The sequence below is a fragment of the Exiguobacterium sp. s7 genome, from assembly GCF_018618195.1.
GTDB classification, from domain to species: domain Bacteria; phylum Bacillota; class Bacilli; order Exiguobacteriales; family Exiguobacteriaceae; genus Exiguobacterium; species Exiguobacterium mexicanum_A.
Map to the genome: position 1 here is coordinate 1 of NZ_JACSLO010000001.1, position 230,686 is coordinate 230,686.

Below are 230,686 nucleotides of genomic sequence, written 5' to 3' on the forward strand. Positions count from 1 at the left end.
CAACTTAAACGTTAGGGTGAGATTATGGTTGCTGGCAAGTCCTTTTTCTTTTCTAAAATAGGAGTGCAGAGTTGTGTACGTTTCCGTTGTACACTTCTGCACTCCTATTTTGCATTACACAGTCGTTGTTGGTCCATTTAAATTAAATCAATATGCCGCTTCAAGAACATAATGATTATAGATGATAGTTTAGACTTGAGCCTAAAGCGTATGAGCACGTCATCCATAACCTGAGATCATTTTTGTATGAAGCAATGAGGGTGTATGAATGTTTGAAACTGGGATTTAATTTCCAAATGAAACATTCGTTTGCTATACTGAGAGACGAGGTGTTCATATGGAAAAATTGATTTGGTTATTGATGCTTGTTGTCGCGCTCGTCGCCAGTTTCGTCCCGCTCGATCCACTCGTACTGTCGCTTCTCGTATTCGCGCTGTTCGTCTTCATCAGTGTGGCGTTGTTTCAACAGTTCCAACGTGAGGATCATTGGCTCGACCGCGTCTCACCGCTCGTCGGCATCGGCATCGGCATTGTCGCGTTCATCGCCTACGCCGGTCTGTTCGTCGCCTGGTTCAACTCGTCGAACGATTCTCAAGTGTGGCAGGTCATCCCGCAACTCGTCTTCATGTATATCGGAATTTACTTATTCGTCGTGACGGTGTCGAGTTTTTTGGCAGGGGCGACCCGCGTCCGTCCGTCCCGATTCTTTCGGCCGGTGCTCATCTTCTCGGTCGTTTTTTATGGGTCGATGCTTTTGCTCCCGCTCCAGCCAGGTCTCTAATCTTCAACTTGTCATTCGAACGAAGCAGGCGCATCCGTGCCTGCTTTTTGTCTGTTTAGAGGAGTCATCAAACACGGCGTCGAACACGGAGAGTATACGGTTCTATACGACCTACGAAGAGGGAATGTGATCAGATATGAATGAGGAAACCATCTATCAGGAACGGGATTTGAAGTTGATGTTGACGGACATCAAGGGCGGGACGGTTCGGTTACAGGAATTAGACGAGGAGCGGGTCATCCAATCGATGCTCCATCATATTGGATCGACGGATGCGGAGCTTCGAGATCAGTTGATTTACACGCTCTTTTATCGCTTCATCATCGAAGACGAACAACTGACGAACGAACAACTGACTGGTCTATTCAATTCGACGCTCAAATACCACTTGTTCCACGGCATCGGAGAGACGGCATCAGATACCGTCTTCACGCGGGCGTTCTCGACGCTATTGATCGCCTTGATTTTGTATCAAGACCACCAGCAAAGGTTTTTATCGGAACCGAATCTCGAGATGTTGAAAGCGAAGCTCCTGGCATATCTCGATTGTGAAATCGATACGAGAGGGTACGTGCCCACAAAAGGTTGGGCCCATGCGATCGCCCATGTGGCCGATGCCTTCGACGAGCTCGTCCTGCATCCGCACCTCGACGAGACGGAGTTCAGGGAGATCCTCGAGGCGCTGTGGGACAAAGTGATGTTTCCGACCGTTTATTTGCACGACGAGGATGAGCGCTTGCTGAATCCCATCTTCGCCTTGCTAGATCGCGGGATGGACGAGCACGAAATCGTCGTTCTATTAGAGGGTTTACCGGCTCAACTGAGCGCACAAAAGAAGCAACTCGAGCCCGAGCAGTATTGGCACGTCGTCCATAACGTGAAAACGTTTCTAAAGAGCTTCTTCGTGAAATTGTACGATGCAAACCGACCGATGCTTCAAACCGCCGTATTCGAGACGTTAAAGCAGATTTGACGAGAACCCGTAAAAATCTAGGCAGGCGCTTTCACGCGCTTGCTTTTTGATTTGCCTTTTTGCCGAAAAGAAGGCACACTAATAAACGGTGAGACAGGACTGAGATTCGCGTTATTGTAAATAACCTGTAATCGAATGAACGTTTTCAAACATGATTTTTCCGTTATAATAAAAAATAGTGTAACCAAGAGAGGAGCAGCACGTATGTTTCGTAGTTTTAACCGAGAAATCGGAATCGACCTTGGAACGGCAAATACGCTCGTTTATGTAAAAGGTCAAGGCATCGTTGTTCGTGAACCGTCCGTAGTGGCGTTCCGTACAGATACAGGTAGAATTGAGGCCGTGGGTAACCAGGCCAAGGATATGATTGGACGTACGCCGGGCAACGTCACGGCACGCCGTCCGATGAAAGATGGGGTTATCGCCGACTTCGAGACGACAGCGACGATGATCAAATACTTCATGGAGCAAGCACAGAAGTCGAAGAGCGGTTTGTTCTCATCGAAGACGAACGTCATGATTTGTGTGCCAAGCGGCATCACATCAGTCGAAAAACGTGCCGTCGAAGACGCAGCCAAGCAAGCGGGCGCACGTGAAGCGTACACAATCGAAGAACCGTTCGCGGCAGCAATCGGTGCCGGTCTCCCGGTTTGGGAACCGACAGGCTCGATGGTCGTTGATATCGGTGGCGGTACGACCGAAGTCGCAGTGATCTCACTCGGCGGCATCGTGACGAGCCAATCGATTCGTGTCGGCGGTGACGAAATGGATGACGCCATTATTCGTTACATCAAAAACAAATACAACCTCATGATCGGGGAGCGGACGTCAGAGACGCTCAAGATGGAAGTCGGTTCGGCTCGCATCGACGCTTCGAACGAGAATGAGAAAATGGAAATCCGTGGTCGCGACCTCGTGACAGGTCTTCCAAAACAAATCGAAGTCTCGGCTTCTGAAGTGTGCGAAGCACTCTCGGATACGGTCGAAGCGATCCTCGCGGGCGTGAAACAAACGCTCGAGCAGACGCCGCCGGAACTTGCTGCTGACGTCATGGACCGCGGCATCGTCCTCACAGGCGGTGGAGCCCTCCTTAAAAACTTGGATGACGTCATCTCGGACGAGACACACATCCCGACACTCGTCGCGGATGAGCCGCTCGATTGCGTCGCTATCGGGACAGGAAAATCTCTTGAAATGATGGACGTCCTCCGTTCAAAATCAGGCATCTCGTCGCGTCGATGAGTGGTGACACACGATGAGCCGGTTCGTACGCAATAAAAAGCTCATCATCACGCTGATCGGTATCATCTTATTCGTTGTGATTTTAGGGGTTTCGATTCGAGGACGGTCGGAATCCGCCTGGTACCAAGACGTCACGCGTGATGTGGTCGGAACGTTCCAACGGGTGTTCACGGTGCCGATCGGCTGGATGGACAGTACCGTGTCCTCGATTTCGAACGTACGCGATATTTATGAAGAGAACCGTCAATTGAAACAACATTTGACGAAATACGCGGAAGTGTCGGTCGAGGCCGATGACCTGCGCCGTGAGAACGAAGAATTGCGGCAAATGGTCGAGGCGTCCGACACGTCGCTCCGTGACTTTGACTTGATTCCCGCCGAAGTGATCGGGCGTACGCCGAACGACTGGCAGCGCTACGTAACGGTCAACGTCGGGGAAGAGCGCGGTGTCGAGAAAGGCATGGCCGTCACGGCCGCCGGCGGTATGGTCGGTCGCGTCATCCAGACGAGCGCCTATACGTCGCAAGTGCAACTCCTCTCTGACAACAACCGGACGAACAACGTCTCGGCCGTCGTCAAGGATGCGGACGGCAAAGCGACGTACGGTACGATCGATGGCTTCGACAGCGAGACGAACGAGCTCTTCTTCACGAAGGTCTCGAACAGCGTCAAGTTGAAAGAAGGCGAGATCGTGTCGACGTCAGGTCTCGGTGGGCGGTATCCGGCCGGTCTCGTCATCGGTACGGTCGAGTCGATCGAAACCGACGAATACGGCGTGTCTCAAGTCGCCCGCATCAAACCTGAGGCAGACTTCAACGAGTTCTCGCAAATGTTTGTCATCGATCGAACGCTAGACGAACCGTTCTTGACGGGTCCCGAGGAAGGAGGAGCAGCGGGTGAGTAACATGAAAGTGTTCATCGCCCTGTTCCTCCTCTTTCTTATTGAAGGGACATGGGCCGCCATCTTCTCATGGCACTATGTGACGCCGTTCTTGTATTTGACGTTGATCGGCTTGATGTACGTCAGTTTGTATGGCCGCTGGGAGTCGGCGCTCGGATTCGGTCTCGTCTTCGGGCTATTGTATGACATCGTCTACACCGACTTGCTCGGAATTTACTTATTTACTTTTTCACTCATTCCTCTCTTAGTCAGCTTCGTGTTAAAATATATAGGTGAGAACTTCTTCTCGGTCGTCATCACGTTCACATTCATGATCCTCGTGTTTTCTTTCGGGATTTTCAGTGTCATGACGGCGGTCGGTGGGACGACCATGACCATTCAAACACTATTAGTTGAACAGATTCCAGGGACGCTCGCCGTCAACGCTGTCGCCATCGCACTGTTATACGTGCCGATGACACGATACGTGGCGCCGCGGCCTGTAGCGAAAAGAGGGTAGCCATGATGGAGCGTAAACGACATATTACGATAAAAGGACATCGCAACGGTATTGCAATCCACTTCAATCCACGGAGTGGCATCGATGAGGTGCTCGGAGAGCTTGAGGCCACGTTACAAGAAATGGAGCCGCCCTCTGGGAAGATTGCACTCAAATTGCACGCGGGTACTCGTTACATCGACGAGGAGCTGTCACGTCAAATTCGTGAAGTCGTCGCTCGTCATGGCGTTTTTTATATCGAGGAGCTATCGAGCGAGGTCATGTTGACCGAAGAAGCGAAAGCGACCTACGGCAAAAAGACGTTCCACTACCATAGCGGGACGATTCGAAGCGGGCAAGTGCTCGATTTCGATGGCTCGGTGCTCATTATAGGAGACATCAACCCGGGGTCCGAGGTTCGGGCAACGGGAAGTATCTATTGTTTAGGGACGATACGAGGAAATGTGCGTGCCGGTGTCGAAGGATGGGAGGAAGCGGTCATCACCGCCAGTCTGCTCCATCCGAAGTTTTTAGCGATCGGTGAACATGTGCTCGCGTCGGACGACGACGAAGAGCTTCCGGAGATCGAGATGGGATGCGCGTATCAGACGAATCAGGGCATTGAAATGACGCGTCTTCGTCAAGTCATGACTGGGCTGAAAGACGCATATGCAATGGAATTACAGAGAGGGTGAGTTTGATGGAGCAAGTAGTAGAGCCTGTACATACAGCTAAAGAAGTGAAGAAAGGTCGGGCCATCGTCGTGACGTCGGGGAAAGGTGGCGTCGGGAAGACGACCACGACCGCGAACCTCGGGACGGGCCTCGCATTGTCTGGCCACTCGGTCTGTCTCGTCGATACGGATATCGGTCTACGGAACTTGGATATCATCTTAGGACTCGATAACCGGAGCATCTATAACCTCGTTGACGTCATCAACGGGCAGTGCAAGCTGCATCAGGCGCTCGTCCGTGACAAGCGGTTCGAAGAGATGTATCTCTTGCCTGCGGCCCAGTCGAAAGACAAGACGTCGGTCCAACCGGAGCAAGTGAAAGAGATCATCGACCAGTTGAAGACCGAATACGACTTCGTGTTGATCGACTGTCCGGCCGGTATCGAGCAAGGTTTCATGAACGCCATCGCCGGCGCCGACGAGGCTGTCGTCGTGACGACGCCTGAGAAGGCTGCCGTTCAAGACGCGGACCGCATCATCGGCATGCTCGAGCAAGCGGAACATGTCGCGGCACCGAAACTGATTGTCAACCGCGTCAAGAACCACCTCGTCGAATCAGGCGACATGCTCGACATCGATGACATCATGCGTATCTTGTCGATCGACTTGCTCGGCGTCGTCGTCGACGATGAAGAAGTCATCGCCGCTGCGAACCGCGGAGTGCCGGTCACGATGAACCCGGACAATAACGCCGGACAAGCGTACCGCAACATCACGCGCCGCATTCTCGGCGAGTCGGTGCCGCTCATGTCGATTCAGACCGAACAAAAACCGGTCGGCTTCTGGACGCGGCTCATGATGAAGTTTGGAATGAAAAAAGCCTAAGGCAACGAAAGTTGCCTTTTTGTGTCGAAAGGAGAGATACGTGTGCGATTGATCTATGAACGGACCCCGTCCATCGAACGGGCCATGCTCGTCGATGGGGAACGCCTCCTCGAGGTCGAGGAACGCTTCATCGACCAACTGTCGGTCGGGACGATTCTCGAGGCCGCGATCGAACGGATTCACCCGTCGCTCGGCGCCGCGTTTTTGACGACCGGCGAGACGACGTTCTTCCTGCCGATTGCCGAGACGCTCAAAGCGCTCGAGGCGTATCCGAACGTGCCGGGCATCGGCCAGGCGGCCGTCGTCGGTGACAAACGCCTCGTCCAAGTGACGAAAGAAGGCATCAACGGCAAACATCATAAAGTGACGGAGAACATCCGCTTCGGCGGACGCTACATCGTCTACTTCCCATACGGCCGGCGTAAGCTGTATAGCCGGAAGCTCGACCTCGTCACCCAGGACCGGTTATCAAAAGTGTTCGAGCTCGAAGAAGCGGAAGGTGTCTTGTTTCGGACGGAGTCAGGGCAAGCGAGCCCGGACGTCCTTCAAGAAGAACTTGCCTTGCTTCGGCGTCGCGCCGCGGACGTCGTGACGGCACGACGCGGGCAGGATGAGCTGCTGTGTGAACAGTTCGTGCGCCGCCATGCGGTCGAGTCGGTCATGTTGAACGACAAGGAAGCACAAGAGCGGTTATCACGGCTCGAGGTCAACGTCGAACGCCATGTCGGCAAAGGTCGGATGAAAGAAGTGGCCCGGCTCGACGGGGCGATTGAAAAGCTCGGACAGCGCGTCGTCTGGCTCGAAGGGGGTTCTTACGTCTTGGTCGAACAAGTTGAGACGATGACCGTCATCGACGTCAACAGCGGCAAGAACGTCGCCGTCAAGGACAAGGGGCGGGCAGCCGACACAATCAACGAGGCCGCACTCTACGCGGTCATGGAGCAGCTCCGGCTGCGCAATATCGGCGGCATGGTCGTCATCGACTTCTTACGCGGGTCAAAAGACGGGCAGGCCCGGCTCTTGAAAAAGATGAAAGAGCTCGGCGCCCGTGATCCGCGCCGCGTCGAAGTGTACGGTTTCACGCGTATGGGCTTGTTCGAGCTGTCCCGGGAACGCACGGGACGTTCGATTCAAGACCGGATGACGCACGACGGGAAGCCGTCGAAGCTCGCCGTCTTCTCTCGGATTGAACGTGCTTTGATGGAGCTCGCGCCGGAAGTCGAAGCGGTCGTCTTGACGCTCCCGGGCAAGTGGCACGACGCGTCGTGGGATGGGTTTGCCTGCACGGTCCTCCTCGTCGAGGGAGAACCGGATGTGGCGTTCTATGGGACGCTCGAGGAATGTCAGAATTTCGTATCTCGTCATTGACAACGATGAAACGAGAGTGGTATTATCTATAACGTTAGTTCGTTTGGAAGCACCCAAATGGCTACAACCGCACAGAACGGGTTGAAACGGTTTCGCCCTGCCCTGGATGGCGAGTCTGAGTTTAATAAGGAGGTGCACGTATATGTACGCAATCATCAAAACTGGTGGTAAGCAAATCAAAGTTGAAGCAGGTCAAGAGATCTACATCGAAAAACTCGATGCTGATGTCGAGGGTACTGTAGAATTCGGTGAAGTTCTTTTCGTTGGTGGTGACGATGTTAAAGTCGGAGCTCCACTCGTAGAGGGCGCTAAAGTTGTCGGTACTGTGGTAAAACACGGCCGCGCTAAGAAGATCACTGTCTTCAAAATGAAAGCTAAGAAAAACTACCGTCGTAAGCAAGGTCACCGTCAGCCTTACACGAAAGTTCGCATCGAGAAAATCGAAGCGTAAGCTATGATTCGAGTAACGGTCAGACGAGACGAGACGAAGTCGATTCGTTCCGTCGAAGTGACAGGTCACGCCAACTTTGCCGAACCCGGTTCTGACTTGGTATGTGCCGGCGTTTCTGCCATCATCTTTGGGGCATACAACGCTGTCGAGGTACTCGCCGGTCAGTCGCTTCTTGTAGAAATGGCAGACAAAACAGAGGGTGGCTACTTTTATGTCGAGACGTATCCTGACCTATCACCGGAGGATATGACTCGCACCCAATTGTTATTAGAAGGGATGCTCGTGCAACTAGACACGATCGCCCAGAGTTACGGTGATTATATCCAAATTGAACAATAGGAGGTGGACCTCATGTTACAATTGAACCTTCAGTTCTTCGCATCGAAAAAGGGAGTAGGATCGACTAAAAACGGTCGTGACTCGATTTCGAAACGCCTCGGCGCTAAACGCGCTGACGGACAAACGGTTTCAGCTGGATCGATTCTCTACCGTCAACGCGGTACGAAAATTCACCCAGGTGAAAACGTAGGCCGTGGTGGCGACGACACATTGTTTGCTAAAGTTGACGGCGTAGTACGCTTCGAGCGTCTTGGTCGCGACAAGAAACAAGTGAGCGTTTACCCAGTTGCGTAAGTAGAACCACGCAGAAGACTCTAGCCACTTATTTGGTTAGAGTCTTTTTTACTAGTTTTACCTAGGAGAGGATTGCATGAACTCACAGGCAGCACTGAAACTATTATCGACCGTCCGTCACGAATGGATGAATCGGCTTCAGATGATCTCCTTGTATGCGGCGCTCGAGCCTGAAAAACTCGAGGAGCTGTACGAGCGATATCGTCAGCACGCCGACGAGGAGAGTGCGCTCATTCGTTTGGATTTGCCGATGACGAGTCTCGTCATCATACAAGCGAATTGGGAAGGGCGGTTGACCTACAAGGTATCGGCCGACCGTGTGTCGCTCGACGACGCGCGTGTGGCGGACAAACTTGTCCGTCTTCTGTCAGGAACGGATGGACCGATTCATGTGACGTTCACGGACGGACTGATGGTCCGCGTCTTCGGTCATGTGCCGGACGACGTGTTCACGTCAGACGAAGTGTACGAGCAGACAGTAGAATGTTCTACGTTCGTTATAAAGGAGGGGAATTAAATGTTTGTCGATCAGGTTAATATTTTTGTAAAAGCTGGAGACGGCGGTAAAGGGATGGTCGCGTTCCGCCGCGAGAAGTATGTTCCAGACGGTGGACCAGCAGGAGGAGACGGCGGTCACGGTGGTGACGTCGTATTCGAAGTAGAAGAAGGATTGCGCACGCTCGTAGATTTCCGCTTCTCGAAAAAGTTCATCGCCCATGACGGTGAAAAAGGGATGTCGAAAGGCATGCACGGACGAAAAGCGAAGCCGCTCGTCGTCAAAGTCCCACCAGGTACGATCGTATTTGATGCATCGACCGATACGGTCATCGCCGACCTTACCGAGCACGGCCAACGGGCCACGATCGCCAAAGGCGGACGCGGTGGCCGCGGGAACTGTCGTTTTGCGACGCCAGCCAACCCGGCACCAGAGATCGCCGAGAACGGGGAGCCAGGTCAAGAGCGCGAATTGCGTCTTGAGTTGAAATTGCTCGCTGACGTCGGTCTCGTCGGATTCCCGTCAGTCGGGAAATCGACGCTCTTGTCAGTCGTCTCGTCGGCACGCCCGAAAATCGGCGCGTACCACTTCACGACGATCACACCGAACCTCGGTGTCGTCAAGACGGCGGACGACCGTGACTTCGTCATGGCCGATCTTCCAGGACTCATCGAAGGGGCGAGCCAAGGCGTCGGTCTCGGTCACCAGTTCCTTCGTCACATCGAGCGGACGAAAGTTATCGTCCACATGATCGATATGAGTGGCATGGAAGGGCGCGACCCGTTCGAAGACTACACGACGATCAACCGCGAACTCGAGTCGTATAACTTACGCCTCCTCGAGCGTCCGCAAATCGTTGTCGCCAACAAGATGGACATGCCGGATGCGCCGGAATTATTGGAAGAGTTCCAAAAGAAAATCGGAGACGACGTCAAAGTCTTCCCGATCTCGGCACTCGCCAAAGAAGGACTCCGCAACCTGCTCATCGAAGTAGCTAATCTCGTGGACTCGACACCTGAGTTCCCACTCGAAGAGCTCGAAGAGAAAACGGCCACACCACGTGTCGTTTATCGTTACGAGAAGGAAGAGAAAGGGTATCAGATTCATGTCGATGAATACGAACGCTTCGTGATCACGGGGCCGCGCATCGAGAAACTCTTCAAGATGACGAACTTCGATCACGACGAATCGATCAAACGCTTCGCGCGTCAAATGCGTCAAATGGGCGTCGATGACGACCTTCGCAAGTTGGGTGCCGAAGACGGCAGCGTCGTCGCCATCTTGGACTTTGAATTCGAATTTGTCGAATAATCTTTTATTAATGAAATGGAGTGTGAAGTAAACGTGGACCCTGTGCCCTCGTCTAGTTTAATTCTTTATGCAGTTTTAGTTATGTTGTCAGCCTTTTTCTCTTCTGCCGAGACCGCGCTCTCGAGTGTGAACCGCGTCCGGATGATTCGTATGAGTGAAGACGGGGACAAGGGCGCCAAGCGCGTCCTCCACCTCGTCGACCGCTTCGATGACACGCTCTCGACGATCCTTGTCGGGAACAACATCGTCAACATCGGTGCCGCGACGGTATCGACGGCCATCGCCACGAGTATTTACTCGGGTGGGGCCGGACTCGTCATCTCGACGTTCGCGACGACGATTGTCATCTTGATTTTCGGTGAGATTTTACCGAAGTCTCTCGCGAAAGAGTTCGCGGAGAAGTATTCGCTTCTCATCAGCGGCATTTTGTTGTTCCTCGTCAAAGTCTTGAAACCGGTGACGATGATCTTTACCGGATTGAAGAAGTTGGTGCTCCGCATGATTGGGATGAACGACAAAGAGCCGTCGGTGACGGAAGAAGAGTTGAAAGTGCTCGTCGATATGGGAGAAGAAGAAGGGGTGCTCGGCGAGACCGAAGCAGAACTCGTGCATAGCGCCTTCGCCTTCAACGACATTACCGTCGACGATGTGTTGACGCCGCGGATCGATATCCTCGCCGTCGACATTGACGATACGCTTGAAGAGATCAAAGACACGATCTTTAGCGGTGGACATTCTCGTCTGCCGGTGTATAAAGACTCGATTGACAACGTCATCGGGGTGTTGTCAGAGCGTGATTTCCTTCGTTCGATGATGCGTGATGAAGTGACGGACGTCCGTTCGCTCATTCGTCCGCTCACGTACGTATCGCCGCAGACAAAATTGATTGAGCTGCTTCCTGTACTCCAGCAAAAACAATCGCACATGGCCGTCGTCCTCGACGAATTCGGCGGGACGGCCGGTCTGATCACACTCGAAGATATGCTCGAGGAGCTCGTCGGAGACATTTGGGACGAGCACGACGAATCGATCGTCTATTTGAGACGACTTCGTGACGGCGTCTACGAGTGTATGGCCGACATGGATGTCGATGAGTTCGCTGATGAGATGGGAATTAAAGAACCTGAAGTAGATGCCAACACGATGGGTGGTTGGATCGTCGAACTGTTAGGAGACATTCCAGAGAAAGGTGCGCGTGTCACGTACGATGACATGACGTTCACCGTTCTCCACGTCGAAAAGCGTCGGATTCGCAAATTGCTCGTCGAGACGGGTCAATCCGAACCGGTCGAACAAGCGTAAACGAACTGAAGGAGGGACCGCCAACTGGCGGTCCCTCCTTTTGTTTAGACGGTATGATGGCGCTCGACGCGTTCGAGCAGCTCGTATGGCCGAACTTTATAGATGGCGTGCGGCATATATGTCGGGTCGATCGCATCAACGAGACGCATTTGGAAGTGCTCCCGTTTGATGTAGTCGCCGACGTTCGAGGCGTTGACCTTGAAGAAGCCGACTTCTTGCGTCTCGCCTTCCTGCGGTTGCAGGTCGCCGGAGACGTAGCGGGCACGGAACGTGACGCAGAGCACGCGCGAGGAGACGTTTTGATAGATACCGGTGATGCCTTCGACTTCAATATCGACACCGGTCTCTTCTTTCACTTCGCGGTGCACGGCGTCGACGATTGACTCATGCTCCTCGACTTGTCCGCCAGGCATCTCATACGTGTCGCTCCGGTGCGTGTTTTGAACGAGCAACACTTCACCGGCCTCGTTCGTGACATAGGCGGTTACGGAGACAATCGTGCGCGGTGGCGTATAGTGACCGGTCGGCATCATGAACTCCTCACTCGATTTGATATATAAATCTTTGCCGAGACGGGCTCGCTTCTTCATCGCCTCGCGGCGCAAGCCGCTCGAACGGTAATCGCGTTCGACTTGCTCGTAGTGCTCGCGGTCGCGGTATTCCCACAGGGCCATGACCTCGCTCTTGTCTTCGGTCACCCAACGACCGACGAGCCGTGCGCCGTGCGATACCTGAATCGGATACAGGTATGTATGGAAAAATTCGGTGAATTCGTCTAAGCGTTCAGGACGGATGGTGTACGTTTTTCGACGATGGAACATGGTAATTCCTCCTTTGAAGGTGGCTGTCTCTATTCCGAGAAAAAAACGCTTTCCTCATAACTCTATATTCGTCATCACGATCCGTTTTCCCTCTATATCAAAAAAAGTCAGCTCGAGCGCATCTGCTCAGGCTGACTTTTTGAATAGGCGCGGATTCGCACGGATATAGCGGATGAGAAAGAACAGCCCGATGGTGATGCCGACGTACGGCAAGAACCCGTGTGTGACTTCACCGATGTGACGCCAATTGTCGCCGAGCATCATCCCGAGTTTGACGAAGATGAACGACCAGACGGCGAAGATGAGGACGGTCACCGTCAAAAACTTCCGGAACGATAACCGCATGACCCCGGCGCTGACGGCGAACAGTTGGCGCCAAATGACGCTCAGACAGACGATCCAAGCGCCGTACGTCTCGAACCAGACTTCGGCCCGGCGTTGCTTCGCCTCACTAATGCGGAACGACCGATAGAGGCGAAGGGCGACAGGGCGTCCTCCGTAGCGGCCAATCCCATATAAGACGATTTGACTGATGACGAACGCCGTCCATGCGAGCAGGAAGACGAACAGGAACGAGGTGTCGAGAGATCCGGTCAGGTAGCCGCCGTAGGCGAGCACGAGCTCGTTCGGGATCAGTTGGATGAAGATGCCGAGCGGGACGCTAAAAACGCCGCACCCGAGCAACAGTTGCTCGAGAAAGTGCCACATGACCGTTTCCCCCTTTCCAAATTTTGTACAGGATGCATTCCATCCATCAGTATAATGAACATGAGTCGAAAGCAAAAGAAAAGATGTCACGTATTTGTGACATCTTAGTCGAGCTCGGAGACGAGGACGCCGAGCCGCTCGAGTTCCGAGACGGCGGCATCGATGGCGTCTTCACTATCGGCCTCGAGCGTATGAATGTGGAGACCACCCGTCAAATGCGACAACGGGGCGGCCTGGTTCGCCTCGACCCGTTCGAGGAAAGCACGGACGTCGCGGCGGCTCTTCACCATCAATTGTCCGGTCAATGAACCGTAGACAGGATGGTCGATGATGACGTCGCGAATCGTGACGCCCTCGTCGACGATGGCGTTCATCTCCGCCTCCATGTCCTCGGCCTCGTGGCGACAGACGATTTTGCGGGTATAGGCGGACGGTGACGCCTCACCTGGTAAATAGACGTACCCGCGGGCGGTCGCGACGATCTGATGGCCCTTCGCCTTCAAGAGCGACAAGTCTTGGACGACGACTTGTCGGCTGACGGCGACGCGGCGGGCGAGCTCGGAGCCGGTGATCGGCTCCGAACTCTGTTCAATCATTTCCAGTAACGTGCGCCGGCGTTCTTCACCGGCTAAGCGTTTGTTCATAAGATCCTACTCTCCTTGCTAAAGTGACGATGGCTTCGGCGAGTGCCGTCGTGGCCTCGACGGTCGTGTCTTCGCCGAAAGAAATGCGGACGAGCCCGTGACAGGCGCTCGTCTCATAGCCGAGCGACTCCAGCATGCGGTTCGGTCCGTTCTGGCCGGCCCGACAGGCCGACCCTGCCGACACTTGGAACCCGAGCCCGTCGAGTTCGGTCATCCACCATTGCCCGTCCCGCTGTTTCGAGACGAACGAGAAGATGGCGGGGCTCTGCTGGTCGAACTCGAGCCAATCCACGTAAGACGATGTCTTCTCTTTCAAGATAGCACGAAACGCCAAGAAATTTCTTTCATGACGTGTCCGTTGCTCGTGACGGTCGGTGAACGCTTTGACGAAAGCGCAGATGCCGGGCACGTCGATGGTGCCGGGACGGATGCCGTATTGATGGTGTCCCGGATAATAGGGCGGTGGCAACAGCCGTTCCATATAGAGGCCGCCGACGCCTTTTGGGCCCCCGACTTTATGGGCGCTGAACGAATAGGCGTCAATCCCGTCGACGGAGACCGGGATCTTGCCGAGCGCCTGGACACCGTCGACGTGGAACAACACTTTCTTATATTTCAATTGGCAGAGGATGTTGTGGAGGGGGAGCGTCCAGCCGGTGTCCGAGTTGACGTGTTGAAACGTGACGAGCCCGATGTCACGGTCGAGCAAATGCGTGAACATCTCGAGGTCGAACCGTCCGTCCTTCAGCTTCAGGCGGTGAACGATCACGCCTTCGGCTTCCCACTCGTCAAGCAGAAGCGCGACCGAGTCGTGCTCTTGCCACGACGTGATGACTTCACTGCCTTTCATGCGCTTCCGGAGACTCGTGAGGGCGATATAGTTGCTCTCGGAGCCGCTTCCGGTGAAGAGGAGCTTGCCGCGGAGCATGTCGAGGCCGAGCGCTTGCTTCAACAGGCGTCGGGATTCGGTCAAGTAATCTTCCGCCATATAGCCGTGCGTGTGCAGGGAAGACGGGTTACCGTATACGCTTCGTGCCATGGCCACGTAATGGTCGAGAGTGGATTTTGTCATCGGGTGCGTCGCCGCATAATCAAAGTAACGGTTCATCGTAAGTTCCCCTTTTCTCATGTTGTCTTCTTCACAAAATTATGCGAAACTAGTTTACAAGTCAACATTACATATGAAAAACAGGTGATATACAGATGTCTTTACAGTTTGAACGGGTCGATGTGTTGATCGTTGGGGCTGGCTTGGCCGCCGTGACGGTGGCACTCCATTTGCCTCATTCATTGAACGTCCTTGTCGTCTCCAAGCATGAAGTGACAAGCGCGAACTCAGATCTGGCCCAAGGCGGGATTGCGAGCTCGTATTTGGAGCCGTCGAGTGTCGACCATGAGCGGGATACGCTCGTCGCCTCGAAACTCGCAGCCGTGCCCGACCGTGTCTATACACTCGTCGAAGAAGGGCGGAGCGCGATCCGCGATTTGGAGCGCTTCGGTGTCGTCTTCGACCGGGAGGGTGCTGAGTACGCCGTCGGACGTGAAGGGGCGCATGGCATGAATCGGATCTTTCACGTCGGCGGGGACGAGACCGGACGGCACGTCATGGCGACGCTTCGTCGTCAATTGCCGGATAACGTGACCGTCATGGAACACGTATTGATCGATTCGTTGGTGAAGACCGACGGCCGCGTGACCGGGGCGACCGGATTCAACGGAGAGACACGTCTTCACGTCCAGGCCGGAGCCGTCGTCTTGGCGACCGGGGGAATCGGTGGACTCATCGATTGGACGTCGAATTGTCGCTCGGTCACGGGGGACGGGCTCGTCTTGGCGGACGAGGTCGGGGCGAGACTCACGAACTTGTCTCGTATCCAATTCCACCCGACGTTACTCGCGGTCGATTCGCCCCACCTCGTCACGGAAGCGTTAAGAGGAGCAGGCGCGACGCTCGTCGATGCGTCAGGACGTCACGTGATGGCCCACCATCCGCTCGGAAGCCTCGCCCCTAGGGACGAGGTCGCTCGGTCACTCACGCGTCATGACGGCACCGTCTACTTGGATACGAGTCGCGTCGAGCGAATTGATGAACGGTTCCCGAAACTCGTCGAGACGTGCCGGATGTATGGGCTCGACGCGACGCGGATCCCAGTGCGGCCCGGGCTACATTTTCATATGGGCGGTGTGGACGTCGACGTAGACGGGCGGACGACCGTCGCTGGGTTATATGCGGTTGGTGAGGTCGCCGATTCGGGCATCCACGGGAAAAATCGACTGGCGTCAAATTCATTACTCGAATGTTGGGTGTTCGGGAAGCGGGTGGCGGCAGCGGTGACGGTGGAGGAGAAGCCGTTCACGGTGAACGAGACGACCGTATATGAGGTTTCGGATGATCTGTTCAGCCGCTATCGGCAACAGATTGGGGAATGGTTGACAATCTCGCCTCAGATTGGCGAAATCGTAAGTTTCTTAGAAAATACCCAACAACTGGCACAGACGAAACACGTGTCAAGACAATTAAGTGAACAGACGTTGAGTCTGAAAGCGGCACGCCTGTTGGCCAGTGCCGTCATAAGAACGGAGGATTCAGATGAACAAAATCGCCTTGCGCGAACAGCTGACAGCATTTTTACATGAGGACATCGGGTTTGGGGACGCCTCGAGTGCCTTGATTGACCACCGCGAGACGTCGCTCGCCACGGTCAGCGCCAAGGCAGACGGCGTCTTCTGCGGCATGGACGTCGTCCTCGAGATGGCGCAGTTGCAACGTCTCGTCGTCGAATCGTGCCAACCGGACGGCACGAACGTCATGGCAGGTGACACGCTCTTTATTTTGCGAGGCAAGACGCGGACGCTCCTTGAGACGGAACGGGTGCTGTTGAACCTCGTCCAGCACTTGAGCGGGATCGCGACGATGACGCGGCGCTGCGTCGAACGGCTCGACGACCCGACGATCGCCGTCACGGATACGCGCAAGACGACGCCCGGGCTCCGCATGCTCGAGAAACATGCCGTCCGCTCGGGTGGTGGGAAGAACCATCGGCTCCGTCTCGACGATGCCGTCATGATCAAAGACAACCACATCACGGCACTCGGCGGGATCACGAACGCGGTCGCACGGGCCCGGATGCTTGCCGGCCACACGACGCCGATTGAAGTCGAGGTCGAGACGCTCGAACAATTGCATGAGGCGATCGCGGCGAACGCCGACATCATCATGTTCGACAACCGGGCGCCCGAAGAACTGAAGGCGTGGCGTGCGCTCGTGCCAGAGCATATTAAAACGGAGGCGTCAGGAGGCATCACTGTCGAAACGATTGCAGCGTATCGCGGTACGGGTGTCGACGTCATCTCGATCGGACAGTTGACGCATTCGGTGACGGCGCTCGATTGCAGTCTAAATCTTGTAGGAGGAATCAAACATGCAATTACTCGGAACGATGCCAGCGCAGTACGCTGAGTTGAAGATTGAACAGATGGAACAACGGATTGAAGCCATCAAGGCACGGCTCGGAAGCCGCCTGTTTTTACCGGCCCACCATTACCAAAAGGACGAGGTCGTCCAATTCGCGGATGCGACCGGAGATTCGCTCCAGCTCGCACGGCTCGCCGAACAGATGAGTGAGGCGGAGTTCATCGTCTTCTGCGGCGTCCACTTCATGGCCGAGACGGCCGACATGCTGACGCGTGACGACCAGCTCGTCATCTTGCCGGACATGCGAGCAGGATGCTCGATGGCAGACATGGCCGATATCGACCAGACGGAGGTCGCTTGGGAAGAGCTGACCGATACGTTCGGCGATGATATCATTCCAATCACGTACGTCAATTCGACGGCGGCGATCAAGGCGTTCGTCGGCAAGAACGGGGGCGCGACGGTCACATCTTCCAATGCCCATGACATCGTCCGTTGGGCGCTCGAAGCGGGCGAACGGATTCTGTTCTTACCGGACCAGCATCTCGGACGGAACACGGCGTTTGATTTGGGTGTGCCACTCGAGGCGATGGCCGTCTGGGACCCGCTCCGGGAACGACTCGTCTATGAGGGTGACATCGAGGATGTGCGGGTCATTCTGTGGAAAGGGCACTGCTCGGTCCATGAGAAGTTCAACGTCGCCCAAATTGAGGCGTTACGGAAGAACGACCCGGAACGACGCATCATCGTCCATCCCGAGTGCACGTTCGACGTCGTGCAGGCGGCGGACGAGGCCGGATCCACGTCATACATCATCGACCAAATCGAAGCGAGCGCGCCGGGGACGAAGTGGGCCGTCGGCACCGAGATGAACTTGGTCAACCGTCTCGCGGCGACGCACCCCGAGCTCGATATCATCTCGCTCAATCCATACATGTGTCCATGCTTGACGATGAACCGCATCGATTTGCCGCATCTGCTCTGGGCGCTCGAGTCGCTCGAGACCGATCCGGTCAACGTCATCCGTGTCGATCTAGAGACGACGAAGTGGGCGACACTCGCCCTCGAGCGGATGCTCGCGCACTGAGGACAGGCAATCGCCTGTCCTTTTTTCGTGGCGGTGGTTATGGTACAATGAATGCAGTTTTCCCATGAAGAGGAGATATGACCGTGATTGAATTCGTAAAAGGCTCCGTCGCCTATGTGTGCGCGGAATATATAACGTTGGATGTTTCGGGCGTCGGCTACAAAGTACATGTGCCTAACCCGTTTTTTTATCGTGAACAAGACGAACATGTAATCGTGTTTACGCATCATTATGTGCGTGAAGATCAACAGACGCTGTACGGTTTCCGCTCACGTCGGGAACGCGAACTGTTCAATAAACTGCTCGGCGTCAACGGCATCGGACCGAAAGGCGCACTCGCCATCGTCGCCTCAGGCGATATGGACGCGCTCATCGACGCGATCGAGACCGAGAACGAGAAGTATTTGACGAAGTTCCCGGGTGTCGGCAAGAAGACGGCGAAGCAGATGGCGCTCGACTTGAAAGGCAAGCTGTCCGAGCTCGCCCCGGATTACGTACCGAACACCGGACTGTTCGCTCAAGGCGCTTCCGAACTCGACGAGGCGTGCGAAGCGCTCGTCGCACTCGGGTATTCAGAGCGTGAAATCACCCGTGTCCGCAAGGAACTGAATTCAGAAATATTGACGACAGACGCTTACATAAAGCGCGCCCTGCAATTGCTATTGAAATAAGGAGGAGACCATGGACGAACGATTGTTGTCACAATCCCATCAACAATATGAAGACTCTGAAGAGTGGAGCTTGCGTCCGCAAAAGTTCGAGCAGTACATCGGACAGGAGAAGGCGAAAGGCAACTTGTCGATCTTCATCCAAGCCGCGAAGCTCCGCAGCGAGACGCTCGACCACGTCCTCCTTTACGGTCCTCCGGGACTCGGAAAGACGACGCTTGCCCAAATCATCGCCAACGAGATGGGTGTCGGCATCAAGACGACGGCCGGCCCAGCCATCGAACGCCCGGGTGACCTCGCGGCGATCCTGTCGACGCTCGAACCGGGCGATGTCCTGTTCATTGATGAGATTCATCGCTTGAGCCGCACGATCGAAGAGATTCTCTATCCGGCGATGGAAGACTACTGTCTCGATATCGTCTACGGACAAGGCGAGATGGCGCGAAGCGTCCGTATCGATTTGCCACCGTTCACGCTCGTCGGTGCGACGACGCGGGCCGGCATGTTGTCGGCGCCGCTCCGTGACCGTTTCGGTGTGACGTTGAAGCTCGAATACTACGAGCCGCATGAGCTCGCCGCCATCGTCAGTCGGACGGCCCAGCTGTTCCGCCTGTCGATCTCACCAGAGGCGAGCGGTGCCATCGCGAAACGTGCACGCGGTACGCCGCGGATCGCCAACCGGCTGTTGCGCCGGGTTCGTGATTTCGCCCAAGTGGCGGGAACGAAAGAAATCGATCCGGTGCTCGCTTCAGACGCGCTCGACCGGTTACACGTCGACGCCCTCGGGCTCGATGAAGTCGACCACCGGCTGTTACGGGCGATGGTCGAACGGTTCGGCGGTGGACCAGTCGGACTCGAGACGCTCGCCGCGACGATTGGGGAGGATGCCCAAACGATCGAGGACGTGTATGAGCCGTACTTGTTGCAACAAGGTTTTCTGCAACGGACGCCGCGCGGCCGGATGATCACCCAGTACGCAAAGACGCATTTTGGCTATGAAGAGGAGTAACGATATGCAAGACATTCAATTGAACGTAAACGACTATGATTTTGACTTACCGGAAGAACTGATCGCCCAAGTACCGCTTCTTGACCGGACGAGCTCACGACTGCTCGTCCTCGACCGCGATACGGGCGATATCGAGCACCGTCATTTCCGTGACGTGCTCGACTACTTGCAGGCAGGCGACGCTCTCGTCGTCAACGACTCGCGCGTGCTCCCGGCCCGATTGTTCGGGGCGAAGCAGGAGACGGGCGGGAAAGTCGAACTGCTCTTACTCAAACAGACGGAAGACGATGTCTGGGAAGCGCTCGTCAAACCGGCGAAGAAAGTGCGCGTCGGCGCCATCGTCGAGTTCGGCAACGGGTTGCTCCGGGCTGAATGCGTCGAAGAGCTGCCGGAAGGGGGACGCCGCTTCAAGTTCGACTACGACGGCATCTTCTATGAGATTTTAGATGAGCTCGGCACGATGCCGCTTCCGCCATACATCCGTGAACAGCTCGACGACCAGGATCGTTATCAGACGGTGTACGCCCGTGAACGCGGGAGTGCGGCCGCACCGACGGCAGGCCTCCACTTCACGGAAGAACTGCTCGCAGCGGCAGAGGCGAAAGGCGTCAAGCTAATCCCGCTCACGCTCCACGTCGGTCTCGGTACGTTCCGTCCCGTCACGGCCGATACGATCGAAGAGCACACGATGCACAGTGAGTATTTCGAACTGTCGGCCGCTTCGGCTGAAGCGCTCCGCGACGTCCGTGCAAGCGGCGGCCGCGTCTTCGCCGTCGGGACGACGTCGACCCGGACGCTCGAGACGATCGTGCGCGACCATGGGGATTTCGTCGAGTCATCGGGCTGGACGGACATCTTTATCTACCCAGGCGTCGAGTTGAAGGCGATTGATGGACTGATCACGAACTTCCATCTGCCGAAGTCGACACTCGTCATGCTCGTCTCGGCGTTCGCGTCGCGCGACATCATCTTGAACGCGTACCGCACGGCGGTACAAGAACGTTACCGCTTCTTCAGCTTTGGGGACGCGATGCTCATCACGAGGAAGGAAGAGAACAAATGACCAAACACGCAGTCACATACGAACATATCCACACATGTAAACAGACGGGAGCGCGGCACGGAATCGTCCATACGCCGCACGGCTCGTTCGAGACACCTGTCTTCATGCCGGTCGGCACGCAGGCGACCGTCAAGACGATGGCCCCGGAACAAGTCAAGGCGATGGGAGCGAACATCATCCTCTCGAACACGTACCACCTTTGGATTCGTCCAGGACATGAGGTCGTCAAACAAGCCGGCGGCCTTCATAAGTTCATGAACTGGGACGGCGCAATTTTGACGGACTCGGGCGGCTTCCAAGTCTTCTCGCTCGCCGACCTTCGCAACATCCAAGAAGAAGGAGTCCATTTCCGCAACCACTTGAACGGCGACAAGTTGTTCTTGTCACCGGAGAAGGCGATGGAGATTCAAAACGCGCTCGGTTCGGATATCATGATGGCGTTCGACGAATGCCCGCCATTCCCGGCGACGCATGAATACATGAAGAAATCGGTCGAGCGGACGAGCCGTTGGGCAGAGCGTTGCCTCGCGGCACACGAACGTCCGGAAGACCAGGCGTTGTTCGGTATCATCCAAGGCGGCGAGTACGAAGATCTCCGTCGTCAAAGTGCGGCCGACCTCGTCTCGCTTGATTTCCCAGGTTATGCCGTCGGTGGATTATCGGTCGGTGAACCGAAAGACGTCATGTACCGCGCACTCGAGTTCACGACACCGTTCATGCCGGAGAACAAGCCGCGCTATTTGATGGGCGTCGGTTCACCGGATGCGTTGATCGAAGGCTCGATTCGCGGCATCGACATGTTCGACTGCGTCTTGCCGACCCGGATCGCCCGCAACGGGACGCTTATGACATCGAAAGGCCGCGTCACGATCAAACATGCGAAACATAAGACGGATTTCGGACCAATCGACGAGAAGTGCGATTGCTACACGTGTAAGAACTATTCGCGCGCGTACGTGCACCACTTGATTCGCGCCGACGAGATGTTCGGGCTTCACCTCTGTTCGACACACAACCTTCACTTCCTCGTGAACTTGATGAGTCAAGTACGTCAAGCCATCCGCGAAGACCGTCTCTTGGACTTCAAGGAAGAGTTTTTCGAAGAATATGGGTATAACAAACCAAACGCCAAGAATTTCTAAATTGTTCTGACAGCGATTATGTGACAACGTTTCAGTTTCACGGTATAATGAACCTGATATTGAAGGAAAGGGTGAATTTTACGCATGGAAACTCTCGTAGCACTATTACCGATGATCCTTATTTTCGTCGTGTTTTACTTCTTGTTGATCCGTCCGCAGACGAAACGTCAGAAGGAAGTACAATCGATGCAAAACGCGCTTGAGCGTGGGGATCACGTCGTAACAATCGGCGGCCTTCACGGTGTCGTCCACCAAATCGAAGACACGCAAGTCACATTGAAATGTGACCAGTCACTCCTTAAGTTCAATCGCAGTGCGATTGCTGAAGTGACGAAAAAAGGCAACTCATCATTCGCTGAGTAACCAAACAACGCCTGGCCATCACTGGTCAGGCGTCTTTTTTTTGTCATATCTTGAAAAATGATTTATTTTTGACAAACTTCGTCAATCCGACGAATCATCCACCTTATTTCCAAAAATCAAATTGAATCGTGAAAACGTTTGCATTATCGTCAAGTTGAGAAGAATTGGAAAGAAGGAGAAGAGAACATGGATGTGAAACGATTGCTACGCCCACTCAAAAAATGGAAGGTACGGCGTCGCCCTGACCGCGTGAAAGGACGCTCGTCGATGCGCCGTAAGATGGCAATGGCGCTCGTGCCGACACTGATCGCCTTATTGATCGTCGGTGCGCTCGGCTCGTATCAATTACAGAACGCGACGTCAGAGTATGACCGGGTCTTGAACGAGCGGCTCCAAGATATGCTCGTCGCCGAAGATTTGGCGTTGACCGTGACCGATGCCGAGCGTTATTTGAACTACTACCTGCTCGTCTCGAACCCGAAAACGTTGATCAGCCTTGAGGCTTCCCAAACGAAACGGGACGAATTGATGGATACGCTCCAACAGTCGACAGAAGATCCGAAAGTGCTCGCCTGGCTCGATGATCTCGAGAAATTCAATCAACATCTCGACACGGAGATGGCGCGCGTCATCGACCTCCGACAGCAGCAAGACGAAATCGGATACAAGACAGTGCTCAATACGAGCGTGACACCGACGACGGATCGTGTCCGAATGACGGTGACCGACCTCGTCACGTATCAAGGCGAAGCGCTCGCCGCTGAGTCGGAAGCGGTCCAGGCGAGTGCCGGGCAATCGATCATCTGGATGGTCGTCATCAGCATCATCGGCGTCGCTGTCGGTCTACTTTCACTAGTAGCCCTCCAAAAGCTGTTCTTGAAGCCGATCAATCGACTCGTCAGCGAAGCGCGCGTCGTTGCCGAAGGAGACTTGACCGGAGACGATATCGAGGTCGGTTCAAACGATGAGCTCGGTGACCTCGTCACGGCGTTCAACGATATGAAACGGAACCTCGTCGGCCTGATTCGCCAAGTCGGGGCAGCCTCGGATAAAGTGACGGCCTATTCGGAAGAGCTGTACGCCAGTACGGACCATGTCGCCACGACGACGCAAGGCGTGGCCGGCCTGTTCGAACAGATGAACCTCGGCGCCCAAGTATCGGCGAAACGGGCCGAGGAAGGGACGTCCGGCGTCAACCAAGCCGTCGTCGGCTTGAACCAGATCGCCGCGGCCTCGCAAGGCGTGAACGAACAGACGATCCATACGCTCGAAGCGGCGAGTGGGGGACTTGAGACAATCCAGTTGGCCGAACGACAAATGCGTGAGATTCAACAAGCGAACGACTTGACGCAACAGATGGTCAAGCGTTTGTCGAACCAGTCGCTCGAGATCGAGAAAATCACTCGCTCAATCACCGCCATCACGGAACAGACGAACCTGCTCGCCCTAAATGCCGCGATTGAAGCGGCCCGGGCCGGTGAACACGGGAAAGGGTTTGCCGTCGTCGCGGCCGAGGTCCGAAAACTCGCCGAAGAATCGAAACAGTCGGCCAAACAGATTCAAGCGGTCGTCGTCGACATTCAGCGCGACACGTCGGAAGTCGAAGCGGCGTTCGACGTCACAAGCCAGCATGTGACGAGCGGCGTCACCCAAATGGGAGAAGTCGCCGGTGCGTTCCGTGAGATCGTCTCTGTCATTCAAGAGACGTCTCGTCAAATGAGTGAGATCGCGGCGGCGACGGAAGAAGTGAGCGCGAACACGACCGAGGTAGCGGTCTCGGTCGAGGATATGTCGACGAATGCCGTGTCGACGCAACGAAGCGTGGAAGAAGCAGGCGCGAACGTCGAAGAACAACTCGCCGCCATTCAAGAAATCAATGGCATCGCCGAGACGATGAGCCATATGTCGGTCGAATTGAAAGACCTCGTGCATTTGTTTAAGACGTCGACTACTCCATCTCAAGAGGTCTGAAAGGTGAACCATACACTTGCATGGATTGAGATATTACTCGATCAAACGGCGAGTGATGCAGAAAGGGACGACGCTGCCATGGATTTAGGGTTTTCCTTAAATGAAGAGGCGGTGGAGATTGCATTATTGACCGTTGCAAATGATGAGACGGTTGATGAAATGATTCGAGCAAGTTGCGGAGAATCGCTGGCGCAAATCTGGATTGCACATAACCAAGTAAGTCGTGAAAAGTTATCATTACTGACGGGAATCGCCTTGGGAGAAGCAATAAGCATGATTAAAAGTGAAAACATGGAATAGTAGATTTGTATTTCATAATTGTTGTACCTAATTGAACTCAAGTTGTAAAAAGAGGCCGTGGACACAATCGATTCGTGTCCACGGCCTCTTAAAATTTCATGAATTACTCAGTTCGTTACATTAACAAAATTAGGCTTGTCGCCATCACAATCATCCCGGCGACCATGCCGTACATGGCGTGGTGGGCCCGTCCGTATTCACGGGCAGCCGGAAGGAGTTCGTCGAGCGAGATGAACACCATGATACCGCCAACGGCCGCGAATAAGAGGCCGAACACTGTATCGTTCAAGAACGGCATAAGAATCAGGAATCCAATTAACGCTCCGGCTGGCTCGGCCAGACCGGACAAGAAAGACAGTTTCAACGCCTTTTTTCGTGACCCGGTCGCATAATAGATTGGGACCGAGACGGCAATCCCTTCTGGAATGTTATGCAACGCAATGGCGATGGCGATGGCGAGTCCGACGGCCGGATCATCGAGCGCCGACACGAATGTCGCCAATCCTTCTGGAAAGTTGTGAATCCCAATTGCGAGAGCCATGAAGACACCCATTTTTTGCAGGCGTTGCTTCGTCTCGGTGTTGATTGGTGTTTGCTCCGTCGCCGTCGTCGCTAATTCGTGAGAAGACGCATCGTTCTGCATCGACTCGACGAATTTGACCTCATGCGGGTTTTCAGGAGATGGGATAAACTTGTCAATTAACCCGATTACGAGCATGCCGGTGAAGAATGCAAGGACGGTGTAAATCGTTCCTTGTTGCTGACCGTGGGCACCGACGAGCTCGGTCAACGCTTTCGGGAAAATCTCGACGAAGGATACGTAAATCATGACCCCTCCTGAGAAACCAAGGGATACCGACAAGAAGGCCGTGTTGGTCCGTTTGGCGAAGAAAGCGATCATACTTCCAATCCCTGTCGCGAGTCCAGCGAACAGTGTGAGTAAAAATGCAAACAGAATCGTGCTATCCATTGGAAAGGACTCCTTTACGTATAATGTAAGTTGATAATCACATCATAGCTCAAGTTTTGCCCTAATGCAACTTTTAGTCGTATGCGCAAAAGACCGTGGGAAATCAACGCTCCCGTGTTACAATTTTAGGAAAACGATTGATAAATGTTTAGAATATTTGTAATGTTAACGAGAGAAGTTTTTTTACGAGAACATGTGTTTAGAAAGGAATTTGTCGTATGTACAAAAAAGGGAATATCGCGATCTTTGCGGTCATCATGATTGCAACGATCCTGCTCGCCGCCTTGTCGACGCCATGGGTCGTCAAGAACACGAACCTCGGCCTCGATCTTAAAGGCGGGTTCGAAGTGCTGTACGAAGTCCAGCCGCTCGAAGACGGCGATGTCATCGATCAATCAGCGATGAATGCAACCGTTCGCGCCATCAACAACCGTGTCAACGTCCTCGGTGTCTCGGAACCGGACATCCGGATTGAAGATGAGAATCGCATCCGCGTCCAACTCGCTGGCGTAGAGAATCAAAACGACGCCCGTGAAGTGCTCTCGTCGACCGCCCAGCTCACGTTCCGCGATGTGGATGATAACGTCCTCCTTGACGGGAAAGACCTCGCTCCGCGTGGCGCAGCACTCAGCTATGACCCACAAGGCAACCCGGTCGTTGAACTGACGTTGCAATCGGCGGACCAGTTCGGTGAAGTCACGTCGCAAATTGCCCAGCGTCCGGCACCGGAAAACCGGCTCGTCATCTGGCTTGATTATGAAGAAGGCGACACGTACGCCGAAGAGATTCAAAAAGAGAACTCGAAGATCGTGTCGGATGCATCCGTCACGTCTCCGATCCTATCGGATAAAGCCATCATCTCAGGTGGCGGCATCGATGCCGAGAGTGGTCAACGTCTCGCTGACATCTTGAACGCCGGGGCGCTCCCGGTCAAACTTGAAGAAATCTATTCGACGTCGGTCTCGGCCCAGTTCGGTCAAGACGCGCTCGACAAGACCGTGTTCGCGTCTCTCATCGGGATCGCAGCCATCTTCTTGTTCATGTTGTTCTTCTATCGTTTACCCGGTCTCGTCTCGATCATCACGCTCATTTTGTATATCAATTTGATTATGTTGTTCTTTAACGGCATTAACGCCGTCTTGACGCTCCCTGGGATTGCCGCTCTCGTCCTCGGTGTCGGGATGGCGGTCGATGCGAACATCATCACGGCCGAGCGCATCAAGGATGAACTCCGGTCAGGGAAGTCGGTCCTCTCGGCATTCCGTGCCGGGAACCGGCGCTCGCTCAGTACGATCATCGATGCCAACTTGACGACCCTCATCTCGGCAGCGGTCTTGTTCTATTTCGGGACGAGCTCGGTCCGTGGGTTCGCCATCATGCTCATGATCTCGATTGCGATGACGTTCATCTCGAACGTCTTCATCTCGCGTTATTTGATGCACCTCCTCGTCTCGAGTCGTCTGTTCGACAAACGAAAAGGCTGGTTTGGTGTGAAGGAGAGTGAAATCCGTGAACTTTAAGCTCACTGAATTAAACTATGTGAAACATATGCGCACGATGTTCATCGTCTCGTGTGCCGTCGTCATCATCGGTCTCGGCATCTTGTTCTTCCGTGGCTTGAACCTCGGGATTGACTTCGCATCCGGTACCCGGGTCGAAGTGTTGACCGAATCACAAGTATCGCAAGAAGAATTGGCGTCGGCATTTGAAGAAGCCGGTGTCGATGAAGAGATTTCGTCGGTCCAATACGCGGAAGGCGGAACGCTCGCCAACGTGACGTTCGTCGGCCAGCTCGCTCAAGACGAAGTCGCGTCGGTGAAGACCGTGTTCACGGAAACGTTCGGGAACGACCCGAACATCAGCACCGTGTCGGCCGAAGTCGGCCGTGATATCGCTCGGAATGCCATCTATGCGGTCGCACTCGCGTCGCTCGGGATTATCCTCTATATCACGTTCCGCTTCCAATTCTCGTATGCGGTCGCAACGGTCGTCGCCATGCTTCACGATGCGTTCTTCATGATCGTGGCGTTCTCGATTTTCGGTATCGAGGTCAACTTGTACTTCGTCGCCGCCATCTTGACGATCATCGGTTACTCGGTCAACGATACGATTGTCACGTTCGACCGCGTCCGTGAGAACATCCAAGCGTATGAGAAAGAACGGAAAATCAAATCGATGGACGTGTATCGTGACATCGTCAACACGTCGATTCAAGAGACGATTGTCCGCTCGGTCAACACGGTCGTCACCGTGCTCTTGACGGTCATCGCCTTGTACGTGTTCGGTGCCGAGTCAATCCGTGGTTTCTCAATCGCGTTGCTCATCGGTCTCGTCATGGGGATGTACTCATCGATTTTCATCGCCTCGTACTTGTGGATGCTCCTCAAAGGCATGTCGCTCAACAAAAAGAAAGAAACCGCCCCAGAGGCGTAACAGCAGGTCTCCCGCATCGTTCGGGGGACCTTTTTTGAATGTCAAGACGGCACTTCACTCGCTCGTTCTGATATAATCAACAATTGATTGGAGTGAAGGACTATGTATCATGCAAAGAAACGATGGGTGTATCCGGAGACGGATACGGCCGCGGTTGAACAGCTACAGACAGAATTGAATATATCGGAGCAGCTCGCGACGCTCCTCATGCAGCGGGGGCACCGTGACGTCGAGGCGGCGAAGGCGTTCCTGCACATCGAGGACGAGTTGACGTTCCACGATCCGTACTTATTTGAACAGATGAACAAAGTCGTTGACCGTTTGAAACGCGCGGCCGATGACGGGGAGATGGTGCTCATCTACGGCGACTATGACGTCGATGGTGTCAGCGCCTCGGCCGTCATGTGGCACGCCTTGACCGAGATCGGTGTCATGGCGGAATGTTATATCCCGAACCGGTTCACGGAAGGATACGGTCCGAACAAAGAGGCGTTCAGCTGGGCCGCGGGTGAAGGGTTCACGCTCATCATCACGGTCGACTGTGGGATCTCAGGAATCGAAGAGGCGGCGCTCTTAAAAGAGCTCGGTGTCGATTTGATCATCACCGACCACCACGAACCGAAAGAGACGCTCCCAGATGCATTCGCCATCATCCATCCTCACATCGATCCGTCATATCCGTATGACAAGCTCGCCGGGGCAGGCGTCGCACTCAAAGTGGCCCATGCCGTGCTCGGACGGATGCCGGAAGAGTTGCTCGACTTGGCCGTGCTCGGCACGATTGCCGACCTCGTCCCGCTCGACGGGGAGAACCGTTTGCTCGCGAAGCTTGGTCTGAAGGCGCTCGATGACTCAAAACGTCCAGGCATTCTCGCGCTCCGCGAAGTGTGCGCATTGACGGACGGGACATTGAACGAAGAGTCGGTCGGTTTTGCGTTTGGACCGCGCATCAACGCTGCCGGTCGTCTTGACTCGGCGATGCCGGCGCTCCAAATGTTGCTCGCCGAGAGCGTCGAGGAAGCACTCGAATTGGCTCAAAAGCTCGACAAACAGAACAAAGAACGTCAAGACATCGTCAAGACGATCGCCAAAGAAGCGACGGAACTCGTCGAGGCCTCGATGACGGACGACCGCGTGCTCGTCGTCGCCAGCGAACGATGGAATCCGGGTGTCGTCGGGATCGTCGCCTCACGACTCGTCGAGGCGTACTATCGTCCGGTCATCCTGTTGTGCCACGACCCGAAAACAGGGAAGGCGAAGGGGTCGGGCCGTTCGATCGACGGTTTCGACTTGTTCAAAGAACTGTCGAAAAATGAAGACATCTTGCCGCACTTCGGCGGACACCCGGCCGCAGCCGGGATGACCTTGTTATCGGAGAACGTGGCCGAACTGCGCCGGCGTCTGAACGAACAGGCCGAATCGATTCCGGACGAGACGTTCGTCGCCCGCGTGAATGTCGACTTGAAACTTGACGTGAACGACGTTTCGCTCGATTTGATTGCAGAGATCGGCAAGCTCGCCCCGTTCGGGATGGGCAATCCATCACCGCGTGTCGTCGTAGCGGATGCGCGCCTGCGTGACATTCGTCAAATCGGGCGCGACAATACCCATTTGAAAGTCCAGCTCGCCGGGGACAAACGAGAGCTCGACGGGATTGGCTTCGGCTTCGGTCACGTCGTCTCCGAAATTTCGAAGATGGCCAACGTTTCGGTCATGGGCAGTCTGCAGGTCAATGAATGGAACGGGATGCGCAAGCCGCAGCTCATGATTCAAGACATCCGTGTCGACGGTTTCCAAGTGTTCGACTACCGAGGCAAGAAAAACTCGCTCGACGAATTGAAACAGCTTCCGGGCGAGACGACGTCGTTCGTATCATTCCAAGGCCGGGACGACTTCCCGCTCCACGACCTCAGCACGCCGCTCAAACCATTCGTCGTCCTGCTCGATTTGCCGGACGAGGAAGATGTGCTCGCGGACATGTTGACCGAAGACGTCGAGCGCGTGTACTGTGCGTTCGGACAAGGCGGCTCATTTTTTGAGAAGTTGCCGACGCGAGAAGATTTCCGAACATATTACGTCCACATGGCGACGTGCGAACGGAAAAACCTCCGCGAAAACTTGATTCGTTTGTCAATCGAGCGAAAATGGTCAAAAAATACGATTCAATTTATGCATCAAGTATTCTCTGAACTCGAATTTCTTGTTACAATGGAAGACGGACTGCCTGGAGTGAATCCAGAAGCGCCGAAACGTGATTTGACCGAAGCGCCATGTTATAAGCGCCGAGTCGGACGAGTCCAACTCGAGGAGCGTTTCATCTATGCGTCGTTGGCAGAACTGAAAGAGCGGTTACAATCATTGCGATCGAACAAGATGCAGGAGGCTTACACATAAAATGGATTTCAAACAGCATATTAAAGAAGTAGCGGATTACCCAAAAGAAGGGATCAGCTTCAAGGACATCACGTCACTCATGCAAGACGGCCCGGCCTATAAAAAAGCGGTCGACGAGCTCATCGCTTACGCACAGGAGCGCGGTGCTGAACTCATCGCCGGCCCTGAGGCACGCGGTTTCGTCGTCGGTTGCCCGGCAGCGTACGCACTTGAGCTCGGGTTCGTCCCGGTCCGTAAAGAAGGCAAGTTGCCACGTGAGACGGTTCGCGTCTCTTACGGACTCGAATACGGCACAGACATTTTGACGATGCACAAAGACTCGATCAAACCGGGCCAACAAGTCGTCATCTTAGATGACTTGCTCGCAACAGGCGGAACGATCGAAGCGACAATCAAAATGATTGAACAGCTCGGCGGCGTCGTCGCTGGGATCGGATTCTTAATCGAGCTTGATGGACTTGGTGGACGTGAGCGTCTCGAAGGATACGACGTGTTCTCACTCATCCGTTACGAAGATTAATCAAAGGGAAGCGATGGCTTCCCTTTTTTAAATAGTTTTTTAAGTAAAACAACCCACAACCTTTGACAGGTCGTCAGATTTTTTCGATAATAGTAAGTAAAATTAGAACAACCACGTACGTTAACTACTACCATGCTGCGACTTGTCCGAGTCGATTGGAGCGGTAAGAAAAAGGGTGTCGAATGTTATGACCAAAAAACAAATCGTAAGTATTGAGGACCTTCTCGACGCGCTCGGGGAGTATATGGGTGAAGACGAGATTGCCGAAGTAAGACGCGCTTACGAATACGCCAAACTGCATCATACCGGTCAGTTCCGACGTTCAGGCGAACCCTACATTCTGCATCCGGTCCAAGTGGCCGGTATTCTCGTTGATATCGGGTTAGACGCGACGACCATCATCGGGGCGCTCTTGCACGACGTCGTCGAGGATACGGACGTCACGCTCAAAGAACTCGCCGATGAGTTCGGTGTCGATGTGGCCATGCTCGTCGATGGAGTGACGAAGCTCGGTAAAATCAAATATAAATCGAAAAAAGAAGAACTCGCTGAGAATCACCGTAAAATGATTATCGCGATGGCAGAAGACGTGCGCGTCATCTTGATCAAGCTTGCCGACCGTCTGCACAACATGCGGACGCTTCAACATATGCCGAAAGAGAAACAAGTGCAAAAGGCGGAAGAGACGCTCGAAATCTTCGCCCCGCTCGCCCACCGGATGGGGATCTCGACGATCAAATGGGAGCTCGAGGATATCTCGTTACGTTATATCAACCCGCAGCAATACTATAAGATCGTCTCAATGATGAAACAGAAGCGGACCGAACGGGAAGCGCTCGTCACATCGGTCATCACGGAAGTGAACACCGTCCTCGAGGACGTGAGCATCGAGGCCGACGTCAACGGTCGTCCGAAGCATATCTACTCGATCTATAACAAGATGGTGAAGCATAAAAAAGAGTTCAATGAAATTTATGACTTGATGGCCGTCCGAATCATCGTCGATTCGATTCGCGACTGTTACGCCGTCCTCGGCATCATCCACACGCAATATAAGCCGATGCCAGGCCGGTTCAAAGACTACATCGCCATGCCGAAACCGAACATGTATCAGTCGCTCCACACGACGGTGATCGGACCGAAGGGTGAGCCGCTCGAAGTGCAAATCCGTACGAAGGACATGCACTTCATCGCCGAGTTCGGGATTGCCGCGCACTGGGCCTATAAAGAAGGAAAGAGTGTCGCGACGAACGGGTTCGATGAAAAAATCGCCCATCTGCGCGAGATTTTAGAGCTACAAAAAGATACGACCGACGCTGAGGAGTTCATGGAATCGCTCAAAGTCGATTTCTTCAGCGATATGCTCTACGTCTTCACACCGAAAGGGGACGTCTTCGAGTTACCGAAAGGCTCGGTCCCGATCGATTACGCCTACCGCATCCATACCGAAATCGGTCACCGGATGACGGGCGCGAAAGTGAACGGACGGATGGTGCCGCTCGACCATAAACTCGAGACGGGTGACATCATCGAGATCATCACGTCGAAACACAGCTACGGGCCGAGCAAGGACTGGCTCAAACTAGCCGTCTCGAGCCAAGCGAAGAACAAGATTCGCCAATGGTTCAAGCGCCAACAGCGTGAAGAGAACGTCGAGAAAGGCAAAGAGCTCGTCGACGTCGAAATCAAGAAGCTCGGTTTCGAACCGAAAGAAGTGATCGATGACCAGTCGCTTGCCGTCGTCGTCGAGAAGTTCAACTTCGGGAACGAAGAAGAGATGTACGCCGCGGTCGGGTATCATGGCATCACGGCGGCGCAAGTCGCCCACAAGTTGACGGAGAAGCAGCGGAAAGAACCGAAACTTGAACTGTCGGACGCGATCAACGAATTGAAAGTCAGTCAGTCACCGAAGAAGAAGACGGCCGAGGCCGGCGTCTCGGTGAAAGGGATCGACAATATGCTCATCCGCATGAGCCGATGCTGTAACCCGGTACCGGGCGACGAAATCGTCGGGTATATCACGCGCGGACGCGGCGTGTCGATTCACCGGAAAGACTGCTTGAACATCATCAATGAGCAGCATCCGGAGCGGCTCCTCACGGTCGAGTGGGAAGCCGGGCAAGCAAAAGAGAAGAACTATAACGTTGACATCGAGATCACAGGCTACGACCGTTCAGGGCTCTTGAACGACGTGCTTCAAGCCGTCTCGGCGACGAACACGAACATCGTGGCGGTGAGCGGGCGCGGGGACCAGAACAAACAGGCCCGCATCTCGATGACGATCTCGATTCCGAACGTGAACCATCTGCAAAAAGTCGTCGACCGGATCAAGCAAATCTCGGACGTGTACTCGGTCAGCCGAGTCATGATGACGTAACGAAAGGAAGATTTCAGTGCGTGTATTGTTGCAACGAGTGAAACAAGCCTCGGTCACCGTCGACGCGGAGACGGTCGGCCAAATCGAGGCCGGCTATCTGCTCCTCGTCGGGGTGACCCACGAGGACACCGAGACGGAAGTAAACTGGCTCGCCGACAAGGTGGCCGGACTCCGTGTCTTTGAGGACGCGGACGAGAAGATGAACCTATCGATTCAAGACGTCGACGGGAAAGTATTGTCCGTATCACAGTTCACGCTGTACGGCGACACGCAGAAAGGCCGTCGTCCCGCGTTCACGCAAGCAGCGAAGCCGGACATCGCCGAACGTCTTTACGAGAAGTTCAACGAGCGTTTGCGGACGCACGGGCTCGTCGTCGAGACCGGACAGTTCGGGGCGATGATGGACGTCGCACTCGTCAATGACGGACCGGTCACGCTCATGCTCGAAAAAAACGCTTGACAGAAGCGGGCACGATTCGGCATCATGAACCATATAACCTAACACCTGCGATAAAGAAGAGTACGGTCACCCCACCAGCAAAGAGAGCGATGCCTAGGCTGAAAGCATCGACTGGATGATGACCCGAACGACACTTTGGAGGTGCTTCCTTGAACGCTTAGTAGGGGGAGCCGTTTCATCGGGCGTTAACCGATTTCGAGTGGCAGAGTTTCAAGCATTGGCTCTGCAACGAGGGTGGTACCACGGGAAACTTTAACAGGCTCTCGTCCCTTTGCGGACGAGGGCCTTTTTGTATTCTAAGGAGGGAAATTGGATGAAAGCACCACGCGGCACACAAGACCTGCTTCCGGGCACGGTCGAGACGTGGCAGTATGTCGAAGAGAAACTACGCGACATCAGCGCCCGTTACAACTATAAAGAGATTCGTACCCCGATTTTTGAAACGACCGACCTATTCACAAGAAGCGTCGGCGAGACGACGGACATCGTCCAAAAAGAGATGTTCACACTCGTCAAGAAAGGCAAGGACGAGTATACGCTCCGTCCGGAAGGGACGGCCTCGGTCGTCCGCGCCTTCGTCACGAACAAGCTGTTCGGTAGCCCTGACCAGCCGACGAAACTGTATTACATGGGACCGATGTTCCGCTACGAACGTCCACAAAAAGGACGGTTCCGCCAACTGCACCAATACGGTGTCGAGGCGATCGGCAGTAGCGACCCAGCCGTTGACGCCGAGGTCATCAGCCTCGCCTACACGATTTACAAATCGTTCGGGCTTAAAAAAATCAAAGTCGTCGTCAACTCGCTCGGTGACGCCGAGAGCCGCAACGCTCACCGCGAAGCGCTCATCCGTCACTTCGAGCCGGTCCAAGACGAGTTATGCCAAGATTGCCAGACGCGGCTTCACCAGAACCCGCTTCGCGTCCTCGACTGTAAAGTCGACCGCGACCACCCGTCGATGAAATTGGCACCATCGATTCTCGACTTCTTGAACGAAGAGTCGAAGACGTACTTCGAGAAAGTCCTCGCACACTTGGACGCGCTCGGTGTCGCCTACGAGGTCGACCCGACGCTCGTCCGTGGTCTCGACTACTACACGCACACGGCGTTCGAGATCATGTCGGAAGCAGAAGGCTTCGGCGCCATCACGACGCTTTGCGGCGGTGGACGCTATAACGGTCTCGTCCAAGACATCGGCGGACCGGACATGCCGGGCATCGGCTTCGGGATCGGGCTCGAGCGACTCATCCTCGCTCTTGAGAACGAAGGAGTACTTCCTGAACTCGAGACGGGACTTGACGTCTTCGTCGTCGCCCAAGGCGGCACGGAAGTCGAAGTGACGGCGACACGCCTGTTGCAACTGCTTCGCAGCGAAGGCTTCAAGGCGGACCGCGATTACCTCGGCCGCAAGTTCAAAGGCCAATTCAAACAAGCCGACCGCTTGAACGCGAAGTTCACCGTCATCCTCGGAGACGATGAAGTCGAACGCGGCTCAGCTTCCCTCAAGGTCATGGCGACCGGGGAACAAGTCGACGTGCCGCTCTCGGCCGTCGCAGACAAAATTCGTGAACTATCGGAAGGAGCAGGACAATGATTGGACGCACACATATGAACGGCCGCGTGACAGAGTCACTCATCGGCCAAGAGGTACAACTTAAAGGATGGGTACAAAAACGTCGCGACCTCGGAGGCCTCATCTTCATCGACCTTCGTGACCGCACAGGCATCGTCCAAGTCGTCGTTCGCCCGGAAAACGAAGCGGTGCACCAGCTCGCCGAATCGATTCGCAGCGAATACGTGCTCGATATCAAAGGGACAGTCCTCGAACGTGAGAACAAGAACCCGAACATGCCGACCGGAAACGTCGAAGTCATCGCTTCAGAGATTAACATCTTGAACGCGGCGAAGATGACACCGATCCCAATCGGTGACGAGGCCGAGAACGTATCGGAAGACCTCCGTCTCAAATACCGTTACCTTGACCTCCGTCGTCCGGCGCTCCAAGAGACGTTCCGTCTCCGTTCGAAGGCGTCGAACACGATTCGTAACTTCTTGACGGAAGAGGAGTTCCTCGAAGTCGAGACGCCGATTTTGACGAAATCGACACCAGAAGGCGCGCGTGACTATCTCGTCCCAAGCCGTGTCCACGGCGGCGAGTTCTACGCGCTCCCGCAATCACCACAGTTGTTCAAACAGCTCCTCATGGTGGCCGGGTTCGACCGTTACTTCCAAATCGCACGTTGCTTCCGTGACGAAGACCTTCGGGCCGACCGTCAACCGGAATTCACGCAAGTCGATATCGAGACGAGCTTCATGGACGTCGAAGACTTGATGGCGATGATGGAATCGATGATGGGGCAAGTCATGGAAGCGACGCTCGGTCGCACCGATACGCCGGCCCAGTTCGAGCGGATGACACACGAAGAAGCGATGCGCCGTTTCGGTTCAGACAAACCGGACACTCGTTTCGGTCTCGAACTCATCGACGTCGCCGACGCGGTCACGGGTGCCGGCTTCAAAGTATTCGATATGGCCCTCGAGTCAAACGGACAAGTCAAAGCGATCAACGTCAAAGGCGAGGCGGACAAGTTCTCGCGTAAAGACATCGACAAGCTTCAAGAGTTCACAGCCGTATACGGTGCCAAAGGCCTCGCTTGGCTCAAAGTGACGCCGGAAGGCTTGAACGGACCGATCGCCAAGTTCTTTGATGAGACGTACGCCCAGAAGTTGATGGAAGCGACGAACGCGGAAGCGGGCGACCTGCTCCTCTTCGTGGCGTCAAAACCGACTGTCGTCGCCGACAGCCTCGGCGCACTTCGCGTCAAACTCGGTCATGAGCTCGGTCTCATCGACGAGTCGAAGTTCAACTTCCTTTGGGTGACGGACTTCCCGCTCGTCACGTTCGAAGAAGAAGACGGCCGTTTCTACGCCAACCACCACCCGTTCACGATGCCAAACCGTGACGACCTCCACTTGCTTGAGACGGACCCAGCGAGCGTACGCGCACTCGCCTATGACCTCGTCTTGAACGGGTATGAGCTCGGCGGCGGATCGCAACGGATTTATGAGCGCGACATTCAAGAGCGCATGTTCAAATTGCTCGGCTTCACAGAACAAGAAGCGGTCGACCAGTTCGGCTTCTTGCTCGAAGCGTTCGAATACGGTACACCGCCACACGCAGGTATCGCCCTCGGTCTCGACCGTCTCGTCATGATCCTCGCGGGTCGTTCGAACCTTCGTGACACGATTGCCTTCCCGAAAACGGCGTCGGCGAGCGACTTGCTCACACAAGCACCAAGCCCGGTCGCGGATGCACAACTCGAGGAGTTGTCGATTCGGACAGCGGTGAAAGAGAAAAAATAATAGTTAGTCACAAGGACCCGTCACTTGGCGGGTCTTTTTGCGTATATGTGAATAAGTGGAAAGGTGATATAGTTATGGAATAAATTGTATGATGAAGATGGGGGAGCCGGGGAAGCATGAAACCAAGAAAAATTATTCGATCGATCGGGTTGGTGATTGGATTGACGACAATCTTAGCAGGATGTAATCAAGAAACGGAAGCGACGCCGAAAGTTGACCAGACCGTCGAGGAGGCTAAATCGGAAGATTCGGAAATGATTCGATTGCGTCCCGTTGCCGAGGACGCCTCAATCGGGGCAGTGAAGGACTATGACCTATCATCGTTCTTCCAACATAAAGTCGCGATGATTGCACCGGAGCATATGGTCGATGAACACATTGTCTATACGGATTCTGTCGGTGAAGTCGGCCATGAAATCTACGTGTATGATACGGAACAAGCAACTAATCGGTCGTTACATAAGACATCGAGAACAATTGGTAGTCTCGTCGGCATCAAAGATGAAATATTTTGGATTGAATACGAACTGACTGAAGACAATGGATATGCTTGGTCCATTTTCCGGATGAAGCTCGACGCATCGGAACTGACTGAACTGTATAACGGGGTCAGTATGTTCGAGACGCCCGTTCCTCATTTGAATGCATCGGATGATCGCGTTACATGGGTTGATTATGAGGCATCAGAAACGATGACGACGTCGGCGGTGATGCAGTATTTGTATGATACGGCCACGGTGGAAACGATTCAAACGTACACGCTTCAAGAAGGGGAGAAACGAGATGGCGAGTACGTATTCGATTACAGAGTTAGTGAGGACGGTGTCATCGTCCATCGAAGCTCATTCGCTAATGGGGAAAAGACGACAAAGTTAACCACGCTCGATGGAACGTTTGACGAAGACATGGGCGCGTTGGTCGACTTTGAAACAGGTGCGGACTATGTTGCTCTTGGAAAAGAAGGACGTGCCGATTTTGTAGGGCTGACGGGGGGAGCGAAACAGTTCCAACATAAAAGCACACAGTCAAAGATTACATTTGACTCATTTCGTTTCTTGCCGAATCAGCGAATCCTATTCCGTGAAGGCATGAATCGCTTATTAGTTGCGGATTTGAATGAAGCGACGGTCTCGTATTTGCCGAGTCGAGGCGGCACGACGTCCAAGCCGATCTATCGTGATGGCCAAATCGCCTATGCCGAACTTGGGGATGGCGGGTTGATTACGTTCTACACCATCGATGTGAACTGACATGGAAACCAAAAATCGTCACCTCCGGTTATGGAAGTGACGATTTTTGTTGCTTCATCTACTCGTTTTATGATTCGTCCGGCTTCTAGATTTGATTGATCGGAGGATCACCGTAGCGAGAAGAAGCAAAGCTAACATAAAACCGATATACGTCAGATTCACGAAAAGTGAAGATAAAGTATCTTCAAATCGGATGCTGAACCAAACCCATAGCCCTGTAATAAATACGCCCCAGAGCGCTGTCGGATAGTTAAGCATTTTGTTTTTAAACCACATGAGATATCTCCCTTTTTAGAAATTATATCATGTGGATTGGAATAAAAACCTTATATTCCCTAATTATCCATTCGTTTACTAGTCTGCTGAAGCGCGAACCCGAAAGCGAACAGCGAGGCGATCACGGCCGTCATCGTATAGACGGAGTCGGTGAAAGCGAGGTAGATGCCGAACAAGCCGAGCCCGAAGCTGAGGATGAACCACAGCCAGAGGCTCGGATGGTCTCGTAACGCCTGTTTCATCGGCTCGGGACGTTCAACTGGCAACCGGTCCCGTCGGTCACGAGCAAGTTCGAGTTGAATACTTGGCCGTTGCTCTTCAAGACGAGCGATCGTTTATCTTCGCGATAGTCGATGATCATGTCTTCGTCGAGAAACACTTTCGTCCAGTTCTTGATGAGGATAGGGCCGATGTTCGAATCAATCTCGACGTCTTCCGGTGTCGTTTCGGTCACGTAGCGAATCTCGAAGATGCCGCTATTGCCGCAGCCGCAACCTTCCGTCTCATAAAACAAATGCATCTGTCCCTTACGGTCGCCTTTTAAAGCGTCAATCCGCTCTTGGGCGCGTTCTGTAATTTGTACGTTCATTTGAATCAGCTCCTTATGTCTATTATACCGCGCTGGAAAAAAGATTGAAAAAGACGTGCTTCCCGTTTTCCACTTCCTGCAAAAAGGCGTAAACTATTTGTTTAGAAGGGGGAAACGACATGATCTCACGTTTTTTTAGTTATTACCGTCCACATAAGAAGTTATTCATCCTCGATTTCTCGTTCGCCATCCTCGTCGGTCTGCTCGAGCTCGGCTTTCCGCTCGCCGTGCAATGGTTCATCGACGATTTGTTGCCAGGTGGGGAATGGAACTGGATTATCATCATCAGCATCGGCTTGCTCATCCTTTACATACTCGCCATGATGATGCAGTACGTCGTCAACTATTGGGGGCATAAGCTCGGCATCAATATCGAGACCGATATGCGGGAAGAACTGTTCACCCATATCCATAAACAATCGTTCCGTTTCTTCGATAACCATAAGACCGGCCATTTGATGAGCCGGGTGACGAACGACTTGTTCGATATCGGCGAAGTGGCGCACCACGGGCCGGAAGATTTCTTCATCGCCATCATGACGCTGCTCGGTGCGTTCGGGATCATGTTCTCGATTGACCCGCAACTCGCGCTCGTGACGGTCGTCGCCGTGCCGTTCCTCGTCATCATGATCACGTATGCCAACAAGAACATGAACAAGGCGTGGCAAAAGATGTATACGAACATCGGCGAAGTGAACGCACGCGTCGAAGACAGCGTCTCTGGGGCACGCGTCGTCCAATCGTTCACGAACGAGACGTTCGAAATCAACCGCTTCCAAAAAGATAACAATTTTTATCGCGGCTCGAAAATCGAGGCGTATCGTGTCATGAGTAAGTCGCTCGCCGGGATTTACATCACGACGCGGCTCATGACGCTGCTCGTCCTTGTCTACGGCGCATATTTGACGTACCAAGGACAACTCTCATACGGTCAGCTCGTCGGGTTCATCCTCTATATGAACTTGCTCATCAAGCCGATCGAGAAAATCACGGCCCTCCTCGAGATGTACCCGAAAGGGATGGCGGGCTTCAAACGATTCACGCAACTCCTCGACGAGGCACCGGACATCGAGAACCGTCCGGATGCCGTCGACGTCACGGCACTGAAAGGCGACATCGCTTTCCAAAACGTCTCGTTCGGCTACTCGGACTATCGGCAAGTGTTGACCGACATCGACCTCGACATCAAGGCCGGAACGACGGTCGCCCTCGTCGGGACGAGTGGGGCCGGGAAGACGACAATCTGTTCGCTCATCCCACGTTTCTATGACGTGACGAGTGGGAAAATCACAATCGACGGCATGGACATCCGTGATATGACGAAAGAGAGTCTGCGCCGCCAAATCGGGATCGTGCAACAAGACGTGTTCTTGTTCGCCGGGACGCTCCGTGAGAATATCGCCTACGGAAAACTGGACGCGACCGACGCGGAGATTATGCATGCGGTCGAGAAGGCGCATTTGAACTCGCTCGTCGAGGAGCTCGAGCATGGTCTCGAGACGCAAATCGGGGAGCGAGGCTTGAAACTGTCGGGCGGTCAGAAACAACGGATCGCCATCGCCCGCATGTTCCTCAAAAATCCGCCAATCTTGATATTAGATGAGGCGACATCCGCGCTCGACACGGAGACGGAAGCAATTATTCAAGACTCGCTCAATGAACTCGCGGCCGACCGGACGACGCTCATCATCGCCCACCGTTTGGCGACGGTGAAAAATGCTGACCGCATCCTCGTCGTTACCGCTGACGGCATCGTAGAGGACGGGACGCACGATGAATTGAGCATGAAAGGCGGCGTGTTCGCCGGACTCTTGAGACGCCAACAATTATAAAAACGAGCAGCCACCGGATTTCCTGGTGGCTGTTGTACGTGAGAGGGTATAGACAGGAATATGGTTGTGATGAGGAGGAAAACAAGTGATGAAAGCAATACAGGTCATCGGTTACGGGGACGTCGATCAATTACAGGTCGTCGATGTCCCGATTCCGAGCCCGAAACAAGGGGAAGTGCTCGTGCGCGTGAAAGCGTGCGGGATTAACAATACCGAGATTTGGATGCGAGAAGGCGCGTATGGGACGGACAAAGAGTCGGGCTGGCGGCCGGAAGGGGTCCAATTCCCGCGTATTCCTGGTTCCGATATCACGGGTGAAGTCGTAGAGGTCGGCAGTGGGGTCGAGGAGACGATGGTCGGACGTCACGTCGTCCTATTCCCGTTCACATCGAGCGGGCCGGAAGGGGACGAGCATATCGCTGACGATATGTCGTTCATCGGCTCCGAGTACGACGGCGGATACGCCGAATATGTCGTCTGGCCGGCAGAGCTCTGTTTCGATATGCCGCTCGACAGTTTCGTTGACAGCGCCGTCTTCACGGTGAGCGGGTTGACGGCGTGGCATATGAACGAACAGATTGAGATTCAGCCGGGGCAGACGATCGTCGTCACGGGTGCGAGCGGTGGCGTCGGTTCGTTCAACGTCCAAATCGCGGCGAACGTGCATGGGGCGAACGTGTTCGCCATCGTCGGGGACTTGAAAGATGAAGCGAAGCTCAAGGAACTTGGGGCGGACCATGTCTTTTCATACCGCTCCGAGAGGCTTGCCGATGAGATTCTCGAGGCGAACGGAGGACCGGTCGATGCCGTACTCGACGTCGTCGGCGATGCCTTGTTCGCGACAGCGCTCAAGGTGTTGAAGAATGGCGGTAAGTTCTGTATTTCCGGTTCGGCCGGGGGGCAACAGACGAACCTCGACTTCCGGACGATGTATTTGAAACACATCACCATGTATGGTTCCGTGCTTGGCACACGCGCGGAGTTCCAAACGATGCTCGAGGCGATTAAAGCTGGTAAGGTCAGGCCGATCGTCGACCGGACGTTCCCGCTCGCTGAGGCACGGGATGCGCAGGCGTATTTCAAACAGCGCGGCAAGTTCGGAAAAATCGTCCTCGTCCCATAACGAAAAGAGAGGAAACCGGACGATGATGTCCGATTTCCTCTCTTTTTTATGCCGCCACTTTCGCCCGGTCGATGACCGAGACGAGACGCCGGAACTGTTCAAGCCAAAACTGGAAGAACGGACCGATCAAGAAAATCGACAGCAAAGTCCCGAAAAAGACAGGTCCGCCCAGTACCCAGCCGATGAGGCAAGCCGTCAGTTCCATCCACGTCCGCATCATGCGGACCGACGTGTTGAATCGGTCGGCCAAGGCGAGTGTCAATCCGTCCCGTGGGCCGGCTCCGTAGCCGATGGCGACGTACAAGCCGGCACCCATGCCGATGACGAAGATGCCGAGGACGAGCCAGGCGATATTGAGCGCGATGCCGTCCAGTTGCGGCAACCAGTGGCGCTCGAGAATCAAATTCATGAACACCCCGACGAAGACGGCGTTGACGAGCGTCCCGAACTGGGGCCGAATCCGGTCCAGTATGTACTTGCAGAAGACGAGCAAGAGACCGACGAGCAAGATGATCGTCCCGACGGAAATCGGTGTGTGGCGGGCGAGGCCGAGATGGAGCACGTCCCACGTCGACACGCCGAGGTCGGCCGTGATCATCATCGATGACCCGAGGGCGAGCAGGAATAGACCGCTCATGAACAACGTCCACTTCAAGCTGATTCGTAAAGATTGTACCCATACCGCGTGCATGTTCGTCGCCTCGATTCCCTAAAATGTTCCATCATCATATCATAGTTGGTTTCACGACAAGAAAAAAACGCTTCAGACGAAGTCCGAAGCGCTTTGCTCACTTTTTAGGTGTCGAAGCTTTTTTTGCTTTGTTCTTTTTATAGTAATCGTAGACGAACGGTGCGACCGCTGTCGCGACTTTAATGAGTGTACCAAATTTACCTTTTCTAGCCATGTTGTTGCACCCCTTTCTGTTTCTAATGATGTATATTCCACCCGTTGCGGAAATGAAAACATATTTTGGACAGCTTCACCTTATGTAAGACAAGCATTCATGACCCATAATGAGGTCAGGAGGCGAAATCAATGAAGACGATTATCTGGTATCAAAACGATTTGCGGGTCGATGACCATCGTCCGCTCGAGGAGGCGCTCCGACACGAGGACACGATTGAAGGGCATTATTTCATCCGGGAAGATGAGCTCTCAGAGAACCGATTCGGGCATACCCCGCTAGGACCGAGACGGCTCCAATTTTTGAACGAGGCGCTCGAAGATTTAGGCGGGTCGCTCGCAACGCTCGGCATCCCTCTGTTCGTCCATGTCGGGCATCCGCTCGACGTGCTCGACCCGAACGACCGGCTATTGTTCCAGCGATCGATCGGTTTTAACGAACGGCTGCGCGAACGAGAAATCATGACCGCGTGGTGCGGCTCGTGTCAGGCGTTTGACGGCTTCACGCTCTATCCGCGGGCAGAAATCCCGTTCGAGCGCATGCCATTCCTCTTCACTGAGTTTCGAAAAGCTGTCGAAGCTGATGCGAGACCGGAAAAGCGATTCGACCGGACGCGTGAAGGGGAAGCATATCCGATTGATTTCCCTGTCACCTATGAACGAGTCGAGCAGGGCAAGCATACCGCGTTCCCATTCAAGGGCGGGGAGCGGGCAGGGCGGGAGCGGCTCACGGCCTATTTGGCGGGACCAATCCGGACGTATAAAGAGACACGAAACGGCTTCGGGGTCGACGACTCGTCGAAGCTGTCGGCTTATCTCGCCAACGGGTCGCTCTCACCGCGCCGGGTGCTGCACGAGCTCGAGCAACATGAGCGGTCACAGGGGGCGAATGAGTCGACGTATTGGCTCTATTTTGAGCTGCTTTGGCGTGAATTTTTTCAATGGGTCGCACTCGAGCAAGGTCAACGACTCTTCCGGGCCCAAGGAATCCGTTCGAAACGAAAGACGTGGCGCGTCGACCCTGACGTCATCGCGCGTTGGCAGGCGAGTGAAACAGGCGTCGACTTTGTCGATGCGTTCATGCGTGAGTTGAACGCGACGGGATGGATGTCGAACCGGGGCCGTCAAATCGTCGCGAGCTACTTCGCGAAAGAACTCGGGCAAGACTGGCGCATCGGCGCGTCCTATTTCGAATCGACGCTGATTGACTATGATGTCGCGAGCAACTACGGTAATTGGGCGTACCAGGCCGGTGTCGGCAACGACTCACGCGACCGGCATTTCAACGTCAGTCGGCAACAAGATACGTACGACCCGACCGGTGCGTTTCGTAACATGTGGTTGTGACGAAACTGTCACGAGAAGTCATCGTTTCTGATTGACTTCTTTTTACAGACAGTGCTATAGTAAGTTCAACAGATGGGATACCTGAGGTGTACGAGAGCCGCCTTCGTTATTTTGAGCCAACACTTTGAATACGGGAGACCGAACTGCTATCCAGATCAACTGCCTCATCACGTGCAGGAGGACTTGTGAAGGGGACGCTAGGTCACCCACCTGCTTAAGCAGGTTCAAAAGCAGGGCATCGTCACGGCACTCCGGGTCCCATCGATTTTATTGTAAAACGTCGCTAGGCGTCTTTTTTTTGATTATAATTCCGAGTAAAATAGTGTGAGAAAATAGGATTCATTTGGAGGAAGAGTATGTTACACCAGTTTTCACGTAATGAGTTGGCCATTGGTCAAGAAGGTTTAGAAACATTGAAAGGGAAGACGGTCGCCATCCTCGGTGTCGGCGGTGTCGGGTCGTTCGCGGCCGAGGCGCTCGCACGCAGTGGCGTCGGACGAATCGTGCTCGTCGATAAAGATGATATCGATATCACGAACGTCAACCGCCAGATTCACGCGCTCTTATCGACGGTCGGGCAACCGAAAGTCGAAGCGATGGCGACACGCCTCCTCGATATCAACCCTGAGCTCGAGCTCGTCAAATTAAAAATGTTCTACACGGAAGAGACGTTCGAGGAATTCTTCGCGCAAGACCTCGACTTCGTCATCGATGCCTCGGACACGATCATCTATAAGATCCACTTGATCGTCGAGTGCAAACGTCGTGGCATCCCGGTCATCTCGAGCATGGGCATGGCCAACAAGATGGACCCGACGCGCATCAAAGTCGTCGACATCAAGGATACGACATACGACCCGATCGCCAAAATGGTCCGGACGCGTCTCCGTAAAGAGCGCATCCATAAAGGCGTCCCGGTCGTCTTTTCAGACGAGTCGCCGATCGTGACACGCGAAGACGTGAACGAGGTCGTCGGGAAGAAAGATGCCCCGATCCGTAAAGCGAAGATGCCGCCGAGTTCGAACGCGTTCGTCCCATCGGTCGCCGGCCTCGTCGCAGCAGGGTATGTCATCAACCAAATGCTTGAGACAGCTGGTGTCGAGATCAACCGCATCCAGAAATGAAAAAACGACGCGGCTCAAAAGAGTCAGCGTCGTTTTTCCCAATAATCGAGTCGTTTTTGCAGCTGTTGCTCGAAGCCACGGCTCGTCGGTGTATAATATTTAGGACGTTTTCGGGCCAAGTTCTCCGGCCAGTAGTTTTGCGCGACGTAGCCGTCTTTCTCGTCGTGCGGGTATTTGTATCCGGCACCGTTGCCGAGCTCGCGGGCGCCTGGGCTGTGCGCGTCACGGAGATGGACCGGTACCGGACCGCCTTCGACCGTGCGGACGTGGTGAATCGCCTTATCGATGGCGGTGATGACCGCGTTCGATTTCGGTGCCGTCGCGAGATACAGGACGGCCTGTGCCATCGGGATCCGTGCCTCCGGGAAACCGACGTGTTCGCTCGCGCGAGCGGCCGCATCGACGATGACGAGCGCGTTCGGGTCACTGAGCCCGATATCTTCGGCCGCATGCACATAGAGCCTGCGCATGATGAAGCGCGGTGATTCGCCGGCCTCGATCATGACGGCGAGCCAGTACAGTGCCGCGTCCGGGTCCGAGCCGCGAATCGACTTAATGAACGCCGAGATGACGTCATAGTGCCGGTCACCCGTCTTGTCGTACTTGATGGCTTTTTGTTGAATCGACTCCTCGGCGACGTCGAGTGTGATTTGAATCTTGCCATCGACCTCGGGCGTCGTCAATACGGCCAGCTCGAGGGCGTTCAACAGGACACGGTAGTCACCGTCCGCCATTTTGATATAATGGTCCACGGCAGCTTCCTCGATTTGGACGGGATAGTTGCCGAGTCCCTTTTTATCAGCGAGAGCCCGCTCCAAGACGACACGAAGTTCGTCTGGTCCAGGCGGTTCGAGCCGAAACACGGTCGCGCGCGACAGCAACGCCGCGTTGACCTCAAAACTCGGGTTTTCGGTCGTCGCCCCGATCAAGATGAGCTTCCCGGCCTCTAGTGCCGGGAGCAGGGCGTCTTGTTGCAGTTTATTGAAACGATGAATCTCGTCTAAAAATAAAATCGTTCGTTCTTGCTCGAAATCAAACCGGGACTCGGCCTCGCGGATGACGCTCCGGAGTTCATCGAGTTTGGCCGTGACGGCGTTCAATTGCACGAACGTCGCTTTCGTATAATTCGAGATGACGCGGGCGAGCGTCGTCTTGCCCGTTCCCGGCGGTCCATACAAGATAATCGTGCCGAGGCGGTCGGCCTCGATGGCCCGCCGCAGCAATTTGCCTTCGCCGATGATGTGGCGTTGACCGATGACTTCGTCTAACGTTTCAGGCCGCATCCGATTGGCGAGCGGGCCGCTATTCGATTGCTGAAATAAATCACTCATACGTACACATTCCTTTCGACAAACGTTTGTTCGACTAGTATAGCAGAAGGAGACATGAAGATGAAAATATCTACAAAAGGTCGTTATGGATTGACGATCATGATCGCACTGGCCCGGGAAACGGACAATAAACCGCTCAGCTTGAAAAAGATTGCGGCCCGGCATGACTTGCCGGAACATTACTTAGAGCAGTTGATCGGTCCACTTCGCAACGGCGGTCTCGTCAAGAGCGTCCGCGGGGCGTACGGCGGCTATCAGCTCGTCAAACCGGCAACGGACATCACGGCGGGAGAAATCATCCGCTTGCTCGAAGGGCCGCTCACAATCGTCGAAGACTCAGAAGCGGACGATGCCGTGAAACGGAAGCTTTGGGATAAAATCAAAGCGGCGATCGAGAAAGTGCTCGAAGAGACGACACTCGCCGATCTCGCTGAAGAAGATTCTGATGGCTATATGTTCTATATATAAAGATGAGGTGAACGAATATGAACTATTTTGATCATGCCGCAACGACGCCGATGCGTCCGGAAGTGCTCGAAGCGATGACACCTTATATGCTCGAACATTATGGCAACCCGTCGAGCATCCACGGCATCGGACGAACGGCGCGCGCCGCACTGGATACTTCGCGCCGGACGCTCGCCACGTGGATCGGGGCGACCCCGAACGAGATTGTCTTCACATCGGGCGGCACCGAGTCGGACAACTATGCATTGTTCGGTACGGCTTACGCGAATCAACATAAAGGTAAACATGTGATCACGACGAAAGTCGAACACCACGCCGTCTTGCACGCGATGGAGCAACTCGAGCGGGAAGGATTCGAAGTGACGTATCTCGATGTCGACGCGACGGGTGCGGTGACGCTTGACTCCGTTCGTGCTGCGCTCCGGGACGATACGATCCTCGTCTCGGTCATGTACGGCAACAACGAGGTCGGCACACTTCAACCGATTGCGGAAATCGGTGCGCTCCTCGCCGACCATCAGGCCTATTTCCATACGGACGCGGTCCAAGCGCTCGGCACGGAAACGATTGACGTCAAGGCGCTCGGGGTCGATTTATTGTCGGCCTCGGCCCATAAAATCAATGGCCCGAAAGGTATCGGTTTTCTTTTTATAAAAACAGGTGTAAAATTAGCGACGCGTTCTTTTGGAGGACAACAAGAACGGAAACGTCGAGCCGGCACGGAAAACGTTCCGGGTGCCGTCGGGTTCCAACAAGCAGCCGAACTGGCCAAAATCGAGCAAGTCGAACGAGTGGGCGCGTACCAGCAAATGACCGAGGCGCTCTTCAAGCGACTCGATGAACTCGGAGTCGAGTATGACGTGAACGGGGCGAACCGCTTACCGCACATCGTCAACTTGTATCTCCCGGGCATCGAACTTGAACCGTTCCTCATCATGATGGACATGCGCGGCTTTGCCATCTCGAGCGGCAGTGCCTGCACGGCAGGGTCGATTGAACCGTCACACGTATTGACGGCGATGTTCGGGACGTCGGATCGGACGAAACAGTCCGTCCGCATCAGCTTTGGACATGGCAACTCGGTCGCAGACGTGGAGCGGCTCGCCGAACGACTCTCTGAGGTCGTCTCGACATTCACGAACGGAGTGAGATAAATCATGAACTTACGCACAAAAGCCCCTGCCGAGACGACGGTCGTCGTCGGGATGTCAGGCGGCGTCGATTCATCGGTGACGGCCCATTTGCTGAAAGAGCAAGGGTATAACGTTATCGGAATCTTTATGAAAAACTGGGATGATACGGACGAGAACGGTGTCTGTACGGCGACCGAAGACTATGAAGATGTCATTGCGGTCGCGAACCAAATCGGGATCCCTTATTATGCGGTCAACTTTGAGAAAGAATATTGGGACCGCGTGTTCGAATACTTCTTGGCCGAGTACCGTCTCGGGCGGACGCCGAACCCGGACGTCATGTGTAACAAGGAAATCAAGTTCAAGGCATTCCTTGACCACGCGCTTCGCCTCGGTGCCGACTTCGTCGCGACCGGGCACTACGCACGGGTCGAGTACGTCGACGGTGAGCATCGACTTCTTCGTGGGAAAGATGACAACAAAGACCAAACGTACTTCTTGAACCAGTTGTCACAAGACCAACTCGCGCGGACGATGTTCCCGATTGGTCATATGGACAAGAAAGACGTCCGTGTCATCGCCGAAGAAGCGGGACTCGCGACAGCGAAGAAAAAAGATTCGACGGGCATCTGCTTTATCGGAGAGCGCAACTTCAAAGAGTTCCTCTCGGAGTATTTGCCATCACAACCAGGCATCATGCAGACGCTCGATGGGGAACAAAAAGGAAACCATGACGGGCTCATGTATTACACGCTCGGTCAACGCCACGGCCTCGGCATCGGCGGAGACGGGGACCCATGGTTCGTCGTCGGCAAAAACGTGGAAGAAAACATCCTCTACGTCGGCCAAGGGTTCCATCATGACGCGCTCTATTCGGACGCGTTGCTCGCATCGAAGCTGTCATGGACAGGTGCCGTACCAACAGGTGAGTTCCGGGCGACGGCGAAATTCCGCTACCGTCAACAAGACGTGCCTGTGACGATCGCGCCACTTGAAAATGGCGAAGTGCTCGTCAAATTTGATGAGCCGCAACGTGCCATCACGCCAGGACAGGCTGTCGTCTTCTATGACGGTGATATCTGCCTCGGTGGTGCGACGATTGACGAAGCGTATCGAAACGGAAAACGACTCGACTATATCGGATGAGGTGATGACTTTGAACGCAAACGAATTAGGCATCCAAGCGATGCAACAAGGTGAGTTCGAACAGGCGGCCAAGCAGTTCAATGCTGCCATCGAAGCGGACCCGACGGACCCGACCGGTTACGTCAACATCGGTACGCTCTTGCAAGCGATCGGCGACCATGAACGGGCCGTCGTCTTTTACGATAAGGCGCTCGAACTCGACAACGCGTTCGGCGCGGCCCATTACGCGAAGGGAGCGCTCGCCTATGAGCTCGAACAGCTCGACTTGGCCGAGGCATCTCTGCGTCAGGCGCTGCTCGCCGGGATGGACGACGCCGACCTTCATTTCATGCTCGGCTTGACGTACAAAGCGATGGGCGATTTCGTCCGGGCGTTGCCGCGTCTCCGGGAAGCGATGAAGCAGGCACCGGAAGACGTCGAGATTTCGTTCCAATACGGGCTCGCGCTCGCGCAGAATGAACAGCTCGACGAGGCCGTCGAAGCGCTCGAGCATACGCTCGACCTCGACGCGAGCCACACGGACGCGCGCTACAACTTGGCGATCGCCTACGCCTTTCTCGGTGAACAGGACAAGACGTACGCCGAGCTCGAGCGTGTGCTCGAGTTGCAACCGGACCACGCGCTCGCGTATGACGCGAAAGCGAAGATGGATGACCTACTCCGGAACTGAATGATTTGAAAGTGCCCCTGCGATTTTTCGCAGGGGCACTTTTTGATTAATCCCAATAATAGATGGTTTGCTCACTCCAGGTGATCGTCGCCTGGTGATAATTCGGAGTGATTTCGTCCCCAATAGTAAAGGAACAGAATCCTCGTTTCATTCGAGTAAATTCAAAACAAATCAATTTGAACGTCTTCCAATCCGACCCTGGGGCGGAACAGTCGCCGTATGAAAAGCCGGTGATACATTCAGGGAGGGTGAGCGTCATGTCGACACCTCCCCGATGACCCAAATCAAAAGATTAAAAGTCATCAATACCAGTGTGCCGGCGAGCGCGATGTAGCTCCACAAGACACGCTTTCCGGACTTGGCTCGTCGTACACCATCCATCAAAATCAGGAAACTCGTCCCGAATGAGACGAACGCCAACGCTGCAAACGAAGTGGGTCGGTCGAGCGTGGGAAACGCATCGATTACAAAATACAGCCCAAAGGTGAGCAAGCCTAAACAAGCCATGAGGAAAAGCGGGAAGAAACGCATATGGCACGACCTTTTCCATTTTCTCTCATCGTATCATGTAGGTTGTCGAGCGTACATGTGAATCAGAGCTGTTTCGTCGTGATCTTCACGGGCTCGCCGGCGAACTCACCGTAGGCCTCGTCCATATTTTTCGTGTATAGCTCGATCACGTTCTTGCTCGGGTCTTTGAAGTAGGCCGAGCGCTCTTTACCGTTGACCGTCTCGTCCTCGTCCCACGTCCGGAGTTTCGTCGGAATGTTTGACGCCTCTAACACTTCGAGCGCTTGGTCGAACGACTCCATCGGAACGAAAAATGCGCAGTGGACGTGGGCGCCGCCTTCATCATAGAGCGTGTCCCACTCGGTCACGTCCTCTTGGCGATTCGATTCTTCTTCTGACGTGAAATCTCGTTTCAACCAAAGGCCGAGGCGAGTATTCCCACCGACATAGAGCCACGTCGCCCAAGGTTCGTCCGCGTGCTCCTGTGCCTCGCTCGGTTCGGCATCATCACCGACCCATTGTTCGACGACGGGCAGTCCGAGCTTGCCGTGCCAAAAATCGACGGCCTCGGTCATGTCGGTCACTTCTAACACGAGTTCACACAGGCCACTGATTGGAATCCGGTTCGTCATACATAATCCCTCCTTCATAGGTTCACTCGAACAGTTCCCGCTTTGATTCGACGAAAAACGTGCATAGCCGTCCGAGTGTTCGGGAAATGGATTAGCAATGTGAGAGGGGAGAAAGCATATGCGGATGTTTAGTTTGGTCAGCGTCGTTATTTTTTTCATCATCGAATGGTTCATGCTCGGTCGTCTGTTCATCGAAGTCGATAATCGTCTCGCGACGGGCGAGTGGACGAATAATCTCTTGTTCCGGGTCGTCGTCGAGTCGGAACGGGCGACGACCGTGCTGTTACTCTTGTTTGCGACATTTTTTGTGATCGGTGTCGTCATGCATTGGGTATTGTCGGCGAACAAGTCCTGGTCCGTGACGTTTGGTGCGGTCGGAGTGGCGTGGATCGTCCCGGCCCTGCTTGCCCTCGTAGCTTGGTTCATTCCGAATCCGTACGTCCAGCTAGGAATCATCGTGTTGCAGTTGTCGTTCATCCCGCTCGTCCCGTTCGTCAGACAGACGGTAAGGCTCGGTCACATCGTGTTGAACTGGGGCGTCCACGTCATCGCCGCGGGACTTGTGCTGTTGATTCAGCGACCATCGCTTGAGCAACTGTTTCGTGTCGAGCGGACCGAACTGTTCGAGCGGCTCGAAGGTTATGTCAATTCGGGGGAGCTGGAACGGTTCGAACGACTGCTTGAAACCGTGGACTTGGAACAACTTGAGCGCATCTTGAACCGAATCGATGTCGATCAGCTGATTCGGATTCTTGAACGTGTCGACCTCGACCAGCTCGAGCGCATCCTCAACCTGTTCAGTTAGGCGATTTGTCCTACCGTTCAAACTCGGGCTATAATGGGGGATGGAAAACTAGCTGGAGGTGGCTCGAATGATGGCAGCACCTTACGAGTTGACAGGAAAAGTCATCCGCGTCCTGTTTCAATCGGAAGAAGAAGCGCACACGATCGCGCTCGTACGTATAAAAGAAAAGAACTTTGAGACAGACGAGACCGAGATGGTCATCGCCGGTGTCGGCGTCGGCATTGAAAAAGGCGAGACGTATAAAGCGCACGGGCGTCTCGTCGACCATCCCCGATTCGGGAAACAGATGAAAGCGGAATGGATCCGCCGTGTCGTCCCGATGACAAAACGGGCGGCCGTCCGGTTTTTGACGAACGGCTCTTTCCCGGGAATCGGGCAAAAGACGGCCCAAAAGATTGCCGACGCACTCGGAGACGACTGCATCGACCAAATCGTCAAGCATCCGAGTATCTTGTCGAACGTCGACGGCTTGAAAGAAAAGCAGGCCCGTGTCATCACCGAGCGGTTGAACGTGTTGTATGGGGTCGATCAGTTGCTGTTGTTTTTGGCGCCGTTCGACGTCACACCGCGACTCGCCTCGAAGATTCATAAAGAGTATGAAGGTCGGGCGATGGAGACGATCGAGAAAAATCCATACGCCCTCATGTATGACGTTCAAGGCATCGGCTTTAAGACGGCCGACGCCATCGCCGCCCACTTTGGCATCCAAGGGATTCACCCGGAACGGATCGCGGCGGCCGTGTTGTATGTGCTCGAACTCGAGCAAGGGAACGGGCACTTGTTCGTCACGGCCGATCAGCTCGCGAGTGAGATGCCGCGCATCATCGGCGGTGATCCGGGCGAGGCGCTCGTCTCGGCACTCGAAACGCTTGCGAATGACGAACGAGTTATCGTCGAGGACGGGGTCGTCTATCATCCACGCGTGTACCGGGCCGAACAAAAAGCGGCCGAGGAACTCGCGCGCATCATGTCGACATCGACGACGGAAGACGTCGATATGACGACAATCTTTGATGCGGTCGGTCGCGTCGAGGAGATGTTCTCGATCGAGTATGCCAAGCAACAACGAGAGGCGATCGAACTTGCCTTGAAGTCGCCGCTCATGGTGCTGACAGGCGGACCCGGGACCGGTAAAACGACCGTCGTCCGTGGTATCATCCACGCGCTCAGCGACGTGTTCGACTGGAAGCTCGAACCGGTACAGAACCAACCGTTCCCGTTCGTGCTCGCCGCACCGACCGGCCGGGCCGCGAAACGGCTCAGTGAGTCGACGGGCTTGCCAGCCTCGACGATTCACCGTCTCTTAAAGTTTGATGGTAGCTCATTCCAAGTCGATGACACGAATCCGCTCGTCGGAAAAGTGCTCATCGTCGACGAGGCGTCGATGATTGATATCTTCTTGTTCCGCAGCCTGCTTCGGGCTGTGCCGAACGGGATGAAAATCCTCTTCGTCGGGGACCGGGATCAATTGCCTTCGGTCGGACCGGGCCAAGTGCTCGCCGATTTGATGGCGACCGACGGGATTCCCGTCGTCCGGCTCGATGTCGTCCATCGGCAGGCGTCCGAGTCGAGCATCCTGCGCCTGGCGCACGCACTCAACGCGAAACAGATGCCGGACGATTTGCTCGCGGCACTACCGGACCGTCGCTTTTATACGGCCAACCAAGAGACGGCACTGCAAGCGATCTGTCAAATGGCCGGGGCCGCGCTGCGAAAAGGTTATTCCCCATTCGATATTCAAGTGCTCGCGCCGACGTACCGTGGGGTATGCGGCATCGACGGATTGAACGAGGCGCTCCAAAACGTTTTCAATCCGAAATCGGCGGCCCGGGAAGTGAAGCACGGCAACCGGACGTACCGAAACGGGGATAAAGTGCTCCAACTCGTCAATAACGCCGAGGAGAACGTCTATAACGGCGATATCGGTGAAATCACGAACATTTTCTATGCGAAAGAAAACGTCGACAAGGTCGACAAAATCTATATCCGCTTCGATCAGACCGAGGTCGAGTATAACCGGAGCGAATGGGACCAGTTCACCCACGCCTATGCCATCACCATCCATAAGTCACAAGGGTCCGAGTTCCCGATCGTGCTCATGCCCGTCTTCTTCAACGGCGGCTTCCGCTCGTCGCGCAACTTGATTTATACGGCCGTCACCCGGGCGAAGAAGAGTTTGCTCTTGTTCGGAGACGTCCGTGCGCTCGAGGCGGCGACGCGAGAAGAAGAGCCGGTGCGGCGGACGAAACTCGTCGAGCGGCTAGGCGGCAAGTCTTGACGTCTCCCGATTGACGTGTGATAATGACGAATAGAAAACTGAAACGATTAAAGACGATGAAGGAAATGAGTACGTCGTAACCGCCTCACCAGAGACATCTTCCTAGGCTGTGAGAAGATGGGGGTCCGGTCGACCGAAGCTAGTCTGGAGTCCCCACTCACCCTGGGCGCCTCATCCGCGTTATCGGATGTTCGAGGCACGGCTTTGCCGTGCGAACGAGGGTGGTACCACGAAGCGATGCTTTCGTCCCTTTCCACAGGGATGAGCATCGCTTTTTTTCGTTTCGTTTAAACTGAAGGAGGAATTGTTGATGAAACCGCTCAAACCATTAACTGGCGCACAGATTCGCCAAATGTATTTAGATTTCTTCAAATCAAAAGGACACAGTGTCGAGCCGAGTGCCTCACTCGTACCGGTCGAGGACCCGACGCTTCTTTGGATCAACTCAGGCGTCGCGACGCTCAAAAAATACTTTGACGGCCGTGTCATTCCAGCCAACCCGCGCATCGTCAACGCGCAGAAGTCGATTCGGACAAACGATATCGAGAACGTCGGGAAGACGGCGCGTCACCATACGTTCTTCGAAATGCTCGGGAACTTCTCGGTCGGTGATTACTTCCGCGAAGACGCGATCAAATGGGGCTGGGAACTTCTGACGAGCGACGAATGGTACGGGCTCGACCCGGATCGCTTGTCGGTGACGATTCACCCGGAAGATGAAGAAGCGAAACAACTTTGGCTCGCACTTGGCGTGCCGGCCGACCGCATCATCCCACTCGAAGAGAACTTCTGGGAAATCGGGGAAGGCCCGTCTGGCCCGAACACAGAAATCTTCTTCGATCGCGGACCTGCGTTCGGCGACGACCCGACCGACCCAGAGCTATACCCGGGCGGCGAGAACGAGCGTTACCTTGAGATTTGGAACATCGTTTTCAGTCAGTTCAACCATGACGGGCACGGCAACTATACCGAGCTCCCACGGAAAAACATTGATACAGGGATGGGTCTCGAGCGGATGGCGAGCGTCATGCAAGACGTACCGACGAACTTCGACACGGACTTGTTCATGCCAATCATCCGCGAGACAGAGAAAATCAGCGGCGAGACGTACCGCACCGACAGCAGCAAAGACGTGGCGTTCAAAGTCATCGCTGACCACATCCGCACCGTCTCGTTCGCGATCGGCGACGGGGCGCTCCCATCGAACGAAGGCCGCGGCTACGTGCTTCGTCGTTTGCTCCGCCGTGCCGTCCGCTATGCGAAGATGCTAGGCATCGAGCGTCCGTTCATGTATGAGCTCGTCGACGTCGTCGGCGACATCATGGTCGACTTCTACCCTGAAGTCCGTGAGAAGAAAGACTTCATCAAGAAAGTCGTCAAGAATGAAGAAGAACGTTTCCACGAGACGCTCCATGACGGTCTCGCTATCTTGAACGAAGTCGCGAAAGCGCAAAAAGCGGCCGGTTCGAACGTCATCAGCGGTGAAGATGCGTTCCGTCTCTACGATACGTACGGTTTTCCGCTCGAGTTGACGATCGAGTACGCCGAAGACCACAAATTGACGGTCGACGAGGATGGATTCAAACAAGCGATGAACGCCCAGCGTGAACGCGCTCGGACTGCCCGTGCCGACGTTGAGTCGATGCAAATCCAGTCAGGCGTTCTTGCAGAAATTACGCTTCCATCATCATTCGTCGGGTACACGAACCTCGGAACTGAAGCGAAAATCATCAGCTTGATTCATGATGGAGAGCTCGTTGACGTCGTCGCAGCTGGGGAAGAAGCGCAAGTCATCCTCGATCAGACGCCATTCTACGCTGAGAGCGGCGGTCAAATCGGCGATAAAGGACAAATCGTCGGGTCGGACTTCGTCCTTCACGTGAAAGACGTCTCGAAAGCGCCGAATGGCCAAAACTTGCACACGGTCACGGTCACGTCAGGTGTCGCCAAGGCAGAAGTCGCGGTGACGGCTACGGTCGACTTCGATTCGCGTCAAGCGATCATCAAAAACCACACAGCGACGCACTTGTTGCATCGCGCGTTGAAAGACACGCTCGGTGAGCACGTCAACCAAGCAGGTTCACTCGTGACACCAGACCGTCTCCGCTTTGACTTCTCGCACTTCGGCCAAGTGACGGCTGAAGAGCTCCAATCGATCGAACGTCAAGTGAACGAGCGTATCTGGGCGTCAATCGCTGTCGATATCGAAGAAATGAACATCGCCGATGCGAAAGCGAAAGGTGCGATGGCGCTCTTCGGTGAGAAGTACGGGGATGTCGTCCGCGTCGTCGCTGCCGGTGACTCGGTCGAACTTTGCGGTGGCTGCCACGTCGGCAACACGGCGGAAATCGGTCTCTTCAAAATCTTGTCGGAATCAGGAATCGGAGCCGGTACACGTCGCATCGAGGCGGTCACAGGAGCTGGTGCTTACGAAGTGATGAACCAGCACATCGAGACGCTCGAGACGGCAGCAAAACTGCTCAAGACAAAACCACTCGAAGTGCCGACGCGTGTCCAAGCGCTTCAAACTGAAATGAAAGAACTCGAACGCGCGAGCGAATCGCTCAAAGCGAAACTCGCCAACATCGAAGCATCGTCACTCACAGACGCCATCGAGACGTTCGGTGATGTCCAATTGATCGCTAAGCGCGTCGACGGACAAGACATGGACGCGCTCCGTGGCATGGTCGACGAATTGAAAGGCAAGCTCGGCTCGGCCGTCATCTTGCTCGGCTCGGCGAACGGCGACAAGGTCAACCTCGTCGCAGGTGTGACGAAAGACTTGAACGACCGTGGCTTCCATGCCGGGAAATTGATCAAAGAAGTGGCGACACGTTGTGGCGGAGGCGGCGGAGGCCGTCCTGACATGGCGCAAGCCGGAGGCCGTGATGCGACAAAACTGGATGAAGCATTGAAGTTTGCTTCACATTACGTTCAATCACTGGCATAATAGAGTGTGAAGTGCAAACGGAAAGAGGTGGATTCTTGTGAGCCAAATGGATCGCACGATGCAATTCAATTTTCCAGAAGATGATAATCGAGCCAACACTCGGGAGACACTGATCACGGTGTATCAAGCACTCGAGGAGAAAGGCTACCAACCGATCAATCAAATCGTCGGATACTTGTTGTCAGGTGACCCTGCCTACATCCCGCGTCATAACGATGCGCGAAACTTAATTCGCAAAATCGAACGAGATGAACTGCTCGAAGAGCTGGTCAAATCGTATTTGAACGATCGTAGAGAGGATTAATATGAAGCGAGTCATGGGGCTCGATGTCGGTTCGAAGACGATTGGGGTCGCCGTGAGCGACCTCATGGGATGGACGGCGCAAGGTGTGGAGACGGTCTACTGGACCGAGCCGGACTTTGAGGAAGCCGTCCGCCTGCTTCAACCGATTATTGAGCAGTACGATGTGAAAGAAGTCGTTGTCGGTCTCCCGAAGAACATGAACGCGACAATCGGACCTCGGGGCGAGGCGTCACAGGCGTTTGCCGCGGCCCTCACCGAAGCGACCGGTTTGCCGACGGTTCTCGTCGACGAGCGTTTGACGACGATGCAAGCGGAGCGGATGCTCATTTCAGCAGACGTCAGCCGAAAAAAGAGAAAGGCCGTCATCGATAAGATGGCAGCCGTCATGATTTTACAAAATTACCTGGATCGTGCAGGCAAATAAGGAGGAATTACTCATGGCAGAAATCCGTCGTGAAGAAGAAATGTACCGTATTCCAGACGAAAATGGAGACGAGCATTTATTTGCAGAAATTTTCCGGATGACGAGCGACCGCTCGAAGAAGACGTTTGTCGTTCTTGAGCCGGTCGGCAATCCAGAAACAGAAGACGAAGATGACGACACAATCGAAGTGTACGCGTTTGAAATCGAAGAACTTGAAGATGGCGAGTTCATCTTGAAGCTCGTCGAAGACGATGATGACTTCGAGGAAGTCATGGAAGCGTTCGATATCGTCAATGACGAAGTTGGTTTAGACTAATACGTGGACGGGCGGCTAGGGGAAACCCTCGTCGCCCATCTTCATAACAGAAGAACAGGGGAGAAATGCGCATGAACCATCCATCGATGTTTGATGAGAAGCGTGCACGTAACCGGATCGTTCGGCGAATTACGGTCATCATCCTTGCTGTCTTTCTTCTAGTGATCGCCACAGGTGCCGCGGTATCTTATGCGTTCGTGAAACGATCGCTTGAACCCGTTGACCCAGCTTCGACCGAAACGGTCGAGGTCGAGGTTCCGCTCGGTGCAGGTTCTGGTTACATTGGCGAACTACTCGAAGAGAATGGCCTCGTGAGGAATAGCACGATTTTCCGTTTTTACACACGGTTTAAAAATGAATCATCGTTCCAAGCGGGGACGTATACGTTGTCTCCGTCACAATCACTTGACGAGTTGATCGCCACGTTGAAGACGGGGAAAGTCATCGTCGTCCCGGATATCAAATTAGTGATCCCGGAAGGCTTTACGATCGACCAAGTCATCTCGCGTCTCGCAAAACAGGCTGATATTCCGAAAAAAGAGATTTCGGACCAACTGAGCGACGAGGAGTATATCCGCTCGCTCGTCAATGAGCATGAGATGCTGACGGACGAAGTGCTCGCCGACGGAATTTATCACCCGCTCGAAGGTTACTTGTTCCCGGCAACGTATGAGTTCGATAAAGGTGTGACGCTCACTCAGATCATCGATGAGATGCTCAAGCCGACCGAACAGCTCTATCTCGAATACGGCGATGCGGTCGAAGCGTCGGGACGCACGTTCCATGAGACGTTATCGCTCGCCTCGGTCGTTGAGAAAGAAGCGGTCTCGACGGAAGACCGTCAAGAGATCGCGGGTGTGTTCGAGAACCGTCTGGCCGATGGCATGAAGTTGCAGTCCGACCCGACCGTCTGGTACGGTACCGGGGAGACTTCGATTTTCACATCGTTCAACGATCTCCAAAACGATTCACTTTATAACACATACCGCTACGAAGGGATCCCAATCGGACCAATCGCTGCGGTCAGTCGTGACGCGTTCGTCGCCACGCTCAATCCGAACGATACGGATAACGTTTATTTCTACGCCCGACCACCGCGTGAAGGATTCCCGAACGGGGAAGTCTTGTTCGAAGTGGAGTACGAGGCGCACCAACAGAACGTCAACAAGTATCGTCCAGAATGGGAAGCGTTCGAAGAAGCAAACAACAATTGACGGATATGCGACCGGAAGCCTTGGCTTCCGGTCGTTTGAATGATTAGAGAGTAAGAGGTGTACGACGTGGAACATTCATCCTATGAAGGTTACGTGGAGAACTTGGTCACGCCCCGGTCGCCGTTATTGGCGGAGATGGAGGCGTTCGCCCGAGAACATCACGTGCCGATCATGGACTTGACCGGATCTGAAGTGTTGCTGTCGCTTCTCGCGATGCAACGTCCGAAACGGATCCTTGAGGTCGGTACGGCAATCGGATACAGTGCGATTCGAATGGCTGAACTGTTGCCGGACGCAGAAATCGTCACGATCGAACGAAACGCACGACGTCACGAAGAGGCGCTCGGCTTTATCGGACGCTCGGACGTATCGGACCGAATCACTGTCATTCATGGTGATGCGGTGGAGTTGATCGGGACGATTGAAGGAGAATTCGATGCGGTCTTTATCGACGCGGCCAAAGGTCAGTATCAAAAATTCTTTGATGGGTATGGCGCTTTAGTACCAATTGGTGGTACGATTTACAGCGATAATTTATTTTTACGAGGGGACGTCCTGCTCGAGGATGTGTCAGTGCTTGACCGTCGACGCCGCCGGCTCGTTCGTCTCGTAAAAGAGTTTACTGAGCAATTGATGGCACGGACCGATTATCATACTGCAATTTTGCCCCTTGGTGATGGCCTAGCAATCAGTCGTAAATTACGATGAGGAGGACTTAACTTTGATGCAACATAAACCCGTCATTATCGGCGTGGCCGGGGGGACCGGATCAGGTAAGACGACCGTGGCCCGCGCGCTCGTGGATGCGTTCAAAGGACAATCGGTCGTCATGATCGAGCAAGACGCGTATTATAAAGACCAGTCAGAGATGACGATGGAAGAACGATATAAGACGAACTATGACCACCCGTTCGCATTCGATAACGATCTTTTGATCGAGCATATCAAGCAGTTACAAGAGCACAAGGCCATCGAGAAACCGGTGTATGACTATGCGGCGCACACGCGCTCGGACAAGACGATCTTAATCGAGCCGGTCGACGTCGTCATCGTCGAAGGCATTTTGGCGCTCGAGGACGATCGTCTGCGTGACTTGATGGACATTAAAGTGTTCGTCGACACGGATGCGGACGTCCGTATCCTACGCCGGATGCAGCGCGATCTCAATGAGCGGGGCCGGTCGATCAACTCGGTCGTCGCCCAATATACGAATGTCGTCCGGCCGATGCATCTTCAATTTTGTGAGCCGACGAAACGTTATGCGGACATCATCGTACCTGAAGGTGGAGAAAACTTTGTCGCCATCGATTTGCTCGTGACGAAGATTCGCTGGGTGCTCACAGAACGCAACCGGGCATAAGGAAATAAATCGTTTTCAATTTAACCTAGCTGTAATATACTAGGAGACAATGAAGGAGTGACAGAAATGGCTGAAAAACAACATTACATGACGTTAGACGGAAAAGCTAAGATCGAAAATGAATTGAACGAACTGAAGACGGTGCGCCGTAAAGAAGTCGTTGAGAATATTAAGATCGCCCGCGATTTCGGAGACTTGTCTGAGAACGCTGAATATGATGCAGCGAAAGAAGAGCAGGCAATGGTCGAAGGACGCATCGCCCAACTTGAAGAGATGCTTCGTAACGCCGTCATCATCCAAGATGACGTAGCCGACAACTCGATGGTCGCCATCGGGAAAACGGTAACGTTCTTCATTCAAGAAGATAACGAAGACGAGACGTACACAATCGTCGGTGGCGCCGAGGCCGACCCATTCACAGGGAAAATCTCGAACGAATCACCGATCGCCAAAGCGCTTCTCGGCCGTACGGTCGGAGACGTGGTCAACGTTCAAACGCCAGGCGGCGACATGGTCGTCGAAATTAAAGAAATCAAGTAACACTAACGAGCGACATCCATCTGGAGGTCGCTCTCTTTCTGAGGAGGCACATAACATGAAAATCGGAATCATTGGAGCGATGGAAGAAGAAGTAAACTTGCTCCGCAACGAATTGACGGAACGGACAGACACGGAAATCGCAAATTATCACTTCTATGAAGGATACCTTGGCAACGTGGAAGTCGTCATTTTGAAATCAGGCATCGGCAAAGTGAACGCGGCCATCGGGACAACGCTCTTGATCGATAAGTTCAAACCGGACGTCGTCATCAACACCGGTTCAGCCGGCGGCTTCAAAAAAGGGATGAAAGTCGGCGATGTCGTCGTCTCGACAGAAGTCCGTCACCACGATGTCGACGTGACAGCGTTCGGCTACGAGTATGGGCAAGTTCCAGGCATGCCGGCGGCGTATACGGCCGATGCGCACTTGATGGACGTCTGTAAAGAAGTCATCGAGAGTCTCCATGACGTGAACGTCCATACGGGCCTCATCGTGACGGGCGACTCATTCATCAATGACTCAAAACGGGTGGCGGACATCCTCGGACATTTTGATGGCGTCGCCGCCGTCGAGATGGAAGCCGCTCCGATCGCACAGACGTGCTACCAGTTTGGTGTCCCGTTCGTCGTGACTCGTTCGATCTCGGACAGCGCCGATGAGGAAGCGAACTTGTCGTTCGACGAATTTTTAGAGACGGCATCGATTAACTCGGCGAAAATGGTCATGGCCGTCACGAAACGACTCGGCCAAAGTGAATAATCGAGAGGGATGCGTTGACATCCCTTTTTTATTCCCTTATATTAGTACCAGATACTAAGAATAGGGGTCATCAACATGAACATTGGAATCATTGGCATCGGTTCGTTCCTTCCGGACAACCGGATCACGAACATCGATTTGGAAAAACGAATGGATACGAGCGACGAATGGATTCGGACCCGGACCGGGATCGAGGCGCGCCATTTGGCAGACGCTGATTTGAGCGTTGCCGATATGGCCACAAAGGCTGCCGAACGGGCGCTTCAAAGTGCGGGTGTGTCGATTGAAGATATCGACGCGATCATTTGCGCGACGGCGACGGCGCCATCATTCCCAGCGACGGCTTGTCTCGTGCAAGCCAACCTTGGGGCAAAGCAAGCGGTCGCCTTCGACGTTAGCGCCGCCTGTAGCGGCTTCATCTTCGCGATGGATACGGCGAAGAGCATGATGCTCGCGAAAGGGTTGAAGCGCACACTCGTCATCGGAGCTGAGAAGATGGGCAACTTGATCGATTGGGACGACCGTTCGACCGCCGTCTTGTTCGGTGATGGGGCGGGTGCCGTCGTTCTCGGCGAAGACGAGGTGGCCGCCATCGAGTCGGTCATTCTCGGGAGTGACGGAACCGGCGGAAAGTTCTTATATGAGAATGAAGAAGGTAAGATTGTCATGAACGGTCGTGAAGTGTTCAAATTCGCCGTCCGTAAGATGCCTGACATCGTCTTAGAGGCGTTGCAAGGGGCCGGGAAGACGATTGAAGACCTCGACGTCCTCGTGCCGCACCAGGCGAACCGTCGTATCATTGACGCAGCGATTGAACGGTTAGGGATTGACGAAGCAAAAGTTGTCGTCACGATTCAAGACCATGCGAACACGTCAGCTGCTTCAATTCCACTTGCTTTGGCCGAAGCGGTCAAGCAACGGAAAATCTCAAACGGTCAAACGATCGTCGTCGCCGGCTTCGGCGCCGGGCTCACATGGGGAGCGAGCTGTTTAACATGGAATAACGCTAACATCACGGAGGAGATTAACGCATGAAACGAGTAGTCATCACAGGATTAGGAGTCGTTTCCCCACTCGGGAACGACGTTACGGCAATGTGGGAGCGACTGTTGAACGGGGAAAATGCAGTCGATACGTTAACAAAGATTGATATTAGCCAGTATCCGGCGAAAGTCGGGGCGGAAGTAAAGGAATGGAACATCGATCATTTGGTCGAACCGAAGGAAGCGCGCAAGATGGATTCGTTCATTCAATATTCGATTCTTGCGGCTGACGCTGCGCATCGGGATAGCGGTCTAGATGTGAAAGCAATCGCGGACGATGTCGGGATTTGGATCGGAAGCGGGATCGGTGGTGTCGAAACGATCGACAAACAAGCGAGCATCTTGCATGAACGGGGACCACGTCGCATCAGCCCATTCTTCATCCCGATGATGATTCCAAACATGGCGAGCGGTCAAGTTTCGATTTACCTCGGAGCAAAAGGGCCGAGCAACTGCTCGGTCACAGCTTGTGCGTCTGGAACGAACTCAATCGGTGAGGCGTTTAAAGTCATCCAACGTGGTGATGCCCTCGCGATGTTCGCAGGTGGGGCCGAAGCACCAATCACGCCGCTCTCATTCTCAGGATTCTGTGCCAACAAGGCACTATCGACGAATCCAGACCCGAACACGGCATGCCGCCCGTTCGATCAGAACCGTGACGGCTTCATCATGGGTGAAGGCGCGGGCGTGCTCGTTCTCGAGGAATATGAGCATGCGAAAGCGCGCGGAGCCAAAATGTATGCGGAGGTCGTCGGGTATGGCATGAGTTCGGACGCTTATCACATCACGGCGCCGTCACCTGAGGCAGAAGGTGGATCAAAAGCGATGAACGAGGCGCTTCGTGACGCGGGAATTCGTCCAGAAGACGTTCAATACATCAACGCACACGGGACGAGCACACCACTCAATGACATGCTCGAGACGAAAGCGATCCACAACGTCTTCGGTGACCACGCGCACAACTTGGCCGTCAACTCATCTAAATCGATGATCGGGCACTTGCTCGGCGCAGCCGGCGGAGTCGAGGCCGTCATCACGGCGTTATCGATTCATGAGGGACGGATTCATCCGACGATCAACTGTGAGACACCAGCTGATGATTGTGATTTAGACTATGTCCGTGACGGAAATCGGGAACTTGATATCCAGTACGCACTGAGCAACTCGCTTGGCTTCGGGGGCCACAACGCGACGCTCGCATTCGCGAAAGTGAACGACTAATAGTAGAAAAAAGTGACAAAAACGGGTAGGGTATAAGGGTTGGTCTAACAGAGAGGAGAATGCCAGATGAAACGATTTTTCATCGGTGCCGCCTTGTTGGGTTCAGTCCTTATCCTTTTTTTCGTTATTTGGTACGGACAACGAGAGCAGGCACGAGAGTTACTACCACCAGAAGAACAAATCGTGACGATCCATGGAGAGACGTTGCCGGAGCAGCCGAACACGCTGCTCGCAATCGATCCAAGTTCGCAAACTGTGTTATCGCATATTTATGAAGGATTGTATCGCTTCGGAGCGGACGGTGAGATTGAACCGGGACTCGTTGAGACGATGACGCGTTCCGAGGACGGGGCGACTTATACGTTTAACTTGAAGGCAAGTCAAACCGTCAATGGAAATGCGATCACGGCTGAAACGTTCGTCGAGCATTTTCGCAGGCTCGCCGATGACGATACGAATTCCCCGTTCAGTTTCCTCCTCGGAGATGTATTGAACGCGAAAGCGATCAGTCTCGGGACGAAAGAACCAGAGACGCTCGGCGTGAAAGCGATTGACGAACAGACGCTTGAACTGACGCTCGAGCGGCCGATGGAAGGGTTCGAGCAGATGTTAGCGATGCCGGCCTTTCTGCCGCAGACGATGATCGGGGAGTGGCAAGAGCTCGATGCGAACGGACCGTTCCAAATCGAGTCAATCGACGCGGCCCAGGCGACGTTGATAAAAAACGAGGCGTATCATGATGCAGATCGCGTCACACTCGAAAAGGTTATCATCTGGGCGGATGAAGGTCTAAGTTCAGAGCCCGACGGTATTCACCCGCTCCCTTACGGCACGGACGAGGGAACAATCGAATCACTCGAAGGTAAGCTCGTTGATGTCCCACGAAGCGGCGTCTTCTATTTGAAACCGAACGTCGACGAGTATCCGTTCGATGATGCCGATTTCCGACGCGCGCTCGCGCTCGCCTTAGACCGCGAAGCAGTGGAAGGGTCGCTCGCAAGAGCCGAACGGACGACAGAACGATTGCTCGTCACCGATCAAACGGAGACGGAGCCGACGCTTGAAGGAGAGGCGGCGACACTGTTCGCAGACGTGCTTGATCGGCTCGAAGAAGAGGAAATCGAGATTGAGTTGCTCAGCTTTGTCGATGAAGAGGCGAGACAAATCGCCCAGACGATTGAAACAGAGCTTGAACAACTTCCCGGTCTTCAAGTGAACGTCGTCGAGTTGCCGCTCGGTGACAAAGTTAGGAAAGAAGTCGCAGGCGATTACGCGTTGTCACTATCAGGGTGGCAACCGGACTACCCGGCATTCAGTGCCTATTTGACCCAATTCGAGACAAATAACTATTTGAATTCGAGCGGATACACGGACGACACGTTCGATCGTTTGATGGATGAGGCCCGCTCGACAGAAGTACTTGCGGACCGGAACGAGACGTATCGACAGGCGGAAAAACGGCTGTTGGAAGAAGCTGTCGTTATCCCAATCTACCAAGCTGGAAGATCTTACGCAGTCGATTCCAAATATGCGGAAATCGGTTTTCCGGTCATCGGTCCTTCGTACGTCCTAACTTTTTCTAAAGTTTATGAAAAATGAGCTAAAAGCCCGTCTCCCTAGGCGGGCTTTTAGCCTATAATAAAAATTTTTTAGAAAAATCAAAATAAACACTTTGCAAAATTATCAGAATATTGTATTATTGCTTCAACGGGATTGTGGTAGCAAATTTTGTAAAGTGAGATATCTGAATTTTCTACCATCGTTCATTTCGTTAAACCGAAAAAAATCAGGGGGTCATCGCAATGAATAAGAAAAAAGGTTTTGCTTTAGCAACGTCGGTAACGCTTCTATCTAGCGCATTCCTAGCAGCTTGCTCGGGTGGGGAAGAAGAGACATCATCAAATAATCAAGGTTCTGAAGGCGGCGCAGACGAGGAGCAAGTCCTCAACTTGCTCGATAGTTCTGACATCCCTTCACTTAACCCTACACTCGCGACTGACGCGGTTTCGTTCAACGTCTTGAACAACGTTAACGAAGGTCTCTATCGTATGGACGACGAAGATAACCCGACACCGGGGATCGCGGAAGATCATGACGTCTCTGAAGACGGGAAAACGTACACGTTCAAAATCCGTGAAGGCGCAACTTGGTCTAACGGTGAGCCTGTAACAGCGAACGACTTCGAATACGCTTGGAAAGAAGTCCTTAACCCGGACAACGCTTCACAATATGCTTACGTCATGTCAATCATCGAAGGTGCTGAAGCCTACAACACTGGCGAAGGCGAGCGCGACGCTGTCGGCGTCAAGGCACTTGATGATCAGACACTTGAAGTTAAATTGACTGCACCAGCAGATTACTTCCTCGGCCTCACAAGCTTCGGCGTATTCATGCCTAAACTTGAGTCGTTCGACAAAGAGCAAGGCGAGAACTTCGGTACGTCTGCAGAGACAACGCTCTACAACGGACCGTTCAAACTCGAAAGCTGGGAGCGCGAGCAAGGCTGGAAAATGGTCAAAAACGACGACTACTGGGATGCTGAAGCCGTCAAACTTGACGAAATCAACGTTAAAGTCGTTAAAGAAGTTTCAACAGGCGTTAACTTGTACGAAAACGGCGACGTTGACCGTACTGGTTTGACTTCTGAGCTCGTTGCGCAATACCAAGACAACGAAGACTTCTCGACTGTCGTCGAGCCAACACTCTTCTACCTCCAGTTCAACACGGCAGTTGAAGCACTCGACAACCAAAACATCCGGAACGCGATTGACGCGGCATACGATAAAGCAGCGATCTCTGAAACGCTCCTTGCGAACGGTTCAATCCCTGCGAACTACCTCGTACCAAAAGACTTCGTAACTGGACCAGACGGCGCGGACTTCCGTGAAGCGAACGGCGACATCGGCGGCTACGACGTGGACAAAGCGAAAGAACTTTGGGAAAAAGGACTTGAAGAGCTCGGCCAAGACTCTGTTGAAATCGAGCTCCTCAACTATGACTCAGAATCTGCGAAGCAAATCGGTGAGTTCATCAAAGGTGAACTTGAGAAGAACCTTCCAGGTATCACGCTCACAATCAAGCAACAACCGTTCAACAACAAACTTGACCTTGAAAACAAAGGTGATTTCGAGTTGACATTCGCTGGATGGGGCCCTGACTACCAGGATCCAATGACATTCGTTGACCTCTTCGTCACTGACGGACCATACAACCGTGGTAAGTGGTCGAACGAAGAATTCGACAAACTCATCGAGTCTGCGAAATCAAGCACAGATGCTGAACAGCGTTGGGCTGACCTTCAAGCTGCAGAGAAAATCGTTCTTGAAGAGAACGCGATCTCGCCAGTTTACCAACGTGGATCGGCTCGCCTCACGAAGCCATACGTTAAGGACATCGTTGAACACGCGTTCGGCGCTGACTACTCGTACAAGTGGGCTTATATCGAAGGCAAACAATAATTCGAAACAACAAAAAAAGAGACGGGGACGCCTGTCTCTTTTTTTTGTTGTATCCAATTTGAAATCGCTACGCAGAAAAGCCGCCCTTTGAGTGTAAAGGGCGGCTTCGTCTTATTTTTTCACTTTGGCACGTTTTCGGTTGAGGCCCATCGCTTTTTCGATCTTCGCGAGATTTTTGTTGGCGACGGCTTCTGCCTTTTCACGACCTGCGTCGAGGATCGCATCGAGCTCAGCTGAATCGACGAGTTCATGATAGCGATTCTGAATCGGCTCGAGCATGGCGACGACCGCTTCAGCGACATCTTGTTTGAACGTCCCGTAGTTCGAATCTTGATAACGTTCGACGAGTTCGTCGATTGGCGTATCGGTCGAGAGTGAATAAATCTCAAGCAAGTTTGAGATTCCCGGCTTGTTCTCTCGGTCGAAGCTGATGATCCCGCTCGAGTCTGTGACCGCGCTCTTGATTTTCTTGCGGATGACGTTCGGCTCATCGAGCATCGAGATGAAGCCTTTCACGTTCGCATCCGATTTCGACATCTTCTTCACCGGGTTCGTCAAACTCATGATGCGGGCGCCTTCTTTTTGAATGAGCGGCTCAGGAATCGTGAACGTCTCGTAGTATCGCTTGTTGAAGCGCTCGGCCAAGTCTCGCGTCAACTCGACGTGTTGTTTTTGGTCATCACCGACCGGGACGAGTTCTGTCCCGTACAAGAGGATATCAGCCGCCATGAGCGTCGGATAGACGAACAGGCCGGCACCGATATTTTCACTGTTTTGGGATTTGTCTTTATACTGCGTCATCCGGCTCAGTTCACCCATGCCGGCGATACACGTCAACATCCATCCGAGCTGGGCGTGCGCCTTCACTTCCGACTGGACGAAGATCGTCGACTTCTCAGGGTCGAGACCACAAGCGAGATAGAGCGCCGCGAGTTTACGCGTGTTGTCCATCAACTCGACCCGGTCAAGCTGGACCGTGATCGAATGGAGATCGACGACACAGTAGAACGCTTCGTGCTCTTCTTGGAGCTCGACAAACTGTTTCATCGCCCCTAAGTAGTTACCGAGCGTCACGACGCCGGTCGGTTTAATGCCAGAAAAGATTTTTGCCATGATTGCACCTCCATAGAATATAAAAAAACCACGGTTCCCCGCCCGAAAAATCGGGACGAATAACCGCGGTGCCACCCAAATTTGCATGAAGTTCATGCCACTTGATCGCGTTAACGGGCGTGACCGTCTCACCATACTATCGTTCAGGTGAGCCACTCCGAAGTCCATTCGCTCGACGCTCTCCATCTACTCGCAGCAACGTAGACTCTCTGGGGGAAAGGGGGATCGAGGTACTTGTCTTCTTCATCGTGTTTCCTATTGTTCTAGCCATAGTGTAGCATATCGTCTGAAAAATCGGAAGGTCAAACGAGGGTGATCACGTAGGAGAGAATGATGCTACCGACGCCGACGTACACCCAACGCGAAGCCGAATGTTTTTGAGCGGCCCGTTCTTCCGGAGTCGCCTCTTCGTCTTCCTCGTAATCCGGATCAATCTCTTTCAACTTGGCGCGTCGGTTACGTTTGAACCCGTACATGATGCCGTCGAATAGTCCGGACGCGCTCATTTGAGAGAACATACCGATTGCAAAGACGAGCATCCCGGCGACGAACAGACCGCCGCTCAAATGAAACAATAACGTTTCATCCTGGTAATAAGAGAGGCTCGACCAGACCGTGTAGGCAATTGTGACAATCCCCCAAACGATTAATATACTTCTAAAATTTTTCAATGTGACAAACTCCTTTCAGCTTGGATGTGCTCCATCGAGTCATCCGCCCTATGGCTCTATGATACCTGTTGCTTGGTGGAGAAGGCGAGAAGTTCGTGTTGAAAATGACAGCGGTTTATTAGGGAGTTGACAGTTTGATTAAAAATTTTTTACAATAGCCCTAACGTTCTTTCGTCGGATACAAAATGAAATATTCAGAAAATTAAAGAAAAAGTAAGATGTTATCGTCCGACGAAACGCCATGCTTCACGATTCAGAAAGGGGACATCGCAATGAAGAAAAAATCGATTTTGCTCATGATGACACTCATCTTGGCACTCGGTTCAGTGCTCGCCGCTTGCTCGACTGGCGGAGACTCTGACGGCGGTTCGTCTTCGAACGGAGAAAAAGTTCTCCGCTTGACGGACACGTCTGATATTACAACGGCTGACCCGGCGCTCGCGACGGACGCAGTCGCGTTCAACTTGATCGCCAACACGATGGAAGGTCTTTACCGTCTGGATCAAGACGGGAATGCCGTTCCTGCAATCGCCGAAGGAGAACCAGAAGTGAACGAAGACGAAACGGTCTACACGTTCACACTCCGCGACGCGGAATGGTCTAACGGCGAACCTGTCACAGCGAACGACTTCGTCTACGCTTGGCAACGCGCTGTGGATCCAGAAACTGGTTCACAATACGCGTACATCATGAACACAGTAAAAAATGCTGAAGCCATCAACACAGGAGATCTTCCAAAAGAAGACCTCGGCGTGAAAGCAATCGATGAGAAGACGCTTGAAGTCACACTCGAGCGTCCGGACCCATCATTCATCTCGCTCACATCGTTCGGTACATTCACACCGATCAACGAAGCGTTCGCTACTGAAAAGGGTGCGGATTTCTCAACGACTCCAGAGAACCACATTTACAACGGTCCATTCACATGGTCGGAGTGGGATCGTGAGCAAGGGTACGTGTTGACGAAAAACGACGCGTACTGGGATGCTGAAAACGTCGCCTTGGAAAAAGTAGACGTACGTGTCGTCAAAGACACATCGACGGTCGTCAACTTGTATGAAGCAGGAGAAGTCGACTACGCCGGCCTTTCATCTGAACAAGTTGCTGCTTTCCAAGAGAACGACGACTATAACACAGGCCTTCGTTCAAGCGTCGGTTACTTCAAGTTCAACCATGAAGATGAAGTCTTCGCTGACGTCAATGCCCGTAAAGCAATCGCTCGTGCGGTCGACCCAGCCGGAATCATCGACCAACTCTTGAACAACGGTTCAATCGCCACGACTTCGTTCATCCCGAAAGACTTCATCAAGTATGAAGACGGCACGGATTACACGGAAGGCGTGACGCACTTTGAAACGAACGCTGACGAAGCGGCATCACTTTGGGAAGAGGCGACTGGCGGCGAAGCTGCTACAATCGAACTTCTCTCATTCGACAGCGAAGTATCGAAACAAATCTCAGAGTACATGAAAGGCCAAATCGAATCGAACTTGCCGAACGTGACCGTGAACATCTCACAACAACCGTTCAATAACAAGCTCGAGCTCGAAGCGAACGGAGAGTACCAAATGTCATTTGCCCTTTGGGGACCTGACTATCAAGATCCGCTCACAAACCTTGGCATCTTCACGTCTGACAACGGTCAAAACGACATCAACTACAAGTCTGCTGCCTACGACAAGTTGATTGATGAAGCATCTGCTGAAACAGCAATCGATGCCCGTTATGACAAATTTAAAGAAGCAGAGACGCTCTTGATTGAACAAGACCAAGCCATCATGCCGATTTACCAAGCTGGTGTCGCTTACTTGCTCCGTCCGAACGTCGAAAACTTCAACCGTCAACTATTCGGTGCTGATTACCAGTACAAATACGTCGATATCAACTAAATGAGAAGGGGGCATGCAACGTGCATGTCCCCCCTTTTCTAAAAAAAATCCGGAAATGAGAGAAAATACTATTCAAATGTTTTGTTGGTAAAGTATAATGTAGTAACAGTGAAAATTCAGAATACTTTACAAACTAAGGATTTTTCACTTTTCATGTGCTGTGCTAAGAGCCTTGAGATGACGTTTGACCTATTCTTTCAGAAAATTCCTTTCATTTTGTGAATTCAAGAAAAGGGCAATATGTCATAGTGACGCTGTTGGTGCAAGCATAGACACATTAGAAAAACAGGGGGTATTTATTTATGGGACGTTATATTCTGCAACGGCTGACTTACGGCCTCATCACGTTCTTCTTGATTGCGACGTTCACGTTTTTCCTGATGGACCTGCTTCCAGGTTCGCCGTACCAAAACCAGGAGAAATTGACTGAATCACAAATTCAACTCTTGAACGATCGTTACGGACTCAATGATCCACTTCCAGTTCGTTATGCGACTTACTTAGGGAACCTTGTGCAAGGTGACCTCGGCGTATCGTTCCGTACGGCCAACCGGCCAGTGACGGATTTGATTATGGAACGGATCGGACCTTCAGCTCAACTAGGGATTCAAGCGCTCGTCCTCGGGACGTTTGTCGGATTGCTCCTCGGGATTGTTGCAGCCATCCGTCATAACACGTACATCGACTATGGTTCAATGTTCGTATCGGTAATCGGGATTTCTGTCCCATCATTCGTATTTGCAGCCCTCCTTCAGTACTATGTAGGGGTTAAGTTGCAAATCCTCCCTGTCGCGTTCTGGGATTCACCGGCTCATACGATTTTGCCGACCATCTCGCTCTCGCTCGGTGTCACGGCGGCGATCGCTCGTTTCGTTCGGACCGAGATGCTAGAAGTGACCGGACAAGATTATGTCACGCTCGCTAAGGCGAAAGGATTGACCGGAAACGCCATCGTTTGGAAACACATGGTGCGTAACGCGATGATTCCTGCCATTACAATTCTCGGACCAATGACGGCCGGCCTGTTGACAGGTACGTTCGTTATCGAAAAGATCTTTGCGGTTCCGGGACTTGGTGAGTTGTTCGTTACATCAATTACGTTGAATGATTACTCGGTCATCATGGGCACAACGCTCTTCTTCTCGGCCTTGTTCATTATTATCATTCTACTTGTCGACTTGCTCTACGGAGTCGTTGACCCACGTATTCGTCTTGGGGGGGATAACTGATGATTGAAAATAAAAAGAATTTCGAGCAGTTCGACCAAGACATGTTCCAACGTGTCGAGATGAATGAACAGCTCGGTGAACGTATTGCCGGTAAAAGTTTGAACTTCTGGCAAGACGCTTGGATGCGCCTAAAGAAAAACAAAGCCGCCATCCTCTCGTTGTCAGTCATTGTCATTCTCGTTTTGCTCGCGTTGTTCGGTCCGATGCTTTCAGGCCGTGACGCTTATGAACAAAACATCTCACAAGCAAAACTTCCACCTAAAGTCACTGGACTTGAGTGGGCAGGGTTTGATGGGATGGCCAACCTCGGTGGACGCGACATCGATTTCTATGAACAGAAAAATGTCGAAGAGAACTTCTGGTTCGGTACGGATTACCTCGGCCGTGATCTTTGGTCACGTGTTTGGGAAGGAACGCGCATCTCGCTCTTCATCGGTTTGATGGCTGCGATCATTGATACGGTCATCGGTGTCGCATACGGTGGGATTTCGGCTTACTTCGGTGGCCGCACAGATAACATCATGCAGCGGATCGTTGAAATTTTGACAGGTGTTCCGAACTTGATTTTGATCATCTTGTTCATCTTGATCTTTGACCCAGGGGTGTTCACGATCATCCTCGCGATGACGATCACCGGCTGGATTGGGATGAGTCGACTCGTCCGCGGTCAAATCTTGAAACTTAAAAACCAAGAGTTCGTCTTGGCAGCTCGTACGCTCGGTGCTTCAAGTAACCGTTTGATCTTCAAACACTTGATCCCGAACACGCTCGGCGCCATCATCATCACACTCATGTTCACGATTCCATCTGCCATCTTCTTCGAGGCGTTCCTCAGTTTCATCGGGATCGGACTTCAACCGCCACAAGCGTCACTTGGTACGTTGATCAACGACGGATACAAAGAGCTACGGACATTCCCGTACTTGCTCGTCATCCCGTCAGTCATCATCGTCTTGCTCATGGTCAGCTTCAACTTGCTCGCCGATGGCTTGCGTGATGCGTTCGACCCGAAAATGCGTAAATAATTATAGAAACAGGGGGACTCGTGAATGGAAACGATTTTATCTGTCCGAGACTTAGCGGTCTCGTTCCATACGTATGCTGGAACGGTACAAGCTGTTCGCAACGTATCGTTTGATTTGAAAAAAGGCGAGACGCTCGCCATCGTTGGTGAATCGGGTTCTGGTAAATCCGTCACTTCAAAAGCGATCATGCGTCTGATCCCGAACCCGCCAGGTGAAATCACGAACGGAGAAATCTTGTTCGAAGGTAAAGACTTGGCGAAGTTGTCGGAAAAAGAAATGTTGAAGATCCGTGGCCGTGATATCGCCATGATCTTCCAAGATCCAATGACATCACTCAACCCGACGATGACGATCTTCAAACAGATCGCTGAAGGATTGAAGCAACACCAAGGTCTTACGGGTGAAGATGCGAAGAAGCGTACGCTGGAATTGCTCACACTCGTCGGGATTCCAAACCCAGAAGCACGTCTTAAGCAATATCCGCACCAACTCTCAGGTGGTATGCGTCAACGGATCGTTATCGCGATCGCGCTCGCATGTAACCCTAAAGTATTGATCGCCGATGAGCCGACGACGGCTCTCGATGTAACGATTCAAGCTCAGATTTTGGAGCTCTTGAAAGACATCCAACAAAAGACCGGCACAGCGATTATCTTCATCACGCACGACCTCGGTGTCGTCGCGAACATGGCTGACCGTGTTGCCGTTATGTACGCTGGTAAAATCGTCGAGAAGGGAACGGTCGATGAGATCTTCTACGAGCCGCGTCACCCATACGCATGGGGACTGCTCGGATCGATGCCGCGCCCATCTGATGACCCGAACGAGGCGCTTCCTGCCATCCCAGGTACGCCGCCGAACTTGCTCGACCCGCCAAAAGGCGATGCGTTCGCACCACGTAACCCGTATGCGATGAAGATCGACTTTGAAAAAGAACCACCGATGTTCCAAATTAGCGACACGCACTATGCGGCAAGTTGGTTATTGCACCCGCAAGCACCGCAAGTGAGCCCGCCGAAAGCAATTCGTGACCTTGCACTCAAGTATCGTCCGGACAGCGCGTTCGCCAAATCGATTTTGAAAGGTGGTGCTGAATAATGGAACGCGAGAAATTACTCGAAGTAAAAGACCTGAAGCAGCACTTTAAAATTGGCCGAGGCCGCGTCGTTAAAGCGGTCGATGGCATCTCGTTTGATATCTACAAAGGTGAAGTACTCGGTCTCGTAGGGGAGTCAGGTTGTGGGAAATCGACGACAGGTCGTACCATCATCGGTCTTTATGACGCGACGGACGGTGACGTCGTCTTCAAAGGCGAAAACGTTCATGGCAAGAAGTCGAAAGCGGAGAAGTTGAAATTCAACCGGGCCATGCAAATGATCTTCCAAGATCCTTACGCATCGCTCAACCCGCGGATGACGGTCGCTGATATCATCGCTGAAGGCATTGATATCCACGGCCTTGCCAAGACGAAAGAAGACCGGATGAACCGTGTCTATGACCTTCTCGAAACGGTCGGTCTTACGAAAGAGCACGCGAGCCGTTACCCGCACGAATTCTCGGGCGGTCAACGTCAGCGGATCGGGATTGCCCGCGCTCTCGCGGTTGAACCGGACTTCATCATCGCCGATGAGCCAATCTCGGCTCTCGACGTATCGATCCAAGCTCAGGTCGTCAACTTGATGAAAGAATTGCAACGCGACCGTGATTTGACGTACTTGTTCATCGCCCACGATTTGTCGATGGTCAAGTATATCTCAGACCGGATCGGTGTCATGTATCAAGGTCACCTCGTCGAACTCGCTCCAGCAGCGCGTTTGTATGAGAACCCGATTCACGCCTATACGAAGTCGCTTCTCTCGGCGATCCCGCTTCCGGATCCAGAGCATGAGCGCACACGTAAGCGGATCGTGTATGAGTCGAAGTCACTCGGTGCCGTCGGACGTTCGGATGAGGATTCAAGCATCCCAGCGCTCCGTGAAGTCGAGCCAGGCCATTACGTCTCATTGACAGACGAAGAATACGAAGCGTACAAAGCGCAACTCGTATAATTAGAAAGTCCCGAATCCAACCGGATTCGGGACTTTTTTGAACGCAAAGAAAAACACCATCCAAGGACGGTGTCAGGCGTTTGAGATGCGTGGCAAGTTCGAGAGCCGTTCGACGACCGCGTCAATCAGGCGGACACGGGCAAGGGCATCTTCGATTTCCATCGTCTCATAGTGATGCAGTCCGCCAGGTTGTTCCACGTACGTATCCGCATCATGGACGAGCTGTTGGAGTGGGGTACGTTGAATCCGGTTAGGCGGGAGATAGGAATCGGTATGAAGCAAAATCATGACCGAGATCTCTTTCGCGCGCGCCGGGTCTTCCCCGAGACGAATCAATAGCTTATGGGCGCGTTCGGCCCCTTTAATGGCATGAATGTCGTTTTGACGGTATAAATCGTAGTTCCATTTGCCTTCGGTGTACCATTCGTAGTGACCGATGTCATGGAGCAGAGCGGCTTTCGTCGCTAAATCCGTATCAAGCCCTCGTCGCGTCGCCAATTCGAGAGCGCGTTCACACACGTCGACGGCGTGTTTCAGACCGGAACGGGTCAAATATTTTTGGGTGACCGGATGTTGCATAATCGTCTCTAGCGTAATTCTCATATTCGCTCTCCTCCTTGGTGATTTCAAAGGTTATTTCTATTAACTATACGGGAATTGAAAAAGAAAAGCAAATTTGGAACGTGTGAAATGATGAAAATCTTCGAGATTGTTCAACCATTTTCATAAGAATGTGCTATAATTTAATTGTAGATTAGTGCAAGTTCAAGATTTTCAGATTCAGTAACGGTCGGTGGGTCGAGTCCTTATGGCGTTGGGGGTGAGAGACCATGAAAGAGCGTGACAAAGTATTGCAACAGAAAAAGAAACTTCTGAAGGAAGTCCTCAAGAAGAAATTGAAAGACTTACAAGTGAAGCCTGGCAAAGAGACGGTATCACAACCGGTTTCTCGAATGCCGGCGTCCTAGAACGGTCGATCAAGGGTCGCATTCTCCTGAATGCGTCCTCTTTTCTTACCCGAGTGAGAAAAGTTATCATTGAAGTTTCAATAAATAAGAATTATTATAATTAAGTGGACGAATTTTTGGGTATACAAATAGAGTCACTTGAAAAAGATGAACGAACACTTGATCAGGGAGGAACGAAAATGGTCACATTGTACACGTCTCCGAGCTGCACATCGTGCCGAAAAGCACGGGCATGGCTCGAGGAGCATGATATTCCATTCACGGAACGGAACATATTTTCAGAACCACTCTCACTCAATGAGATCAAACAAATCCTACGTATGACAGAAGATGGGACAGATGAAATCATCTCGACCCGATCTAAAGTTTTCTCGAAAATCGACGTATCGGTCGATGCGCTTTCACTCCAACAACTATATGATTTGATTCAAGAATATCCAGGATTGCTCCGCCGTCCGATTCTGATTGATGAAAAACGTCTTCAAGTCGGGTACAACGAAGATGAGATTCGTCGATTCTTGCCGCGCAAGGTCCGGACGTTCCAACTTCAAGAAGCGCAACGACTCGTCAACGAGTGAGGAAGCATACTGTCTAAGCAGTGTGCTTTTTATTATTCCGTTTTTCCGATAAAATAATAGTAACAACCCCATCATCAATAGATTGACACGTTAAAAAAAGGGTACTATGATAACAAGACAATTTCCCCTCTCCTCCTTAATTGTTGAAGTAGGAGTGAGGTGAGAAGGGAGTGGACAATCGTGAAAATTGAGCGCATCAACGACAACACCGTCAAATTTTTCATTACGTATGTCGATATCGAGAAACGCGGTTTCGCTCGTGATGAAATCTGGTATAACCGAGAACGTGGTGAGCAGCTGTTCTGGCAGATGATGGACGAAGCGCACGAACGAGAAGATATCTCGTTTGATGGTCCACTATGGATACAAGTACAAGCGTTTGAAAAAGGACTTGAAGTGACCGTGACGATCGCGAAAAATGTGATTGACTCTGAAGACGATTCTGAGCTTGGGTCACTGCTGCGCTCGGCAATCGATGAGGCGCGCGATCAGCAATCGGTGCTTGATCAATTGAGTGAACTTGATGAAATCGAAGCTGAGCCGGAGGCGTGGGCTCCGCTCGCCATGGAAACGGATGACTTTGAGGCGATCATCTCGCTCAGTAAACGAGCAGGAGAGGCGTTGAACAACGTCAACCTTAAGTTATTCCATTACGACAATCGGTATTACTTGTGGATTGACTTCCCAGACGAGATGGAACCGGAAGAAGAAGAGAACGTATTAAGTCTCTTAGCCGAGTATTTGACGTTCAGCACGCAGACGTTAGCGATGCTTGAAGAATACGGCAAGCTCATTCTCGACGGGGATGTCTTCTCAAAAGTCCGTCACTATTTCTAAACCCTAATCGCCTGTTCATGTGGACAGGCGATTTTTTTACCAATTTATACATACGAAGAGGTGTCGTGATGCTCAAGCGGATTCAATTAAAGTTGGAAGATAGCACCTGGTTCGTTCCGTTTTTATACGGAGTGGGAGGGATCGCGTTAACGTTCCTGACTCAATATTTTGGAAGCTTCTTTCGGGAGCTGTTACCGGAAATCATTTATTTAGACAAGGATTCAGCAGCTTCTGTCCTGTCTTCGTCGTTCACGAGCCTCATGACGATGATGACGTTCAGCTTTTCGACGATCCTCGTCGTCTTGACGACGTATTCGTCGCAGTTCTCGCCTCGGACGATCAATAACTTTTTGACGAACTCGGCGTCGAAGCATACACTCGGCCTGTTCATCATGACGACGGTGTACGGCATTACGAACTTGTTCCTTATCCGGACATCGGATGAAGACGTCGTACTCGCTTCAGGCATCAGTGTCCTGCTCGTCGTCAGCTCGATTTGGGCGTTCGTTAAATTCATTCAAACGATCAGCGTCTCGATTCAAGCGGAACGCCTCTTATCGGCATTGCACCGCGAAGCGCTATCCGTCATCGAAAACCAAAGACGGGCGGTCGAAGAGGAAGACATGTATATCGTCCCGAAACGAACGGTTCACACGTTCGAAGGACAGGCGGTCTATGCCTCTCGAACGGGCTACGTCCAACTGTTCTCGAGCGAGAAGCAGGAGAGCCGTGACGTTGACTTCGAATCGGTCGTGGCCGTGGGGGACTTTGTAGCGGAAGGAGATATTCTCGGCTATTGGCTCGCAGAAGAAGCGCCCGATATCGACGTGTTCCAAATCGGTGAAATCCGTTCATCGATTCAAGACCCGGCGTTCGTCATCGAGAAGTTGAGTGAGATCGCGCTGAAAGGCGTCTCACCGGGCATCAATGATCCGAATACGGCGATTCACGCGATTCACTACATCGGCGATATTTTACGCGAACTGAGCCGATTGCCGGCAGGCGACTTTTTATTCTCCAACGACAAGAGTAACTGGCATGCCAAACGTAAAACGATGGAAGCGACATTGTTCGAGGCGTTCGCTCCTGTGAAGACGTATGCGAGTCACGACATTTTCGTGATGGCATCCGTCTTCGAGGCAATCCGAATCGCGCGGATTCAGGCACACGCCTCGCATGATGAAACGTTCGAGGAATTCATCGACTACTTTGAGGAAGCGCTCGACTTGGATGAGTTGCATCCACGAGAGAAAGCGTTCTTGACGAATCAGATGACGAAAGCACGGAAAATACGTGATTAACGAGAAAGGAAGGGGTCCGAGAAGACCCCTTCCTTTCTGTGCATCATGAGAGGGTATAGCCCCCATCGACCGTAATGGCTTGGCCGTTGATATAGCTCGACGCCTCACTCAACAAGAAGGTCACGACCGGCGCCACTTCATCCGGTTTAGCGGCATGTCCCCGGAAATGATGGGTCATCGCCTCTTGGAACTTGGCTTCCCCGCCGTACAACTTGTGACTGAGCGGGGTGTCGACCGGACCGAAACAGACCGCATTGAAGCGGATTTTGCCTTTCATTCGATGGGCGAACGTCTTCGTCAAGGCGATGACGGCCGCTTTGGACGCGGCGTATGGACCAAGCATCGGTGGGAATTTGACGTGGCCGACGATGGCAGCGTTGTTGACGACGCTCGCTCCATTCGCGAGGAGCGGGATAGCGCGTTGGATAAGTCGATTTGTCGCGAGCACGTTCAGTTCAAAGACGTCATCGAACGCGGACGCAGGCAACCGTTCTGGTGTCCCGGGGCGCCCGAACGTCGCCGCGTTATTGAATAGGCCGTCTAACGTGATGGCCCGGTCTTTGAGTTCGTCCATCATCGCCTCGATGTCGTCGGGTTGGGACAAATCGCATGCCATAAACGTGACGCGAGCGGATGCCGCCTCGATTTCTTCGCCTCGTGTCTCGTCTCGGCCGATGCCGATGACGTCATGTCCTTCCTCTGCTAACCGGAGGGCGACGGCCCGTCCAATCCCGCTCGTCGCTCCCGTAATCAAAAATGTGCCCATATTTCGTTCGCTCCCCTCAAAAGATGGCGTTAAGTTGTATAATTATGATAATACAAGATAGAAACGGGGTCAGTTTATAATATGTTGCGACGCATACAAGTCCTTTTATCCCTGATTTTGCTCGCAGGTCTCATTGCCGTATTATCATATTACTGGAGCTCCCAAGTGATCGGCTTGTTCTCGGTGCTCGTCTTTTTGACGACGTTCAGCATTTTGCTCGTCATCTTGCTCGAGAACCGCAATCCGCAACGAACGCTCATTTGGGCGATCGTCATGCTCGGCTTCCCGGTCGTCGGTCTGTTCGCTTATTTCGTGTTCGGACAGAACTATCGCCGGAAGCGGATGTTCAAAGAGAAAGCGATGCTCGATGAAGAGACATACCTCGCCTATCGGCAGAAGGCGATGACGTTGTCGCCGTCACTCATGTTCTCCCACGACGATTATGAGAAATTGCTCCATTTGACGTCGTCCCTCAATCAATTACCCGTCTCATCGAACACGTATACGCAAGTGCTGACGAACGGGCAAGAAAAGTTTTCGAAACTGTTGCCCGCCTTGAAAGGGGCGACCCGCCACATCCATCTTGAATATTATATTTTCCGGGAAGATCGTATTTCTCGGGAAATTCAACGCATTTTGATCGACAAGGCGAGGGCGGGGGTCGAGGTCCGCTTCTTGTACGATGCCGTCGGTTCGATCCATACGAGCGGGACGTTCTTCGACGAGATGCGGCAAGCAGGCGTCCACGTCCAAGCCTTCTTCCCCGTCGTCTTACCGCTCGTGTCGAGCAAGACGAACTACCGGAACCACAGGAAGATTGTCGTCATCGACGGCACGGAGGCGTTCACCGGCGGGTTGAACGTCGGTGACGAGTATTTGGGCGAACATTCGAAGTTCGGCTTCTGGCGTGACACGCATCTGTACGTCAGAGGGGAAGGGGTGTCGGAACTGCAACTGATCTTTTTGCAGGACTGGTACTATATGACGGGCGAGCGCCTGTTCACTCCGTTTTATCTCGAACCGCTCGAGACGGTACGCAGCGCGAGCGGGGGTGTGCAAATCGTGGCGAGCGGACCGGATGAACCGTATGAAACGATGAAGTCGATCTATTTCGCGCTGATCAACGCCGCGAAAAAATCGGTCTATATCTCTTCGCCGTATTTGATTCCCGATGAGGACATCATGAGCGCGCTCAAGACCGCCTCGCTGTCCGGAATCGATGTCCGGATTGTTCTCCCGAGCTATCCGGACCATAAGATCGTGTTTTATGCGAGCCGGTCGTACTTCGAGGAGCTGCTCAGCGCCGGTGTGAAGATTTATCTGTATGAAGAAGGGTTCATGCACTCGAAAGTCATCGTCGTCGACGATGGGCTGGCGACGATTGGGACGGCGAACATGGACTTCAGGAGCTTCCACCTCAATTTCGAGGTGAATGCGCTCTTATACAACACGAATTCCGTCCATCAGCTCAAGCAAGATCTCTATAAAGACTTTGAAGGGTCACACGAGTTGGAGTTGCAGGCATTCTCGGAACGGTCGTACTTCATCAAACTCGTCGAGTCATTGGCCCGAATGTTTTCACCACTACTATGAGGGGGAAGCGGGATGCGGTTTGCCATCGATCGGACAGGGGGGTATGTCGATGCCCTTACGTTAAGTCGGGGGCGGATCGAACCGTTTGCCCCTTTTGTGTGTCCAGAATGCGGGGAACGGGTCATCGTCAAGCAAGGTGTGAGGCGACGGCTTCATTTCGCACATGTCCATCCGTGTGGACGAGGCGAGTCGACGGGGCACCACGAAGACAAATGGGGTGTTCGGCAGTGGCTTCAGACACAAGGTTACGCCGTCGAACAAGAAGTCGTCATCGGCGCACGTCGTGCCGATTTGCTGGCCCGACGCGACGATACGAGGCTCGTCATCGAAATTCAGGCGTCGACGCTCACAATCGAGTCTTACGTCGAGCGGACGAGACATTATCGCGACAACGGACTCGATGTCGTCTGGCTGGCGAGCGGATTAGAACCTAGTGCTTGGCCTTCATTGCAGCCTTGGATGCGTCACGAACTGTTTAGACGGCATGGCCTCCTTGTCCCATGCAAGCAAGTACTTTATCGTTTCATTGGCTTCCCGATATCGGTTCGACGTGGCGTTGGTCATTGGCAGACCGTATCGTCATTCTCGAGTTCGCCGTTCGAATGTTATTATCGTTTCGACGCCCAGCAATGGGTTCAACTCGTCCGGCGCCGCCGCATGACCCCGCCCTATCCGACACCGCAGTACCGCCGGCTCGTCTTGAACCGGTTGTATCCGATCGGAATGCTACCGTCTCTTATGCCGAGTTGCTGTTACTTGCCGTTATCCTCGCTTTGGGGCATCCACGTCCATCCGTTCACGTTTCAGACGGTGCTTTATTTGAATCGGCGTGAGCGTCCCGACGACTCCGTCGCATGGAGTATCGAAAAGACGTGCCGCCAGTTTGACGTGACCCCGACAAGCGACTTTCTCCAAGCGTTTGAAGTACAATGGAGACAACTCTTGAACGTGTTTGATATGACGGAGTCGGTGGGGGATTGGCACTTCCCAAAGACGCTAGAGACGGCCCTTCTCCACGATCTTCGATTATTTCAAGGGTTTCAGCGATTCATGGCGAAATCGTATACAAACTAGGAAAAGGAAGTGGACATATGTCAGAAGTACTCACACGAAAACAAGTACCCGTCGAGGAGACGTGGAACTTGGAGACGATTTATGCGGACGATCAGGCGTGGGAACACGATTTTGAGGCATTGAAAGCAAACGTGCCGGCCTTGGTCGAGTTTAAAGGTAAACTCGGGGAATCAGCCTCTACTTTGTTTGAAGGCCTGCAACTTCGCGACGACATCTCGCGTCAATTGCATAAACTGTATACATACGCCCATATGCGTTATGACGAAGATACGTCGAACAGTCATTACCAAGCGTTGAACGACCGGGCGGGCTCGCTCGCGGCCCAAATCTCGGCTCAGCTCGCATTCATGACGCCGGAACTGCTCGCCATCGATGAGAGTCAAATCGAGGCGTTCATGGCGGAACACGAATCGCTCAACGTCTATCGCCATGCGTTCGACGAGTTGGCGCAAGAGCGTCCGCACGTGTTGACGGAAGCCGAAGAGGCGATTCTCGCTCAAGCTGGTGACGTGCTCGGCCAGTCGAGTTCGACGTTCGGCATGCTCAACAACGCCGATTTGAAATTCCCGAAAGTGAAGAACGAGAAAGGTGAGGACGTCGAATTGACGCATGGCCGTTACATCACATTCCTCGAGTCGAGCGACCGTAGCGTCCGCGAAGGGGCGTTCAAGGCGATGTACGGCACGTACGAGCAATATTTGAACACGTTCGCCTCGACGTTGTCAGGCAGCGTGAAGAAGGATAACTTCTATGCGACGGTCCGTAAGTTCGAGAGTGCCCGTCAAGCGGCGCTCCATCATAACGCTATCCCGGAAGCGGTATACGACGGTCTCGTCGAAGCGGTGAACGAACGCCTCGACTTGTTGCATCGTTACGTCGCGCTCCGGAAACGGGCACTCGGTGTGGACGAGCTGCATATGTATGACTTGTATACACCGCTCGTGAAAGATGTGGACATGAAAATCCCATATGACGAAGCGAAAGACTTGATGGTCGAGGGACTCGCACCACTCGGTGACGAGTACGTCCAAATCGTCAAGGACGGTCTCGATTCACGCTGGGTCGACGTCCGTGAGACGCGTGGCAAACGGAGCGGTGCTTACTCTTCAGGCGCGTACGACACGCAGCCGTTCATCTTGATGAACTGGCAAGACAACGTCAACAACTTGTTCACGCTCGCCCATGAGTTCGGTCATTCGGTCCATAGCTATTACACGCGGGCGTCGCAGCCGTATCCATACGGGGACTACTCGATTTTCGTGGCCGAAGTGGCATCGACGACGAACGAGGCGCTCTTGAACGATTATTTACTGAAGACGCGTACAGACCGCCAAGAGCGGCTCTATCTCTTGAACAATCAGCTCGAGACGTTCCGTGGCACGTTGTTCCGTCAGACGATGTTCGCCGAGTTCGAGCATATGATCCATAAAGCGGCCCAAGATGGCGTCTCGCTCACACCTGAGTACTTGAACGAGACGTACCTCGAGCTCAACAAGCGATACTTCGGAGACGAGCTCGTCATCGATGGGGAGATCGCCTTCGAATGGGCACGGATCCCGCACTTCTATTACAACTACTACGTCTATCAGTATGCGACGGGCATCTCGGCGTCGGCCGCATTGTCGCAACAGATCATGGACGAAGGGGAACCGGCCGTCCGTCGTTACATCGACAAGTTCTTGAAGGCCGGGTCGAGCGATTATCCAATTGAAGTATTGAAGGCGGCTGGAGTCGATATGACGACGAAAGCACCGGTGCTCGCAGCGCTCGATCAGTTCGAGGCCGTGCTAGACGAGATGGAAGCGTTACTTTTCCAATAAAAGAAGCGGGGCGTGAACATTATGTGACAATATGAACAAAGTGCTTGTCACGGTGCGCTCGTCTCGGTATATTATAAGTGTGAAATCAATCACAAACCCCTTTATTGACCGTAAACTTTCTCCCAACCTGTGATCTGTATAGATACTCGGGTACGATGTTTTCCGTCCCCGCGGGAAACATCGAAAAAACCCACGGCTCCCCGGCCGTGGGTTTTGTTGTGTCATTTATTCGTCGCCCAAGCTTCGCCGCTGCAGCCCGGGACAGGCCGGCAACGTTGTTGGAGCGACAGTTTTTTTAATTCTCTTTCGATGACAGGCTTGTCGAGCTCTAAAATGAAAGCGAGCTCGGTAATCGTTGAGGCGTCATAGTGTCCTAACACTTTCTCGACGTTCCAATCGGTCTCACGGGTCGGTACATAGCCGAGCAGTTCGGCCATGACAGCCTGATAGACGTCATACGGATAGAGTCCTTCGATTTTGAGCGCCTCGTCACGCGTGACGAACGTCAAGGCGGGAAGCGATTCGATTTCCCAGTCTTTCAAGATCTCATGATCGACCGCCAGTGCGCTCAGCAGTTGATTGGATTGGATATCGGCAGCCAACTCATCGATGTCGAGTCCATAACTGACGAACGAGCGGGCAATTTCCCATAAGTCGCTGTCGCTAGAGCCATCCTTCAAAAAGATATCGTTAATATGCAGATGGCGCATGAAGCGCATCGCATGACGTTTCCCTTGTAACTCCATAGCCTTGATCATCGTGAGAAGGCGAACCTCTTCTTGACATCCGCCAACACAACTAGGAACCGTCGAAACCATACGGAAACGAATCAAGTGCCCGTATTCAAGTTCGAGTTTTTTAATGAGTGTCATCACGTGAAGCCCGTCTGGATCTGAGATGTCCATGAAATAGAATAACTCTAATGGCTTATATGTTACTTGGATAGAAGATTCTTCCAATGAACAGGATGACTCATTACATTGTTCAAGTTCCATTGTGTCGCCTCCTCTCGTAAACAAAAATCAAATATATCGTATGCTCATTGTAGCAACGAAAAAAAAAGGTTGGCAACGTATCTGCTCAACCTTGGTTTCGACGCATCTTTTCTTCCATGAATCGAACGATTTTATTTTTGGCGGGCCGGAGGGGAATGCCATGGCGATGAAGAAGCTGTTCGAACGCGAGTTTGCCCTTCGCTTCATCGGTCACTTCAAATTCTATTTCATAGTCGTGAATCTCCAAATAATGACTTTCGTCGAGGACGAGCAGACCGTCTGGCGTCTCGATTTCCGCGCGTTTCGTCTCAAGGCGACCGAGATGTTCGAGCGGGCCGGACAAGTCGAACGCGGCGAGCGCCTCTTTCATTTGGTCGTCATGGATGATGCCGTATTTGAACAAGTTTTCGGCCTCTGCCTCATTGATTGGGGCATGCGTCTCGAGCAGTCCAACGTCATGCGGTTGTTTGAGTGTCAACACTTGGCCATGTTTTTTCTCGCGAATTCGTAGGGCGGCGCCGTGCTTCTTCAGTTCGAACGTCGGTGTATCGAAATAGTCATTCGCTTGCCATTTCACTTTGTCCGTTAAATCGTAGGCGGTGAGCAAGGTCTCATACTCGTCTTTCGTCAACATCGATTTGAATTCAATTTCCACTTCTTGGGTCATAAATCATCGCTCCATTCTATGAACAATTGTTCGTTTATGATACCATACAATCGGATACATACGGAAAAAGCAGGGTTTTCCGAAATGAACGAAAGTGGTGACAGCATATGCAATCAATGGATTGGGATCAATTTTTAGTGCCGTATCAAATCGCGGTCGATGAACTGAAAGTTAAATTCAAGGCGATTCGGAAACAATATAAATCTCAAAACGACCACTCACCGATCGAGTTTGTCACGGGACGGGTCAAACCGGTCGGTAGCATTCTCGAGAAGGCGAAGCGAAAGCAAATCCCTTACGACAAGTTGTCGACGGAGATGCAAGACATCGCCGGACTCCGCATCATGTGCCAATTCGTGGACGATATCGTCCACGTCCTTGAACTGCTCCATCACCGGACCGACTTTAAAATCGTCGAGGAACGTAACTATATCACGAACCAAAAGGAATCGGGCTACCGCTCTTACCATTTGATTCTCGAATACCCGGTTCAAACGATTCATGGCGAGTTCCCGACGCTTGTCGAAGTCCAAGTGCGGACACTTGCGATGAACTTTTGGGCAACGATTGAACACTCGCTCAACTATAAATACGACGGGGATATGCCGGTCGAGGTGCAGGAGCGCCTGCGCCGGGCGGCTGAAGCGGCATTTTTGCTCGATGCCGAGATGAGTCAGCTCCGCGTCGAGATTCAAGATGCGCAGCAAGTGTTCCGGGATAAAGAAATGAACGTCCAAACGGACCAAGACTAGGGGGCCAAGGCATGCAGTTTGCGATTGTAGCACGGGGAGACGCGCGTTCGGCCGATATTGCGCGCGAGTTGACGAATAAATTGACCGAAGCGGGGCATTCGGTCTCGAAAGAGCCGCGGATCGTCGTCTCGGTCGGTGGGGATGGGACGATGCTCCAAGCGTTCCACGAATATATCGACCGGCTCGATGATACGCTGCTCGTCGGGATTCATACGGGCCATCTCGGTTTTTACGCCGACTGGCAACCAGACGAGCTCGACGAGTTGACGGAAATGATCACGAGCGAATCGTTCGAACCGGTGTCTTATCCGCTCGTCGAGGTGCTCATCGATTACGAGGACGGGACGACCGAACGACAACTCGCCATGAACGAGTGTACGATTAAAAACTATAAACGTACGCTCGTCTGTGACTTGTCGATTCGCGACGATTATTTCGAGACGTTCCGCGGTGACGGGTTATGCATTTCGACACCATCCGGGTCGACGGCCTATAACAAAGCACTCGGGGGTGCCATCGTCCATCCGTCGATTGAAGCAATCCAAGTGACGGAGATGGCGTCAATCAATAACTTGGTGTACCGGACGATCGGTTCACCGCTCTTGTTGCCGAAGCATCATCAAGTGAAGATCGAGCCGCACACGAAAACAGAATTCGAACTCGCGTTCGATCACCAAGAAGCATTGTCGTGGTCGAACGTGCGCTCGATTCGCTGTGCGGTCGCGAAAGAAAAAGTGACATTTGCCCGGTTCCGCCCGTTCCCATTTTGGCGACGGGTCCGGGAATCGTTCATTGAGGAAGGGAAGTAACCGATGTACGGATTCACATTGCATCGCGTCGCGGGGGCGAACGTCCCGCTGCGCGATTTTTTAATGACAGACTGCGGCATCTCGCGCAAGATGTTGACCCAAATCAAACAAGGGGGGCTCATCCTCGTCAACGGAGAGCCGCGGACGGTACGTTATGACATCAGCGAAGGAGATGATGTGACGGTCCATTTCCCGGTCGAACAGCCGGCGGAGACGATGGTCCGCTCGTCACGCCCGCTCACGATCCTGTTTGAGGACGACTATTTGCTCGCCGTCGATAAACCGGCTGGGATCGCGACGATCCCGTCCCGGCTTCATCCCGACGACACGCTTGCCAATGCGGTGCTCGGATATTACGAGCGAATCGGATTGCAGTCGGCGATTCACGTCATCAATCGACTCGATCGTGACACGAGCGGCGTCGTCTTGTTCGCAAAATATGCGTACGTGCACCATCGGTTCAGTGAATTGCAACAGACCGGGGGCTTGTCACGGACGTATCTCGCTCTCGTCGAAGGACCGGTTTTCCCACAGACGATTGACGCTCCCATCGGCCGTGCCCCGGATTCAATCATGGAACGAATCGTGACGGCAGACGGACAGCACGCCGTGACCCATATCCTTGAAGCGGAACCACACGAGGCATATACAGCGCTGACGATCGCCCTCGAGACCGGACGGACGCATCAAATCCGCGTCCATCTGCGCCATATCGGGCATCCGCTCCTCGGGGATACGATGTACGGTGGTAAGACCGTACTCGACCGTCACGCGCTCCACAGCGCCTCGGCGACGTTTTGCCACCCGATGACGGGCGAGAGACTCGTCATTGAGGCGACATACCCGCATGATTTTCGACTTGAAGCATAATACAAACAGTCCCGCACTCAGCTGAGCGCGGGACTGTTTTTCAATCGTCGTCGAACATATACGATTTTGATTTCGACGCGACGTTCATGACGAGGCCGATGGCAATCATGTTCATGATGATCCCGGTCCCGCCGTAACTGATGAACGGTAACGTCAGACCGGTGATTGGAAGGACACCGATCGTCATGCCGATGTTCTGGAAAATTTGGAACGTGAACATGGCGATGACTGCGGTCACGATGTAACTGCCGAACGGACTGCTTGCCTCAAGCGCGATATGAATCATCCGGTATAAGAACAGGAAGAAGACGATTATCACGATGGCCGCACCGATGAACCCATAATGTTCAGCGATGACGGCGAAAATGAAGTCGGTCTGCGACTCCGGCAAATAGACCAAACCTTGACCGTAGCCGGCCCCGAACATTTGACCGGACCCGATCGCCTGAAGCGATTTAATCAATTGGAACGCCAAGTCGTCGGAATACTCATACGGATAAATCCACGCTTGGAATCGATTCAAGGCGTGTCCCGGAACAAAGCTTTGCAACACCTCGAAATGGGAGAAGAACAAGTACATGAAACCGCCGATTGTCACGGCAGCGGCGCTGAACAGACCGAGCAACCATTTCCAGCCGATTCCGGAGACGATGATGATGGCCCCGAGCATCGTGATGAGAACCAGCCCGGTCCCTAAATCCGGTTGCGTGACAATCAGTCCGAGCGGCGGAATGGCGAGTAGGACGAGCTTCATTAACAGCCACGTGTCCTGTTGGGATGAGCCGTAGCGTTTATTATGGTCGTAGACGATCGTAGCCATGGAGATGAGCAAAAACAACTTCATGAATTCGGCCGGTTGAAAACTGAAACCTGGCACGTTGTACCAGCCGTACGCCCCGTTGATGTTTGGAACGAGTGTCGTATCCCGGAGCGGTATCAAGCCCACTAGCAGCAAGAGCCCGAAGGAATAGAGATACCAGTGAATTTTTCGCAACTGTTCGTACTCGATCGTCATGATGGCGAACATGGCCACGAACCCGATGATGTAACGGATTCCTTGATCGAATGCGAAGTTGATATGTTGTAATCGTGTCGGCAACATCGGTTGTGCCGTGTAAATGGCGCCTAGGCTTATGACCATCAAGAAAAAGACGATTGTCAAAAGTGTCGTGTCTAAACTTCTTAAATAAGATTGAATGCGGTTCATGATGAAGTCGTCTCACCCTTTCTATACGTATTTTATCTTACCGTAAGTTAAAAAAATCGCAATACGTTACGCGCTAGTTGACAAAACAGACACCATTCTGTAATCTGATAACAGATGTTATAACCAGGTACTAAAAAGGGGAGTTTACGATGTCAATCTATCCAACGTTAACGAATAAGACGTATGTCGTCATGGGAATTGCCAATAAACGCTCGATCGCATGGGCGATCGCGAAGACGCTCGACGCGGCAGGTGCGAAGCTCGTCCTTACGTATGCGGCCGAACGCTTCAAATCAGGTCTTGAGTCGCTTGCGGCCGATTTGAACGGAGAGGCCCTACTTTTAGAATGCGACGTCACGAACGACGAAGCAATCGATACGACGTTCCGTACGATTCACGAACAAGCAGGGCCGATTCAAGGGATCGCCCATTCAATCGCATTCGCTGACAAAGAAGCACTACGCGGCGAATTCTCGGAAATGACGCGCGGGCAGTTCGCGCAAGCGCTCGACATTTCGGCGTACAGTTTGACGGCAGTCGTCAAAGCGGCCAAGCCGTATTTCGCAGAAGACGCTTCGGTCATCACACTCACGTACCTCGGCGGTGAGCGCGTCGTCCCGAACTACAACTTGATGGGTGTCGCAAAAGCAGCCCTTGACTCGAGCGTCAAATACTTGGCGAACGAGTACGGACCTCACGGCGTCCGCGTTAACGCGATCTCGGCAGGACCGATTCGCACGTTATCGGCCAAAGGTGTCGGCGACTTTAACAGCATTTTGTCTGAGCTTGAACAGAAGGCGCCACTGCGTCGCAACGTCTCGGCAGAAGAAGTGGCCTCGACGGGCTTGTTCTTGTTATCGAGCATGGGTAGCGGTGTGACAGGAGAAGTCATCCACGTCGACAGCGGTTATCATATTTTGTAAATATAGGGGAAGGGCGCAGCGATGCGCTCTTTTTTGTATTATTCCGACCTGATTTCGGGTAAGGACCTGTGAAGGAGGTTGGATCATGGGTCCTTATCAGATTGATTTCACGGTCGTCCAATATGGAAATCGCCAAGTTCAACCGACAGAACGGGCGAATATCGAGCCGGTCACGCGGATTCAGCGTGTCCAACGCATCCGGCCGCGCCAAGAAGAATGGCTAGAAGCCGAACAACAAAACAGCCCCGGTCGATTTGTCGACCGGAGCGTGTAAACTTATCCGCGGAACCGGAACGTCTCATAGACGTTCCATGTTTCGTTTTCGAGCTCATACATGACGGCCATACGGTTGACCGTTTCCTCGAAATGAACTTGCTCCATGCGCATCCGTTCGAGCACGTCGAACAGTTCGGCATCGGTCAAATCTTGCCCGATGGTGATGTGCGGGAGAAACTCGTATTTGGGAGGCTGGTTGAGAAGCCCCTCGTGGAGCTTGTCTTGGAGCGCTGACAGTTCGCGCGTCGGCAACACTTTTAAGTAGAGGACGTTGTTCGTCGGTGCGAACGAGCGGACCCCATCGATTTTTAATTGGATCGGTTTGGTCGAGTCTGCGACTTGTTGCAAATACTCGAGCACTTTCGGTAAATCGGCTTCGTCAATCTCCGTGCGTTCCTTGATTGTCACGTGTGGTGAAATCAAGGCGTACTTCGTATCGTACCGCTTCCGATACGAGTTGGCGAAATCTTGAACTTGTTTTGATGGAAATAAGACTACCCCAATCTTCATTCCAGTTCCCCCTTTATAAAGTGGTCTACTTTTTTATGATGACCGATTTATTGAATGAAGTCAAAGCGGGCTTAGTCTTTTTTTCGAGTTTTCAGTATAATAGAGGTTGAGTACTTCGGGAGAAACCTTCTCGAGATGAAAGGATGTGTAGCGGGAGTGTTCCCGCCTAGATGATGAAACATGTACCACACTCACGAGACGTACGCGAGGCCGCACGGGCTCGCTTGATTGAACGGGGCGTATCGATTGAATCGATCGCCGAGATCGTCTATCAAATGCAGGCGCCGTATTCGCCACACTTGTCACTGAAAGACTGCACGGAATCGGTCGAGGCCGTGTTAGATAAACGAGAGCTCCAACATGCGATTCTCGTCGGATCAGAACTTGATATTCTCGCCGAACGCGGACAGTTGTCCGAGCCACTGCTGTCAATCGTGGCATCGGACGAGGGCTTGTTCGGTGTCGATGAGACGATTGCCATCGGGGCCGTCAACACATATGGTTCCATCGCCGTCACGACGTTCGGATACTTAGACAAAGCGAAAATCGGCATCATCAAACAGCTCGACACGAAAATGGAAGATGGTCAAGTCCATACGTTCATGGACGACCTCGTCGGCGCGATCGCGGCGAACGCATCGGGACGCTTGGCGCACCGCTTGCGCGATATGACCGACTTTGGCGAAGACGAGATGCGGGAACGGAAAGGCTTGTATTAATGACACCGCGCTCAAACATGTTGGCGATCACCGGGGCGATCAGTTTCGTGCTCTTCTCGGTGGTCGTTGTTTTAGGTTGGGTGGTGCCGGTTGATCGGTTCGTCACGTCTACGCTTGACCCGCTCGCCGGTCCGCTGTTCGTCTATGTGACCGAGCTCGGCAGCGTGAAGGTATTGATCGGCCTGTCGTTTATCGGCATGCTTTATTTTTTGTGGCGGGGCGACCGGTTCGAGGCGTTTCGTTTACCGATTGTCGTCATTACGACGCTACTTGTGACGCAAGGGCTGAAACTCATCTATGGTATCGACCGGCCGTCGATCGATGCGGCGCTCGACGCGACGACGTACAGTTTCCCAAGCGGTCATGCCTCAGGGTCACTCGCGTTGTATGGACTGCTCGCCGTATTGGTGTATCGACGGAATGAGACCGTCGCCGGCTTGATTCTGCTCGTCACACTGACGTTGGCCGTCTCGTTCAGCCGGGTCATCTTGAACGTCCATTATTTTAGTGACGTCATCGGGGGCTGGCTCGTCGCCCTTGTCATCGTGGCGGGATCAGAAATGGTAAGGAGGAAACAAATTTGATTCTTGTAACACAAGTCGAAACATGGTTGTTTATGGACCGCGACCGGGCTGATGCGGCGGAAGCGCCGACGATCCTGGTCGAAAAGGATGCGTCCGGAGCCAAATCGTTCACCGCGATGCGGACATTGTTCCAACTGAAGAAATGGACAGGGCAACACCGCTTCGTGCCGCTCTTGTCATGTGATGAAGCGGCTTATCGAGCCTACGAGGTGTTTCATGTCGATGCCAAGCCTCCGTTCGCCATCCTTGAATCGGGACATGTATTGATGAAGGACAATGAGCGGGATGAGGCCTATGAAGGCGCCCTGCGCGACGCAGGTGTCACGACAGACCGCGAGCGGATCGCGTTCGCAGCGGATTACCTTGAACGGGAACTCGGTGAACCGGTCATACTCGCCATCGATGAGGCGATCACGTCGCGTCCCCGCGTGCCAGATGACGTATGCGTACCGGGAAATGTGATGCAGACAAGTGAACGGTTATTCGCTTGGGCAAACCGACAACAAGCGGAGAGAGGTGACGTACGATGAATGAGTGGGAACAAAAAATCCAAGCACTACTCGACGGTTCGGTCGAAGAGTTACTCGTGCCAAAAGACGATTTTTTGACGGTCCGCTCGCTGTTGATTGACAAGGGCTGGATGTTTGAAGTCGTCGGGGAAGCGAAACACGGGGGCGTCACAATTTATCGGAAGAACGAAGCCGGTTCGACAGAATAAGCGGCTACGGATAAAGGAGGGGCAAAGGACAAATGAGGTCCTGTGCCTCTTTTTTCTGGTCGCACGACGAGAGACAGAAGTTTGGGGACGGTGACCCGAAAACTCTGTCGTAAACGCTTACATAATCTAGACGAAACTCGCTTATACTAAACGTGTAGGAGGCCACTACCATGTTATTGAATGAAAAGAGCAAGCGAATCTTGAGCGTTATCATGCACGAACAACGAGTGACGATTGAATCGCTCGAGCTGATGCTCCCGTATTCACGACGGACCATCGAGTATGAGCTGGAGCGAATTCAAGAATGGTTGGTCGATTGTGGACTGCCGGACATGCACACGGACGGGGCAACGATTCAATTGACGCTCACTCCCGAGCTGACGGAGCGGTTTGAACAAGCAGGATTGATTTGGGCTGAAGAAGAGCGCGAATTGCTGATCGTGTTCTTCACATTGGTCAACCGAGAGTTTTTATCGGCGTTCCATTTTCAACAACTCCTTGACGTCTCCAAATTCACGGTGCAAGAAAGTTTGAATGGTGTGAAGAAAAGCGCGGCGCATTTCGGTCTCGATTTCGCCTATACCCGGAAGTCGGGGTATCACGTAAACGGACATCCACAAACAATCGCCTTGTATTTATATCGGACGATTGAACGTCTCGTCACCCGTTCGACGAAGGAGCGTCTTGTCAGTGCCGTGCTCGCGGATTGGGAGACGGAATATGAAGAGCTGCTTCACCAACTCGAAACGTACGAGACGGTTCGACAATTCCGCTTGGTCGAGAGCCATCGAGAAAAACTCGCCTACTTCCTCTTGTTCGGAAGCCGAATGGCGTTGCCTACGTCCACCGACGAAGAAGATTACGTCATGGCGGAGAACACGGACGACGCGCTCCGGCACCACTTCAGTCAAATGCCTCATCTCTGGGTGACGCTCGATATGCTGATCAAGAGCGGACCGAAAGTCGAGGAAGAGATGGATGAGGCGACACAACACGAATTGGCTAGCGTCATGATGGATGTGATCGAACGGTTCGAACTTCTCAGTTGCACGTTCATCATCGAGCGGGAAGCACTGTGCGAGAAACTCGTGCTTCATTCGAAAGCGACGATGCAACGCGTCTACACAGGGCTCGAAGCACCCGAAGAGCTCGAACGTTATGTCATGAAAGAACACAAAGTGTTGAACGTTCTCGTAGAGCGATCACTCGAGCCGTTCCGGCAACGTCTCGGCAAAGACGTTCCGGCGACGGAAGTCATGTATTATACGCTCCATTTTGCTGCGCATCTCCATCAACAAGGACAGCACCTCGATGAGCAGATGAAAGCCATCGTCGTCTGTCCGAGCGGGATTAGCGTCTCGCACATGCTCGACCATATTTTGAAGAATCAATTTCCTGAGATCGTCTTTTTACCACCGATCTCGCAGCGGGACGTCGAGCAGTACGCGCCGCTCGTCGACTTGATTTTCACGACCGTCCCGTTGCCGCGAACGATTCATGAGTTGGCGAATGTGACACTTGTCCCAGCGTTGCCGACACGGCTTGAACAAATCCAGTTGAAGCGTCAAATCGAGCAACGATTTTTAAAACGGGGCGAGCACGTCACAGTTCAACTCGACGACGTGTTGCAAGTCGTAAAAAAACATGCGACCGTCACGAACGAACGGCAACTGCGCCAAGATTTGCGGGCGTTGCTGTATGCAGACACGACTCAAACTGTACACCAGGGGGGACAGCCGGTGCTAAATGAACTGATCACGCGAGAAAATATTCAAGTGCTAGACAAAGTCGAGGATTGGCAAGCGGCCATCCGTCTAGCGGCCAAGCCGCTCGAAGCGAACGAATCGATTGTGACGAGTTATATCGACACGATGATTGACAACGTAGAAGAACACGGACCGTATATCGTCCTCATGCCTGACGTGGCCATTCCGCACGCCCGACCCGAGGACGGGGTCCGAAAGCTCGGCATGAGCGTATTGAAAGTGGGAGACCCGGTCGTCTTCCCCGAAAACAAATCGGTCCGGCTCTTCTTTGTACTTGCGGCCATCGACCAGACGACACATTTGAAGGCGCTCGCCCAACTGACGGAATTGCTCGGCAACGAGGCCGATTTGGCGACGTTGTTGTCCGCCCAGACGAGTGACGACATGTTACCAGTCATCAACAAATATTCAGAGGAGGAACAATCATGAAAAAAATCTTAGTTGTATGTGGAAACGGGCTCGGTTCAAGTTTCATCATGGAGTTGAATGTGAAGAAGGCGCTTGATCAAATGGGTGCCGAGGCAGAAGTGTCGCACACGGATATCGCGACGGCACGTACGGAACCGGCCGATATTTATCTGGGGGCCAAAGACATCATCGGTACGCTCGATGACGGGACGCGTGAAATCGTGGCTCTTGAGAACGTCATGGACATTGAAGGGATCAAGGCGCAACTAGAAGGTAAACTGTAAACGACTTCGGGGGTCGGAAGGGGGAACAATGAATGCTTGATTTAATTATGCGAGACATACTAGGGACACCTGCCATCTTGGTCGGTCTGTTCGCTTTGATTGGTCTTGTGCTTCAAAAGAAAGATGTGGCATCGGTCGTCTCTGGGACGTTGAAGACGATCATGGGCTTCGTCATTATCGGGGCCGGGGCCGGGGTCATCATCGCGGCACTTGATATATTCGGGCAGATGTTCGACGAAGCGTTCAGTATTCGCGGGGTCATCCCGAATAACGAAGCGATCGTCGCGGTCGCCCAAGACGCGTTCGGCGTCGAGACGGCGATGATCATGGTGTTCGGGATGGTCATGAACATCGTGCTCGCCCGATTCACACCATTCAAATATATCTTTTTGACGGGTCACCACACGTTGTTCATGGCGAGTTTGCTCGCCGCGATTCTGTCGGTGTCAGGCCTTGAAGGAGTCGTCCTCGTCGCGGTCGGTTCGCTGTTGCTCGGGTTATGTATGGTCCTGTTCCCGGCGCTGTTGCAACCGTTCGTCCGTCAAATCACGGGGTCGGACGACTTCGCGATTGGGCATTTCGGTTCGCTCGGATATTTTGTCTCGGGTACGATTGGCAAGTATGCGGGCAACAAAGAGCATTCGACGGAACACATTCAAGTGCCAAAGCAACTCGGATTCCTACGTGACACATCGGTCGCCGTCTCTTTGACAATGACGCTCTTGTTTGTGGTCGTGGCAATCTTCGCTGGTCCCGGTTTTGTCGAGAGTGAATTATCGGGCGGTTCGAACTATATCGTCTTCTCGATCATTCAAGCGATCACGTTCGCGGCTGGTGTGTATATCGTTCTCGCCGGGGTACGGATGTTGATTGCCGAGATCGTACCGGCGTTCAAAGGGATCGCTGACAAGATGGTACCGAACGCGAAACCGGCACTGGATTGTCCGACCGTGTTCCCGTTCGCTCCGAACGCGGTCATCATCGGCTTCTTGGTCAGTTTTGCGGCAGGATTGATTTCGATGTTCTTCCTCCCGCTGTTCGGGCTCGCGATCATCGTACCAGGGTTAGTTCCTCACTTCTTCACGGGAGCGACGGCTGGCGTGTTCGGGAACGCGACGGGAGGGCGACGCGGTGCGATTTTAGGTGCGTTCGCCAACGGTCTCCTCATCAGCTTCTTGCCGGCCATGTTGTTGCCGCTGCTCGGGAACCTCGGTTTTGAGAGCACGACGTTCGGTGATTCGGACTTCGCACTCGTCGGGATCCTCATCAGCTGGTTCGTCTCCTTGTTCACATGAAGTTGAATCCAAACGAAAGCCCACGTCCGAACGGACGTGGGCTTTCAACTGTTTTAGGCGTTTGAGGCCAATTTGATTTTTTGTCGTTTTAACTTGTGTAATAACCAGGCATGTAACACTTCACAAGAATGGTGAGGAAGGGTCAGTTCAACGAGCGGGTGTGACTGACCGAATATAGTGAAGCGCGAATGGTCCTCGTCGAGCATCGATACTTGAATATCGGTCGCTTCTTGAAGCGAAATCCGTTGCTCGCCGGCTACTGCATCTTTTAGTTTCAGCATTTTTCCATTCGTCGCAAACTTGGTGAACGAAGACATTCCCTGTACTTTCAGTTGTTCCATCTCGTGTATCTATCCATCCGCATGATGAATAGATTTTCACCTCGCTTTCTCTATATTGCCTTCCATTCCTCCAGAAGGTTATTCCTAGTATACCGTCCTCGCGATAAAAGAAAAGACTTAATTTAACGAAAAATTAAGACAATTTGTTATCAATTTTTAAAAATAGTGTCACAGGCGCATCGCTAAGGGATTTAAGGTGTATTCCGTATGGGCGGGATAACAAAAAAGAACCTGATGGGATCAGGTTCGACAAAGATTCATGCAGGGATGAACTCAAAAGCGTTCGATCTCCCACGTGCGCCGGCGATACGTCAATTGTCCCTTCAACGCAATCGATTCCTTCTTCGCGTCAAAGTCTTCCTCGAGGACGGACATGTCCTCGTAACGTCCCGCGACATAGAAGGCGATCGACACTTGGCGATTGAATAGACTCCGTTTCGTATGGTCAAAGTCGATGATCAGGCCTTGCGGTGACAACGCCAAAATTTCATCGATGACCGGGAGGGGGATGGGGACGAAACTGATGTTACGGATGTCCCGATCGAGTTTGCTTTGCAAGACACTTTGGAGAAACTGGCTAATCGTCGACCAGTCTCTGATGTAGAGGCTGCTGTGACGGTCGTTCGACTCGTTGAAGAAAGCGATCTCGTTTTGAATCGAGTTGAGGAACGGCCCCTTCAAACCTCGTTCCATGTGGCTGAGGAACAAAATCTCGGCGATTTCATGGTCTGATAACGATTCGAGCAGGTGGTAGTCGGGAAAGTCGATAGCAGTGAAGCTTGTTTGATTGTTTAAGTATTTCGTCGAGAACGTCGACAGTTCGTGCGCCTCGATATAGCGAAACCGGGTCCGGGACGACTGTCTCATCCCTTTTATGTCCGTGCGACAGATGATCATCGGGCGAGCGAGTGATAGCGCCTCGGTGACATCGCTCAGCGTCACGCCGTGAAGTGTAAAACGTTGCAGTTCTCGGTCTTGTTTAATATAGAACAACTGTTTTGACATGTTTATCCCCTCAGTTCAAAGTCACTATAGTTTGATTTTAGCAAATCCCTATCGAGTGCGCCATGTTTGAGCGGTTCGGGAGGATTGAGATGATGGTTTTTTTGGGAAAATGGTTATAATTGAGGAAAAGAAGCAGAAAGGCGGATTCCATATGTGGGGGTTGAAAAAAAGTTTTCCTGAACTCATAACGAGTCGGTTCATCTTAAGAGAACTCGAACCCCGTGACGCGAGGGCGCTCTATGTGATTCTCTCGACCGAGGAAGTGATGCGCTATTACGGGTCTGACCCTTTATTGGCCGTATATGAGGCAAAGAACGTTATCGCTTATTTCAAAGACCAGTTTCAACAAGGCAAAGCGATCCGCTGGGCGATCTGCGACCGTGAGACGAACGAACTGGTCGGGACCATCGGCTTTCATAACTGGACGCCCCAATACTTTCGTGCCGAGATCGGCTTTGAGGTTGCGCCGAACCACTGGCGTCGCGGCGTCGCGCATGAGGCGGCATCGGCCGTCATCCGGCACGGGTTCGACGAGTTCAAGTTTCATCGCATCTCGGCGCTCGTCGCCCCGGAAAACGAAGGGTCGAACCGGTTGGTGCAGAAGCTTGGATTCACGGAAGAGGGGCTACTTCATGATTATGCCTATAGTCATGGCCGTTTCATGGACTTGACGATGTATCGTCTCTTGAAAGAGGAATGGAATGAGAGGGAGGAAAGATGATGAGACAACTTGTGCTGTTACACGGTTTATGTGGGTCACCTGACTATTTTGAGGAACTTATCCCGTTGCTTGATGCGGAAGTATATGCGCTGACGCTGCCAGGTCATGCTGGAACCGAAGCAGGACCTGAGACGATGGACCAGTTCGCGGATTGGGTGGTCGCCGAGATGCGGCTCCGTGAACTCGACCGGCCGATCGTGCTCGGCCATTCATTCGGCGGCTACATCACGACAAACCTCGTCCGCCGTTATCCGACCGAGTTGTCGGGATTCGGTTTGATCCACTCGACGGCAGCGGCTGACCCGGAAGAAGCAAAAGCCAAACGCAATCAAGCGATCGAACGAGTGATGGAAGAAGGGGTCCATCCGTTCATTGATACGATGATTCCCGGTGTGTTTGCGGCTGATTCCGACACTAGCTTGATTGAACGCGCGAAACAAATCGGGTATGAGATGTCGAAGGAAGGGGTCATGTCTGCCCAGCTCGCGATCCGCGATCGGGCCGACGAAACGGAGACCGTGCGTGAAACGAAATTGCCCGGACTATTCCTCTATGGGGACAAGGATCCGAACATGGACGCGGATCGTGCTTTTTTAGGCGCAGAACATCACACGAAACAAACCGTCCCAGGCAGCCATATGGGGATGATGGAGGAGCCTGAATTAGAAGCGGAACTTATCAACGATTGGCTTAAGGAGGTGCGACATGTCTAAATTCAAACTTGTCGCCGTGTCAGGGAGTCTTCGGAAAGCGTCGTTCAATACGGCGTTGCTCCACTCGATTATCGAGCTCGGCCGTGACCGCTTCGATGTCGAAATCGCTTCGATTGAGATGCCGCTCTATAACGACGACTTGATCGACCCGGATGAACCCGAAGTCGTGCGCGACTTCAAACGAGCCGTGCGCGAGGCGGACGGTCTGCTCGTCGTCACCCCAGAATATAACCACAGCATCCCGGGTGTGTTGAAGAACGCAATCGATTGGCTGTCGCTCGAACCAGGCACGCCGCTCCGTGAGAAACCGGTCATGATTGCCGGGGCGTCTCCGGGCATGCTCGGGACGGCGCGATGTCAAATTCATCTCCGTCAAGTATTTGCCACAAATCGTGCTAACGTTTTACCAGGAAATGAAATCTTTATCACGCATTGTAAAGAAAAGATTGATGATACTGGATTGCATGATGAAAAGTCGCGGCAACAAATCGACCGAGTATTATCGGAGTATTACAATTGGATTGAATTTTGGAAGCGTCAAGCAAAAAATTAACTTGAAGTCGCCCTGATTGTTTGATAGAAATGAATTGTGAAAACAAACACAAAGGGAGCGACAGCAAAAATGGAAACGTATATTGAACTGTACAATGGCGGCGAGTTAGAGGACCGGGCAGTCATCAATGACGGGATGACGTTCGGCCGGGTCACGATTGTGGAATTATTCTATCAGACGGGCCATATTTTCGGATACGTGAAGGCCGATGGAGAGAAACATTTCTTCCTCGAGCCGGTCGCCGGGGACGATACGTTCATCGTCGAAGGAGATCGTTATTCGCTCCAACAGTTCATCGCCCTATTTTGATGTTCACGACGCAAGCGACTCGCTTGCGTTTTTTTGTCGTTTTCGTCACGATTGAAGGTGAGGTGATGAGGATGAAACTAGTAGCAATTGAACCAACTCCAAGTCCAAATAACTTGAAAATTATCGTGGAGCCGGCTTTCACTGGCCGAGGCGTCACGTATGACAAGGCGAGCCGTGACATGCCTCCGATTATCGAGGACATCGTCGGGTTGCGAGGCGTCAAGTCGGTCTATGCGGTCTCCGACTTCCTCGCCGTCGAACGCCATCCAAAACATGATTGGCACGACGTTATGAACGAGATTCGTCGCGCGTTCGGGGAAGACGTCCCGGAAGTCGAGGCAAACCAGATGGCGGCGGACTATGAACCGGTCCACGTATCGGTCCAGTTCGTACTCGACGTCCCGATGCAGTTAAAACTCGTCAAAGGTGACACCGAAAAACGTGTCGGTCTGTCGAAGAGGTTCGTCGACGCGGCGCTCGACGTGCAAGCACAAGTGAAAAACGTCATTCAAGACCGGCGTTGGGTCGAGCAAGCTCCGCGTTACGGAGAGCTCGAGGACGTGAGCGTCGTCGCGCAAGAAGAACTCGAGGCGGCTTATCCCGAAGAACGGGTCGCGCGCATCGTCGCCCGTGCGTTCGGCCGGGAAGCCGACTATGAAGCGAATGCGAACCAGTTGCAATCAGACGATTGGAAAGCGCGATTGGCGTTCTTGGACGAACTCGAGATCGTTCCGGACAACATGGTGTACTTCCGCCGTGCGCTCGAGGATAAAGTGATGGCGATCCGTCGACAAGCGGTCGTCATGATCGGCATGTTCGAAGAAAACCGCGAAGAGTACGTCACGTATATCGAACAGGCGCTCGTGGACTCGTCACCGATCGTCCGTCGTACGGCCGGCGATACGGTATCGGATTGGGCGTTGCCGCAGTCGCAGCCGTCGATGATCGAGGCGCTCAAAGACAAGAGCAAGCTTGTCCGTTGGCGGGCCGCTCGGTTCTTGTTCGATTGTGGAGATGAGCAAGCGGTGCCGGCATTGAAAATTGCCGAGGACGACCGCGAGTTCGAGGTTTCTCTTCAAGCCCGTCTCGCGAAAGAGCGAATCACGAGTGGAGAGACAGCGCTTGGGACGGTGTGGCAACAAATTTCGAATCGAACGAAGTAACAATCATTCGACAAACAAATATTTAATTTTTTTACAGTTACAGGGAAGAGAGACGAATCGTCATGCGATTCGTCTCTCTTTTCTCGTTTTGAATTTGATAATTCATCCAAATGACTAACAATCGATACCAGTTATTCGACAGTTGGGTAAACGGGTCTTTTGTCCTGTCGAACGATGGGACGTTTTTCCTTGCGAATCGTTGATACACTAAACATATCTTATACCAACAAAGGAGCCATACTCATGATGCTTTTTGCAGAAACCCCAGAACTCGTAGCCTATAAGGAAGTCGTCGATGGTATGATCACGGTCATCTTTGAGTCGATTCACAGTGAGACGTTCTCGATCTCTGCACAAGTTCGTTCCGACATCGACGTCGCCGACGCGTTGTTCATGACTGGTTGGCAACAGTACGTGGAAAACGTCCAAGTTTCATAATAAAGGTGAATAATATACGTAAACCCATTACAAACGTCTGCACGAACGTTTACACTAGTGCTATAGACGTTTTTTTTTATTTTTCAGAGGAGAGTGGGATACGTGAAGAAGACTTGGTTATTGGCCATCGTCACGGCGATGATATTGGTTGTGGCGGCGTGCAGCAAAGAAGAAGCGAACCCGAGCGATGTGGACGACACCGCGTCGACACCGCCTGCTTTATTGACGCTCGATACGGACGTGAGCTACGATGCCGAATCGAAACAACTGTCGACGACGGTGTCGATGACAAACCCGAACGAAGAGCCGGTCAAGGTAACGTTCAACTCGTCTCAACGTTTTCAAATGACGGTGATGAACGGTGATACGACCGTCTTCGATTACGGCAGTGAATATATGTTCACGGAATCGATTATCGAAGAGACGTGGGAACCAGGCGAGAAGAAAGTGTTCGATGAAGTGTTCCCGCTCACGCTCGAAGCCGGGGACTATACAGTCGATTTCGTCGGACTGGCCCAAGTCGACGGTGCACCTGAAATGGCGGTGACGGATCAACAGACGTTGACGGTCGAGGCGACCGAGGCACCGGCGGAAGAGGGGACGACCGAAGAACCGTCGGAAGAGCCGACGGAAGAGCCGAGCGATCAGCCGGCGCAAACGAACGGTGCATTCCGTGATGTGGTCATCAAGTTGAACGGCAACGCCATCGACGTGTCTGGCTACACCGACGTCGAAGAGTTTGAGTGGAGTGTGTCGGACGGTCATAACCTGTATGCGCAAGGCGCGAGAGAAGTGACGAGCGGCGGCTTTACATTCGGCGGCCTATTGGACGAAGAACCTCCGGCTGGCAAGTCACTCTTCTTAGAGATGACACCGGTCGGTGGCGACGTCGCCTCGTTCCGCATCCAATAAAAGAACGGCGGAAACTGAGGTTTCCGTCGTTTTTTTTCGGGAATGAAACAAGTTGACGGCACCCCCAGATTGTCAGACAATTAGGCAAACCGATATCAGTTAGGGAGGAAGTTGAGTATGCAGCAACATATTATCGAATCGACACACGTCAAACCATCGATCAACCCGGCCGAAGAGATTCGCCTTCGGACCGATTTTTTAAAGGCTTATGTGAAACGGGCCGGGGCGAAAGGGCTCGTCCTTGGCATCTCGGGTGGACAGGACTCGACGCTCGCCGGTAAACTCTGTCAGCAGGCGATGGAAGAGTTGCGTCAAGAAACGGGCGCGGAGTACACGTTCTACGCCGTCCGTCTTCCATATGGGGAACAACATGACGAAGCGGATGCGAAGCGCGCCCTTGAATTCATCCGTCCGGACAAGACGTTCACGGTCAACGTGAAGCCGGCCGTCGACGCCTCGGCTGAAGCGTTCGCACAAGCGACCGGTCTTGAACTCGGTGACTTCCATAAAGGGAACACGAAAGCACGCGAGCGGATGAAAGTTCAATATGACATCGCCGCCACGTTCGGCGCGCTCGTCGTCGGTACGGACCATGCGGCTGAATATGTGACCGGCTTTTACACGAAGCACGGCGATGGGGCTGCCGACTTGACGCCGCTCACCGGTCTCAACAAACGCCAAGGCAAGGCGTTGCTCCATGAACTTGAAGCGCATGAGAGTTTAATCTATAAAGTGCCGACGGCTGACTTAGAAGATGACAAGCCGGGACTCCCGGACGAGGTCGCTCTCGGGATGACGTATGATCAGCTCGATGACTACTTAGAAGGCAAAGATGTCGACCCGGCCATCGCCGAGCGGATCGAGACGATCTTCAAGCGGTCGCGCCATAAGCACCATATGCCAGCCTCGCTCTACGACGAGTGGTGGCAGTGACCATAGAGGACCAGCCCACGGGTTGGTTCTTTTTTGTATGATGAGCCAAGTTCTGTATTGCCTTTGCCGGCACTGGACAGTCAGACCGTCGCGATGGGGCACCGTGATTGCCCGCGGAAAGCATGGGCGCCGAAAGGGACGCGCGATTTAATCACACAAAAGAACCGATCCTTAGACCGGTTCTTTTGTGTATCACGTACTAGCGCTTCGAGCGTGTCGGCACGAATTGGATGAGCAAGATGAGCGTGAACGCGATCAAGCTGAGCAGCGGGATCGTGATGAACCCGAAATAGTTCACCCAACGAATCAAACAGTCGTTACTGCAGAACGCGTCGCCGTTCGGGATGCGTTCGAGAACGACGTGATAGAGGGCGATCGCCCAACCCGCCCCGGCCATGAGACCGACGAACAATTTGTTCACAGCACGGTTTGAGACCATGACCGTCAAATAATAGATGGCGAGCGGATACATAAATATGCGTTGGAACCAGCATAACTTGCATGGCACGTACAGCATGATTTCCGAGAAATAAAGACTGCCGAGCGTCGCGATGGTGGCGACAATAAAGGCAAAATGATGACGTTGCATCTGATTTCCTCCTGACGATTCAAAACTAATCGACAAACATGATATGATACAGTGAAGCAATAACGTATCCAGTATACAATCTTTGAAACGATAGAGAAACAGGTGACGTCATGCAAGTATCAGAAGTGGAAGTGTTGATCGTCCTCGCCGAGGAGTTGAACATGCGCAAAGCAGCGGAGCGGTTATTCGTCTCCCAGCCAGCGCTCAGTCAACGTCTCGTCACGATCGAGCACCAATGGGGTAAAAAGATATTCGTCCGTTCGACGCGCGGGCTCGCGCTCACACCAGACGGAGAAAAAATCATCGACTTCGCAAAGAAGATGTACAGCGAAGAACAGGAGCTGCGTGGGGAGTTGACGGCGCAACAAGGTGAGGTGTACGGTACATTAAAAATCGCCGTCGCATCCATCATGGGACAGTATTGGCTGCCCCGCGTCTTGAAACGATTCATGGAGCGGTATCCGTCGGTCCGGGTCAAACTCGTCACGGGCTGGTCAAGCGAGATGATGCGCTATATGCTAGAAGAAAATTTTCATATCGGTATCATCCGGGGGAACCCTGACTGGCGCGGCGAGAAGATGAAACTATTCTCAGATTCGCTCCACTTGGTCGATATGCGGATGACCGATTTAAAGCAACTCAAAAACAACGAGCGCTCATTCATTCAATTCAAGAGCGACTCGACGTATTATCAAGAGATTCTCGAATGGTGGCAGGAACGGTTCTCGAGCCCGCCGCTGACGACGCTCGTCGTTGATCAGATTGAGACGTGCAAACAGATGGCGCTCCACGGAATTGGCTTCGCGATTTTGCCGGAGTCGACGATCCGCGATGTCGAGGCGATCAATAAGATTCCGCTCACCTCGTCGAACGGGACACCGCTCGTCCGAGATACGTGGATGTTGTCGACCGAATCGATGCTCGAGTTGGCGCAAGTGAAGGCATTTTGGGAAATCGTGGATGAAGTGACAAAGGAGAGTGTGGAATGAGTTGGGCAATTGAAGCAAGACGGCAGTTACATTTGATTCCAGAACGAGGTTATGAAGAGTTCAAGACACAGGCGACGCTTGAGGAGTTGATTCGTTCCTTGAACTCGCCACGGGTGCATATCTCACACTGGCGCACCGGTCTGTTCGTCCGTGTCGATGGTCTTGTCGGTGAGAAGACGATTGGGTACCGAGCCGACATGGACGGCTTGCCGATCACAGAAGAGACAGGACTTGAGTTCGCCTCGGTCCATGAAGGGATGATGCACGCCTGTGGCCACGACGTTCACATGGCGATTGCCCTTGGGTTGATCAAACGTGCCGTTGAGGAGCCGCTCGACCACGACCTCGTCATCTTTTTCCAACCGGCAGAGGAAGGTCCGGGCGGAGCTGAGCCGATGGCCGTGTCGGAACTGTTTTATCATTTCCGTCCCGATGCGATGTTCGGCCTTCATGTGGCTCCGGAATATCCGGTCGGTACGATCGCCTCGCGCCCGGGTGTCTTGTTCGCGAGTGCGCGTGAACTGCATCTGACGATTCACGGAAAAGGCGGGCACGGGGCCTTCCCACATGCCGGAATTGACGCCGTGATCGTCCAAGCTGCCTTAATCATGCAACTTCAAACGGTCATCTCACGGAACATCGATCCGATGGGAAGTGCTGTCATCTCGATCGGTAAGGTCGCGGCCGGCACCAAAGAGAACATCATCGCCGACACGGCGAAACTCGACGGGACGATCCGGGCGCTGTCGGATAAGGAGATGGTCGTGCTCGAAGGGCGTATCCGTCAAATCATCGCCGGAGTGGAGATGACGTATAACGTTCAAATCGACCTTGAGTTCGGCAATCGCTATCACGAGGTCGTCAATGACGAACGTTATTTGTTCCAGTTTGAAGAAGTAGTCGAAGAAGTCGGGTATTCGTACAAGACGTGTGTCCCCGCCATGACCGGCGAAGATTTTGGTTACATGTTGAAGCAAGTACCGGGCTTCATGGTCTGGCTCGGCGTGAACGATATGGGTTCAGGGCTCCATCAATCAACGCTCAATCCGGACGAGCGGGCGATCGATGTCGCCATCGAGCTGTTCGATCATTTCTTTCGAACGGCAATCATTAAATGAAGGGAGCGGACACGACGGTGTCCGCTTTTTTGTGCGAAATGTGTTGAATTGTGCGTGAACGGTTAAAAATTCGGGAAATAAATAAGACTTGTAAAGCGTCGATATTGTTAATCATGCTCAAATGTGAACATTTTGCGAACTCAAGCATTGAGACATTACAGCGCTATATAAAATCATTATGATAAGGGTATCCAAGGGAAATCATCTGTGATGTTGCGCGATAGACATTGGTTTAAAGCGCTAGAGAGAGATAGGAGGTAATCAATAGATGTTTCAAGATCCTGTCCTGATGAGCCGGGCGTTAACGGCACTCACGTTGGGTTTCCACGTGATATTTGCCACAATCGGCGTCGGGGTTCCACTTTTAATTTTATTGGCAGAGTTTCTAGGCATTAAAAAGAAAGATCCGAAATATACCTTGATGGCCCGTCGTTGGTCACGGGGCTATGTTGTCACAGTAGCGGTCGGTGTTGTGACGGGTACGGCAATCGGGCTTCAGCTGTCCTTACTTTGGCCGAACTTGATGCGGGTAGCCGGTCAAACGATCGCACTCCCATTGTTCATGGAAACGTTCGCGTTCTTCTTTGAGGCGATCTTCCTCGGAATTTATTTGTACACGTGGGATCGATTTAAAAACCCGTGGCACCATATGCTTCTCGGGATTCCGGTCGCGGTCGGTGCCTTGTTCTCAGGTTTCTTCATTACGACCGTGAACAGCTTCATGAACCAACCGGTCGGATTTGATATCGTCGACGGACGGCTTGCCAACGTGAGCCCGCTTGAAGCGATGTTCAGCCCAGCGATGCCAACGAAAATGGCGCACGTCTTGACGTCGGCTATCTTGACGTCGGCGTTCATCCTTGCGGCGATCGCGGCCGTCCAGTTGCTCCGTCAGCGACGGAACCAGCTCGACAAGTTGTCAATCGAGTATCACAAAAAAGGACTACGCTTGACGATGACCGTCGCACTCATCTTCGCAATCGCGACTGCTCTTGTCGGGGACTTCTCAGGGAAATACTTGGCGAAGTACCAGCCGGACAAATTGGCGGCTGCGGAGTGGCACTTTGAAACCTCCTCGGAAGCTGAGCTTATCCTAGGCGGCTGGCTCGAGGAAGACGGGGAAGGCGGTTACGAAGTACGTGGCGCTTTGAAGATTCCATACGCCTTGTCCATCTTAGCTGGCGGCGTACCGAACTACGAGGTAATAGGTCTTGATGAATTCGCGAAAGAAGACCAGCCACCGCTATTCATCCACTATCTATTTGATGCGATGGTCGGGATCGGGATGCTCCTCGCACTTATTTCGTTCTTGTTCGTCCTCGGACGCTACATCAAGCGGCTACCGCAATTCAGTAAACCGATGCTCATCGCCATCGCAGCGGGTGGTCCGCTCGCGATGATGGCCATCGAGTTCGGCTGGTTCTTCGCCGAGTTCGGTCGTCAACCTTGGGCGCTTTATGATTTGATGCGCACGAGTGAAGCGGCCACGACATCAGCGAACGTCGGTTGGATGCTTATCGCCTTTGCGATCCTGTATGCAGTTCTTGGCGTAGTCACGGTGCTCGTCTTGACTCGTCTGTTCAAGGACAACCCAGTAGGGAAAGAACTAAAACAATCGGAGCATCGCGGTGAAGCGATGTTCGCGGATGAAGTGTGATCGGAGGGTATGACATGCAGATTCAAGAACTAGGGATTGCCGTACTATGGACGTTTTTGTACGGCTATCTCATCGTCGCATCGATTGATTTCGGTGCCGGCTTCTTCGCTTTCTATAGTAAGTACACGAAGCGTGACCACATGATCAACCGTCTGATTCAGCGGTACTTGTCACCGACGTGGGAAGTGACGAACGTCTTCTTCGTCTTCTTCTTCGTTGGAATCGTCGGGTTCTTCCCGGATACGGCCTACTATTACGGGACAGCACTTCTCGTTCCGGCTTCGGTCGTCTTGATTTTGTTGGCGATTCGCGGGAGCTTCTATGCGTTCGCCAACTACGGTTCAAAAGAGAGCACGTTTTACATGTTCTTGTACGGGGCAACCGGCCTCTTGATCCCAGCCTCGATGTCGACCGTCCTCACGGTCAGTCAAGGCGGGTTCATCAATGAGACCGAGTCCGGCGTCTTCTTTGACGGCATGAAGTTGTTCACCAACTTCTACTCGTGGACCGTTGTCTTCTTGGCAATCGTGTCGGTGCTCTACATCAGTGCCATGTTCCTATTATTCTACGCGGACAAAGCGCGTGACGTTCAAGCGGTCCCGCTCGTTCGGAAGTGGGCCTTGTTCTGGAGCGTGCCGACGATTATTGCCTCGGGCCTCGTCTTCTTCGGGTTGAAGTCGCAGGCGGCTTGGCATTATGAGAGCATCTTGGCAGGCAACTGGTGGTGGTTCGCCGCAAGTTTCATCTTCTTCGTCGTAGCGGTTTCATTCGTCTACTTGAAGCGGAACTACGGCCTCGCTTTCTTGATGGTCATGGGTCAATTCTTCATGGCTTGGTTCGGATATGGTTATACGCACTTGCCATATATCCTTTATCCGTACATCGACATCAACGGAAGCGTCGTCAACGAATCGATGGCGGTCGCACTCGTCGTCGTCTTCATCCTCGGATTGCTCCTCCTCGTACCGGCGCTGTATCTCTTACTTCGCCTGTTCTTGTTCGACAATGACTATGTACGCGGAAAGCGTTCGAGTGGTAAAGCATAAGACCGGATGATTCCGGTCTTTTTTTGTATAGTTTTTTTGAAGGGAATCGGTTACACTGTACGAAGAATCGGGAACAGAAACAGCGTAGGAAAGGGATGTATGAAATTATGACAGGTGAATTTGCAGTCATCGGATTAGGTCGATTTGGCGGCTCAATCGTTCGTGAATTGTCGGCGAACGGGTATGATGTGTTGGCCATCGATGCCGATGAAGAACGCGTCAACGAATTTATGGGACTGGCGACACATGCGGTCATCGCGGATACGACAGACGAGAACGTATTGAAGAGTCTCGGCATTCGTAACTTTGAGCACGTCATCGTGGCGATCGGGGAAAACATTCAAGCCTCGATTTTGACGACGCTCATTTTGAAAGAGCTTGGCGTTCAAATCATTACCGTGAAGGCGACGAACGATTATCACGAGAAAGTGTTGCGCCGCATCGGAGCCGATAACATCGTCCACCCGGAACGCGACATGGGTGTTCGGATCGCGAACGGGTTGATGAGTCAAAGCATCCTCGACTACCTCGAACTCTCGAACGAGCACTCGATCGTTGAAATCAAAGCGTCGGATAAGTTGTCGAACAAGTCGCTCATCGACTTGGACCTCCGTGCTAAATACGGCGTCAACATCGTCGCCGTTCGCCGCGACGACGACGTCATCATCTCCCCGCAAGCCGACGAGATGATTCTGCCAGAAGATATCTTGATTATTATCGGCAAAGATACAGACTTGGACCGACTCGAACGTACCCTTCGGTCTAGATAAAAACGAGAGGCGCGCGCCTCTCGTTTTTTTAGATGAGCTTCATTTGTTTTAAGCCGTACTCGATGCCATCCTCGAGAATCGACTTTGTGACGAAGTCCGCAACTTCTTTCGCCTCGGTCCGGGCGTTGCCCATCGCGATACCGGTCCCGACGTATTCGAGCATTGCCAAGTCGTTCAAGGCGTCGCCGAACGCATACGTGTTTTCGAGTCTGTACCCGTTCGCCTCGATGAAGTGGCGAATGCCATCGGCCTTGCTCGCCCCGCGATTGATGACGTCCACGGCGTGGGGGTGCCAACGGATGAAATCAAATTCGCCGTACGCGTCCAAGTAATGATGCTCTTCTTCCGGTGTACAGTAAAGTAACGTCTGGTAGACGGCTTGTTCGATATGGAAGTTCGGTTCGTAAGTCGGGATCGGCATATCGAGTTCTCCAAGCGACTGTTCGACGACATGGTCGTTTGCTTTCGTCGCTCCGCCCCGATCTTGGCCGAGGTAGACAAGCGTGTGGTCGTTCGAGCCCGCATGCGTTGTCAGACGGTGGAGAGCATCTGTCGGTAAGGCATTTCGGTAGACGACCTCACCTTGATGGACGACGATTTGTCCGTTGTAACAGACGAAACTCTCAATCCCGACTTGTGCGGGGATGTCCGACAACATCGCCGGACCGCGACCGGTCGCGATAAACGTCTCGACGCCGTTCGCGCGGAGTTGTTCGATGGCTTTGATTGTCGAAGGTGGAATGTACGACCCTTCGTGGAGCAACGTCCCATCGATATCAAAAAAGACTACTTTCTTATCTTCCATGTTGTTTCACCATGCTTTCTCTGTCTTTATGAAGTCAGTTTTATACTAAAAAGCATAACATGAAATTGAGAAACCGCCCTCAATCTAACGTCATTAGTGAAATATTGTCACAATATAAGCTATAATGAAGAAAGAATCTTACGGAGACATAATTTTTATAGCGAGAATCACTTATGTATCACATAGATGAACATCAACTACTTGTAGTAAGGAGAGATTAAATGAAGTTTGTAAAAAACCACCAAACAGCTGTGTTTGCCTTAGGCGGACTCGGAGAAATCGGGAAGAACACGTACGTCGTTCAATTCCAAGATGAGATTATCGTCATCGATGCGGGCATCATGTTCCCGGAGGATGACTTGCTTGGAATCGATTACGTGATCCCTGATTACTCGTACTTGATTAAAAACAAAGATAAAGTCAAAGGGGTGTTCATCACCCACGGTCACGAAGACCACATCGGCGGTATCCCGTTCCTGTTGAAACAAGTGAAATTGCCGATCTACGCGACGAAGCTCGCGCTCGGCTTGATTAAAGTGAAGTTAGAGGAGCATGGATTGCTCCGCGAAGCGGAACTTCACGAAATCGATGAGGATACGATCGTTAAATTCCGTAAGACGAGCATCTCGTTCTTCCGGACGACCCACTCGATCCCGAACTCACTCGGTGTCGTCGTCAAGACACCACAAGGAAATATCGTTCATACGGGTGACTTCAAATTTGACTTCACACCGGTCGGCGAACCGGCTGACATCGCGAAGATGGCAGACATCGGGAAAGAAGGCGTGCTCTGTCTCTTGTCTGATTCGACGAACGCAGAAGTCGAAGGCTTCACGATGAGTGAGAAAGTCGTCGGCGGGACGATCAGCGAGACGTTCCGGAAAGCGGAAGGCCGCATCATCTTCGCCACGTTCGCCTCGAACATTTATCGTCTGCAACAAGTCGTCGATGCTTGTGCCGAGACAGGCCGCCATTTGGCTATCTTCGGTCGATCGATGGACAAAGTCATGACGATCGGCCAAGAGCTCGGCTTCATCAACGTGCCAAAAGGCATGATTATCGAAGCGAATCAAATGCGGAACTATGAGCCGCATGAAGTGGCAATCCTTTGTACCGGTTCGCAAGGTGAGCCGATGGCTGCGCTCAGTCGCATCGCCAACGGGACACACCGCCAAGTATCGGTTATTCCTGGCGATACGGTCATCTTCTCGTCATCTCCGATTCCGGGTAACGCCATCTCGGTCGGGAAGACAATCGACCAATTGTATAAAGCCGGCGCGGACGTCGTCTACGGCAAGTTGACGAACATCCACACGTCGGGCCACGGTTCGCAACAAGAGCAATTACTCATGATCCGTTTGCTGAACCCGAAATTCTTTATGCCGATTCACGGCGAGTATCGCATGTTGGTGAAACACGCTGAACTCGCAGAGTCGGTCGGTATCCCGAAAGAAAACAGCTTCATCATGGATAACGGAGAAGTGCTCGCGGTCGACGCCGACTCGGCGGCCATCACGGGTAAAATCTCGGCTAACGCGGTTTATGTGGACGGGAACGGCATCGGGGACATCGGCAATATCGTCTTACGCGATCGCCGCATCCTTTCAGAAGATGGGCTCGTCGTTGTCGTCATCAGCATTGACGGCAAGACACGAAAACTCGTCTCCGGTCCAGACATCATTTCACGCGGTTTCGTCTATATGCGTGAATCTGGTAGCTTGATTCGTGATGGGGAGCGCTTGCTCAAGAAGACGGTCGAGCAAGGATTGTCGAACAAGCAGATGAAGTGGTCAGAGATGAAGCAACTCGTCTCAGATACGCTTACGCCATACTTGGCACAAAAAACACGAAGACACCCAATGGTTCTTCCGATCATCATGGAAGTATGACCGAGCGGGCTGTAGGTGACTACAGCCCGTTTTTTAGAGGACTATAATAAAAGGAGATGGTGCTGAATGGAACGACCAAAACGGAAGAAGGGGTGGGTGAAATGGGGGCTTGCCGCGTTTGCCTTACTTTTCCTCATCACGATGGTTTACCATCAAGTCAAACCGTTGCCGGACGGCGTGTCGCGTGCGTCGGAACCGGTCGCGATTTCGGATGACCAAATCGATTTTTTATTTGATTTGACGTATCAAGGGGAAGACACGGAAGTGAACGAGCAAGAGATCTTTCAAGACGTCGAGCGGTCAATCCGCGAGGCGCGGGAATATATCGTCATGGACTTTTTCTTATTCAACCCATATTCGAATGAAGACCGGCAATATCCGGACATCACGGCCAAACTGTCATCGGCTTTGCTCGAACAGATGGAAGCTTATCCGGACATGAACGTCGTCTTAATCACGGATGAAATCAATACGACTTATAACGGACACGCGTCCGATCATCTCGACGTCTTGAAGGAAGCGGGCGCGGAAATCGTCTACACGAACCTCGATGCGCTCCGCGACCCGAACATCTTATACTCGACGCTGTATCGGATCGGGTTTCAATGGTTCGGGGACAGCCAGAACGGCTGGTTGCCGAACCCGATGGCCAAATCGGCACCGGACATCACGATCCGGTCGTATTTACGGCTGTTGAACGTGAAAGCGAACCACCGCAAAGTGATGGTGACCGAGAATGACGGCTTCGTCTTATCGGCCAACCCGCATGATGCGAGCGGGTATCATTCAAACGTCGGGGTGCGGCTCGATGGCCCGATTTTAGCGGACATCCTCGAAGGGGAGGAAGCGATCGCGACGTTCTCGAAAGGGGATGCCGAACGTTTCCCGAGCGAGGAGAAACTCGCGAATCTGCGCGACGAGCCGTCGGAAGGCCCGATGCAAATCCGCTACGTCACGGAATCCAAGATTCAGGACGCCGTCATCAAGGCGATGGAAGAAGCGGAATCAGGTGAGACGATTTGGATCGGCATGTTCTACTTGGCCGACCGAAACATCATTCAAGCCATTCATGAGGCCGCCGAGCGCGGCGTCTTCGTCAAACTGATTCTTGACCCGAATACGAACGCGTTCGGGCGCGACAAGTCAGGATTGCCGAACTTGCCGGTCGCCGCGGAATTGAACACGGTGAACCCGGAGCAAATCGAGATTCGGTGGTACGAAGTCGGCGAAGAGCAGTACCACCCGAAGATGCTGTACGTGGAAGGGGACCGTCGAGTCGTCGTCATCGGGTCGGGCAACTATACGACCCGCAACATGAACGATTACAACTTGGAGGCGGATGTCGAAGTCGTCACGACCGAGGAGACAGCGTTCATCCGCGAGGTCGACGGGTACTTCAAGCGTCTCTGGAACAACGAGCAAGGAACGTATACGCTCGCCTATGATGAGATTCAGACCGATTTGCCAATCGGAAAGTATGTGATTTATTGGATCCAGAAACTCACTTGGACGATGACCTACTGACACAAGCCCGCCTTCCTGTGAAGGTGGGCTTTGTTGTGGACGGGCTACCATCGACATGACGACGAACAAAACCCGCTCTCACAAAGAGAGCGGGTTTTCATCATTTCGTTTCGACTGGATTAAATTCGTTCGTGAACTCGTAAAGGAACCGGCCCGTGTCGCGGAGGACGTCTGTCTTCCGGTGGAGCGAGAAGTGATCGTATGGGACGGTTTCCGTCTCGATGTTGTTCGTATATTCTTCGAGCAAGAGCGAACTCGCTGGCTCAATCAAGTTGAACTCGCCACCGCGTCCCGAGAAGGAGAACACTTGGACGGAGCGTGGCCACGTCTCAAGTTTTTCTTGGAACGCCTGCAACCCGTCAGAACTCGGGGACAAATCCCGGATGGCAGGACTGCCGGTATTGATCCCGAAATTACTGGCGGACAGACCAAAGTTGGCAAGTCGTGTTCCGGCGAACGGACTATCATACGTCACGAACTTATCGACGATGTATTCGTCTTGATTCAAGATATAGTTCGCTGCCGCCACACCGCCCATGCTGTGACCGATCAAATACATCCGGTCGAACGAACGGTTTCGTTCCTGTTTATAGCGTTCGATCGCCGCATTCAACCACTTCGTCTGGTTGTTGAGCGATGCCTCGGCATCCTCATATTCAATCCGGACAATCGGTCGGTTCGAGCTGTAGTCATTGATGACGCAATCGGCCGCGCCTTTCACCGTCACGGTACAGAGGGCACCATCTTTCGCCAGCCCACGCTGTTCCATATACTGCGAGAAGCGGAGGAATGTGCGGTCGGTCCCGAGCAAGCCGTGAACGGCGAACGTCGGGATGAACTCGTCCGTCTGCGCCGCTTGGCGAATCGCCTCAGATTTCCGTTCCGTCGTCAACTCTTCTCGAATCGTCACGATAATCAACGCGAGGGTCAAGACGAGGATGAAGCCGCCGAAGATGCGAGAACGAATCGACGTCTTGTCCGGATTACCGACGTTTTGACGATATTTCCGCCAAACAAAGAAAGCGACTAGGCCAAGGACGACGATGATGACGCCTGTGATAATCCACGCCTTGACGTTCGGCACGTGGGCGACGAGCGTCATATTATTTTGACGGCCACCGTACACTTGCCACTCGACATGTTTCATCGACCGTACATCGAGTCCAGTACCGTCTTCGACGAACACCCCGGTCGGCACGGTCAGATTGAACCGGATATCGGCTTGACGAACGTAACGTTCGGCCAGTTGTTTCGGGGAGCCGCTTAAATTCAGACCTGGCAAATCGACGCGGTCGAGCCGCAGGTCGAGGTTCGTGTTCATGACGTATGAGTCAAACCAAATCCCATCTTCTTTGTCGACATCAAACTTCATATCAGGTGGGACGAGGATACCGGCCGGACCGGTCTTCCACTCCTCTTTAATGTTTTGGAGGTCATCGACGTTGTCGAACGTCTTCTTGAGCACCATGCCTTCATAGTCGTCTTGACTCGAGTAGTCACGTGTCGCATATCCGTTCTCATTCGCCTGTTGTTTCCATGTATCCCAATCGAGCCGCAAATTGAGCAGCTTCATGACCGGATGGTCGCGGAAAGCATACGTCGTCTCTAACGTGACCGATTGGTCGTAGTGGACGGTCGCATCATATTCGATTCGGACACATCCCCCGATTAAAAGAAACAGAAATGGGAATACTAACAACAGTGCCTTTTTCTTCAAGCTCGTCACCTCAAATCGGCTCACCGTAGGTCTCTAACGGGTTGGTCGTGTTGATGCGGTCGTAAAAGAGCACCCCATCTAAATGGTCGAGCTCATGTTGACAGACGATGGCGCGCATACCGCGGAGCCGCAATTTAATCGGGGCGCCGTCACGGTCGAACCCTTCAATCGTGATGCGTCGGTATCGGGGCACGTTGCCTTTGACGACACGGTCGACAGATAGACAGCCTTCACCGCCATTCAAGTACGTCTGTTCGACCGAGTGGCTCGTAATCTTCGGATTGAAGATGGATAGTTTGAACGTCTCTTCTTCTTCGTGGAGCAGGACCGTGAAAAAGCGGCGATTGACGCCGAGTTGTGGTGCGGCGATGCCGACACCGCCCCGAAGTTCATACTTCGCGCTCATCTCTGGATCTTGGCTGTTGACGAGGAACGTCTCCATCTCGTCGAGTAGCGCGAGGTCTTCTGCCGTCGGTGGGACCGGCACTTCGATTGAGCGGGCGCGGAGCCGCTCGTCTCCTTCACGAATCACATCTTTCATCGTTAACATGCAAAACTTCCTTTCCCATTGCGATATGACCAATTATATCATATTTATTAGTCATTTCGCTTAGATGGTACAGAAGGTGAAATGAAAATGATACAGAGGCGAAATAAGGGAAAAGATGTGTTGATGTAAGCGTTTTTATAGAGTGAGCATATTTTTTGCGTTATTATAACAACCCGTTTTATACTGACTAGGAAACGGCAGGATAAGTGTAACTTTCCTGAATCACGTTAATACAGATTGCTTTTTTGGACAGATACACTTAAGATTTGAGGTAGTGTTTGATCACAAAAAAGACAATTGTCTCATAGTTGAAAGGATGAGGTGAAACGAATGAACAACGTTCAGGTACTTCAAAACGTGGAAGAAAACTTCCAAACGTTCCGTATTCTCGACGAGAAGGGCGAGGTCGTCAACCAAGACGCAATGCCAGATGTAACGGACGAGCAACTTCAGGAGCTTATGCGCCGCATGGTCTATACACGAATCTGGGACCAACGTGCCATCTCGCTCAACCGTCAAGGACGCCTAGGTTTCTACGCGCCAGTGGCTGGTCAAGAAGCAACGATGATCGGGACGCAATATGCGCTCGACAAACAAGACTGGATTCTTCCAGGCTACCGTGATATCCCGCAACTCGTATTCCACGGACTTCCGCTTTATCAAGCGTTCTTGTTCTCACGTGGTCACGTCGCAGGTAACCGTATTCCTGAAGACGTTAACGTCTTGATGCCGCAAATCATCATCGGGGCACAAATCATTCAAACTGCGGGTGTGGCAATGGGCCTCAAACGCAACGGCAACACAAACGTCGCCATTACTTACACGGGTGACGGTGGTTCATCACAAGGTGACTTCTACGAAGGATTGAACTTCGCAGGTGCATTCAAATCACCAGCCATCTTCGTCGTTCAAAACAACCGCTTTGCCATCTCGACACCTGTTGAGAAGCAAACTGCAGCTAAAACGATCGCGCAAAAAGCTGTCGCAGCGGGAATCAACGGAATCCAAGTTGACGGAATGGACGTTCTTGCTGTCCTCGCCGCAACACAACAAGCGCGTAAAGACGCACTTGACGGAACTCCGACGCTCATCGAAGCACTCACATACCGTTACGGACCACATACGCTCGCAGGGGATGACCCAACGCGTTACCGTACAAAAGAACTCGATACAGAGTACCAAGAGAAAGATCCACTCGTTCGTTTCCGCCTCTTCCTCGAAGGCAAGAAGCTTTGGAACGAAGACATGGAGAATGAAGTCATCGAACAAGCGAAAGCAGACGTGAAAGAAGCGATCAGCCTCGCTGACAAAGAACCAAAACAAAAAGTTTCGGACTTCATCAACAACATGTTCGAAACACTTCCTTCAAACTTGAAAGAGCAGCTTGAAGAATATACAGCAAAGGAGTCGAAGTAAGTTATGGCTCAAATGACAATGATCCAAGCGATTACTGATGCGATGCGCGTTGAAATGAAGCGCGACGAGAAAGTACTTCTTTTCGGAGAAGACGTTGGTAAAAACGGTGGGGTTTTCCGTGCAACGGAAGGTCTCCAAGACGAGCTCGGCGAAGACCGTGTCTTCGACACGCCACTTGCTGAGTCTGGTATCGGTGGTCTTGCCATCGGTCTCGGTCTTACAGGCTTCCGTCCGATCATGGAAGTTCAATTCTTCGGATTCGTATTCGAAGTGTTCGACTCGATCGCAGCTCAAATGGCGCGTATGCGTTACCGTTCAGGCGGCGCTTACAGCCAGCCAATCACAATCCGTTCACCATTCGGTGGCGGTGTTAAAACACCAGAACTTCACGCGGATAGCCTTGAAGGCTTGATGGCTCAGACACCTGGTCTTAAAGTCGTCATCCCGTCAACGCCATACGATGCAAAAGGTCTTTTGATCTCAGCAATCCGTGACAACGACCCAGTCGTATTCCTCGAGCACATGAAACTTTACCGTTCATTCCGTGGCGAAGTTCCAGAAGGCGAATACACGATCGAGCTTGGAAAAGCAGACGTGAAACGCGAAGGAACTGACGTTTCGATCATCACTTACGGTGCAATGGTCCACACGTCACTCAAAGCGGCAGAAGAGCTCGAAAAAGAAAACATCAACGTCGAAGTCATCGACCTCATGACAGTGAGCCCACTTGATATCGATACAATCGTCGAGTCTGTTAAAAAGACTGGCCGTGCCATCGTCGTTCAAGAAGCACAACGTCAAGCAGGTATTGCGGCTAACGTCGTAACTGAAATTCAAGAACGCGCAATTCTTCACCTCGAGGCACCAGTGCTTCGTGTAACTGCACCAGACACAGTCTTCGCTTTCGCACAAGGTGAAGACGCATGGTTACCTGACCATAAAGATGTCGTTGCAAAAGTTAAGGAAGTTATCAACTTCTGATCGTGTTCATTTAACGATGAGGGAGAATTGTCTCCCTCATTGTGTTTACATGATTAATTGATGGGAGGAAAAACCAGTGGCAGTATTTGAATTTAAATTACCAGACATCGGTGAAGGAATTCACGAAGGTGAAATCGTCAAGTGGTTCGTAAAAGCAGGGGATACAGTAAAAGAAGATGACATTCTTCTTGAAGTACAAAACGACAAAGCCGTCGTTGAGATTCCTGCTCCAGTTGATGGAACAGTTAAAGAAGTCAAAGTCTCTGAAGGTACAGTTGCGGTCGTCGGCGACGTCCTCATCACGTTCGATATCGAAGGTGACGCACCAGCCGGTGAAGAAGAAGCAGCTCCTGAACAGCCTAAAGCTGAAGAGAAGACTGAAGATGTGAAAGAAGACGTGAAAGAAGACGGCCCGCGTGAAGTTCAACTTCACAAATCGGAGCGCGTCATCGCAATGCCTTCAATCCGCAAGTACGCTCGTGAAAAAGGCGTCGACATCCGTGAAGTCCAGGGTTCTGGCGACAACGGCCGCGTCTTGAAAGAAGACATCGATGCATTCGCAAACGGAGAAGCACCAACAGCAGAAGCTACAACAGAGAAAACAGAATCTGTAGCTCCAGCAGCGGCTGCGAAAACGGAAATCAAACCTTACGAGTCAGCAACGCCTGAACTCGAAACGCGTGAGAAAATCCGTGGTATCCGTAAAGCGATCTCGAAAGCAATGGTTAACTCGAAGCACACAGCTCCACACGTTACACTCATGGACGAAGTCGACGTCACGAAACTCGTCGCACTCCGTAAAGAGTTCAAACAAGTGGCTGCTGACCAAGGCGTGAAACTCACGTACTTGCCGTTCGTCGTTAAAGCATTGACTGCTGCAGCGAAAGCTTACCCAGCGATCAACGCGTCAATCGACGATGTCAACGAAGAAATCGTCTACAAAAACTACTACAACATCGGTATCGCTGCTGATACGGACAACGGTCTCGTTGTTCCTGTCGTCAAAGAAGCGGACCGTAAATCAATCTATGCACTCGCTACAAACATCAATGAGCTTGCCGGTAAAGCACGTGAAGGCAAACTTGCTGGGGACGACATGAAAGGCGGATCGATCACAATCACGAACATCGGTTCAGCTGGTGGACAATGGTTCACACCTGTCATCAACCACCCAGAAGTTGCAATTCTCGGTATCGGTCGCATCGCTGAAAAAGCTGTCGTTAAAGACGGTGAAATCGTCGCGGCTCCAGTCCTCGCGCTTTCATTCAGCTTTGACCACCGCCTCATCGACGGTGCAACAGCTCAAAACGCACTCAACATGGTGAAACGCTTGCTTCAAGATCCAGCACTTCTAATGATGGAGGGATAAGAACATGGTAGTAGGAGAATTCGCACAAGAAACTGATTTGCTTGTCATCGGCGCCGGTCCTGGTGGATACGTCGCAGCCATCCGTGGCGCACAACTCGGCCTTAAAGTCACGATCGTCGAAAAAGGAAACTTTGGTGGCGTCTGCTTGAACGTCGGTTGTATCCCATCGAAAGCATTGATCACTGCTGGTCACAACTTCCAGCACGCTAAAGGTCACTCGTCAATGGGGATCACGTCTGATAACGTGTCAGTCGACTTCACAAAAGTCCAAGACTGGAAACAGTCGGTCGTCAATAAATTGACTGGCGGCGTCAAAGGCCTTTTGAAAGGTAACAAGATTGAAATCGTTCAAGGTGAAGCTTTCTTCGCATCTGAAGACACAGTACGTGTCATCACAGAAGATAGCTCGACTCCTTACAAGTTCAAAAAAGCGATCATCGCGACTGGTTCAACACCTATCGAGATTCCATCGTTCAAATGGTCAAAACGCGTCCTTTCTTCAACTGGCGCATTGGCTCTTCCTGAAGTACCGAAGAAACTCGTCGTCATCGGCGGCGGATACATCGGTATGGAGCTCGGCACAGCGTACGCGAACTTCGATACAGAAGTCGTCGTCGTTGAAGGCGCAAGCGACATCTTGTCTGGCTTCGAGCCGCAAATGACGCAAATCGTCAAAAAGAAACTCAAACAAAAAGGCAACGTCACGATTCACACGAACGCTCTTGCAAAAGGCGTCGAGGAAACAGAAGACGGCGTAACAGTTAAGTTTGAAGTGAACGGCGAAGAGCAGTCTGTTGAAGCGGACTACGTCCTCGTCACAGTCGGCCGTCGTCCAAACACTGGCGACATCGGTCTCGAAAACGCGGAAGTTAAAATCAGCGACCGCGGCATCATCGAAATCGACGACCAGTGCAAGACGTCGAACGAAAACATCTACGCAATCGGCGACATCGTACCTGGACCACCGCTCGCGCACAAAGCTTCTTACGAAGCGAAAGTCGCAGCGGAGGCAGCTGCCGGTAAGCCAGCTTACCTCGACTACTCAGCAATCCCAGCGGTCGTCTTCACTGACCCTGAACTTGCAACAGTCGGTTACACAGAGCCACTCGCAAAAGAAGAAGGACTTGAGATCACTGTATCGAAATTCCCATTCGCAGCGAACGGCCGTGCCCTCGCTCTTGACGAGCCAGACGGCTTCATGAAGCTCATCACGCGTAAAGAGGACGGTCTCTTGATCGGTGCTCAAATCGCGGGAACTGGCGCTTCAGACATGATTGCCGAGCTTGGTCTCGCCATCGAAGCAGGCATGACTGCAGAAGATATCGCGCTTACAATCCACGCTCACCCATCACTCGGTGAGATGGCAATGGAAGCGGCAGAAATCGCAATGGGTATGCCAATCCACGTCGTTAAATAAGTCAAAAGCTCTCTCGCTTACTCGCGAGAGAGCTTTTTTACGTAATGGACGGTCCGTTCGACTTCTCGGAAGCCGATGCGTTCATGGAACCGTTGGCTGCCGTCGTTCTCGATTTCCGTATCGGAGGCGAGCTCGTCACATCCTTTTGACCGGGCGAACGCGGAGGCCGCTTCGACGAGCCGTGACGCCACGTCTTTCTGCCGAGCGGTTTCGACGACATAAATCCCTTCTAAAAAGGCGGTCGGGGAAGCGGTCGTTCCGGGGACGTAGTCATGACGGAAGCTAAGCTGGCAAAAGCCGACCGCTTCATCCGTTTCCGCGATAAAATAGTGCATCTTGCCGGAACGAATCCCGAGCCGGACCTCAGGGATCAGTTCGGCTTCAGGCGCGTCTGGCCATAGTTGCCGCATGAGTCGCACCAGTTCGTCGCAATCTTGTTCGTTCGCTTTTCGAATCTTCATAAGTCGTCCTCCTTATGTTTCGTACGTTCAGTATAAAGGAAAATAAGGAATGAAGTGAGAAAGGAGGGAACGATGATGGCGTTCGATGAAGAATTGTTATACACCGTCTCTGAGACGAGCCGCGTCCGATTCACGGGGATCGAGACAGAGACGTCACGTTATGATTTCGGTTTTGTGTATACACATCAATTTATGGGGAAAGTGCTCGTCGTCTGCATGCAGACCGGACAGTCTGCCCTTCTTGACGTCCATGCGCTCGAAGAACCGAGACAGCTCTATCCGATGCTCGGCATCGCCTTGCGAGACACCGGACACGTCGCCGAGTTTTTACGCCTTTGTCTAACTGAAAATGAGACTGAATCCAACCAAACTGAAAATTCACCCCTTGAAAAAATGTAAGCGTTTTCTTATAATGGAACGTAGGGGAAGCAATTCGATCATCATAAGCCACCTTTTCTTCTGATGACACAAAGCGAGCCGGTCCATTGGACCGGCTCGCTTTCGTCTTAGCGGATAGCTTTTGTTTGTTGGATGACTTTAATCATTTGAAGCGACTCGTCTTCTAGACCTTGGACCGGTAGACCGGCCTCGATGTTGGCCATAATATATTCGAGCGTCGATGTCGTAATGAGCTCTCCCGGAATAATGATTGGGATTCCTGGGGGATATACCATGATGAACTCGGCCGAGATACGTCCGACGGCGTTCTCGAGTGGAATCGTCTCCGTTTCCTCGTAGAAGGCGTCACGCGGGCTGAGCGCGAGTGGCGGGATCTCAGGGAGCATGATCGACAACGAATCGTTTCCAGACTGGTCGTAGACCGATACGACGTCACGCATCCCGTCAATCAACGCTTGAATAGTCGACTCGTCGTCGGCGCTCGTCACGATGAACAAGACGTTCAACAAATCTGACATCTCGACTTCGATGCGGTGCGTCTCGCGCAAGTACTTCTCGACTTCGAAGCCGGTGATCCCGAGCTCGCGGACCGAGACGAGGATTTTCGTCTCGTCGAGCGCGTACGTCGACTCTGAATGGAGTTCGGCGTGACCGTAGACCGACAAGTGCGGCATGTTGTCGATGGCCGTACGAGCCGTACGTGCGAGCGTGAGGGCACGTTCGTTCATCGCCTCTCCTTTTGTCGCCAATTGGCGACGGGCCGCATCGAGCGACGCGAGGAGAAGATAAGACGTCGACGTCGTCGTGATCATCGACAACATCGCGTGAATTCGTTCTGGTGAGACGAGTCCGCGGCGGACGTTCAAAATGGAACTCCCGGTCATCGAACCGCCGAGTTTGTGCACACTCGTTGCCGCGACGTCCGCGCCGGCCTGCATCGCAGAGAGCGGGAGTTCGTCGTGGAACGGCAAGTGGACACCGTGTGCCTCATCGACGAGGACAGGTACATCTTGGGCATGGGCGACGGCGACGATCCGTTCTAAATCACCAGCGATCCCGAAGTAAGTCGGGTTGATGACGAGGACGGCTTTCGTGTCAGGGTGCATCTCGAGGGCGCGTTCGACGGCACTTGCCGTGATTCCGTGGGCGATTCCGTATGTCTCATCATATTCAGGGTGAATGAAGACAGGGTGGGCCCCGGTCAAGACGAGCGCGGACATAACAGATTTATGGACGTTGCGCGGCACAATGATCTTCTCGTTCGGTCCGACGACGCCCATGATCATTGCCATGATGGCGCTTGATGTCCCTTGAACTGAGAAGAACGTCTCGTCGGCACGGAACGCCTCGGCAGCGAGACGCTCGGCCTCGGCAATCGCCGCTTTCGGATGATGGAGATCATCGAGCGGGGCGATGTTGATCAGGTCGATCTTCAAAGCGTTTTCGCCGATGAAGTCGCGGAACTCAGGGTCCATCCCTTTTCCGCCTTTATGGCCAGGGATATGGAATGCGATCGGGTTCGTATCCACGTGCGTGAGCAACGTGTCAAAGAGCGGTGTCTCGAGCTGTGTAGCACCTTTAAGTTTCAATAGTAAGTCCTCCTTGATAACAGTTTGTATATGGGTTGTCGGTTTAGGTTCAATCTCATGTCATTTTAGACGTTTCGTTTTAAAAAACAATGCAACAAAAAAACTATAGTGATTTCTATCCCAACTTGCAATAGTTTTTTTTGTTGATACAATGGTTGTCGAGGTGAAGAATATGCAAATCAACTATCCGATTAATCCGGACTGGACGACGGATGAGCTCATAGAAGTCGTCGAGTTCTATAATCAAGTCGCCCTTGCCAATGAAGGCGGTGTCGACCGCGAAACGTTTTTGGATGCGTATCGGTCGTTCAAACAAATCGTGACATCGAAATCAGAAGAAAAACAACTGAGCGCCGTGCACGACGAACAGACCGGATACTCTACCTATCGTACGGTCCAAGCGGCCCTAAAATCAAATGCAAAGATTATAAAATTGTAACTGCTGGAAAGCATGGGAGAACAGAACAGTTTTCTCATGCTTTTTTTGTTATTTGTCTTTTAAATAGGGTACATATTATTAACAGTTATTTCAGGTTTAGCGTCAGTTGAAATGGGAATATACTCACTAAGATAAAAAATTCAAAATAGTCAGACAATTCTCTTTCCTTTTTGAATCTCATCTGATATACTCAATTCAACTCACTAAACCGTAACTTGTAGCCCAACTAAAGGAGTGTGGCATCTCATGAAACAAGTGATCGAGGCATTCAAAAGAAAAGACGCAGAAAAACGGATTCCGGTGCTGCGCTTAGAGATTGATTATGAATTGGCAACTCTCTTCGATGCGATGGCGTCACAAGACGATGCCACTGTCCAGGCTAGCAAGCATCGGTTAGAGAAATATCGCCAAGAACTTTTGCGTCTCGAAGCCTGACCCACAACCACTCATTCAACCAGTATTCCATGCGGATACTGGTTTTTGTTTGGTACAATACATAATAGAGGTGATAAACATGTTGGAATGGTTCGCGATTGACTTGATTAAACAAGCAGGGGAATATATTCGGCAAAAAATCGATGAGAGCTATCGCATCGAACGAAAGACAGGTAAAGGGGATTTGGTCACAGAAATCGATCGAGCCGTCGAACAGTTGATTGTCGACCGTATCCGTGAAACGTATCCCGAGCATCACATTATCGGGGAAGAAGGGATCTCGACAGGACCGGACGACTTGTCCGGAACGGTCTGGTTTGTCGATCCGATCGATGGGACGTTGAACTTCATCCATCAGAAGCGCATGTTCGCCATCTCAGTGGCCGTCATGATCGATGGGGTCGTCGAATACGGCTTCGTCTATGATGTGATGGCGGATGAGCTGTTCGTGGCGCGTCGCGGCGTTGGGACGACGCTGAACGGTCGCAAGCTTCCGGCCATCCAAGAACATCATGTCCGTGACGCCTTCCTGAGCATGAACGCGACTTGGGTCACACCGAATCAGCAGATCGCTCCGGAAGTACTCGCCCCAATCGTGCGCGACTCGGTCGGCACGCGGGCGCATGGGGCCGCGTCGCTCGAACTCGCGTGGCTCGCCGCGGGTCGGGTCGACGGGTACATCACGATGCGGAATATGCCGTGGGATTATGCGGCTGGAAAACTGCTCGTCGAGGAAGTCGGAGGCAGAGTCGTCTCAATTTACGGGGAGCCGGTCCGTTATGACGGGAAGACGTCGGTCCTTGCCGGTAGCGAGACGTTCGTCAAAGATGTCGTCAAACACTATGTCATCGCCAAAGGGGCGGCGCCGGAAGTGAGACCGGATCTTCAGATTGGGATTAACGGCTCCTACGACCGTGTTCGGGACTTGCTCGTCTTGGCCAATCCGAACGAGGCGATGGTGCGTGAGCAGTATGAAGCGGGGGAGACATATGAAGCGACGCTCGGTGGAGAACGCGTCGGAGCGTACATGTTGGTGCGGCGCAGTGAAACGCTGCTCGAGCTCGTCAATATCGCCGTCAAGCCGGAGCGGCAAAACCAGACGATCGGACAACGGCTGCTCCAAGACGCGATTCGTCGGGCCGAGCAAAGCGGTGCGAAGCAGATGCTCGTCTGTACGGGCAACTCGAGCATCGTCCAGTTGCGATTTTATCAACAAGCTGGCTTCCGCTTCGACTCGGTCGAGCGCGACTACTTCCCGAGCCATGGTTATCCGCCAATCGAAGAGGACGGGCTCGCCTTGCGTGACCGCATCTGTCTGACACGCGACTTATAAGCGTGTCAGACAGAAGAACAAGCTCATAAACAAGGCCCGGGCGCTGCGCCCGGGCCTTCTGTTATGGACGTCGGTCAGAGAGGACGCGACGGCGTAAGTTGATACCGAAGAACGTGGCGATGCCGCTCAAGGCGAGACTGCCGATGATGATGGCGGCACTTCCTTCGGCCACCCCAATTCCGATGCCGACAAAACCGGCGACGACCGCGGTCGCGATTAAAACGAACATGAGTTGCATGGAGATTCCCCCTTTTTTCTCTAGTCTTCTTTATTGTAGTCAAAAATGATGCGTTTGGAAACGTTAACAGTTGATAACACTCGACAAAGGTGGTGGGACGTGTGCTATACTCTTAAAGTTGAATAAAAGATGAAACTTTTTTAAATAAGAGAGGACTAACTACATGAATGTAAGAACTAACCTTCGGAACGTAGCCATCATCGCCCACGTTGACCACGGTAAAACAACGCTTGTCGATGAATTATTGAAACAGTCTGGTACTTTCCGGACAAACGAAATGGTCGCAGAACGCGCCATGGACTCGAACGACATCGAACGTGAGCGCGGAATCACGATTCTCGCGAAAAACACGGCAATCGATTATAAAGATACACGCATCAACATCGTTGATACACCAGGTCACGCCGACTTCGGTGGTGAAGTTGAGCGGATCATGCGTATGGTTGACGGCGTTATCCTCGTCGTCGATGCACGTGAAGGCTGCATGCCACAAACGCGTTTCGTATTGAAGAAAGCACTCGACCAAGGTCTCCGTCCAATCGTTGTCGTTAACAAAATCGACAAGCCGATGGTACGCCCACTCGACGTTGTCGATGAAGTTGTCGACTTGTTGATCGACCTTGGAGCAGATGAAGATCAACTTGAATTCCCTGTCGTCTATACGTCTGCTGTCAGCGGTTCAAGTTCGTTCGATCCTGATCCAGAGAAGCAAGAAGATACAATCACGTACGTGCTCGACACGATTCTTGAGAACACACCGGCACCAATCGATAACTCGGATGAGCCGCTTCAGTTCCAAGTCACGATGCTCGACTATGACAACTACCTTGGCCGTATCGGTGTCGGTCGCGTCTTCCGTGGGAAAATCAAAGTTGGCGAGTCAGTCTCACTTTGCAAAACAGACGGATCAATCAAACAATTGCGCGTCACTAAATTGTTCGGTTACTTCGGCCTCAAACGTGTTGAAATCGAAGAAGCCAAAGCTGGTGACTTGATTGCCATCGCCGGGATGGAAGACATCAACGTCGGTGAGACGGTCACGCCAGTCGGTAAAGAAGAGCCACTTCCGCTCCTTCGCATCGATGAGCCAACACTTCAAATGCGTTTCATGACGAACAACTCTCCATTCGCAGGACGCGAAGGCGATTTCGTGACGGCACGTAAAATCGAAGAGCGTTTGATGAAACAACTTGAGACGGACGTTTCACTCCGTGTCGAGAACACAGATTCGCCTGACCAATGGATCGTATCAGGACGCGGTGAGCTTCACCTCGGGATCTTGATCGAGAACATGCGTCGTGAGGGCTACGAGCTTCAAGTTTCGAAACCACAAGTTATCATCCGTGAAGACGAAGATGGTACGAAGATCGAACCGTTCGAGCGCGTCATCGTTGACGTCCCAGAAGAGTACACGGGTTCAGTCATGGAATCAATCGGTCTCCGTAAAGGTGAACTTGCTAACATGAACACGAACGACAACGGTCAAACACGTATGGAATTCATCGTTCCTTCACGTGGCCTCATCGGATATCGTAACGAGTTCTTGTCAGCGACACGCGGATACGGAATCTTGAACCACACGTTCGAAGAATACCGTCCGTTCATCTCTGCTGACATCGGCGGCCGCCGCAGTGGTGTCATGGTTTGTATCGAACCTGGTAAGTCGACGGCTTACTCGATCGGTGCCCTTGAAGATCGTGGAACGATCTTCATCGAGCCAGGTGTAGAAGTATACGAGGGAATGATCATCGGTGAATGTAACCGCGACGTCGACCTCGCGATCAACGCTGTCAAAGGCAAACAGTTGACGAACATGCGTGCTTCAGCAAAAGACTCGACACAAGTCTTGAAACGTCCACGCGTCTTCTCACTCGAAGAGTCGCTCACGTTCTTGAACGATGACGAGTACTGTGAAATCACGCCGGAGTCAATCCGTCTCCGTAAAAAAGTCTTGAACAAGAACGAACGCGAGAAAGCTGACAAGCGTCGTAAACTTGGTAAAGAATAAGTCGGAAAAAAAGGGAGCGCCTAGGCGTTCCCTTTTGTTTTGGATAGTGTAGAATGATTGTGAAGGAAATAAAGGGGGATTATCAGCTTGAAAGCTTCTCAAACGATGGACATCACACAAATCGATGTGCCGTGGATTGCCTCGCTACTTGGCGTCGGCAGTGACGCGAACGACTTCTCGGTCGGGTTTAACGCCTTGATCATCACGGTCATCTTATTGACGATACTCGTGTTTAAATTAGGTTTTGCCAAACAATTGACGTGGTGGAAGTCGCTCGTCGTCTATATGCTGCTCGCACTTGGGGCAGGCACGATGGCGCTCGTCTTCTTCACATGGCCGATTCCAGAAGTTCTCCTTGTCATGGCTGTCGTCTTGGCGATTTACCGGGGCCGCCTCTGGTGGAACCGTCGACAAGGCATCGAATCACATTAAAAAATGGACGTTTCGCCCTCGGGTGAAACGTCCATTTTTGCTTACCATCTCCGTTTTTGGCGGAACGATGGATATAGGTGGAATTGGCCGGTCGCGGCACGCTCCGCGGTTCGCGCGGTGATGCGTTCTTGACACGTCTGGCACATATACGTTTTAGCAGGTTTATTACGAAGTCGTTTCGCTTCGAACGACCACGAATCAATCGTATCGATTTTGTCACAAAGAGAGCACTTTACGCGCATGGTCTCACCTTCCTCTTCGTTGATTATAGCATGATTTCAGGAGAGAAAAGCAGGGAAAGAGGTTTGTAAGGGCGAATCCATTTCGTATACCCGTTCGGGAGGAGGGGAGTATATGGCGAGCAAAGCCGCGTTCGAACTCTCAAAGGCACAACAAGGTACGTTGAATGATATGCCATTGACATTTTTAATCACATTTGACGAACCGAAACGGTGGCCGATCACCCATGCCATCAGCTGGGTGCAAGCGCCGAATGAAGTGACGATACGTTTCGCCTTGACGAAAAATTCGCATTTGATCACGTTGCTTGGGAATGAACGGACCGCAAGTCTCATCTTTATAGAAGGAGGCCTGGCTTACAGTGTGGCCTTGTCGCATGTGGCCGAGTTCGAGCCAAGCGTGAAGCCGGGATTGCACCTTCGCTTTTTTGAAGGGCACGTTGAAGAAGTCCGTAACGTCTCCTTTTACGGGGCGACATATGGACAACCGGACATCGTCAAGACGTACGATGTCGAAGCAGCAGAAAAGCTGGACCGTGAAGTCAAGGAGAGTTTGAATTCTTGATCACCATCCTATTTTCGAGGGGCGGCAAAGTCTATGAAAAAAACGTATGTGCTCGATACGAACGTACTCTTACACGATCCACTATCCTTGTTCCAATTCGATGAGCACGATGTCGTCATCCCCGCCATCGTATTAGAAGAGCTTGACGGCAAAAAACGCAATATGGACGAGGTCGGACGTAACGCCCGTGAGACGGCGCGTGTACTCGACCAACTCCGCACGACCGGGAAACTGCATGACGGGGTGCCGCTCGAGAATGGCGGTCACTTGTTCGTCGAGATCGGCCATGAACATACCGTCGATTTCCCGTTCGACGTCATGACGAACGATAACCGCATTTTGACCGTGGCGCTCGGCCTGATGAAACAATACGAGCACGACCGGACCCGTAAAGTCGTCGTCGTCTCGAAAGATATACTTGTCCGCGTCAAGGCGGACGCGATTGGTATTGAAGCCGAAGACTATTTGACCGACCATATCGTCGATACGACGAACCTATATGCCGGCTACCGGGAGATCGAGGTCGATCAAGCCGTCATCGATGAATTTTACAAAGTCCGGCAGCTGCCGCTGTCTGCGTTGACGAAAAATCAACTGTACCCGAATTCATTCGTCGTTTTAAAAAGCAACGTCTCGAAAGCGAGCGCAGTCGCGGTCGTCGATGCGCTGCAACCGATCCTTCGTCCGCTCTCCCTAGACGTCGAACACGTCTGGGGCATCCATCCGCGCAATGTCCAACAGCGGATGGCACTCGACTTGTTGCTTCGCGACGATATCCCGTTCGTGACGTTGCTCGGGAAAGCCGGAACCGGGAAGACACTTCTCGCGCTCGCGGCCGGGTTGTCGCTCGTTGAAGACGAGCGTCGTTTCAATAAGCTCGTCGTCGCCCGTCCGGTCGTCCCAATGGGGAACGATATCGGCTACTTGCCGGGGGAGATGGAAGAGAAGCTGCGGCCTTGGATGCAACCGATTTACGATAACTTAGAGTTTTTGTTTAATGCCAATTCGAAAGACGAGCTCGGGAACATCTTGGCCGGCATCAAATCGATTCAGCTCGAGGCGCTCACGTATATCCGTGGCCGCAGCATGCCGGACCAGTTCATCATCATCGATGAGGCCCAGAACTTGACGAAACACGAGATCAAGACGATTCTGACCCGCGTCGGGGAGAATTCGAAAATCGTCCTCGTCGGCGACCCGTATCAAATCGATCACCCTTATTTGGATGAATATTCGAACGGTCTCACGTACGCCGTCGAACGGTTCAAAGGGCAAAACGTATTCGGCCACGTCCAACTCATCAAAGGGGAGCGCTCGTCGCTCGCCCGGTTGGCAGCCGATTTACTATAACGAAAAACGCCGAGCGGCTGCTCGGCGTTTATTTCGTATTCGGATGAAGTGCCACTTGCACGTTCGATTTTTCGAGCAAGGCGTTCGTCAACATAATCAAACCGGTCACGATGAAGAGGGCGGAGAAGCCGAAATGTGCGACGACTTGAGACCCGAACAACGGTCCGAGCAAGTTACCCATGAACTGGGCCGACTGATTATAAGAGAAGATGCGCCCGGCCGCTCGGCTCGGCGTGTGTTGTCGCAAAAGCGACTGCACGGACGGCATGAGCGCCGCGGTGGCAAAACCGAGGCCGAATCGCAACACGACGAGTTGCGTCGTCGACGTCACGAACGCCTGTGGAATCAAGAAGGCACTATAGACGATGAGCGCCCAAAACAAGATGCGTTCAGCCCCGTACCGGTCCGATAGCCGCCCGAGCCGCTGTGCGGAAATGAGTGCGGCCACACCCGGTGCCGAGGCGACGATGCCGGCGATAAAGGCGAGCGATGTCGTATACGGGTTCAATTCCCGGACATACAGTGTCAGTAACGGACCGACCGACTGCGTCGAGAAGGTGATTAAAAACGTCGTTAAAAAGAGACTTAAGATCAGTTGCGGATGGCGGAGCGAGGCGATGATCGATTTGGTCGAATCTAGCCGTTCGCGCGCCACCGGGACGAAGTCCTCTTTGACGAACACGAGTGTGATGATGAACGTGATAAATAGGGCACTGCCGGTCAAGAGAAAAACGGGTCGAAGCCCAATCCAGTCGGCGAGGAGTCCTCCAATCAATGGACCGAGGAGTCCGCCGGTGATGCCACCGGTCGACAAGGTACCGAGCGCCCAGCCACTTTTCTCTTTTGGCGTTTGTGAAGCGACGAGAGTGATCCCCGCCGAGATGAACCCGGAGACGGCACCCATGAGGAGCCGAAGCCCGACGAGTTGATACACGTCTTGGACGAAACTGATGAGCGTCATCACGACAGCCATGCCGAGACTTGCCCGAATGAGCATCAGCTTGCGGCCTTTTTGGTCGGCGAGCCTTCCCCAGAGCGGGGAGACGATGGCGGCCACGAGGAACGTGGCCCCGAAAGCGACGGCTGACCAGGTGACGACGTGATCGGGATTCGTGACCCCGAGCTCTTCGATAAATAAGGGGAGGAACGGTAAGACGAGGCTCATCGAGGCCGCCGTCAAAAAGCTACCGATCCAAACGATGATTAAGTTTTTCTTCCATAAAGGATACGTAAGCGTCACGACCTTTCAAACATGAAGTTTTTCCATAACCTATATGTTACACTTTGTGAAGTAAAAAGTCCAAAAAAATGAGAAGGCGCTATGGCCTTCTCGATCAAGCTTCTGTTCGCACTGCGATATGGTGGACGCCGCGCAAAACTTGCTGATTATGCAAGACGTATACCGGGCCGTCCGTGAGCACTTTCCCGTCCTTCGAGAACTGTAGATAGACGGTGCGCGCCTCATCGATTGGTAGCGTGAGCACCGATTCCCCATAAAAGCTGACGTGTGTCGCCGTAGCGATTGGTTCAGCGTTTTGCAGGAACGGAGCGAACGGCATCGCGAACGAGTCGCGAAGCGCCGCGTCTTTATCGGCCCGAGTCATCGGTTTATTGTGGTCGACACGTGTCCCTTGTGTCAAGCCGTCGTCCCATGCCTTCCCCATCTTGGCATAATACGCTTCATTATCATTCTCAACCGCGCGGTCGAGTTCCTCGATGTTCCGCTTGCGGTCGTCGAAAATCCATACGGTCGGGTCGATCGTCAACGCGTGACGAACCGCTCCGTCTAGTGGAAAAATCATTGATACGCCCCCTTTATTCACGATACACTGTATATTATACAGCTCTTCCGGGGAAAAAGGGAAACTGCGAGAAACTCGTAGTGAATCCAGACTGTTCATTGAATTATGATGAAATATAATGTACAGTTGAGTTATGACAAACAGTCTGTCATTGTACGGAGGAGGGGTCGTAGTGGCGACAAATTTGGCTGCAGTCCAACGGGAGCAAGCGCTTCAACTATTAGAGGCAGACGCTGAAAAAATCCGTTGTTTGATTGAAGTGCAGTTAGAAAACCTAAAAATGCCGAAGTGCCCGCTTTATGAAGAGGTGCTTGATACACATATGTTCGGTCTATCACGCCAAATTGATTTTGCGGTCCGTCTTGGACTCATTTCAGACATTGAAGGTAAAGGACTGCTCGATTCATTGGAACAAAAGCTGTCCGCCCTCGCGGAAGCTTCAGATTTATGAACCTTATACTCAAACTGTGCAAGCGGCGCTGTTTGAGTATTTTTTTATAATGGGTCAAGGATTGTTGTACATAAGGAAGTGAAAACATGAAAACTCGGTTTCGGTACTTTGATTTCTCACTGTTCATTGCGGTGCTCATGCTTGTCGGAATCAGCTCGATCATGATTTACAGTGCGAGCGTATGGAATCGCGGGGATTACGCGAACAGCGGTTTGTTCTATCGGCAACTCTTCTACGCCGGACTCGGGATTGTCGTCTACTTGATTGCGACGATGTTCCGCTATGAGAACTTTAGAAAACCAAATATTTTGTACGGTCTCTACCTCGTGTCGGTCGTCCTCTTGTTCGTCACTTGGGCGATGCCACCACTCAACGGGGCACGGGCGTGGCTCATCATCGGCGGATTCACGGTGCAACCGGTCGAGATCGCCAAGTTCGTGTTGATTTTATTGCTCGCGAACTATTATCACCAACTGTGGAACAATGAACTGAAAGGGTTGCCGGGACGCCTCGGCCGAGCCGCGATCACGAAAAAAGGATTACGGGCCCAAGCCGGTGCCTTCTTCGTGATTCCCGTCATCTATTTCTTTCTCCCGTATGCGATCGCCATCAACGGGCAACCGGATATGGGGGGGCTGTTCGTCCTTGGCGCCATCATGTTCCTCATGTGGCTCGCCGTTGGGGCGCCGCTCCGAATCATTATCCCATCGGTGATCGCTGGGATTGGGGCCGTCTATTTGATGTTCACGACAATTTTTTCGGAAAACCAGCGCAGTCGGATCGAGGTCGTCTTCAATCCGTTCATGGATCCGGAAGGCTATGGCCATCAATTGCTCATGTCGATCATCTCGATCGTGCACGGAGGGTTGACCGGTGTCGGCCTCGGCAACAGTTATCAGAAGTATGGGTATCTGCCCGAACCGGAGACGGACTATATCATGTCCATCATCGCGGAAGAGCTCGGCTTTGTCGGTGTCGTCGTCGTCCTCGTCCTGCTCTTTTTCATCGCGTTCCGCGCCGTCAATATCGCCAACCATAGCGATAGTCACTTCGCGATGTTCGTCTCATTCGGCATCGCTGCCCAAATCATGGTCCAAACCGGGATCAATATCGGGGCGATGTCGGGCTGGTTCCCGGGGACGGGGGTCACGCTTCCGCTCGTCAGTTACGGCGGGACGTCACTCATCATGACGATGGGCATTCTCGGAGTGCTCAGCAGCATCTCGATGCGAAACCGGCACCGGGAAGCGACAAGACGGGCTGAGATTCGTGAGAAATCAGCCGAAAATGTGCAAGGTTCATCGTTACATGTTGTCAGGTAAGAAGGTTCGAACTACTTAAATGGGGGGATTTATGTTGAAACCAATTAGCAAATTACTTGTAGCCAACCGTGGAGAGATCGCCATTCGTGTATTTAGGGCAGCCACTGAACTAGGAATGCGCACAGTCGCCGTCTATTCACAAGAAGACAGCGGCTCGTTACACCGCTTTAAAGCGGACGAGGCATATTTGATCGGTCTCGATAAAAAGCCGATTGACGCCTATCTCGATATCGAGGACGTGATTCGAATCGCGAAACAGTCGGGGGCTGACGCGATTCACCCAGGATACGGTTTCTTATCTGAGAACATCGAGCTCGCACGTCGTTGCCGCGAAGAAGGTATCATCTTCGTCGGTCCGAATGAATCGCATCTTCATGCGTTCGGGGATAAAGTTCGGGCCCGTCAAAGCGCAATCGCGGCCGGTCTCCCGGTCATTCCAGGTTCGAACGGACCGCTCACATCATACGAAGACGCGCTCGAGTTTGCGAACGAGCATGGATTCCCACTCATGGTCAAAGCGGCGATGGGCGGTGGCGGCCGCGGGATGCGTGTCATCCGCACGGAAGCCGAGATGAAAGATTTGATTGAACGTGCCAAGTCAGAGGCGAAGCAAGCGTTCGGTTCAGACGAAGTGTACATAGAAAAATTAGTGGAGCGTCCGAAACACATCGAGGTCCAAATCCTCGGGGACGACCACGGCAACATCATCCACTTGTTCGAACGTGACTGTTCGGTCCAACGCCGACACCAAAAAGTCGTCGAGGTCGCACCGTGTGTGACGTTGTCTGAGGAATCGCGCCAAGCGATTTGTGACGCGGCGGTTAAGCTCATGCGCCACGTCGGCTACATCAACGCCGGGACGGTCGAGTTCCTCGTCACGGAAGACGAGTCGTTCTACTTCATCGAGGTCAACCCGCGTATCCAAGTCGAGCACACGATCACAGAGATGGTGACCGGCTTCGATATCGTGCAGACCCAGCTCATGATCGCGCAAGGCGAGTCGCTTCACGGCGACGTCATCCATATGCCGAAACAAGAAGACATCAAATTGCTCGGTTACGCGATCCAGTCACGTGTCACGTCAGAAGACCCGGGCAACAACTTTATGCCGGACACAGGCAAAATTATGGCGTACCGCTCTCCGGGCGGCTTCGGGGTCCGACTCGACGGCGGGAACGCTTACGTCGGGGCCGAGATTTCACCGTATTATGACTCGCTTCTCGTGAAGCTGTCGACACACGGCATGACGTTCGAACAGGCGGCTTCGAAAATGGTCCGTAACTTGAACGAGTTCCGGATTCGCGGCATCAAGACGAACATTCCGTTCTTGATTAACGTGATGAAGCACCAGAACTTCATCAGCGGTGACTACAACACGTCGTTCATCGACGAGACGCCAGAATTGTTCGTCTTCCCGAAACGGAAAGACCGTGGAACGAAGTTGCTCAACTATATCGGCGACGTCACCGTGAATGGATTCCCGGGTGTCGGATTGAAAGATAAGCCGATTAGCCGCTCGGTCCGGATTCCGCAAGACCTTCCGGCTGAAGCCAAACCGGGTACGAAACAGATTTTGACGGAGCTCGGTCCGGACGGCCTTGCCGATTGGATCAAACGTCAGCCTGAACTGTTGTTGACGGATACGACGATGCGAGACGCGCACCAGTCGCTTCTTGCGACGCGGATGCGGACACAAGACATCGTCAATATCGCCGAACCGACGAGTAAACTCATGCCAGAGCTATTCTCGGTCGAGGCATGGGGCGGGGCCACGTTCGACGTCGCCTATCGTTTCCTCTCGGAAGACCCATGGGTTCGCCTCATGCGGCTCCGCGAGAAGATGCCGAACGTCTTGATTCAAATGTTGCTTCGCGGCGCGAATGCGGTCGGGTATAAAAACTATGCCGACAACGTCATCGAACAGTTCGTCCATGAGGCGGCCTATGCGGGTGTCGACGTGTTCCGGATCTTCGACAGCTTGAACAACCTCGAGTCGATTCAACTTGCGATCGACGCGACGTTACCGACAGGAAAAGTCGCGGAAGCGGCCGTTTGTTATACAGGCGACCTGTACGATGGCAACCGTCCGAAGTACCACTTGCCGTACTATGTCGATTTGGCGAAGAAACTCGAAGCGAGCGGGGCTCATATTCTTGCGATTAAAGACATGGCCGGTCTGCTCAAGCCAGAGTCGGCGTACGCGCTCGTCTCAGCCTTGAAAGATGCCGTCGACTTGCCGATCCACTTGCACACGCATGACGCTTCCGGCAACGGAATCTTCACGTATGCCCGGGCGACGGATGCGGGCGTCGACATCGTCGACGTGGCTGCGAGCTCGATGTCAGGCATGACGTCACAACCTTCAGGCGGCAGCTTGATTTATGCGCTCGATCACCATGAACGTCAACCGAAAATCGATGCGAAGCATTACGAGGTCATCAGCGACTACTGGCAAGACGTGCGTCATAACTATGAGCCGTTCGAAAGCGATATGCGTGCCTCGAACCCATCGGTTTATGAGCATGAGATGCCAGGCGGTCAGTATTCAAACTTGCAACAACAAGCGAAAGCGGTCGGTTTAGGCGACCGTTGGAGTGAAGTGAAAGCGATGTACGCCCGCGTCAACATGTTGTTCGGCGATATCGTCAAAGTGACGCCATCGTCAAAAGTTGTCGGGGACATGGCACTGTTCATGGTCCAACATAACTTGAACGAACAAGATGTGGTCGAGCGGGGTCACCAACTCGACTTCCCAGACTCGGTCGTCGAAATGATGCGCGGTGAGCTCGGAACGCCTCCAGGCGGATTCCCGACAGACGTGCAACAAGCCATCTTGAAAGGCGAAAAACCGCTCGACGTACGTCCGGGTAAACTGATCGAACCGTATGATTTCAAGGCGGCGCAGACGAAGTTGTTCGAGAAGCTCGAGCGCCCGGTGACGGACTTCGAACTGCTCTCGAACGCGTTGTATCCGAAAGTGTTCGAGGATTACGTCACCCATTCGACGACGTATGGCGATGTATCCGTCCTCGACACGTTAACGTTCTTCTACGGCTTGAACGTCGGAGAGACGATTCAAGTAGAGATCGAGACCGGGAAGACGCTCATCATCAAACTCGTTCAAATCAGTGCGGCGAACGAGGACGGTATCCGTCTTGTCTCGTATGAGATGAACGGGGTACCGCGTGAAATCGAAATCAAAGACGTGAACGTGAAGTCGGCGACGACGAGCCGACCGAAAGTTGATCGGACGAACCCGAAACAAGTTGGTGCTTCGATGCCGGGATCGGTGTTGAAAGTGCTCGTCGAACCGGGTAGCCGTGTCCATCGCGGGGAACAGCTCCTCGTCACGGAAGCGATGAAGATGGAGACGACGGTCCAAGCCGCTCAAGACGGTGAAGTCAAAGCGGTCCATATTAAAGAAGGCGACACAATCCAAAGTGACGACTTATTGATTGAGTTTGTATAATGGAAAGAAGCATAGCGCGGCTATGCTTCTTTTTTAGATAGGAGTGGGAGAGATGAGACGAGTCTGTTGGTTTCGATCGGATTTTCGATTGACTGATAATCATATGTTACACCGGGTATTGAAAGACGCTGCTTCAGGCGATGAATTGGAGTTCGTCTTTTGGCTCAATCCGAACTATTGCGAGCCGTTCGAGACGCGGCACGATTACTTTTTCGCGACGATGCGACAATTTATGGGTGAGCTCAAGGAGAACGGCCTCGGCCTGCGTGTCATCGTCGCCGACACGGCCGAAGCGTTCGTCGAAGCGCTCGGTCAGTTTGACACGCTATACTTTAACGCCGAGTATGTTGAACCGTTCAAGCAGCGCGACGATGCCGTCATCGAGGCGCTCGGGCAAGACGTCAAAGTCATCCGTCTGCTCGATCGGCATTTGTTTGCCCCGAACGCGTTCACGAAAAAAGACGGCGACCCGTACAAAGTGTATACGCCGTTCAAAAAGGCGGCCTACGCCGAAACACCGCCCGCACCGTATGATGTCGATGTGACAGCGCTGAAGCAACTCGTTGCGACCGAACATGTCGTGCCTGCTGAATTGCGGCGTCAGTTCGACCGGTGCGAGCGTTCGTGGAAAGCGCTCGGAGAAGCGGCCGCGAAACGACGCTTGCATGACTTTGTCGCCAACCGGATCGACGCCTACGATGAGGACCGCGATATCCCGGCGATCGCCGGCACGAGCCGGCTCTCTCCATATCTACGGACCGGGGTGTTGTCGATCCGCACCGTGGCGGAAGCGGTGCTGTCGGCGCCGAAATCGAGCGGACGCGACACGTATTACGATGAGCTGTTATGGCGCGAATTTTATTATATGATCATGGTTCAATTCCCGGGACTGAAAGACCGTCCGTTCAACGACAAGTATAAGCATCTCGACTGGGAAGACGATGACGAGAACTTCCAGGCGTGGTGTGAGGGGAAGACGGGTTACCCGATCGTCGACGCGGCGATGCGGCAACTGAACGAGACAGGTTGGATGCACAACCGGCTCCGGATGATCGTTGCCTCGTTCTTATCGAAACATTTACTGATCGACTGGCGAAAAGGGGAACGCTATTTCGAACAGAAACTGATCGATTATGAGGCAGCCTCGAATATTGGCGGCTGGCAATGGGCCGCCTCGGTCGGGACGGATGCGGTTCCGTACTTCCGCATCTTCAATCCGACGACGCAATCCGAGAAGTTTGATACCGAAGGGACGTTCATTCGGAAGTATGTGCCTGAACTCGCCGACCTCGACAAAAAGTCGATTCACTTTCCCGACCTCAGCGAGCGGGACGGATACATCGACCCAATCGTCGACCATAAGGAAGCGCGGGCCCGAGCGCTCGAACGGTTCAAGGATGCACAGTAAATAGGCATAGAAAAAAGGAGCGATGAACGTCGCTCCTTTTCGTGTGTTCGATTAAACTGATTTTTGTCGAGCGGACGCGGTCGTCTGCTTCTGACTCCGATACGCATGATATGCCAAGTACGAGACAATCCCGAAATAACAGGTAATCAAGAACGCGTGGAGGAGCGGTACGTATGTGGCATGTCCCCCAAGTACAATCCACGCCCCCGTGCCAACTTGGAGCAAGATGAAGAACAAGGACGCCCACATCCCGGTCTCGACGAGTCGATTCGTCTCCCGTCGCGCCAAGTACAACACGTACAGCGTATAGAAGACGAGCAGTCCCGCCATGATCCGGTGTCCCATTTGGACGTACGACTCGAACGTCCAGACGTCTTGGCTACATACCGGCCAGCCCACGCACGCATACGTCGCGCCGAGGTGACGGACATAAGCACCCGTGTAGACGACGACCATCGTATAGATCGTCAAGCCGTAAAGGTGAATCTTCAACCGTTCGGAGACGGCCCGATGCACGCGTTCTCCTTCGAACAAGAGAATCGTCAAAATGAGAAGCGACGCGAACGAGACGAGCGAGATGCCGAAGTGGAGCGCGAGAATCGCGTCCGACTGTTGCCAGATGACGGCACCGGCGCCGATGATGGACTGGATGAGCATAAAGATGAACGCGAGGAACGCGAACACTTTGACGTCATAGCGGTTTTTGACGACCGCGAACGTCCAAACCGTCAATGCGATGATGAGGAGTCCTTCGATGCCGGAGACGACACGGTGACTGTACTCGATCATCGTCTCGACGCTCGGATTGGTCGGAATCAGTTTCCCGTGGCAGAGCGGCCAGTCTGTACCGCACCCGTCGCCGGAGTCGGTCTTCGTCACGGTTCCACCCATGATGAGAACGAGCATCATCCCGAGCGTGACGAGTGCTGAAAATAGTGCGAGTTTTTTATGCATTCGTTTCCACCTGCTTTTGAGAAAAATCACTAGAATTGTGCCTTGTCAGTTTATATTTTTTTCGCCATACTTATTATACGGCTTTACGTCGTAAAAACGAAACGGAAAAGCTTGCAATCGCTATCAAAATCGTTATTCTAGTATTAGCGTAGCGTTTTTACTGTGACAATTATCACACGTCTGTCACAAAAAACTAGCTATTTTACAAGCATAAACGACGTATTCTTTTTGAAAATATGGTATCTTTGTTATGAGTTAGGTGAACTTTGTTCATATTGTGTTTTTTCTGTGAAAAGAATACGAGGATTTCGTGATTAGTAGGGGGGTCAGTATGACAAAAGTCAACCCAGGGACAATGGCAGAAGTAGAATATACAGAATCCGCCTCGTTCCGCGACTATGTTGCTCTGGCAAAAATGGGAATCGTCCGCGCCAATCTATTGTTGGTGTTCGCCGGTTTCTTTGTAGCAGCAACATATCAGAGTGATACGCCAGTACTTTATTTGTTTGAAGTTTGGCCACAACTCTTATTAACGATGTTAGGAAGCGCGCTCGTCATCTCCGGGAGTTGTTACCTAAACAACTTCGTGGACCGTGATATCGATTACTTGATGGGACGTACAGACAACCGACCAAGTGTCACCGGGAAAATTTCGGGAGAACGGATTTTGCTCCTTGGATTAACGCAACTCGCGATCGGAACATTGCTCTTATTGATCGTGTCGTATGTGGCAGCAGTCTTCGGTTTAATCGGGGCATTTTTTTATGTCGTCATTTATACGATGTGGCTTAAACGAACGCACACGTTGAACACGGTCGTCGGCAGCATCTCCGGAGCGGTACCACCGCTCATCGGTTGGGCAGCCATCGATCCCGCGCTTCATATCGATGCGTGGCTCATGTTCCTCGTCATGTTCTTGTGGCAACCGCCACACTTCCTCGCGCTCGCCATGCGGCGTGTCGAGGAGTATCGAGCGGCCGGCATTCCGATGCTACCGGTCGTCAACGGCTTTGCGATCACCAAGCGCCAAATCATTTGGTGGATCGCGACACTCATTCCAGCGTCGCTCTTGTTCTTGCATTACGGTTTGATCTACGTGATCGTCGCGGCCGGTCTTGGGGGCTACTGGTTATATCTCGGCTTGAAAGGTTTCAAGGCCGAAGATGAGATCAAGTGGGCAAACAAAATGTTCTTTTATTCATTGATTTATTTAGTCGTGTGGATTGTCACGCTGGTATTGACGGCACTTTGATAGTCGCACTCACTATATAGAAACCATTGCACATCATTTTGGGAGAAAGTGGGGATTGTTGTGAAATCATTTAAGAAGCTTCTGTTTGGCATCGTCCCGATGATGATGTTCGCACTACTGTTATCAGGGTGCGGCGTAGAGGGATTGTCTGCATTGAAGCCGATGGGAGAGGGAGCTGAGATTCAGCTTCGCATCATTCTCATCAGTTTGGCAATCATGCTCTTTGTACTTGTCATCGTAACGATTATTTACGTGTACGTGCTCATGAAATTCCGCCGGAAAGATGAATCGATTCCGAAGCAAGTCGAAGGAAGCAGCACGCTTGAGATGATTTGGACAGTCGTTCCAATCATTTTATTGATCATTCTCGCTGTTCCGACGATCACGACGACAGTCGAGCTCGCGAAAGCGAAAGAAGCGAAAAAAGAAGAAGAAATCAATGTCACGGCCAACCTTTACTGGTGGGAATTTGAATATCCGAACGCAGGCGTGGTCACGGGTCAAGAACTCGTCATCCCAGTCGGTAAGCGTGTCGGCATCAACTTGACATCGAAAGACGTCATTCACTCGTTCTGGGTACCGGCCTTGTCAGGTAAGACGGATACGAACCCAGGCCTTGATAACGAAATGTGGTTGCATGCAAATGAACCAGGTACGTTCTACGGGAAATGTGCCGAGCTTTGCGGACCTTCACACGCACTCATGGACTTCAAAGTCATCGCACTCGAGCAAGAAGAGTACGACCAATGGCTCGAAGACATGAAAGCACAGCAGGACGCAAACACAGAAAACCTCGTTGCAGATAACCAAAACTTGACGACAGGCGAAGCCGTGTACGTCGAGAGCTGCTTGAGCTGTCACGGTGGCGGGAAAGTCGCGCCGAGCTTGACGAACTTTGGTGATCGCGAATGGTTGGCGGGCTACCTCGAAAACAACGAAGAGAAGTTGAAAGAATGGATTCGCGACCCACAAGAATTGAAACAAGGCGCGCTCATGCCTGGCTTCGGTGAAGGCCAAATCAGTGATGAAGAGTTAGATGCACTCGTTGACTTCTTGTACGATCAGAAGATTGACTAACGGGAAAAGGGGGATTTCACGTGGCACAGACCACTGCTATGCAGCAACCGCGTAAATACAATGGCATCATGGATTGGGTTACGACGGTTGACCACAAAAAAATCGGTATTTTGTATTTGTTCTCAGGAATCTTCTTCCTCCTTCTCGGTGGAATTGAAGCTTTACTTATTCGCTGGCAACTCGTTCGTCCGATGAACGACTTCGTCAGCGGCGAAACGTTCAACCAATTGATCACGATGCACGGGACGACGATGATCTTCCTAGCGGCCATGCCGATGCTATTCGGATTTATGAACGCCGTCGTACCGCTACAAATCGGGGCACGCGACGTCGCGTTCCCGTTCATTAACTCACTTGGTTTCTGGTTGTTCTTCTTCGGTGGTGTCATGCTGAACCTTAGCTGGTTCTTCGGCGCTGCACCGAACGCAGGGTGGACGGCGTACGCGCCGCTCTCGACACAACCTGAAGCATCAGGGGTCGACTTCTACGCCCTCGGTCTTCAAATCTCAGGTTTCGGTTCACTCATGGCCGGGATTAACTTCCTCGTCACGATTTTGAACATGCGTGCACCAGGCATGAAACTCATGCGGATGCCGCTCTTCACGTGGACGACGTTCGTCGCTTCGGCGTTGATCGTCTTCGCGTTCCCGCCGCTCACAGTCGGCTTGTTCATGTTGATGTTCGAGCGCTTGTTCGGTGCCGTCTACTTTGATCCGGCAGCCGGCGGTAACGTCGTCATCTGGGAACACCTTTTCTGGATCTTCGGACACCCGGAAGTATACATCTTGATACTCCCTGCGTTCGGTATTTTCTCGGAAATCATTCCGACATTCGCTCGTAAACGTCTGTTCGGTTACACAACGATGGTCTTCGCAACGATGCTCATCGGTTTCCTCGGATTCATGGTTTGGGTCCACCACATGTTCACGGTCGGTCTCGGACCGGTCGCCAACTCGATCTTCGCTGTCGCCACAATGGCCATCGCCGTTCCGACAGGGGTCAAAATCTTCAACTGGTTGTTCACGCTATGGGGCGGACAAATCAAGTTCAACGTCGCGATGCTCTACTCGGTCGCATTCATTCCATCGTTCCTCGTCGGGGGGATGACAGGGGTCATGCTTTCGGTCGCACCGGCCGACTATCAGTATCACGATAGTTACTTTGTTGTCGCTCACTTCCACTACGTTATCGTAGGTGGGGTTGTCTATGGTCTATTCGCAGGACTTTATTACTGGTTCCCGCTCATGTTCGGCAAAGCGCTCTCTGAGAAGCTTGGCTACTGGCAGTTCTGGTTGTTCTTCATCGGGTTCCACTTGACGTTCTTCCCGCAACACTTCCTCGGATTGTTCGGGATGCCACGCCGCGTCTTCACATACCTTCCTAACCAAGGGTTTGAGACGATGAACTTACTGTCGACGATCGGTGCCTTCTTCATGGGTGTATCGACAATCATCTTGCTCGTCGCTGTTGTCAAGGCATTCTTGTCGAAACAACGCGTCAAGCCAGACCACTGGGAAGATGGACGTACATTGGAGTGGACGCTTCCTGTACCGACACCAGAGTACAACTTTGCACAAACACCGCTTGTCAAAGGTCTCGATACGTTCTGGCTCGAGAAAATGGCGGGCAACAAACGGGTCTCTGTTGCTGAACCGGTAGCAGACATCCACATGCCGAACAACTCGTTGATTCCATTCTTCATGTCACTCGGTCTTTTCATCGCCGGACTTGGAGCGATCTTCCAAATGGATAACGCGGTTGTCGGTTGGTCACTCATCGTGATTGGATTACTCATCACATTCGTGTCGATGTTCCTCCGTTCATGGATCGACGACCATGGCTTCTATATTCCAAAATCACAGATTGAAGCGGATTTGAAAGCGATTCGTGAGAAAGGAGACCAATAAATGGCACATGCAGTCGAAAAACACCCGGTGACCGGTATTCCGGCCAATCCAGAGAAAGCCACGCTGGAAGGGAAAAATAAATATGTGGCCTTCTGGTTCTTCCTCGGTGGAGAGACTGTTCTCTTCGCCTCGCTATTCGGAACGTACGTCGGTCTACTGAACTCTGGTGCGCCAGAGGAACTTCGTTCGTACAATATCTTTGAGATGGGGCTCGTCTTCTTGATGACGATGCTCCTCCTCACAAGTTCGCTCACAAGTGTTCTCGCCATGATGAACATGAAAGCGAACAATCCAGGCCGCATGAAGTTTTGGTTGGTCGTCACGCTTCTCCTCGGGGCTGGATTCCTTGGAGCAGAGATTTATGAGTTCATCCACTACTACCACATCGGTCACACGTTCACATCGAGCGCGTTCGGATCTGCGTTCTATACGCTCGTCGGATTCCACGGCGCACACGTCACGTTCGGTCTCCTTTGGATCACGACGCTGTTGATTCGCAACTGGAACCGTCCAATCGATGTGTACAACGCACCGAAGTTCTACGTGTCGAGCCTGTACTGGCACTTCATCGACGTCGTATGGGTTTTCATCTTCTCAATCGTCTACCTCTTAGGGATGGTGAGCTAATATGGAAAAACAACCAATGAACGAAACGCACAAACAGTTAGAGCTTGAAGTAAAAGCCGAATCAAGACGCGAGTATCAACTTCAGTTGATTAGCTTCGCGATGATGATTTTGCTCACATTCGTCGCGTTCGGCGCCGTATACGCTGAACTCATGCCGGTGTGGGCGGCAGGTGGCTTCTTGATCATCCTCGCCATCATCCAAGTGTTCTTGCAGCTTTATATCTTCATGCATATGAACAACCGTGGCAACACGTGGATCGTCGGAATGATGTGGCTCGGCATCTTTGTCGCCATCATCACGGTCGCGGCCCTTCGCTTGCTCATTTGGTAAATGTGACAAAGGATTGAACATCTGTGGAAACATAGATGATTCAGTCCTTTTTGCTTTACTTCAAAAATAAAGGAATAGTAATCTTGAAGTGAACGGTTTCATCGGTCTGGGAGAGAAAGAAAAGGGGTGAAGGGATGCTCTGGAATACATCAGAGCTACTCAAACAGTTCGATTGGACGACGCTTTGGAGTCCATGGTTCGGATTGTTGATGGTAGGGTTGTACGTCCTCTATGCGGTCGTCACAGAGAGCGTGGCGAAGCGAGGGTACGAGTCGACCACGTTGCTACAAAAGTTCAGCATGTTATCCGCTATTTTATTGTATTACATCGGTTTCGGTAGCCCGGTCGATGTGCTCGCGCATATCATCTTCTCGGTGCATATGTTGCAGATGGTGCTCGTCTACGTGCTCGCACCGGCGCTCGTCGTGTACGGGATGCCATATTGGGTGTTTGAAAAATTATTTAGCTATAAGGTGATTGGGCCGACGCTCAAATTTATGACAAAACCTTTGATCGCACTCGTTTTGTTCAATGCATTATTCACGTTCTACCATATGCCATTCATTTTTGACTACGTGTTGACGAACTATGGTGTGCACCGCATCTTCCACGGCGCTCTCGTCGTCTTCAGTTTGACGATGTGGTATCCGGTCATCGCACCGTTTATCTCGGAAGAAGAGGAAGGCATGTCTGATTTGAAGCGGATGGTATACATCATCGCGAACGGGGTGTTGTTGACACCGGCGTGTGCGTTTATCATCTTCAGCCAAGGCATCTTGTATGACGCCTATACAGACGCAGAAACGTTTGCGACCGTGCTCGGCTACTGTATGCCGAACGGGGACGTATCCGGCCTTGATTTGAACGCGCTCATGGGCGCGACGAACAGCGCCCTTGAAGACCAACGCTTCGGTGGGGTATTGATGAAGCTCGGTCAAGAAGTTGTCTACGGTTTCTTCTTCGGCTGGACGTTCTTCGGCTGGGTGCGCCGGACAAAATCGCTTGCGCTCGATGAAGGCATGTCGTTCACACCGCAAGAACCAAAAGAGAAAAAATGAACTAAGTCAAAGGGGAAACTACGATGAACTATCTTGCCTTGATCAGTGTGACATTCATTGTCATTAGTGCTATTTTAGTCGCAATCGGATGGACGATCATCGCGCGTGATCGTCGCAACGTCGACAAACATAAAAAAGTCATGACGGCTGCCGCGATTGCCGCGACAACATTCTTCATTCTTTACGTCTCGCGTACGATTTTTGTCGGCAATACCGCTTTCGGCGGACCTGATTCAGTGAAGCCATACTATTTGGCGTTCATGATCTTCCATATCTTACTCGCGACGACAGGCGGGGTCCTCGGCTTGATCACGCTTTACCTCGGCTATAAAAACAAAGTCGAGAAACACCGGAAAATCGGACCGAAAGCTTCGGTCGTCTGGTTCTTCACGGCGATCACAGGGGTGACGGTATACGTTCTCCTCTACGTCGCCTATGACCCAGGTGAGACGACGAACGTCTTCCGTGCCATTATCGGTGGGTGAATCGAGAGAGGGGGAAGAGGATGAAACGGAATAGCTATATGACGGTCGGTTTGACGGTCGCCATTTTGGTGGCAATCGGCGTGGCCTCGTACTTCTTATTCTTTAAAGAAGAGGACTTGCCCGTCATCCAAGAGCCGACCCCGTTCACGTTGACGAACGCGCTCGACGGTCAGTCGTACAATTCGGACAACGGTAAAGTTAAAATCGTCACGTTCTTTTACACGAACTGCCCGGACATTTGTCCGCTCACGTTGCGCGACTTCATGAAGCTCGAGCAAGAGCTGAAAGCGAACGATCTATACGGGACGGACGTTGAACTCGTCGCCATCACGGTCGACCCGGAAGTCGATACGGTCCCCGTCTTAGAGAACTACGGGGCGGCGTTCCAAGCCGAACCGACGGGCTGGAAGATGTTGACCGGAGACAAAGCCGATATCGACCGTATCACGCGTCAGCTTCAGTTCTACTATTCGAAAGCGAACAGTGGCCTCGTCACGCATGCGACGACGATGTATATCATCGATCGCAAGCATGACGTGCGCGCGGTCGCCCAAATGGCGACGGCAGGAGAAAAACCTGTCGACATCGAAACCATTATGGAGGACGTGTTAGTACTCGCGGCAGAAAAGGAGTGAAGAAGATGAATGATACGATGGCTGTCATCGGAAATGATTATTCCTACGGAGATGTGACGATTGCCGAACGGGCGATCGAGGATTTGATCGCTTGCAGCGCGATCGAATTCGGATTGCGTGAAGTGAAAGTCGTGTCTCTGTCGAAAGAGCAATACGATTATCAAATCATCGCACCCGTCTCGCTCGTCGAGGCTGAACGCCTGTATCGGTATGTGCGCGATCAGTTCGACTTGTTGCTCGGACAGGTCGATGTGACGCTCAACGTCATCGGAGTATAAAAAATGGAGAACCCCAGCCGGGTTCTCCATTTTTTTGAGCGCACAAAAGAAAAACCCCTTCGCTTATGCAAGGGGTTTTACTTCGAGTGTCTCAGCGAGTGCGGCAAGACGACGCTCGCAATCACGGACGATTTCTTCCGGGAACTCTTCGTCGTACTCGACGCCGTGCGGGTAGTAATGTTTTCCGAGAATCGGTGTCAACATTTTAACGACCGCATGACGGTCCTCGATTTGTCCTTCAATCGCATATACCGGTAAGCGAAGGTAGAACGTCTCGCCTGTCGATTGTTTCTCGTACTTCATGTCATACGTTGCACGCTCATAGTCCCAAGCGCCTTCACGGATGAAATGATGATGATCCATGATCGTCTCGAGCAAACCGAAGCGGATCTCTTTTCCCTCGATGTGGAACTGCTCAAATTTCATCATAATCCCCCTTTTCCCTAATAAACCTCATATGTCATCATATCATATTCGAAAACGTTCTTGGAATAATGTGTGTTCAAATTGTGAAAAAAAGATGAACGCCTCAAGCCTGGGTGTCGAGGTAGTGGGCAATCTTGTCTGTAAGCCTCACACCGAGCGGCAGGAGCCCTTCCGACCCGAAGAAGACGTTGAACTCTAAAATGTAAAATTCACCGTCCGCGACGATGACGTCGAAGGCAGCGTGATTGATGTGAAGCGTCTTGGCGATGTCGAGCACTTCCGCGACGACGTCTTCCGGGATGTCGTCATACGAGAAGTGGGCACCTTGGGCGACGTTGTTCAAGAACGCTTCGCTGACGCGCCAGTACGAACCGACGACTTCTTCACCGATGACGATGATCCGCAGGTCGCGGTCATTCGGGATGTATTGCTGGACGTAGAACGTCTCGTGCTTGTCGACGTATTCGAGCCAGTCCTGTTCATGCTTGATGAGCCAGACGCCTTGTCCCATCGACGACTTGGCCGTCTTGGCGACGAACGGGTACTCGAACTCTTCCAAGACGCGCTCAATCGTGTAAGGGTTTTTCCCGTAGATGAGCGTCTTCGGGATGCGGTGCGGGAACGTCGCCTTGAAGGCGCGCGTCATCTCAATCTTATCGTGCCCGAGGTGATACGTGGCCGGCGACGGGAAAATCGGTTTATTCAGTCCGTAGATGATCGAGTTGACCATCCAATATTCAGGGAACAAGACGAGGTCGGCCGCTCTTACTTTATCGAGCTGGTCGTAATAATATTCAGGTTTCGCATAGTCGGTCTTGATGCCGGCCGAACGAATCATGTTAAATGAGACTTTTTTCATAGCGAGGTGCACGGATGCACCTGTTCACTTCCTTTCTGGTTGGACGCTTGACAGTCACGTTCAATTATAAAGCCGATTGCTTACAGAGGGAATCAAATGTGTTAAAATCATGGCAGAAAGGGTGAAAGCCATGATTATTACTGAACAGACGATCGCCCTGCTCGATCAAACGGAATCGTTAGCCGATTTGATTGAAGCGAGCGAGTCGTTCCAAACATATATCGCCACGAAACAAGCGCGAGCCCAATCGGAGGAAGCGCGCCTCGTGGAACGTGAGTTCTTGCGGATGAAAGAAGATTACGAGTACGTACAGCGGTTCGGGAAACATCACCCGGACCACGATCGCATTAAAAAAGAGATGCATCTCGTCAAACGGCGTCTCGATGTCCAGCCAGAAGTGGCCGCATTTAAAAAAGCGGAACGCAGTTTAGATAAACTGCTCGGGGAAGTGAGTGAGCTGTTGGCCTTCTCGGTTTCTCCAAAAATCAAAGTCCCGACCGGAAACCCGTTCTTCGATGAAGGCGGATGTTCAGGCGGAGGAAGTTGTGGAGGCGGAAGCTGTGGATGTGCCATCTGAGACGTTTGAGTTGAATGGTCGAATCGGGTTCGTCGTCTACGTCCAATCGTTGAAGCAAGTGAAGGCGTTGCGTCGCTATGCGAACCTGTATTACGTGTCAAAGCGGGAGAAGTACGCCTTCTTGTATACCGACCTCGATGGACATGAGGCGATTGTCGAACAAGTGAGCGCGTTGCCGTTCGTCGAAGCGGTCGTCCGCAGTGAGCGGCCGTTCGTCGCGGAGACGTACGAATCGAAGCAGAAATAACACAAAGATGAAGGCGGCACCGCCTTCATCTTTTGTGGTGAAGGAGAACGGAGATGCGAGTGATTTCAGGAGAACGAAAAGGGACCCGACTCAAGGCGGTCCCGGGGTCGGCGACACGACCGACGACAGATAAAGTGAAAGAATCATTATTCAACATCATTGGCCCTTATTTCGCCGGGGGAGATGCGCTTGACCTATACGCCGGGAGCGGCGGGTTAGGGATTGAGGCGTTGTCACGGGGATGTGACCATGCCGTGTTCGTCGACAAGCAACGAAAGGCGATCCAGACGGTCACAGACAATTTGAAGACGACACACTATGAGTCAAAAGCGACGGTGTTGCAACAAGACGCCCGGTCGGTCCTCGACCAACTCGTCTTAAAAGGACAGCCGTTTAAATTGATTTTTATGGATCCGCCATATCATGCGGAAGAACATGTGCCGTTTTTACACATCATTGAGTCGAACCGACTATTGACGGACAACGGGGTCGTCGTCTGCGAACATGGCAGCGATGTGACGTTACCGGATCAGGTCGGGCAGTTGGAAAAAATCAAGGTGCAGCGCTACTCGGACGTGATCACGATCAGCTTCTACGAGTATGCGGCGACCGAGGAGTGAGAACATGTCAAAACGTATCGCGATTTGCCCGGGGAGCTTTGACCCGATTACGAACGGCCATTTAGATATCATCGAGCGGGCGGCAGCCATCTTCGACGAAGTCATCGTCGCCGTGCTCGAAAATTCGAGCAAGGCACCACTGTTTAATGTAGAAGAGCGCCTGTCGCTCATCCGTGAAGTGACGACGCATTTGCCGAACGTCACCGCCGACGCGTTTGGGGGATTGCTCGTCGAATATGCAGCGAAGCGTGAGGCGGCAACGATCGTCCGTGGGCTGCGGGCCGTCTCTGATTTTGAATATGAACTTCAAATCGCATCCATCAATAAAAAGTTGAATGAGAACGTGGAGACGCTCTTTATGATGACAAACAGCCAATATTCGTTCCTAAGCTCGTCAATCGTGAAAGAAGTCGCCAAATACGGGGCGTCCGTCGCTGAACTCGTCCCTGAACAAGTCGAGCACGCCTTGCGTCAAAAGTATAAAGTGAGCCAAGGGCAATGAAGTCGCTCAAAATCGGCTTCGGGTTGCTCGTGGCCGTCTTGATTTTCTTGTTTGTGCCGCTCCCGTATTACATCACCTACCCGGGGGAAGCAACGACGATTGAAGAATTCATGACGGTCGAAGGCGGGGACAAAGAAGCCGGCGAGCTACAGATGGTGACCATCTCGCAACGTCGGGCGACTCCGCTTTGGCTCGTCGGCAGTTGGTTCACGCCGTTCACCGATGCCAGCCCGGCCAGTCGATACTTGTATGAGGGAGAAGGGGAAGCAGACTACGAGCGAAGACAAGAACTGTTGATGGCATCGTCCCAGCAGGCGGCGATTCAATACGCCTATGAGTTGGCGGACGCCGACGTGACGGTTTCGTTCGAAGGGATGTATGTCTCCGCCCCAATCAGCGGGTCGCTCGCGGCGAACGTCTTGAAACCGGGTGACGTGATCACCGCCATCGACGGCCAGTCGTTCGCGTCGCGTCTCGACTTCATCGAACGTGTCGCTTCGTTCGAAGCCGGCGATGAAGTGTCCGTCACGCTCGAACGGGATGAACGGGAGCTTGAGGTCGATACGCTTATCCAGCCGCTCGACCGGACCGGCGACCGGGTCGGTCTCGGGATTTATGAACCGTTACCGATTCAAGACGTGCGCACAGTCCCGGAAGTCTCGTTCGAACTGACGAACGTCGGAGGACCTTCGGCCGGTCTTATGTTCACGCTTGAAATCTTTGATCAGTTGACACCGGGTGATTTGACGGGCGGGGCTGTGATCGCCGGTACCGGCACGGTCGATGAGACCGGGACCGTGGGACCGATCGGCGGGGCGTGGCAAAAAATCGTCGCCGCCGACCGGGCCGGTGCGTCGGTTTTCTTCGTGCCGGACGGATCAAATTACGATGAGGCGATGGAATCGCTCGACCGCCTAGACAGTGACATCAAAGTCGTTCCGGTCAAGACGGTCGAGGAGGCCATCGATTATTTGGAGTCAATGAATTGAGGGGTTTGTACGTGTTCGACGAGTGACCGATTTCCGAGAGGAAGGCGATACGCCTCGGTCACTCGAGCCTCGAACGCAAGGTCAGGATGGTACTTGCTCATGAGCGGTACGTCTTTTTTTATGCCTTTCAACACGGTTCGTCCAATCGCGTTGAACGCGAGCGGGCGGACGTAAGGCACCTCATCGAAACGCTCTGGCAGCTCATCGCGGCGCCAATGGACGAGCACAGAGACGAGAGCACGTTGAATGGCGGTCCGAGTGTAGCGTCTCGTCAACAGTCGAGCGAGCGCCTGCTCGAACGTCGGCTCGAGACCGGCTTGAATCAAACGCGGTGATAACGAACTGTCGATGCCGACAAGTTGGTCGAGCACGTCTTTCGGGGTGGTCCGTAACTTGTACTGCAAGACGGGCCAATAGAGTGACCAGTGTGCCATCGACACGTCCGCAAACAGGGCTCTCGTGGCGTCAGGGACGGCCCGGACCATACCTGTCTCCAAGTAGTGGCCGCGCACCCCCGTGGCCGACATGACGTCTGAGACGCTTGGGTCATGGTATCCCGCACCGAGGCGACGAATCGTATGGAGCTCGATCGTCGTCGCCGCTTTCGCGTAGTGATAGGCGAGGATATTGTTCGGGAGCGTCAAGTCGAAATCGGGATAGAGCGCACCGAACGCCTCACTCGACGCTTTGGCCGAGGATCGTCCTTGGTCAAGCGCTTCTTTTAGTGCCGTCTGATAAGCTGGCGTCGCCTCGATGTTTGCGGCCGCGGCCCGTTTCACGGCTGTGATGTCTCCGCTCTCACTTCCGAACGACAGCGTTTGGCACTGCATGCGTTCGGCGATGGCGACAGCGGCGCTTGCGAACCGGTCGGCACGTTGTACCCCGTAACGGGTCGGCAGTTCCACGACGAGGTCAATCGCGCCCGTCTGGACGGCCGCTTTCGCGCGGCTCCATTTGTCGAACGCCGCCGGTTCCCCGCGTTGGGTGAACTGGGCGCTCATGACGGCGATGACGGCATCGGCGCCCGTTTCGATCCGTGCTCGTTCAGCTTGATGGAGATGCCCGTTATGGAACGGGTTGTACTCAGCGATGATGGCCGTTTTTCGCATAAAATTACTCCTTTGCATTGTCGATTGGATTGGTGTAAGATGGATAAGTACGCTTTGGCAAAGCGCCGTCGTCAACTGATTTTAGTGTAAAGAAAAAACATTGACAAAACAAGTTGGCCTATCTATAATTCATATTGTTGCAATTGAGGTGATTCGGATGAAGTGGTCTATTGCACAGCTACTTAAGCTACGAAACCAGGGTGACAGTTTTGCCATCGATGAGATGGTCGAACTACCAGAGCTTACTCAGCTCCATCCGGATATCCGTTCGATTCGCCCGGTGCATGTGCACGGGGATGCGTCGTTCACATCTAATCAAGTTACATTCAATTTGAAGGTTCAAGGTGACCTGACGTTGCCAGATGCGCGTACGTTGGACGATGTCATCTATGAATTTGATATTGAATCGCTCGAGCCTTTCTTTTTGGAGAATGGGCGTTATACGGAGCAATTCGATGATGTCAATTTGCCAGAAGGAAATACGATTGATCTGCGACCAATCGTAAGAGAGCTCATCATGTTAGACGTCCCGATGCAAGTTTTCGGGAACGAAACAGACAAAACTCAGGTTGAAGGGGAAGGCTGGTCCGTCATTGACGAGCAGCCGGACGACCAACCAAAAATTGACCCGCGCCTCGCGGGCCTCGCCGACTTGTTCTCTAAAAAAGAGGACGAGAACGGCTAACTTTTCAAGGAGGTGGACAACGATGGCAGTACCATTCCGTAGAACGTCGAAAACTCGCAAACGTCTTCGTCGTACTCACTTCAAACTCAACGTACCTGGTATGAACGAGTGCCCGAACTGTGGCGAAATGAAGCTTTCTCACCGTGTATGCAAATCTTGCGGACACTACAACGGTAAAGAAGTAACAAGCAAATAATGCGAAAAGAAGCGGTCTCCTCGGAGATCGCTTCTTTTTTTCTTTTTGGGTCGTGGAAACAGATTGTGGTAAACTTTTGAGTGCAGACTAGACGTGGAGGGATGGCAATGAAGCCGATTAAACGAATTGGGATTATCGGGAACGGCGCCGTCGGCATGCTGATGGCTTCGCTGTTCGAACCGGATTATACGGTGACGCTCTATGGCCGTGTCGACGAGGTGACGACCGTGACGATCGAACGAATCGGCGTCACGCAGGGAACGGCTCATGTAAGCCTTTGTCCGGTGACGACACTCGTCGAGTCGGAGCAGGACGTTTTTTTTGTGACGACGAAAGCACACCAGGTCGAGGCGGCGACGGAACGATTGTCAGGGGACGTACCCGTCTTCGTCTGTTCGAACGGGATCGCCCATCTCGACTACGCACGGAAACGAGGGTTTCATCTCGGCGTGGTCGAACATGGCGTGAGCCGCGACGGCGACCGGCTCCAGCATACCGGGCTCGGACGCATCCGGATTGGCAGCATCGGCTCGCTCGAAGAGATGTCGTTCAACGCATCTCCACTCGATGTCGTCTGGGAAACAGACATCGAGCAAGTCGTCACCGAGAAGCTATTCGCGAACGCGATCATCAATCCGATCACAGCGCTCTGTCGTGTCGAAAATGGTGCGGTCGCTTCGCCGCCTTGCCGTGATATCGCCGATGCCGTTTATGCGGAATTGTCCACATTGTTCGATCGTCACGTGCCGTATACATATATCGAGACCATCATTGAAAAAACGGCCCATAACCGGTCTTCCATGTTACGTGACATCGAAGCAGGGCGCCAGACCGAGGTCGACGCCATCTTGACACCGCTGTTGAAACGGGCCGACGAGCGAGGTATCACGTTGACCGTCATTCCCGTCCTACAAAAATTAATTTTAGGAGCGAGCGTATCGTGCTAGTGTATATCGTTTCATTTCCACTCGTCATTTGGTTTATGGTGTATATGATACTTAGAAAAATTATGCCGAAATCGGTTAATACGTTCAAACTCGTCTGTGATGCCGGCGTGGTCCTATGGTTCTATGCGTGTGGGATTTTGCTCGAGGCGATTGCCGGGGTCGATGTGTTCTGGCTGCTGCTCGCCGTCTGTGCCGCCATCTTCCCTGCCAACGCCATTTGGCAACGGGTGCGTCATGAGGATGTCGTCTATTCGAAGATGTTCGTGCACGGGTGGCGCCTATTGTTTTTGTTGCTCGTCCCGGCCCACTTCGTCTTGTTCACGATCGGCATCGCACGCGAGATGATGTATTAATCGTTTGAAAGGAAGTCGTTATACGTGAGGATAGAGTCGCTAGATGCCATGTACGCCCCGTCGTCTCCGATGATGCAGGTGGAGACAGGCTATTCGAAATGGCTGGACTATAAAGGGATGGACGAACTCGAGGCGAGGGCTGACGAACTGACCGGACGTTCGTTCACGCATTTGCCCGCGCTTGTAACTATATTGCGAGACCAACAAACCGTCCACGGTCCGATGTCTCCCGCGCTCGAATCAAAGCTCGACGCGTTGGCTCGAGGTGAGGCGTTGACGATGGTGACCGGACAGCAAGTCGGGGTATTCGGTGGTCCGTTGTTCGCGGTGTATAAACTGTTGACCGTGATCAAAAAAGCCAAACAGGCAGAAGCGAAACTGAACAAACCGGTCATCCCGATTTTTTGGATGGCGACCGAGGATCACGACTATGCGGAAATCAACCACGTGTTCGTGAGCCAACCGTTGTCGCGTCAATTGCGTAAAGAGGCGCTATCGACGGTCCCGCTCGCCGGCAAGGCATCGATCGGGGAGTTAGAATTCGATCGACTGAAAATTGAGCTCGTGCAAATGCTACAGCGTGTGCTGTTATCAGAGACGGAGACGCCATACACGACGACACTTTATCATGAGCTCGTCGCCGTGCTCCAAGCGAGCCATTCGTTCGCCGAATTTTTCGGGCGGACGATGCGCCGGTTCGTCGGAGAAGACTTCATCCTGTTCGACCCGCACCAACCGGAAGTCCGGGCGCTCGAGCGCGACGCATTCAAGCGGTTGATTCGTGAACACGATCGTCTGAACACGGCGCTACGAGAGGCGTTCGAGGATGGCATGCCACACGTCGACTTGAACCGGGACGCGGCCCATCTGTTCTATCACGACGGCACACGCGAGTTGTTGACGAAACAAGACGGGGTGTTCACGACGAAACGAGGCCATCGATTCACCGAGGCCGAATTGCTGCAACAAGTCGAGGAGCACCCGGAGCGGTTCTCGAACAACGTCGTGTCACGTCCGCTCATGCAAGACTTCTTGTTCCCGACGCTCGCTTATATCGCCGGTCCGGGGGAAATCGCCTACTGGCTTCAGTTGCGCCCGCTGTTCCATCTCTTTGGTTGGAACATGCCGCTCCTCATCCCACGGCTCGGGGCCGTCCTCGTTTCGACGAACGATGAGAAGAAGCTTGCCCAAGAAGGCGTGACGCTCGTCGATTACTTGACGAACCCGTTGCCGGACCATACGTTCGATGACGAGGCGTTCGACCAGAGTCTTTACGCCTATCGAACGCTCACGGAAGCGCTCGGTCGCGAAGCCGGGAAGCGGGGCCATCGATTTGACGCCAAGGCGCGACACGTACTTGATCGGCTCGCTGACGAGATGCGGGCCGAGGCGAAACGTGACCAATATCGGTTGAACAGTCGGCGGATTCATCTGTCGACAAGGCTCTTACCGATGGATGCGCCACAAGAGCGGATCTGGTCGATGGTACCGCTCTTGAATCGTCATGGCCTCGATGTGTTCAAACGGCTATTTGCCGCCTACGAACAGTCTGAATCGGAGCGATGTCTCGTTAAACTGTAAAATAAATACCAATGTTTTTTGATGGTTCCCTGAGCAATCAGGGAATCTTTTTTGTTTGTTACCTTTTTGTTTCCTCTTTTCGCTAAAAACCTATGCGGCGCTTGACATTTTTATGATAAAGTAAACGTAATAAAATAGTTGAAAAATGTAGGTTGAGAGGGTTTTTGTATGTTTGAGCATGAAACGGTTTTAAAAATGGAGTCCATTGAGGGATTGAATATTAAGCCAGACGGGATTTATGTCGATTGTACGTTAGGAGGAGCCGGTCACAGCGAAGAGATAGTCAAGCGTTTGACGACAGGCCATCTGTACGCCTTTGACCAAGACGACGTCGCGCTCAAGCACGCGAGTGAGCGGTTGGCTCCATATGAGGACCGGGTTACGTTCATTAAAAGCAACTTCGTCCATTTGAAAGATGAACTGCTGGCACGGGGAATCACCCAGGTCGATGGGGTATTGTTTGACCTTGGCGTGTCTTCGCCGCAGCTCGATGAGGCCGAACGTGGCTTTAGCTACAATTACGACGCGCCGTTAGATATGCGCATGGACCGTTCGCGTGAGCTATCGGCTTACCATGTCGTCAACGAATGGCCGTTCGGGGACCTTGCCCGCATCTTCTTTACATACGGGGAAGAGAAATTCTCGAAACAGATCGCCCGCAAGATCGAGCAAGCCCGTGCCGTCAAGCCGATTGAGACGACGTTTGAACTCGTCGAGTTGATCAAAGACGCAATTCCGGCGCCGGCACGACGAAAAGGCGGACACCCTGCGAAACGAACGTTCCAGGCGATCCGCATCGCCGTCAACGATGAATTGAACGTGTTCGACCGCGCTGTCCAAGACGCGATCGATCTACTCGCCATCGGTGGACGGATTTGTGTCATCACGTTCCACTCGTTAGAAGATCGGATTTGTAAGCAAGTCTTCAAAGAGAGAAGCCAGCATCCGCCGTTACCACCAGGATTGCCGGTCATCCCGAAAGAGTTTGAACCCGAGTTGAAGTTGATCACGCGCAAGCCGATCACGGCCGGGGACGTTGAACTTGAAGACAACCGCCGGGCCCGTTCAGCCAAGCTTCGGGTCGCAGAAAAACAAAAATAGACTGTACGTAGGAGGGATACCTGATGCCAGAAGCTGCTCGCAAGGCTTTGCAGCCTCAAGTTTCGCCGAATCGCAATCCGATTCCGCAAGAACGACCAATACCAGCTCCAAAACGACGTACGTTGACTTTGTTCGAATCCATCCTGTACCCGACCATGATCTGTTCAGTTGTCTTGTTCGGTGGCATCACGGTATCGAAACATAACGAAGCGTACAACATCATGCGCGACACGGCTCTGATCACACAAGAGACGAACACGATCGCGAAAGAGAATGAAGAATTGAAGTATGAGATCGCCCAACTAAGCTCACCTGAGAGAATCTATGCGATTGCTGAAAAGCTCGGAATGCAATTCAATGAGAACAACGTCAAGGTGATTGACTGATGAATTCTCTACAACAGAGTAAAAAAAGAGTGGCGTGGGTGGCGATTGTTTGCTTCACACCACTCTTTTTATTTTTTGTCGGTTGGTTCCTTTATTTGTCCGTCTTCCAGACGTACAAAGGGGAAAACATGCTCGCCTTCGCCGAGGAAGAACGCTGGAAAGCGGTCAGTACGTTAAAAGCGGAGCGGGGCGAGATTTTTGATCGGTTCGGACAACCAATCGCCATCAACATCCCGTCGTATCGAGTCGTGGCCGTGTTGAAGCTCGGCGGCGAGCGGGTAGAAAACAAGACGCTCATGCCCGAAGCGTTTCCTGAGGCCGCGAAGCAACTTGCGACCGTGCTTCCGATGACGGAAGGTGACATCTTGAAACGGCTCGAGCAAAACAAAGACCGTGGGCAAATCGAGTTCGGCGTGCCGGGTCGTGATTTGACGGTCGAACAAAAAGAAGAGATTGAAACGTTCAAGATTCCCGGGATCACGTTCGTCGAAGAACCGAAACGCTATTATCCGAACAAAGTGTTCGCATCAAGCGTCGTCGGATACGCCCAAAAGATTGACCAGAATGGGCGGATCGAACTCGTCGGAGAACTCGGGATTGAAAAGTCACTCAATGACGTCTTGAGCGAGTCGTATGGGCTGTATCGGTTCGAGAAAGATTTGGCCGGCCGTCAACTCGTCTCGAGTGACGAGCAATTGAAGGTTGACCCGGAAGATGGGGCGGACGTCCAACTGACGATCGATCACCGCATTCAACAGCTGCTCGATACGAAGATGGAGGAACTGTATAAAGAGTACAAGCCGAAGAACGCGACGGCGATCATTATGGACCCGAAGACCGGCGAAATCATCGCCTTGTCGGATCGCCCGTCATTCGATCCGAACACGCGTGAAATCAGCTCATACAGCAACTTCTCGGTATCGTCCCGCTTCGAGCCGGGGTCGACGATGAAGATCTTCACGTTGGCCGCTGCCATCAACGAAGGTGTCTACAACCCGAACGAACTGTACAAGTCGGGTTCATATAAGTATGGCAAGACCGTATTCAATGATTACAACATTACCGGATGGGGTACGATTCCTATGGTAGAAGGCGTCTGGCACTCGTCGAACGTCGCCTTTTCGATATTGGCGAACGAACGGCTCGGACTCAGTCGCTACGAGGATTATTTCAAAGCGTTCAAGTTCGACCAACGCACGGGCGTCGATTTACCGGGCGAGGTCAACAGCCAGTTCGATTTCGAGAGCCCGCTCAACGTCTTGATCACAGCATGGGGTCAATCGACGGCCGTCACGCCAATGCAAATCTTGCAAGCGACGTCGGCCATCGCGACCGATGGGACGATGAAGCAACCTCATGTCATTAAAAAAGTCGTGAACCGTGAGACGGGCGAGACGATTCGGACGACGAATCCGAAAGTCGTCGGGCAACCGATCACGGCCGAAGCGGCGAAGCAGACGCGGGAAGCACTTGACGGCGTCGTCAACAGTGACGTGGGGACGGGGCAATTGTACGCCCTTGACAACTACCGCGTCATCGGGAAAACCGGGACCGCGCAAATCGCGGAGAACGGGAAGTATTTGAGTGGACAATATATCCATTCGTTCGTCGGCATGGCGCCGGAGGACGATCCAGAACTCGTCATGTATATCGCCGTCGACCGTCCGAACAGCGACTCGTCGACGACGGGACCACGCATCATGGCACCGCTGTTCAAAGACGTGATGGACGTCGCGCTCCGTTACCGGAGTGTCGAGCCAGACAAACAGGCGAAGACGATCGATGCGTCGACGAAGACGACAGAGTCATTCGTCGGGCAAGGCCGTGACGAGGCGGTGAAGGCAGCCAAGGCGGCGGCATTCACACCGGTGTCACTCGGCAGTGGCGAAACGGTCATCGCGCAAAGTCCGGTCGAGGGTCAACCGTACGTCGTCGGCGAGCGCTTGCTGTTGAAGACGGATGAGTCGTTCACGATGCCGGTCTTGAAAGGCTGGTCGCTCCGTGATGTGAAACGGTTGGCGACGCTTTACCAATTGAATTTAGAAATAGACGGTACCGGCTTCGTCACGTCCCAGTCGATTGGGAAAGGCAAGCCCGTCAAGACCGGGGCGACGTTAAAAGTGAAGCTCCGGTCACCGTCGAACTAACGCAAAGGGATGAAGAGGGCCTCGGCTCTCTTTTCCTTTGTCACAGGAGGAAATGGTTATGGAACAGTTGACGATACAAACACTCGCATCTTGGTTCGGCATGAAGACAGACGATACGCGTGAGGTGCGCCACGTCGCAACCGACTCGCGAGACGATAACGCCGACGGCTTGTTCGTCCCAATCATCGGGGCGCGTGTCGATGGACACGATTATATCGAGGCTGCCGTCAAACAAGGTGCGATCGTGACGTTTTGGGAGCAAGACCGGCCGTTGCCGGAAGGGATTGTCGCCATTCCGGTCGCATCGCCGCTTCAGGCGCTTCAAGAGGCGGCAGCCCGCTACTTGGCAGAGATTGATCCAAAAGTCGTCGCCATCACCGGATCGAACGGAAAGACCTCGACGAAAGACATGATCGCCGTCGTGCTCGGCGAGACGTTCAAGACACACAAGACGGCAGGCAATTTCAACTCGGATGTCGGCTTGCCGCTCACCGTGTTACGGATGCCACGCGATACGGAAGTCGCCGTCCTCGAGATGGGGATGAACGGATTCGGTCAAATTGAATTGTTGTCGAAGCTCGCTAAACCGGATATCGCTTTCGTCACGAATATCGGAGAGTCGCACGGAGAACAAGTCGGGGGACGCGAAGGGATCGCCAAGGCGAAACTCGAGATCAAAGCCGGTCTGAAACCGGATGGCGTCCTGATCGTCGATGCCGACGAGCCGCTCCTCAGTGAAGCAGGCGGGTACCGCGTCGGTTATGAGGCGACGGCTGACGGGAAGCTCGAGGTCGTGGAGGCGACGTTCGATGCTTCGATTTTCCGTTACAACAACGAGTTATATGAATTGAAAGTGCTCGGCGCCCATCAAATCCGCAACGCCGCCTATGCGATCGCTTGCGGTCTCAAGTTCGGATTGGGACACGATACGATCCAACGCGGACTCGATCGGGTCCAGTTGACATCGATGCGGATGGAGAAGCGGATGTTCGGTGATGCGCACTTGATCAATGATGCCTATAACGCCAGCCCGACCTCGATGATCGCCGCCATCGAGACGATGAAAACACTTGAAGGGTTCACGCGACGTGTCCTCGTCCTCGGGGACATGTATGAACTTGGCGCAGATGAAGTCACGCAACACGAAAGTGTCGGCCGTGTCATCACGGCCCCGGTCACGGATTGCGTGCTCATCGGAGAGAAGGCGAAATGGATTGCGAACGGCATTACCGACCCGCGTGTGAACGTGACAACGGTGCCGACCGTCGAGGAAGCGAAAGTGCTTCTCGGCAGTTATCAACGCCCCCAGACTGTGATATTGTTAAAAGCATCGCGAGGACTGGCGCTTGAGCGCTTAGTTCAATAAAGAGAGTAGTGAGGTACGAACATGCTAATCAGTTTAATCGTCTTAATCAGTTCATTATTGACCGTATTGGTCGTCATGCCGCGGGCCATCCCGGCACTGCGTAACTTAAAGTTTGGCCAAGAAATCCGTGACGAAGGTCCGGGTTGGCATCAAAAGAAATCAGGCACTCCGACGATGGGAGGCATCGTCATCTTGCTCGCCCTCATCATCGGATTCCTCGTCTCGGTCGTCTTCGGAGAAGCCGTCGCCGGATTCGGGACGCTCTTGTTCGTGACACTCGCCTTCGGTGTGATCGGCTTCCTTGACGACTACATCAAAGTCGTCAACAAACGTAACCTCGGTTTGACATCGCTCCAGAAATTGATCGGTCAAATCGTCGTCTCCGTCCTGTTCGTCTGGTTCCTCTCACTCGGTGGGGAGCTCGACACGACGATTCAAATCCCGTTCACCTCGATCGCGTTTGAAACGGGTTGGTTCTATGTGGCCATCGTCATCTTCTGGCTTGTCGGTTTCTCGAACGCGGTCAACTTGACGGACGGTCTCGACGGTCTCGTCTCGTTCTCGGCCATCCCGGCGTTCGCCTTCTTCGGCATCTATGCCCTCGGGCAAGACGAAGCCGGAATCGCTTGGTTCGCCTTCAGTGCCGTCGGCGCCTTGCTCGGTTTCCTCGTCTTCAATAAATACCCGGCAAAAATCTTCATGGGCGACACGGGGTCGCTCGCCCTCGGCGGTGCGGTCGCGGGTCTCGCCCTCATGCTCAAGCTCGAGTTGTTGCTCGTCTTTGTCGGTATCATCTTTGTCATCGAGACGCTCAGCGTCATCTTGCAAGTGCTCTCGTTCAAGACGACGGGCAAACGAATCTTTAAGATGAGCCCGATTCATCACCATTTCGAAATGGTCGGTTGGTCAGAATGGCGCATCGTCTTGACGTTCGGTGGAATTAGTTTGATCACGGCAGTCTTGTCGTTACTACTCATGTAATGGATGGTGGAAGACATGCAACAACAGTGGAACGATAAACGAGTCCTCGTACTCGGCGCGGCACGGAGCGGCATCGCCGCTGCCGCTTACTTAAGAAATGTCGGCGCGAACGTGACCATCAATACCGGGAGCGAACCGTCAACGGAAGAACGGATGAAAATCGAAGCGCTCGGCATCAACGGCGTCTTCGGTTCCCATCCGCTCGAATTGCTCGACACGACGGACATGATCGTCAAAAACCCGGGTATCCCGTATCACATCCCGCTCCTCCAAGCAGCGCTTGAGCGGAACATCCCGATCTATACAGAAGTGGAGCTCGCCTACTTGGCGACCGATGCCACGTTCGTCGCCATCACCGGTTCGAACGGGAAGACGACGACGACGACGCTCGTCCACGAATTGCTCAAAGGGGGAAGTCGTCCGGTGCATGTGGCAGGGAATATCGGTTTCCCGGCCATCGAAGTGGCATCGAAAGCGAAGCAGGGTGACGTCATCGTCATCGAGCTGTCGAGCTTCCAACTGATGGGCGTCGAACAGTTCCATCCGCAAGCGGCGGCACTGTTGAACTTGTCACCGGCGCATTTGGATTACCACGGCGACTTTGACTCGTATGCCGATGCCAAAGGAAACTTGTTCCGGAACATGACGGCCGCAGACCGTGTCGTCGTCAAAGGCAGCGACACGGAAGTGATGAAACGTGTCCCGTCCGGTCTTCCCGCCTCAACGTTCGGTTACGACAGTGGAGACGCACACGTAGTGGACGGCTGGATCACGCTTCATGGAGAACCGGTCATCCGCGTCGAGGACCTTGCCCTTGGTGGGGCCCATAACGTCGAGAACGTGTTGGCAGCCTTGTTGCTCGTCGAACCGTTCGACATTCCGCGAGCACACATCGAACGCGTCCTTCAGACGTTCGGCGGAGTGGCCCACCGTACAGAGAGCCTCGGGCGAGTGCTCGGCCGCCGGGTGTATAACGACTCGAAAGCGACGAACAACGTGGCCGCCGAAGCCGCATTGAACGGTTTCGAGGCCCCGATCGTCTGGGTGTGCGGAGGACTCGAACGTGGTGCCGACCTCACTTCTCTCGTTCCGGCGCTCGGCCGGGTCAAAGCGATTGTCGCTTACGGCGAGACGGCGGAGCGGTTCAAGTCGTTAGGTGAGGCCGAGCAGATTCCGTCGTTCGCGGTCGCTACGCTCGAAGCGGCGGTCCCGCTCGCGTTCGAACAGTCGGCGACTGATGACGTGATCTTATTATCGCCGGCTTGTGCAAGTTGGGATCAATATAAGACATTCGAAGAGCGCGGCGAACATTTCGTCCGACTCGTGAATGCATATGAGGAGGCCAATCGATGAAAGTTATGATTTCTGGTGGAGGGACGGGTGGACATATCTACCCGGCACTCGCTCTTCTCGACACACTCAAAGCGAGGCACCCGAAGCTCGAGGTGCTTTATATCGGGACTGAGAACGGTCTCGAGGCTGACCTCGTTCCACGGGCGGGGGTCCCGTTCAAATCGATCCGGATTGCCGGACTAAAACGTTCTCTATCGCTAGACAACATCAAGACGGCGTATTGGTTCATTCAATCCGTCCTCACGTTACGTAAAGAGATGAAGACGTTTCGTCCGGATGTCGTCATCGGAACGGGCGGCTTCGTCTCAGGACCGGTCGTCTTTACGGCACAGCAGCTCGGAATTCCGACCATCTTGCATGAACAGAACAGCATCCCGGGCTTGACGAACAAGTTCCTCTCGAAGAAAGCCGACCGCGTCGCCTTGTCGTTCGCCGGTTCTGAGTCGCAGTTTCCCGGAGCGAACGTTCGCGTCATCGGAAACCCGCGTGGGAGCGAAGTGTTGAAGACGACCGTAGATGAGGCGGCCGTCCGTGCCGAGTACGGGATCGATGAGCGGCCGATCGTCTTGATTTACGGCGGAAGCCGCGGGGCAGAAGCGATCAATCGCGCTGTCATCGAAGCTATTCCCGAGCTCGCGGCTGAACCGGTGAACGTGCTCTACGTGACCGGGAACGTGCACTACGACAACGTCGTGGCCACCGCGCCAACAGCTGAAAACGTCCATGTCTTGCCATACGTCTACGATATGCCTGAGCTTCTCGCTTGCGCGAGCCTCGTCGTGTCACGGGCCGGCGCGTCGACAATCTCGGAGTTGACCGCGCTCGGTCTACCGAGCATCTTGATTCCGAGCCCGTATGTGACGGCCGATCATCAGACGAAAAATGCGTCAGCCCTCGTTGAGAGCGGCGCGGCCGAATTGATCAAAGAAGGAGACTTGACGGGCGAGACACTCGTCAAGTCGATCCGTCACGTATTGGCACATCATACTGAGATGGCAGAAGCATCGAAACGGCTAGGATTCCCGCAAGCTGCGGAATCACTCGCCGACCTCGTCGAAGAAGTCCGCCGATAAAGGAGAATAGACATGGAGACACGTCAGAACACCGTTCGTAGTTTAGAAGACCGTATCCCGTATATGAAAGATCAGCGTCGTAAAAAAGCGAACCGACGCTTGTCGACCATTTTGATCTTATTCGCGGTGCTGATCGCACTCGTCGTATATATGCAGACATCGGTCTCTGACGTGAAGGCGGTGAACGTGAACGGTCTGTCCTGGCTGACAGAAGAGTACGTGCTCGCCGGGACGGACATCGATACGTCCACAAAAATCGTTCAAGTGTCACCGAAGGAGATTGAACGAGAACTCCGCGCCGTGCCTGGCGTGAAAGATGTCGACGTCGAACGCTCATGGTATAACATCGTGACAATCGATGTCGAAGAAGAAAAGATGATCGCGTATTCGCGGACGGATCAAGAAGAAGTCGCGGTACTTGCCGATGGCTCGCTTCATCCGACTGGCGGCATCACCGACCCTGAGAAGTTAAAGGACGGTCCACTCTTGCGTGAATTCACGGACAAAGCGGAACTCGAGAAAATCGCGACTGAGCTTGAACAAGTCGATGACGCGATGCGGGCCCGGATGTCGGAAATCGTGTTCTCGAAACAAGACGGGGAATCGACTCGATATGAGATTTATATGAACGACGGCAACACGATTCAAACGCCGACGTTCAAGCTCAGTCAAACCGTGTCCAAATACGGTGAAATCTATGAAAACATTCCAAAAGGACAACGAGGAACTGTCGTCATGGATGGCGGATATTATTTCGTCCCGTATGAAAAACCGAAAGAATAATCTGATATTTTACAGTCCTTAGACACATAAGGGCTGTTTTTTTATCGATTGTAATCGAATTGACACCCCAAAACCGCTTAATTTGTAGGATTCTACCTTTTCTCACTATCTTATTTGTTGTAAACTTAGACGTGAGATATCTTGCCGGACCTAACAATATTTTTGGATATCTGTAACAATGTAACGGAATTCAAGTATAGAAATTAAAGCGCGGAGGTGTTTCCCTTTTGGAAGCGAATGGTTATGTGGCCGCATTGGATATAGGAACGTCAGAAATTAAGCTCGTCGTGGGTGAATTACTCGGGGGAACGCTTAACATTTTGGCGGAGGGGTGTGCCCCGTCTGCAGGAGTAAAACGTGGCGCCGTCGTCGACATCGATAAGACGGTTCAAGCCATCAAACAAGCCGTCGAACATGCCGAAGCGGCACTCGGTGATCAAATTCGGTCGGTATATGTTGCCATCGAAGGGGAACATATCCAAATCGCCCCATGTCACGGAATCGCGTCGGTCAAACGAGAAGACCAAGAAATCACGGATACAGATGTCATCGAAGTCATCAACTCGGCGCAAGTCATGCGCTTGCCGGACGAGATGAGCGTCATCGATGTGATCCCGTCGTCATTCACGGTCGATCAACAGACAGGTGTCGTCGATCCTCGGGGAATGCTCGGCTATCGTTTAGAGATGCACGGGAAGATGGTAACTGGTTCGAAGACGATTTTACATAGCATTCGTCGCTCCATCGAACGAGCGGGTCTGAAACTCGAAGGGTTCGTCCTCGGCAACTTGGCACTCGGTATGAGCGCGGCATCTGTCGACGAAATCGATCTTGGTATCGGATTGATCGATATCGGACATGAAAAGACAACCGTCTCTGTCTTCTATCGGGGAGACCTTGTCTACTCATATATCCTTCCTGTCGGAGGCGATCATATGACACGCGACTTGGTTTACAAGCTCAACTGTAAATACCAGGACGCCAAAGTGGCGAAAGAAGAATACGGACTCGCCCTTGAAGAAATGGCCGACGCATCCGAGGGCTTCTCGTTCACGAACATTAACGGAGAAGTCACGTTCGAACCGCAAGCAGAAATTAGTTATGTTTTAGAGGCAAGAATAGAGGAAATGTTTACACTTGTGTTGAATAGAGTGCAAAAGGTAGGCGTCCCGACGCTCAGTGGAGGATATCTCCTCTGCGGTGGGGCCGCTGCTTTACCTGGCATCCAAGAATTGGCGACTCGTGTTATGGGTCAAACGACGAGACTGTATCAGCCTTCGTCGATTGGCGTCAGACACCCGAAATACGCGACCGCAGTCGGCGTCCTCAAGTACGTGCTTATGAGCGATCATCACGTCTCGAAGTCACGACTTGAAAAGCCGGAAGAGCGCGTGACCGTCACGAAACCGGACGGCACGATGCCAAACGACCACGACCACGACGTGGATGTGGAGCGGGACGATCGCGAAACGAAAAATGGATTCGGCCGCTTAATGGAAAAACTATTTGGCGTGTAAACTTGACGTTGTGTTAACAATTGGAAATTACGTAGGGGGATACCTGAAATGATGTACTTTGATGAGGCGATTGACGCCGTAGCAAAAATTAAAGTAATTGGAGTCGGTGGTGGCGGTTCAAACGCCGTCAACCGCATGATCGAGCACGGAGTGCAAGGTGTCGAGTTCATCGCCGTCAACACAGACGCGCAAGCACTCAACATGTCAAAAGCAGACGTGAAGCTTCAACTTGGCGCGAAATTGACGCGTGGTCTCGGTGCCGGCGCAAATCCTGATATCGGGAAAAAAGCGGCAGAAGAGAGCCGTGAACAGTTGATTGAAGCGCTTGATGGCGCCGACATGGTCTTCGTCACAGCAGGTATGGGCGGAGGAACCGGGACTGGGGCTGCACCTGTCATCGCTGAGATTTCGAAAGAAATCGGAGCGCTCACGGTCGGTGTTGTCACGAAACCGTTCATGTTCGAAGGACGCAAACGGATGCAACACGCCCAACACGGGATTCAAGCGTTCAAAGAAAAAGTGGATACACTCATCGTTATTCCGAACGATAAGTTGCTTGAAATCGTCGAGCGCAATACGCCGATGATCGAAGCGTTCCGTGAAGCGGATAATGTCCTTCGTCAAGGTGTCCAAGGGATCACAGACTTGATCGCCATCCCTGGACTCATCAACCTCGACTTCGCTGACGTGAAGACGATCATGACAGAAAAAGGCTCGGCCCTCATGGGTGTCGGTGTCGCGACAGGCGAGAACCGTGCCGTCGAGGCAGCGAAGAAAGCCATCTCATCTCCACTTCTCGAGTCTTCAATCGAAGGCGCGAAAGGTGTCTTGATGAACATCACAGGCGGACTTAGCCTCAGCTTGTTCGAAGTCACGGAAGCTGCTCAAATCGTACAAAGTGCCGCTGATGAAGAAGTGAACTTGATTTTCGGTTCGGTCATCAACGAAAACTTGAACGACGAGATCATCGTAACCGTGATCGCAACTGAATTCGCAGAAGAAGCGCAAGGGACGAACCCGTTCCTCCAGCAACCGAAGAAAAAACCGGAAGCTGAAGTGAACCGTGAGGCTCAACCGAAAACGCAAGAAGCTGCGCCACAAGATGAAGGGAACTTCCATAGACCGGTCTATGGCGGGGACGTCCCAGACGAGACGATCAACATCCCAGCGTTCGTAAGACAACGCCGTAACTAAACAACAGGGGGGTGCCGGTTCTCGGCATCCCCTTTTTCTAAAAAGGAGAATCATATGCGACTGTTACATACATGGGAAACCGAGACTTATCGCTACCGCGCCTACGTCACGACCCGGACCGATGGGCATAACGAAGGCAACGTCGGACTCCACGTCGGAGATGACGCAGACCAGGTCGTCGCCAATCGGAAGCAATTTTTCGAAGCGGCCGGTCTCGACCTCGCTGATTCGGTATGGGCCGACCAAGTGCATCAAACAAACGTCGAAGTCGTCGGAGACGCTGACCGCGGCAGAGGAGCGTACCGTTACGATGAGACGATTCCGGCGACGGACGGTCTCGTCACGACGGTTGACTCGTTACCGCTCGCCCTCGTGTTCGCTGATTGTGTCCCGCTGTTCTTTTGCGCCAAAGACCATGGCGTCATTGGTGTCGCACACGCAGGCTGGAAAGGGACAGTCGGTAACATCGTGGCCTCGATGACCGATGCATTTGCAACATTGGGCGTACCGGAACAAGATATTGATATGTTTGTCGGACCAGCCATCACGGCCGACCATTACGAGGTCGACCGCCGTGTCCTTGATGCGGTCGAAGCTGTCTCGCCGGCCGCTTATGAAGCATCAGTCTCGGACGAACAGGCAGGCCATGCCCATCTATCCCTGCAACGAGTGAACGAGACGCTCGCCGCTGAACGAAATATCGAGGTGACCCAATCGAACTTGTCGACCGTAGCCGATCGAAGCTTTTTCTCGTATCGGAACGGAGATGCCAAACGTCGATTTGCGGCCGTCCTCGTCAAGGAGAAGAAATCGTGAGTATAGCGAATAATGTGAATCAAGTCAGACAGACGATCGACGCGCATCGGACCGATCAAGCGGTGACGCTCATCGCGGTCACGAAATCGGTCGGTCCCGACGTGGCGAACGCCCTCTATGCGGAAGGCATCCGCGACTTCGGCGAAAATCGTCCCGAAGGATTACTTGAAAAAGTCGAGCAGTTGCCGCCTGATGCCAAGTTTCATTTCATCGGCAGCCTGCAGACACGTAAAGTGAGACAAATTATCGACCATGTGGCAGCGATCCATTCGCTCGACCGTCTCTCGCTCGCCGAAGAGATCGATAAGCGCGCCCAAGGCGTGATCGATTGTTTCGTGCAAGTGAACATATCGGGCGAAGCATCAAAACATGGTCTCGAAAAAGAGGAAGTCATCCCGTTCATCGAGAACTGTAAACAGTATCCTCACGTGCGGATCATCGGATTGATGACGATGGCACCGTTCACAGAGGACGAGACGGTGATTCGGGAGACGTTCCGAAACTTGAGACAATTGCGCGATGACGTCGCAGGTCTTGCCTATCCGCATGCACCGTGTACCGAACTGTCAATGGGGATGTCGAACGACTACACGTTGGCGATCGAAGAAGGCGCATCGTTTGTTCGTATTGGAACCGTACTTGTGCAATAATATATTTTAAGGAGGAATCCGTTATGTCAATCAAAAACAAAATGAAGGACTTCTTTGGACTCGAGGAAGATCCGAACAACCAGTTCGAAGGAGACGAGTATGCTGTCGCCGAAACGAAGACACAACCGATGACGGAGGCAATCGTCAAAACTGAGGACCGTCCGAAAACATCGAACAATATCGTCGCGTTGAACACGAAGAAGAAAGAACGTTCAAAAGTCGTCTTGGCCGAACCGCGTGTATTCGCCGAAGCCCAAGACATCAGCGACCAATTGAAAGAAAACCGGGCCGTCATCGTCAACCTCCAACGGATGTCGAAAGAGCAGTCTCGTCAAGTCGTCAACTTCTTGTCAGGTGTCGTCTATGCGTTAGAAGGGACGATGACGTCGATTGGACATAACACGATTCTATGTACTCCAAACAACATCGAGTTGACGGGATCGATCTCGAATTTGATTTCGGAGGACGAACTCAACAGTAAAGGGTGGTAACTGAATGGAAAATGCTATACCTGCGTTAGGCAACACGATCGTTACATTACTTGGGTATTATAGTTGGGTCTTGATTGCCTATATTTTATTATCGTGGTTCCCAAATGCGCGCGAATCTAAATTTGGTCAAATTTTATCGTATCTATGCGAGCCGTTTTTAAACCCGTTTCGTCGAATCATCCCACCAATCGGCGGGATGCTCGATATCTCCCCAATCGTCGCTTTATTTGTGCTACGGATGGCACAATTTGGAGTGCGAGCGATTTTCGGTATTTAAATGAGCGTCTTCGATCATTATCGTCCGAATGAGCGCCCGTTTGTCGAGCAAGTGCTCGATTGGGTTCAACAAGTCGAGGACAACTATGTGTTTAAAGTGACGGACTTTTTAGATCCACGCGAGCAACAAATCGTCCGGCAACTCGTCGGGAAGCAGCTCGCGATTTATGAGGACGGCGGATTTGAAGGCGCGGAACGGCGTCGACTCATCCTCGCTCCGGACTATTACGAGCTCGACCCGAACGATTTTGATATCGCGATTCGTCAAATCGACTATCCAACCAAATTTGTCGAATTGACGCATCGTCAAGTGACGGGTACGCTCTTGAACGCTGGGTTGAAGCGTCAAAAATTCGGAGATGTCGTCCTCGACGACGGCGTCGCCCAATTCGCGACGACGCGTGAGGCGGTTGGGTTCATCGAGATGAACGTCGACCGGGTCGGCAAGGCCCGGATTCGCATCTCAGAGGTGCCGCCCGAGTCCGTGCTCGTCGTGCCCGAAGTCAAATGGAGCGACGAGTTCGGAATCGTCTCATCACTCCGGTTTGACACGGTCGTCAGCGAAGTGCTCGGATTATCAAGGCAAAAAGCGCAGGCGCTCGTCAAACATGGAGACTGCAAAGTGAATCATAAACCGATTGACGATGCGAGCTTCATCCTTGAACCAGACGATTTGGTCTCGATCCGAGGGTATGGCCGTGTCAAATTGACGGCGATTCTCGGCTCGACGAAACGTGAGAAAATAAAAATCCAGTATGGCATCATACGTTGAACTTAGGAGGAAAGTCGAATGGCGTTGACACCGATTGATATTCATAATAAAGAGTTCTCGACTCGTTTTCGCGGGTACGATATCGATGAGGTCAATGAATTTCTAGATCAAATCATCAAAGAGTTTGAGCTATTGATTCGTGAGAATAGAAGGTACGAAGAACTCGTCAACGATATGCAAGCCCGTATCGACTACTTCTCCTCGATGGAAGACACGTTGAACAAATCGATTATCGTCGCCCAAGAGGCAGCTGAAGAAGTGAAGACGAACGCGGCGAAAGAAGCGAGTCTCATTTTGAAGCAGGCTGAACGCGAGGCGCTCGCCCGTGAGGAAGAAGCGTCACGTAAAGAACAGCTCGCTGAGCGCGAAGTCATTCAAATGCTCAAAAAAGTCGAGTTGTACCGGACCCGCTTCCGCGTCCTCGTCGATGCTCAGATGGAGCTGTTGAACAGCACGGAATGGGACACGATTGTCGGGGAGCCGCCGGTCCAGACGGTTCTTGACGATACGACCGAACTTGCGTATAATGACGACGAAGTCATACCAACCAAACATCACGGATAATACACAATACGTCGATTAGGACACGTCGATAAAGTCATACCTACGAAGCGACTTAGGGAAGGTGCAAGCCTAAGAGAAAGACTTTATCGGTATCCCCTATGAGTGTCGGGCTGAAGTTAGTAAGCGCGACCGCCTGACCTCGTTATCGGTTACCAAGAGCGGTCTCGGGGCTTTTCCTGAGATTAGTAGGGTGGTACCGCGAGTCGACCAACTCGTCCCTATTAGGGGCGGGTTTTTTTGTTGTCAAAAAAAGATGCAGGAGGAGTTTCAATGAACTACAAAGACACACTATTGATGCCTGAAACAGAATTCGCGATGCGCGGAAATCTGCCAAAACGCGAGCCAGCCATGCACGAGGCTTGGGAACAGATGGACCTATATAACCGCGTCCAAGAAAAAAATGCCGGAAAGCCACAATACATCCTGCACGACGGACCTCCGTATGCGAACGGCGACATCCATATGGGTCATGCGCTCAACAAAGTATTGAAAGACATCATCGTCCGCTTCAAATCATTGAACGGCTACCAGTCACCGATGATCCCGGGCTGGGACACACACGGTCTCCCAATCGAGAACGCGCTTCAAAAAGCAGGCGTCAATCGTAAAGAGATGACCGTCGCCGAATTCCGCGAGAAGTGTGCGGCGTACGCGATGGAACAAGTGAACTCGCAACGCGAGCAGTTCAAGCGTCTCGGACTGATGGCTGACTTTGACAACCCGTATATCACGCTATTGCCGGAATATGAGGCGGCTCAAATCCGCTTGTTCGGGACGATGGCCGAGAAGGGTTACATCTATAAAGGGAAGAAACCGGTCTACTGGTCACCGTCTTCTGAATCGGCCCTCGCCGAGGCAGAAATCGAATACTATGACAAGAAGTCACCGGCGATCTACGTGGCGTTCCAAGTCGTCGACGGCAAAGACGTCTTAGCGACAACGGACCACTTCGTCATCTGGACGACGACACCATGGACGATCCCGGCCAACCTTGGGATCGCGGTCAGCGACGAGTTGACGTACACGCGCATCGAGCACGACGGCAAAGGGTACATCGTTGCCGAAACGCTCGTCGAAGACGTGACGACGGCCCTCGGCTGGACGGATTACACGGTGAGCGGTTCATGGAACGGGCGCGAGTTCGAACACATGACGGCTCAGCACCCGCTTTATGACCGGACATCGCTCGTCATGATCGGCGATCACGTCACGGCTGACGCGACAGGTCTCGTCCATACGGCACCAGGTCACGGGGAAGACGATTACCGTGTCGGACAAGCTTACGGACTCGACGTCCTCTGCCCGGTCGACGACCGTGGTTATATGACAGAGGAGGCACCAGGTTTCGAAGGTTTGTTCTATGAAGACGCGAACAAACAAATCGGCATGAAGCTTGAAGAGAACGGCTACCTCCTCAACTTGAAATTCATCAAGCACTCGTACCCGCACGACTGGCGTACGAAAAAACCGGTCATCTTCCGCGCCACACCGCAATGGTTCGCGTCAATCAAAGATTTCCGTGCCGACATGCTTCGTGAAATCGAAGAAGTGAACTGGGTACCGGAGTGGGGCATGACGCGCCTTTACAACATGGTCCGTGACCGTGGGGACTGGGTCATCAGCCGTCAACGGGCATGGGGCGTCCCGATTCCGATCTTCTACGCCGAAGATGGCACGGAGATCATCACGAACGAGACAATCGACCACATCGCCAACTTGTTCCATGAGCACGGCTCGAACGTCTGGTATGAGCGTGAAGCGAAAGACTTGTTGCCAGAAGGCTTCACACACCCGAACAGCCCGAACGGCGAGTTCCGGAAAGAACTCGACATCATGGACGTCTGGTTTGACTCAGGTTCGTCTCATGCGGGCGTACTCGAACAGCGCGATAACTTGCGCCGTCCGGCCGACTTGTACCTTGAAGGCTCGGACCAATACCGCGGCTGGTTCAACTCGTCACTCTCGACGGCAGTCGCGACGACGGGTAAAGCGCCGTATCGCAACGTGCTCAGCCACGGCTTCGTCCTCGACGGCGACGGCCGCAAGATGTCGAAGTCACTCGGCAACACGATCGCACCGAACGATCTCGTCAAACAATACGGAGCGGAAATCGTCCGTCTTTGGGTATCGTCGGTCGACTATCAGTCGGATGTCCGCGCATCGCACGACAACTTCAAACAAGTGTCGGAAGTCTACCGGAAGATCCGCAACACGTTGCGCTTCTTGCTCGGTAACTTGAACGGGTTCGACCCATCGATGCGTGTCGCATTCGAAGACATGCCGGAAGCGGACCGCTTCATGGCGACAAAACTCAAGCAACTTCAGACGAAAGTCGTCAAAGCGTACGACACGTTCGATTTCATGGCTGTCTATCACTTGAGCCATAACTTCTGTGTCAACGAATTGTCGTCGTTCTATCTCGACTTCACGAAAGATATTCTATATATCGAACGTGAAGACGACGCACGTCGTCGTGCCGTTCAAACGGTCATGTATGACACGGTCGTCACGCTCACAAAATTGCTCGCACCAATCCTCCCGCACACAGCGGACGAAGTGTGGCAAGAAGTGCCGGCGAAGACAGCTGATAGCGTCTTCTTGACAGACCTTGAGGCAGTGGCACCGCTCACAGAAGATGAGACGGCATTGCTTGCTAAATGGTCGAAGTTCCTCACGTTCCGTGACGACGTCTTGAAAGCGATCGAGATCGCCCGTGGCGAGAAGTTGATCGGTAAACCGCTCGAAGCGAAACTACAAGTCGCGCCAAAAGGTGAGACGAAACAGTTGCTCGAGACGATCGATAACGTTCGTCAGTTGCTTCAAGTGTCGCAACTCGATTACGTCGAATCGGCCGATGTCGATTATGCGACGGCCGAAATCAGCGTCATGAAGGCTGACGGTGCCGCTTGTGCCCGTTGCTGGACATACTCGACCGAACTCGGTCAAAATGCTGAACATCCAGAGCTTTGCCCGCGTTGTACTGAAGTCATCGCATAAGCCGGACCGGAGTGGCGATCGTCCACTCCGGTTTCTTATGACTTGAAAGGAGAATCTGATGAAACGTTATTACGGATTAGCACTTTTCCTCATCTTGCTCGACCAAGTAACGAAATGGATTGTCGTCCAAACGATGACGATCGGGCAGTCAATCGAGCTCATCCCTGAATTGCTCTATTTGACGTCTTACCGCAATAAAGGCGCGGCCTGGGGCATGCTCGAAGGGCAGATGGTGTTCTTCTTCATCGTCACCGCGGTCGTCGTCGTCGGCTTGATTTATTTCTTGCATAAAGAAGTGAACGGATTCGATCTGCTCGGTTATAGCGTCGGGTTATTGCTCGCCGGTGCGATTGGGAACTTCATCGACCGTCTATTCCGTGGTGAAGTCGTCGATTTCGTCGACACGTATCCGTTCGGCTACAACTTCCCAATCTTTAACGTCGCCGATATGGCGCTCACGTTCGGGGTCATCTTCATGATCATCGGCGTCTTGTTCGAAGAAAAATTAAACAAAGAAAGGGGACAATCGTAATGGAAACTTACACATTTGTCGCCGAAGAAAAGGCACGTATCGACAAATGGATGAGCGAACAAAGTGACTGGTCACGTTCGCAAATCCAAGACTGGATCAAGGCGGGGGACCTCCTCGTCAACGGCCAGGTCGTCAAGCCGAACTATAAACTGCAAGAAGGCGACGAAATCGTCGTGACGGTCCCGGAGGCCGTCGAACTCGAAGTGTTGCCAGAGAATATCAAGCTCGACGTCGTTTATGAGGACGAGGATGTCATCGTCGTCAACAAGGCACGCGGCATGGTCGTCCATCCGGCGGCCGGTCATACGTCAGGCACGCTCGTCAATGCACTCCTCTATCACTGCGACGATTTGTCAGGCATTAACGGTGTCAAACGACCAGGCATCGTCCACCGCATCGATAAAGACACGACTGGTCTCCTCATGGTCGCGAAAAACGATGTGGCCCACGAATCGCTCGCGAGCCAGTTGAAGGATCGTAAAATCAAGCGTGAATATATCGCTCTCGTCCACGGTGAAGTTGCCCATGAGCTCGGGACGATTGAGGCGCCAATCGGGCGTGACACGAACGACCGTCAGCGGATGACAGTGACGGACAAGAACGCGAAAGAAGCGATCACGCACTTCCGTCTGCTCGAGCGGTATAAAGACTTCACACTCGTCGAGTGTAAGCTCGAGACGGGACGGACGCACCAAATCCGTGTTCATATGCGTTATATCGGCCATCCGCTCGCTGGTGACCCGAAATATGGTCCGCGCCGCACGATTCAATTGAACGGACAAGCGCTCCATGCGGCGACGCTCGGTTTCTTCCATCCACGCACGGACGAATGGCTCGAATTCGAGGCGCCGCTCCCGGCCGACTTCGAAGCGGAACTTGCAAAATTGGACAAAATCGAGAAAACGCGTTGACTTTCAACCGATTCCGATTTATAGTCTAGGAAGCATAACACCTTTAAACCCAGTCCAGAGAGGCTGTGAAAGGATTGTGGCTGCGGCCACGACACGTCGATTATTTGAGGCAGAGGTCTGCCCTCACATATGAAGACTTCCTTTTCCAGCCGGATGAGGAAGTCTTCTTTTTGTATAATTTGAGAGAGGGGGGAAACGTTTGAAACGTTCTACCATATTGGATGAAGCGGCCATCCGCCGTGCACTTACCCGAATCGCTCACGAGATCATCGAGCGCAACAAAGGAACGGACAACGTCGTGCTCGTCGGGATTAAAACCCGAGGCGAGACGCTCGCCGACCGACTCGCCCGCCGCATCGAAGAAATCGAAGGCAAACCGATCGCGCTCGGTAACTTAGATATCACGCTGTACCGGGATGACCTGTCTAAGAAGTCACTCGACCCGGAAGTGAAAGCGACTGAACTGCCACACGACATCAACGGCAAGACGGTCGTCTTGATTGACGATGTCCTCTACACGGGCCGGACGGTGCGAGCCGCCATGGACGCACTCGTCGACCACGGTCGCCCGGATTACATCCAGCTCGCTGTCTTGATTGACCGGGGACACCGCGAGCTACCGATTCGCCCAGACTTCGTCGGCAAGAACGTCCCGACCTCGAAGTCAGAACAAGTCGTCGTCCGACTCAGTGAAGTCGACACGACCGACGAAGTGTTTATCAAACAGCAATAATCCAAAACCTTTAAGGTGGTCCAGAGAGGCCAGGAAGGAGAACCACATATGAAACCCATCCTCAACATCCACGAGCGTCCCGCTCACTTACCGCAATGGCTGCTCTTCAGCCTGCAGCACGTCTTCGCCATGTTCGGAGCGACGATTTTAGTCCCGATTTTGACGGGCCTAAGCACGTCCGTCGCCCTCGTCGCTTCCGGTGTGGCCACGCTCTCATTCCTAGCGATTACCCGCTTCAAAGTCCCGACCTATCTCGGGTCAAGTTTCGCCTACATCGCCCCGATCATCGCCGTCAGCCAGCAATGGGGTGTCGAAGCCGCCTTGTTCGGTGGCATCATCGCCGGATCGGTTTACGGTGTCGTCTCGCTCATCATCTATAAGACAGGTGTGAACTGGTTGTTGCGCCTCTTGCCGCCAGTCGTCGTCGGTCCGGTCATCATGGTCATCGGCTTATCGCTCGCGCCGGTCGCCATCGACATGTCGATGAACAAAGACGGTGCCTACAATGGAACGTTCATCACCGTCGCGCTTCTCACGCTCGGCATCACGATGTTCGCTATGACAACGCTCAAAGGAGTATGGGGCGCCGTACCGATCTTGTTCGGTATCATCGGTGGTTACATCATCGCCGCCCTGTTCGGCATCATCGACTACTCGGCGCTCGGTCAAGCGAGCTTGTTCCAACTGCCTGACTTCACGATGGTGTTCGTCGACTACATGCCGATGTGGCAAGTCGGAGCACTGCTCGCCATCGTCCCGGTCGCGCTCGTCACGATGACGGAACATATCGGCGACCAAATGGTCACGTCAAAAATCATCGGACGCGAAACGATGAAAGATCCAGGTCTCCATCGGACACTCCTCGGCGACGGGGTCGGGAAAGCGGTCGCCTCGGCGCTCGGTGGTCCACCATGTACGACTTACGGTGAGAACAACGGGGTCATGGCCATCACGAAAGTGTACAGTGTCTACGTCATCGCCGGAGCAGCGCTCATGGCTATCAGCTTTGGTTTCCTTGGTCACGTCGAAGCGTTCATCTCGACGATCCCGAACCCGGTCAAAGGCGGCATCTCGATCCTCTTGTTCGGAGTCATCGCTTCGAACGGTCTGCGCACGATGGTCGAAAGCAACGTCGACCTCGCTGAGAAACGCAATCTCATCATCGCCTCGGTCATCCTCGTCATCGGACTTGGTGGGGCCATGGTCCAACTCGGAAGCTTCCCGGTTCAAGGGATGGCACTCGCCACAGTCGTCGGGATCCTCTTGAACGCCTTCTTGCCAAAAGAAGAAGCGGTCGACGAAGCTGCTGCCGAAACAACTGAAGATACACGACAAGCAAGTAACTTTTAATTCGATCCCGTGAGGTCGGCAAAGTGAAGGCTCGTTTATTTGGGTGTAGTCTACCCAAATGAAGGCGTCCCTTCACGTAGGTGAAGAGACGCCTTTTCTCTTTGCCTTCACACAAAAGGAGGAGACGAACATGAACATCATCAAACAACAACCGAAGCATTTTGTCAGTCTGGATACGCTCTCGCTCGACGAGATCATGGGATTGATCGAGGAGTCGCTACGCTACAAACAAGGGGACATGCCACCCTTGTTCGACGGCAAGACGGTCGCGAACTTGTTCTTTGAAAACTCGACGCGAACGAAAAATTCGTTTCAAATGGCCGAACGGCACTTGAAAGTACAAGAAATTCCGTTCGACGTGGCGACGTCATCGGTGACGAAAGGCGAGACGCTGTACGACACGTGCAAGACGCTCGAGGCAATCGGGGTCGATGCCCTCGTCATCCGCCATCCGGAGTCGGGCTATTACCATGAACTCGTTGAAAAGTTGAACATCCCGGTGTTGAACGGCGGTGACGGGAGCGGGGAGCACCCCTCGCAGTCACTGTTAGACCTCGTCACGATCTTTGAAGAGTTCAAGACGTTCGAAGGGTTGAACATCGCCATCTGCGGCGACCTCGTCCATAGCCGCGTCGCACGTTCGAACGCAAGCGTATTGAAACGCCTGGGGGCGAACGTCGTCGGCTGCAGCCCCGCCTCTTGGTGGGACGAGTCGATGGGGCTCGAGCATCGGGACCTCGACGATGTGTTAGCGGACTGTGACGTCGTCATGCTGCTCCGCGTTCAGCACGAACGCCACATCATGGGCGACATCTTCTCGAAGGAAGATTATCATGCGCGCTACGGGTTGACGCCCGAACGCGTCGACCGAATGAAAGGACGAGCGATCATCATGCATCCGGCACCGGTCAACCGTGACGTCGAGATCGCCGGCAGTTTGATTGAACATCCGAAGTCGAGGATCTTTCCACAGATGACGAACGGCGTTTACGCCCGGATGGCCATTTTAAATCGAGCATTAGGGGGACAATTATGATACTTCAACACGCAACTTGGTATGACGGGAACACGAAACGGACGACGAATCTATTGATCGAGGACGGCGAAATCCGCTCGATTGACTATGACGGCACGACCGAAGGACATGAAGTGATCGATGCGACAGGGAAGCTCCTCATTCCGGGGCTCGTCGATGTCCACGTTCATTTGCGCGAGCCGGGCGGGGAGAAGAAAGAGACGATCAAAACGGGGACCGAGGCGGCTGCGGCCGGCGGGTTCACCACAATCTGCGCCATGCCGAACACACGTCCCGTCCCGGACGACCGGGCGACGATGGACCAGCTCCTGGCTAAAATCGAGCAAGACGCAAGCGTACGCGTCCTTCCATACGCTGCCATCACGAAACGACAGCTCGGCACCGAACAAGTCGACATGGCTTCGCTCGCAGATGCGTTCGCGTTCACCGATGACGGCGTCGGCGTCCAATCGGCGGCGATGATGCGTGAGGCGATGCGGGAAGCGAAACGTCTCGATAAGGCGGTCGTCGCCCACTGCGAGGACAATACGCTCAAGGCCGGTTCGGTCCATGAAGGCCGATTCAGTGAAGAATACGGCATCCAAGGCATCCCGAGCCTCGCCGAAAGCATCCATATCGCCCGTGACGTCTTAATCGCCGAAGAGACGGGCTGTCACTATCACGTCTGCCACGTCTCGTCACGACAGTCGGTACGTGTCATCCGCGACGCCAAACGAGCCGGCATCCGGGTGACGGCCGAAGTGACACCGCATCACCTCGTCCTCTGTGAAGACGATATCCCGGGCCTCGACCCGAACTTTAAAATGAATCCGCCGCTCCGGAGCCGTGACGACCGTGAGGCGCTCCTTGAAGGCTTGTTCGACGGGACGATCGATTTGATCGCGACGGACCACGCCCCGCACACGGCCGAAGAAAAAGCAGCCGGCATGGAACGGGCCCCGTTCGGCATCACCGGATTCGAGACAGCGTTCCCGCTCTTGTACACGACGTTCGTCAAGACGGGTCAGATGGAAGAAGCGGCGCTCATCGACTGGATGACGAAACGTCCGAGCGACGTGTTCGGGTTACCGTACGGTGTGATTGAAGTCGGACGGGCGGCAGACTTTGCCCTCATTGATACGGAGACGGAGCAAGTGGTCGATCCGACGACATTCCGCTCGAAAGGAAAAAACACACCGTTCGCGGGGATGAAACTGGTAGGCTGGCCGGTGATGACGATCGCGGCTGGGAAAATCGTATATAAGGGGAGATTCGATGAAACGAACATTATGGCTTGAGGACGGCACTTCATTTGTAGGAACAGCATTCGGCGCAGATGTCGAGACGATCGGGGAAGTCGTCTTTCAGACCGGGATGACCGGGTATCAGGAGATGTTGTCGGACCCATCGTACTGCGACCAGCTCATCGTGCTGACGAACCCGTTGATCGGCAATTACGGCGTCAACCGGGAAGATTTTGAGACGACCGTACCGATGGCGAAAGGACTCATCGTGAAAGAAGTGTGCGATTTGCCTTCGAACTTCCGCTCGACCGCAACGCTCAGCGATACGCTTCTCCGCTTCAATATCCCAGGTCTAGCAGGGGTCGACACGCGGATGTTGACGCGTCATCTCCGCTCACGTGGCGTCATGCGCGGTGTCATGGTCGATGGGGAATCGACGTGGGCATCGGTCCAGGATCGCTTTGACGTCCTTCTTCCGACCGATCAAGTCGAGCGCGTCTCGACAAAGCGGGCGTATGTCAGCACGGGCCGCGGGCCGCGTATCGCCCTCATCGACTTCGGTGCGAAACTCGGCATCATGCGTGAACTCGTGAAGCGCGACTGTGAAGTCGTCGTCTTGCCGCACGACGTGACGGCCGACGAAGTGATGCGCTATGAACCGGACGGCGTCATGCTGTCGAACGGACCGGGGGACCCGAAAGACGTCCCGACGGCGTTGCCGCTCATCGAGCGCCTCATGCCGGTGTTGCCGATTTTCGGAATTTGTCTCGGCCATCAGTTGATCGCACTCGCGAGCGGGGCCAATACGTTCAAACTCCCGTTCGGCCATCGCGGCGCCAACCATCCGGTGCTCGAACTTGAGACCGGCGCGGTGACAATCACATCCCAAAACCACGGCTACGCGGTCGATGAGGCATCACTCGCGACGACCGGACTCATCGTCACGCATCGCGCCGTCAACGATGGCACGGTCGAAGGGGTGAAGCACTTGCATCATCCGACGTTCTCGGTCCAATACCATCCGGAAGCGGCACCGGGTCCATATGACGCCAACGACTTATTTGACCGCTTCATGCAAATCGTCCAAGAAAACAAACAGAAAGTAGGAATGTGACATGCCAAAACGACCAGATATTCAGAAAATCCTTGTAATCGGATCCGGCCCGATCGTCATCGGACAGGCGGCAGAATTTGACTATGCTGGTACCCAGGCGTGTCTTGCCTTGAAAGAAGAAGGATACGAGGTCATCCTCGTCAACTCGAACCCGGCCACGATCATGACCGACCCGACGACGGCGGACCGCGTCTACATCGAACCGCTCGAACCGGAGTTCGTCGAGCGGATCATACGTCAAGAACGTCCGGACGCGCTCCTCGCCACACTCGGCGGCCAGACCGGCCTCAACTTGGCGATGGAACTCGACCGCCGCGGCGTGCTTGAAGATTGCGGCGTCGAATTGCTCGGGACGAAATTATCGGCCATCGAACAGGCTGAGGACCGGGAACAGTTCCGCGACCTCATGTATAAACTCGGGCACGGGGTCCCGGAAAGCGAGATCGTGCAGTCACTCGAGTCGGCTTGGGGCTTTGCGGAACGAATCGGCTACCCGATCATCATCCGTCCGGCGTACACACTCGGAGGAACCGGTGGCGGGATCGCCCATGACCGGAATGAATTTGAGCAGTTCGTCGAATCGGGGCTGAAAGCGAGCCCGGTGACACAAGTGTTGCTTGAGAAATCGATCGCTGGCATGAAAGAAGTCGAGTATGAAGTGATGCGCGACTCGAGCGACCAGGCGATCATCGTCTGTGCGATGGAAAACTTTGATCCGGTCGGGGTCCATACGGGCGACTCGATCGTCTTCGCACCGACACAGACACTGTCTGACCGCGACTACCAGATGCTTCGCAGCGTCTCACTCGACATCATCCGCGCCCTCGGCATCGAAGGCGGATGCAACATCCAATTCGCCCTCGACCCGGATAGCTTCACGTATTACGTCATCGAGGTCAATCCGCGTGTCTCGCGCAGTTCGGCGCTCGCCTCGAAAGCGACGGGGTACCCGATCGCCAAGCTGGCTGCGAAAGTGGCGGTCGGATACAAGTTGTCAGAACTGAAGAACCCGGTGACGGAGACGAGTTACGCCTCGTTCGAACCGGCGCTCGACTATGTCGTCGCCAAAATCCCGCGCTTCGCCTTCGATAAGTTCGAGACGGCTGATCGTCGCCTCGGCACGCAGATGAAAGCGACCGGGGAAGTGATGGCGATCGGCCGTAATTTGGAAGAAGCACTCTTGAAGGCCGTCCGTTCGCTCGAACTCGGGACAGAAGACTTGGCCGTGCCACGTCTCGCGCAACTAAGCACCGCGGAGCTCGACCGCGAGCTGACGACACCGACGGATGAGCGGCTTTGGATGCTCTATGAGGCGCTCCGCCGCGGCTACTCGACGGAACAGTTGCATGAGCTGACAAAAATCGATCGTTTCTTCTTATCGAAACTCGCTCGGATTTGGCAACAAGAAGAGACGCTTCAGCATGAGCCGCTTTCGAAAGAACGCCTCATCGAGACGAAACGTCTCGGCTTCAGCGATAAGATGATCGCCCGAATCACGAATGAGACTGTGGAGACGGTGACATCGCTTCGGAACGACTGGGGCATCCGCCCGGTGTATAAGATGGTAGACACGTGTGCGGCCGAGTTCGCTTCGGAGACACCATATTTTTACGGGACGTACGAAGTCGAGAACGAGGCCGTGAAGACGGCCAAACCATCGATTCTCGTCCTCGGTTCGGGACCGATCCGGATCGGGCAAGGTGTCGAATTCGACTACGCGACCGTCCACTCGATTCAGACGATCCGTGACGCAGGCTACGAAGCAATCATCATCAACAATAACCCGGAGACGGTGTCGACCGACTTCTCGATCTCGGACCGGCTCTACTTCGAACCGCTCACGACCGAAGACGTGCTCGAGGTCATCCGCAACGAACAGCCGCTCGGCGTCATCGTCCAGTTCGGCGGCCAGACGGCGATCAACTTGGCGGCCTCGCTCGAAGCGGAAGGGGTCCAAATTTTAGGGACGTCGCTTGAAGATATCGACCGCGCCGAAGACCGGAAAGCGTTCGAAGCGACGCTCTCGGCCGAACGACTCGCCCAACCGCCGGGCAAGACGGCGGTCACGGTCGAAGAGGCCGTCGCTTGCGCCGACATGCTCGGTTATCCGGTACTCGTCCGTCCGTCATACGTGCTCGGAGGCCGGGCGATGGAAATCGTCTATGAGCGCTCGGAGCTCGAACGGTATATGCGCCACGCCGTCGTCGCCTCGAAAGACCGTCCCGTCCTCATCGACCGCTACTTGACGGGCATCGAGATTGAAGTCGATGCCATCTGTGACGGGACCGACGTCTATATCCCGGGCATCATGGAACATATCGAACGGGCCGGGGTCCACTCGGGCGACTCGATCGCCGTGTATCCGCCGCAACGATTGAGTGAGGCATTGAAAGAAAAAGTCGTCGACTACACGATTAAACTCGCCAAGGCGTTCCGAATCAAAGGGTTGCTCAATATCCAGTTCGTCTACGCGGACGACTTATATGTCATCGAGGTCAATCCGCGGGCGAGCCGGACCGTCCCATTCATCTCGAAAGTGACGGGCCTGCCGATCGCGCGCATCGCCACGCAGACGATTCTCGGGACGAGTCTGAAAGATTTAGGGTTAGGGACCGGCCTGCATCCAGAAGCGGACGCGATTTCGGTCAAAGTGCCGGTGTTCAGTTTCGCGAAATTAAAAGAAGTCGATCCGTCGCTCGGGCCGGAAATGAAATCGACCGGTGAAGTCATGGCGACAGACCGTACGCTCGAAAAAGCACTGTATAAAGGGCTCGTCGCCGCCGGCATGACGATCGCCTTGAAAGGGAACGTCCTATTGACGGTCGCCGACCAAGACAAGGAAGAGGCGCTCGACATCGCCCGCCGTTTCAATCGACTCGGATTCCGCCTGATGGCCACGTCCGGTACGGCGCAGGCGCTCTCAGCAGACGGCCTACCGGTCCATCCGGTCGGGAAGATCAATGAGTCTGGTGAGACGATGCTGAGCGTCATCGAACGAGGAGAAGTCGACATCGTCTTGAACACGACGACGCGTGACGCCCTCGCGACGAAAGACGGGTTCATCATCCGTCGGGCCGCGGCCGAGCAAGGCGTGCTCTGCCTGACGTCGCTCGATACGGTCAAGGCGCTGCTCCAAGTCATCGAGAGCCTGTCGTTCCAAACAACGAGTTTGCCGGCGTTCACGACATTCGGGGTGACCGTATGAGACAACTCGCGACCATTTTATCGAACCGATTGATCGCGACAGCGACGATGGAGATGAAAGTCGAAATCGCACCGCAAGAAGTCGCGCCGGGCACGTTCTTTCACGTGAAGACGTCAGAGCTGTTGCGCCGGCCGCTCTCGGTCGCGAACGTCGAAGGCAACGTCGTCACGTTCCTGTATAAAGTCATCGGCAGCGGGACGGCAGATTTGGCCGCTCGTCGGACGGGAGACGTCTTGGACGTCCTCGGACCGCTCGGCAACGGTTTCCCGCTCGAGCAAACAGGCAAGCGTGTCGTCCTCGTCGGTGGGGGTATCGGGGTGCCGCCGCTCTACTACACGCGGCGTCTGCTCGCCGCACGCGGGATTGAGACGGTAGCGATTCTCGGGTTTGATACGAAAACGAGCATTTTTTATGAAGACGCGTTCCGTGAATTGGGGGAGACGATCATCACGACGGTCGACGGAACGCATGGGGAAATGGGATTTGTGACCGGCCCGCTCGCGCGGGTCGAGGCCGATGTGTTGTTCAGCTGTGGACCGGAACCGATGTTGAAGGCAGTCGCCGCGTCACATATCGAAGAGCGATATATCTCGATCGAGAATCGGATGGGGTGTGGCATTGGAGCTTGTTTCGCTTGCGTGTGCGAAGCGCCAGGCGGTTACGTCAAAGTGTGCAGTGACGGACCGGTATTTCGTGCGGAAGAGGTGACGCTATGAGATTACACGTCGATTTGCCAGGCTTACAGTTGAAAAATCCGATCATGCCGGCGTCAGGCTGTTTCGGATTCGGTGAAGAGTTCGCCAAACTCTATGACTTATCGATATTAGGCGGTATTATGATTAAGGCGGCGACAGGCGAGTCGCGATTCGGCAACGGCACGCCCCGTGTCGCTGAGACGGCGCAAGGGATGCTGAACGCCATCGGCCTTCAAAACCCAGGTGTCGACGCCATCATCGAAGACAAGCTTCCGTTCCTGTCGGGATTTGATACCGAGATCATCGCCAACGTGGCCGGCTCGACGCCAGAAGAGTATATTCACGTCGCCCGCCAGATGAGTGCCGACCCGACCATTAAAGCGCTCGAGCTGAACATTTCATGTCCGAACGTGAAGTGCGGCGGGATGCAGTTCGGGACCGATCCCGAGATGGCGGCCGAATTGACCCGGCTTGTCAAAGCGGCGTCAACGAAACCGGTTTACGTCAAACTGTCACCGAACGTCACGTCGATCACGGCGATGGCCAAAGCGGTCGAAGCGGCCGGTGCCGACGGGATCACGATGATCAATACGCTCGTCGGGATGCGCATCGACGTCACGACCGGGCAACCGATTCTCGCCAATCGAATCGGGGGCTTGTCCGGCCCTGCCGTCAAACCGGTCGCCATTCGGATGGTGTATGAAGTCGCTCAGGCCGTCGATATCCCGATTATCGGGATGGGGGGCGTGCGGACGGTGGACGACGTATTAGAGTTTATCTACGCAGGTGCCTCAGCGGTCGCGGTCGGAACGGCCAATTTTGAGAACCCGTACGTCTGTCAAGAAATCATCGAAGCGTTGCCGGGACGACTTGACGAACTTGGCATCGATCACATTTTAGACATCAGGGGGAAAGCTTATGAACAGACTGTATCTCGCGCTTGATGTCGAGACGGGCGCCGACGCGTTCCGTCTATTGGAACGGATCAATCAGAAACCAGCCGTCAAAGTCGGGATGGAGCTGTTCTATCGGGAAGGAGGGCGTTTTGTCGAACAACTCGTCGACAATGGATACCCCGTCTTTTTAGACATCAAAGTCCACGACATCCCGGAGACGGCACGGCGGACGCTCCGTCAAATCGGCCGCCTCGGCGTCGAGTTGACGAACGTCCATACACTCGGCGGCGAGACGATGATGCGCTACGCCTTAGACGGCTTACGTGATGTGACCGATACGACGAAATTGATTGGGGTCACCCAGTTGACGTCGACCGATGAACGGATGCTTTCTGAAGAATTAAACATCAAAGGTGGTCTGGAGCAGGCCGTCCTTCGCCAGGCAGCCATGGCCGATCGGGCCGGACTCGACGGGGTCGTCGCGTCCGTGCATGAGGCCCGCGCGATTCACCAAGCGTTCGGCTCATCGTTTTTGACCGTGACGCCGGGTATCCGGATGAACGAGACAGTAGACGATCAAGTCCGGACCGCCACACCTAAAGCGGCGCGTGAGGCCGGCGTGTCGGCCATCGTCGTCGGCCGGCCGATCACCCGGGCCGAAGACCCGAACGCCGCATATGAATACTACTTACAGGAATGGAGTCGAACGTATGAGACAAATCGCTGAAGCTTTATTACAGATCGAGGCCGTGACCCTTTCTCCCGAGAACCCGTATACATGGTCGAGCGGGATGAAGAGTCCGATTTATTGTGACAACCGTTTGACGCTCAGCTATCCTGATGTCCGCAATCTCATCATCGATGCGCTCGTCGAAGCGATCCGTCCGCTCAACGCCGATGTCATCGCCGGGACAGCGACAGCGGGAATTCCTCATGCGACGCTTGTCGCCGACCGGCTCGGCTTGCCGCTCGTCTACGTCCGTTCGAGTGCGAAAGGACATGGGAAAGGGAATCAAATCGAAGGTCGGTTCGAGCCTGGCGCTCGTGTCGTCGTGATTGAAGATTTGTTGTCGACCGGTTCATCGAGCATCGAGGCCGCCAAAGCGATCCAGAAAGCGGGCGGGGAAGTGATCAAGATTCAAGCGATCTTTTCCTACAGTCTGAGCCGTCTTCACATCAATTTGTTGGACTCCGGTTTCACTGCGCACGCGCTGATCACACTGTTGGATGTGCTCGACGTCGCCGTCAAGAAGCGCATCATCAGTAAAGAAGAGGCTGCTACTTTACGTGACTGGCGGAATGATCCGACAGGTTGGAGCGCTCGTGTCACATCGTAATCTACCTTTCTAAGAATCCACCTCCGGGCGGATTCTTTTTCAATTGGTAACATGGCATACTGAACGTGTTAGAATAGGGAAAGCAGTTAATAAAGGAGATGTGTATGGCGTATTCTAGAATGAAGGGAAAGTCCTTGAAAGCTCGCTTTCAAGCGATCCCGAAACATCGTAAAATCGCGTTCGGACTCGTCCTCACCGTCTTGCCCCTCATTTTTTTCTTGAATTTATTCTTATTCAGCCATGTGTTGGCACTCGGGGACACGTACGAGGACCGATACCAGATGAAGAGGCTTCGGCTCGAGACAGCGCATGGCAACGTCGAATTTGTTCGGAGCACGAATGAGAAGGTTCAGATTGACGTGTTGCAGACGAACTCGAAAGAGCGTCGCATCAAAGTCAAGTCGGTCGGCGACACAATCTCGGTCGTCGAGCGGTATGGCCAGCTGAGTCAATTCGGCAGCCGGGCGAGCGATGAGCCGTCCCGCTATAAAATTCGCGTCGCCTTGCCGAGCTCGATGACGTCAATCGATGTCGAGGCCGAGCAAGTGACGGGACAAGGATTGATCGCCAAGACGATCATCTTGGAGGCGAACGCAGTCAATGTAAAGAAACTCGAAAGTGATCGACTTCGTGTCGAGACGCGGAGTGATGCGACACTAGAGACCGTCCGGGTCGTCACGGGAAATATCCGCTCCTATCGGAATGCGACCGTGGGTGACATCGTCGTCAATCAAAGCTTGACGGTTCAGACCGAGGCTGGGACGCTCGCCTACGAGCCGCGCAATGCGACCGGACAAGTGAACGTCACCACGTCCGGCAACGTGACAGCATCCGAGCGGTTCAAGGAAATCGGGGGCGGCGTGTATCATCTGTCGAACTCGAACCGACCGAATATCGAACTCATTTCCGAGACAGGAAAGGTCGAACTTAAATGATCAACAAACGTTACATCCCTAAAGTCGGACTCCGGACATTAAAGACGGGGATTGCCGTCGCCATCACAATCGCCTTGTCGTGGTACGTGTTTGGCATCTATTCAGGCATGGGGGCCATCGCGGCCGTCGTCGCGATGCAACCGACCGTGAAACGGTCATCAAATATCGTCTTCAGTCGAATCTTCGGGACGATTGTCGGGCTCATGTGCGGTCTCTTGATCGTCTACGCGTTCGGAGTCAACCCGATCTCGATCGGGCTCGCCGTCATCGTGGCGCTCACGCTCAACACGACGTTCGATAAGACGCACATGTCGACGTACGCGGCGTTCGCAATCGTGCTCATGCTCGAGAACCCGACGACCGACTTCTTCCATTATGCGTGGACCCGTTCGCTTTTGACGGCCGTCGGTGTTTTCGTCTCACTCGGAGTGAACTATGCGTTCCTGCCGCCTCGTTATGAAGATCGGTTGCTCAGTGAGATTCGAAAGACATCGGCCTACATGTTTCACCATTGGCGTGAACTTGTCGGATCCCCATCAGAATTGCTCGAGACGCGGGCCCGCATCCTCGGGCATCAGGAGCTGCACATGATGCTCCAAGAAGACATGAAAGTGACGAACGTGACATTGAAGCATTTGACGATCAAACAGTATCGTCTATTGATTCACCTTGAGGACAAGCTCGTCTTGCTGCTCGAGAGTCTCGCCGAACACCGCGAGGCACTATTATTGATGGGTGAGGAAGAGCGCCGGGCGTTCGAATCCGAGTTTTTATATCTCCTTGCGCATCATCACGACATCCTCTACACGTGTGACAAACCGTATTCGCTGTTCACGTTGCCGCACGAGGATTTATCTGTTTCTGAAATCTTACACGGGCACTTGCTCGACTATCATGAACAGCTCGAAGCGTTCAAACATAATCCGAAATGAAGCAAGGCCCCGTTTTAGCGACGGGGCCTTGCTTCATGATTGATTGAGAGCTCGTCCTTTAGGCGCCTTCGCTTTCCACAGGCAATCCCGGAGCCGCATCGCGACTAGCGTCGCTGCTGGGTCTCCGTCGGATTGCTATCCTGTAGGAGTCTCCGGCGCCGCGGACAAGCAATCTTTCATCTTTACGTATTAGAGGAAAACCAAAAAGAAGCAGGACCAACCGATGCCCGGGCCGGCAGCCGAACTCCTAGGGGAGAGCGATGCAAGGATGACCCCGTAAAGTGAGGTACGCACTGCGGAGGCATCCGCATCGCCCCAGGAACGGAGGGTGCCGGCGAAGGCGATAGTAAGCATCGATTTCTATGCAAGTCACAAACAAGACCACGTCATGTGACGTGGCCTGTACTTACTGCTGGAGTGATTTGACGAGTCGCTCATCCGGCGTGACGTACACCGTCTGCTGGTCCGTATAGATGACGAATCCAGGTTTGGCGCCGCTCGGCTTTTTCACGTAGCGTGCTTTCGTGTAATCGACCGGAACACCGCTCGAGTCACGGGCCTTCGAGAAGTAGGCGGCGACTGTCGCGGCTTCGAGCAGCGTCGTCTCGTCGGGCTCGCTCGAACGGATGATGACGTGTGAACCGGGAATATCTTTCACGTGGAGCCAAATCTCGTCGCGGCGGGCGAACTTGAACGTCAAATGATCGTTTTGCGTATTGTTCTTCCCGACGAAGAACTCTGTCCCCGTCGACGACGTATACGCTTCGAGCGTGACTTTTTTCGTCTGCTTTTTCTTTTGGCTTTGTTGTTTCATATAGCCGCCTTCGGCCAACTCTTCCCGAATCTCGACGATATCAGCCGGCGAGGCGACATCGAGTTGGGCGACGAGCGTCTCTAAATAGTGAATCTCGGCGTCGTTCAATTCGATTTGCTTTTGCACTTCGATTTTGGCGACTTTCAACTTGTTGTATTTCTTATAGTAGGCTTGTGCGTTTTCGTTTGGCGTCTTGAGCGGATTGAGCGGAATGTCGATCATACCGCCTTCTTCGTCGTAGTAGTCGACGACGTGAGCAACGGTCATGCCTTTCTCAAGTTGGAACAAGTACGTCGTCAACAGTTCACCGTATTTTTGGAGCTCATCGGACCGTTCCGTCGCCTTCAAGTCGTCGAGCAGACGCTTCCGCTTCAAGATGTTCTTCTCGAGCTCGGACTTGAGCAAACGTTCGACATCATGCGCCTGTTGTTTGACGCGGTCCCGGTTCGCTTTTTCATAGAAGAAGCGGTCGAGGACATCTTTGCTCGTCTCATAGCGTTCTTCGGCGGCAATCTCTCCTGACGTGAGCACGATCGGACTGAAACGTTCTTTTCCGGAAGCGAGCTGTTGGAAAACGAACGGTCCTTCGAGGTCGGCCATCACACCGATGAACGCCTCTTCGATGCTCGACCGGTTCGGGAGTTTGGCCCGATGGACGATTTCTTGTGCAATCTGCGGGCTCAGACCTGCGAAACTGGCGACAAGTTGTTTATCAAGTTTTCCTGAGTTCCAATCGATTCGCTTCAAGCCGGCCTCACGTTCTGTCAACGGGTCGCACTTGTCTTGGGCCGGCGGCAATAAGTAATCGCTGCCCGGCATGATCGTCCGGTACGTGTTCTGTGACGGTGGCAAGTGCTTGATCGCGTCCAAAATTTTGCCGTCCTCGTTCGTCAACACGACGTTCGAGTGCCGTCCCATCAATTCGATATACACTTTCTTGTTCTCTTCGTCGCCGAGCTCGTTTCGTGAACGAATCGACAAGACGATGACACGGTCACGTCCGATTTGTTCGACCGCCGTGATGAAGCCACCTTCGATATGTTTGCGGAGCATCATGCAAAACATCGGGGGTTCTTGCGGGTTCTTGGTCGGATTATCCGTTAATTGGAGCCGCGCGTACATCGCGTTCGCCGAAACGAGCAATTGGACGCTTTGGCGGTTCGATCGGACTTGAATCATCAAGTCGAGGGAATACGGTTGGTGCACGCGATTGATTCGCCCTCCGACAAGAGCTTGTAATTCTGTTACAACACGATATGTCATTAATCCATCATATGCCACTAGTCTCATCACCTTTGTTCTTTTTCTGTCTCTACGTTATCAGATTCATGGAAAATATGGTACGATGAAGTAGGAAATCCGAACTTCTTCTTGCCGGAACAATTGATTGACTGCTATTATAATTAAATGTGATGTTAGAAGATGGAGGTCTTGCAGTGAATTTTAAAGAACGAGGATTATTAATCGTCTTGTCTGGCCCGAGTGGCGTCGGTAAAGGGACAGTGTGCCGCGTGCTCCGTGAGGAAGAGGACAACAACCTTCAATATTCGGTCTCGGCGACGACCCGGAAACCGCGTGAAGGGGAAGTGGAAGGCGTGCATTACTTCTTTAAGACGAGAGAACAATTTGAAGACATGATCGAGCACGATCAATTGCTCGAACACGCTGAATTTGTCGGCAACTATTATGGGACACCGGTCGAATGGGTTCGTGAGACACTCGAGAGCGGAAGAGACGTCATCCTTGAGATTGAAGTCCAAGGTGCTTTCCAAGTGAAAGAGCGTTTCCCGGAAGCGGTCTTTTTATTCTTGGCTCCGCCAAGCTTGCAAGAACTACGCAACCGCTTAGTCGGTCGAGGTACGGAATCGGAAGATGTGATCAAGCAACGCTTGCTCGTCGCCCGGGAAGAAATTGAATTGATGGATGCATACGATTACGTCGTTACGAATGATGAAGTGGACAAAGCGATTGATCGTATCAAAGCGATCGTGACGGCCGAACATTGTAAACGTGAACGTGTCGCATCTCTCTATAAAAAAGCCATGATGGAGGTCATTTAATGTTATACCCTTCGATTGATGCCTTACAACGTATCATCCCGTCGAAATACACGATCGTGACGGTGGCCGCGAAGCGGGCCCGCCAAATCCAGGACGGAAAAGCAGCGAAAATCGCCGTGCCAAAATCGTATAAGCCGGTCGGTCAAGCGCTAGAAGAAATATTCTCGGGTGACACGACAATCATCACGAACGAAAAAAACAACGGATGAATTGTGACCCAAGTCGGATGCGACTTGGGTCTCATTGTCTATAAGGGGGAGAAATGTGAATGTTGAACGATCGGAATATCTTGCTTTGTGTGAGCGGCGGGATCGCGGCGTATAAGGCGTGCGCGCTTACTTCGAAACTCGTCCAGGCCGGTGCGAACGTGCGCGTGGCGATGACCGCCTCAGCCGAGGAGTTCGTCGGGAAAGCGACGTTTCAGGCGCTCAGCCGCAATCCGGTATACACCGACGTGTTCGAGGAACACGACCCGACCAAAATCGCCCACATCGACGTCGTCGACACGAGTGATTTGATCGTCGTCGCACCTGCCACGGCGAACATGATCGCGAAACTCGCGGCCGGTATTGCCGACGACTTCATCACGACCTCGATTTTAGCGGCGAAATGCCCGGTCATCGTCTCACCGGCGATGAACGTCAATATGCTCGAACATCCGGCCACACGCCGCAATATCGAAACGCTCAAAACGTTCGGTTATCAAATCATCGAGCCCGGTGTCGGCAACCTCGCCTGCGGCTGGATCGGCGGGGGACGTCTGCCGGAACCGGAAGACCTCGTCCGGATTATCGAAAGCCAGTTCGTCCCGAAACATCTGCTCGGGAAGCAAGTATTGATCACGGCGGGGCCGACGGTCGAACGCATCGACCCGGTCCGTTTCTTATCGAACGACTCGTCAGGCAAGATGGGCGTCGCGCTCGCCGAGGCGGCCCGCGATATGGGTGCCTTCGTCACGCTTGTCCATGGTCCGCTGCAAGTACCGATTCCGGACGGTGTGACCGCCATCGCCGTCGAATCGGGGAAAGATATGCTCGAGACGGTGCTCGCACGCTTCGATGACCAAGATCTCGTCATCAAATCGGCAGCCGTCGCCGACTATCGTCCGAAGACGGTCCACATCGAGAAACACAAAAAAGTACACGGGCCGTTGACGATCGAGCTTGAAGAGACGACCGATATCTTGAAGACACTCGGTGAGAAGAAGACGCATCAGCTCCTCGTCGGTTTTGCGGCCGAGACGGAGAACCTCGAGCAACATGCACGCGATAAAATCGCCCGCAAGCGGGTCGACTACCTCGTCGCGAATGATGTGTCGCAGCCGGATATCGGCTTCCGCTCTGACGACAACGAGGTCATGTTGTTCCGCGCGGACGGGGCGCATGTCCGCTTGCCTCGTCAAAGCAAACGCGAGCTCGCCGTCGAGTTGCTCACCCACTTTAAGGAAGATTTACGATGATCGCCCACGTCCATGTCGACGCCCCGGTCATCACAATCGACCGTCCGTTCGATTATGAGGTCCCATCCCAGTTCGAGACATTGATTGAGCCGGGCGTGCGCGTCTCGGTCCCGTTCGGCTCACGACGCCTGCTCGGGATCGTGACGGGTGTCTCGGAAGGGACGCGTGAAGGCTTGAAGCCACTTGAAGCCCTATTAGATGAAGAATCTTCTCTGACGGACGAGTTGCTCGACTTATCGACACACGTGAAAGAGACGACGCTCTGCTTCCGGTCGTCGGCGCTTCTCGCGATGCTGCCGGCGGCGCTGAAAGTGAGCTACGACAAAGAGATTAAAGGCGAGACGCTACCGGACGGCGTCCGGGCCGGTACCCATCTTTCGGAGTACCCGAAAGAGACGCAGTCCATCATCTTGGCGCTCGCCAAAAAAGGGGACATCTTGCTCGCGCCGGTGTTAAAAGAGAAACGGACGGTCAAGACGGACCTCGTCATCGAACTGATTGATGCGACTCTCATCCCGGCCCGTGCGAAGAAACAACAAGAAGCGATTCAGTTGCTAAAGGACGTACCGCGCATGTATTGGTCGTCGTTACGTCAAATCGGGCTATCGCGCGCCCAACTGCAAAAAATGGAGTCGCTCGGTGCCGTCAAAGTGACCGAGGTCGAACTGAATCGCGACCCGTATGCCACGATCGAACAGGTCGTTGAGACGGTCCAATTGAACGAGAGTCAAGCGACGGCCGTTCATGCCATCCGTGACGCGGAAGCCGGGGAGACGTTGCTCCTGCATGGGGTCACCGGCAGTGGGAAGACAGAAGTCTATCTCGAAGCGATTGGTCAAGTCGTCGATGAAGGCAAACAGGCGATTTTGCTCGTGCCAGAGATTTCGCTCACGCCGATGATGGTGAAACGGTTCAAGCGCCGTTTCGGCGACCGGGTCGCTGTGCTTCATAGCGCCTTGTCGCAAGGGGAAAAATATGACGAATGGCGGAAAATCAAACGGCGTGAAGTCGATGTCGTCGTCGGGGCACGCTCGGCCATCTTCGCCCCGCTTGAGAACATCGGCCTGCTCATCTTAGATGAAGAGCATGAGACGACGTACAAGCAAGAAGAGAACCCGCGCTATCATGCACGTGACGTTGCGATTTGGCGGGCCCGTTACCACGGTTGTCCCGTCGTCCTTGGTAGCGCGACCCCGTCACTCGAGTCTTACGCCCGCGCCCAAAAAGGCGTCTATCGTTATCTGCAACTCAGCGAACGGTACGGGGGCGAGATGCCGCCGGTCCATATTATCGATATGCGACGCGAACTCGCCAAAGGCAATACGACGATGTTCTCAGAAGATTTATTTGTCGCCATCAACGACCGCATCGCCAAAAAAGAACAGTGTGTCATCTTGCTCAACCGTCGTGGCTTCACGACGTTCGTCATGTGCCGCGACTGCGGGGAAGGACTCACTTGTCCGCACTGCGCCGTCAACTTGACGTATCACCAACACGGTGACCGGCTCAAATGCCACTACTGCGGCTATGAGATTGGGATGCCATCAAAATGTCCGACATGTGACAGCAAGAAAATCAAACAGTTCGGCACCGGCACGCAAAAGATCGAGACCGAGCTGTTGAACCGCATCCCCGAGGCGCGAATCATCCGGATGGACCAAGACACGACGTCCCGAAAAGGGTCACACGAGCAACTGTTGAAACGCTTCGAGGATGGAGAGGCCGACATTTTGCTCGGCACCCAAATGATCGCCAAAGGACTCGACTTCCCGAACGTCACGCTCGTCGGGGTGCTCGCGGCGGATGCGACACTCGGCATGCCCGATTTCCGGGCGACCGAGCGCACGTTCCAGCTCGTCACCCAAGTCGCGGGGCGGGCCGGTCGAGGAAGTCTACCAGGTGAGGCATACGTGCAGACGTACAATCCCGACCATTACGTCATCGAGACGGCGAGCGAGCACGACTATGAATCCTTTTTCGCTCGCGAGATGCAGTTGCGCCAAGTCGGTAACCATCCACCGTATTGGTACGTCACGCTCGTCACGTTCGCGGCCGAAAGTCCGCTCGTCGCCCAAGCCGAGGCCGAGCTGTTCGCCTCTGATTTCGTCGAGGCGCATGTGGCCCAGTCACGGCTGAACGGACCGATGCCGGCACCGTTGTCTAAACTAAAGAACTTGTTCCGCTATCAGTTGTTCATCAAAACGAAACATCCTGAGGCGCTATATCCGGTCCTCGCCGCGTTGCAACAGGCACGCGCGAAGGCGATCAGTAAAAAAGAGTATCAATTGAGTATCGACGTAAACCCATACGTATTCATGTGAGGTGGAACCAGATGTATAAAGTAGTAGAGATTCCAAATGAGATTTTACGGGTCACGTGTGATCCGGTGACGAAATTTGATAAAAAGTTGCGTCAGACGGTCGATCGACTGTTCGACACGATGTACGAATATGACGGCGTCGGCGTTGCCGCCCCGCAGGTCAACTTGAACCAACGGCTCGCCGTCGTCCATACGGATGATGAGACCGGCCCGCTCGTATTGATCAATCCAGAGATCATCGAGACGTCGGGAAGCGAGGTCGGCCTTGAAGGGTGCTTGAGCATCCCGGGAGAGTTCGGATTCGTCGAACGGCATGAGACGATCGTCGTCAAGACGCAAGACATGAAGGGCCGCTACCAACAAGTGAAGGCGAGCGGTTTCTTCGCCCGGGCGATTCAACATGAGATCGATCATCTCGACGGGGTGTTGTTCACGGACAAACTCGCCGTGCCGGAAAAAGGGACAGATCAACGCATCGTCTTCATGGGGACGCCAACGTTTGCCGTATCCGTACTTGAGCGCTTGCTCGAAGAAGGATACAATGTCGTAGGTGTCGTCTCGCAACCGGACAAGCCGGTCGGACGAAAACGCGAACTGAAACCGACGCCGGTGAAAGAGTGTGCCTTGCGCCACAACATCCCGGTGTTACAGCCTGAAAAGGTGCGCACCGATTATGCGGACATCTTGGCACTTGAACCGGACTTGATCGTGACGGCGGCGTACGGTCAAATTGTTCCGACCGAACTGTTAGAAGCGCCGAAACATGGAGCCATCAACGTCCATGCCTCGCTCTTGCCGAAACATCGGGGTGGTGCTCCAATCCATCAAGCCATCCTCGACGGGGACAAAGAGACGGGCGTCACGATCATGTACATGGTCGATAAGCTCGATGCCGGCGATATGATTGCCAACACGGTCGTACCAATCGAAGAATTGGACACGGTCGGTACGTTGTTCGACAAGCTCGCGGTCGCAGGGTCTGACTTGTTAATCAAGACGCTTCCTGCTTTCCTTGCTGGTTGGATTGAAGCCGTGCCGCAGGACGAGCGTGACGTCACGTTCGCACCGAACATTAGCCGGGAGCGGGAACAGATTGACTGGACCCGTTCCGGCACAGACATTTATAACCATATCAGAGGGATGAATCCGTTCCCGACGGCGTATACGACGATTGCGGGTGAACGGGTCAAACTGTTCTTCGGGTCGAAGACGTCAGGGACGGGTGAACCGGGAACGATTGTACGGCTTGAAGAGGATGGGTTTGTCGTCGCGACAGGTGACGCGGTCGCCATCAAAGTGATCGATTTGCAACCATCTGGTAAAAAACGAATGGACGGGGCCACATTTATGCGTGGGGCCGGCCAAAAGTTACAAGTCGGCGATCGACTAGGAGGATAATATGAACGTACGAGTTGCAGCGCTTGATACGCTAATCAAAATCGAACAAGGCGGCGCCTATTCGACGATTGCGGTCAACGACCTATTGAAACAAAAAAAATTAGCGACGAAAGACGTCGGCCTCTACACGGAGCTCGTCTACGGGACGCTCGGTCGGAAACGGACGCTCGATTATATTTTAGAGAAGCGGGTCCAAAACCCGAAAAAATTGGACAAATTTGTCTTGCCGCTCTTGCGGATGAGCGTCTATCAATTGTTTTATCTCGACAAGATCCCGGATCGGGCCGTGTTGCATGAAGCGGTTGAAATCGCGAAAAAACGGGGCCATTCGGGAACCGGCAAGTTCGTCAATGGCGTGTTGCGCAACGTCGTCCGGGATGGGTTCCCGGATTTGAGCAAGCTGCCAGACGCTGAACGGATTGCCATCGAACATAGCCATCCTGATTGGCTCGTCGCCGAATGGGTGGAGACGTATGGTGTCGAAGCGACCGAGGCGATGTGTAAATTGAACAACGAACCGGCGCCGGTCACAGTCCGGGTCAACCGCCAACGTGTCACCGTTGACGAGATGATTGAACGGCTCGCTGAAGTCGATGTCGTCGCCACACGTTCGGAACTATCAGCGGACGGGCTCGTCATCGAGTCCGGAAACGTTCACGCGACGGCGTTCATCGACATGGGCTTGTTGTCGATTCAAGATGAGAGCTCGATGATCGTCGCCGATGCGCTTCAAGCCGCGAAGACAGAACGCGTGCTCGACGCTTGTGCCGCCCCGGGCGGGAAAGCGATGCATACGGCCGAACGCATGGACGGCGGAACGCTCGTCGCGCTCGACTTGCATCCGCATAAAGCGAAGTTGATTGAACGACAAGCGAAGCGTCTGCATATCGATGGAGTGACCGCACTTGCCCTCGATGCCCGTCAGGCCGGTGACAAGTTTGAACCGGAGAGCTTCGATCGGATTTTGCTCGATGTCCCATGTTCAGGACTCGGCGTCATCCGCCGCAAGCCCGATATCAAATGGACAAAAGACAAATCTGCTCTCGCCGGACTGCCGAAAGTCCAGCGTGAAATCATCGACGCCGTCTTGCCACTCCTCAAGCGAGGTGGTACGCTAGTGTACTCGACATGTACGATCGACCCGTCTGAGAATGAGCAGCAGGCCGATTACATTTTGTCGAACGGATTGACGTGGGATGAGACACTCCAGGACCGTCTTCCCCAAGTATTGCGCCCGATGGTGTCATCGGACCGCGCTGAACTCAAATTACTCCCGACGACGTTCGGGACGGACGGTTTCTATATCGCCGCATTCAAGAAAGAGGTATAAACATGAATCCAAAAGCAGTTGAAAAAAATCCATTGGTCGGTGCCAAGCCGTCCCTCTATTCCCTCACGTATTCTGAACTCGAACAGTGGCTCATCGAAGCAGGAGAAAAATCGTTCCGCGCGAAACAGTTATATGACTGGATGTACGTCAAGCGTGTGACATCGTTCGACGATATGACGAACGTCTCTAAACCGCTCCGCGAGAAATTAGACGCGGCGTTCCAATTGACGACGTTGAAAGAACTCGTCCGTCAAGAATCACAGGACGGCACGATCAAGTTCTTGTTCGAGCTTCAAGACGGTTATTCGATCGAGACGGTGCTCATGCGTCACGAGTACGGCAACTCGGTCTGTGTCACGACACAAGTGGGCTGCCGGATTGGTTGCACATTCTGTGCCTCGACACTCGGCGGTTTGAAACGTAACTTAGAAGCCGGTGAAATCACGGCGCAAGTCCTCGACGTCCAACGTGCGCTCGACGCGAGCGGAGAGCGAGTCGACTCGATCGTCGTCATGGGTATCGGCGAACCGTTCGATAACTACGACGAATTGATGCGCTTCTTGCGCACAGTCAACCACGATGACGGCTTGAACATCGGTTCACGCCATATTACGGTGTCGACAAGTGGGATCGTACCGAAGATTTACAAGTTCGCCGATGAAGGGATGCGCATCAACTTCGCCATTTCGCTTCACGCGCCGACGACAGAGATTCGGACTCGTCTCATGCCGATCAACCGTGCCTACAACTTGGATAAGTTGATGGAAGCCGTCAACTACTATACAGAGAAGAGTGGTCGCCGCATCACGTTCGAATACGGTTTATTCGGTGGTGTCAACGACACGGAAGAACACGCCCATCAGTTGGCGGACTTGTTGAAAGGCGTCAAATGTCACGTCAACTTGATTCCAGTCAACCACGTGCTCGAGCGCGACTACGTCCGCACACCACGTAAACAAATTTTTGCCTTTGAAAAAGTGCTCAAAGACCGAAAAGTGAACGTGACGATTCGTCGCGAACAAGGTTCGGATATCGATGCGGCTTGTGGGCAGCTTCGAGCGAAGGAGCGCGAACAAGAAACGAGGTAATCAGGAAGATGGAATTAGCATACCGAACCGACCGGGGGCAAGTGAGAGCGCAAAACGAGGATGCCGTCTTGATTTTAGGGGACGAGCACGCCGGGATCGCACTCGTGGCCGACGGTATGGGAGGGCATGAAGCCGGGGAGGTCGCGAGTCAGCTCGTCATCGAGCAGTTTCGTCGTGCCTTCCCGACGCTTCCGGCCTCACCGATGGAGATGGAGAATTGGTTTCGCCACAACGTGGAACTGGCCAATGAGCAAGTGCTCGACTTCTCGAAACAAGCGAACCTGCTCATGATGGGGACGACGATCGCCGGTGTCTGCTGGCACGACGAGACGATTGTCATCGTCCACGTTGGGGATAGTCGTGTGTATGCCTTGCGTGACGATAAACTTCAGCAGTTGACAGAAGACCATTCCTACGTGAACGTGTTGAAGCAGCTCGGGGAGTTGACCGAGGAAGAGATGCGCGTCCACCCGAAACGTAATATCATCACCCGTGCGATCGGCTCGAAAGAGCATGTCGAACCTGATCTGCAAGTGTTTGCCGAACCCGAGTTTGACACGATTTTAATCTGTACGGACGGCTTGACGACGCATTTGACCGATGACGAGATCAAGCAAGTCTTGGAACGTTCCGTCTCGGTGGACGTCAAGGCGGATCAATTGATCGATCGAGCCAACCGTTTGGGTGGGAGTGACAACATCACTGTTGCCCTCGTCCAGTTCACAGATAGAAAGAGAGGATGAATCCGATGCGAAGTGGAGAACGAATCAACGATCGTTATCGGATCGAACAGCAAATCGGCAGCGGCGGCATGGCAAATGTCTACCGGGCTCACGATGAGATTTTAAACCGAACCGTCGCCATCAAGGTGTTGCGATCTGAATTCTCGCATAATGAACAATTTATACGCCGGTTTGAACGAGAAGCCCATGCGGCGACGAGTCTGAACCATCCGAATATCGTCGCCATTTACGACGTCGGAGACGAACGCGACATCTATTACATCGTCATGGAACATGTCGACGGGATGACGCTGAAACAATATTTGCAAGAAGAGTACATATCTGTCGACGAGGCGCTTCGCATCATGGGACAGATTTGTGATGCGATCGACCATGCCCATGCGAATCGAATCATTCATCGGGACATCAAACCGCAAAACATGATGATTGATCAGAGCGGCAACGTCAAAGTGACGGACTTTGGGATTGCGGTGGCCATGTCGAACGCGACGCTGACCCATACGATGTCGGTCCTCGGGTCGGTCCACTACTTTTCCCCGGAGCAAGCGCGCGGAAAGTTCGCCGATGAGAAGTCAGATATTTATTCGCTCGGCGCCGTGCTCTATGAACTCGTGACCGGCCGGGTGCCGTTCATCGGCGAGACGCCGGTCGCCGTCGCGTTGCAGCATCTGCAAGACGACCCGATTCGACCGATGGATTTGAACCCGAACATCCCGCAAGCGCTCGAGAACTGTATTATGCAGGCGCTCGCGAAGTCACCGGGCGCACGTCATGCCTCGGTCGCCGCGTTCAAAAAAGATTGCATGACGTCACTTGATTCAGAACGTGCGAATGAACCGAAGCGGTCGAATGCTGAGCAAGATGCGTTTGATCAGACGCTCGTCATGGCGCCGGTCGTACCGGATGAGCCAAACGTCAAAGAGGCGCCGGAGCAACCGGTCGCAGCAAGTGAACCCGTGAAAGACAAACCGAAACGGAAGAAGAAGTGGTGGCTTTGGCTCTTGCTTGCGCTCCTGTTGATCGGTGGCGGGATTGGGGCTTACGTCATCGCTGACGAGATGTCCCGTGCCGTCGTCCCGGACGTCATCGGCATGACGAGCGACGAGGCGACGACCGAGCTCGAAACGGCCGGTTTTGTCGTCGAGGCAACTGAACGGGCAAGTGACAACATCGCCGCTGGCGACGTCATCTCGCAGACACCGCAAGCCGGGCGGAAGCCGAAACGTGGGACGACCGTGACGATCGTCGTCTCGGCCGGAAAAGAGACGGTCGAGATGCCGGATGTTGAAGGACTGTCCCAGTCGTCGGCCGAGCGGACGCTCAAAGATCTTGAGTTCACGGATATCGAGATTCAGTCGGAGGCATCCGAGACGGTCGATAGCGGGGATGTCATCTCCCAATCGATCGCCCCAGGCAACGAGGTCGTCCCATCTGAAGAGACGGTGACGCTCGTCGTCTCGACCGGCAGCAATAAAATCGAACTCGCCAACTTGGCGGGCTATACGTTCGAGGAAGCGACAACGTATGCCGAACAGAATAGCTTGAAAATCGTCAAACGTGATGAGTATTCAACGAGCGTTCCTGCGAATCAAATCATCCGTCAACTCCCGACGGCCGGTACGGCAGTCGACCCGGGGACGGAACTGACCGTCATCGTGTCACAAGGGGTCGAACCGACGGACGTCTCGATTGAACGGGAAGTCAACGTCGAAATCGAGCCGCCCGCTGAAGGCGAAGAAGCCGAGGCACTCGAAGTCGTCATTCGGACGGTCGACGCCCGTGGCGAAGTCGAGGTGTTGCGTGATAAGATAACGGAGACAACGACTTACTCGTATACGCTCGTCATCGCACCGGACGAAGTCGGAACCGCGACGATTGAAGTCGACGGCGAAGTCGTTCGCACGGATACGGTGACTTACGCACAAGCAAAAGATTCACAATGAAGAGGTGGCGTGCGCGTCGCCTCTTTTTCTAAGGAGGGAATGGAATGAAAGGTACGATTATTCGATTACAAGGCGGATTTTATGACGTCATGACGGAAGAAAAACAAGAGATCCGTTGTCGCGCCCGCGGCAATTTCCGCAACCGGAACATCTCGCCGGTCGTCGGTGACGATGTCGACATCCAAGACCAAGGGGATGGTACCGGTTATATATTGGCTGTTGACGAGCGGTCGAACCATCTCGTCCGCCCGCCGATTGCCAACATCGATCAAGCGTTCTTGTTATTCTCGGTAAAAGAGCCGGCGTTCTCGTTCCATCTGCTCGACCGTTTCCTCGTCTTGATCGAGTCGAAGCAAGTCCATCCGATTATCGTTTTGACGAAGATGGATTTGTTGACGGAGTCGGAACGGGAGAAGATTCATGAAGCAGCGGCTTTATATCGTTCCATCGGCTATGAGGTCATCGAGACGTCGACCGAGGACGGGTCGGGGATCGAAAAAATCCGCGGGTCGTTTAAGGAGAAGACGAGTGTGTTCGCCGGACAGACCGGGGTCGGTAAGAGTTCGCTCTTGAACGCGGTCGCACCTGAGCTTGAACTTGCGACCGGGAAGATCTCGAAATCACTTGGGCGCGGTAAGCACACGACGCGTCACGTCACGCTGATCACGCTCGCTGACGGGCTCGTGGCCGATACGCCTGGTTTCTCGAGCCTCGAGTTCCCAGAAGAACTCGAAGTCGAAGAGATGCGCTGGTGTTTCCCTGAGTTCGTCGAGCGGCATGATGACTGTAAATTCCGCGGTTGTGCCCATTTGAACGAACCAGGTTGTGCCGTCAAAGCGGCCGTCGAGGCGGGAGAAATCGCTTCCACCCGCTATGAGAATTATGTTACGTTTATGGCAGAGTTAAACGATAGACAACGGAGGTACTGACATGATTAAAATTGCACCATCGATTTTAGCGGCGGACTTCGCCAATTTAGAGGCAGAAGTGAAGGCGGTCCAAGAGGCCGGAGCGGATTATATCCATTTTGACGTCATGGACGGTCAATTCGTCCCGAACATTTCAATCGGCCTACCGGTGTTAGCGAGCTTACGGAAAAAGTCGGACATGGTGTTAGACGTCCATTTGATGATCGACCAGCCCGAACGGTTCGTCGAAGATTTCATCAAGGCCGGGGCGGATATCGTCACGGTTCATGTTGAAGCGACGAATCATTTGCATCGCGTGTTGCAACAAATCAAAGCGGCCGGCGCCAAGTGTGGTGTCGTCTTGAATCCGCATACGCCGCTGTCATCGATTGAACACGTGCTCGGTGACGTCGACATGGTGCTCCTCATGACGGTGAACCCTGGCTTTGGGGGCCAGGCATTCATCGAATCGGTCGTCCCGAAAATCGCGGCGCTGAGCGAGATGCGCCAAGCGCGTCGTCTCGACTTTGAAATCGAGATCGACGGCGGTGTCAACGCTGAGACGGCGAAATTATGCATCGACGCTGGCGCTGATGTGCTCGTGGCCGGCTCGGCCATCTATAACGAGCCGAGCTATAAAGACGCAATCGATAGCATTCGTCACGCTTCTCGTGTATAATCGTCGATAGAACAACAAATATTGTCGCAAGGGGTGTCACATTCTGTGGCTGAGAGGCATTTGCTAACCCTTTGAACCTGTTCCGTTCACACGGACGTAGGGATGTGGCGAAAATGCACGTTGCTACTCGATAGCAGCATGGCGTTTACGTCATGCTGCTTTTTGTCGTTCGCTCATATAATAAGGAGGGAATAAGATGAAACAACGTTTAAAACTACAGGCGCTCATTGAAATCTCATTGTTCGCCGCACTCGGCTTGATTTTTGATTTGCTCATCCCGTTCCGGATGCCGCAGGGCGGATCGATCAGCCTGGCGATGTTGCCGATCTTTGTGATGGCGTACCGCCATGGATTAAAAGGCGGACTGGCGACAGGAGCGCTCGTCGGAACGCTGCAACTGCTGTTCGGGGCTTACATCTTCACACCGGTCCAGTTCCTGCTCGACTACACGTTCGCTTACGGTGTCGTCGGGATGGCCGGACTGTTCGCTGGTCAAGTGAAACGGGCCGCCAAGGACGAGGCAAAAAAGACGCTCGTCGCCTACTTGGTGCTCGGGGCGCTCCTCGGTTCTTTGCTTCGCTACGGCGCCCACGTCTTATCAGGGATCGTGTTCTTCGCCGAGTACGCGGAAGGGCCGGTCGTCGCCTATTCGTTCGCTTATAACATGACGTATATGTTGCCGTCCTTCCTCGTGTCGGCCGTCGTCCTCGTTCTCTTGTTCGTCTCGGCACCACGTTTCGCCACGCTTGCGACCCGGGGTCTCCGCTAATGCGGGTGTTGATTGTGGCGGCCAGCCCGGAACCAATCTCGGGACTCCCGCGTGACGTCGATTACATCATCGGCGTCGACGGGGGGTACGAGACACTGTTGAACCACGGGCTGAACCCGGATCTCGTCGTCGGCGATTTCGATTCCTTCACGGGCGAAGTGCCGATCGACGCCGTCCGTTATCCATCTGAAAAAGACGTGACCGACCTCGAGATTGCGCTCGAGGCGGCCCGTGGACACGGGGCGACGGAGATGCTTGTGTACGGCGCTCTCGGTGGACGCCTCGACATGACGCTCGGCAATATTGGGCTGCTCGAGGCATATCCAGAGATGCGTTTGTTCACGTCCGGGCAAACCGTTCGTCTTGTTGGAGCTGGGCGTCACGAGCTCCCACGTCAAGCCGATCATTATTTGTCGCTCATCCCGTGGAAGCGGGCGAACGTGTCAATCCGCGGCGTCAAATATCCGCTCGACCGTCACGATGTCGTCAGCCATGAGGCGCTCACGATTTCGAACGAGTGGGCCGGCGAATCAGCGGATTTGATCGTGCACGAAGGTATGGTCCTCGTGCTGTATGTCAAAAAATGAACACAAAAAAATCCCATCGGCGAATGCCGCTGGGATTTATTTCGTTCGTGTATAAAAATTATACGCGTTCAACGAGACCTGATTTAAGAGCGCGAGCTGAAACCCAAACTCGTTTAGGTTTACCGTCAACGAGAATACGAACTTTTTGTACGTTTACACCCCAAGTGCGTTTTGTCTTGTTGAGTGCGTGCGAACGGTTGTTACCTGATTTAGGTGATTTACCTGTTACGTAGCATTTACGTGCCATGCGTTTCCCCTCCTTTTTTATGTGGGTTCGTCCTAATAGACACTCGTTTATATTAGCACGGGTTTTTTCACGATGCAACTAGAAAATCATAGGATGACAAGAAAAAAACTTGACATTACTGGAAAGGATTTTAATAATGAATGAGGGTTACGGCTACAATTGACCGAGTTTATGGAGCAGGTTCTTTTAATAACTAGGTACTTATTGTAGAATGTAGTGAAGGAATCATTCCGAATGAAGGAGGCTACTCCATATGGCAATTGAAATGAAGACAACATATGGCAATATTGACATCACGAACGACGTGGTCGCAACACTCGCAGGCGGTGCGGCGATGGAATGTTTCGGCGTTGTGGGAATGGCGTCTCAAGCTCAATTGAAAGACGGGATTGCAGAACTATTGAAGCGTGAAAACTACGCCCGAGGCGTGGTCGTACGTCAAGATGGAGAAGACGTACATATCGACATGCACATCATTGTGAGCTACGGGACGAAAGTGTCGGAAGTCGCATATAACGTGCAAAGCCGTGTAAAATACACGCTCGGTGAAACTTTAGGATTAAACGTTTCGTCGGTAAACATATTCGTACAAGGCGTTCGTCTGACGAATGACTGACGAGAACGAAGGAGGATTTGGTGTGGGTTTAAAACGTTTAGATGGATTGGTGTTCGCGAACATGGTCGCGAACGGTGCGGCCAACTTGAGCCAGAATGCGGATTATGTAGATTCGCTTAACGTCTTCCCGGTGCCGGATGGCGACACGGGGACGAACATGAATTTGACGATGACATCGGGTGCGAAGGAAGTGGCCGCACTCAACACGGCAAATATCGCTGACGTCTCATCGAAGTTTGCACGTGGTCTCTTGATGGGGGCACGCGGGAACTCCGGTGTTATTTTAAGCCAATTGTTCCGTGGCTTCGGTAAAGCGATCGAAGGAAAGACCGAAGTGTCGACAGTCGATTTCGCCGAGGCATTGAAACGTGGTGTCGACACGGCATACAAGGCGGTTATGAAACCGGTTGAAGGAACGATTTTGACGGTTGCTCGTGAAGCGGCCGACGAAGCGCTCCGTGCTTCAGAGTCGACGAGCGACTTCAACGAGTTCATGGAACGTGTGATCGTGGAAGCGAAAGCTTCACTCGAGCGGACGCCGGACTTATTGCCGGTCTTGAAAGAAGTCGGCGTCGTCGATTCGGGCGGCCAAGGCTTGCTCGTTATTTATGAAGGGTTCCTTGCGAGCCTCGAAGGAAAAGAGCTCGAGAAGCCACATGCACCGGTCATGGATGCGCTCATCGAAGCCGAACATCATGCCCACGCCGCGCAAGGATTCATGTCGACCGAAGACATCGAGTTCGGTTATTGCACGGAAATCATGGTTCGTTTCCAAGATGCGAAGTTGAAGGATGCCCCGTTCAACGAGGACGCGTTCCGCAACGAACTGTCTGAACTCGGGGACTCACTCCTCGTCGTCGCAGATGAAGAGTTGCTTAAAGTTCACGTTCACGTTGAGACGCCAGGCGACGTCATCACGAAAGGACAGCGTTACGGTGAACTCGTCGCTGTCAAAATCGAGAATATGCGTCAACAGCACTCGACTATTTTAGAAGAAGAGCACGGCGCGAACCAACATGGCGTCCAACCGACGGCTCCGAAGGCGAAAGCACCGTATGCAATCGTCACGGTCGCGATGGGTGAAGGCGTCAGCGACTTGTTCCGTTCACTCGGTGCGGCTCACGTCATCGAAGGCGGTCAGACGATGAACCCGTCGACGGAAGATATCGTCAAGGCGATCGAAGCGGCCAACGCGGACCATGTCTTCATCTTCCCGAACAACTCGAACATCATCATGGCTGCCGAACAAGCGGCATCGGTCGCACCTTGCGGCGTCTCGGTCATTCCGACGAAGACGGTGCCACAAGGACTTGCGGCAGCGATCGCGTTCAACCCGGAAGCCGATGTGGAGACGAACGAAAGCGTCATGAAGACGGCGGCTAGTACCGTCAAGTCTGGTCAAGTGACGTATGCGGTCCGTGATACGAGCATCGACGGTGTCGAGATTCGTAAAGACGACCACATGGCGATCGCCGAGAAGAAAATCGTCGCCTCATCGGCCTCGAGCCTCGAAGCGGCGAAGAAATTAGTCGACGCCCTCGTCGATGCCGACGACGAGATCATCACGATCTTGACGGGCGAAGGTTCGTCAGCAGAAGACGTGGAGGCACTCTCGGCGTACATCGAGTCGAAGAACGACGAGATCGAAATCGAGGTTCATGACGGGAAACAACCGCTCTACTCCTACATTTTTAGTGTGGAATAAGCTGTAACTCAGCCCTACCTTCTGTATAATGAAGGTAGGGTTTTTTTGAAAGGGGGAAATGCGATGAAATATCGCAGTGTGTTTGATATCATCGGACCGGTCATGGTCGGTCCATCGAGTTCGCATACGGCGGGCGCCGCCCGCATCGGTCTCATGGCCGGAAAACTGTTTGGACGGACACCGCGGCTCGCGCACATCACGTTTTATGGTTCGTTCGCCGATACGTATCGGGGACACGGGACCGATGTGGCCATCGTCGGTGGCATCATGGGCTTCGATACGTTCGACTTACGGATCCCACAAGCGCTCGATCTCGCGAAAGAACGCGACATCGAGGTCGTCTTTGAGACGAGCGATGCGCTGACGGATCATCCGAACACGGCCCGCGTCCGCCTAGAAGACGAGGACGGCACGTTTGAGATCGTCGGGATTTCAATCGGCGGCGGGACGATCGAGATCACCGAGTTGAACGGATTCCCGCTCAAATTGTCGGGCGGCGGGCCGGCACTCGTCGTCTTGCACCACGATCGCTTCGGGGCAATCGCGGCCGTGACCGGTATTTTGGCCAGACATGAGTTGAACATCGGCCATATGGAAGTGAGCCGTCATGAGAAAGGCAAGCAAGCGCTCATGGCGATCGAGATTGATGATCATTTGTCAAAAGACGTGTTAGCGGAAATCGAGCGGTTACCTCAAATCGAGCGGGTAGCCATCTTTGGGGAATAAGGAGACACCAATATGTTTAAATCAGTAGAAGAATTAGTCAGAACGGCAACGGAACGAGGGATTCCGATCTCAGAAGTGATGATCGAGCAAGAAGTGCACGTCAGACGCTCGACGCGTGAAGACGTCGTCGGCATGATGGAACGCAACCTCGAGGTGATGGAAGAGGCGGTTGCGCGGGCACTCGAAGGCGTGACGTCCGTGACGGGGTTGACGGGGAATGACGCCGTGCTCATGACCGACTATATCCGCTCGGGCAAGTCGCTCGCTGGGGATTTGATTTTAGACGCGGTCGCCAAAGCGATCGGGACGAATGAAGTCAACGCGGCGATGGGACGCATCTGTGCAACCCCGACGGCCGGTAGCGCCGGTGTCGTACCGGGTACGTTGTTTGCGGTCAAAGAACGTCTGGAAATGGACCGCGAGGCAATGGTCCGGTACTTGTTCACGTCTGGTGCGTTCGGGTTCGTCGTCGCCAACAACGCCTCGATTTCAGGGGCGGCCGGTGGTTGTCAGGCGGAAGTCGGTTCGGCGACCGGAATGGCCGCGGCGGCCATCGTCGAAGCAGCCGGTGGGACGCCGGAACAATCGGCGACGGCGTTTGCGATCGCCTTGAAAAACATGCTCGGTCTCGTCTGTGACCCGGTGGCGGGTCTCGTCGAAGTGCCGTGTGTCAAACGGAACGCCATGGGTGGAGCGAACGCGATTGTCGCGGCCGATATGGCCCTCGCTGGTATCACGTCTCGCATCCCTTGTGACGAGGTCATCTCGGCGATGCATGAGATCGGCCAGATGATGCCGACCGCGTTGAAAGAGACAGCCCGCGGCGGACTTGCCAATACGCCGACGGCCCGCCGTCTCGAACGAAACATCTTTGGAGAGAAAGAAAATGTCGAGAAGTGAGGCGCTGACGACGCTCAAAGGGGTCGGGCCAGAGATGGCCAAAAAATTAGAGACGATGGGTCTCGAACGAATCGAGGACGTGCTGGAGCACGTCCCGTTTCGTTATGAAAATTATAATAGCGGCACGGTGACGACGGCCATCCACGGCGACCTCGTCAAATGGAGCGGTACCGTCCAAGCGGAACCGCTCGTCCGTTATTACAGTAAAGGCAAGAACCGGCTCCAATTTCGGCTATTGCTCGAGGAACGCTACGTCGTCCACGTGACGATGTTCAACCGGGCGTTCTATAAAGACAAGCTCACGCTCGGCGCCACCGTGACGGTCAAAGGGAAATGGGACATGAACCGGATGACAATCAGCGCGACCGACCTCGAGTTCGGTGAACTGTCGGACGGGCTGCAACCGATTTATTCGCTTCGGGCCGGGTTGACCCAGAAGAACTTCAGCCGGATCGTCAAGCTTGCGTTTGAACAGACGACCTCGTTCGAGGACCGCCTGCCGGAATTGATTCGGCAACGCTATCGTCTCGAGGACCGGGAGGCGATGTTAAAAGGGATGCATTTCCCTGATTCGGTCGAGACGTACAAACAGGCACGCCGCAGTTACGTCTATGAAGAATGTCTGCTCTATCAATTGAAGCTTCAGGCGTTCCGGAAGATGGAACGGTCGGGTAAAGGCCGTGCCCTCACGCTCGATAAGCCTCAATTGAACGAATTCGTCAAACAACTTGCGTTTCCGTTGACCGGGGCGCAGACGCGTGTCATCCGGGAAATCGTCGGGGATTTAGAAGTGCCAGAACGAATGAATCGGTTGCTACAAGGGGATGTCGGGAGCGGAAAGACAGTCGTTGCCGCGATCGCCTTGTATGCGACGGTGAGCGCCGGCTATCAAGGGGCGCTCATGGTCCCGACCGAAATTTTGGCTGAACAGCATCTCGCCTCGCTTCAAGCGCTGTTTGAGCCGTACGGGATTCGAGTCGGTTTATTGACGAGTTCGGTCAAAGGCAAGGCCCGTACTGAGTTGCTTCAGGCCATCAAAGCGGGGGACGTCGATATCATCGTCGGGACGCACGCCTTGATCCAAGGGCCGGTCGAGTTCTCGCGCCTACATTTAGCCATCACCGACGAGCAACACCGGTTCGGAGTCGAACAGCGCAAGATGCTCCGTGACAAGGCGGAGCTCGCCGACGTGCTCTATATGACGGCGACACCGATTCCACGGACGCTCGCCATCAGTGCTTTCGGCGAAATGGACGTTTCGACGATCGATGAGATGCCGGCCGGCCGGAAACCGATTGAGACGTATTGGGCCAAGACCGACCAAATCGATCGGGTCCACGCGATGGTCGACCGTGAACTGACGCTTGGACGCCAAGCTTACGTGATTGCCCCGCTCATCGAGGAATCGGACACGCTTGAGGTCGAGAGTGCGACTGCGCTCTACGAAGTGTTGCGGGAACGTTTCCCAAACTACGCGGTCGGTCTCATGCACGGAAAACTGTCGAGCACCGAGAAAGATGACGTGATGAAGGCGTTCGCCAGCAATGCCCTCCAAATCCTCGTCTCGACGACGGTTGTCGAGGTCGGCGTGAACGTGCCGAACGCCTCGCTGATCATCATCCATGATGCGGAGCGGTTCGGCTTGGCGCAACTACACCAGTTGCGCGGACGCGTCGGTCGAGGCGCCGACCAATCTTATTGTATATTGGTAGGGGACCCGAAGTCCGATGTCGGCAAACTTCGTTTGAAGACGATGACGGAGACGAACGATGGATTCGTCTTGGCCGAGAAAGACTTGGAATTGCGCGGGGCCGGTGATTTCTTTGGGACGGCCCAAAGCGGTCTTCCGAGCTTCCGCGTCGCCGATCCCGTACTTGATTTAAAAGTGATGGAGGTAGCGATGCAAGACGCGGTTCGTCTGCTCGGCAGCGAGGCGTTTTGGAATGAAGCGACGTATGCGCCGCTCCGTCAATACTTGAAGCGACTCGACTTACTCGTCGGGAGCCGCTTGGAATGAGAAACAACACTTGAAAATACAATCTAAAGAATATATACTGCTATTAGTACCAGGTATTAAGTTCTTTAGCATAGAGTTTAGGAGGGAACTGAATGCGGGTACCTAAGAAAGAGCGGCAACGCTTATTGCAAGAAACGATTGATCGTAACCCGTTCATCAAAGACGAAGAGCTGTCGAAGCAGTTCGCCGTCAGTATTCAAACGATTCGTCTCGATCGGATGGAGTTGAAAATTCCGGAAGTGAGAGAACGGATTAAGCATGTTGCTTCAGAACACCTCGATGAAGTGAAGTCGCTCGCCATGAGCGAGGTCATCGGTGATATGATTGACTTGAAGCTCGATGAATCGGCCATCTCGGTTCTCGACATTGAGAGAGAACACGTCTTTAGCCGCAACGAGATCGCCCGGGGACATGTATTGTTCGCCCAGGCCAACTCGTTAGCGGTGGCGCTCATCAATGATGAATTGGCGTTGACCACTAAAGCGGACATCCGCTTCAGTCGCCAAGTCCATCTTGGAGAGCGAGTCGTTGCCAAGGCTCGTGTGATCAAACTGCGTCGGGACGGAAGAACGGACGTCACAGTGGATAGTTATGTCGGCGAAGAGTGTGTCTTTAGCGGAGACTTCACGATTTATCGTCGCGGTGAGGAGGAACAGGCATGAAATTAGCAATTGATGCAATGGGCGGGGATCACGCCCCGAAAGCGATCGTGGAAGGCGTCAAGCAGTTTGCCGACGCATTCCCGAACGAATCGATGGAACTGTTTTTAGTCGGAGATGAGGTCAAACTCGCTTCGTACGGGTTGACCGACCCGCGAATCAAAATCGTTCCAGCGAGCGAAGTCATCACCGGGGACGACGAACCGGTCCGAGCCGTCCGTCGCAAAAAGGACAGCTCACTCGTCGTGGCGGCCAAACTCGTCAAAGACGGAGAGGCCGACGCACTCGTCTCGGCTGGGAATACCGGTGCTCTCATGGCGGCGTCACTGTTCGTCATCGGACGGATCCCAGGAATCGAGCGCCCCGCGTTGTCACCTACGTTCCCTACATATACGGGTAGCGGTGTCGTCATTTTAGACGTCGGGGCCAACCCGGACGCGAAGGCCGAGCACTTGGTCGACTATGCGATCATGGGCTCGCTCTATGCCGAGCACGTTCGTGGCGTCAAACGTCCGCGGGTCGCGCTACTGAACATCGGGACCGAGGCTGGGAAAGGAAACGCCCTCACGAAAGAGGCGTACCCCCTCCTTGAACAAGCCCCGGTCCACTTTGTCGGCAACGTGGAAGCGCGCGAGGCGATGTCCGGTGATGTCGATGTCATCGTCACGGAAGGGTTCGCCGGAAACATCTTGCTCAAAGGTGTCGAAGGTTCGTCGTCGATGCTCATGAAGATGATGAAAGAGCAGTTCACGAGCGATCTCGTCTCGAAGCTCGCCGCTCTCGTCTTAAAACCGAAGTTGAAGCGATTGAAACAAACATTAGATTATCGGGAACACGGTGGGGCCGGCTTGTTCGGAATCAACGCCCCGGTCATTAAAGCACACGGTTCGAGCGACGCGCTCGCCATCATGAGCGCGCTCAAACAGGCGAAAATCATGGTCGATCACGACGTCGTCGCGAAAATCAAACAAGCAAAAGCCACAAACTAATTCAAAGAAGGTGAGTACATGGGGAAAACAGCATGGGTATTTCCGGGACAAGGGTCACAAGCCGTCGGCATGGGCCAAACGTTCCTCGACAATCCTGAACAACTGCAAGCGATCAACCGTCGCCTCGGATTTGATTTACTCGACGCCATGGCGGCAGGATCAAAAGAAGAGCTTCAACGGACAGAAGTGGCCCAACCGGCCATCGTGGCGCATGCGGCATCACTCGCACAAGCTCACGCCAAAACGGGGGCGACTCCAGACTTGGTGATCGGTCACAGCGTCGGAGAATATGCGGCACTCGTCGTCGCCGGCGTCATCGACTTGGAAGAAGCGAGCGTGCTCGTCCACGAACGCGGCAAGCTCATGTCAGAAGTGAAGGATGGGACGATGGCAGCCGTCATCGGTATGACCGATGTCGACGAAGCGTTCCATGTGACGGAGAAAATCAGTGCTAGCGGGAACCTTGTACAAATCGCCAACTACAACTGCCCGGGTCAGTTCGTCATCTCGGGGCATGTCGATGCGGTCAAACAGGCCGAAACAGACTTGAAAGAAGCGGGCGCGAAACGCGTCTTGCCGCTGAACGTCTCAGGGGCGTTCCACAGCTCCTACATGATGCCGGCCGCGACGCGGTTCAAAGATGTGCTCGCTTCTTCGCCGTTCAAACCGGCGGCGATTGGGATCATTTCCAACGTCGATGCGGATGTCCATACTGACCCGGAAAAATTGAAAGCACTTCTCACCGAGCAATTGTACGCCTCGGTCCGATTCGAAGCGTGTGTTCGCAAAGCGATCGACGCTGGCGTCGACACGTTCATCGAGTTCGGTCCGACGTCACCGCTGTCAGGTCTTATCAAACGGATCGATTCGAAAGTGACGATCAAACAGGCGACGACGCTCGAAGAGGTGGCCGCGTTAGGAGGAGAAGTACGTGCATGACCAAGTAGCAATCGTGACAGGCGCATCTCGAGGAATCGGGGCCGCCATCGCGAAGCGTTTAGGGGAGGACGGCTTTCGGGTCGTCGTGAATTACTCGGGTAGTGTTGAGAAAGCGAACGCCGTCGTCAGCGAGATCGAAGCGAACGGTGGCGAGGCCATCGCCGTCAAAGCCGACGTCTCGAACAGTGATGATGTGAAAGCACTCATCAAGACGGCGGTCGACACGTACGGCCGCATCGATTGTCTCGTCAACAATGCAGGCATCACGCGGGACGGTCTGCTTATGCGCATGAAGGAAGCTGACTTTGACGATGTCCTGTCGACAAACTTGAAAGGTGCGTTCTTGACGTCGCAAGCCGCGACGCGGACGCTCTTGAAATCGAAGGCGGGCCGCATCATCAATATCGCTTCGGTCGTCGGGATCACGGGGAATGCCGGTCAGGCGAACTACGCGGCGGCGAAAGCGGGGCTCATCGGGCTGACGAAGTCGGTCGCGCGTGAACTCGCCGGACGTCACGTGACGGTGAACGCCGTCTGTCCTGGTTTCATCCAGACGGACATGACCGACGCGTTGACAGATGCGCAACGCGAGGCGACGCTCGGTCAAATCCCGTTCAATCGCTTCGGTCAGGTCGAAGATGTGGCGAACCTCGTCTCATTCCTCGCCTCTCACCAAGCGGCTTACGTGACGGGTCAGACGATCGCCGTTGACGGCGGCATGACGATGGCTTAAAATCAGAACTTTACCAATCGAAACACATTTTATATACTTTAATTTGGAGGGATTTTATCATGACAACAGAACAAATCTTAGTAGACGTACAAGCAGCAGTGGCAGAGAAACTCGGGAAAGATGTATCTGAGATCACAGCCGACAAATCATTCAAGGATGACCTCGGTGCGGATTCGCTCGAAGTAATGGAAATGGTCATGGACCTTGAAGACAAGTTCGATATCACAATCGAAGACGAAGATGCTGAGAAGCTCGCGACTGTTGGCGACGTCGTCGCTTACATCGAAACTAAATTGTAATCAAGCCTCCCACCGCTCGTCATGAGCGGTGGGCTTGTGCTTATACACGGAGGGAATTATGACAAAGGACAAGCGACGGTTTGACCGTCAAGGGTCGGCGCAACGGCGTCGGCGAAATGAGCTCGAGCGGTCACGGATTCTTGAGCAGTTTAAAGTACTTGAAGAACGGCTGTCGGTTCGATTCGCGAACCAAGACCTATTGATGCAAGCGTTCACCCACTCCTCATACGTCAACGAACAACGCGGTCTGAAAAAAGACAATGAGCGCTTAGAGTTTCTAGGCGACGCGGTGCTCGAGTTGACGGTGTCTCGGTTTTTGTATGAGACGTATCCGGAGCGCTCCGAGGGGGAATTAACGAAGTTGCGGGCGGCCATCGTCTGTGAGCCATCACTCGTCAACTTTGCGGAAGCCTATGCTTTCTCTGATTTTATCTTGCTTGGGAAAGGCGAAGAGTTGACCGGCGGACGCAAGCGTCCGGCGCTACTCGCGGATGTGTTCGAGTCATACATCGGCGCGCTCTATCTGGACCAAGGGATTGAACCAGTCGAACAGTTCCTCGCCGAAGCGGTTTTTCCGAAAGTCTTGGCCGGTGTGTTTGAAGAACAGACCGATTATAAGAGTCAGCTCCAAGAAAGCGTCCAGCGAGAAGGTCTCGGGCCTGTCTCGTACACGATTATCGAAGAGCGTGGTCCGGCCCATAGCCGGGAGTTCGTCGCCCATGCCCGTCTGTCAGACGATATCGTCGGCGAAGGCATCGGCCGATCGAAGAAAGAAGCCGAGCAACTCGCGGCGAAAGAAGCGTTGATTGAATTCAACCGGCAGTACGCCGGCCTATAAGAAAAGGAGTGGACCTCAAGGGGTCCACTCCTTTTCTGTCATCTCATCACGTCAATTGTCCGAGTTCTTCGACAATCCCATCCACTTCAGAGATCGACAGCGATGAGCGGTTCATCACGTAGTCGTAAATCTCTTTGACGGCCGAGGCGTCGGCACGGTTATATTCTTCCGCTTTGATGGCGCCGCGGTTGATGATGTTCATTTTGTCGAGAATTTCCTCAATCATTTGTTCGTTAGTCATCGGTCGTACCCCTTTCTACAGTTCTTTTTAGAATAGCATGATTCTAGCATTTTGACGAACTGGCAACTGTGGTAAAATAAACAAATGAATGCTTACTGAGGATAGGATGGTCACGATGCACTTAAAACGAATCGAACTCGCTGGCTTTAAATCGTTTGCCAAGCGGATTGAACTGGATTTTCGTCCCGGCGTCACAGCCGTGGTTGGGCCGAACGGGAGCGGAAAATCAAATATATCGGACGCTGTTCGCTGGGTACTCGGTGAGCAGTCGGCCAAATCGCTCCGCGGAGCGAAAATGGAAGACGTCATTTTTGCCGGCAGTGAAGGTGAGAACCATCGCAACGTCGCCGAAGTGACGCTCGTCCTAGACAACACGGACGCCCATTTGCGGTTGCCGTATGAAGAAGTCAGTGTGACGCGCCGTGTCACGCGGAGCGGCGACAGCGACTACTTCATGAACAAGAAGCCGTGCCGGCTTAAAGATGTGATCGACCTGTTCATGGATACGGGCCTATCACGCGATGCGTTCGCCATCATCGGGCAAGGACGGGTCGAGCAAGTCATCTCCGGGAAACCGGAAGATCGTCGGGCTGTCATCGAAGAAGCGGCCGGGGTGTTGAAGTACCGGCAGCGTAAAAAACAAGCCGAACGGAAGCTCCAAGACACCGAGTTGAACTTGTCTCGGGTCGATGACATTTTGTATGAACTCGCCGATCGGGTCGAACCGCTCCGAGAGCAGGCCGCGCTCGCACGCGAGTATCAAGTCGCCAAAGCGCGCCACGATGAGCTCGAGACGGGTATTCTCGGCGCCGAGATCACAGAACTTGGTACGGGCATCGCTCGTGTGTCCGAGCAACTGCGGACGGCAGAGACGAATCTCGCCGAGCAAGACGGCGCGTTGACCGCGATTTCAGAAGAGCGGACGACGCTTGAGGCGGCACTCGCCAAAGATCGAGAAACGCTCGACACGCTCCATCAAGAAGAACGGTCTCAAGCGACCGAGCTGGAACGGTTGACAGGTGAGATCAAGCTCGCGAAAGCCCGTGAAGAGCACGGGGCGGAGACGAAAGAACGCCTCGAGCGCCAACGGGTCGAATTGGCCGAAGAGACCGAACAGTTGACGCAGAAGTTGAACGTGGCAAACGCGGATATGGCGTCAAAAGCTGAGGCGTTACATACCGTGGAAGCGGCACGTGCCGAACTTGACGCGCAATTGACGGCGGCGACGCGTGACTTTAACGCAGAAATCGAACAGCTTCAAGGCGAGGCGTTCGAGTTGGCGACGACACGGGCCACGCTGAGCAACCAACAGAAGCGGGAACGGCGCGATATCGAACAAGCGGAAGAAGCGAAAGCTCGTCTGCTTCGTGAAAACAAGGATCGCCTTGACGTGCGGACCGAACAGACGGCATCACTCGAGGCCGAACAAGCTCGTCTCGACGAGGCTCGGCACACGTGGGAGACGCTCATGGCGGAAGAAGCCGATTTGACCGAACGGGAAGCGACGCTTCGAGACAAATTGTCGCGGGCCGAGCAATCGTACCACGACCTTGACCGCCGGCGTCAGAAGACCGAGGACCGGATCGAGTTGCTCGAACGGATGAAACAGTCGTACGAAGGCTATTTCCATGCGGTCAAATTTGTCTTGAAAGAACGGGGACCGGGCGTGCTCGGTGCCGTCGCAGAATTGATTCGCGTTCTCCCGTCCTATGAGGCCGCCATCGAGACGGCGCTCGGTCAGACGCAACAACATATCGTCGTCGAGACGGAAGAAGTCGGACGCCGAGAGATTGAACGATTACGGAAAGCAAGTGCCGGACGAGCCACGTTCGTACCGATGACGAGCGTGAAGGAACGTTATGTCCCGAGTGAAGTCGCACACCGTCTCGAATCAGTCGACGGATTCGTCGGCATCGCCGCCGACCTCGTCGAGACGGACCCGGCCTACGAAAAGTTGAAACGGTCGCTCCTCGGCGCCGTGATCGTGGCCAATTCCCTCGAGGTGGCCAACCGGATCGCCAAGACGACGGGGTATCGCTATCGCATCGTCACGCTCGAAGGGGATATCGTCAACGTTGGCGGTTCGATGACCGGGGGTAGCCGGAAGCAAGGTGTCGCCTTGTTCACCCAGTCCCGTGAACTCGATGATTTGAAGCAAGGATTGACGCAAGGGTTGGCCATGCTTCACGAGCAACAGTTGCGGGTGTCGACGTACACCGATGAGATGTCCCGACTGCGTGCGTCGCTCCAGACGCTCAGGCTCAAGAAGCGCGAGGCCGAAGAGACGCTCCGTTCGACGGAACAGGCGTTTAGAAACTTGGAACGGGTGTCGCAAGACGCCAAAGCGCAACTCGAACTGTTCGACCATGAGATGGCGCGTTACGCCCAAACGATCACATCCGCTACGAATGAGTTGACAAGGCTCGCCGAAGAACTTGAGGCGACTGATGCATTGCAAGCCTCGATTCGGACCGAACTCGAGGCGCTCCGCGGCGAGCAAGCCAAAGGCGCCGAGACGACGGGGCAACTTCAGGCAGCCATTCGTCAAAATGAACTCGATCGTCAACGCAATATGCTCGACCTCGACCGCGTCCGCGCAGAAGTCGAGCGGCTCGAGGCCGAGGTCGCTAAACAGACGGCCCGTCTTGGGCAGATCGAGCGTGAGCTCGAACATGTGGCAAGCGGCCGGGTCGTCTCGTCTGCCGAGCTCGAGCTCGAGCACGTCGAGGCGGTCAAACAGATGGACGGATTGAAAGAGCGGATGGCGTTGCATACGAAACAGCTCCACGCTGAAGAAGAGTCGTATCGCATCCTCAGACAGCGTGAACAACAGGCGTCGGACGTGCGTCGTCGGGTCGAGGCGGATGTCCGCAAGCTCGAGACCGAGGCGAACGAGCTCGAGTTGAAGCGGAAGTGGAAACTCGACGCGCTCGAGGAACGAGGGCTCGTCCTCGATTTGCTTCCGACCCTCACGATTCCGCTCGATGAGGCGAAAGAAGAGTTCAAACTGCTCGTTCGTCAAATCGAAGAAATCGGACCGGTCAACTTGAACGCGATCGAGGAGTTCGACCTCGTCAATGAACGCTTCATGTTCTTGTCCGAGCAACGGGACGACCTCGTCAGCGCCAAAGAGGATTTATACGACATCATCACCGAGATGGACCGTGAAGTGACGCGCTTGTTCAAAGAGACGTACACGCTCGTTCGTGGTCACTTTAAACAGACGTTCAACGAGCTGTTCGGCGGGGGTGAGGCTGATTTGAAACTCGTCGACGAGTCCGACCTGCTCAACACGGGCATCGAGATCGTCGCCAAACCGCCCGGGAAGAAGTTGCAGACGCTCAGTCTGTTATCAGGCGGAGAGCGGGCCTTGACGGCGATCGCGCTTCTGTTCGCCATCCTGAAAACGAGACCCGTCCCGTTCTGTGTGCTCGATGAAGTCGAGGCGGCTCTCGACGAGGCGAACGTCCATCGGTTCGGGGAATATATCCGGACGCTCTCAATCGATACACAATTCGTCATCATCACCCACCGTAAAGGGACGATGGAGGCGGCGGACACGCTCTACGGCGTGACGATGCAACAAAACGGTGTCTCCGAGGTGCTTTCGGTCGAACTATCCGAAGCGAAGCGCGTCGTCGAGACGGAACAAGAGATGGAGGAATTAAGTTGAGTTTTTTTAAGAAGTTAAAAGATAAATTGACGACCTCGACACAAGAGGTGTCGCAAAAGTTTACCGACGGATTGACGAAGACACGAGACGGATTTGCCAGTGCCGTCAACGACCTCGTCTATCGGTTCCGCGAAGTCGATGAGGATTTCTTCGATGAACTCGAGGATTTGCTCATCCAGGCGGATGTCGGCGTGACGACGACGATGGACCTCGTCGAAGATTTGAAAGAGGAAGTGAAACGTCGCAATTTGAAAGACCCGGTCGGTGTCCGTGACGCCCTCGTCGAAGTCGTGGCGAACCGTCTCCAAGAAGACGAGGCGGATCGTGAGTTGAACATGCAGGACGGATTGACGGTCATCTTGTTCGTCGGCGTCAATGGTGTCGGCAAAACGACGACGATCGGCAAACTCGCCCATCAATTGAAGTCGGAAGGGCGTTCGGTCATGCTCGCGGCAGGCGACACGTTCCGGGCCGGTGCCATCGATCAGCTCCAAGTCTGGGGCGAACGCGTCGGAGTCCCGGTCATCCGTCAAGCCGAAGGGTCGGACCCGGCCGCGGTCGTGTTCGACGCTGTGCAGGCAGCGAAATCACGCGGCGTCGACGTCTTGATCTGTGACACGGCCGGACGTTTGCAAAACAAGGTCAACTTGATGAAAGAGCTCGAGAAAGTGAAGCGCGTCATCGAACGTGAAGTACCGAACGGGCCGCACGAGGTATTGCTCGCGTTAGATGCCACAACGGGACAAAACGCGATGGTTCAAGCGAAAGCGTTCAAAGAAGCGACGAACGTGAGCGGGATCGTCCTCACGAAGCTCGACGGGACGGCTAAAGGGGGGATCGTGCTCGCGATTCGAAACGAGCTCGATATCCCGGTCAAATATGTCGGTCTCGGTGAGAAAGTTGATGATTTACAGGCGTTCGACCCGGAACAGTTCGTGTACGGATTATTCGGGGACATCTTCGAAGAAAAACAACAGACAAACGATGACCTCGCCTAACTTTCACTGTTAAGAAAAAAACTTGACAAGAGGTGGGGACGGCTGTACTATTGGTAGTTGTAAAGGGATTTCACTTAACATGTGGAGGTGGAGGTCATGTCGCTCGAAAAGACGAATCGAATGAACTATCTGTTCGATTTTTATCAAGCGCTTCTCACACCGAAACAGCGCAACTATATGTCTCTTTATTACCTAGATGACTACTCGCTCGGAGAGATTGCGGAAGAGTTTGAAGTCAGCCGTCAAGCGGTCTACGATAACATAAAGCGTACCGAAGCGATGCTTGAGCAGTATGAGGAGAAGTTGGCCTTGTTCGAGAAATTCGAACAGCGGCAACAACTGCTTCAAACGCTCAAACGTCAAGTCGAGCACTCGCCCGATTTGACGGAAACGATTTCGGCGCTTGAGAATTTAGAGTAGGGGGCTGAAGCATGGCATTTGAAGGATTATCCGAACGGTTGCAATCGACACTGGCGAAAATGCGGGGGAAAGGTAAAATTTCCGAAGCAGATGTCAAAGAGATGATGAGAGAAGTTCGTCTCGCTCTCCTTGAAGCCGATGTCAACTTCAAAGTGGTCAAACAGTTCGTCAACGACGTGAAAGAACGGGCCATCGGCCAAGACGTCATGAAATCGTTGACACCTGGCCAACAAGTTGTCAAAATCGTTCATGAAGAGCTAACGAACTTGATGGGAAGCGACGTCGTCCCAATCACATTTAACCCAAAACCACCGACAGTCGTCATGATGGTCGGGTTACAAGGTGCGGGGAAAACGACGACGACCGGTAAGCTCGCGAATTTGATTCGCAAAAAGCATAACCGGAGTCCACTTCTCGTCGCGGCAGATATTTATCGGCCTGCGGCCATCAAACAGCTCGAGACACTCGGCAAGCAGCTCGATTTACCGGTGTTCTCACTTGGCGACCAAGTGAAGCCGGAAGAAATCGTCACAAAAGCGCTCGAGTACGCCAAAACCAATCATCACGATTTCGTGTTGATCGATACGGCCGGTCGACTTCATATTGACGAGACGCTCATGGGCGAGCTCGAAAACGTGAAGACGATTGCCAAACCAAATGAAATCTTCCTCGTCGTCGATGCGATGACGGGTCAAGATGCGGTCAACGTGGCCGATAGCTTCAATGAGAAACTCGGAATCACCGGCGTCGTGCTCACGAAGCTCGACGGTGACACACGTGGTGGGGCAGCCCTTTCAATCAAGGCAGTCACGGGAGCGCCGATTAAATTCGTCGGTCTCGGTGAAAAGTTGGATGCCCTCGAACCTTTCCACCCGGAACGCATGGCGTCACGGATTCTTGGAATGGGTGACGTGCTCACGCTCATTGAAAAAGCCGAGTCACAGATGGACCAAGATGCCGCGAAAGAGCTTGAAAGCAAAATTCGCGACGCATCGTTCACGTTCGATGATTTTATCGAGCAATTGGGTCAAGTGAAAAACATGGGCCCGATTGATGAATTGCTCTCGATGTTACCTGGTGCAGGTAAGATGAAAGGGTTGAAGAACGTCCAAATCGACGAGAAGCAACTTGATCATGTCGAGGCGATCATTCGCTCGATGACGAAGCATGAGCGCTCCAATCCTGAAGTGCTCAACGCGAGTCGTCGCAAGCGGATCGCAAAAGGGAGCGGTCGCTCCATCCAGGAAGTGAACCGTCTCATCAAACAGTTCGATGACATGAAGAAGCTCATGAAGCAGATGTCAGGACAAATGAAAGGGAAGAAAAAAGGTCTCGGCCTTCCATTCTTCTAAGAAAACTTTTGTCAGTCGGACAAAAAAGCAGTATACTATTAAAGTTGTCAATTCTTAAACACATGATGGAGGTATATTACCATGGCAGTTAAAATTCGTCTCAAGCGCATGGGCGCAAACAAATCACCTTTCTACCGGATCGTTGTAGCTGATTCACGTTCACCACGTGATGGCCGCTTCATCGAGCAACTCGGTCACTACAACCCGGTTGCAAAACCAGAAGCAGAAGTTCGCATCAACGAAGAACTCGCTCTCAAATGGTTGGCAGACGGCGCGAAGCCATCTGACACAGTACGTAACTTGTTCTCTAAAGCAGGGATCATGGAGAAATTCCACAACGCGAAAAACGCGAAGTAAGGATGTGGCCGACCTTTTATGAGGTCGGCCCATTTTTGTGAGGAGGCATAACAATGGAATGGTTATACGTAGGTAAGATCGCCAACACCCATGGCTTAAAAGGAGAATTGAAGTTGCTCGCCGCGACCGATTTTCCGGCGGAGCGCTTCAAGAAGGGCGAGACGCTCTATTTAGACATCGACGGCAAGAAAGTGCCGTTCGAAGTGACGACGTATCGTCCACACAAGCAGTTCCATCTCGTCACGTTCAAAGGACTCGAGAACATCAATCTCGTCGAGAAATATAAAGGGATGAAGTTGTATGTCCACGTCGAGCACGTCCACGAGTTGCCGGAACATGAGTTTTATTATCATGAGATTATCGGCTGTGAGGCTGTCGTCGAGGGTGAGGTCATCGGAGTCGTCGATGACATCTTCGAGACCGGCGCGAACGACGTCTGGGTCATCAAACGCCCTGGCAAGTCGGATGCGCTCATCCCGTACATCGAATCGGTCGTGAGCGACATTGATGTCGAGGCGAAACGTGTCGTCATCACCCCGATTCCGGGAATGATCGACGATGAAGATTGATGTCTTAACCTTATTCCCTGAGATGTTCGCCCCGCTCGATCATTCGATCGTCGGACGGGCGCGCACGCTCGGTCACGTCGAGATGGCGTTCACGAACTTCCGTGACTTCTCGACGAACAAGCACCACAAAGTCGACGATTATCCGTACGGGGGCGGGGCGGGCATGCTACTCACCCCGCAACCGATTTTTGACGCCTTTGACGCGATCGCGAAGACGCGTCCCCGTGTCGTCGTCACGACACCGACCGGACGCCGTTTTGACCAACGAATGGCAGAAGAGTGGGCGTCCGAGGAACACCTCATCTTTTTGTGCGGTCATTATGAAGGGTTCGACCAACGGATCCATGACGAGCTCGCGACGGACGAAGTGTCAATCGGCGATTTCGTCATGACCGGCGGTGAGCTCGCGGCGATGGTCATGATCGATGCCACGGTGCGCCTCATCCCGGAAGTGCTCGGCGACCAGGCGAGCCACGAGGACGACTCGTTTTCGACGGGACTCCTCGAATACCCGCACTATACGCGTCCGGCCGACTTCCGGGGCCTCAAGGTACCGGACGTCCTCTTGTCGGGCAATCACGCCAACATCGAGACGTGGCGTCGTGAACGGTCACTTGAACGCACGTATCGACGGCGGCCGGAACTGCTCGAGCAAATCGACCTGTCGAAGGCGGATAAAAAATTCATTGAATCGTTGCGCGATTGACCAAATTATGCTATGTTTGAGCATGTGGGTTAACCCCCACCGATTACCGATGTTCCGCTATTGGATGCTTGGGCAGATGAAGATATGAACATTGAAGAAAAAGGAGAACAATTCATGAACACACAAAAACTGTTCCGTGAAATCACAGAAGAACAATTCAAATCGGACGTACCTGCTTTCCGTCCTGGTGACACAGTACGTGTCCACGTTAAAGTCGTAGAGGGAACGCGTGAGCGTATCCAGATCTTCGAAGGCGTTGTCATTAAGCGTAAAGGTGGCGGCATCAGCGAAACATTCACAGTCCGTAAGATTTCTTACGGCGTAGGTGTTGAGCGTGCATTCCCGCTTCACTCACCGCGTGTCGCGCAAATCGAAGTCGTTCGTTACGGTAAAGTCCGTCGTGCGAAACTCTACTACCTCCGCAACCTTCGCGGTAAAGCAGCACGTATTAAAGAAATCCGTCGTTAAGATGGGGATTAAGCTTGTCGCTTGCGACAAGCTTCTTTTTTTCTAGTACAATAAGTTCAAACGGACAGAGGAGTGAGGCAAGTTGAAAGAAGTGTTCAGTTGGCTTAAGGCGATCGTCGTGGCGCTCGTCATCGCGTTCGTGATCCGGACGTTCATCTTTGTACCTGTCATCGTCGAGGGAGAGTCAATGATGCCGACGCTCCAAAATGCCGATCGCATGATCGTCAGCAAAATTTCGAACTACGTCGGTGAGCTCGATCGGGGCGATATTATCGTCTTCCACGCGACGGAATCAAAAGACTATATTAAACGCGTCATCGCCATTCCTGGCGACACGCTCGAATATCGGGACGATACGCTTTACTTGAACGGCGAAGCGGTCGAAGAACCGTATTTAGAGGATTTCCAGGCCCAGATGAACGGCTTTCCTCTTACCGAAAACTTCACGCTCGAACAAGTGACGGGCGAAACGGTCGTCCCGGAAGGTTCGTACTTCGTGATGGGTGACAATCGACAAAACTCGAAAGACAGCCGTGAAATCGGCTTTGTCCCGAAAGAGGACGTCGTCGGCAAAACGAACTTCGTGTTCTGGCCGCTCGGCGATTTCGGGACCGTACAAGAATAAGGTGGTGTTTTTTTGGCAATTCAATGGTTCCCTGGCCACATGGCCAAGGCACGAAGACAAGTAACAGAAAAGTTAAAGCTCATCGATGTCGTCATCGAACTCGTCGATGCACGCGTCCCACAATCGAGCCGTAACCCGATGGTCGATGAGATCACAGAAGGCAAACCGCGTCTCATCGTCTTGAATAAAGCGGATATGGCCGATCCCGTCGTCACCGACGCCTGGCTCCGCGCCTTGAAGCGTGACGACGTCGAGGTCGTCGCCGTCGACGCGAAACATAGCAAAGGCTTGAAGCAGCTCATGTCGGGCGCCGAGAAGCTCATGCAAGAAAAGCATGACCGCATGCGTGAGAAAGGCCGGAATCCCGGTCCGATCCGCGCGCTCATCATCGGTATCCCGAACGTCGGGAAATCGACGCTCATCAACCGCCTCGCTGGACGCAATATCGCTGTCACTGGCGACCGTCCGGGTGTCACGAAGCGTCAGCAATGGATCAAGATGAAGGGCGGCGAGATGGAATTGCTCGATACGCCGGGTATTCTGTGGCCGAAGTTCGAGGACCAGATGGTCGGTTATCGCTTGGCGGCGACCGGTGCCATCAAGGACGATATTTTGAACCTTGATGATATCGCGCTCTATGCGGCCCGTGAGCTATCGGCCCGCTATCCGGTACAGGTGAAAGAGCGATTCAAAATCGATCAACTGCCGGAAGACGCCGTCGAACTGCTCGAATTGATCGGGAAGAAACGTGGACTCGTCAGCGGCGGCTACGTCGATTTCGAGAAGGCGAGCGAATTACTATTGAACGAACTACGTCATGAGAAAATCGGACGGGTCTCTCTTGAGACACCGGCCGACCATGACATGGCGTGAAGTCCTGTGCAAACAGGGCTTTTTTGAATAGGAGGAACAGCATGACGATTCAAGCGATTAAACAACGGCTACAGACGGTCCGATATGAAGAGTGGGAAGCAGTCCGGGCCGAACTGAAGGATGACCCGCGCGCAGGCGTCCAGACGTTGCTCAGGCAGCGTGAGCGCCAGTTCAAGGTCGAACGTGAGCGCCAGGACGATTATGCGGCCCGGAGCGTGTTCGAGGACGAGTTGAAGGCAAACGGTTATGTCCGCATCGGTGGCGTCGATGAGGTCGGTCGAGGACCGCTCGCCGGTCCGGTCGTCGCCGCGGCCGTCATCTTGCCGGAAGGATTTTATCATCCGGGCTTGAACGACTCGAAACTGATGTCGCCATCAGCACGTGAAGTCGCGTATCGGGCCCTCATGGACGAGGCCATGGTCGGCGTCGGCATCGTCGACGCCGACGTGATTGACCGCGTCAACATTTACGAGGCGACGAAACTCGCGATGATGGAGGCGGTCCGGCAACTCGGTGAAGTCGATGCGCTCTTGATTGACGCGATGACGCTCGAGCTCGACGTCCCGCAACAATCGCTCATCAAAGGCGACGCCCGGAGCGTATCAATCGCGGCGGCGAGCGTCGTCGCCAAAGTCGTCCGTGACAACATGATGGAAGACTACGCCGTCCTCTATCCCGGCTACGGTTTCGAACAGAACGCCGGTTACGGGACGAAAGCGCACTTGGCCGGACTAGCGGAACATGGGATCACGCCAATCCACCGAAAATCGTTCGCGCCGATTAAACATATGTAGGAGGGGTCATCATGCGGATCGATCATCAAGGCGTCATGCCGTTCAAGGTCACGGAACAGAATTCGCGGCAATTGCTCATCGGCAATACGGTCGTCGGTCGGGTGCTCCAGCTGCTGCCGGGAGGCGAGGCGGTCATGCAACTGCCGCAAGGCTTGTTCCGGGTCGGGGTGAACGCTGACGTCAAAGAGAATGTCACGTACAAGATGGTCGTCACCGAGCTCGAACCGAAACTCGTCTTGAAAGTCGTGCCGCAACAAGCAGAAGCCCTTGCGCAAGCCGCACGGTCCCCGCTCGCCCTTTTAAGTTCGGAACTCGGACGGCTCGCCCGTCAGCCGCTCGACACGCCTGAATCACTTCAGGCGCAAGGGCGTCAACTGCTCGAGAGCGGAGCCGGGTCGGATGTGAAGCAACTCATCGGCGAATTGTTCAAAGCGAAAGGGGACCCGAAGTTCGAGCAGTTCGTCCGGGCTCAGGAGACGTTCAATGCCCTTCAGACGCCGCCATACGTCGCTCAAGCATTTCACATACCGCAATTAGGACCGTTTGAACAAATCCGCTTCCGCCTCGAGGCGCCGAAGGGCGAGATGATTGACGCCGACCACGCACGCATCGTCCTATTTTTGGAGACACCGAAGTTTGGAGAGACGGGTATCGATCTGCTTGTCCAAAAGCGACACGTCACGATCAAAGTGTTCAATGAACGGCACAATTTGAGCCCGTTCGTCAACGCTTATGAGCCGTCGCTCAGCAAGGCGCTTGAAGCGAGCGGCTATGAACTGTCACGCTTCTCGTTCGAAGAAAAGCGGGAATCCGTGCCAGACACGTTCGCCCCGCTCGGAAAGGTGGACCAACGCATATGACGGACCGTAAGCAAGCGATCGCCTTGTCCTACGAGCAATCGATGGATTCCCCGCGTGTCGTCGCCAAAGGGGGCGGACTCGTCGCCGAGCGCATGCTCGCGCTCGCGCAGGAGAACGGGGTTCCGATCCATGAGGACCCGGCGCTATTGTCAC

General features: G+C 53.4%; 236 protein-coding genes, 1 other RNA gene, 1 pseudogene, 1 riboswitch and 3 other annotated features (1 of these 242 cut by a window edge). Of the genes and pseudogenes, 200 read left to right on the forward strand and 38 right to left on the reverse strand.

All coding sequences use genetic code 11. From position 1 onward, the window contains the following. The first annotated feature begins 337 nt into the window (after positions 1–337). The 14 genes from KNP79_RS00005 to KNP79_RS00070 all read left to right on the forward strand — a co-directional run bounded on the left by KNP79_RS00005 (position 338) and on the right by KNP79_RS00070 (position 11,494). Complete coding sequence (locus KNP79_RS00005; RefSeq protein WP_251132834.1) at positions 338–781, forward strand: hypothetical protein; 444 nt, start codon at positions 338–340, stop codon at positions 779–781. Positions 782–917: 136 nt separating this feature from the next. Beyond that, positions 918–1,754 carry a DUF2785 domain-containing protein gene (locus tag KNP79_RS00010; protein ID WP_215190833.1) on the forward strand — a complete coding sequence of 279 codons (837 nt, stop codon included), beginning with the start codon at positions 918–920 and terminating at the stop codon, positions 1,752–1,754. A 204-nt stretch (positions 1,755–1,958) separates the two neighbouring features. Next, complete coding sequence (locus KNP79_RS00015) at positions 1,959–2,996, forward strand: rod shape-determining protein (protein ID WP_034776859.1); 1,038 nt, start codon at positions 1,959–1,961, stop codon at positions 2,994–2,996. A gap of 13 nt (positions 2,997–3,009) precedes the next feature. Beyond that, the gene (gene mreC / locus KNP79_RS00020; protein ID WP_034776861.1) at positions 3,010–3,900 is read left to right on the forward strand and encodes a rod shape-determining protein MreC; all 891 of its coding nucleotides are present in this window, start codon (positions 3,010–3,012) and stop codon (positions 3,898–3,900) included. A gap of 1 nt (position 3,901) precedes the next feature. Next, positions 3,902–4,396 (forward strand): rod shape-determining protein MreD, encoded by a 495-nt coding sequence (gene mreD, locus KNP79_RS00025; RefSeq protein WP_052090206.1) that lies wholly within the window; start codon positions 3,902–3,904, stop codon positions 4,394–4,396. Between the two features lie 5 nt (positions 4,397–4,401). Beyond that, a complete protein-coding gene (locus tag KNP79_RS00030; RefSeq protein ID WP_232939187.1) occupies positions 4,402–5,070 on the forward strand; it encodes a septum site-determining protein MinC in 669 nt (222 codons plus the stop codon). 5 nt (positions 5,071–5,075) lie between these two features. Then, positions 5,076–5,933, forward strand: a complete 858-nt coding sequence (minD, locus tag KNP79_RS00035) for a septum site-determining protein MinD (protein WP_051627738.1) — start codon at positions 5,076–5,078, stop codon at positions 5,931–5,933. A gap of 42 nt (positions 5,934–5,975) precedes the next feature. Further along, positions 5,976–7,301, forward strand: coding sequence for a ribonuclease E/G (locus tag KNP79_RS00040; protein WP_215190834.1), 1,326 nt, complete (start codon positions 5,976–5,978; stop codon positions 7,299–7,301). Positions 7,302–7,356: 55 nt separating this feature from the next. Then, positions 7,357–7,428 (forward strand) — a sequence feature (ribosomal protein L21 leader region). Between the two features lie 15 nt (positions 7,429–7,443). Next, positions 7,444–7,752: a 50S ribosomal protein L21 gene (rplU, locus tag KNP79_RS00045; RefSeq protein WP_015881153.1), complete on the forward strand. Its 309-nt coding sequence runs from the start codon at positions 7,444–7,446 to the stop codon at positions 7,750–7,752. A gap of 3 nt (positions 7,753–7,755) precedes the next feature. Continuing rightward, complete coding sequence (locus KNP79_RS00050; protein WP_034776866.1) at positions 7,756–8,091, forward strand: ribosomal-processing cysteine protease Prp; 336 nt, start codon at positions 7,756–7,758, stop codon at positions 8,089–8,091. Positions 8,092–8,103: 12 nt separating this feature from the next. Beyond that, positions 8,104–8,385, forward strand: coding sequence for a 50S ribosomal protein L27 (rpmA, locus tag KNP79_RS00055; RefSeq protein ID WP_016508537.1), 282 nt, complete (start codon positions 8,104–8,106; stop codon positions 8,383–8,385). Between the two features lie 76 nt (positions 8,386–8,461). Then, on the forward strand, positions 8,462–8,902 hold the full coding sequence (locus KNP79_RS00060) for a Spo0B domain-containing protein (RefSeq protein WP_034776867.1): 441 nt from the start codon (positions 8,462–8,464) through the stop codon (positions 8,900–8,902). Then, positions 8,903–10,192 carry a GTPase ObgE gene (gene obgE, locus KNP79_RS00065; RefSeq protein ID WP_034776868.1) on the forward strand — a complete coding sequence of 430 codons (1,290 nt, stop codon included), beginning with the start codon at positions 8,903–8,905 and terminating at the stop codon, positions 10,190–10,192. A 15-nt stretch (positions 10,193–10,207) separates the two neighbouring features. After that, positions 10,208–11,494 (forward strand): hemolysin family protein, encoded by a 1,287-nt coding sequence (locus KNP79_RS00070; protein WP_034776869.1) that lies wholly within the window; start codon positions 10,208–10,210, stop codon positions 11,492–11,494. 44 nt (positions 11,495–11,538) lie between these two features. On the opposite strand, the gene KNP79_RS00075 is transcribed toward KNP79_RS00070, so the two are convergent. The 4 genes from KNP79_RS00075 to KNP79_RS00090 form a co-directional block, all read right to left on the reverse strand. Next, complete coding sequence (locus KNP79_RS00075) at positions 11,539–12,315, reverse strand: NUDIX domain-containing protein (protein WP_215190835.1); 777 nt, start codon at positions 12,313–12,315, stop codon at positions 11,539–11,541. A gap of 126 nt (positions 12,316–12,441) precedes the next feature. Continuing rightward, positions 12,442–13,023: a DedA family protein gene (locus KNP79_RS00080; protein WP_215190836.1), complete on the reverse strand. Its 582-nt coding sequence runs from the start codon at positions 13,021–13,023 to the stop codon at positions 12,442–12,444. A gap of 104 nt (positions 13,024–13,127) precedes the next feature. Further along, complete coding sequence (locus KNP79_RS00085) at positions 13,128–13,667, reverse strand: transcription repressor NadR (protein WP_034776872.1); 540 nt, start codon at positions 13,665–13,667, stop codon at positions 13,128–13,130. Beyond that, complete coding sequence (locus KNP79_RS00090) at positions 13,645–14,775, reverse strand: cysteine desulfurase family protein (RefSeq protein ID WP_251132835.1); 1,131 nt, start codon at positions 14,773–14,775, stop codon at positions 13,645–13,647. The genes KNP79_RS00085 and KNP79_RS00090 overlap by 23 nt, the downstream gene beginning before the upstream one ends. 95 nt (positions 14,776–14,870) lie before the next feature. Here KNP79_RS00090 and KNP79_RS00095 point away from each other — a divergent pair, with 95 nt between their 5' ends. The 10 genes from KNP79_RS00095 (at position 14,871) to KNP79_RS00140 (ending at position 24,685) form a co-directional block, all read left to right on the forward strand. Next, positions 14,871–16,304: an L-aspartate oxidase gene (locus KNP79_RS00095; RefSeq protein ID WP_215190838.1), complete on the forward strand. Its 1,434-nt coding sequence runs from the start codon at positions 14,871–14,873 to the stop codon at positions 16,302–16,304. Further along, the gene (gene nadC / locus KNP79_RS00100) at positions 16,258–17,127 is read left to right on the forward strand and encodes a carboxylating nicotinate-nucleotide diphosphorylase (protein ID WP_215190839.1); all 870 of its coding nucleotides are present in this window, start codon (positions 16,258–16,260) and stop codon (positions 17,125–17,127) included. The genes KNP79_RS00095 and nadC overlap by 47 nt, the downstream gene beginning before the upstream one ends. Then, positions 17,090–18,169 carry a quinolinate synthase NadA gene (nadA, locus tag KNP79_RS00105; protein WP_215190840.1) on the forward strand — a complete coding sequence of 360 codons (1,080 nt, stop codon included), beginning with the start codon at positions 17,090–17,092 and terminating at the stop codon, positions 18,167–18,169. Before nadC ends, nadA begins: the two co-directional genes overlap by 38 nt. 83 nt (positions 18,170–18,252) lie before the next feature. After that, positions 18,253–18,840, forward strand: a complete 588-nt coding sequence (gene ruvA, locus KNP79_RS00110) for a Holliday junction branch migration protein RuvA (RefSeq protein ID WP_034776877.1) — start codon at positions 18,253–18,255, stop codon at positions 18,838–18,840. Between the two features lie 10 nt (positions 18,841–18,850). Beyond that, complete coding sequence (ruvB, locus tag KNP79_RS00115; RefSeq protein WP_034776878.1) at positions 18,851–19,846, forward strand: Holliday junction branch migration DNA helicase RuvB; 996 nt, start codon at positions 18,851–18,853, stop codon at positions 19,844–19,846. A gap of 19 nt (positions 19,847–19,865) precedes the next feature. Continuing rightward, on the forward strand, positions 19,866–20,909 hold the full coding sequence (gene queA, locus KNP79_RS00120) for a tRNA preQ1(34) S-adenosylmethionine ribosyltransferase-isomerase QueA (protein WP_128122996.1): 1,044 nt from the start codon (positions 19,866–19,868) through the stop codon (positions 20,907–20,909). After that, positions 20,906–22,051, forward strand: a complete 1,146-nt coding sequence (tgt, locus tag KNP79_RS00125; protein WP_021066897.1) for a tRNA guanosine(34) transglycosylase Tgt — start codon at positions 20,906–20,908, stop codon at positions 22,049–22,051. Before queA ends, tgt begins: the two co-directional genes overlap by 4 nt. 84 nt (positions 22,052–22,135) lie before the next feature. Next, positions 22,136–22,414: a preprotein translocase subunit YajC gene (yajC, locus tag KNP79_RS00130; RefSeq protein ID WP_021066898.1), complete on the forward strand. Its 279-nt coding sequence runs from the start codon at positions 22,136–22,138 to the stop codon at positions 22,412–22,414. 186 nt (positions 22,415–22,600) lie between these two features. Then, positions 22,601–24,385 (forward strand): methyl-accepting chemotaxis protein, encoded by a 1,785-nt coding sequence (locus KNP79_RS00135; protein WP_215190841.1) that lies wholly within the window; start codon positions 22,601–22,603, stop codon positions 24,383–24,385. A 3-nt stretch (positions 24,386–24,388) separates the two neighbouring features. Further along, the gene (locus KNP79_RS00140; protein ID WP_215190842.1) at positions 24,389–24,685 is read left to right on the forward strand and encodes a hypothetical protein; all 297 of its coding nucleotides are present in this window, start codon (positions 24,389–24,391) and stop codon (positions 24,683–24,685) included. Positions 24,686–24,800: 115 nt separating this feature from the next. Here the strand turns inward: KNP79_RS00140 and zupT are convergent, their stop codons facing one another. Next, entirely contained in the window at positions 24,801–25,655 is an 855-nt protein-coding gene (gene zupT, locus KNP79_RS00145; protein ID WP_215190843.1) for a zinc transporter ZupT, read from the reverse strand. A gap of 218 nt (positions 25,656–25,873) precedes the next feature. Between zupT and secD the strand changes: the two genes are divergently transcribed. The 9 genes from secD to KNP79_RS00190 all read left to right on the forward strand — a co-directional run bounded on the left by secD (position 25,874) and on the right by KNP79_RS00190 (position 38,452). Continuing rightward, on the forward strand, positions 25,874–27,175 hold the full coding sequence (gene secD / locus KNP79_RS00150) for a protein translocase subunit SecD (RefSeq protein ID WP_200881475.1): 1,302 nt from the start codon (positions 25,874–25,876) through the stop codon (positions 27,173–27,175). After that, complete coding sequence (secF, locus tag KNP79_RS00155; protein WP_215190844.1) at positions 27,165–28,088, forward strand: protein translocase subunit SecF; 924 nt, start codon at positions 27,165–27,167, stop codon at positions 28,086–28,088. Before secD ends, secF begins: the two co-directional genes overlap by 11 nt. Before the next feature lie 102 nt (positions 28,089–28,190). Continuing rightward, the gene (recJ, locus tag KNP79_RS00160) at positions 28,191–30,482 is read left to right on the forward strand and encodes a single-stranded-DNA-specific exonuclease RecJ (RefSeq protein WP_215190845.1); all 2,292 of its coding nucleotides are present in this window, start codon (positions 28,191–28,193) and stop codon (positions 30,480–30,482) included. 1 nt (position 30,483) lies between these two features. Next, positions 30,484–31,002, forward strand: coding sequence for an adenine phosphoribosyltransferase (locus tag KNP79_RS00165; RefSeq protein ID WP_034776883.1), 519 nt, complete (start codon positions 30,484–30,486; stop codon positions 31,000–31,002). 244 nt (positions 31,003–31,246) lie between these two features. Then, on the forward strand, positions 31,247–33,379 hold the full coding sequence (locus tag KNP79_RS00170; RefSeq protein WP_371743396.1) for a RelA/SpoT family protein: 2,133 nt from the start codon (positions 31,247–31,249) through the stop codon (positions 33,377–33,379). Positions 33,380–33,395: 16 nt separating this feature from the next. Next, on the forward strand, positions 33,396–33,839 hold the full coding sequence (gene dtd / locus KNP79_RS00175; RefSeq protein ID WP_034776885.1) for a D-aminoacyl-tRNA deacylase: 444 nt from the start codon (positions 33,396–33,398) through the stop codon (positions 33,837–33,839). Positions 33,840–33,877: 38 nt separating this feature from the next. After that, positions 33,878–34,113 (forward strand) — a binding site (T-box leader). Positions 34,114–34,152: 39 nt separating this feature from the next. After that, a complete protein-coding gene (hisS, locus tag KNP79_RS00180) occupies positions 34,153–35,433 on the forward strand; it encodes a histidine--tRNA ligase (protein WP_214797086.1) in 1,281 nt (426 codons plus the stop codon). Beyond that, entirely contained in the window at positions 35,430–37,202 is a 1,773-nt protein-coding gene (gene aspS, locus KNP79_RS00185) for an aspartate--tRNA ligase (protein ID WP_214797085.1), read from the forward strand. Before hisS ends, aspS begins: the two co-directional genes overlap by 4 nt. A gap of 116 nt (positions 37,203–37,318) precedes the next feature. Further along, positions 37,319–38,452: a hypothetical protein gene (locus KNP79_RS00190; protein ID WP_215190846.1), complete on the forward strand. Its 1,134-nt coding sequence runs from the start codon at positions 37,319–37,321 to the stop codon at positions 38,450–38,452. Positions 38,453–38,787: 335 nt separating this feature from the next. Here KNP79_RS00190 and KNP79_RS00195 read toward each other — a convergent pair whose 3' ends face one another. Further along, on the reverse strand, positions 38,788–38,970 hold the full coding sequence (locus tag KNP79_RS00195) for a hypothetical protein (protein ID WP_215190847.1): 183 nt from the start codon (positions 38,968–38,970) through the stop codon (positions 38,788–38,790). After that, complete coding sequence (locus tag KNP79_RS00200; protein ID WP_034776892.1) at positions 38,967–39,317, reverse strand: iron-sulfur cluster biosynthesis family protein; 351 nt, start codon at positions 39,315–39,317, stop codon at positions 38,967–38,969. Before KNP79_RS00200 ends, KNP79_RS00195 begins: the two co-directional genes overlap by 4 nt. Before the next feature lie 119 nt (positions 39,318–39,436). Between KNP79_RS00200 and KNP79_RS00205 the strand changes: the two genes are divergently transcribed. Beyond that, positions 39,437–41,149, forward strand: coding sequence for an ABC transporter ATP-binding protein (locus KNP79_RS00205; RefSeq protein ID WP_215190848.1), 1,713 nt, complete (start codon positions 39,437–39,439; stop codon positions 41,147–41,149). A gap of 88 nt (positions 41,150–41,237) precedes the next feature. Further along, complete coding sequence (locus tag KNP79_RS00210; protein ID WP_215190849.1) at positions 41,238–42,272, forward strand: zinc-binding dehydrogenase; 1,035 nt, start codon at positions 41,238–41,240, stop codon at positions 42,270–42,272. Positions 42,273–42,318: 46 nt separating this feature from the next. On the opposite strand, the gene KNP79_RS00215 is transcribed toward KNP79_RS00210, so the two are convergent. Further along, positions 42,319–42,963: a YczE/YyaS/YitT family protein gene (locus KNP79_RS00215; RefSeq protein ID WP_214797081.1), complete on the reverse strand. Its 645-nt coding sequence runs from the start codon at positions 42,961–42,963 to the stop codon at positions 42,319–42,321. A 345-nt stretch (positions 42,964–43,308) separates the two neighbouring features. On the opposite strand from KNP79_RS00215, the gene KNP79_RS00220 reads away from it, so the two are divergent. The 3 genes from KNP79_RS00220 to KNP79_RS00230 all read left to right on the forward strand — a co-directional run bounded on the left by KNP79_RS00220 (position 43,309) and on the right by KNP79_RS00230 (position 45,647). Beyond that, positions 43,309–44,523, forward strand: coding sequence for a DASH family cryptochrome (locus KNP79_RS00220; RefSeq protein ID WP_215190850.1), 1,215 nt, complete (start codon positions 43,309–43,311; stop codon positions 44,521–44,523). A 75-nt stretch (positions 44,524–44,598) separates the two neighbouring features. Continuing rightward, a non-coding RNA gene (ssrS, locus tag KNP79_RS00225) (6S RNA) lies at positions 44,599–44,785 on the forward strand. Between the two features lie 94 nt (positions 44,786–44,879). Continuing rightward, positions 44,880–45,647, forward strand: coding sequence for a tRNA threonylcarbamoyladenosine dehydratase (locus KNP79_RS00230; protein WP_034776899.1), 768 nt, complete (start codon positions 44,880–44,882; stop codon positions 45,645–45,647). A gap of 23 nt (positions 45,648–45,670) precedes the next feature. Here the strand turns inward: KNP79_RS00230 and KNP79_RS00235 are convergent, their stop codons facing one another. After that, positions 45,671–46,978: a replication-associated recombination protein A gene (locus KNP79_RS00235; protein ID WP_034776901.1), complete on the reverse strand. Its 1,308-nt coding sequence runs from the start codon at positions 46,976–46,978 to the stop codon at positions 45,671–45,673. A 60-nt stretch (positions 46,979–47,038) separates the two neighbouring features. Here KNP79_RS00235 and cymR point away from each other — a divergent pair, with 60 nt between their 5' ends. From cymR to KNP79_RS00255, 4 genes are read left to right on the forward strand one after another with little or no spacing between them, the layout of a single operon-like run. Further along, positions 47,039–47,446, forward strand: a complete 408-nt coding sequence (gene cymR, locus KNP79_RS00240) for a cysteine metabolism transcriptional regulator CymR (RefSeq protein WP_021066920.1) — start codon at positions 47,039–47,041, stop codon at positions 47,444–47,446. 17 nt (positions 47,447–47,463) lie between these two features. After that, positions 47,464–48,600, forward strand: coding sequence for a cysteine desulfurase family protein (locus KNP79_RS00245; RefSeq protein WP_138859718.1), 1,137 nt, complete (start codon positions 47,464–47,466; stop codon positions 48,598–48,600). A 3-nt stretch (positions 48,601–48,603) separates the two neighbouring features. Next, a complete protein-coding gene (gene mnmA / locus KNP79_RS00250) occupies positions 48,604–49,725 on the forward strand; it encodes a tRNA 2-thiouridine(34) synthase MnmA (protein ID WP_034776905.1) in 1,122 nt (373 codons plus the stop codon). Between the two features lie 4 nt (positions 49,726–49,729). Next, positions 49,730–50,395 carry a tetratricopeptide repeat protein gene (locus KNP79_RS00255; RefSeq protein ID WP_215191171.1) on the forward strand — a complete coding sequence of 222 codons (666 nt, stop codon included), beginning with the start codon at positions 49,730–49,732 and terminating at the stop codon, positions 50,393–50,395. Between the two features lie 255 nt (positions 50,396–50,650). Here KNP79_RS00255 and KNP79_RS00260 read toward each other — a convergent pair whose 3' ends face one another. Then, entirely contained in the window at positions 50,651–50,902 is a 252-nt protein-coding gene (locus KNP79_RS00260; RefSeq protein WP_215190851.1) for a hypothetical protein, read from the reverse strand. Positions 50,903–50,988: 86 nt separating this feature from the next. After that, positions 50,989–51,537 carry a VOC family protein gene (locus KNP79_RS00265; RefSeq protein WP_235420143.1) on the reverse strand — a complete coding sequence of 183 codons (549 nt, stop codon included), beginning with the start codon at positions 51,535–51,537 and terminating at the stop codon, positions 50,989–50,991. A gap of 118 nt (positions 51,538–51,655) precedes the next feature. Between KNP79_RS00265 and KNP79_RS00270 the strand changes: the two genes are divergently transcribed. The 15 genes from KNP79_RS00270 (at position 51,656) to KNP79_RS00340 (ending at position 68,210) form a co-directional block, all read left to right on the forward strand. Beyond that, positions 51,656–52,342, forward strand: a complete 687-nt coding sequence (locus tag KNP79_RS00270; protein ID WP_215190852.1) for a magnesium and cobalt transport protein CorA — start codon at positions 51,656–51,658, stop codon at positions 52,340–52,342. 70 nt (positions 52,343–52,412) lie between these two features. Then, positions 52,413–54,620, forward strand: a complete 2,208-nt coding sequence (gene recD2 / locus KNP79_RS00275) for an SF1B family DNA helicase RecD2 (protein WP_251128225.1) — start codon at positions 52,413–52,415, stop codon at positions 54,618–54,620. A 310-nt stretch (positions 54,621–54,930) separates the two neighbouring features. Next, complete coding sequence (gene alaS / locus KNP79_RS00280; RefSeq protein ID WP_034776913.1) at positions 54,931–57,570, forward strand: alanine--tRNA ligase; 2,640 nt, start codon at positions 54,931–54,933, stop codon at positions 57,568–57,570. 37 nt (positions 57,571–57,607) lie between these two features. Next, entirely contained in the window at positions 57,608–57,874 is a 267-nt protein-coding gene (locus KNP79_RS00285) for an IreB family regulatory phosphoprotein (RefSeq protein ID WP_029595797.1), read from the forward strand. 1 nt (position 57,875) lies between these two features. Next, positions 57,876–58,298, forward strand: a complete 423-nt coding sequence (ruvX, locus tag KNP79_RS00290) for a Holliday junction resolvase RuvX (RefSeq protein WP_034776916.1) — start codon at positions 57,876–57,878, stop codon at positions 58,296–58,298. Between the two features lie 13 nt (positions 58,299–58,311). Next, positions 58,312–58,614, forward strand: coding sequence for a DUF1292 domain-containing protein (locus tag KNP79_RS00295; RefSeq protein WP_034776918.1), 303 nt, complete (start codon positions 58,312–58,314; stop codon positions 58,612–58,614). A 71-nt stretch (positions 58,615–58,685) separates the two neighbouring features. Beyond that, positions 58,686–59,828: an endolytic transglycosylase MltG gene (gene mltG / locus KNP79_RS00300; protein ID WP_215190853.1), complete on the forward strand. Its 1,143-nt coding sequence runs from the start codon at positions 58,686–58,688 to the stop codon at positions 59,826–59,828. A gap of 66 nt (positions 59,829–59,894) precedes the next feature. Beyond that, complete coding sequence (locus KNP79_RS00305) at positions 59,895–60,536, forward strand: O-methyltransferase (protein ID WP_138859710.1); 642 nt, start codon at positions 59,895–59,897, stop codon at positions 60,534–60,536. A 16-nt stretch (positions 60,537–60,552) separates the two neighbouring features. Further along, entirely contained in the window at positions 60,553–61,188 is a 636-nt protein-coding gene (gene udk, locus KNP79_RS00310) for a uridine kinase (protein ID WP_215191173.1), read from the forward strand. A 66-nt stretch (positions 61,189–61,254) separates the two neighbouring features. Next, on the forward strand, positions 61,255–61,728 hold the full coding sequence (gene greA, locus KNP79_RS00315; protein WP_029595793.1) for a transcription elongation factor GreA: 474 nt from the start codon (positions 61,255–61,257) through the stop codon (positions 61,726–61,728). Between the two features lie 55 nt (positions 61,729–61,783). Next, a complete protein-coding gene (gene mtnN, locus KNP79_RS00320) occupies positions 61,784–62,488 on the forward strand; it encodes a 5'-methylthioadenosine/S-adenosylhomocysteine nucleosidase (protein WP_029595792.1) in 705 nt (234 codons plus the stop codon). Between the two features lie 75 nt (positions 62,489–62,563). Continuing rightward, entirely contained in the window at positions 62,564–63,523 is a 960-nt protein-coding gene (locus tag KNP79_RS00325) for a beta-ketoacyl-ACP synthase III (RefSeq protein ID WP_034776926.1), read from the forward strand. Continuing rightward, the gene (gene fabF / locus KNP79_RS00330) at positions 63,520–64,752 is read left to right on the forward strand and encodes a beta-ketoacyl-ACP synthase II (protein ID WP_029595790.1); all 1,233 of its coding nucleotides are present in this window, start codon (positions 63,520–63,522) and stop codon (positions 64,750–64,752) included. The genes KNP79_RS00325 and fabF overlap by 4 nt, the downstream gene beginning before the upstream one ends. Before the next feature lie 66 nt (positions 64,753–64,818). Next, positions 64,819–66,351, forward strand: coding sequence for a peptide ABC transporter substrate-binding protein (locus KNP79_RS00335; RefSeq protein WP_215190854.1), 1,533 nt, complete (start codon positions 64,819–64,821; stop codon positions 66,349–66,351). 203 nt (positions 66,352–66,554) lie between these two features. Continuing rightward, positions 66,555–68,210, forward strand: a complete 1,656-nt coding sequence (locus KNP79_RS00340; protein ID WP_215190855.1) for a peptide ABC transporter substrate-binding protein — start codon at positions 66,555–66,557, stop codon at positions 68,208–68,210. A 111-nt stretch (positions 68,211–68,321) separates the two neighbouring features. Here KNP79_RS00340 and trpS read toward each other — a convergent pair whose 3' ends face one another. Next, positions 68,322–69,323, reverse strand: a complete 1,002-nt coding sequence (trpS, locus tag KNP79_RS00345; protein WP_215190856.1) for a tryptophan--tRNA ligase — start codon at positions 69,321–69,323, stop codon at positions 68,322–68,324. Between the two features lie 48 nt (positions 69,324–69,371). Next, positions 69,372–69,579, reverse strand: a binding site (T-box leader). 46 nt (positions 69,580–69,625) lie between these two features. Beyond that, the gene (locus tag KNP79_RS00350) at positions 69,626–69,994 is read right to left on the reverse strand and encodes a DUF3899 domain-containing protein (RefSeq protein WP_034776934.1); all 369 of its coding nucleotides are present in this window, start codon (positions 69,992–69,994) and stop codon (positions 69,626–69,628) included. Between the two features lie 272 nt (positions 69,995–70,266). On the opposite strand from KNP79_RS00350, the gene KNP79_RS00355 reads away from it, so the two are divergent. The 5 genes from KNP79_RS00355 to KNP79_RS00375 all read left to right on the forward strand — a co-directional run bounded on the left by KNP79_RS00355 (position 70,267) and on the right by KNP79_RS00375 (position 76,185). Beyond that, positions 70,267–71,883, forward strand: a complete 1,617-nt coding sequence (locus KNP79_RS00355) for a peptide ABC transporter substrate-binding protein (protein WP_214752600.1) — start codon at positions 70,267–70,269, stop codon at positions 71,881–71,883. A gap of 302 nt (positions 71,884–72,185) precedes the next feature. After that, positions 72,186–73,112 (forward strand): oligopeptide ABC transporter permease, encoded by a 927-nt coding sequence (gene opp3b / locus KNP79_RS00360; protein WP_034776936.1) that lies wholly within the window; start codon positions 72,186–72,188, stop codon positions 73,110–73,112. Continuing rightward, a complete protein-coding gene (opp3C, locus tag KNP79_RS00365) occupies positions 73,112–74,137 on the forward strand; it encodes an oligopeptide ABC transporter permease (RefSeq protein ID WP_034776938.1) in 1,026 nt (341 codons plus the stop codon). Before opp3b ends, opp3C begins: the two co-directional genes overlap by 1 nt. A gap of 24 nt (positions 74,138–74,161) precedes the next feature. Then, entirely contained in the window at positions 74,162–75,235 is a 1,074-nt protein-coding gene (locus KNP79_RS00370; RefSeq protein ID WP_034776940.1) for an ABC transporter ATP-binding protein, read from the forward strand. Beyond that, a complete protein-coding gene (locus KNP79_RS00375; protein ID WP_214752602.1) occupies positions 75,235–76,185 on the forward strand; it encodes an ABC transporter ATP-binding protein in 951 nt (316 codons plus the stop codon). The genes KNP79_RS00370 and KNP79_RS00375 overlap by 1 nt, the downstream gene beginning before the upstream one ends. Positions 76,186–76,257: 72 nt before the next feature. Here KNP79_RS00375 and KNP79_RS00380 read toward each other — a convergent pair whose 3' ends face one another. After that, a complete protein-coding gene (locus KNP79_RS00380) occupies positions 76,258–76,788 on the reverse strand; it encodes an HD domain-containing protein (RefSeq protein ID WP_034776944.1) in 531 nt (176 codons plus the stop codon). A gap of 227 nt (positions 76,789–77,015) precedes the next feature. Here KNP79_RS00380 and KNP79_RS00385 point away from each other — a divergent pair, with 227 nt between their 5' ends. The 4 genes from KNP79_RS00385 (at position 77,016) to KNP79_RS00400 (ending at position 79,869) form a co-directional block, all read left to right on the forward strand. Next, positions 77,016–77,153, forward strand: coding sequence for a hypothetical protein (locus KNP79_RS00385; protein WP_016510424.1), 138 nt, complete (start codon positions 77,016–77,018; stop codon positions 77,151–77,153). Positions 77,154–77,332: 179 nt separating this feature from the next. Continuing rightward, on the forward strand, positions 77,333–77,731 hold the full coding sequence (spxA, locus tag KNP79_RS00390) for a transcriptional regulator SpxA (protein ID WP_015881217.1): 399 nt from the start codon (positions 77,333–77,335) through the stop codon (positions 77,729–77,731). Between the two features lie 180 nt (positions 77,732–77,911). After that, positions 77,912–78,568, forward strand: a complete 657-nt coding sequence (mecA, locus tag KNP79_RS00395; protein WP_034776946.1) for an adaptor protein MecA — start codon at positions 77,912–77,914, stop codon at positions 78,566–78,568. A gap of 68 nt (positions 78,569–78,636) precedes the next feature. Continuing rightward, complete coding sequence (locus KNP79_RS00400; RefSeq protein ID WP_214823281.1) at positions 78,637–79,869, forward strand: DUF2254 domain-containing protein; 1,233 nt, start codon at positions 78,637–78,639, stop codon at positions 79,867–79,869. Positions 79,870–79,912: 43 nt separating this feature from the next. Here the strand turns inward: KNP79_RS00400 and KNP79_RS00405 are convergent, their stop codons facing one another. Beyond that, the gene (locus KNP79_RS00405) at positions 79,913–80,635 is read right to left on the reverse strand and encodes an SDR family NAD(P)-dependent oxidoreductase (protein WP_215190857.1); all 723 of its coding nucleotides are present in this window, start codon (positions 80,633–80,635) and stop codon (positions 79,913–79,915) included. 81 nt (positions 80,636–80,716) lie between these two features. Between KNP79_RS00405 and cls the strand changes: the two genes are divergently transcribed. The 3 genes from cls to pepF are packed head-to-tail and all read left to right on the forward strand — an operon-like array spanning position 80,717 to position 85,122. Next, entirely contained in the window at positions 80,717–82,228 is a 1,512-nt protein-coding gene (gene cls, locus KNP79_RS00410; protein ID WP_034776952.1) for a cardiolipin synthase, read from the forward strand. Between the two features lie 12 nt (positions 82,229–82,240). Then, positions 82,241–83,302 (forward strand): competence protein CoiA, encoded by a 1,062-nt coding sequence (locus KNP79_RS00415; protein ID WP_215190858.1) that lies wholly within the window; start codon positions 82,241–82,243, stop codon positions 83,300–83,302. Between the two features lie 17 nt (positions 83,303–83,319). Next, a complete protein-coding gene (gene pepF, locus KNP79_RS00420) occupies positions 83,320–85,122 on the forward strand; it encodes an oligoendopeptidase F (protein WP_215190859.1) in 1,803 nt (600 codons plus the stop codon). Positions 85,123–85,343: 221 nt separating this feature from the next. On the opposite strand, the gene KNP79_RS00425 is transcribed toward pepF, so the two are convergent. Together KNP79_RS00425 and KNP79_RS00430 are read right to left on the reverse strand one after the other, a co-directional pair. Beyond that, the gene (locus tag KNP79_RS00425) at positions 85,344–86,117 is read right to left on the reverse strand and encodes a DsbA family protein (protein ID WP_034776958.1); all 774 of its coding nucleotides are present in this window, start codon (positions 86,115–86,117) and stop codon (positions 85,344–85,346) included. 85 nt (positions 86,118–86,202) lie between these two features. Continuing rightward, a complete protein-coding gene (locus KNP79_RS00430) occupies positions 86,203–86,784 on the reverse strand; it encodes a CYTH domain-containing protein (protein WP_200881479.1) in 582 nt (193 codons plus the stop codon). Positions 86,785–86,891: 107 nt separating this feature from the next. On the opposite strand from KNP79_RS00430, the gene yjbM reads away from it, so the two are divergent. Genes yjbM through KNP79_RS00445 form a run of 3 tightly spaced genes read left to right on the forward strand, consistent with a single transcriptional unit; the run spans position 86,892 to position 89,215 of the window. Next, a complete protein-coding gene (yjbM, locus tag KNP79_RS00435) occupies positions 86,892–87,536 on the forward strand; it encodes a GTP diphosphokinase (RefSeq protein ID WP_034776960.1) in 645 nt (214 codons plus the stop codon). Positions 87,537–87,547: 11 nt separating this feature from the next. Next, positions 87,548–88,345 (forward strand): NAD kinase, encoded by a 798-nt coding sequence (locus KNP79_RS00440; protein ID WP_034776962.1) that lies wholly within the window; start codon positions 87,548–87,550, stop codon positions 88,343–88,345. 3 nt (positions 88,346–88,348) lie between these two features. Beyond that, positions 88,349–89,215 carry an RluA family pseudouridine synthase gene (locus KNP79_RS00445; protein WP_215190860.1) on the forward strand — a complete coding sequence of 289 codons (867 nt, stop codon included), beginning with the start codon at positions 88,349–88,351 and terminating at the stop codon, positions 89,213–89,215. Positions 89,216–89,255: 40 nt separating this feature from the next. On the opposite strand, the gene KNP79_RS00450 is transcribed toward KNP79_RS00445, so the two are convergent. After that, positions 89,256–90,422, reverse strand: coding sequence for an FtsW/RodA/SpoVE family cell cycle protein (locus KNP79_RS00450; protein WP_034776964.1), 1,167 nt, complete (start codon positions 90,420–90,422; stop codon positions 89,256–89,258). Between the two features lie 149 nt (positions 90,423–90,571). Here KNP79_RS00450 and fabI point away from each other — a divergent pair, with 149 nt between their 5' ends. Together fabI and KNP79_RS00460 are read left to right on the forward strand one after the other, a co-directional pair. Further along, positions 90,572–91,345: an enoyl-ACP reductase FabI gene (fabI, locus tag KNP79_RS00455; RefSeq protein WP_131433674.1), complete on the forward strand. Its 774-nt coding sequence runs from the start codon at positions 90,572–90,574 to the stop codon at positions 91,343–91,345. Between the two features lie 85 nt (positions 91,346–91,430). Then, positions 91,431–91,619, forward strand: a complete 189-nt coding sequence (locus KNP79_RS00460; protein WP_021066964.1) for a hypothetical protein — start codon at positions 91,431–91,433, stop codon at positions 91,617–91,619. 2 nt (positions 91,620–91,621) lie between these two features. Here the strand turns inward: KNP79_RS00460 and KNP79_RS00465 are convergent, their stop codons facing one another. Then, complete coding sequence (locus tag KNP79_RS00465) at positions 91,622–92,131, reverse strand: YjcG family protein (RefSeq protein WP_034776969.1); 510 nt, start codon at positions 92,129–92,131, stop codon at positions 91,622–91,624. 173 nt (positions 92,132–92,304) lie between these two features. Between KNP79_RS00465 and KNP79_RS00470 the strand changes: the two genes are divergently transcribed. The 7 genes from KNP79_RS00470 to KNP79_RS00500 all read left to right on the forward strand — a co-directional run bounded on the left by KNP79_RS00470 (position 92,305) and on the right by KNP79_RS00500 (position 97,905). Then, positions 92,305–92,850 (forward strand): phosphatidylglycerophosphatase A family protein, encoded by a 546-nt coding sequence (locus KNP79_RS00470; protein WP_034779805.1) that lies wholly within the window; start codon positions 92,305–92,307, stop codon positions 92,848–92,850. After that, positions 92,850–93,434 (forward strand): phosphatase PAP2 family protein, encoded by a 585-nt coding sequence (locus KNP79_RS00475; protein ID WP_214752615.1) that lies wholly within the window; start codon positions 92,850–92,852, stop codon positions 93,432–93,434. The genes KNP79_RS00470 and KNP79_RS00475 overlap by 1 nt, the downstream gene beginning before the upstream one ends. After that, a complete protein-coding gene (locus KNP79_RS00480; protein ID WP_215190861.1) occupies positions 93,431–93,964 on the forward strand; it encodes a hypothetical protein in 534 nt (177 codons plus the stop codon). The genes KNP79_RS00475 and KNP79_RS00480 overlap by 4 nt, the downstream gene beginning before the upstream one ends. Further along, entirely contained in the window at positions 93,961–94,152 is a 192-nt protein-coding gene (locus KNP79_RS00485; RefSeq protein WP_034776975.1) for a hypothetical protein, read from the forward strand. Before KNP79_RS00480 ends, KNP79_RS00485 begins: the two co-directional genes overlap by 4 nt. Before the next feature lie 170 nt (positions 94,153–94,322). Continuing rightward, the gene (locus KNP79_RS00490; protein ID WP_215190862.1) at positions 94,323–96,347 is read left to right on the forward strand and encodes a BglG family transcription antiterminator; all 2,025 of its coding nucleotides are present in this window, start codon (positions 94,323–94,325) and stop codon (positions 96,345–96,347) included. After that, the gene (locus KNP79_RS00495) at positions 96,344–96,610 is read left to right on the forward strand and encodes a PTS sugar transporter subunit IIB (RefSeq protein ID WP_034776979.1); all 267 of its coding nucleotides are present in this window, start codon (positions 96,344–96,346) and stop codon (positions 96,608–96,610) included. Before KNP79_RS00490 ends, KNP79_RS00495 begins: the two co-directional genes overlap by 4 nt. A 32-nt stretch (positions 96,611–96,642) precedes the next feature. Next, positions 96,643–97,905 carry a PTS ascorbate transporter subunit IIC gene (locus KNP79_RS00500; RefSeq protein ID WP_034776981.1) on the forward strand — a complete coding sequence of 421 codons (1,263 nt, stop codon included), beginning with the start codon at positions 96,643–96,645 and terminating at the stop codon, positions 97,903–97,905. Between the two features lie 53 nt (positions 97,906–97,958). Here the strand turns inward: KNP79_RS00500 and KNP79_RS00505 are convergent, their stop codons facing one another. Beyond that, positions 97,959–98,246 carry an FHA domain-containing protein gene (locus KNP79_RS00505; RefSeq protein WP_029595769.1) on the reverse strand — a complete coding sequence of 96 codons (288 nt, stop codon included), beginning with the start codon at positions 98,244–98,246 and terminating at the stop codon, positions 97,959–97,961. Positions 98,247–98,519: 273 nt separating this feature from the next. Continuing rightward, positions 98,520–99,251 (reverse strand): hypothetical protein, encoded by a 732-nt coding sequence (locus KNP79_RS00510; RefSeq protein ID WP_034776983.1) that lies wholly within the window; start codon positions 99,249–99,251, stop codon positions 98,520–98,522. 151 nt (positions 99,252–99,402) lie between these two features. On the opposite strand from KNP79_RS00510, the gene KNP79_RS00515 reads away from it, so the two are divergent. The 8 genes from KNP79_RS00515 (at position 99,403) to nadE (ending at position 104,993) form a co-directional block, all read left to right on the forward strand. Further along, positions 99,403–99,972 carry a GNAT family N-acetyltransferase gene (locus KNP79_RS00515; RefSeq protein WP_034776985.1) on the forward strand — a complete coding sequence of 190 codons (570 nt, stop codon included), beginning with the start codon at positions 99,403–99,405 and terminating at the stop codon, positions 99,970–99,972. Further along, positions 99,972–100,685 carry an alpha/beta fold hydrolase gene (locus tag KNP79_RS00520; RefSeq protein ID WP_215190863.1) on the forward strand — a complete coding sequence of 238 codons (714 nt, stop codon included), beginning with the start codon at positions 99,972–99,974 and terminating at the stop codon, positions 100,683–100,685. Before KNP79_RS00515 ends, KNP79_RS00520 begins: the two co-directional genes overlap by 1 nt. Then, positions 100,678–101,238 (forward strand): NADPH-dependent FMN reductase, encoded by a 561-nt coding sequence (locus KNP79_RS00525; protein WP_034776989.1) that lies wholly within the window; start codon positions 100,678–100,680, stop codon positions 101,236–101,238. The genes KNP79_RS00520 and KNP79_RS00525 overlap by 8 nt, the downstream gene beginning before the upstream one ends. Positions 101,239–101,307: 69 nt before the next feature. Then, complete coding sequence (locus KNP79_RS00530; protein ID WP_214709638.1) at positions 101,308–101,547, forward strand: hypothetical protein; 240 nt, start codon at positions 101,308–101,310, stop codon at positions 101,545–101,547. 71 nt (positions 101,548–101,618) lie between these two features. Then, positions 101,619–102,710, forward strand: a complete 1,092-nt coding sequence (locus KNP79_RS00535) for a virulence factor (RefSeq protein ID WP_138859679.1) — start codon at positions 101,619–101,621, stop codon at positions 102,708–102,710. 243 nt (positions 102,711–102,953) lie between these two features. Next, complete coding sequence (locus KNP79_RS00540) at positions 102,954–103,148, forward strand: hypothetical protein (protein ID WP_021066980.1); 195 nt, start codon at positions 102,954–102,956, stop codon at positions 103,146–103,148. 102 nt (positions 103,149–103,250) lie between these two features. Next, positions 103,251–104,060: a BsuPI-related putative proteinase inhibitor gene (locus KNP79_RS00545; protein WP_371743387.1), complete on the forward strand. Its 810-nt coding sequence runs from the start codon at positions 103,251–103,253 to the stop codon at positions 104,058–104,060. Between the two features lie 117 nt (positions 104,061–104,177). After that, positions 104,178–104,993: an ammonia-dependent NAD(+) synthetase gene (gene nadE, locus KNP79_RS00550; protein ID WP_215190864.1), complete on the forward strand. Its 816-nt coding sequence runs from the start codon at positions 104,178–104,180 to the stop codon at positions 104,991–104,993. A 199-nt stretch (positions 104,994–105,192) separates the two neighbouring features. Here nadE and KNP79_RS00555 read toward each other — a convergent pair whose 3' ends face one another. After that, a complete protein-coding gene (locus tag KNP79_RS00555; protein WP_034776995.1) occupies positions 105,193–105,582 on the reverse strand; it encodes a disulfide bond formation protein B in 390 nt (129 codons plus the stop codon). A 110-nt stretch (positions 105,583–105,692) separates the two neighbouring features. Here KNP79_RS00555 and KNP79_RS00560 point away from each other — a divergent pair, with 110 nt between their 5' ends. The 5 genes from KNP79_RS00560 to KNP79_RS00580 all read left to right on the forward strand — a co-directional run bounded on the left by KNP79_RS00560 (position 105,693) and on the right by KNP79_RS00580 (position 111,162). After that, positions 105,693–106,571 carry a transcriptional regulator CcpC gene (locus KNP79_RS00560; protein ID WP_034776997.1) on the forward strand — a complete coding sequence of 293 codons (879 nt, stop codon included), beginning with the start codon at positions 105,693–105,695 and terminating at the stop codon, positions 106,569–106,571. Next, complete coding sequence (locus KNP79_RS00565; protein WP_034776999.1) at positions 106,568–107,689, forward strand: N-acetyldiaminopimelate deacetylase; 1,122 nt, start codon at positions 106,568–106,570, stop codon at positions 107,687–107,689. The genes KNP79_RS00560 and KNP79_RS00565 overlap by 4 nt, the downstream gene beginning before the upstream one ends. Before the next feature lie 268 nt (positions 107,690–107,957). After that, on the forward strand, positions 107,958–109,346 hold the full coding sequence (locus KNP79_RS00570; RefSeq protein WP_215190865.1) for a cytochrome ubiquinol oxidase subunit I: 1,389 nt from the start codon (positions 107,958–107,960) through the stop codon (positions 109,344–109,346). Positions 109,347–109,360: 14 nt separating this feature from the next. After that, a complete protein-coding gene (locus tag KNP79_RS00575) occupies positions 109,361–110,392 on the forward strand; it encodes a cytochrome d ubiquinol oxidase subunit II (RefSeq protein ID WP_034777001.1) in 1,032 nt (343 codons plus the stop codon). 107 nt (positions 110,393–110,499) lie between these two features. Further along, complete coding sequence (locus tag KNP79_RS00580) at positions 110,500–111,162, forward strand: potassium channel family protein (protein ID WP_034779811.1); 663 nt, start codon at positions 110,500–110,502, stop codon at positions 111,160–111,162. 28 nt (positions 111,163–111,190) lie between these two features. On the opposite strand, the gene KNP79_RS00585 is transcribed toward KNP79_RS00580, so the two are convergent. Next, positions 111,191–111,967, reverse strand: a complete 777-nt coding sequence (locus tag KNP79_RS00585; protein ID WP_215190866.1) for a Cof-type HAD-IIB family hydrolase — start codon at positions 111,965–111,967, stop codon at positions 111,191–111,193. A 221-nt stretch (positions 111,968–112,188) separates the two neighbouring features. On the opposite strand from KNP79_RS00585, the gene rnjA reads away from it, so the two are divergent. Next, positions 112,189–113,856, forward strand: coding sequence for a ribonuclease J1 (rnjA, locus tag KNP79_RS00590; RefSeq protein ID WP_034777003.1), 1,668 nt, complete (start codon positions 112,189–112,191; stop codon positions 113,854–113,856). A gap of 66 nt (positions 113,857–113,922) precedes the next feature. Beyond that, positions 113,923–115,380, forward strand: a complete 1,458-nt coding sequence (locus tag KNP79_RS00595) for a phospholipase D family protein (RefSeq protein ID WP_215190867.1) — start codon at positions 113,923–113,925, stop codon at positions 115,378–115,380. Between the two features lie 100 nt (positions 115,381–115,480). On the opposite strand, the gene KNP79_RS00600 is transcribed toward KNP79_RS00595, so the two are convergent. Beyond that, a complete protein-coding gene (locus KNP79_RS00600) occupies positions 115,481–117,106 on the reverse strand; it encodes an alpha/beta hydrolase (RefSeq protein WP_215190412.1) in 1,626 nt (541 codons plus the stop codon). A 1-nt stretch (position 117,107) separates the two neighbouring features. Further along, entirely contained in the window at positions 117,108–117,647 is a 540-nt protein-coding gene (def, locus tag KNP79_RS00605) for a peptide deformylase (RefSeq protein ID WP_021066993.1), read from the reverse strand. A 330-nt stretch (positions 117,648–117,977) separates the two neighbouring features. Between def (KNP79_RS00605) and pdhA the strand changes: the two genes are divergently transcribed. The 4 genes from pdhA to lpdA all read left to right on the forward strand — a co-directional run bounded on the left by pdhA (position 117,978) and on the right by lpdA (position 122,830). Continuing rightward, positions 117,978–119,063 (forward strand): pyruvate dehydrogenase (acetyl-transferring) E1 component subunit alpha, encoded by a 1,086-nt coding sequence (gene pdhA, locus KNP79_RS00610; protein ID WP_214710542.1) that lies wholly within the window; start codon positions 117,978–117,980, stop codon positions 119,061–119,063. 3 nt (positions 119,064–119,066) lie between these two features. After that, positions 119,067–120,044, forward strand: a complete 978-nt coding sequence (locus KNP79_RS00615) for an alpha-ketoacid dehydrogenase subunit beta (RefSeq protein ID WP_021066995.1) — start codon at positions 119,067–119,069, stop codon at positions 120,042–120,044. 76 nt (positions 120,045–120,120) lie between these two features. After that, positions 120,121–121,413: a dihydrolipoamide acetyltransferase family protein gene (locus KNP79_RS00620; protein ID WP_021066996.1), complete on the forward strand. Its 1,293-nt coding sequence runs from the start codon at positions 120,121–120,123 to the stop codon at positions 121,411–121,413. A gap of 4 nt (positions 121,414–121,417) precedes the next feature. Further along, positions 121,418–122,830, forward strand: a complete 1,413-nt coding sequence (gene lpdA, locus KNP79_RS00625) for a dihydrolipoyl dehydrogenase (protein ID WP_021066997.1) — start codon at positions 121,418–121,420, stop codon at positions 122,828–122,830. Positions 122,831–122,847: 17 nt separating this feature from the next. Here lpdA and aac(6') read toward each other — a convergent pair whose 3' ends face one another. Continuing rightward, positions 122,848–123,291 (reverse strand): aminoglycoside 6'-N-acetyltransferase, encoded by a 444-nt coding sequence (gene aac(6'), locus KNP79_RS00630; RefSeq protein WP_215190868.1) that lies wholly within the window; start codon positions 123,289–123,291, stop codon positions 122,848–122,850. Between the two features lie 75 nt (positions 123,292–123,366). Here aac(6') and KNP79_RS00635 point away from each other — a divergent pair, with 75 nt between their 5' ends. After that, complete coding sequence (locus KNP79_RS00635) at positions 123,367–123,690, forward strand: DUF3055 domain-containing protein (RefSeq protein ID WP_052090094.1); 324 nt, start codon at positions 123,367–123,369, stop codon at positions 123,688–123,690. A 107-nt stretch (positions 123,691–123,797) separates the two neighbouring features. Here the strand turns inward: KNP79_RS00635 and KNP79_RS00640 are convergent, their stop codons facing one another. Further along, positions 123,798–125,279, reverse strand: coding sequence for an aminotransferase class I/II-fold pyridoxal phosphate-dependent enzyme (locus tag KNP79_RS00640; protein WP_138859669.1), 1,482 nt, complete (start codon positions 125,277–125,279; stop codon positions 123,798–123,800). 172 nt (positions 125,280–125,451) lie between these two features. Here KNP79_RS00640 and KNP79_RS00645 point away from each other — a divergent pair, with 172 nt between their 5' ends. The 3 genes from KNP79_RS00645 to KNP79_RS00655 all read left to right on the forward strand — a co-directional run bounded on the left by KNP79_RS00645 (position 125,452) and on the right by KNP79_RS00655 (position 127,486). Next, positions 125,452–125,718, forward strand: a complete 267-nt coding sequence (locus KNP79_RS00645; RefSeq protein WP_034777021.1) for a UPF0223 family protein — start codon at positions 125,452–125,454, stop codon at positions 125,716–125,718. A gap of 246 nt (positions 125,719–125,964) precedes the next feature. After that, positions 125,965–126,153, forward strand: a complete 189-nt coding sequence (locus KNP79_RS00650) for a hypothetical protein (RefSeq protein ID WP_015881266.1) — start codon at positions 125,965–125,967, stop codon at positions 126,151–126,153. A 79-nt stretch (positions 126,154–126,232) separates the two neighbouring features. Continuing rightward, positions 126,233–127,486, forward strand: a complete 1,254-nt coding sequence (locus tag KNP79_RS00655) for an inositol monophosphatase family protein (RefSeq protein ID WP_034777023.1) — start codon at positions 126,233–126,235, stop codon at positions 127,484–127,486. Positions 127,487–127,547: 61 nt separating this feature from the next. Here KNP79_RS00655 and KNP79_RS00660 read toward each other — a convergent pair whose 3' ends face one another. Then, on the reverse strand, positions 127,548–127,724 hold the full coding sequence (locus tag KNP79_RS00660; protein WP_034777025.1) for a hypothetical protein: 177 nt from the start codon (positions 127,722–127,724) through the stop codon (positions 127,548–127,550). 163 nt (positions 127,725–127,887) lie between these two features. Between KNP79_RS00660 and typA the strand changes: the two genes are divergently transcribed. After that, on the forward strand, positions 127,888–129,732 hold the full coding sequence (gene typA / locus KNP79_RS00665) for a translational GTPase TypA (protein ID WP_034777027.1): 1,845 nt from the start codon (positions 127,888–127,890) through the stop codon (positions 129,730–129,732). 87 nt (positions 129,733–129,819) lie between these two features. After that, complete coding sequence (locus KNP79_RS00670; protein ID WP_235045181.1) at positions 129,820–130,164, forward strand: YlaH-like family protein; 345 nt, start codon at positions 129,820–129,822, stop codon at positions 130,162–130,164. A 41-nt stretch (positions 130,165–130,205) separates the two neighbouring features. Here KNP79_RS00670 and KNP79_RS00675 read toward each other — a convergent pair whose 3' ends face one another. Next, entirely contained in the window at positions 130,206–130,406 is a 201-nt protein-coding gene (locus KNP79_RS00675; RefSeq protein ID WP_021067006.1) for a YlaI family protein, read from the reverse strand. Positions 130,407–130,518: 112 nt separating this feature from the next. Between KNP79_RS00675 and KNP79_RS00680 the strand changes: the two genes are divergently transcribed. Both KNP79_RS00680 and KNP79_RS00685 read left to right on the forward strand, forming a co-directional pair. Then, a complete protein-coding gene (locus KNP79_RS00680; RefSeq protein WP_034777031.1) occupies positions 130,519–130,968 on the forward strand; it encodes a PNPOx family protein in 450 nt (149 codons plus the stop codon). A 33-nt stretch (positions 130,969–131,001) separates the two neighbouring features. Next, on the forward strand, positions 131,002–132,318 hold the full coding sequence (locus tag KNP79_RS00685; RefSeq protein WP_034777033.1) for a PhoH family protein: 1,317 nt from the start codon (positions 131,002–131,004) through the stop codon (positions 132,316–132,318). Positions 132,319–132,346: 28 nt separating this feature from the next. On the opposite strand, the gene KNP79_RS00690 is transcribed toward KNP79_RS00685, so the two are convergent. Both KNP79_RS00690 and KNP79_RS00695 read right to left on the reverse strand, forming a co-directional pair. After that, entirely contained in the window at positions 132,347–133,558 is a 1,212-nt protein-coding gene (locus KNP79_RS00690) for a multidrug efflux MFS transporter (RefSeq protein WP_034777035.1), read from the reverse strand. A gap of 94 nt (positions 133,559–133,652) precedes the next feature. Next, positions 133,653–134,120, reverse strand: coding sequence for a hypothetical protein (locus KNP79_RS00695; RefSeq protein WP_138859664.1), 468 nt, complete (start codon positions 134,118–134,120; stop codon positions 133,653–133,655). A 172-nt stretch (positions 134,121–134,292) separates the two neighbouring features. Here KNP79_RS00695 and KNP79_RS00700 point away from each other — a divergent pair, with 172 nt between their 5' ends. The 4 genes from KNP79_RS00700 to KNP79_RS00715 all read left to right on the forward strand — a co-directional run bounded on the left by KNP79_RS00700 (position 134,293) and on the right by KNP79_RS00715 (position 140,770). Next, the gene (locus KNP79_RS00700; RefSeq protein WP_021067011.1) at positions 134,293–134,571 is read left to right on the forward strand and encodes an Fpa/YlaN family protein; all 279 of its coding nucleotides are present in this window, start codon (positions 134,293–134,295) and stop codon (positions 134,569–134,571) included. An 86-nt stretch (positions 134,572–134,657) separates the two neighbouring features. Continuing rightward, positions 134,658–135,893: an FtsW/RodA/SpoVE family cell cycle protein gene (locus tag KNP79_RS00705; protein ID WP_214797053.1), complete on the forward strand. Its 1,236-nt coding sequence runs from the start codon at positions 134,658–134,660 to the stop codon at positions 135,891–135,893. Positions 135,894–135,924: 31 nt separating this feature from the next. After that, positions 135,925–139,362, forward strand: coding sequence for a pyruvate carboxylase (locus KNP79_RS00710; protein ID WP_138859662.1), 3,438 nt, complete (start codon positions 135,925–135,927; stop codon positions 139,360–139,362). A gap of 52 nt (positions 139,363–139,414) precedes the next feature. Next, complete coding sequence (locus KNP79_RS00715; RefSeq protein ID WP_215190869.1) at positions 139,415–140,770, forward strand: cryptochrome/photolyase family protein; 1,356 nt, start codon at positions 139,415–139,417, stop codon at positions 140,768–140,770. A gap of 51 nt (positions 140,771–140,821) precedes the next feature. Here KNP79_RS00715 and KNP79_RS00720 read toward each other — a convergent pair whose 3' ends face one another. Further along, a complete protein-coding gene (locus tag KNP79_RS00720; RefSeq protein ID WP_128122990.1) occupies positions 140,822–141,724 on the reverse strand; it encodes a COX15/CtaA family protein in 903 nt (300 codons plus the stop codon). 331 nt (positions 141,725–142,055) lie between these two features. On the opposite strand from KNP79_RS00720, the gene cyoE reads away from it, so the two are divergent. From cyoE to KNP79_RS00765, 9 genes are all read left to right on the forward strand, one after another. Further along, complete coding sequence (gene cyoE, locus KNP79_RS00725; protein WP_034777042.1) at positions 142,056–142,976, forward strand: heme o synthase; 921 nt, start codon at positions 142,056–142,058, stop codon at positions 142,974–142,976. 99 nt (positions 142,977–143,075) lie between these two features. Next, the gene (coxB, locus tag KNP79_RS00730) at positions 143,076–144,053 is read left to right on the forward strand and encodes a cytochrome c oxidase subunit II (RefSeq protein WP_052090209.1); all 978 of its coding nucleotides are present in this window, start codon (positions 143,076–143,078) and stop codon (positions 144,051–144,053) included. Positions 144,054–144,091: 38 nt separating this feature from the next. Continuing rightward, complete coding sequence (gene ctaD, locus KNP79_RS00735; RefSeq protein WP_034777043.1) at positions 144,092–145,960, forward strand: cytochrome c oxidase subunit I; 1,869 nt, start codon at positions 144,092–144,094, stop codon at positions 145,958–145,960. Continuing rightward, entirely contained in the window at positions 145,961–146,587 is a 627-nt protein-coding gene (locus KNP79_RS00740) for a cytochrome (ubi)quinol oxidase subunit III (protein WP_034777044.1), read from the forward strand. It begins immediately after the preceding gene. Between the two features lies 1 nt (position 146,588). Beyond that, the gene (locus KNP79_RS00745) at positions 146,589–146,918 is read left to right on the forward strand and encodes a cytochrome C oxidase subunit IV family protein (RefSeq protein ID WP_034777045.1); all 330 of its coding nucleotides are present in this window, start codon (positions 146,589–146,591) and stop codon (positions 146,916–146,918) included. 134 nt (positions 146,919–147,052) lie between these two features. After that, entirely contained in the window at positions 147,053–147,976 is a 924-nt protein-coding gene (locus KNP79_RS00750; RefSeq protein ID WP_215190870.1) for a cytochrome c oxidase assembly protein, read from the forward strand. 23 nt (positions 147,977–147,999) lie between these two features. Next, complete coding sequence (locus tag KNP79_RS00755; RefSeq protein ID WP_034777049.1) at positions 148,000–148,461, forward strand: DUF420 domain-containing protein; 462 nt, start codon at positions 148,000–148,002, stop codon at positions 148,459–148,461. Positions 148,462–148,481: 20 nt separating this feature from the next. Then, entirely contained in the window at positions 148,482–149,096 is a 615-nt protein-coding gene (locus KNP79_RS00760; RefSeq protein WP_034777051.1) for an SCO family protein, read from the forward strand. A gap of 5 nt (positions 149,097–149,101) precedes the next feature. Further along, complete coding sequence (locus tag KNP79_RS00765) at positions 149,102–149,374, forward strand: hypothetical protein (RefSeq protein ID WP_128122992.1); 273 nt, start codon at positions 149,102–149,104, stop codon at positions 149,372–149,374. Positions 149,375–149,437: 63 nt separating this feature from the next. On the opposite strand, the gene KNP79_RS00770 is transcribed toward KNP79_RS00765, so the two are convergent. Together KNP79_RS00770 and KNP79_RS00775 are read right to left on the reverse strand one after the other, a co-directional pair. Next, a complete protein-coding gene (locus KNP79_RS00770; protein WP_021067026.1) occupies positions 149,438–149,800 on the reverse strand; it encodes a YugN family protein in 363 nt (120 codons plus the stop codon). Positions 149,801–149,903: 103 nt separating this feature from the next. Further along, positions 149,904–150,659 (reverse strand): ATP-grasp domain-containing protein, encoded by a 756-nt coding sequence (locus tag KNP79_RS00775; RefSeq protein WP_128122771.1) that lies wholly within the window; start codon positions 150,657–150,659, stop codon positions 149,904–149,906. A gap of 130 nt (positions 150,660–150,789) precedes the next feature. On the opposite strand from KNP79_RS00775, the gene KNP79_RS00780 reads away from it, so the two are divergent. From KNP79_RS00780 to KNP79_RS00800, 5 genes are read left to right on the forward strand one after another with little or no spacing between them, the layout of a single operon-like run. Further along, positions 150,790–151,236, forward strand: coding sequence for a YlbF/YmcA family competence regulator (locus tag KNP79_RS00780; protein WP_034777059.1), 447 nt, complete (start codon positions 150,790–150,792; stop codon positions 151,234–151,236). Further along, on the forward strand, positions 151,220–151,483 hold the full coding sequence (locus tag KNP79_RS00785) for a DUF2129 domain-containing protein (protein ID WP_371743388.1): 264 nt from the start codon (positions 151,220–151,222) through the stop codon (positions 151,481–151,483). Before KNP79_RS00780 ends, KNP79_RS00785 begins: the two co-directional genes overlap by 17 nt. Positions 151,484–151,536: 53 nt before the next feature. Next, entirely contained in the window at positions 151,537–152,103 is a 567-nt protein-coding gene (gene rsmD / locus KNP79_RS00790; protein WP_034777060.1) for a 16S rRNA (guanine(966)-N(2))-methyltransferase RsmD, read from the forward strand. Between the two features lie 4 nt (positions 152,104–152,107). Continuing rightward, a complete protein-coding gene (gene coaD, locus KNP79_RS00795; RefSeq protein ID WP_034777061.1) occupies positions 152,108–152,605 on the forward strand; it encodes a pantetheine-phosphate adenylyltransferase in 498 nt (165 codons plus the stop codon). After that, entirely contained in the window at positions 152,602–153,594 is a 993-nt protein-coding gene (locus KNP79_RS00800) for a SepM family pheromone-processing serine protease (protein WP_215190872.1), read from the forward strand. The genes coaD and KNP79_RS00800 overlap by 4 nt, the downstream gene beginning before the upstream one ends. Here KNP79_RS00800 and KNP79_RS00805 read toward each other — a convergent pair. Continuing rightward, on the reverse strand, positions 153,573–154,703 hold the full coding sequence (locus KNP79_RS00805) for a tRNA(Met) cytidine acetate ligase (RefSeq protein WP_214707388.1): 1,131 nt from the start codon (positions 154,701–154,703) through the stop codon (positions 153,573–153,575). The genes KNP79_RS00800 and KNP79_RS00805 overlap by 22 nt on opposite strands. Before the next feature lie 157 nt (positions 154,704–154,860). Between KNP79_RS00805 and KNP79_RS00810 the strand changes: the two genes are divergently transcribed. The 36 genes from KNP79_RS00810 to KNP79_RS00985 all read left to right on the forward strand — a co-directional run bounded on the left by KNP79_RS00810 (position 154,861) and on the right by KNP79_RS00985 (position 191,831). Beyond that, on the forward strand, positions 154,861–155,388 hold the full coding sequence (locus KNP79_RS00810) for a YceD family protein (protein WP_034777064.1): 528 nt from the start codon (positions 154,861–154,863) through the stop codon (positions 155,386–155,388). Positions 155,389–155,410: 22 nt separating this feature from the next. Continuing rightward, positions 155,411–155,584: a 50S ribosomal protein L32 gene (rpmF, locus tag KNP79_RS00815; RefSeq protein WP_015881300.1), complete on the forward strand. Its 174-nt coding sequence runs from the start codon at positions 155,411–155,413 to the stop codon at positions 155,582–155,584. Positions 155,585–155,691: 107 nt separating this feature from the next. Next, positions 155,692–156,531 (forward strand): 2-dehydropantoate 2-reductase, encoded by an 840-nt coding sequence (locus KNP79_RS00820; protein WP_215190873.1) that lies wholly within the window; start codon positions 155,692–155,694, stop codon positions 156,529–156,531. Further along, a complete protein-coding gene (locus tag KNP79_RS00825) occupies positions 156,531–156,884 on the forward strand; it encodes a DUF3397 domain-containing protein (protein WP_371743397.1) in 354 nt (117 codons plus the stop codon). Before KNP79_RS00820 ends, KNP79_RS00825 begins: the two co-directional genes overlap by 1 nt. A gap of 69 nt (positions 156,885–156,953) precedes the next feature. Next, positions 156,954–158,465, forward strand: coding sequence for a bacillithiol biosynthesis cysteine-adding enzyme BshC (gene bshC, locus KNP79_RS00830; RefSeq protein ID WP_215190875.1), 1,512 nt, complete (start codon positions 156,954–156,956; stop codon positions 158,463–158,465). A 168-nt stretch (positions 158,466–158,633) separates the two neighbouring features. Further along, positions 158,634–159,566, forward strand: a complete 933-nt coding sequence (gene rsmH / locus KNP79_RS00835) for a 16S rRNA (cytosine(1402)-N(4))-methyltransferase RsmH (protein ID WP_034777067.1) — start codon at positions 158,634–158,636, stop codon at positions 159,564–159,566. A gap of 23 nt (positions 159,567–159,589) precedes the next feature. Beyond that, the gene (ftsL, locus tag KNP79_RS00840) at positions 159,590–159,952 is read left to right on the forward strand and encodes a cell division protein FtsL (RefSeq protein ID WP_251126243.1); all 363 of its coding nucleotides are present in this window, start codon (positions 159,590–159,592) and stop codon (positions 159,950–159,952) included. Between the two features lie 38 nt (positions 159,953–159,990). Beyond that, entirely contained in the window at positions 159,991–162,099 is a 2,109-nt protein-coding gene (locus tag KNP79_RS00845; RefSeq protein WP_371743390.1) for a penicillin-binding transpeptidase domain-containing protein, read from the forward strand. 58 nt (positions 162,100–162,157) lie between these two features. Next, positions 162,158–163,465: a UDP-N-acetylmuramoyl-tripeptide--D-alanyl-D-alanine ligase gene (locus KNP79_RS00850; RefSeq protein WP_251132837.1), complete on the forward strand. Its 1,308-nt coding sequence runs from the start codon at positions 162,158–162,160 to the stop codon at positions 163,463–163,465. Positions 163,466–163,486: 21 nt separating this feature from the next. Next, the gene (gene mraY / locus KNP79_RS00855) at positions 163,487–164,446 is read left to right on the forward strand and encodes a phospho-N-acetylmuramoyl-pentapeptide-transferase (protein WP_215190877.1); all 960 of its coding nucleotides are present in this window, start codon (positions 163,487–163,489) and stop codon (positions 164,444–164,446) included. Between the two features lie 15 nt (positions 164,447–164,461). Beyond that, a complete protein-coding gene (murD, locus tag KNP79_RS00860; RefSeq protein ID WP_251128222.1) occupies positions 164,462–165,799 on the forward strand; it encodes a UDP-N-acetylmuramoyl-L-alanine--D-glutamate ligase in 1,338 nt (445 codons plus the stop codon). Next, positions 165,796–166,872 (forward strand): undecaprenyldiphospho-muramoylpentapeptide beta-N-acetylglucosaminyltransferase, encoded by a 1,077-nt coding sequence (murG, locus tag KNP79_RS00865; RefSeq protein WP_215190878.1) that lies wholly within the window; start codon positions 165,796–165,798, stop codon positions 166,870–166,872. Before murD ends, murG begins: the two co-directional genes overlap by 4 nt. A 12-nt stretch (positions 166,873–166,884) precedes the next feature. After that, entirely contained in the window at positions 166,885–167,655 is a 771-nt protein-coding gene (locus KNP79_RS00870) for a cell division protein FtsQ/DivIB (protein ID WP_215190879.1), read from the forward strand. Positions 167,656–167,882: 227 nt separating this feature from the next. Next, positions 167,883–169,172, forward strand: coding sequence for a cell division protein FtsA (ftsA, locus tag KNP79_RS00875; RefSeq protein WP_034777079.1), 1,290 nt, complete (start codon positions 167,883–167,885; stop codon positions 169,170–169,172). Positions 169,173–169,220: 48 nt separating this feature from the next. Continuing rightward, positions 169,221–170,366, forward strand: coding sequence for a cell division protein FtsZ (gene ftsZ, locus KNP79_RS00880; RefSeq protein ID WP_034777081.1), 1,146 nt, complete (start codon positions 169,221–169,223; stop codon positions 170,364–170,366). Between the two features lie 54 nt (positions 170,367–170,420). Further along, the gene (gene pgeF, locus KNP79_RS00885; RefSeq protein ID WP_215190880.1) at positions 170,421–171,182 is read left to right on the forward strand and encodes a peptidoglycan editing factor PgeF; all 762 of its coding nucleotides are present in this window, start codon (positions 170,421–170,423) and stop codon (positions 171,180–171,182) included. Continuing rightward, entirely contained in the window at positions 171,179–171,832 is a 654-nt protein-coding gene (locus KNP79_RS00890) for a YggS family pyridoxal phosphate-dependent enzyme (protein WP_214763863.1), read from the forward strand. Before pgeF ends, KNP79_RS00890 begins: the two co-directional genes overlap by 4 nt. Positions 171,833–171,855: 23 nt before the next feature. After that, a complete protein-coding gene (locus tag KNP79_RS00895; protein ID WP_029595732.1) occupies positions 171,856–172,323 on the forward strand; it encodes a cell division protein SepF in 468 nt (155 codons plus the stop codon). A 4-nt stretch (positions 172,324–172,327) separates the two neighbouring features. Beyond that, a complete protein-coding gene (locus KNP79_RS00900; protein WP_021067051.1) occupies positions 172,328–172,600 on the forward strand; it encodes a YggT family protein in 273 nt (90 codons plus the stop codon). Continuing rightward, entirely contained in the window at positions 172,601–173,371 is a 771-nt protein-coding gene (locus tag KNP79_RS00905; RefSeq protein ID WP_034777088.1) for a YlmH family RNA-binding protein, read from the forward strand. 18 nt (positions 173,372–173,389) lie between these two features. Next, positions 173,390–173,935 carry a DivIVA domain-containing protein gene (locus KNP79_RS00910; protein WP_021067053.1) on the forward strand — a complete coding sequence of 182 codons (546 nt, stop codon included), beginning with the start codon at positions 173,390–173,392 and terminating at the stop codon, positions 173,933–173,935. Positions 173,936–174,205: 270 nt separating this feature from the next. Next, on the forward strand, positions 174,206–176,932 hold the full coding sequence (gene ileS, locus KNP79_RS00915; protein WP_034777090.1) for an isoleucine--tRNA ligase: 2,727 nt from the start codon (positions 174,206–174,208) through the stop codon (positions 176,930–176,932). A 58-nt stretch (positions 176,933–176,990) separates the two neighbouring features. Next, a complete protein-coding gene (gene lspA, locus KNP79_RS00920; RefSeq protein ID WP_034777092.1) occupies positions 176,991–177,464 on the forward strand; it encodes a signal peptidase II in 474 nt (157 codons plus the stop codon). Then, positions 177,464–178,375: an RluA family pseudouridine synthase gene (locus tag KNP79_RS00925; protein WP_034777094.1), complete on the forward strand. Its 912-nt coding sequence runs from the start codon at positions 177,464–177,466 to the stop codon at positions 178,373–178,375. Before lspA ends, KNP79_RS00925 begins: the two co-directional genes overlap by 1 nt. A 199-nt stretch (positions 178,376–178,574) precedes the next feature. Continuing rightward, positions 178,575–179,108 (forward strand): bifunctional pyr operon transcriptional regulator/uracil phosphoribosyltransferase PyrR, encoded by a 534-nt coding sequence (gene pyrR, locus KNP79_RS00930; RefSeq protein WP_034777096.1) that lies wholly within the window; start codon positions 178,575–178,577, stop codon positions 179,106–179,108. Positions 179,109–179,156: 48 nt separating this feature from the next. Continuing rightward, the gene (locus KNP79_RS00935) at positions 179,157–180,458 is read left to right on the forward strand and encodes a uracil-xanthine permease family protein (protein WP_214752666.1); all 1,302 of its coding nucleotides are present in this window, start codon (positions 179,157–179,159) and stop codon (positions 180,456–180,458) included. A gap of 130 nt (positions 180,459–180,588) precedes the next feature. Further along, a complete protein-coding gene (locus KNP79_RS00940) occupies positions 180,589–181,494 on the forward strand; it encodes an aspartate carbamoyltransferase catalytic subunit (protein ID WP_034777100.1) in 906 nt (301 codons plus the stop codon). Next, complete coding sequence (locus KNP79_RS00945; RefSeq protein ID WP_215190881.1) at positions 181,491–182,771, forward strand: dihydroorotase; 1,281 nt, start codon at positions 181,491–181,493, stop codon at positions 182,769–182,771. The genes KNP79_RS00940 and KNP79_RS00945 overlap by 4 nt, the downstream gene beginning before the upstream one ends. Further along, the gene (locus tag KNP79_RS00950; RefSeq protein ID WP_214752668.1) at positions 182,749–183,831 is read left to right on the forward strand and encodes a carbamoyl phosphate synthase small subunit; all 1,083 of its coding nucleotides are present in this window, start codon (positions 182,749–182,751) and stop codon (positions 183,829–183,831) included. Before KNP79_RS00945 ends, KNP79_RS00950 begins: the two co-directional genes overlap by 23 nt. Before the next feature lies 1 nt (position 183,832). After that, on the forward strand, positions 183,833–187,036 hold the full coding sequence (gene carB, locus KNP79_RS00955; RefSeq protein WP_215190882.1) for a carbamoyl-phosphate synthase large subunit: 3,204 nt from the start codon (positions 183,833–183,835) through the stop codon (positions 187,034–187,036). After that, entirely contained in the window at positions 187,033–187,752 is a 720-nt protein-coding gene (locus tag KNP79_RS00960; RefSeq protein ID WP_215190883.1) for a dihydroorotate dehydrogenase electron transfer subunit, read from the forward strand. The genes carB and KNP79_RS00960 overlap by 4 nt, the downstream gene beginning before the upstream one ends. Further along, on the forward strand, positions 187,749–188,675 hold the full coding sequence (locus tag KNP79_RS00965; RefSeq protein ID WP_034777110.1) for a dihydroorotate dehydrogenase: 927 nt from the start codon (positions 187,749–187,751) through the stop codon (positions 188,673–188,675). Before KNP79_RS00960 ends, KNP79_RS00965 begins: the two co-directional genes overlap by 4 nt. Next, entirely contained in the window at positions 188,650–189,354 is a 705-nt protein-coding gene (gene pyrF, locus KNP79_RS00970) for an orotidine-5'-phosphate decarboxylase (protein ID WP_215190884.1), read from the forward strand. The genes KNP79_RS00965 and pyrF overlap by 26 nt, the downstream gene beginning before the upstream one ends. Then, positions 189,338–189,964 carry an orotate phosphoribosyltransferase gene (pyrE, locus tag KNP79_RS00975; protein WP_034777114.1) on the forward strand — a complete coding sequence of 209 codons (627 nt, stop codon included), beginning with the start codon at positions 189,338–189,340 and terminating at the stop codon, positions 189,962–189,964. Before pyrF ends, pyrE begins: the two co-directional genes overlap by 17 nt. A gap of 134 nt (positions 189,965–190,098) precedes the next feature. Beyond that, entirely contained in the window at positions 190,099–190,899 is an 801-nt protein-coding gene (locus tag KNP79_RS00980; protein ID WP_251132838.1) for a hypothetical protein, read from the forward strand. Next, positions 190,896–191,831, forward strand: a complete 936-nt coding sequence (locus KNP79_RS00985; protein WP_034777117.1) for an FUSC family protein — start codon at positions 190,896–190,898, stop codon at positions 191,829–191,831. The genes KNP79_RS00980 and KNP79_RS00985 overlap by 4 nt, the downstream gene beginning before the upstream one ends. Positions 191,832–192,237: 406 nt before the next feature. On the opposite strand, the gene KNP79_RS00990 is transcribed toward KNP79_RS00985, so the two are convergent. After that, positions 192,238–193,926, reverse strand: a complete 1,689-nt coding sequence (locus tag KNP79_RS00990; RefSeq protein WP_215191178.1) for an Rqc2 family fibronectin-binding protein — start codon at positions 193,924–193,926, stop codon at positions 192,238–192,240. Positions 193,927–194,057: 131 nt separating this feature from the next. On the opposite strand from KNP79_RS00990, the gene gmk reads away from it, so the two are divergent. The 14 genes and pseudogenes from gmk to KNP79_RS01055 all read left to right on the forward strand — a co-directional run bounded on the left by gmk (position 194,058) and on the right by KNP79_RS01055 (position 207,929). Next, positions 194,058–194,705, forward strand: a complete 648-nt coding sequence (gene gmk / locus KNP79_RS00995; RefSeq protein ID WP_052090097.1) for a guanylate kinase — start codon at positions 194,058–194,060, stop codon at positions 194,703–194,705. Beyond that, on the forward strand, positions 194,705–194,914 hold the full coding sequence (gene rpoZ / locus KNP79_RS01000) for a DNA-directed RNA polymerase subunit omega (protein ID WP_034777123.1): 210 nt from the start codon (positions 194,705–194,707) through the stop codon (positions 194,912–194,914). The genes gmk and rpoZ overlap by 1 nt, the downstream gene beginning before the upstream one ends. Positions 194,915–194,973: 59 nt before the next feature. Continuing rightward, positions 194,974–196,164, forward strand: coding sequence for a bifunctional phosphopantothenoylcysteine decarboxylase/phosphopantothenate--cysteine ligase CoaBC (coaBC, locus tag KNP79_RS01005; RefSeq protein WP_215190886.1), 1,191 nt, complete (start codon positions 194,974–194,976; stop codon positions 196,162–196,164). Then, positions 196,161–198,485: a primosomal protein N' gene (priA, locus tag KNP79_RS01010; RefSeq protein ID WP_215190887.1), complete on the forward strand. Its 2,325-nt coding sequence runs from the start codon at positions 196,161–196,163 to the stop codon at positions 198,483–198,485. The genes coaBC and priA overlap by 4 nt, the downstream gene beginning before the upstream one ends. Positions 198,486–198,496: 11 nt before the next feature. After that, a pseudogene (gene def, locus KNP79_RS15835) lies at positions 198,497–198,928 on the forward strand (peptide deformylase); the annotation flags it as partial. Between the two features lie 39 nt (positions 198,929–198,967). Next, positions 198,968–199,882, forward strand: coding sequence for a methionyl-tRNA formyltransferase (gene fmt, locus KNP79_RS01015; protein ID WP_308162237.1), 915 nt, complete (start codon positions 198,968–198,970; stop codon positions 199,880–199,882). Position 199,883: 1 nt separating this feature from the next. Then, complete coding sequence (gene rsmB, locus KNP79_RS01020; RefSeq protein ID WP_138859633.1) at positions 199,884–201,212, forward strand: 16S rRNA (cytosine(967)-C(5))-methyltransferase RsmB; 1,329 nt, start codon at positions 199,884–199,886, stop codon at positions 201,210–201,212. Between the two features lie 2 nt (positions 201,213–201,214). Then, the gene (gene rlmN / locus KNP79_RS01025; protein WP_034777130.1) at positions 201,215–202,300 is read left to right on the forward strand and encodes a dual-specificity RNA methyltransferase RlmN; all 1,086 of its coding nucleotides are present in this window, start codon (positions 201,215–201,217) and stop codon (positions 202,298–202,300) included. 8 nt (positions 202,301–202,308) lie between these two features. Beyond that, positions 202,309–203,043: a Stp1/IreP family PP2C-type Ser/Thr phosphatase gene (locus tag KNP79_RS01030; RefSeq protein ID WP_215190888.1), complete on the forward strand. Its 735-nt coding sequence runs from the start codon at positions 202,309–202,311 to the stop codon at positions 203,041–203,043. Between the two features lie 5 nt (positions 203,044–203,048). Next, positions 203,049–204,986, forward strand: coding sequence for a Stk1 family PASTA domain-containing Ser/Thr kinase (gene pknB, locus KNP79_RS01035; RefSeq protein WP_215190889.1), 1,938 nt, complete (start codon positions 203,049–203,051; stop codon positions 204,984–204,986). A 44-nt stretch (positions 204,987–205,030) separates the two neighbouring features. After that, positions 205,031–205,915: a ribosome small subunit-dependent GTPase A gene (gene rsgA / locus KNP79_RS01040; protein WP_214707427.1), complete on the forward strand. Its 885-nt coding sequence runs from the start codon at positions 205,031–205,033 to the stop codon at positions 205,913–205,915. A gap of 1 nt (position 205,916) precedes the next feature. Next, positions 205,917–206,573 carry a ribulose-phosphate 3-epimerase gene (gene rpe, locus KNP79_RS01045; protein ID WP_034777139.1) on the forward strand — a complete coding sequence of 219 codons (657 nt, stop codon included), beginning with the start codon at positions 205,917–205,919 and terminating at the stop codon, positions 206,571–206,573. Between the two features lie 19 nt (positions 206,574–206,592). After that, positions 206,593–206,693: riboswitch (TPP riboswitch) on the forward strand. Between the two features lie 76 nt (positions 206,694–206,769). Continuing rightward, on the forward strand, positions 206,770–207,342 hold the full coding sequence (gene thiT, locus KNP79_RS01050) for an energy-coupled thiamine transporter ThiT (RefSeq protein WP_215190890.1): 573 nt from the start codon (positions 206,770–206,772) through the stop codon (positions 207,340–207,342). After that, positions 207,342–207,929 (forward strand): thiamine diphosphokinase, encoded by a 588-nt coding sequence (locus tag KNP79_RS01055; protein ID WP_215190891.1) that lies wholly within the window; start codon positions 207,342–207,344, stop codon positions 207,927–207,929. The genes thiT and KNP79_RS01055 overlap by 1 nt, the downstream gene beginning before the upstream one ends. A gap of 58 nt (positions 207,930–207,987) precedes the next feature. Here the strand turns inward: KNP79_RS01055 and rpmB are convergent, their stop codons facing one another. Continuing rightward, positions 207,988–208,176 (reverse strand): 50S ribosomal protein L28, encoded by a 189-nt coding sequence (gene rpmB, locus KNP79_RS01060; RefSeq protein WP_015881349.1) that lies wholly within the window; start codon positions 208,174–208,176, stop codon positions 207,988–207,990. 253 nt (positions 208,177–208,429) lie between these two features. On the opposite strand from rpmB, the gene KNP79_RS01065 reads away from it, so the two are divergent. The 11 genes from KNP79_RS01065 to rnc all read left to right on the forward strand — a co-directional run bounded on the left by KNP79_RS01065 (position 208,430) and on the right by rnc (position 218,597). After that, positions 208,430–208,792 (forward strand): Asp23/Gls24 family envelope stress response protein, encoded by a 363-nt coding sequence (locus KNP79_RS01065; RefSeq protein WP_016509701.1) that lies wholly within the window; start codon positions 208,430–208,432, stop codon positions 208,790–208,792. Positions 208,793–208,814: 22 nt separating this feature from the next. Beyond that, positions 208,815–210,497 (forward strand): DAK2 domain-containing protein, encoded by a 1,683-nt coding sequence (locus KNP79_RS01070; protein WP_034777143.1) that lies wholly within the window; start codon positions 208,815–208,817, stop codon positions 210,495–210,497. A 63-nt stretch (positions 210,498–210,560) separates the two neighbouring features. Then, a complete protein-coding gene (gene sdaAB, locus KNP79_RS01075) occupies positions 210,561–211,223 on the forward strand; it encodes an L-serine ammonia-lyase, iron-sulfur-dependent subunit beta (protein WP_215190224.1) in 663 nt (220 codons plus the stop codon). A 12-nt stretch (positions 211,224–211,235) separates the two neighbouring features. Further along, the gene (gene sdaAA / locus KNP79_RS01080) at positions 211,236–212,123 is read left to right on the forward strand and encodes an L-serine ammonia-lyase, iron-sulfur-dependent, subunit alpha (protein ID WP_034777145.1); all 888 of its coding nucleotides are present in this window, start codon (positions 211,236–211,238) and stop codon (positions 212,121–212,123) included. Next, positions 212,110–214,140 carry an ATP-dependent DNA helicase RecG gene (gene recG / locus KNP79_RS01085; RefSeq protein WP_138859622.1) on the forward strand — a complete coding sequence of 677 codons (2,031 nt, stop codon included), beginning with the start codon at positions 212,110–212,112 and terminating at the stop codon, positions 214,138–214,140. The genes sdaAA and recG overlap by 14 nt, the downstream gene beginning before the upstream one ends. 92 nt (positions 214,141–214,232) lie before the next feature. Next, entirely contained in the window at positions 214,233–214,802 is a 570-nt protein-coding gene (fapR, locus tag KNP79_RS01090) for a transcription factor FapR (protein ID WP_021067087.1), read from the forward strand. Beyond that, positions 214,799–215,788, forward strand: coding sequence for a phosphate acyltransferase PlsX (plsX, locus tag KNP79_RS01095; RefSeq protein WP_034777147.1), 990 nt, complete (start codon positions 214,799–214,801; stop codon positions 215,786–215,788). The genes fapR and plsX overlap by 4 nt, the downstream gene beginning before the upstream one ends. An 18-nt stretch (positions 215,789–215,806) precedes the next feature. Beyond that, positions 215,807–216,727 carry an ACP S-malonyltransferase gene (fabD, locus tag KNP79_RS01100; RefSeq protein ID WP_034777148.1) on the forward strand — a complete coding sequence of 307 codons (921 nt, stop codon included), beginning with the start codon at positions 215,807–215,809 and terminating at the stop codon, positions 216,725–216,727. Continuing rightward, complete coding sequence (gene fabG, locus KNP79_RS01105; RefSeq protein ID WP_034777149.1) at positions 216,720–217,460, forward strand: 3-oxoacyl-[acyl-carrier-protein] reductase; 741 nt, start codon at positions 216,720–216,722, stop codon at positions 217,458–217,460. The genes fabD and fabG overlap by 8 nt, the downstream gene beginning before the upstream one ends. A gap of 59 nt (positions 217,461–217,519) precedes the next feature. Continuing rightward, positions 217,520–217,759, forward strand: a complete 240-nt coding sequence (gene acpP, locus KNP79_RS01110) for an acyl carrier protein (protein WP_021067091.1) — start codon at positions 217,520–217,522, stop codon at positions 217,757–217,759. Positions 217,760–217,817: 58 nt separating this feature from the next. After that, positions 217,818–218,597 carry a ribonuclease III gene (rnc, locus tag KNP79_RS01115; protein ID WP_214752698.1) on the forward strand — a complete coding sequence of 260 codons (780 nt, stop codon included), beginning with the start codon at positions 217,818–217,820 and terminating at the stop codon, positions 218,595–218,597. Positions 218,598–218,643: 46 nt separating this feature from the next. Here rnc and KNP79_RS01120 read toward each other — a convergent pair whose 3' ends face one another. Beyond that, positions 218,644–218,838 carry a DUF1128 family protein gene (locus KNP79_RS01120; RefSeq protein WP_021067093.1) on the reverse strand — a complete coding sequence of 65 codons (195 nt, stop codon included), beginning with the start codon at positions 218,836–218,838 and terminating at the stop codon, positions 218,644–218,646. Positions 218,839–218,953: 115 nt separating this feature from the next. Here KNP79_RS01120 and smc point away from each other — a divergent pair, with 115 nt between their 5' ends. From smc to KNP79_RS01185, 13 genes are all read left to right on the forward strand, one after another. Continuing rightward, positions 218,954–222,511, forward strand: a complete 3,558-nt coding sequence (smc, locus tag KNP79_RS01125) for a chromosome segregation protein SMC (protein ID WP_215190892.1) — start codon at positions 218,954–218,956, stop codon at positions 222,509–222,511. Next, positions 222,508–223,509, forward strand: a complete 1,002-nt coding sequence (gene ftsY, locus KNP79_RS01130) for a signal recognition particle-docking protein FtsY (protein WP_215190893.1) — start codon at positions 222,508–222,510, stop codon at positions 223,507–223,509. The genes smc and ftsY overlap by 4 nt, the downstream gene beginning before the upstream one ends. A 96-nt stretch (positions 223,510–223,605) precedes the next feature. Continuing rightward, entirely contained in the window at positions 223,606–223,929 is a 324-nt protein-coding gene (locus tag KNP79_RS01135) for a putative DNA-binding protein (protein WP_034777154.1), read from the forward strand. Between the two features lie 11 nt (positions 223,930–223,940). Further along, positions 223,941–225,281 (forward strand): signal recognition particle protein, encoded by a 1,341-nt coding sequence (gene ffh, locus KNP79_RS01140; protein WP_034777156.1) that lies wholly within the window; start codon positions 223,941–223,943, stop codon positions 225,279–225,281. An 81-nt stretch (positions 225,282–225,362) separates the two neighbouring features. Then, entirely contained in the window at positions 225,363–225,638 is a 276-nt protein-coding gene (rpsP, locus tag KNP79_RS01145; RefSeq protein ID WP_021067098.1) for a 30S ribosomal protein S16, read from the forward strand. A gap of 53 nt (positions 225,639–225,691) precedes the next feature. Then, positions 225,692–226,207, forward strand: a complete 516-nt coding sequence (rimM, locus tag KNP79_RS01150; RefSeq protein WP_214823248.1) for a ribosome maturation factor RimM — start codon at positions 225,692–225,694, stop codon at positions 226,205–226,207. Continuing rightward, entirely contained in the window at positions 226,197–226,913 is a 717-nt protein-coding gene (gene trmD / locus KNP79_RS01155) for a tRNA (guanosine(37)-N1)-methyltransferase TrmD (protein ID WP_215190894.1), read from the forward strand. Before rimM ends, trmD begins: the two co-directional genes overlap by 11 nt. Positions 226,914–227,027: 114 nt before the next feature. Then, entirely contained in the window at positions 227,028–227,381 is a 354-nt protein-coding gene (rplS, locus tag KNP79_RS01160; RefSeq protein WP_015881369.1) for a 50S ribosomal protein L19, read from the forward strand. A gap of 82 nt (positions 227,382–227,463) precedes the next feature. Further along, positions 227,464–228,006, forward strand: a complete 543-nt coding sequence (lepB, locus tag KNP79_RS01165) for a signal peptidase I (RefSeq protein ID WP_034777162.1) — start codon at positions 227,464–227,466, stop codon at positions 228,004–228,006. Positions 228,007–228,018: 12 nt separating this feature from the next. Continuing rightward, positions 228,019–228,879, forward strand: a complete 861-nt coding sequence (gene ylqF, locus KNP79_RS01170) for a ribosome biogenesis GTPase YlqF (RefSeq protein ID WP_214823247.1) — start codon at positions 228,019–228,021, stop codon at positions 228,877–228,879. Between the two features lie 41 nt (positions 228,880–228,920). Continuing rightward, entirely contained in the window at positions 228,921–229,673 is a 753-nt protein-coding gene (locus KNP79_RS01175; protein WP_214752702.1) for a ribonuclease HII, read from the forward strand. An 11-nt stretch (positions 229,674–229,684) separates the two neighbouring features. Next, the gene (locus KNP79_RS01180; RefSeq protein ID WP_215190895.1) at positions 229,685–230,533 is read left to right on the forward strand and encodes a hypothetical protein; all 849 of its coding nucleotides are present in this window, start codon (positions 229,685–229,687) and stop codon (positions 230,531–230,533) included. Further along, positions 230,530–230,686: the 5' portion of an EscU/YscU/HrcU family type III secretion system export apparatus switch protein gene (locus tag KNP79_RS01185; protein ID WP_034777170.1), read on the forward strand. Its footprint extends 113 nt past the window's final position; 157 of the gene's 270 nt are visible here — the first part of the coding sequence; it begins with the start codon at positions 230,530–230,532; its stop codon lies off the right edge, out of view. Before KNP79_RS01180 ends, KNP79_RS01185 begins: the two co-directional genes overlap by 4 nt.

Excerpts from the sequence above, each read along its gene's own strand:
- KNP79_RS00005 (WP_251132834.1), top strand. The coding sequence starts at position 338 with ATGGAAAAATTGATTTGGTTATTGATGCTTGTTGTCGCGCTCGTCGCC.
- KNP79_RS00010 (WP_215190833.1), top strand. The coding sequence starts at position 918 with ATGAATGAGGAAACCATCTATCAGGAACGGGATTTGAAGTTGATGTTG.
- KNP79_RS00015 (WP_034776859.1), top strand. The coding sequence starts at position 1,959 with ATGTTTCGTAGTTTTAACCGAGAAATCGGAATCGACCTTGGAACGGCA.
- mreC (WP_034776861.1), top strand. The coding sequence starts at position 3,010 with ATGAGCCGGTTCGTACGCAATAAAAAGCTCATCATCACGCTGATCGGT.
- mreD (WP_052090206.1), top strand. The coding sequence starts at position 3,902 with ATGAAAGTGTTCATCGCCCTGTTCCTCCTCTTTCTTATTGAAGGGACA.
- KNP79_RS00030 (WP_232939187.1), top strand. The coding sequence starts at position 4,402 with ATGGAGCGTAAACGACATATTACGATAAAAGGACATCGCAACGGTATT.
- minD (WP_051627738.1), top strand. The coding sequence starts at position 5,076 with ATGGAGCAAGTAGTAGAGCCTGTACATACAGCTAAAGAAGTGAAGAAA.
- rplU (WP_015881153.1), top strand. The coding sequence starts at position 7,444 with ATGTACGCAATCATCAAAACTGGTGGTAAGCAAATCAAAGTTGAAGCA.
- KNP79_RS00050 (WP_034776866.1), top strand. The coding sequence starts at position 7,756 with ATGATTCGAGTAACGGTCAGACGAGACGAGACGAAGTCGATTCGTTCC.
- rpmA (WP_016508537.1), top strand. The coding sequence starts at position 8,104 with ATGTTACAATTGAACCTTCAGTTCTTCGCATCGAAAAAGGGAGTAGGA.
- KNP79_RS00060 (WP_034776867.1), top strand. The coding sequence starts at position 8,462 with ATGAACTCACAGGCAGCACTGAAACTATTATCGACCGTCCGTCACGAA.
- obgE (WP_034776868.1), top strand. The coding sequence starts at position 8,903 with ATGTTTGTCGATCAGGTTAATATTTTTGTAAAAGCTGGAGACGGCGGT.
- KNP79_RS00070 (WP_034776869.1), top strand. The coding sequence starts at position 10,208 with ATGGAGTGTGAAGTAAACGTGGACCCTGTGCCCTCGTCTAGTTTAATT.
- KNP79_RS00075 (WP_215190835.1), bottom strand. The coding sequence starts at position 12,315 with ATGTTCCATCGTCGAAAAACGTACACCATCCGTCCTGAACGCTTAGAC.
- KNP79_RS00080 (WP_215190836.1), bottom strand. The coding sequence starts at position 13,023 with ATGTGGCACTTTCTCGAGCAACTGTTGCTCGGGTGCGGCGTTTTTAGC.
- KNP79_RS00085 (WP_034776872.1), bottom strand. The coding sequence starts at position 13,667 with ATGAACAAACGCTTAGCCGGTGAAGAACGCCGGCGCACGTTACTGGAA.
- KNP79_RS00090 (WP_251132835.1), bottom strand. The coding sequence starts at position 14,775 with ATGAACCGTTACTTTGATTATGCGGCGACGCACCCGATGACAAAATCC.
- KNP79_RS00095 (WP_215190838.1), top strand. The coding sequence starts at position 14,871 with ATGTCTTTACAGTTTGAACGGGTCGATGTGTTGATCGTTGGGGCTGGC.
- nadC (WP_215190839.1), top strand. The coding sequence starts at position 16,258 with ATGAACAAAATCGCCTTGCGCGAACAGCTGACAGCATTTTTACATGAG.
- nadA (WP_215190840.1), top strand. The coding sequence starts at position 17,090 with ATGCAATTACTCGGAACGATGCCAGCGCAGTACGCTGAGTTGAAGATT.
- ruvB (WP_034776878.1), top strand. The coding sequence starts at position 18,851 with ATGGACGAACGATTGTTGTCACAATCCCATCAACAATATGAAGACTCT.
- tgt (WP_021066897.1), top strand. The coding sequence starts at position 20,906 with ATGACCAAACACGCAGTCACATACGAACATATCCACACATGTAAACAG.
- yajC (WP_021066898.1), top strand. The coding sequence starts at position 22,136 with ATGGAAACTCTCGTAGCACTATTACCGATGATCCTTATTTTCGTCGTG.
- KNP79_RS00135 (WP_215190841.1), top strand. The coding sequence starts at position 22,601 with ATGGATGTGAAACGATTGCTACGCCCACTCAAAAAATGGAAGGTACGG.
- zupT (WP_215190843.1), bottom strand. The coding sequence starts at position 25,655 with ATGGATAGCACGATTCTGTTTGCATTTTTACTCACACTGTTCGCTGGA.
- secD (WP_200881475.1), top strand. The coding sequence starts at position 25,874 with ATGTACAAAAAAGGGAATATCGCGATCTTTGCGGTCATCATGATTGCA.
- recJ (WP_215190845.1), top strand. The coding sequence starts at position 28,191 with ATGTATCATGCAAAGAAACGATGGGTGTATCCGGAGACGGATACGGCC.
- KNP79_RS00165 (WP_034776883.1), top strand. The coding sequence starts at position 30,484 with ATGGATTTCAAACAGCATATTAAAGAAGTAGCGGATTACCCAAAAGAA.
- KNP79_RS00170 (WP_371743396.1), top strand. The coding sequence starts at position 31,247 with ATGGGTGAAGACGAGATTGCCGAAGTAAGACGCGCTTACGAATACGCC.
- hisS (WP_214797086.1), top strand. The coding sequence starts at position 34,153 with ATGAAAGCACCACGCGGCACACAAGACCTGCTTCCGGGCACGGTCGAG.
- aspS (WP_214797085.1), top strand. The coding sequence starts at position 35,430 with ATGATTGGACGCACACATATGAACGGCCGCGTGACAGAGTCACTCATC.
- KNP79_RS00190 (WP_215190846.1), top strand. The coding sequence starts at position 37,319 with ATGAAACCAAGAAAAATTATTCGATCGATCGGGTTGGTGATTGGATTG.
- KNP79_RS00195 (WP_215190847.1), bottom strand. The coding sequence starts at position 38,970 with ATGAAACAGGCGTTACGAGACCATCCGAGCCTCTGGCTGTGGTTCATC.
- KNP79_RS00200 (WP_034776892.1), bottom strand. The coding sequence starts at position 39,317 with ATGAACGTACAAATTACAGAACGCGCCCAAGAGCGGATTGACGCTTTA.
- KNP79_RS00205 (WP_215190848.1), top strand. The coding sequence starts at position 39,437 with ATGATCTCACGTTTTTTTAGTTATTACCGTCCACATAAGAAGTTATTC.
- KNP79_RS00210 (WP_215190849.1), top strand. The coding sequence starts at position 41,238 with ATGAAAGCAATACAGGTCATCGGTTACGGGGACGTCGATCAATTACAG.
- KNP79_RS00215 (WP_214797081.1), bottom strand. The coding sequence starts at position 42,963 with ATGCACGCGGTATGGGTACAATCTTTACGAATCAGCTTGAAGTGGACG.
- KNP79_RS00220 (WP_215190850.1), top strand. The coding sequence starts at position 43,309 with ATGAAGACGATTATCTGGTATCAAAACGATTTGCGGGTCGATGACCAT.
- KNP79_RS00230 (WP_034776899.1), top strand. The coding sequence starts at position 44,880 with ATGTTACACCAGTTTTCACGTAATGAGTTGGCCATTGGTCAAGAAGGT.
- KNP79_RS00235 (WP_034776901.1), bottom strand. The coding sequence starts at position 46,978 with ATGAGTGATTTATTTCAGCAATCGAATAGCGGCCCGCTCGCCAATCGG.
- cymR (WP_021066920.1), top strand. The coding sequence starts at position 47,039 with ATGAAAATATCTACAAAAGGTCGTTATGGATTGACGATCATGATCGCA.
- KNP79_RS00245 (WP_138859718.1), top strand. The coding sequence starts at position 47,464 with ATGAACTATTTTGATCATGCCGCAACGACGCCGATGCGTCCGGAAGTG.
- mnmA (WP_034776905.1), top strand. The coding sequence starts at position 48,604 with ATGAACTTACGCACAAAAGCCCCTGCCGAGACGACGGTCGTCGTCGGG.
- KNP79_RS00255 (WP_215191171.1), top strand. The coding sequence starts at position 49,730 with ATGACTTTGAACGCAAACGAATTAGGCATCCAAGCGATGCAACAAGGT.
- KNP79_RS00260 (WP_215190851.1), bottom strand. The coding sequence starts at position 50,902 with ATGGCTTGTTTAGGCTTGCTCACCTTTGGGCTGTATTTTGTAATCGAT.
- KNP79_RS00265 (WP_235420143.1), bottom strand. The coding sequence starts at position 51,537 with ATGACGAACCGGATTCCAATCAGTGGCCTGTGTGAACTCGTGTTAGAA.
- KNP79_RS00270 (WP_215190852.1), top strand. The coding sequence starts at position 51,656 with ATGCGGATGTTTAGTTTGGTCAGCGTCGTTATTTTTTTCATCATCGAA.
- recD2 (WP_251128225.1), top strand. The coding sequence starts at position 52,413 with ATGGCAGCACCTTACGAGTTGACAGGAAAAGTCATCCGCGTCCTGTTT.
- alaS (WP_034776913.1), top strand. The coding sequence starts at position 54,931 with ATGAAACCGCTCAAACCATTAACTGGCGCACAGATTCGCCAAATGTAT.
- ruvX (WP_034776916.1), top strand. The coding sequence starts at position 57,876 with ATGAAGCGAGTCATGGGGCTCGATGTCGGTTCGAAGACGATTGGGGTC.
- KNP79_RS00295 (WP_034776918.1), top strand. The coding sequence starts at position 58,312 with ATGGCAGAAATCCGTCGTGAAGAAGAAATGTACCGTATTCCAGACGAA.
- mltG (WP_215190853.1), top strand. The coding sequence starts at position 58,686 with ATGAACCATCCATCGATGTTTGATGAGAAGCGTGCACGTAACCGGATC.
- udk (WP_215191173.1), top strand. The coding sequence starts at position 60,553 with ATGCAACATAAACCCGTCATTATCGGCGTGGCCGGGGGGACCGGATCA.
- greA (WP_029595793.1), top strand. The coding sequence starts at position 61,255 with ATGGCTGAAAAACAACATTACATGACGTTAGACGGAAAAGCTAAGATC.
- mtnN (WP_029595792.1), top strand. The coding sequence starts at position 61,784 with ATGAAAATCGGAATCATTGGAGCGATGGAAGAAGAAGTAAACTTGCTC.
- KNP79_RS00325 (WP_034776926.1), top strand. The coding sequence starts at position 62,564 with ATGAACATTGGAATCATTGGCATCGGTTCGTTCCTTCCGGACAACCGG.
- fabF (WP_029595790.1), top strand. The coding sequence starts at position 63,520 with ATGAAACGAGTAGTCATCACAGGATTAGGAGTCGTTTCCCCACTCGGG.
- KNP79_RS00335 (WP_215190854.1), top strand. The coding sequence starts at position 64,819 with ATGAAACGATTTTTCATCGGTGCCGCCTTGTTGGGTTCAGTCCTTATC.
- KNP79_RS00340 (WP_215190855.1), top strand. The coding sequence starts at position 66,555 with ATGAATAAGAAAAAAGGTTTTGCTTTAGCAACGTCGGTAACGCTTCTA.
- trpS (WP_215190856.1), bottom strand. The coding sequence starts at position 69,323 with ATGGCAAAAATCTTTTCTGGCATTAAACCGACCGGCGTCGTGACGCTC.
- KNP79_RS00355 (WP_214752600.1), top strand. The coding sequence starts at position 70,267 with ATGAAGAAAAAATCGATTTTGCTCATGATGACACTCATCTTGGCACTC.
- opp3b (WP_034776936.1), top strand. The coding sequence starts at position 72,186 with ATGGGACGTTATATTCTGCAACGGCTGACTTACGGCCTCATCACGTTC.
- opp3C (WP_034776938.1), top strand. The coding sequence starts at position 73,112 with ATGATTGAAAATAAAAAGAATTTCGAGCAGTTCGACCAAGACATGTTC.
- KNP79_RS00370 (WP_034776940.1), top strand. The coding sequence starts at position 74,162 with ATGGAAACGATTTTATCTGTCCGAGACTTAGCGGTCTCGTTCCATACG.
- KNP79_RS00375 (WP_214752602.1), top strand. The coding sequence starts at position 75,235 with ATGGAACGCGAGAAATTACTCGAAGTAAAAGACCTGAAGCAGCACTTT.
- KNP79_RS00380 (WP_034776944.1), bottom strand. The coding sequence starts at position 76,788 with ATGAGAATTACGCTAGAGACGATTATGCAACATCCGGTCACCCAAAAA.
- KNP79_RS00385 (WP_016510424.1), top strand. The coding sequence starts at position 77,016 with ATGAAAGAGCGTGACAAAGTATTGCAACAGAAAAAGAAACTTCTGAAG.
- spxA (WP_015881217.1), top strand. The coding sequence starts at position 77,333 with ATGGTCACATTGTACACGTCTCCGAGCTGCACATCGTGCCGAAAAGCA.
- KNP79_RS00400 (WP_214823281.1), top strand. The coding sequence starts at position 78,637 with ATGCTCAAGCGGATTCAATTAAAGTTGGAAGATAGCACCTGGTTCGTT.
- KNP79_RS00405 (WP_215190857.1), bottom strand. The coding sequence starts at position 80,635 with ATGGGCACATTTTTGATTACGGGAGCGACGAGCGGGATTGGACGGGCC.
- cls (WP_034776952.1), top strand. The coding sequence starts at position 80,717 with ATGTTGCGACGCATACAAGTCCTTTTATCCCTGATTTTGCTCGCAGGT.
- KNP79_RS00415 (WP_215190858.1), top strand. The coding sequence starts at position 82,241 with ATGCGGTTTGCCATCGATCGGACAGGGGGGTATGTCGATGCCCTTACG.
- pepF (WP_215190859.1), top strand. The coding sequence starts at position 83,320 with ATGTCAGAAGTACTCACACGAAAACAAGTACCCGTCGAGGAGACGTGG.
- KNP79_RS00425 (WP_034776958.1), bottom strand. The coding sequence starts at position 86,117 with ATGGAACTTGAACAATGTAATGAGTCATCCTGTTCATTGGAAGAATCT.
- KNP79_RS00430 (WP_200881479.1), bottom strand. The coding sequence starts at position 86,784 with ATGACCCAAGAAGTGGAAATTGAATTCAAATCGATGTTGACGAAAGAC.
- yjbM (WP_034776960.1), top strand. The coding sequence starts at position 86,892 with ATGCAATCAATGGATTGGGATCAATTTTTAGTGCCGTATCAAATCGCG.
- KNP79_RS00440 (WP_034776962.1), top strand. The coding sequence starts at position 87,548 with ATGCAGTTTGCGATTGTAGCACGGGGAGACGCGCGTTCGGCCGATATT.
- KNP79_RS00445 (WP_215190860.1), top strand. The coding sequence starts at position 88,349 with ATGTACGGATTCACATTGCATCGCGTCGCGGGGGCGAACGTCCCGCTG.
- KNP79_RS00450 (WP_034776964.1), bottom strand. The coding sequence starts at position 90,422 with ATGAACCGCATTCAATCTTATTTAAGAAGTTTAGACACGACACTTTTG.
- fabI (WP_131433674.1), top strand. The coding sequence starts at position 90,572 with ATGTCAATCTATCCAACGTTAACGAATAAGACGTATGTCGTCATGGGA.
- KNP79_RS00460 (WP_021066964.1), top strand. The coding sequence starts at position 91,431 with ATGGGTCCTTATCAGATTGATTTCACGGTCGTCCAATATGGAAATCGC.
- KNP79_RS00465 (WP_034776969.1), bottom strand. The coding sequence starts at position 92,131 with ATGAAGATTGGGGTAGTCTTATTTCCATCAAAACAAGTTCAAGATTTC.
- KNP79_RS00470 (WP_034779805.1), top strand. The coding sequence starts at position 92,305 with ATGAAACATGTACCACACTCACGAGACGTACGCGAGGCCGCACGGGCT.
- KNP79_RS00475 (WP_214752615.1), top strand. The coding sequence starts at position 92,850 with ATGACACCGCGCTCAAACATGTTGGCGATCACCGGGGCGATCAGTTTC.
- KNP79_RS00485 (WP_034776975.1), top strand. The coding sequence starts at position 93,961 with ATGAATGAGTGGGAACAAAAAATCCAAGCACTACTCGACGGTTCGGTC.
- KNP79_RS00490 (WP_215190862.1), top strand. The coding sequence starts at position 94,323 with ATGTTATTGAATGAAAAGAGCAAGCGAATCTTGAGCGTTATCATGCAC.
- KNP79_RS00495 (WP_034776979.1), top strand. The coding sequence starts at position 96,344 with ATGAAAAAAATCTTAGTTGTATGTGGAAACGGGCTCGGTTCAAGTTTC.
- KNP79_RS00500 (WP_034776981.1), top strand. The coding sequence starts at position 96,643 with ATGCTTGATTTAATTATGCGAGACATACTAGGGACACCTGCCATCTTG.
- KNP79_RS00505 (WP_029595769.1), bottom strand. The coding sequence starts at position 98,246 with ATGGAACAACTGAAAGTACAGGGAATGTCTTCGTTCACCAAGTTTGCG.
- KNP79_RS00510 (WP_034776983.1), bottom strand. The coding sequence starts at position 99,251 with ATGTCAAAACAGTTGTTCTATATTAAACAAGACCGAGAACTGCAACGT.
- KNP79_RS00515 (WP_034776985.1), top strand. The coding sequence starts at position 99,403 with ATGTGGGGGTTGAAAAAAAGTTTTCCTGAACTCATAACGAGTCGGTTC.
- KNP79_RS00520 (WP_215190863.1), top strand. The coding sequence starts at position 99,972 with ATGAGACAACTTGTGCTGTTACACGGTTTATGTGGGTCACCTGACTAT.
- KNP79_RS00525 (WP_034776989.1), top strand. The coding sequence starts at position 100,678 with ATGTCTAAATTCAAACTTGTCGCCGTGTCAGGGAGTCTTCGGAAAGCG.
- KNP79_RS00530 (WP_214709638.1), top strand. The coding sequence starts at position 101,308 with ATGGAAACGTATATTGAACTGTACAATGGCGGCGAGTTAGAGGACCGG.
- KNP79_RS00535 (WP_138859679.1), top strand. The coding sequence starts at position 101,619 with ATGAAACTAGTAGCAATTGAACCAACTCCAAGTCCAAATAACTTGAAA.
- KNP79_RS00540 (WP_021066980.1), top strand. The coding sequence starts at position 102,954 with ATGATGCTTTTTGCAGAAACCCCAGAACTCGTAGCCTATAAGGAAGTC.
- nadE (WP_215190864.1), top strand. The coding sequence starts at position 104,178 with ATGCAGCAACATATTATCGAATCGACACACGTCAAACCATCGATCAAC.
- KNP79_RS00555 (WP_034776995.1), bottom strand. The coding sequence starts at position 105,582 with ATGCAACGTCATCATTTTGCCTTTATTGTCGCCACCATCGCGACGCTC.
- KNP79_RS00560 (WP_034776997.1), top strand. The coding sequence starts at position 105,693 with ATGCAAGTATCAGAAGTGGAAGTGTTGATCGTCCTCGCCGAGGAGTTG.
- KNP79_RS00565 (WP_034776999.1), top strand. The coding sequence starts at position 106,568 with ATGAGTTGGGCAATTGAAGCAAGACGGCAGTTACATTTGATTCCAGAA.
- KNP79_RS00570 (WP_215190865.1), top strand. The coding sequence starts at position 107,958 with ATGTTTCAAGATCCTGTCCTGATGAGCCGGGCGTTAACGGCACTCACG.
- KNP79_RS00575 (WP_034777001.1), top strand. The coding sequence starts at position 109,361 with ATGCAGATTCAAGAACTAGGGATTGCCGTACTATGGACGTTTTTGTAC.
- KNP79_RS00580 (WP_034779811.1), top strand. The coding sequence starts at position 110,500 with ATGACAGGTGAATTTGCAGTCATCGGATTAGGTCGATTTGGCGGCTCA.
- KNP79_RS00585 (WP_215190866.1), bottom strand. The coding sequence starts at position 111,967 with ATGGAAGATAAGAAAGTAGTCTTTTTTGATATCGATGGGACGTTGCTC.
- rnjA (WP_034777003.1), top strand. The coding sequence starts at position 112,189 with ATGAAGTTTGTAAAAAACCACCAAACAGCTGTGTTTGCCTTAGGCGGA.
- KNP79_RS00595 (WP_215190867.1), top strand. The coding sequence starts at position 113,923 with ATGGAACGACCAAAACGGAAGAAGGGGTGGGTGAAATGGGGGCTTGCC.
- def (WP_021066993.1), bottom strand. The coding sequence starts at position 117,647 with ATGTTAACGATGAAAGATGTGATTCGTGAAGGAGACGAGCGGCTCCGC.
- pdhA (WP_214710542.1), top strand. The coding sequence starts at position 117,978 with ATGAACAACGTTCAGGTACTTCAAAACGTGGAAGAAAACTTCCAAACG.
- KNP79_RS00615 (WP_021066995.1), top strand. The coding sequence starts at position 119,067 with ATGGCTCAAATGACAATGATCCAAGCGATTACTGATGCGATGCGCGTT.
- lpdA (WP_021066997.1), top strand. The coding sequence starts at position 121,418 with ATGGTAGTAGGAGAATTCGCACAAGAAACTGATTTGCTTGTCATCGGC.
- KNP79_RS00635 (WP_052090094.1), top strand. The coding sequence starts at position 123,367 with ATGGCGTTCGATGAAGAATTGTTATACACCGTCTCTGAGACGAGCCGC.
- KNP79_RS00645 (WP_034777021.1), top strand. The coding sequence starts at position 125,452 with ATGCAAATCAACTATCCGATTAATCCGGACTGGACGACGGATGAGCTC.
- KNP79_RS00650 (WP_015881266.1), top strand. The coding sequence starts at position 125,965 with ATGAAACAAGTGATCGAGGCATTCAAAAGAAAAGACGCAGAAAAACGG.
- KNP79_RS00655 (WP_034777023.1), top strand. The coding sequence starts at position 126,233 with ATGTTGGAATGGTTCGCGATTGACTTGATTAAACAAGCAGGGGAATAT.
- KNP79_RS00660 (WP_034777025.1), bottom strand. The coding sequence starts at position 127,724 with ATGCAACTCATGTTCGTTTTAATCGCGACCGCGGTCGTCGCCGGTTTT.
- typA (WP_034777027.1), top strand. The coding sequence starts at position 127,888 with ATGAATGTAAGAACTAACCTTCGGAACGTAGCCATCATCGCCCACGTT.
- KNP79_RS00675 (WP_021067006.1), bottom strand. The coding sequence starts at position 130,406 with ATGCGCGTAAAGTGCTCTCTTTGTGACAAAATCGATACGATTGATTCG.
- KNP79_RS00680 (WP_034777031.1), top strand. The coding sequence starts at position 130,519 with ATGGCGAGCAAAGCCGCGTTCGAACTCTCAAAGGCACAACAAGGTACG.
- KNP79_RS00685 (WP_034777033.1), top strand. The coding sequence starts at position 131,002 with ATGAAAAAAACGTATGTGCTCGATACGAACGTACTCTTACACGATCCA.
- KNP79_RS00695 (WP_138859664.1), bottom strand. The coding sequence starts at position 134,120 with ATGATTTTTCCACTAGACGGAGCGGTTCGTCACGCGTTGACGATCGAC.
- KNP79_RS00705 (WP_214797053.1), top strand. The coding sequence starts at position 134,658 with ATGAAAACTCGGTTTCGGTACTTTGATTTCTCACTGTTCATTGCGGTG.
- KNP79_RS00710 (WP_138859662.1), top strand. The coding sequence starts at position 135,925 with ATGTTGAAACCAATTAGCAAATTACTTGTAGCCAACCGTGGAGAGATC.
- KNP79_RS00715 (WP_215190869.1), top strand. The coding sequence starts at position 139,415 with ATGAGACGAGTCTGTTGGTTTCGATCGGATTTTCGATTGACTGATAAT.
- KNP79_RS00720 (WP_128122990.1), bottom strand. The coding sequence starts at position 141,724 with ATGCATAAAAAACTCGCACTATTTTCAGCACTCGTCACGCTCGGGATG.
- cyoE (WP_034777042.1), top strand. The coding sequence starts at position 142,056 with ATGACAAAAGTCAACCCAGGGACAATGGCAGAAGTAGAATATACAGAA.
- coxB (WP_052090209.1), top strand. The coding sequence starts at position 143,076 with ATGATGATGTTCGCACTACTGTTATCAGGGTGCGGCGTAGAGGGATTG.
- ctaD (WP_034777043.1), top strand. The coding sequence starts at position 144,092 with ATGCAGCAACCGCGTAAATACAATGGCATCATGGATTGGGTTACGACG.
- KNP79_RS00740 (WP_034777044.1), top strand. The coding sequence starts at position 145,961 with ATGGCACATGCAGTCGAAAAACACCCGGTGACCGGTATTCCGGCCAAT.
- KNP79_RS00745 (WP_034777045.1), top strand. The coding sequence starts at position 146,589 with ATGGAAAAACAACCAATGAACGAAACGCACAAACAGTTAGAGCTTGAA.
- KNP79_RS00750 (WP_215190870.1), top strand. The coding sequence starts at position 147,053 with ATGCTCTGGAATACATCAGAGCTACTCAAACAGTTCGATTGGACGACG.
- KNP79_RS00755 (WP_034777049.1), top strand. The coding sequence starts at position 148,000 with ATGAACTATCTTGCCTTGATCAGTGTGACATTCATTGTCATTAGTGCT.
- KNP79_RS00760 (WP_034777051.1), top strand. The coding sequence starts at position 148,482 with ATGAAACGGAATAGCTATATGACGGTCGGTTTGACGGTCGCCATTTTG.
- KNP79_RS00765 (WP_128122992.1), top strand. The coding sequence starts at position 149,102 with ATGAATGATACGATGGCTGTCATCGGAAATGATTATTCCTACGGAGAT.
- KNP79_RS00770 (WP_021067026.1), bottom strand. The coding sequence starts at position 149,800 with ATGAAATTTGAGCAGTTCCACATCGAGGGAAAAGAGATCCGCTTCGGT.
- KNP79_RS00775 (WP_128122771.1), bottom strand. The coding sequence starts at position 150,659 with ATGAAAAAAGTCTCATTTAACATGATTCGTTCGGCCGGCATCAAGACC.
- KNP79_RS00780 (WP_034777059.1), top strand. The coding sequence starts at position 150,790 with ATGATTATTACTGAACAGACGATCGCCCTGCTCGATCAAACGGAATCG.
- rsmD (WP_034777060.1), top strand. The coding sequence starts at position 151,537 with ATGCGAGTGATTTCAGGAGAACGAAAAGGGACCCGACTCAAGGCGGTC.
- coaD (WP_034777061.1), top strand. The coding sequence starts at position 152,108 with ATGTCAAAACGTATCGCGATTTGCCCGGGGAGCTTTGACCCGATTACG.
- KNP79_RS00800 (WP_215190872.1), top strand. The coding sequence starts at position 152,602 with ATGAAGTCGCTCAAAATCGGCTTCGGGTTGCTCGTGGCCGTCTTGATT.
- KNP79_RS00805 (WP_214707388.1), bottom strand. The coding sequence starts at position 154,703 with ATGCGAAAAACGGCCATCATCGCTGAGTACAACCCGTTCCATAACGGG.
- KNP79_RS00810 (WP_034777064.1), top strand. The coding sequence starts at position 154,861 with ATGAAGTGGTCTATTGCACAGCTACTTAAGCTACGAAACCAGGGTGAC.
- rpmF (WP_015881300.1), top strand. The coding sequence starts at position 155,411 with ATGGCAGTACCATTCCGTAGAACGTCGAAAACTCGCAAACGTCTTCGT.
- KNP79_RS00820 (WP_215190873.1), top strand. The coding sequence starts at position 155,692 with ATGAAGCCGATTAAACGAATTGGGATTATCGGGAACGGCGCCGTCGGC.
- bshC (WP_215190875.1), top strand. The coding sequence starts at position 156,954 with ATGATGCAGGTGGAGACAGGCTATTCGAAATGGCTGGACTATAAAGGG.
- rsmH (WP_034777067.1), top strand. The coding sequence starts at position 158,634 with ATGTTTGAGCATGAAACGGTTTTAAAAATGGAGTCCATTGAGGGATTG.
- ftsL (WP_251126243.1), top strand. The coding sequence starts at position 159,590 with ATGCCAGAAGCTGCTCGCAAGGCTTTGCAGCCTCAAGTTTCGCCGAAT.
- KNP79_RS00850 (WP_251132837.1), top strand. The coding sequence starts at position 162,158 with ATGGAACAGTTGACGATACAAACACTCGCATCTTGGTTCGGCATGAAG.
- mraY (WP_215190877.1), top strand. The coding sequence starts at position 163,487 with ATGCTAATCAGTTTAATCGTCTTAATCAGTTCATTATTGACCGTATTG.
- murD (WP_251128222.1), top strand. The coding sequence starts at position 164,462 with ATGCAACAACAGTGGAACGATAAACGAGTCCTCGTACTCGGCGCGGCA.
- murG (WP_215190878.1), top strand. The coding sequence starts at position 165,796 with ATGAAAGTTATGATTTCTGGTGGAGGGACGGGTGGACATATCTACCCG.
- KNP79_RS00870 (WP_215190879.1), top strand. The coding sequence starts at position 166,885 with ATGGAGACACGTCAGAACACCGTTCGTAGTTTAGAAGACCGTATCCCG.
- ftsZ (WP_034777081.1), top strand. The coding sequence starts at position 169,221 with ATGATGTACTTTGATGAGGCGATTGACGCCGTAGCAAAAATTAAAGTA.
- pgeF (WP_215190880.1), top strand. The coding sequence starts at position 170,421 with ATGCGACTGTTACATACATGGGAAACCGAGACTTATCGCTACCGCGCC.
- KNP79_RS00895 (WP_029595732.1), top strand. The coding sequence starts at position 171,856 with ATGTCAATCAAAAACAAAATGAAGGACTTCTTTGGACTCGAGGAAGAT.
- KNP79_RS00900 (WP_021067051.1), top strand. The coding sequence starts at position 172,328 with ATGGAAAATGCTATACCTGCGTTAGGCAACACGATCGTTACATTACTT.
- KNP79_RS00905 (WP_034777088.1), top strand. The coding sequence starts at position 172,601 with ATGAGCGTCTTCGATCATTATCGTCCGAATGAGCGCCCGTTTGTCGAG.
- KNP79_RS00910 (WP_021067053.1), top strand. The coding sequence starts at position 173,390 with ATGGCGTTGACACCGATTGATATTCATAATAAAGAGTTCTCGACTCGT.
- ileS (WP_034777090.1), top strand. The coding sequence starts at position 174,206 with ATGAACTACAAAGACACACTATTGATGCCTGAAACAGAATTCGCGATG.
- lspA (WP_034777092.1), top strand. The coding sequence starts at position 176,991 with ATGAAACGTTATTACGGATTAGCACTTTTCCTCATCTTGCTCGACCAA.
- KNP79_RS00925 (WP_034777094.1), top strand. The coding sequence starts at position 177,464 with ATGGAAACTTACACATTTGTCGCCGAAGAAAAGGCACGTATCGACAAA.
- KNP79_RS00935 (WP_214752666.1), top strand. The coding sequence starts at position 179,157 with ATGAAACCCATCCTCAACATCCACGAGCGTCCCGCTCACTTACCGCAA.
- KNP79_RS00940 (WP_034777100.1), top strand. The coding sequence starts at position 180,589 with ATGAACATCATCAAACAACAACCGAAGCATTTTGTCAGTCTGGATACG.
- KNP79_RS00945 (WP_215190881.1), top strand. The coding sequence starts at position 181,491 with ATGATACTTCAACACGCAACTTGGTATGACGGGAACACGAAACGGACG.
- KNP79_RS00950 (WP_214752668.1), top strand. The coding sequence starts at position 182,749 with ATGAAACGAACATTATGGCTTGAGGACGGCACTTCATTTGTAGGAACA.
- carB (WP_215190882.1), top strand. The coding sequence starts at position 183,833 with ATGCCAAAACGACCAGATATTCAGAAAATCCTTGTAATCGGATCCGGC.
- KNP79_RS00960 (WP_215190883.1), top strand. The coding sequence starts at position 187,033 with ATGAGACAACTCGCGACCATTTTATCGAACCGATTGATCGCGACAGCG.
- KNP79_RS00965 (WP_034777110.1), top strand. The coding sequence starts at position 187,749 with ATGAGATTACACGTCGATTTGCCAGGCTTACAGTTGAAAAATCCGATC.
- pyrF (WP_215190884.1), top strand. The coding sequence starts at position 188,650 with ATGAACAGACTGTATCTCGCGCTTGATGTCGAGACGGGCGCCGACGCG.
- pyrE (WP_034777114.1), top strand. The coding sequence starts at position 189,338 with ATGAGACAAATCGCTGAAGCTTTATTACAGATCGAGGCCGTGACCCTT.
- KNP79_RS00985 (WP_034777117.1), top strand. The coding sequence starts at position 190,896 with ATGATCAACAAACGTTACATCCCTAAAGTCGGACTCCGGACATTAAAG.
- gmk (WP_052090097.1), top strand. The coding sequence starts at position 194,058 with ATGTTAGAAGATGGAGGTCTTGCAGTGAATTTTAAAGAACGAGGATTA.
- rpoZ (WP_034777123.1), top strand. The coding sequence starts at position 194,705 with ATGTTATACCCTTCGATTGATGCCTTACAACGTATCATCCCGTCGAAA.
- coaBC (WP_215190886.1), top strand. The coding sequence starts at position 194,974 with ATGTTGAACGATCGGAATATCTTGCTTTGTGTGAGCGGCGGGATCGCG.
- priA (WP_215190887.1), top strand. The coding sequence starts at position 196,161 with ATGATCGCCCACGTCCATGTCGACGCCCCGGTCATCACAATCGACCGT.
- fmt (WP_308162237.1), top strand. The coding sequence starts at position 198,968 with ATGGGGACGCCAACGTTTGCCGTATCCGTACTTGAGCGCTTGCTCGAA.
- rsmB (WP_138859633.1), top strand. The coding sequence starts at position 199,884 with ATGAACGTACGAGTTGCAGCGCTTGATACGCTAATCAAAATCGAACAA.
- rlmN (WP_034777130.1), top strand. The coding sequence starts at position 201,215 with ATGAATCCAAAAGCAGTTGAAAAAAATCCATTGGTCGGTGCCAAGCCG.
- KNP79_RS01030 (WP_215190888.1), top strand. The coding sequence starts at position 202,309 with ATGGAATTAGCATACCGAACCGACCGGGGGCAAGTGAGAGCGCAAAAC.
- pknB (WP_215190889.1), top strand. The coding sequence starts at position 203,049 with ATGCGAAGTGGAGAACGAATCAACGATCGTTATCGGATCGAACAGCAA.
- rsgA (WP_214707427.1), top strand. The coding sequence starts at position 205,031 with ATGAAAGGTACGATTATTCGATTACAAGGCGGATTTTATGACGTCATG.
- rpe (WP_034777139.1), top strand. The coding sequence starts at position 205,917 with ATGATTAAAATTGCACCATCGATTTTAGCGGCGGACTTCGCCAATTTA.
- thiT (WP_215190890.1), top strand. The coding sequence starts at position 206,770 with ATGAAACAACGTTTAAAACTACAGGCGCTCATTGAAATCTCATTGTTC.
- KNP79_RS01055 (WP_215190891.1), top strand. The coding sequence starts at position 207,342 with ATGCGGGTGTTGATTGTGGCGGCCAGCCCGGAACCAATCTCGGGACTC.
- rpmB (WP_015881349.1), bottom strand. The coding sequence starts at position 208,176 with ATGGCACGTAAATGCTACGTAACAGGTAAATCACCTAAATCAGGTAAC.
- KNP79_RS01065 (WP_016509701.1), top strand. The coding sequence starts at position 208,430 with ATGGCAATTGAAATGAAGACAACATATGGCAATATTGACATCACGAAC.
- sdaAB (WP_215190224.1), top strand. The coding sequence starts at position 210,561 with ATGAAATATCGCAGTGTGTTTGATATCATCGGACCGGTCATGGTCGGT.
- sdaAA (WP_034777145.1), top strand. The coding sequence starts at position 211,236 with ATGTTTAAATCAGTAGAAGAATTAGTCAGAACGGCAACGGAACGAGGG.
- recG (WP_138859622.1), top strand. The coding sequence starts at position 212,110 with ATGTCGAGAAGTGAGGCGCTGACGACGCTCAAAGGGGTCGGGCCAGAG.
- fapR (WP_021067087.1), top strand. The coding sequence starts at position 214,233 with ATGCGGGTACCTAAGAAAGAGCGGCAACGCTTATTGCAAGAAACGATT.
- plsX (WP_034777147.1), top strand. The coding sequence starts at position 214,799 with ATGAAATTAGCAATTGATGCAATGGGCGGGGATCACGCCCCGAAAGCG.
- fabD (WP_034777148.1), top strand. The coding sequence starts at position 215,807 with ATGGGGAAAACAGCATGGGTATTTCCGGGACAAGGGTCACAAGCCGTC.
- acpP (WP_021067091.1), top strand. The coding sequence starts at position 217,520 with ATGACAACAGAACAAATCTTAGTAGACGTACAAGCAGCAGTGGCAGAG.
- rnc (WP_214752698.1), top strand. The coding sequence starts at position 217,818 with ATGACAAAGGACAAGCGACGGTTTGACCGTCAAGGGTCGGCGCAACGG.
- KNP79_RS01120 (WP_021067093.1), bottom strand. The coding sequence starts at position 218,838 with ATGACTAACGAACAAATGATTGAGGAAATTCTCGACAAAATGAACATC.
- smc (WP_215190892.1), top strand. The coding sequence starts at position 218,954 with ATGCACTTAAAACGAATCGAACTCGCTGGCTTTAAATCGTTTGCCAAG.
- KNP79_RS01135 (WP_034777154.1), top strand. The coding sequence starts at position 223,606 with ATGTCGCTCGAAAAGACGAATCGAATGAACTATCTGTTCGATTTTTAT.
- ffh (WP_034777156.1), top strand. The coding sequence starts at position 223,941 with ATGGCATTTGAAGGATTATCCGAACGGTTGCAATCGACACTGGCGAAA.
- rpsP (WP_021067098.1), top strand. The coding sequence starts at position 225,363 with ATGGCAGTTAAAATTCGTCTCAAGCGCATGGGCGCAAACAAATCACCT.
- rimM (WP_214823248.1), top strand. The coding sequence starts at position 225,692 with ATGGAATGGTTATACGTAGGTAAGATCGCCAACACCCATGGCTTAAAA.
- trmD (WP_215190894.1), top strand. The coding sequence starts at position 226,197 with ATGAAGATTGATGTCTTAACCTTATTCCCTGAGATGTTCGCCCCGCTC.
- rplS (WP_015881369.1), top strand. The coding sequence starts at position 227,028 with ATGAACACACAAAAACTGTTCCGTGAAATCACAGAAGAACAATTCAAA.
- KNP79_RS01175 (WP_214752702.1), top strand. The coding sequence starts at position 228,921 with ATGACGATTCAAGCGATTAAACAACGGCTACAGACGGTCCGATATGAA.
- KNP79_RS01180 (WP_215190895.1), top strand. The coding sequence starts at position 229,685 with ATGCGGATCGATCATCAAGGCGTCATGCCGTTCAAGGTCACGGAACAG.